At 41.3% G+C, this 230686-nt stretch carries 191 protein-coding genes, 2 tRNA genes, 1 other RNA gene, 2 pseudogenes, 2 riboswitches and 2 other annotated features (1 of these 200 cut by a window edge); of the genes and pseudogenes, 49 read left to right on the forward strand and 147 right to left on the reverse strand.

Annotated elements, in window-relative coordinates; all coding sequences use genetic code 11:
- Positions 1-595: 595 nt before the first annotated feature.
- The 14 genes from ACTQ5J_RS05675 to ACTQ5J_RS05740 form a co-directional block, all read right to left on the reverse strand.
- The gene (locus ACTQ5J_RS05675) at positions 596-2536 is read right to left on the reverse strand and encodes a DUF2207 family protein (protein ID WP_441751343.1); all 1941 of its coding nucleotides are present in this window, start codon (positions 2534-2536) and stop codon (positions 596-598) included.
- A 114-nt stretch (positions 2537-2650) separates the two neighbouring features.
- Positions 2651-2827: a hypothetical protein gene (locus ACTQ5J_RS05680; protein ID WP_441751345.1), complete on the reverse strand. Its 177-nt coding sequence runs from the start codon at positions 2825-2827 to the stop codon at positions 2651-2653.
- A gap of 11 nt (positions 2828-2838) precedes the next feature.
- The gene (locus ACTQ5J_RS05685; protein WP_441751347.1) at positions 2839-3027 is read right to left on the reverse strand and encodes a hypothetical protein; all 189 of its coding nucleotides are present in this window, start codon (positions 3025-3027) and stop codon (positions 2839-2841) included.
- A gap of 152 nt (positions 3028-3179) precedes the next feature.
- A complete protein-coding gene (locus ACTQ5J_RS05690) occupies positions 3180-3362 on the reverse strand; it encodes a hypothetical protein (protein ID WP_441751349.1) in 183 nt (60 codons plus the stop codon).
- Positions 3363-3449: 87 nt separating this feature from the next.
- Positions 3450-4196 (reverse strand): DUF2207 domain-containing protein, encoded by a 747-nt coding sequence (locus tag ACTQ5J_RS05695; RefSeq protein ID WP_441751350.1) that lies wholly within the window; start codon positions 4194-4196, stop codon positions 3450-3452.
- A gap of 730 nt (positions 4197-4926) precedes the next feature.
- Complete coding sequence (locus tag ACTQ5J_RS05700; RefSeq protein ID WP_441751352.1) at positions 4927-6879, reverse strand: DUF2207 family protein; 1953 nt, start codon at positions 6877-6879, stop codon at positions 4927-4929.
- 155 nt (positions 6880-7034) lie between these two features.
- Positions 7035-7889: a two-component system regulatory protein YycI gene (gene yycI, locus ACTQ5J_RS05705; RefSeq protein ID WP_441751354.1), complete on the reverse strand. Its 855-nt coding sequence runs from the start codon at positions 7887-7889 to the stop codon at positions 7035-7037.
- Positions 7879-9519 carry a two-component system activity regulator YycH gene (yycH, locus tag ACTQ5J_RS05710; protein WP_441751356.1) on the reverse strand — a complete coding sequence of 547 codons (1641 nt, stop codon included), beginning with the start codon at positions 9517-9519 and terminating at the stop codon, positions 7879-7881. Before yycH ends, yycI begins: the two co-directional genes overlap by 11 nt.
- On the reverse strand, positions 9516-11375 hold the full coding sequence (gene walK, locus ACTQ5J_RS05715) for a cell wall metabolism sensor histidine kinase WalK (RefSeq protein WP_441751358.1): 1860 nt from the start codon (positions 11373-11375) through the stop codon (positions 9516-9518). The genes yycH and walK overlap by 4 nt, the downstream gene beginning before the upstream one ends.
- Positions 11376-11387: 12 nt before the next feature.
- Positions 11388-12095 (reverse strand): response regulator YycF, encoded by a 708-nt coding sequence (gene yycF, locus ACTQ5J_RS05720; protein WP_441751360.1) that lies wholly within the window; start codon positions 12093-12095, stop codon positions 11388-11390.
- An 857-nt stretch (positions 12096-12952) separates the two neighbouring features.
- A complete protein-coding gene (locus ACTQ5J_RS05725) occupies positions 12953-14341 on the reverse strand; it encodes a L,D-transpeptidase family protein (RefSeq protein ID WP_441751362.1) in 1389 nt (462 codons plus the stop codon).
- 78 nt (positions 14342-14419) lie between these two features.
- Positions 14420-15265: a Cof-type HAD-IIB family hydrolase gene (locus ACTQ5J_RS05730; protein WP_441751363.1), complete on the reverse strand. Its 846-nt coding sequence runs from the start codon at positions 15263-15265 to the stop codon at positions 14420-14422.
- Complete coding sequence (locus tag ACTQ5J_RS05735) at positions 15255-15941, reverse strand: O-methyltransferase (RefSeq protein WP_441751365.1); 687 nt, start codon at positions 15939-15941, stop codon at positions 15255-15257. Before ACTQ5J_RS05735 ends, ACTQ5J_RS05730 begins: the two co-directional genes overlap by 11 nt.
- Before the next feature lie 139 nt (positions 15942-16080).
- On the reverse strand, positions 16081-17472 hold the full coding sequence (locus tag ACTQ5J_RS05740; protein ID WP_441751367.1) for a hemolysin family protein: 1392 nt from the start codon (positions 17470-17472) through the stop codon (positions 16081-16083).
- Positions 17473-17720: 248 nt separating this feature from the next.
- On the opposite strand from ACTQ5J_RS05740, the gene cbpA reads away from it, so the two are divergent.
- The gene (gene cbpA, locus ACTQ5J_RS05745) at positions 17721-18356 is read left to right on the forward strand and encodes a cyclic di-AMP binding protein CbpA (RefSeq protein ID WP_441751369.1); all 636 of its coding nucleotides are present in this window, start codon (positions 17721-17723) and stop codon (positions 18354-18356) included.
- A 379-nt stretch (positions 18357-18735) separates the two neighbouring features.
- Here cbpA and ACTQ5J_RS05750 read toward each other — a convergent pair whose 3' ends face one another.
- From ACTQ5J_RS05750 to ACTQ5J_RS05790, 9 genes are all read right to left on the reverse strand, one after another.
- Entirely contained in the window at positions 18736-19386 is a 651-nt protein-coding gene (locus tag ACTQ5J_RS05750; protein WP_441751371.1) for an MBL fold metallo-hydrolase, read from the reverse strand.
- Between the two features lie 1281 nt (positions 19387-20667).
- Positions 20668-21825 carry an alanine racemase gene (gene alr / locus ACTQ5J_RS05755; RefSeq protein ID WP_441751373.1) on the reverse strand — a complete coding sequence of 386 codons (1158 nt, stop codon included), beginning with the start codon at positions 21823-21825 and terminating at the stop codon, positions 20668-20670.
- A gap of 123 nt (positions 21826-21948) precedes the next feature.
- Positions 21949-22347 carry a holo-ACP synthase gene (gene acpS / locus ACTQ5J_RS05760; RefSeq protein ID WP_441751375.1) on the reverse strand — a complete coding sequence of 133 codons (399 nt, stop codon included), beginning with the start codon at positions 22345-22347 and terminating at the stop codon, positions 21949-21951.
- 30 nt (positions 22348-22377) lie between these two features.
- Positions 22378-24003, reverse strand: coding sequence for a DEAD/DEAH box helicase (locus tag ACTQ5J_RS05765; RefSeq protein ID WP_441751377.1), 1626 nt, complete (start codon positions 24001-24003; stop codon positions 22378-22380).
- A gap of 413 nt (positions 24004-24416) precedes the next feature.
- Complete coding sequence (locus ACTQ5J_RS05770) at positions 24417-25820, reverse strand: UDP-N-acetylmuramoyl-tripeptide--D-alanyl-D-alanine ligase (protein ID WP_441751379.1); 1404 nt, start codon at positions 25818-25820, stop codon at positions 24417-24419.
- A 121-nt stretch (positions 25821-25941) separates the two neighbouring features.
- Positions 25942-27024, reverse strand: coding sequence for a D-alanine--D-alanine ligase (locus ACTQ5J_RS05775; protein ID WP_441751381.1), 1083 nt, complete (start codon positions 27022-27024; stop codon positions 25942-25944).
- 18 nt (positions 27025-27042) lie between these two features.
- Positions 27043-27804, reverse strand: a complete 762-nt coding sequence (locus ACTQ5J_RS05780) for a hypothetical protein (RefSeq protein WP_441751383.1) — start codon at positions 27802-27804, stop codon at positions 27043-27045.
- Between the two features lie 802 nt (positions 27805-28606).
- On the reverse strand, positions 28607-29164 hold the full coding sequence (locus tag ACTQ5J_RS05785; RefSeq protein ID WP_441751806.1) for a LemA family protein: 558 nt from the start codon (positions 29162-29164) through the stop codon (positions 28607-28609).
- 82 nt (positions 29165-29246) lie between these two features.
- Positions 29247-30764, reverse strand: a complete 1518-nt coding sequence (locus ACTQ5J_RS05790) for an FAD/NAD(P)-binding protein (RefSeq protein WP_441751385.1) — start codon at positions 30762-30764, stop codon at positions 29247-29249.
- A gap of 252 nt (positions 30765-31016) precedes the next feature.
- Here ACTQ5J_RS05790 and ACTQ5J_RS05795 point away from each other — a divergent pair, with 252 nt between their 5' ends.
- The 3 genes from ACTQ5J_RS05795 (at position 31017) to ACTQ5J_RS05805 (ending at position 33816) form a co-directional block, all read left to right on the forward strand.
- The gene (locus ACTQ5J_RS05795) at positions 31017-31877 is read left to right on the forward strand and encodes a VOC family protein (RefSeq protein WP_441751387.1); all 861 of its coding nucleotides are present in this window, start codon (positions 31017-31019) and stop codon (positions 31875-31877) included.
- Positions 31878-31954: 77 nt separating this feature from the next.
- Positions 31955-32941, forward strand: a complete 987-nt coding sequence (locus ACTQ5J_RS05800) for a VOC family protein (protein ID WP_441751389.1) — start codon at positions 31955-31957, stop codon at positions 32939-32941.
- A gap of 98 nt (positions 32942-33039) precedes the next feature.
- Positions 33040-33816 carry a thermonuclease family protein gene (locus ACTQ5J_RS05805; RefSeq protein WP_441751391.1) on the forward strand — a complete coding sequence of 259 codons (777 nt, stop codon included), beginning with the start codon at positions 33040-33042 and terminating at the stop codon, positions 33814-33816.
- Between the two features lie 888 nt (positions 33817-34704).
- On the opposite strand, the gene ACTQ5J_RS05810 is transcribed toward ACTQ5J_RS05805, so the two are convergent.
- Complete coding sequence (locus ACTQ5J_RS05810; RefSeq protein WP_441751393.1) at positions 34705-35694, reverse strand: aromatic acid exporter family protein; 990 nt, start codon at positions 35692-35694, stop codon at positions 34705-34707.
- Entirely contained in the window at positions 35694-36614 is a 921-nt protein-coding gene (locus ACTQ5J_RS05815; RefSeq protein WP_441751395.1) for an NRDE family protein, read from the reverse strand. Before ACTQ5J_RS05815 ends, ACTQ5J_RS05810 begins: the two co-directional genes overlap by 1 nt.
- 221 nt (positions 36615-36835) lie before the next feature.
- Here ACTQ5J_RS05815 and ACTQ5J_RS05820 point away from each other — a divergent pair, with 221 nt between their 5' ends.
- Positions 36836-37759: an acyl-CoA thioesterase gene (locus tag ACTQ5J_RS05820; protein ID WP_441751396.1), complete on the forward strand. Its 924-nt coding sequence runs from the start codon at positions 36836-36838 to the stop codon at positions 37757-37759.
- Between the two features lie 774 nt (positions 37760-38533).
- Here ACTQ5J_RS05820 and ACTQ5J_RS05825 read toward each other — a convergent pair.
- The 3 genes from ACTQ5J_RS05825 to ACTQ5J_RS05835 form a co-directional block, all read right to left on the reverse strand.
- A complete protein-coding gene (locus ACTQ5J_RS05825; RefSeq protein WP_441751398.1) occupies positions 38534-39514 on the reverse strand; it encodes an NADPH:quinone reductase in 981 nt (326 codons plus the stop codon).
- 184 nt (positions 39515-39698) lie between these two features.
- A complete protein-coding gene (locus ACTQ5J_RS05830; protein WP_441751808.1) occupies positions 39699-40139 on the reverse strand; it encodes a polyphenol oxidase family protein in 441 nt (146 codons plus the stop codon).
- On the reverse strand, positions 40140-40418 hold the full coding sequence (locus ACTQ5J_RS05835; RefSeq protein WP_441751400.1) for a hypothetical protein: 279 nt from the start codon (positions 40416-40418) through the stop codon (positions 40140-40142). It abuts the gene before it with no gap.
- Positions 40419-40721: 303 nt separating this feature from the next.
- Here ACTQ5J_RS05835 and ACTQ5J_RS05840 point away from each other — a divergent pair, with 303 nt between their 5' ends.
- Together ACTQ5J_RS05840 and ACTQ5J_RS05845 are read left to right on the forward strand one after the other, a co-directional pair.
- Complete coding sequence (locus ACTQ5J_RS05840) at positions 40722-41339, forward strand: NUDIX hydrolase (protein WP_441751402.1); 618 nt, start codon at positions 40722-40724, stop codon at positions 41337-41339.
- 62 nt (positions 41340-41401) lie between these two features.
- Positions 41402-42463, forward strand: coding sequence for an AbrB family transcriptional regulator (locus tag ACTQ5J_RS05845; protein ID WP_441751403.1), 1062 nt, complete (start codon positions 41402-41404; stop codon positions 42461-42463).
- A gap of 72 nt (positions 42464-42535) precedes the next feature.
- Here ACTQ5J_RS05845 and epsC read toward each other — a convergent pair whose 3' ends face one another.
- The 18 genes from epsC to fdrA form a co-directional block, all read right to left on the reverse strand.
- The gene (gene epsC, locus ACTQ5J_RS05850; RefSeq protein WP_441751404.1) at positions 42536-43114 is read right to left on the reverse strand and encodes a serine O-acetyltransferase EpsC; all 579 of its coding nucleotides are present in this window, start codon (positions 43112-43114) and stop codon (positions 42536-42538) included.
- Positions 43101-44018 carry a cysteine synthase A gene (gene cysK / locus ACTQ5J_RS05855; RefSeq protein WP_441751406.1) on the reverse strand — a complete coding sequence of 306 codons (918 nt, stop codon included), beginning with the start codon at positions 44016-44018 and terminating at the stop codon, positions 43101-43103. The genes epsC and cysK overlap by 14 nt, the downstream gene beginning before the upstream one ends.
- 204 nt (positions 44019-44222) lie before the next feature.
- Positions 44223-46217, reverse strand: a complete 1995-nt coding sequence (locus ACTQ5J_RS05860; protein ID WP_441751408.1) for a heavy metal translocating P-type ATPase — start codon at positions 46215-46217, stop codon at positions 44223-44225.
- Between the two features lie 432 nt (positions 46218-46649).
- A complete protein-coding gene (locus ACTQ5J_RS05865) occupies positions 46650-46913 on the reverse strand; it encodes a type B 50S ribosomal protein L31 (protein WP_441751410.1) in 264 nt (87 codons plus the stop codon).
- A gap of 122 nt (positions 46914-47035) precedes the next feature.
- On the reverse strand, positions 47036-49504 hold the full coding sequence (locus ACTQ5J_RS05870) for a hypothetical protein (RefSeq protein WP_441751412.1): 2469 nt from the start codon (positions 49502-49504) through the stop codon (positions 47036-47038).
- A 35-nt stretch (positions 49505-49539) separates the two neighbouring features.
- A complete protein-coding gene (ybaK, locus tag ACTQ5J_RS05875; protein WP_441751414.1) occupies positions 49540-50019 on the reverse strand; it encodes a Cys-tRNA(Pro) deacylase in 480 nt (159 codons plus the stop codon).
- A 614-nt stretch (positions 50020-50633) separates the two neighbouring features.
- Positions 50634-51899 (reverse strand): transcription termination factor Rho, encoded by a 1266-nt coding sequence (gene rho / locus ACTQ5J_RS05880; protein ID WP_441751416.1) that lies wholly within the window; start codon positions 51897-51899, stop codon positions 50634-50636.
- A 30-nt stretch (positions 51900-51929) separates the two neighbouring features.
- A complete protein-coding gene (locus tag ACTQ5J_RS05885; RefSeq protein ID WP_441751418.1) occupies positions 51930-53201 on the reverse strand; it encodes a UDP-N-acetylglucosamine 1-carboxyvinyltransferase in 1272 nt (423 codons plus the stop codon).
- Positions 53202-53234: 33 nt separating this feature from the next.
- Complete coding sequence (locus ACTQ5J_RS05890) at positions 53235-54086, reverse strand: hypothetical protein (RefSeq protein WP_441751420.1); 852 nt, start codon at positions 54084-54086, stop codon at positions 53235-53237.
- Positions 54087-54371: 285 nt separating this feature from the next.
- Positions 54372-55646, reverse strand: coding sequence for an MFS transporter (locus tag ACTQ5J_RS05895; RefSeq protein ID WP_441751421.1), 1275 nt, complete (start codon positions 55644-55646; stop codon positions 54372-54374).
- Positions 55647-55743: 97 nt separating this feature from the next.
- Complete coding sequence (gene pyrE / locus ACTQ5J_RS05900; RefSeq protein WP_441751423.1) at positions 55744-56397, reverse strand: orotate phosphoribosyltransferase; 654 nt, start codon at positions 56395-56397, stop codon at positions 55744-55746.
- Positions 56397-57137 carry an orotidine-5'-phosphate decarboxylase gene (gene pyrF, locus ACTQ5J_RS05905; RefSeq protein WP_441751425.1) on the reverse strand — a complete coding sequence of 247 codons (741 nt, stop codon included), beginning with the start codon at positions 57135-57137 and terminating at the stop codon, positions 56397-56399. The genes pyrE and pyrF overlap by 1 nt, the downstream gene beginning before the upstream one ends.
- A gap of 219 nt (positions 57138-57356) precedes the next feature.
- The gene (locus tag ACTQ5J_RS05910; protein ID WP_441751427.1) at positions 57357-57983 is read right to left on the reverse strand and encodes an AEC family transporter; all 627 of its coding nucleotides are present in this window, start codon (positions 57981-57983) and stop codon (positions 57357-57359) included.
- Positions 57977-58282, reverse strand: coding sequence for an AEC family transporter (locus tag ACTQ5J_RS05915; RefSeq protein WP_441751428.1), 306 nt, complete (start codon positions 58280-58282; stop codon positions 57977-57979). The genes ACTQ5J_RS05910 and ACTQ5J_RS05915 overlap by 7 nt, the downstream gene beginning before the upstream one ends.
- Positions 58283-58552: 270 nt before the next feature.
- Positions 58553-58867 (reverse strand): hypothetical protein, encoded by a 315-nt coding sequence (locus ACTQ5J_RS05920; protein WP_441751430.1) that lies wholly within the window; start codon positions 58865-58867, stop codon positions 58553-58555.
- Between the two features lie 278 nt (positions 58868-59145).
- Positions 59146-60090: a carbamate kinase gene (arcC, locus tag ACTQ5J_RS05925; protein ID WP_441751809.1), complete on the reverse strand. Its 945-nt coding sequence runs from the start codon at positions 60088-60090 to the stop codon at positions 59146-59148.
- Positions 60091-60103: 13 nt separating this feature from the next.
- Positions 60104-61027, reverse strand: a complete 924-nt coding sequence (locus ACTQ5J_RS05930; RefSeq protein WP_441751432.1) for an oxamate carbamoyltransferase subunit AllH family protein — start codon at positions 61025-61027, stop codon at positions 60104-60106.
- A 6-nt stretch (positions 61028-61033) separates the two neighbouring features.
- Complete coding sequence (fdrA, locus tag ACTQ5J_RS05935; protein WP_441751433.1) at positions 61034-64048, reverse strand: acyl-CoA synthetase FdrA; 3015 nt, start codon at positions 64046-64048, stop codon at positions 61034-61036.
- A gap of 176 nt (positions 64049-64224) precedes the next feature.
- Here fdrA and ACTQ5J_RS05940 point away from each other — a divergent pair, with 176 nt between their 5' ends.
- Positions 64225-65118, forward strand: coding sequence for an alpha/beta hydrolase (locus ACTQ5J_RS05940; RefSeq protein ID WP_441751435.1), 894 nt, complete (start codon positions 64225-64227; stop codon positions 65116-65118).
- Positions 65119-65181: 63 nt separating this feature from the next.
- Here ACTQ5J_RS05940 and ACTQ5J_RS05945 read toward each other — a convergent pair whose 3' ends face one another.
- Positions 65182-66321 carry an ArgE/DapE family deacylase gene (locus tag ACTQ5J_RS05945; protein WP_441751437.1) on the reverse strand — a complete coding sequence of 380 codons (1140 nt, stop codon included), beginning with the start codon at positions 66319-66321 and terminating at the stop codon, positions 65182-65184.
- A gap of 203 nt (positions 66322-66524) precedes the next feature.
- On the opposite strand from ACTQ5J_RS05945, the gene ACTQ5J_RS05950 reads away from it, so the two are divergent.
- Together ACTQ5J_RS05950 and ACTQ5J_RS05955 are read left to right on the forward strand one after the other, a co-directional pair.
- Complete coding sequence (locus ACTQ5J_RS05950) at positions 66525-67457, forward strand: AEC family transporter (protein WP_441751439.1); 933 nt, start codon at positions 66525-66527, stop codon at positions 67455-67457.
- Between the two features lie 131 nt (positions 67458-67588).
- Entirely contained in the window at positions 67589-67720 is a 132-nt protein-coding gene (locus ACTQ5J_RS05955; protein WP_441751441.1) for a hypothetical protein, read from the forward strand.
- A 380-nt stretch (positions 67721-68100) separates the two neighbouring features.
- Here ACTQ5J_RS05955 and allB read toward each other — a convergent pair whose 3' ends face one another.
- From allB to ACTQ5J_RS05975, 4 genes are all read right to left on the reverse strand, one after another.
- Positions 68101-69474: an allantoinase AllB gene (allB, locus tag ACTQ5J_RS05960; protein WP_441751443.1), complete on the reverse strand. Its 1374-nt coding sequence runs from the start codon at positions 69472-69474 to the stop codon at positions 68101-68103.
- A 31-nt stretch (positions 69475-69505) separates the two neighbouring features.
- Positions 69506-70990, reverse strand: a complete 1485-nt coding sequence (allW, locus tag ACTQ5J_RS05965; RefSeq protein ID WP_441751445.1) for an allantoin permease — start codon at positions 70988-70990, stop codon at positions 69506-69508.
- 285 nt (positions 70991-71275) lie between these two features.
- Positions 71276-72502: an allantoate deiminase gene (gene allC, locus ACTQ5J_RS05970; protein WP_441751446.1), complete on the reverse strand. Its 1227-nt coding sequence runs from the start codon at positions 72500-72502 to the stop codon at positions 71276-71278.
- Between the two features lie 275 nt (positions 72503-72777).
- Complete coding sequence (locus ACTQ5J_RS05975) at positions 72778-73992, reverse strand: pyridoxal-phosphate-dependent aminotransferase family protein (RefSeq protein WP_441751448.1); 1215 nt, start codon at positions 73990-73992, stop codon at positions 72778-72780.
- Positions 73993-74232: 240 nt separating this feature from the next.
- Here ACTQ5J_RS05975 and ACTQ5J_RS05980 point away from each other — a divergent pair, with 240 nt between their 5' ends.
- The gene (locus ACTQ5J_RS05980; protein WP_441751450.1) at positions 74233-75864 is read left to right on the forward strand and encodes a PucR family transcriptional regulator; all 1632 of its coding nucleotides are present in this window, start codon (positions 74233-74235) and stop codon (positions 75862-75864) included.
- Positions 75865-76030: 166 nt separating this feature from the next.
- On the opposite strand, the gene allD is transcribed toward ACTQ5J_RS05980, so the two are convergent.
- Together allD and allE are read right to left on the reverse strand one after the other, a co-directional pair.
- Positions 76031-77107 carry an ureidoglycolate dehydrogenase gene (gene allD, locus ACTQ5J_RS05985; protein ID WP_441751452.1) on the reverse strand — a complete coding sequence of 359 codons (1077 nt, stop codon included), beginning with the start codon at positions 77105-77107 and terminating at the stop codon, positions 76031-76033.
- 25 nt (positions 77108-77132) lie between these two features.
- Positions 77133-77924 carry a (S)-ureidoglycine aminohydrolase gene (gene allE, locus ACTQ5J_RS05990; RefSeq protein ID WP_441751454.1) on the reverse strand — a complete coding sequence of 264 codons (792 nt, stop codon included), beginning with the start codon at positions 77922-77924 and terminating at the stop codon, positions 77133-77135.
- Positions 77925-79959: 2035 nt separating this feature from the next.
- Here allE and ACTQ5J_RS05995 point away from each other — a divergent pair.
- Entirely contained in the window at positions 79960-80928 is a 969-nt protein-coding gene (locus ACTQ5J_RS05995) for a lactate/malate family dehydrogenase (RefSeq protein ID WP_441751456.1), read from the forward strand.
- Positions 80929-81046: 118 nt separating this feature from the next.
- A complete protein-coding gene (locus tag ACTQ5J_RS06000; RefSeq protein WP_441751458.1) occupies positions 81047-83401 on the forward strand; it encodes a HelD family protein in 2355 nt (784 codons plus the stop codon).
- Between the two features lie 342 nt (positions 83402-83743).
- Here the strand turns inward: ACTQ5J_RS06000 and fba are convergent, their stop codons facing one another.
- The 4 genes from fba to ACTQ5J_RS06020 form a co-directional block, all read right to left on the reverse strand.
- Entirely contained in the window at positions 83744-84601 is an 858-nt protein-coding gene (gene fba, locus ACTQ5J_RS06005; RefSeq protein WP_441751460.1) for a class II fructose-1,6-bisphosphate aldolase, read from the reverse strand.
- A 441-nt stretch (positions 84602-85042) separates the two neighbouring features.
- Positions 85043-86662 carry a CTP synthase gene (locus ACTQ5J_RS06010; RefSeq protein WP_441751462.1) on the reverse strand — a complete coding sequence of 540 codons (1620 nt, stop codon included), beginning with the start codon at positions 86660-86662 and terminating at the stop codon, positions 85043-85045.
- A gap of 244 nt (positions 86663-86906) precedes the next feature.
- Complete coding sequence (gene rpoE / locus ACTQ5J_RS06015) at positions 86907-87566, reverse strand: DNA-directed RNA polymerase subunit delta (RefSeq protein WP_441751463.1); 660 nt, start codon at positions 87564-87566, stop codon at positions 86907-86909.
- A 44-nt stretch (positions 87567-87610) separates the two neighbouring features.
- Positions 87611-88030: a DUF1934 family protein gene (locus tag ACTQ5J_RS06020; RefSeq protein ID WP_441751465.1), complete on the reverse strand. Its 420-nt coding sequence runs from the start codon at positions 88028-88030 to the stop codon at positions 87611-87613.
- An 88-nt stretch (positions 88031-88118) separates the two neighbouring features.
- Here ACTQ5J_RS06020 and ACTQ5J_RS06025 point away from each other — a divergent pair, with 88 nt between their 5' ends.
- On the forward strand, positions 88119-89057 hold the full coding sequence (locus tag ACTQ5J_RS06025; RefSeq protein ID WP_441751467.1) for a lipoate--protein ligase family protein: 939 nt from the start codon (positions 88119-88121) through the stop codon (positions 89055-89057).
- Between the two features lie 12 nt (positions 89058-89069).
- A complete protein-coding gene (locus ACTQ5J_RS06030; protein WP_441751468.1) occupies positions 89070-90467 on the forward strand; it encodes an HD domain-containing protein in 1398 nt (465 codons plus the stop codon).
- Between the two features lie 511 nt (positions 90468-90978).
- Here the strand turns inward: ACTQ5J_RS06030 and ACTQ5J_RS06035 are convergent.
- Positions 90979-92343, reverse strand: coding sequence for an oxaloacetate decarboxylase subunit alpha (locus tag ACTQ5J_RS06035; RefSeq protein WP_441751811.1), 1365 nt, complete (start codon positions 92341-92343; stop codon positions 90979-90981).
- On the opposite strand from ACTQ5J_RS06035, the pseudogene ACTQ5J_RS06040 reads away from it, so the two are divergent.
- From ACTQ5J_RS06040 to citG, 4 genes and pseudogenes are all read left to right on the forward strand, one after another.
- A pseudogene (locus tag ACTQ5J_RS06040) lies at positions 92308-93285 on the forward strand (citrate:proton symporter); the annotation flags it as partial. The gene ACTQ5J_RS06035 and the pseudogene ACTQ5J_RS06040 overlap by 36 nt on opposite strands.
- 184 nt (positions 93286-93469) lie before the next feature.
- On the forward strand, positions 93470-95107 hold the full coding sequence (locus tag ACTQ5J_RS06045) for a phosphoenolpyruvate carboxykinase (ATP) (RefSeq protein ID WP_441751470.1): 1638 nt from the start codon (positions 93470-93472) through the stop codon (positions 95105-95107).
- Positions 95108-95171: 64 nt separating this feature from the next.
- Positions 95172-95867, forward strand: coding sequence for a GntR family transcriptional regulator (locus ACTQ5J_RS06050; protein ID WP_441751472.1), 696 nt, complete (start codon positions 95172-95174; stop codon positions 95865-95867).
- On the forward strand, positions 95860-96732 hold the full coding sequence (citG, locus tag ACTQ5J_RS06055; RefSeq protein WP_441751474.1) for a triphosphoribosyl-dephospho-CoA synthase CitG: 873 nt from the start codon (positions 95860-95862) through the stop codon (positions 96730-96732). The genes ACTQ5J_RS06050 and citG overlap by 8 nt, the downstream gene beginning before the upstream one ends.
- A 156-nt stretch (positions 96733-96888) precedes the next feature.
- Here citG and ACTQ5J_RS06060 read toward each other — a convergent pair whose 3' ends face one another.
- The 3 genes from ACTQ5J_RS06060 to ACTQ5J_RS06070 form a co-directional block, all read right to left on the reverse strand.
- A complete protein-coding gene (locus ACTQ5J_RS06060) occupies positions 96889-97569 on the reverse strand; it encodes a methionine ABC transporter permease (RefSeq protein WP_441751813.1) in 681 nt (226 codons plus the stop codon).
- Positions 97570-97579: 10 nt separating this feature from the next.
- Entirely contained in the window at positions 97580-98641 is a 1062-nt protein-coding gene (locus ACTQ5J_RS06065; RefSeq protein WP_441751476.1) for a methionine ABC transporter ATP-binding protein, read from the reverse strand.
- Between the two features lie 247 nt (positions 98642-98888).
- Positions 98889-99183: a binding site (T-box leader), on the reverse strand.
- Between the two features lie 123 nt (positions 99184-99306).
- A complete protein-coding gene (locus tag ACTQ5J_RS06070) occupies positions 99307-99516 on the reverse strand; it encodes a hypothetical protein (RefSeq protein ID WP_441751478.1) in 210 nt (69 codons plus the stop codon).
- Positions 99517-99683: 167 nt separating this feature from the next.
- Between ACTQ5J_RS06070 and ACTQ5J_RS06075 the strand changes: the two genes are divergently transcribed.
- Positions 99684-100796, forward strand: coding sequence for an IS4 family transposase (locus ACTQ5J_RS06075; protein ID WP_441751480.1), 1113 nt, complete (start codon positions 99684-99686; stop codon positions 100794-100796).
- A gap of 1305 nt (positions 100797-102101) precedes the next feature.
- On the opposite strand, the pseudogene ACTQ5J_RS06080 reads toward ACTQ5J_RS06075, so the two are convergent.
- Positions 102102-102959: pseudogene (locus ACTQ5J_RS06080) on the reverse strand (nuclease-related domain-containing protein); the annotation flags it as partial.
- Between the two features lie 291 nt (positions 102960-103250).
- Between ACTQ5J_RS06080 and ACTQ5J_RS06085 the strand changes: the two are divergent.
- The 3 genes from ACTQ5J_RS06085 (at position 103251) to mscL (ending at position 106250) form a co-directional block, all read left to right on the forward strand.
- A complete protein-coding gene (locus tag ACTQ5J_RS06085) occupies positions 103251-104414 on the forward strand; it encodes a pyridoxal phosphate-dependent aminotransferase (RefSeq protein ID WP_441751482.1) in 1164 nt (387 codons plus the stop codon).
- Between the two features lie 183 nt (positions 104415-104597).
- Positions 104598-105743 (forward strand): NAD(P)/FAD-dependent oxidoreductase, encoded by a 1146-nt coding sequence (locus ACTQ5J_RS06090; RefSeq protein ID WP_441751484.1) that lies wholly within the window; start codon positions 104598-104600, stop codon positions 105741-105743.
- Between the two features lie 129 nt (positions 105744-105872).
- A complete protein-coding gene (gene mscL, locus ACTQ5J_RS06095) occupies positions 105873-106250 on the forward strand; it encodes a large conductance mechanosensitive channel protein MscL (RefSeq protein ID WP_441751486.1) in 378 nt (125 codons plus the stop codon).
- Positions 106251-106298: 48 nt separating this feature from the next.
- Here mscL and ACTQ5J_RS06100 read toward each other — a convergent pair whose 3' ends face one another.
- The 11 genes from ACTQ5J_RS06100 to ACTQ5J_RS06150 form a co-directional block, all read right to left on the reverse strand.
- On the reverse strand, positions 106299-106841 hold the full coding sequence (locus ACTQ5J_RS06100) for a DNA-3-methyladenine glycosylase I (RefSeq protein WP_441751814.1): 543 nt from the start codon (positions 106839-106841) through the stop codon (positions 106299-106301).
- Between the two features lie 39 nt (positions 106842-106880).
- On the reverse strand, positions 106881-107894 hold the full coding sequence (locus ACTQ5J_RS06105; RefSeq protein ID WP_441751488.1) for a YdcF family protein: 1014 nt from the start codon (positions 107892-107894) through the stop codon (positions 106881-106883).
- Between the two features lie 201 nt (positions 107895-108095).
- Positions 108096-108995: a 16S rRNA (cytidine(1402)-2'-O)-methyltransferase gene (rsmI, locus tag ACTQ5J_RS06110; RefSeq protein ID WP_441751490.1), complete on the reverse strand. Its 900-nt coding sequence runs from the start codon at positions 108993-108995 to the stop codon at positions 108096-108098.
- Positions 108996-109012: 17 nt separating this feature from the next.
- Complete coding sequence (locus ACTQ5J_RS06115) at positions 109013-109366, reverse strand: GIY-YIG nuclease family protein (RefSeq protein WP_441751492.1); 354 nt, start codon at positions 109364-109366, stop codon at positions 109013-109015.
- Positions 109359-110114, reverse strand: coding sequence for a tRNA1(Val) (adenine(37)-N6)-methyltransferase (locus tag ACTQ5J_RS06120; protein WP_441751494.1), 756 nt, complete (start codon positions 110112-110114; stop codon positions 109359-109361). The genes ACTQ5J_RS06115 and ACTQ5J_RS06120 overlap by 8 nt, the downstream gene beginning before the upstream one ends.
- Positions 110115-110295: 181 nt before the next feature.
- Positions 110296-110664, reverse strand: a complete 369-nt coding sequence (locus tag ACTQ5J_RS06125; RefSeq protein ID WP_441751496.1) for an initiation-control protein YabA — start codon at positions 110662-110664, stop codon at positions 110296-110298.
- Positions 110665-110708: 44 nt separating this feature from the next.
- Positions 110709-111743: a hypothetical protein gene (locus ACTQ5J_RS06130; protein ID WP_441751498.1), complete on the reverse strand. Its 1035-nt coding sequence runs from the start codon at positions 111741-111743 to the stop codon at positions 110709-110711.
- Positions 111744-111946: 203 nt separating this feature from the next.
- Positions 111947-112276: a cyclic-di-AMP receptor gene (locus ACTQ5J_RS06135; protein WP_441751499.1), complete on the reverse strand. Its 330-nt coding sequence runs from the start codon at positions 112274-112276 to the stop codon at positions 111947-111949.
- A gap of 44 nt (positions 112277-112320) precedes the next feature.
- Entirely contained in the window at positions 112321-112956 is a 636-nt protein-coding gene (tmk, locus tag ACTQ5J_RS06140) for a dTMP kinase (RefSeq protein WP_441751816.1), read from the reverse strand.
- A gap of 151 nt (positions 112957-113107) precedes the next feature.
- Positions 113108-113704 carry a recombination mediator RecR gene (gene recR, locus ACTQ5J_RS06145; RefSeq protein WP_441751818.1) on the reverse strand — a complete coding sequence of 199 codons (597 nt, stop codon included), beginning with the start codon at positions 113702-113704 and terminating at the stop codon, positions 113108-113110.
- A 38-nt stretch (positions 113705-113742) separates the two neighbouring features.
- Complete coding sequence (locus ACTQ5J_RS06150; RefSeq protein ID WP_441751501.1) at positions 113743-114069, reverse strand: YbaB/EbfC family nucleoid-associated protein; 327 nt, start codon at positions 114067-114069, stop codon at positions 113743-113745.
- A 229-nt stretch (positions 114070-114298) separates the two neighbouring features.
- On the opposite strand from ACTQ5J_RS06150, the gene ACTQ5J_RS06155 reads away from it, so the two are divergent.
- Together ACTQ5J_RS06155 and ACTQ5J_RS06160 are read left to right on the forward strand one after the other, a co-directional pair.
- Positions 114299-115294, forward strand: coding sequence for a D-2-hydroxyacid dehydrogenase (locus tag ACTQ5J_RS06155; RefSeq protein WP_441751503.1), 996 nt, complete (start codon positions 114299-114301; stop codon positions 115292-115294).
- 157 nt (positions 115295-115451) lie between these two features.
- Positions 115452-116006 (forward strand): hypothetical protein, encoded by a 555-nt coding sequence (locus ACTQ5J_RS06160; protein WP_441751505.1) that lies wholly within the window; start codon positions 115452-115454, stop codon positions 116004-116006.
- A 443-nt stretch (positions 116007-116449) separates the two neighbouring features.
- Here the strand turns inward: ACTQ5J_RS06160 and dnaX are convergent, their stop codons facing one another.
- Positions 116450-118729: a DNA polymerase III subunit gamma/tau gene (dnaX, locus tag ACTQ5J_RS06165; protein WP_441751507.1), complete on the reverse strand. Its 2280-nt coding sequence runs from the start codon at positions 118727-118729 to the stop codon at positions 116450-116452.
- Positions 118730-119076: 347 nt separating this feature from the next.
- Between dnaX and ACTQ5J_RS06170 the strand changes: the two genes are divergently transcribed.
- Positions 119077-119667: a hypothetical protein gene (locus ACTQ5J_RS06170; protein ID WP_441751508.1), complete on the forward strand. Its 591-nt coding sequence runs from the start codon at positions 119077-119079 to the stop codon at positions 119665-119667.
- Between the two features lie 63 nt (positions 119668-119730).
- On the opposite strand, the gene ffs is transcribed toward ACTQ5J_RS06170, so the two are convergent.
- Positions 119731-119816, reverse strand: an RNA gene (gene ffs, locus ACTQ5J_RS06175) — signal recognition particle sRNA small type.
- Between the two features lie 248 nt (positions 119817-120064).
- Complete coding sequence (tadA, locus tag ACTQ5J_RS06180; protein ID WP_441751510.1) at positions 120065-120598, reverse strand: tRNA adenosine(34) deaminase TadA; 534 nt, start codon at positions 120596-120598, stop codon at positions 120065-120067.
- 140 nt (positions 120599-120738) lie between these two features.
- Here tadA and ACTQ5J_RS06185 point away from each other — a divergent pair, with 140 nt between their 5' ends.
- On the forward strand, positions 120739-121620 hold the full coding sequence (locus tag ACTQ5J_RS06185) for a PucR family transcriptional regulator (protein WP_441751512.1): 882 nt from the start codon (positions 120739-120741) through the stop codon (positions 121618-121620).
- A gap of 355 nt (positions 121621-121975) precedes the next feature.
- Here the strand turns inward: ACTQ5J_RS06185 and ACTQ5J_RS06190 are convergent, their stop codons facing one another.
- The 3 genes from ACTQ5J_RS06190 to ACTQ5J_RS06200 all read right to left on the reverse strand — a co-directional run bounded on the left by ACTQ5J_RS06190 (position 121976) and on the right by ACTQ5J_RS06200 (position 125446).
- Positions 121976-122320, reverse strand: a complete 345-nt coding sequence (locus ACTQ5J_RS06190) for a hypothetical protein (RefSeq protein WP_441751514.1) — start codon at positions 122318-122320, stop codon at positions 121976-121978.
- Positions 122321-122482: 162 nt separating this feature from the next.
- Positions 122483-124966: an ATP-dependent Clp protease ATP-binding subunit gene (locus tag ACTQ5J_RS06195; protein WP_441751516.1), complete on the reverse strand. Its 2484-nt coding sequence runs from the start codon at positions 124964-124966 to the stop codon at positions 122483-122485.
- Between the two features lie 12 nt (positions 124967-124978).
- Complete coding sequence (locus ACTQ5J_RS06200) at positions 124979-125446, reverse strand: CtsR family transcriptional regulator (RefSeq protein ID WP_441751518.1); 468 nt, start codon at positions 125444-125446, stop codon at positions 124979-124981.
- A 272-nt stretch (positions 125447-125718) separates the two neighbouring features.
- Between ACTQ5J_RS06200 and ACTQ5J_RS06205 the strand changes: the two genes are divergently transcribed.
- The 4 genes from ACTQ5J_RS06205 (at position 125719) to ACTQ5J_RS06220 (ending at position 130785) form a co-directional block, all read left to right on the forward strand.
- Positions 125719-126444 carry a CoA transferase subunit A gene (locus tag ACTQ5J_RS06205; protein ID WP_441751520.1) on the forward strand — a complete coding sequence of 242 codons (726 nt, stop codon included), beginning with the start codon at positions 125719-125721 and terminating at the stop codon, positions 126442-126444.
- A 2-nt stretch (positions 126445-126446) separates the two neighbouring features.
- Positions 126447-127100, forward strand: coding sequence for a 3-oxoacid CoA-transferase subunit B (locus tag ACTQ5J_RS06210; RefSeq protein WP_441751522.1), 654 nt, complete (start codon positions 126447-126449; stop codon positions 127098-127100).
- A gap of 418 nt (positions 127101-127518) precedes the next feature.
- A complete protein-coding gene (locus ACTQ5J_RS06215) occupies positions 127519-130116 on the forward strand; it encodes a vitamin B12-dependent ribonucleotide reductase (RefSeq protein ID WP_441751524.1) in 2598 nt (865 codons plus the stop codon).
- 78 nt (positions 130117-130194) lie between these two features.
- The gene (locus tag ACTQ5J_RS06220) at positions 130195-130785 is read left to right on the forward strand and encodes a cob(I)yrinic acid a,c-diamide adenosyltransferase (protein WP_441751526.1); all 591 of its coding nucleotides are present in this window, start codon (positions 130195-130197) and stop codon (positions 130783-130785) included.
- Between the two features lie 172 nt (positions 130786-130957).
- Here the strand turns inward: ACTQ5J_RS06220 and ACTQ5J_RS06225 are convergent, their stop codons facing one another.
- The 5 genes from ACTQ5J_RS06225 to ACTQ5J_RS06245 all read right to left on the reverse strand — a co-directional run bounded on the left by ACTQ5J_RS06225 (position 130958) and on the right by ACTQ5J_RS06245 (position 139297).
- Positions 130958-132985, reverse strand: coding sequence for a beta-galactosidase (locus tag ACTQ5J_RS06225; RefSeq protein ID WP_441751528.1), 2028 nt, complete (start codon positions 132983-132985; stop codon positions 130958-130960).
- A 13-nt stretch (positions 132986-132998) separates the two neighbouring features.
- Positions 132999-135302, reverse strand: a complete 2304-nt coding sequence (yicI, locus tag ACTQ5J_RS06230) for an alpha-xylosidase (RefSeq protein WP_441751530.1) — start codon at positions 135300-135302, stop codon at positions 132999-133001.
- A 107-nt stretch (positions 135303-135409) separates the two neighbouring features.
- A complete protein-coding gene (locus ACTQ5J_RS06235; protein ID WP_441751532.1) occupies positions 135410-136882 on the reverse strand; it encodes a glycoside hydrolase family 1 protein in 1473 nt (490 codons plus the stop codon).
- A complete protein-coding gene (locus ACTQ5J_RS06240; protein ID WP_441751534.1) occupies positions 136883-137788 on the reverse strand; it encodes an ROK family protein in 906 nt (301 codons plus the stop codon).
- Between the two features lie 15 nt (positions 137789-137803).
- Positions 137804-139297, reverse strand: a complete 1494-nt coding sequence (locus ACTQ5J_RS06245; protein WP_441751536.1) for a glycoside hydrolase family 43 protein — start codon at positions 139295-139297, stop codon at positions 137804-137806.
- Between the two features lie 216 nt (positions 139298-139513).
- Between ACTQ5J_RS06245 and ACTQ5J_RS06250 the strand changes: the two genes are divergently transcribed.
- Together ACTQ5J_RS06250 and ACTQ5J_RS06255 are read left to right on the forward strand one after the other, a co-directional pair.
- Entirely contained in the window at positions 139514-139711 is a 198-nt protein-coding gene (locus ACTQ5J_RS06250) for a hypothetical protein (protein WP_441751538.1), read from the forward strand.
- Positions 139712-140059: 348 nt separating this feature from the next.
- Entirely contained in the window at positions 140060-141058 is a 999-nt protein-coding gene (locus ACTQ5J_RS06255) for a LacI family DNA-binding transcriptional regulator (RefSeq protein ID WP_441751540.1), read from the forward strand.
- 154 nt (positions 141059-141212) lie between these two features.
- Here ACTQ5J_RS06255 and ACTQ5J_RS06260 read toward each other — a convergent pair whose 3' ends face one another.
- From ACTQ5J_RS06260 to ACTQ5J_RS06310, 11 genes are all read right to left on the reverse strand, one after another.
- Positions 141213-142400, reverse strand: a complete 1188-nt coding sequence (locus tag ACTQ5J_RS06260) for an NADH-dependent flavin oxidoreductase (protein ID WP_441751542.1) — start codon at positions 142398-142400, stop codon at positions 141213-141215.
- A gap of 107 nt (positions 142401-142507) precedes the next feature.
- Complete coding sequence (locus tag ACTQ5J_RS06265; protein WP_441751544.1) at positions 142508-142810, reverse strand: ArsR/SmtB family transcription factor; 303 nt, start codon at positions 142808-142810, stop codon at positions 142508-142510.
- Positions 142811-143126: 316 nt separating this feature from the next.
- Complete coding sequence (locus tag ACTQ5J_RS06270) at positions 143127-145151, reverse strand: beta-galactosidase (protein ID WP_441751546.1); 2025 nt, start codon at positions 145149-145151, stop codon at positions 143127-143129.
- 8 nt (positions 145152-145159) lie between these two features.
- Positions 145160-146023 carry a sugar ABC transporter permease gene (locus ACTQ5J_RS06275; RefSeq protein ID WP_441751548.1) on the reverse strand — a complete coding sequence of 288 codons (864 nt, stop codon included), beginning with the start codon at positions 146021-146023 and terminating at the stop codon, positions 145160-145162.
- Complete coding sequence (locus tag ACTQ5J_RS06280) at positions 146023-147285, reverse strand: ABC transporter permease subunit (RefSeq protein WP_441751550.1); 1263 nt, start codon at positions 147283-147285, stop codon at positions 146023-146025. Before ACTQ5J_RS06280 ends, ACTQ5J_RS06275 begins: the two co-directional genes overlap by 1 nt.
- A gap of 29 nt (positions 147286-147314) precedes the next feature.
- The gene (locus ACTQ5J_RS06285; RefSeq protein ID WP_441751552.1) at positions 147315-148553 is read right to left on the reverse strand and encodes an extracellular solute-binding protein; all 1239 of its coding nucleotides are present in this window, start codon (positions 148551-148553) and stop codon (positions 147315-147317) included.
- A gap of 534 nt (positions 148554-149087) precedes the next feature.
- Positions 149088-150551, reverse strand: a complete 1464-nt coding sequence (locus ACTQ5J_RS06290; protein ID WP_441751554.1) for an alpha-L-fucosidase — start codon at positions 150549-150551, stop codon at positions 149088-149090.
- Positions 150548-151213: an SGNH/GDSL hydrolase family protein gene (locus ACTQ5J_RS06295; RefSeq protein ID WP_441751556.1), complete on the reverse strand. Its 666-nt coding sequence runs from the start codon at positions 151211-151213 to the stop codon at positions 150548-150550. The genes ACTQ5J_RS06290 and ACTQ5J_RS06295 overlap by 4 nt, the downstream gene beginning before the upstream one ends.
- 153 nt (positions 151214-151366) lie before the next feature.
- Positions 151367-153127, reverse strand: a complete 1761-nt coding sequence (locus ACTQ5J_RS06300) for an extracellular solute-binding protein (RefSeq protein ID WP_441751558.1) — start codon at positions 153125-153127, stop codon at positions 151367-151369.
- A 21-nt stretch (positions 153128-153148) separates the two neighbouring features.
- On the reverse strand, positions 153149-154099 hold the full coding sequence (locus ACTQ5J_RS06305; protein WP_441751560.1) for a carbohydrate ABC transporter permease: 951 nt from the start codon (positions 154097-154099) through the stop codon (positions 153149-153151).
- Positions 154100-154114: 15 nt separating this feature from the next.
- Positions 154115-155056, reverse strand: a complete 942-nt coding sequence (locus ACTQ5J_RS06310; protein WP_441751562.1) for an ABC transporter permease — start codon at positions 155054-155056, stop codon at positions 154115-154117.
- A 229-nt stretch (positions 155057-155285) separates the two neighbouring features.
- Between ACTQ5J_RS06310 and ACTQ5J_RS06315 the strand changes: the two genes are divergently transcribed.
- Both ACTQ5J_RS06315 and ACTQ5J_RS06320 read left to right on the forward strand, forming a co-directional pair.
- On the forward strand, positions 155286-155888 hold the full coding sequence (locus ACTQ5J_RS06315) for a YesL family protein (protein WP_441751564.1): 603 nt from the start codon (positions 155286-155288) through the stop codon (positions 155886-155888).
- A gap of 12 nt (positions 155889-155900) precedes the next feature.
- Positions 155901-157718 carry a histidine kinase gene (locus ACTQ5J_RS06320; protein ID WP_441751566.1) on the forward strand — a complete coding sequence of 606 codons (1818 nt, stop codon included), beginning with the start codon at positions 155901-155903 and terminating at the stop codon, positions 157716-157718.
- 99 nt (positions 157719-157817) lie between these two features.
- Here ACTQ5J_RS06320 and ACTQ5J_RS06325 read toward each other — a convergent pair whose 3' ends face one another.
- From ACTQ5J_RS06325 to ACTQ5J_RS06415, 19 genes are all read right to left on the reverse strand, one after another.
- Positions 157818-159236 carry a response regulator transcription factor gene (locus ACTQ5J_RS06325; RefSeq protein ID WP_441751568.1) on the reverse strand — a complete coding sequence of 473 codons (1419 nt, stop codon included), beginning with the start codon at positions 159234-159236 and terminating at the stop codon, positions 157818-157820.
- A gap of 196 nt (positions 159237-159432) precedes the next feature.
- On the reverse strand, positions 159433-161088 hold the full coding sequence (locus tag ACTQ5J_RS06330; protein WP_441751570.1) for an ABC transporter substrate-binding protein: 1656 nt from the start codon (positions 161086-161088) through the stop codon (positions 159433-159435).
- Positions 161089-161120: 32 nt separating this feature from the next.
- Positions 161121-162053, reverse strand: a complete 933-nt coding sequence (locus ACTQ5J_RS06335) for a carbohydrate ABC transporter permease (RefSeq protein WP_441751572.1) — start codon at positions 162051-162053, stop codon at positions 161121-161123.
- Between the two features lie 14 nt (positions 162054-162067).
- Complete coding sequence (locus ACTQ5J_RS06340) at positions 162068-163042, reverse strand: ABC transporter permease (RefSeq protein WP_441751574.1); 975 nt, start codon at positions 163040-163042, stop codon at positions 162068-162070.
- A gap of 210 nt (positions 163043-163252) precedes the next feature.
- The gene (locus tag ACTQ5J_RS06345; RefSeq protein WP_441751576.1) at positions 163253-164614 is read right to left on the reverse strand and encodes a hypothetical protein; all 1362 of its coding nucleotides are present in this window, start codon (positions 164612-164614) and stop codon (positions 163253-163255) included.
- Positions 164607-165308 (reverse strand): DUF624 domain-containing protein, encoded by a 702-nt coding sequence (locus ACTQ5J_RS06350; protein WP_441751578.1) that lies wholly within the window; start codon positions 165306-165308, stop codon positions 164607-164609. Before ACTQ5J_RS06350 ends, ACTQ5J_RS06345 begins: the two co-directional genes overlap by 8 nt.
- Entirely contained in the window at positions 165305-166840 is a 1536-nt protein-coding gene (locus ACTQ5J_RS06355; protein ID WP_441751580.1) for a response regulator transcription factor, read from the reverse strand. The genes ACTQ5J_RS06350 and ACTQ5J_RS06355 overlap by 4 nt, the downstream gene beginning before the upstream one ends.
- Before the next feature lies 1 nt (position 166841).
- Positions 166842-168641, reverse strand: a complete 1800-nt coding sequence (locus ACTQ5J_RS06360; RefSeq protein ID WP_441751582.1) for a cache domain-containing sensor histidine kinase — start codon at positions 168639-168641, stop codon at positions 166842-166844.
- A 257-nt stretch (positions 168642-168898) separates the two neighbouring features.
- Positions 168899-169462 (reverse strand): ECF transporter S component, encoded by a 564-nt coding sequence (locus ACTQ5J_RS06365; protein WP_441751584.1) that lies wholly within the window; start codon positions 169460-169462, stop codon positions 168899-168901.
- The gene (locus ACTQ5J_RS06370) at positions 169438-169884 is read right to left on the reverse strand and encodes a DUF4430 domain-containing protein (RefSeq protein WP_441751586.1); all 447 of its coding nucleotides are present in this window, start codon (positions 169882-169884) and stop codon (positions 169438-169440) included. Before ACTQ5J_RS06370 ends, ACTQ5J_RS06365 begins: the two co-directional genes overlap by 25 nt.
- Positions 169885-170043: 159 nt before the next feature.
- A riboswitch (adenosylcobalamin (AdoCbl) riboswitch) is annotated at positions 170044-170194 on the reverse strand.
- An 81-nt stretch (positions 170195-170275) separates the two neighbouring features.
- Positions 170276-171013, reverse strand: coding sequence for an ABC transporter permease (locus ACTQ5J_RS06375; RefSeq protein WP_441751588.1), 738 nt, complete (start codon positions 171011-171013; stop codon positions 170276-170278).
- Positions 171010-171726: an ABC transporter ATP-binding protein gene (locus tag ACTQ5J_RS06380; RefSeq protein WP_441751590.1), complete on the reverse strand. Its 717-nt coding sequence runs from the start codon at positions 171724-171726 to the stop codon at positions 171010-171012. Before ACTQ5J_RS06380 ends, ACTQ5J_RS06375 begins: the two co-directional genes overlap by 4 nt.
- The gene (locus tag ACTQ5J_RS06385; protein ID WP_441751592.1) at positions 171719-172645 is read right to left on the reverse strand and encodes an ABC transporter substrate-binding protein; all 927 of its coding nucleotides are present in this window, start codon (positions 172643-172645) and stop codon (positions 171719-171721) included. The genes ACTQ5J_RS06380 and ACTQ5J_RS06385 overlap by 8 nt, the downstream gene beginning before the upstream one ends.
- Positions 172646-172938: 293 nt before the next feature.
- Positions 172939-174810, reverse strand: a complete 1872-nt coding sequence (locus tag ACTQ5J_RS06390) for an ABC transporter ATP-binding protein (RefSeq protein ID WP_441751594.1) — start codon at positions 174808-174810, stop codon at positions 172939-172941.
- 18 nt (positions 174811-174828) lie between these two features.
- Positions 174829-176610 (reverse strand): ABC transporter ATP-binding protein, encoded by a 1782-nt coding sequence (locus ACTQ5J_RS06395; protein ID WP_441751596.1) that lies wholly within the window; start codon positions 176608-176610, stop codon positions 174829-174831.
- 455 nt (positions 176611-177065) lie between these two features.
- Positions 177066-177851: a PHP domain-containing protein gene (locus ACTQ5J_RS06400; protein WP_441751597.1), complete on the reverse strand. Its 786-nt coding sequence runs from the start codon at positions 177849-177851 to the stop codon at positions 177066-177068.
- Positions 177852-178115: 264 nt separating this feature from the next.
- A complete protein-coding gene (locus tag ACTQ5J_RS06405; protein WP_441751599.1) occupies positions 178116-179588 on the reverse strand; it encodes a carbon starvation CstA family protein in 1473 nt (490 codons plus the stop codon).
- A 134-nt stretch (positions 179589-179722) separates the two neighbouring features.
- The gene (locus tag ACTQ5J_RS06410) at positions 179723-180475 is read right to left on the reverse strand and encodes a LytR/AlgR family response regulator transcription factor (RefSeq protein WP_441751601.1); all 753 of its coding nucleotides are present in this window, start codon (positions 180473-180475) and stop codon (positions 179723-179725) included.
- Positions 180472-182229, reverse strand: coding sequence for a LytS/YhcK type 5TM receptor domain-containing protein (locus ACTQ5J_RS06415; protein WP_441751602.1), 1758 nt, complete (start codon positions 182227-182229; stop codon positions 180472-180474). Before ACTQ5J_RS06415 ends, ACTQ5J_RS06410 begins: the two co-directional genes overlap by 4 nt.
- Before the next feature lie 434 nt (positions 182230-182663).
- Here ACTQ5J_RS06415 and ACTQ5J_RS06420 point away from each other — a divergent pair, with 434 nt between their 5' ends.
- A complete protein-coding gene (locus ACTQ5J_RS06420) occupies positions 182664-184019 on the forward strand; it encodes a glutamine synthetase family protein (RefSeq protein ID WP_441751604.1) in 1356 nt (451 codons plus the stop codon).
- A gap of 147 nt (positions 184020-184166) precedes the next feature.
- Here the strand turns inward: ACTQ5J_RS06420 and ACTQ5J_RS06425 are convergent, their stop codons facing one another.
- The 6 genes from ACTQ5J_RS06425 to ACTQ5J_RS06450 all read right to left on the reverse strand — a co-directional run bounded on the left by ACTQ5J_RS06425 (position 184167) and on the right by ACTQ5J_RS06450 (position 189744).
- Positions 184167-185111, reverse strand: a complete 945-nt coding sequence (locus tag ACTQ5J_RS06425; RefSeq protein ID WP_441751606.1) for a MetQ/NlpA family ABC transporter substrate-binding protein — start codon at positions 185109-185111, stop codon at positions 184167-184169.
- 143 nt (positions 185112-185254) lie between these two features.
- Positions 185255-185509, reverse strand: a binding site (T-box leader).
- Positions 185510-185636: 127 nt separating this feature from the next.
- Positions 185637-186701, reverse strand: a complete 1065-nt coding sequence (locus ACTQ5J_RS06430) for an LLM class flavin-dependent oxidoreductase (protein ID WP_441751820.1) — start codon at positions 186699-186701, stop codon at positions 185637-185639.
- A 169-nt stretch (positions 186702-186870) separates the two neighbouring features.
- Positions 186871-186956: transfer RNA gene (locus ACTQ5J_RS06435), tRNA-Leu, on the reverse strand.
- Between the two features lie 67 nt (positions 186957-187023).
- Entirely contained in the window at positions 187024-187578 is a 555-nt protein-coding gene (locus ACTQ5J_RS06440; protein WP_441751608.1) for a GNAT family N-acetyltransferase, read from the reverse strand.
- Positions 187579-187840: 262 nt separating this feature from the next.
- Positions 187841-189025 (reverse strand): PQQ-dependent sugar dehydrogenase, encoded by a 1185-nt coding sequence (locus ACTQ5J_RS06445; RefSeq protein ID WP_441751610.1) that lies wholly within the window; start codon positions 189023-189025, stop codon positions 187841-187843.
- Positions 189026-189171: 146 nt separating this feature from the next.
- The gene (locus ACTQ5J_RS06450) at positions 189172-189744 is read right to left on the reverse strand and encodes a TetR/AcrR family transcriptional regulator (RefSeq protein ID WP_441751612.1); all 573 of its coding nucleotides are present in this window, start codon (positions 189742-189744) and stop codon (positions 189172-189174) included.
- A 151-nt stretch (positions 189745-189895) separates the two neighbouring features.
- Between ACTQ5J_RS06450 and ACTQ5J_RS06455 the strand changes: the two genes are divergently transcribed.
- A complete protein-coding gene (locus tag ACTQ5J_RS06455; RefSeq protein ID WP_441751614.1) occupies positions 189896-190981 on the forward strand; it encodes an ABC transporter permease in 1086 nt (361 codons plus the stop codon).
- Positions 190982-190992: 11 nt separating this feature from the next.
- Positions 190993-191697: an ABC transporter ATP-binding protein gene (locus tag ACTQ5J_RS06460; protein WP_441751616.1), complete on the forward strand. Its 705-nt coding sequence runs from the start codon at positions 190993-190995 to the stop codon at positions 191695-191697.
- Positions 191698-191817: 120 nt separating this feature from the next.
- Here ACTQ5J_RS06460 and ACTQ5J_RS06465 read toward each other — a convergent pair whose 3' ends face one another.
- The 3 genes from ACTQ5J_RS06465 to ACTQ5J_RS06475 form a co-directional block, all read right to left on the reverse strand.
- Positions 191818-192681: an ROK family protein gene (locus tag ACTQ5J_RS06465; protein WP_441751618.1), complete on the reverse strand. Its 864-nt coding sequence runs from the start codon at positions 192679-192681 to the stop codon at positions 191818-191820.
- Positions 192682-192711: 30 nt separating this feature from the next.
- Positions 192712-193482: an ROK family protein gene (locus tag ACTQ5J_RS06470; RefSeq protein WP_441751620.1), complete on the reverse strand. Its 771-nt coding sequence runs from the start codon at positions 193480-193482 to the stop codon at positions 192712-192714.
- An 85-nt stretch (positions 193483-193567) separates the two neighbouring features.
- Positions 193568-194353, reverse strand: coding sequence for a PHP domain-containing protein (locus tag ACTQ5J_RS06475; RefSeq protein ID WP_441751622.1), 786 nt, complete (start codon positions 194351-194353; stop codon positions 193568-193570).
- Between the two features lie 228 nt (positions 194354-194581).
- Here ACTQ5J_RS06475 and ACTQ5J_RS06480 point away from each other — a divergent pair, with 228 nt between their 5' ends.
- The 6 genes from ACTQ5J_RS06480 (at position 194582) to ACTQ5J_RS06505 (ending at position 201784) form a co-directional block, all read left to right on the forward strand.
- On the forward strand, positions 194582-195556 hold the full coding sequence (locus tag ACTQ5J_RS06480) for an ABC transporter ATP-binding protein (RefSeq protein WP_441751623.1): 975 nt from the start codon (positions 194582-194584) through the stop codon (positions 195554-195556).
- Positions 195553-196338 carry an ABC transporter permease gene (locus ACTQ5J_RS06485; protein ID WP_441751625.1) on the forward strand — a complete coding sequence of 262 codons (786 nt, stop codon included), beginning with the start codon at positions 195553-195555 and terminating at the stop codon, positions 196336-196338. Before ACTQ5J_RS06480 ends, ACTQ5J_RS06485 begins: the two co-directional genes overlap by 4 nt.
- Before the next feature lie 2 nt (positions 196339-196340).
- Positions 196341-197117, forward strand: coding sequence for an ABC transporter permease (locus ACTQ5J_RS06490; protein ID WP_441751627.1), 777 nt, complete (start codon positions 196341-196343; stop codon positions 197115-197117).
- 888 nt (positions 197118-198005) lie between these two features.
- On the forward strand, positions 198006-199352 hold the full coding sequence (gene glnA, locus ACTQ5J_RS06495; protein WP_441751629.1) for a type I glutamate--ammonia ligase: 1347 nt from the start codon (positions 198006-198008) through the stop codon (positions 199350-199352).
- Between the two features lie 82 nt (positions 199353-199434).
- Positions 199435-199580: riboswitch (Lysine riboswitch) on the forward strand.
- A 94-nt stretch (positions 199581-199674) separates the two neighbouring features.
- Positions 199675-200550, forward strand: coding sequence for a diaminopimelate epimerase (gene dapF, locus ACTQ5J_RS06500; RefSeq protein ID WP_441751631.1), 876 nt, complete (start codon positions 199675-199677; stop codon positions 200548-200550).
- Positions 200551-200560: 10 nt separating this feature from the next.
- A complete protein-coding gene (locus ACTQ5J_RS06505; RefSeq protein WP_441751633.1) occupies positions 200561-201784 on the forward strand; it encodes an LL-diaminopimelate aminotransferase in 1224 nt (407 codons plus the stop codon).
- A gap of 230 nt (positions 201785-202014) precedes the next feature.
- Here ACTQ5J_RS06505 and ACTQ5J_RS06510 read toward each other — a convergent pair whose 3' ends face one another.
- Positions 202015-202320, reverse strand: a complete 306-nt coding sequence (locus ACTQ5J_RS06510) for a MetQ/NlpA family ABC transporter substrate-binding protein (RefSeq protein ID WP_441751635.1) — start codon at positions 202318-202320, stop codon at positions 202015-202017.
- A 12-nt stretch (positions 202321-202332) separates the two neighbouring features.
- Complete coding sequence (locus ACTQ5J_RS06515) at positions 202333-203364, reverse strand: family 20 glycosylhydrolase (RefSeq protein WP_441751637.1); 1032 nt, start codon at positions 203362-203364, stop codon at positions 202333-202335.
- A gap of 191 nt (positions 203365-203555) precedes the next feature.
- Between ACTQ5J_RS06515 and ACTQ5J_RS06520 the strand changes: the two genes are divergently transcribed.
- Together ACTQ5J_RS06520 and ACTQ5J_RS06525 are read left to right on the forward strand one after the other, a co-directional pair.
- Positions 203556-203798, forward strand: a complete 243-nt coding sequence (locus tag ACTQ5J_RS06520) for a hypothetical protein (RefSeq protein ID WP_441751639.1) — start codon at positions 203556-203558, stop codon at positions 203796-203798.
- Positions 203799-203967: 169 nt separating this feature from the next.
- Entirely contained in the window at positions 203968-204864 is an 897-nt protein-coding gene (locus ACTQ5J_RS06525) for a DMT family transporter (protein ID WP_441751641.1), read from the forward strand.
- 50 nt (positions 204865-204914) lie between these two features.
- Here the strand turns inward: ACTQ5J_RS06525 and ACTQ5J_RS06530 are convergent.
- The 6 genes from ACTQ5J_RS06530 to ACTQ5J_RS06555 all read right to left on the reverse strand — a co-directional run bounded on the left by ACTQ5J_RS06530 (position 204915) and on the right by ACTQ5J_RS06555 (position 209660).
- Positions 204915-204987: transfer RNA gene (locus ACTQ5J_RS06530), tRNA-Thr, on the reverse strand.
- 68 nt (positions 204988-205055) lie between these two features.
- Positions 205056-205676, reverse strand: coding sequence for a carbonic anhydrase (locus ACTQ5J_RS06535; protein WP_441751643.1), 621 nt, complete (start codon positions 205674-205676; stop codon positions 205056-205058).
- Positions 205677-205876: 200 nt separating this feature from the next.
- Positions 205877-206401 carry a peptide-methionine (S)-S-oxide reductase MsrA gene (gene msrA / locus ACTQ5J_RS06540; protein ID WP_441751645.1) on the reverse strand — a complete coding sequence of 175 codons (525 nt, stop codon included), beginning with the start codon at positions 206399-206401 and terminating at the stop codon, positions 205877-205879.
- A gap of 44 nt (positions 206402-206445) precedes the next feature.
- Complete coding sequence (locus ACTQ5J_RS06545) at positions 206446-207798, reverse strand: serine hydrolase (RefSeq protein WP_441751647.1); 1353 nt, start codon at positions 207796-207798, stop codon at positions 206446-206448.
- Positions 207785-208981, reverse strand: coding sequence for a sensor histidine kinase (locus tag ACTQ5J_RS06550; protein WP_441751649.1), 1197 nt, complete (start codon positions 208979-208981; stop codon positions 207785-207787). Before ACTQ5J_RS06550 ends, ACTQ5J_RS06545 begins: the two co-directional genes overlap by 14 nt.
- Entirely contained in the window at positions 208971-209660 is a 690-nt protein-coding gene (locus ACTQ5J_RS06555) for a response regulator transcription factor (protein ID WP_441751651.1), read from the reverse strand. Before ACTQ5J_RS06555 ends, ACTQ5J_RS06550 begins: the two co-directional genes overlap by 11 nt.
- A gap of 240 nt (positions 209661-209900) precedes the next feature.
- On the opposite strand from ACTQ5J_RS06555, the gene ACTQ5J_RS06560 reads away from it, so the two are divergent.
- The gene (locus ACTQ5J_RS06560) at positions 209901-210341 is read left to right on the forward strand and encodes a hypothetical protein (protein ID WP_441751653.1); all 441 of its coding nucleotides are present in this window, start codon (positions 209901-209903) and stop codon (positions 210339-210341) included.
- Positions 210342-210424: 83 nt separating this feature from the next.
- Here the strand turns inward: ACTQ5J_RS06560 and guaB are convergent, their stop codons facing one another.
- The 10 genes from guaB to ACTQ5J_RS06610 all read right to left on the reverse strand — a co-directional run bounded on the left by guaB (position 210425) and on the right by ACTQ5J_RS06610 (position 222026).
- Positions 210425-211900, reverse strand: coding sequence for an IMP dehydrogenase (guaB, locus tag ACTQ5J_RS06565; RefSeq protein WP_441751655.1), 1476 nt, complete (start codon positions 211898-211900; stop codon positions 210425-210427).
- Between the two features lie 302 nt (positions 211901-212202).
- The gene (locus tag ACTQ5J_RS06570; RefSeq protein WP_441751656.1) at positions 212203-213045 is read right to left on the reverse strand and encodes a DUF1129 domain-containing protein; all 843 of its coding nucleotides are present in this window, start codon (positions 213043-213045) and stop codon (positions 212203-212205) included.
- Between the two features lie 15 nt (positions 213046-213060).
- Complete coding sequence (ychF, locus tag ACTQ5J_RS06575; protein WP_441751658.1) at positions 213061-214161, reverse strand: redox-regulated ATPase YchF; 1101 nt, start codon at positions 214159-214161, stop codon at positions 213061-213063.
- Between the two features lie 62 nt (positions 214162-214223).
- Positions 214224-214421: a DUF951 domain-containing protein gene (locus ACTQ5J_RS06580; protein ID WP_441751660.1), complete on the reverse strand. Its 198-nt coding sequence runs from the start codon at positions 214419-214421 to the stop codon at positions 214224-214226.
- A gap of 39 nt (positions 214422-214460) precedes the next feature.
- Positions 214461-215345 (reverse strand): ParB/RepB/Spo0J family partition protein, encoded by an 885-nt coding sequence (locus tag ACTQ5J_RS06585; RefSeq protein WP_441751662.1) that lies wholly within the window; start codon positions 215343-215345, stop codon positions 214461-214463.
- The gene (locus tag ACTQ5J_RS06590; RefSeq protein WP_441751664.1) at positions 215335-216099 is read right to left on the reverse strand and encodes a ParA family protein; all 765 of its coding nucleotides are present in this window, start codon (positions 216097-216099) and stop codon (positions 215335-215337) included. Before ACTQ5J_RS06590 ends, ACTQ5J_RS06585 begins: the two co-directional genes overlap by 11 nt.
- A gap of 20 nt (positions 216100-216119) precedes the next feature.
- Positions 216120-216839 carry a 16S rRNA (guanine(527)-N(7))-methyltransferase RsmG gene (gene rsmG / locus ACTQ5J_RS06595; RefSeq protein ID WP_441751666.1) on the reverse strand — a complete coding sequence of 240 codons (720 nt, stop codon included), beginning with the start codon at positions 216837-216839 and terminating at the stop codon, positions 216120-216122.
- A 410-nt stretch (positions 216840-217249) separates the two neighbouring features.
- Entirely contained in the window at positions 217250-218224 is a 975-nt protein-coding gene (locus tag ACTQ5J_RS06600; protein WP_441751668.1) for a hypothetical protein, read from the reverse strand.
- Between the two features lie 137 nt (positions 218225-218361).
- Positions 218362-220188, reverse strand: coding sequence for an ABC transporter ATP-binding protein (locus tag ACTQ5J_RS06605; RefSeq protein WP_441751670.1), 1827 nt, complete (start codon positions 220186-220188; stop codon positions 218362-218364).
- Positions 220188-222026, reverse strand: coding sequence for an ABC transporter ATP-binding protein (locus ACTQ5J_RS06610; protein WP_441751672.1), 1839 nt, complete (start codon positions 222024-222026; stop codon positions 220188-220190). Before ACTQ5J_RS06610 ends, ACTQ5J_RS06605 begins: the two co-directional genes overlap by 1 nt.
- A gap of 190 nt (positions 222027-222216) precedes the next feature.
- Here ACTQ5J_RS06610 and thrC point away from each other — a divergent pair, with 190 nt between their 5' ends.
- Both thrC and ACTQ5J_RS06620 read left to right on the forward strand, forming a co-directional pair.
- Positions 222217-223698 (forward strand): threonine synthase, encoded by a 1482-nt coding sequence (gene thrC / locus ACTQ5J_RS06615; protein WP_441751674.1) that lies wholly within the window; start codon positions 222217-222219, stop codon positions 223696-223698.
- A 236-nt stretch (positions 223699-223934) separates the two neighbouring features.
- The gene (locus ACTQ5J_RS06620; RefSeq protein WP_441751676.1) at positions 223935-224921 is read left to right on the forward strand and encodes a serine hydrolase; all 987 of its coding nucleotides are present in this window, start codon (positions 223935-223937) and stop codon (positions 224919-224921) included.
- Positions 224922-224994: 73 nt separating this feature from the next.
- Here the strand turns inward: ACTQ5J_RS06620 and ACTQ5J_RS06625 are convergent, their stop codons facing one another.
- From ACTQ5J_RS06625 to ACTQ5J_RS06650, 6 genes are all read right to left on the reverse strand, one after another.
- Positions 224995-225684: a sensor histidine kinase gene (locus ACTQ5J_RS06625; protein ID WP_441751678.1), complete on the reverse strand. Its 690-nt coding sequence runs from the start codon at positions 225682-225684 to the stop codon at positions 224995-224997.
- Between the two features lie 34 nt (positions 225685-225718).
- Complete coding sequence (locus ACTQ5J_RS06630) at positions 225719-226447, reverse strand: LytR/AlgR family response regulator transcription factor (RefSeq protein ID WP_441751680.1); 729 nt, start codon at positions 226445-226447, stop codon at positions 225719-225721.
- 42 nt (positions 226448-226489) lie between these two features.
- Positions 226490-227314, reverse strand: coding sequence for a metallophosphoesterase (locus ACTQ5J_RS06635; RefSeq protein ID WP_441751682.1), 825 nt, complete (start codon positions 227312-227314; stop codon positions 226490-226492).
- 25 nt (positions 227315-227339) lie between these two features.
- Positions 227340-228035 carry a DNA alkylation repair protein gene (locus ACTQ5J_RS06640; RefSeq protein WP_441751684.1) on the reverse strand — a complete coding sequence of 232 codons (696 nt, stop codon included), beginning with the start codon at positions 228033-228035 and terminating at the stop codon, positions 227340-227342.
- A 350-nt stretch (positions 228036-228385) separates the two neighbouring features.
- On the reverse strand, positions 228386-230290 hold the full coding sequence (gene mnmG / locus ACTQ5J_RS06645) for a tRNA uridine-5-carboxymethylaminomethyl(34) synthesis enzyme MnmG (protein WP_441751686.1): 1905 nt from the start codon (positions 230288-230290) through the stop codon (positions 228386-228388).
- 20 nt (positions 230291-230310) lie between these two features.
- Positions 230311-230686 carry the 3' portion of an NUDIX hydrolase gene (locus ACTQ5J_RS06650; protein WP_441751688.1) on the reverse strand. It continues 98 nt past the right edge of the window, so only the last 376 of its 474 coding nucleotides appear in the window; the start codon falls outside the window, past its right edge — the gene reads right to left on this strand; it ends in the stop codon at positions 230311-230313.

Consider the following 230686-nt stretch of genomic DNA (forward strand, 5'->3'; position numbering starts at 1 on the left):
AATTTTGACTTGTATGAGAATTGAATGGTGAAAATTAGTTAGGGTGACTTGTTTTCACTCGAGTTTTTAATCTTACTGGTAAATCCAGCTTTAATGTGTCGACTCGACGCGTCAGTCGGCATAATAGATGGGGGAGACTGTCGACTCAACGCGTCAGTCGGCACATAAAAATCAGAATTTTGACTTGTATGAGAATTGAATGGTGAAAATTAGTTAGGGTGACTTGTTTTCACTCGAGTTTTTAATCTTACTGGTAAATCCAGCTTTAATGTGTCGACTCGACGCGCCAGTCGGCACAATAGAGGGGGGAGACTGTCGACTCGACGCGTCAGTCGGCACATTAAAATCAGGGTTTTGACTTGTATGGGAATTGAATGGTGAAACTTAGTTAGGGGGACTTGTTTTCACTCGAGCTTTTAATCTTGCTGGTAAATCCAGTTTCAATGTGTCGACTCGAGTAATGAGTCGATAGAATAGATGGGGGAAACTGTCGACTCGACGTATGAGTTGACACGTTAAGAGCGTTTTACTAAAACACAGAAAAAAGCCCGACCACCATAGGAAGGTGCCGGGCTTACAATGAGTCTTTATTTACTTAGAAACCGCCTGAACTGGTTCCGCCACCAGATCCACCTGATGAACCACCAGAGAAGCCACCACCGAAACCTCCTGTGTTCGAGCCACTGCTGCCTGAACTTTTAGGTGCAGCTGAAGCTACTGAGCTGCTGACTGAGTTACGCATCATTGAAGTCATAATATAAGGGTTGCTGTAAAAACCTCGACCTAAATGACCTGTTTCTAATTCCGCTTGCGAGAACTCGATGGCCATTGCTTCGGTTACTTTATCTGCCACACCTAAAGAAATCGCATAGACAAGGTAAGCTTCCCATAATGGAAGTGATGCAATTTCACGCATATTGAAGTTTCCGATATCGTTCAACATGTTCTTAAAGCCATCCCACATTTGACGCTGTTCATCTTCTTTTGCAGAACGAATCGGTCTAACAACATTAAGGATTACTAAGACAATCCCCCAGACCAAACTGATTACTGCCATTCCTAAGTAAGCCATCAACAGCGTGCCCATTTGGGATAAGACTGGCCATTGAAGTACCTCTACCGCAAAGATTAGGTAAACTAATACTAATGTCGTAATAATTGGTGCAAACAGACTAAGGACTGCTAATACCACACTGTTCAAGCGTGTCGATGAAGGTTGTTCTGAAATTAAAGGTCCTTGAATATGAGCATCTTGTGCGAATTGTGTCCATTTAGAATATTGTTTCTTCTGGAAGGACGTTGATTTTTTCGTTTTATCTTCCAGTTCTTCTAAGGATATTTGCTCTAAACCGTCTGGCAGAATATAATCTAAAGCGCGTTTTTCATGATAAAGCAATTTATCAACGCTGACTGGATTATCTTTACGTTTGACTAGAACCGTTGACTTCTCGCCACCAAAGCCTAATAAGCCTCGTTTTTCTTTTGGTATTTCTTCTAGTGATAAATACCCTTTACGCGCCAAGTCCATGACAGTAGCTGAGAAATCATCGGTTGTTGGATTCGAACGATAATAGGCTGTCGCCATCAAAGCCGGTGTAATATCTTCCGGCAGTTCATAGATATGTTTGGGTAACTTAACGGGGTTAGGGTTCAACTGTTTACGTTTAGTGAAATAATACCAAGTCCCGTACACACTGATTAAGATTGGTAACAGCATACCACCAATCAGAAAGAGTTGGTTTTTACGCTTATCTTTTTGGAACTGTTTTAAGTCTTTTTGTACTTGTGCCTCACTTGTGGAGATGATTTCTTCTTTCATAGGTTCATCCACAACATTCGGGTTGTTTGGTGTCATTGCTAGTGGAAAAATGGTTTGAACTTCTACAAATTGTGACGATGTACGATCAGGAATGGTAGCAGTGACAACGCTTTTTCCATCTTCTTCGGAAAGCTGTATATCTCCTTGTGCCGCACCGTAACCCCAAGCTCTGAAATCATCTGGGTTCTCCACGAGTTCTGGGAGCACTATTTTGACAGTGACGTCAGTAGTGTAGTCGTTGGTTCCGAAGCGGCGGTTTAAGTCGGCTGTGTCGGCGTAGTTGGTAACGAGGGCCGCAATTTCATATTCGTAAACGAAGTCTACGCTTTCGTTGCGGGCTCGGTTATACACTCTAAAATCGATTAAACCGGCATATTCGCGGTCGCTGACGTTATAAGTGCCTTGGCCTGCCGAGTCACCTTCTTCAAAATAAGTAATGTCGCCGTTGGCCTCGCGTACACCAATTCGATAGTTTTCGAGTTCATAGCCGTCGTAGTCCAATGTGAAGAGTGCACCGTTCATATAATCGACGTCATAGGTTTGAATATCCGTAAATTTAACGTTCCCGTTGGGGAGGATTTCCGCCACGATGTCTTGTTTAGGAATTGTAAAAGACACGTCCTGTGCGTTTGCTTGATTGGCGGGAATTAGCCACAGGGCCAATAGTGCGACAATAAGTGTCAGTATTCTTGTAAAGTGTGTCTGTGTTTGTTTCAATGGAGCCACCTGCTTTCTTTTGATTTGGGCTTTTTATTTTTTTACCAGAGGTCTTCGTAGGGTTCTGCTGTTTTCATTCGTTCGTCCAAATTTGTTTCTGCAACTTGGTGAGGGTTATCCGGGAAGTGGTTGATCGCGTTTGCTTGTGGCGGCTTCTTCTGTGGTGTTTGTTGAGTCGACACCAGATGACTCGCTTACTTTTGAAGTTTCAGATGATGCTACCTCTTCAGCTTCTTGTTTAGTTGAGTCTTCTGTTTCCTCGACTGAACAATCTAAGCCGTCTGGTAACATCAGGCGTACGGTTAACTGGTATCATCTTGCAAGGGATCGCCGTTTGCTTTCAGTGTTTCGATCACTGACACGTCTTCATAATTAGGGACAAAGTTTTCAAAATCATAATGAAGGATTAAGCCATACTCCGTGCCATAACCGATTATTTGAAGGTCAATCATTAGGGGCCCTTCTTCAGAATAAGCGTGATAATGATTCACCGCTCTTTGATCACCCGATTCGACCGGCTACCTTTCACCTGTTTCTAGATTGATGATTTCTATCTCTAAATTTAAGTCGTCTATGTTAAACGCCTTGCTTGTGCTTGATAATATGTCCTTTAGCATACTGCTCGTTTGATAAATCATATCGGTCAATTCAAAGTTCTTTGGGCCACATAATGAAGTCGGTCCTCAATTTTAGCTGAGTCATCTGGTGCCATTTGAATCGTTAAATGTTGTTCGGTTACTAGGTTAGCAAAACTCAAGGCTTCAGTCGTTTTCAAAGGTAAGAATGCAACAATCACCATCAACAAGATGAGTATTTGGGGCTTCATATCATTTTCTCCCACTTTCCTAGATGACAGTCGCATGCTTGGTGTGATAATAGGCTGCGGCATAGCTATTCTTGTTTAGTTCGGATGCTACTTCTTATTCAGTCTGCGTTCAGAAAAGTCATTAGGATTCTTCGGAAAAAAGCTGGCTGCCACTTGGATTGTCAGGGCCGTCTCGCTTGTCATCGCTTCAGAAGGGATGCCTACACGAATCATGTGACGATTCCCCTGTCTTTCAATGGTGACTTGTCCTTCTTCGCTTGTGTTGGTTAGTTGAGCTGAGATGGCTACTTCTTGCGTTTGAGCATCTTGTTGTGGCAAGGTGGGTAACAAGAGTGTGCCAGTGAAATCCGCCTCTTCTTGGATGATACTTGCGTCTGTTTGTAAGGTCGTCAATACAGCCACATCTTGATAAGTGGTCACAAAATTATCGATCACATACTCGAAAACAAAGGTGACTTTTTCATGTTGTGACTCGTAATTTAATTGCAGTCTTTGTTGGTCATCCGTAACTTTCGTGATCTGGTAACTTAAAGGCTCGTACTTATCGGTTAATCGTAACGCTTGCTTCGTTTGCGTTGTTGGGTCGATAAGGCTGACAGAAAGCTTCCTTACATCATAATCTAGTAGATGGAGCGTGTGGTGAAATGTCTTTGCATGGTAGGATGTATAAGTTAACCTATCCGATACTTTTGCACTGCCATCCTCTTGCAAATCAATCGTCAATTTCTGCTCATTTGTTATGTAGGCAATATCCAATGCACGCGCATGACGTGCCGTCGTAAAGAACATGACACTCCTGACAATGTTCGAAACAATTGCTTCTCTTTGTTCCATCAGTCTCCATCACCTCCTCAATAGTCTGTTGTAAAGTGTATAATTCTGTCTAATTCTTGTCCTGATGCGTCTTGAGCACATGCTTTATCTATATTTTACCAATTTTAATCAATTATTAACACTAAAGACCACTAAGAGACGACTTGACTTTTAGTGAGTGCCTTGTCGTGTGTCATTATTGACTCGTATGAGTGAGGTTGGGCACTTAAGGCGTTACTCGTTTTCTAAGCATAACGCCCAGTTAATTGGGAAAGAATCAGCTGTCAGCCACTGCTATTTCCGATGGTTTTTATGAAAGCTTTCTTTTTTTCAAACGTCGAGAGTTGGCGTAAGCACTCCTCTTGATGTTCGTTCTTTGTGGCAGACTGCCTTAGTTTAGGAAGCGTAGTAAAGTCTTTATATTGCTTGTTTATTTTCACCGATACTTGTCGTGTGTTGTCAGTATGCCTTAGACTTCTTTCTAAAATTGTTGCACTATGAACCATGACCTATAAACAACGTCCATCAATCCTCAAAACCGCTTATCCCCCCATCCAGCTCATCCCAAGCCAGAACGCTCTAACGTAACCCAACAACGCAAGCCAACAAAAAAAACGAGCAGATTCATCATCCACTCGCCCCTATTGACTAAATCCACTAAAATCTAAAAGCACATCTAGTATCGATTCACTTACCCTTCACCACGCCACTGACCACTAAGCCAGCATCATCTGCGCATGCCAGAAATTCTTTATGAACCTCCACTGTAACCATTGGCATTACTACCTGGATCGATTGCAGATAAAGTATTCGCAATCGACGTTCTCATCACACTACTAATCAGATGTGGTTGGGTAATCAGATGGCTATCCAAATTCAAACTCTGTAATTCCTCTTGACTATATTGTTGATTTAAAACTTCGAGTAAATCATCAATCACTCCAAGAGACACTGCATAGGCAAGGGACTCTTCCCAAGAAGCTAAACGAGCGACTTTTCGAACATCGATGTCTTGAATATCCGTCAACATTTTAGAGAAAGCCTGCCATTCTTGACGCGTGCGATCTTGCTCGGCAGTCACAATCGGACGTCGTCCCCTTAAGATATTCAACCAAATGCTGGCTGCCAGAGATAGTAGAAAGACGATAACCGATAGGGTAATCAAACCATTCGCTTTCACTTCCACTGCTACAAAGACACCTAACAAGCCCATCCCAAAAGAGATCAACAAAGACGCGATACTCCAGATTTGAGCTGCACTCGCTTCTGGTAACTTGCGACCACGGCGTTTCGTCCCATTCAACTCCGCATAGTCAGAAAACTTCTTCCAATTAACTTGTTGAGTCTTACGGAAATCTTTATCCTTCTTCGAGCGTTCCTCCATTTGTTCTAGAGTCACCCAATCCACAGTCTTATCGCCATGTGAGTCATCTGCCAATAACTGACGAGCGATATCATGCTTAGCCGCTAAGGCTTCCGCTTGGATGCCCGTCATTATATAATTTAATACTTGGCGTTCATGTAATAAAAGTGGCGCCATCCCACCAACAGTCACACCTAAAGCGGTTGGCGAATCTTTCGCATAGTCGCGCCCCATTGAAATCTTTATGGTCGAACTCTCACCATCACCGAAAACGCCACGTCGCTCTTTGCGAACTTCCGTTAACTCCACAAAGCCTTTACGAGCTAAATCCAGTAAAGTCGCAGTAAAGTCGTCCGCATTCGGCTTGCCACGAAAGACTGAAGTAGCCATAATCGCCGGCGTAATTCCCGCTTCAGGTAGAACATATAAATGCTCCGGTAATACTTGACGGTTAGGGTTCATCTTTTCGCGTGCTCGGAAATAATAACCGTAAGCTGCCAAGACACTCAATGGACCGAACACAATACTGCCCATCAACAACATCAAATGACGATTACGTTTTTGTTCAAATGCCGCCAATTCCGCATCCGCCAAAGACGTTTCGTCAGCAATGATTTCAGAACGCATACTTTTTTCAATCACATTCACATTATGTGGCGTTAAACTGACTGGGAAAATCGCATTCACTTCAACCGCTTGATTAGCCGGATTGTCATCGATCGTCAAATGAATCACACTACGATTATTTTCGACCGTCAAAAAGACCTCACTATTCGTCGCGCTATGTAACCACGCTTTGAAATTCTCTTGATTGTTCACGACACCTGGCAGGAATATTCTGGCAGTGACATCATGCGAGTAAGCAATTTTATCATTGACCAATTCATAGCTAAGATTCGCCGTATCCGCATAATTAGTCACCAGAAAATCCAACGTATATTCGAAAATAAAACGCATCTGCACACCTTCGAGTGGATAATGCGCACGAAAAGTTGTTCCGAAGCTTGTCTGTTCAGCCGAAAAAGTATTCGGCGACGCGCTGTAATTCTCGTTTAAATAGGTAATCTCGCCGTCTTTTTCAGTCTGCACGCCGACTCGATAATTGCGAATCGCATACCCCTCATGACTGAGATCAAACTGCACCTCATCTAACCGCTTAACGTCATAAATAAACGTGTTCACAAAACTAACCGCCCCGCTGGCTTCAACTTGCGCTACGACATCTTGCTCAGTAATCGCAAAACTCGCATCCTCTGCTTGAACACTCAAGGAAACGCCTGTCCCCAAGCAAACAAAGCCTATTAAACTCACTAGCATCAGCCAACGTAATAGTTGTTTCATGTACTCCACCTCTCACAAAATAGTACTCTCATCTTATCAGATTTACGCCCCAAATCATAGGACAGGCGGCCGTAAAAAAGATAAAAAATCACAGAAAACGTTCGTTTCCTGCGACTTATTTAACAATATGATGAATCACTGTCTGGCGTTCGCCATTAGCGTGATTGATTGGACTTGGTCTCAGCAACAAAGCCTCTGACGGCATCCACTATCACGGAATTCGTAATCGTCCCTTCGTGACGATAATAAATGATTTCCCAGGCCGGTGTGTAAATATTAAAATTGTCCGTCTCCAATGAGCGATAGTAACTCAAGTTAGCCGACACAATTTCGGAATCATTCGGCAAATAGGTTTCAATACGGCGCTCAAGAATATTAATCGCTTCTTGTGATGAAATTAAGGCTTTCGGCTCTTCCAGAACGGTATAGTCACTCTGGTATGTTTGCGTATAGCCAATCATATTGAAGTTATCATCAAAAATAACACGAATCTCACTACTGCCGTCGACAATCGGTGTCCCATCTGCAGCTGTCATTCGACAGAAAAGAATGCCTTCTTGATTGGAATACCAATAGTTGCCGTAGGCTTGGCCATTAATAAACATTGTTTCATCTAATAGATACTTCTCGCGGAATATCTGTGCATTTTCAGCGGATATTCCTTTGGTTGTTTCAGTAATTTCAAAATCCAAAGTCACTGGTTCGATAAAAGTGCTGGTTAAAAGACCTTCACGGTTGAGACTATAACGCTGGTTTTTCAATTGAGATTGTTGTTCACGCAAGTAATTATTCGGTTCTGTTTTAATCAATGGCAAGTATTCGGTGTCGCCACTTAAATCCGGACGAATAATTACCCCGCGGTTTCGCATATCTTGCACCACACTAACGGCAGACATATCCGTTGTTTTTTGTGACTGGATGGGGATTCGGTCAATCAATAAAAAGACTAGGTAGACGTTAAAAGCTAGGAAAAATACGACTAGCAACTTTTGAATTCGATTAAAATCCATCTGCCCCACCTCCTGGCTCTTTCAATAAAGCAGTCGAATGATGTGCCACTTTAACCAAATTATTCCATCTAGTTGAACGTGGACTGTAAGGCAAAAGTAACGCTTCCCCTTTACCAGGCGCAATCACATCCTGATTCAGTCCGGCATAAACAGGCGCTGACAGAGTGTCGCTATAAATCGCTTGTGACGTCATAAAGGTATAATCTGTCCCATCACCATTGCCACTTTCACTGTTGCCGTTTTGACTCGTTAATTCAGCCACCGTCCCATCACGGACTTGTTCGATTGAATAGTAATTATTATTGATATGGAACATCCATTTAGGTACTAATGTTACCGTCTTAAAGTTCTCCATATCACTTTGCCATTCATAACCTAAAACGATATTGGTAAAGTTAGCAAAGGATAAACCTTGTTCCGTTAACAATGCTTCGATTTGCGGACCAGACTCAATGTCATAAACTCGACTCAAGTCATGAATATGCGTCCCAATGGTGACTAAAGGCATTTGATAACGATAGACTTCAATGTGCGGATTCGTTCTCAGTGTCACTCGCGTTGCACCATATTCAGCTAAACTAGGTGCTGAATATATCGGCAAACCATTTAGAAAACGACGATACGTGACCGTATTATTATACTCAGAGTAAAGACGAATGTCGCTCGGCCAATATTCATAAGTTTGAATGTAAGAGAAACTAAAACGTACTTTTTCTTCTGGCAGAACAAATTCACGATTAATACTGTTTGATTCTTGATTTGAGGAAATCGAATGATTAATATTCATTACATTGGTCGCATCATTAATTTGGAGCGAGGTTAGCAATGTATAATAACTTCTGACCGAATTCGCATCCGGCTCAGAAATATCGTAATTATTATTGGGGAAAACATCATCTAAAAACAGACTATCCGGTAATTTATCGAGTGTATAAATTTGCGAAGACGCAATCGTCTCGTAAATTGGTAAGTAGACTGAGTTTACGCCTAATTCATAGTGAGCCACTGGCAACCACTGCTCATTACGCACCGCATCAACAATACTTAATATTTCTGCCGCTAATTCTGGCTCCTTGAACTTAGCCGTTAAATAAGAATAGTTACTGGTATCGACGAGATATACTGAATCGTCTCCATCTCTTGGTATCACAATTCGGTTCAATTCAAATTGAGTTGAAATTGTCTCAGGCATGCTGATAATTGATTTCAAGGACAGGACTGAAAACTTGGTTGGGTAAATCAGTTGTAAGTAATCATTATTGACGATTTCTTGGAACATGACAGGATTAGTTTCCACACTGTTAGACGCTACTTCTATGGCTTGATTACCTAGCAATTCCATAACGTTTTGTAAAGTGTCATAATTATTGACATCATATAAAGCTTCCGCTTCATTAACAATGAGTTTATAAGGTGTGATGATCTCATCCACTGTTGGATTCGCCAGTTCGTAATAATCATCGGCATCTTCAATTGGTTCACTCGTTGACGTCGTGATGACTGTCTCTCCTTCAAATTGGTTCAACCAACGGTTTAATAAACTAGTGTTGAACAATAAAAAATAGACTAACATCAAGTTAATGCCTAGTAAAATGACAACAATAATCGAGGTTATAGATAATTTTTTCATTCGAAATCATCCCACCCTTCGTCATCAAATTCAAAGACGGTAAATGGTAATTCAAAGCTAAAGGTTGAGCCTTTACCTTCTAGACTGTCGACCCAAATTCGGCCACCATGCATTTCAATTACCTCTTTAGAAATAGCCAAACCTAAACCGGTTCCTCCTTGTTCACGCGACCTCGCTTTATCCACGCGGTAAAAACGCTCGAACAAATGGGGTAAATCTTTTTGAGGAATCCCCAAACCTTGGTCAGTCACACTCATCACAACACTGTTTTGCGTATCGACTAATCTGACTGTAATCGTCCCACCATTTGGTGAATACTTAATCGCATTGTTCATCAAGTTATCAATCACTTGCGTCACACGGTCTTGGTCGATTTCAACATAAATATCACGGCTCGTTAATTCACGTTTAATTTTATATTTCTTAGAGGCGTCCCCGCTGGCTAAGGTAAATTCGAAACGATCCAGTATATGGTTTACAATCCGTTTGAAATCAATATATTCTTTATTCGTCGTTAATTGCCCACCATCCATTTTGGATAAGTCTAACAAGTTAGAAATCATACGGATCATCCGGTTACTTTCTGACTGGATGACTTCTAAAAATTGTGGCGCAATATTAGGGTCTTGCCAAGCACCATCTGCTAAAGCTTCCGAATAAGATTTAATTGACGTCAATGGCGTACGTAATTCATGCGAAACATTCGATACGAAGTCACGACGCTCTTGATCGGTTTTTTCTTGTTCAGTAACGTCGGTTAAAACGGCTACTAGCCCTGTCACAAAGCCGGTTTCACGGCGAATAACAGAAAACTCAACTTTTAAGATGGTATCGACTCCATCCTCAAAGCGGTTTATCATAATCTCCTTATCGCCGCCTAGTAAATTTTTCAAGTTATAGCGCTCTTCAATTTCCAGTAATTTAAGCAGTGAAGTACCGACCGCTTCTTCTTGTGGAATACCCAATAAGTAAAGCGCACGCTCATTAACAAGCAAAACATTGCCTCTTTGGTCAGTTCCAATAACCCCATCGGTCATATGACGCAAGACGCCATCTAAACGTTGGCGTTCAGATTCAGTTAATTCTTGCGCATCTTTAACTTTTATCGCCAAGTCGTTCAAGGTTAAGGCTAACTCGCCCAACTCATCTTGACCGTATATTTTGGCTGGGTAGTTATAAATCCCATCCGATATCCGAATGGCTTGTTGCCGCATGTCCTCAATCGGCCTAGTAAGGCCTGAAGACAGCACAATAGAGACAATAAAGGACCCAATAATTGCGAACACAGCCGCTCGTAAGAACAGTTCCATAACATAGTCTCTTTGCTCATAAACACGCATCATATCCGCTTCAACCGCTACCGCTCCCAGGAGTCGTGGCGTTTCTTCAAAAGACATAATCGGTTTATAAATATTATAATTACGTTGAGACGTCTCTTGGTTGAGGGTCTCGTTATCAAATGCTCGCTGATTAATCACCACATTCATCACAAATTCATCATTAGTACGCGTTCCGACGGCCCTTTGGGTAATGTCATTTGTCGCCAGTACATAATCTTGTGGGTTCACGATTTGTATTTTAGCTGGATAAGTAGAACTAAAAGAATCCAGCGCTTGATTTAAGCGCCGGTCCCTTTCCCCATCACTCTGGTCATCGCTAGATAAGATGGGGCTAATATTATTAATTAGAAAATCCACTTGTGTATTAATTTGATCTTTCAAAGTCGTGACCGATTGAGTCTCGAGTTGGTCGATAAAGAATACACCAATAAACTGAAATGAAATCGTCAGAATGAAGATGATTAACAGAGGTATTTTGATATAGATCGATTGGAAAATATTATATGATCGTTTCATCATACACTCCTATTATGTTTGATCTTGTTCTGGATTCTTCAAGAAGTAACCAACGCCGCGACGTGTCACAATGTACACTGGATGGCTCGGTTGGTCTTCAATTTTTTCACGTAGACGACGAATCGTTACGTCAACTGTTCGAACGTCACCGAAATAATCGTAACCCCAAACGGTTTCTAACAGGTGCTCACGCGTCATTACTTGGCCAATATGCTTAGCTAAGTAATGAATCAGTTCAAATTCACGGTGAGTCAATTCAACTTCTTCACCACGTTTTGATACCACATAGGCATCTTGGTGAACGATTAAATCGCCTACGACAATTTCGTTCGGCAACTCATCTTGGCTAGCATCGCGTAAAGCATTGCGACGTAAGTTAGCTTTCACACGTGCAACTAATTCACGGTTTGAAAATGGCTTCGTGACATAATCATCGGCACCTAATTCCAAGCCTAATACTTTATCAATTTCTGAATCTTTAGCTGTCAGCATAATAATCGGCACCGCACTCGTTTTACGGATTTCGCGACATACTTCTAGACCGTCCATCTTCGGTAACATTAAATCTAAAATCACTAGATTCGGTTGCACTTTCTCAAATTGTTCAATGGCTTCATCACCATCAAACGCTGTAGTTACTTCATAACCTTCATTCTTTAAATTGAAGACAATAATATCTGAAATCGGCTTTTCATCGTCAACGACTAAAATGTGTTTCATTATTAATTTCGCTCCTTTGTACTCTTTCGAGTCTTCTACTGCCTACGCGCTCACGGCGTAGGCATAACTAAATTCTTCTTAAAATCCAGGTAGCTAACAAGCTTTCCATCTCAAATTTGCCGGACACATTTCCGGCCATTTGCCGTTCTTTGATAGATTCTGTCGAACTTCCCGTTTGACGTGCGCGTACATGAGTACTGGCACTTTGGTTTACTGATTGGGGAGCAGTTTTCAAGCCTCTCGCTCGGCAACTGCAACATAAAAAAAGATGCGACACACATAAGTAAATAATTTATCTATATCATTCATATTATACCGTTTAGAAACCAATAGTCAAAATACTCACTCAATATTATGCTTTTCTTTAAATGATTGACTCACTCCTGGCAAAATAGTTCTTACCAAACTCTCGCGAACGTTTCCCTTTCCAGCTCGCTTCTAAAGAACCTAAGAGCCAGCAGCGTCGTTCGTCGGCCGACTCACGGCGATTAAAAGAGAGTGTCTTTAGTCGTCGTGAGGCGAACTGAACGGCACCTTTGGCTCTGGAGGGCTTGGTGAGCAAGAGTTAGGTGGCAGATGGCTCGCTTAGGTGGCCTATCCATTCCGCCTGTAGGTCCCGGCTAGAAAAGCTCGCTGACTAGCATCTAGCCGATTGGCCCGGTCGCTCTTCTCACACGTCCTCACCATCCTATAAAAACCAAAAATAGAGGTCCGGCCTAACCTAAACGGTTATGGTCCAGACCTCTGTCTACTATTCTTTTTAAATTGGCGCTAGAGGCCGGTCCATGACGCTCGACTTTCAAGCCTAGCAACAGCCAGCCGCTTCACACCAACTCATAAACCATTACATGCCGCTCTTAAGAGAAGACAATTACTGGCATACCCAATGTGACATGTTCAAACACTTGTGGCATTACACCTGGTGGCGTGTTGATACAGCCTAGAGAACCACTGGTTTTATAAACCTCTCCACCAAAGGCTGGTTGCCAATTGGCATCGTGAATCCCTTGACCCGTATCGTCAAAAGGAATCCAGAAAGAAACGGGTTGTACATAATCAACACCTGTATGAGCATTAAAGCCTTTTAAATCTGTATCTGTTTCTTTGTTCCAGACTGAATAGGCGCCTGCAACCGTAGAGGTACCTATTTGACCTGTAACGATTGGTGTTTCTATCACTCGTGCACCATCCACGTAAACATACATCATTTGGTTTGTCATATCGACTTCAACATAACTATTGCCGATATCACTTTCACCTTCTAAAGAGTTTGCATAACCCGTCCCTACAATAGCAGGTTCACGCGTTACATCGACTCCAGCATATAAATCGGCTGCAATGTTTTGTGTTTCAGTTTCGCGGTCAATCGACCAACCTAACGTTCCTGCAGGCACTTCAACCGTTCCTTGAAGGGTACTTGAGAACTGACGAACATCATCGAACGTCGCATACTTTTCATTTAAAGTACCGAGCCATTCGTAAATCATATTCTGATCGAAGACTACTTCGTTATTACTATCGAAATACATCCACTCCAAAACAGTTTCTTTCGCAATCACTTCTTCTTTTCCGGCAATCGTTAGCGTAATTTTCGTGTTCGATACTTGATCAATCTGATTCATTACCGACGTGATTTTCTCATCTTCAGTTGTTACTTCAGGTTGCAGATAGCTCTCGTTGATTTCAATAGTCGAAGACCCACTCTGAATACCCGACACAACTAACTCCTTAATCTTCTCGATATCTAACTGAGTACCGGTTTCCTCAGGTACCACGAAATAACCGCGTCCTTCACCGTAATCAATATAAGCATCTTGAGCAATAATTCGCCCTTCATTCGAGATTCCAACCTCAGCTAAAGCATTTTCAATTGCAAGATCATCAATACGAATGTGATTCATTAACACATTATCGTACTCAACCGAATCGAAGAAACCCGTCAACCAAAGCATCGGATCTTGATTATTATATGAAGCTTCCAAGAAAGCTTGCGTATTCACTTGAGCATTCAAATCAGCCATTGAAAACGTCCCTAATCCCTTACCGTTTTCTGTAATCGTTACAGTTTGTTGATTAATGTCTGCTTCAATCCGCTCTTGCGCCTCAGCCAAAGATAAATTACTAATATCAATATTCCCAAAACTCGTGTTCGCCTGAAACTTTTCAGCGTAAAAGCCGATACCAGCGCCATAACCGAGCCCAAGGACTACAATCGTTAAGAGCACAATAATTAGTGCTTTTTTCATATTTCCACCACCGTGTATTTTTTTCCTATTCAAATAAGCATTTTAGCATACAATTATGAAGAATCTATAAATATTCTATTAAGCTTTTCCCTTTGATAGAATATGCTTTTCAATCGCTTGAGCAACACCCGCATCCTCATTGGATCCAGTCACCACATCGGCAACCTCTTTAATGCGAGCGACGGCATTGCCCATGGCAACACCAAGGCCAGCCCATTGAATCATCTCTAAATCATTCAGCTGGTCTCCAATGGCCATCACATGCTCGGCTTCGATATCTAAACGCTTAGCTAAATTTTTCAAGCTCGACGCTTTCGATACGCCCTTCACTAGAAACTCTGCAATAATTGGTTGACTACGAACCGTCGAATAATGTTCAAACAACTCGCTTGGCAGACGATCCTTCAGTGCATCAAGAATCTCTGGTTCAGCTAAAACCATGGCTTTATTAAAGCTTTCGAAAGCTAAAAACTCATCGGCCGTGAAAGGTGTAATGGGTGTGCTCAACGCTTTTGAGTCACTAACGACAAGCTTGTTGGCTTCATATTGACTAACGAGCATCATGCCTTCTTGGTCAAAGGCAACTAATTGAGCCCCTTCTTCATCAAAAACACGTGCAAAATCCATTAAAACTTCACGCGCTTCTCTAGATAAAGTCACTTGGTCAACAATTTCAAGGTCGTGCAAGCGGTGAGTCACAGAACCGTTTTGAAGAATCAGAAAATCATCTTCGCCATCAAATGGTAACTGCGCCATAATCTCACGCACACCCGGTAACGTTCGACCGGTACAAATAACGACTTGAACACCTGCTTGAATCGCTTGGTGAATGGCGTCAATATTCGCTTGAGGTAATTGTTTATCATCCGTTAACAAGGTACCATCTAAATCAATGGCTACTAGCTTAATATCTTTATGCGTCATCTTGACCCACTTCCTTTCTTACCATTAATAAACCATCGCCTAAAGGTACTAAACATGAACGGTGGATGGGGTCATTTAAGACCGTATCCATTAATTCATTCAGCTTGCGGTGAATGGTTCTGACACGCTTTGGAATATTCTTTTCGTCTTCTAGAATTGTCCCCGCTTGGAAAACATCATCAATAATTAAGACGCCTCCTGTTTTTAAGACCCGTAGGCATTGTGGGTAAAACTCAATGTACTTCGCTTTGGCACTGTCCATGAAAATTAAATCGTATGCCGCCGCTTCTAATGTTGGTAACACATCCGCAGCGTCCCCTTCAATTAGTGTCACTCTTTCTTCTAAGCCCATACGCTTGAAGTTAGCTTTGGCTCGTTCATACATTTTGGCATAACGGTCAATCGTCGTTAAGTGGCCGTCTGTTTGTAAATGTTGCGCCATTAAACTGGCTGAAAAACCAATTGCCGTTCCGATTTCTAGAATATCTTTTGGTTCAACAGTGGCACAGAAAAAGTCAATAAACTTGGCTGTTTCGTGCGGAATGACTGGAATTCCCAATTCATTCGCATAGGCTTCAATTTCTCCCAAGACGCCTGGGAATTTCTGTTGACCATTTCGCATAAATTCGACTAATTCTGGCATCACGACTGGGCGATGCATCATTTCGTTTAACATGTTTTATATTCTCCTTCTTACTGTCGTTCCTTTTTTTGTTATCTGTTAGTGTGGTATTAAAAAAGTGAACATTAGAGACTGTCGTTTCTGATGTTCACTCTGCCTTGTTTATTTGATTGGGTACTGACTGATTGGGCTATTAATCTTCCTCATCTTCAATCAGATTTAATTGATCATACATGCTCATGTCTTCATCACTGAAGTCAAATTCCGTATGAAGCGCTCGTTCTTCGTCGTGAGCCACATGAATCCCACGTATTCGGCCGTTTTCGACATGGCTCGTCGTTAAGACATACTCTTGCGCTCGAACAGACACCTTCTCGTCATCGTCCGGCATATAGCCGATATGTTCGATGATCAGCCCTGCCATCGTATCGACTTCGTCTGATTCCAAATCGAGTTGAAAGTATTGATTAAACTTATCGATCGGTGTACCACCTTTAATGTAATAGTTATTGTCATCAATCTTACGAACCGAGCTAGATGAGTTCACATCCGTTTCATCTTCGATGTCTCCGACAATCTCTTCAATTAAGTCTTCTAAGGTTACAATTCCTTCTACACCACCATATTCATCGCGTAAGATCGCCATATGGGTTTGTTCTCGTTTAAATTCAACCAATAAGTCATCAATATAAATGGTTGAAGGAACAAATAAGGGTTCGCTTGAAATAGACAGTAAATCAATATTCTCGAAACCTTCTTCACGCGCAGCTTTCAATAAACTTTTGACATGGATGACGCTGATTACATTATCTTTGTCTTCACGGTAAATCGGTATTCTCGAGAATGGACTGGTTAGTAATTCGTGCATAATCTCATCGTAATTATCTTCGATATCGACCATTTGGGTATCAGTTCGCGGGACCATTACCTCACGAGCTAATTTAGAATCTAATGATAAGACCCCTTGTAACATTGAAAATTCTGCAACATCGATTGCGCCACTTTTACGTGTTTCTGCTAACAAGACTTTCATTTCATCACGTGTGAAACTTTCTTCTCTAGCGGTAAAGTCAATTGGCGTGATTTTTTTCAATAGACCAATCGAAAATGATAATAATTTGACGAATGGTCTGAATAGTTTTTGGACAATTTTAATGACCCCACTTGTTGCCATGGCAATTTCGTCAGGCATTTGTAGAGCCAATTGTTTTGGATAAAGTTCACCAAAGACGAGTGTCACATATGATAGAATAAGCGTTACGATTATAATCGCTGCTTGTTCTGCTCCGGGAAAGGTCGGTAACCAGTCTGCAATTAAACTTGCAAAACTTGCTGATGCAGAAGCACTCGATAGGAAACCCGCTAAGGTGATTGCTACTTGAATGGTTGACAAGAAGTCATCTGACTTTTCAAGTAGGTCTAAAACTCTTAAAGCTTTTTTGTTTCCTTCTTCAGCTAAGCCACGCATTTTAGATTGATTGACAGATACAAACGCTAATTCCGCTGATGCGAAAAAGGCGTTAATTAAGGTTAATATGAATATTATTAATAGTTGACCCAATAATGAATTCCCCGAGGAGTCCATGATATTTTTCTCTCCCTTGTGATAAAGTTATATTTTTAAAAAAAGTTACTACTTTAAATATAAAAAATATATTGACAAAAAGCAATAAGATTGTGCAATTTCTTTCAACTTATTCACTTTATTGACGATTCTTTAGCGTCTTAAGCGAATTTTACATTAAAAAACAATGAGAAAACATTGCTTCTGCGTTAATTCTTTGTTAAAATAAGAACGCTAGAAGAATAGATATTAAAGGAGCAGTTTCTTAAATGATTAATGAACTCTTGATCCATAAGAATCATTTAACATGCATCCCCGAGACCATGAATTGCGCAGATGCGGTCGCAATTCTCGAAAAAGAAGGAGCACGCTTGGCTCCAGTCCTTGATGGGAGCAACACATTATTTCGCGGTAATATTTACCGTTATCACATTTACCAATATAAATTTAACAATCCAGAGGCAGACTTAAATAAAATCCCGGTCACTCATTTCCTAAAGAACACTACTAAAATAGTGCATGATACCGATTCGATTTATGGTCTGTTTTTTGCAATGTCCGACTTACCTTATATAGCCGTGCTTAATGAGCAGAATACTTTCTTAGGAACCATTAGTCACAACGCTATGACACGTTACTTTGCTCAAGCATGGTCCATGCAAACAGCAGGTCATGTTATTAATGTTCGCACGATTGGTAAAAAAGGCGAGTACGAACGCCTACTCAAAATTATCCACCGCTACTCAGAGATTAATTCTTTGATGACCCTAGATGAAGCAGACACGAACACTTACGCTAGTATCAATTTCGTTTTACCAAACGACTTAGATCAAATCAAACTGAACGCTTTAGTGCGTGACTTAAATAAGCGCGGCTATCAAACACGTCACTACCGAGTGAAATAGACTATATAAGATACAGGCCTGATTAGGACTTGTCACGCCATGGTGTGGCAAGGATATGAACATCCTGCCGATTGTCAGTCAGCTAGTGCCATAATGACACAAATTTGAAGCTTTTGAGTGCTCACTTACTGATAGGTGAGCACTCAGAGGTTCATTTTGCTTTGAGGATGGCTAAAAGAACTTGTCATCACGCCACACGTTCCGAGTGAACGCTAAGAGAACCTGTCATCTAACGGTACGTTTTTTTAGAAAATAATCGCCATATTACGGGTGAAAAACACGATAACTTTATATTCTGGACGAAAAAATTGCCGCCAGGACATAAAGAGAATCGTGTTTTTTTCTTCTACTATTTATGCTTACAGAAATTTAATCACTTCTAGCGACGAAAGACGTCAAAGAATGGATTGCTCGCCTTTTCAGCACCTACTGTTGTCAATCCCCCATGGCCTGGAAATAGTTGATAAGCATCAGGTAATACTAAAATTTCACGCGCAATAGCGCCCATTAAGGTCGCATAATCCCCACCTGGTAAGTCTGTACGGCCAATTGAGCCTTGGAATACCGCATCTCCGACTACGACGATTTGAGCCTCCTCGAAAATATAAACCACATGACCTGGACTGTGCCCTGGAACATGTGCGACTTTGAAACTGAAGGGTCCAATAGTTTGTATGCCCATATCTTTATCCGTCCAAATATTTTCTGCTTCACGCATGCGCACCTCACCAAAAGGTTGGATTGCTGACAAGTTTTTCTCTGGATCTGCTAACCAAGTCGCTTCGTTCTCGTGTACGTATACTTCGATGTTAAATGCCTCACGCACTTCATCAAGCGCGCCGATATGATCTGAATGAGTGTGCGTCAACAGAATCGCTAAAGGCTCTAACCCTTGCTTGCGTATCCATGAAATCACGCGCTCTGCCTCATCACCTGGATCAAAAATCAATGCCTGATGGCTTTCTTGGTCCACTAGGACATAAGTATTTTCTTGAATCGGTCCTAAAGTCATTCCATAAATTTCTAACATAATCTACCTCCTTTCTTCTCAGACTTATGATCGTTCTATTGGCCAGTCTTCTATTCTATTATACTTGATTCCACATCCTTTTGGGCAAGTAAGTCGATGTGTCGGTGAAATTGAGACATCTAAACCCTCTATGATAGTACGCTGTTAGTCCACTTATAACCACGCGACCATCTTGCAAAAAAGAAAGGCGGTGTCACTTCACTACGTTCGTGACTATTTATATAAAAGCACTGGCTCTTTATAAAATCGTCGTGAACCGCAGGTGAATGACTCCGCTGGTATTGATGGTTAAATAGATGGCTCAAAATTATACGAGTTTGGGACTGAAAGGCTAACTGCACGCCATTCTGTAAGCACATGGCATTAGCCCTGTCACTTAAAAACCACGTGGGGTTAAACCCGCTAATTCAACGTCGCTAAAAAAACACGTGGGGTTAACCCTGGTAATTCAACGTCGCTAAAAAACCACGTGGGGTTAAACCCGCTAATTCAACGTCGCTGAAAAACCACGTGGGGTTAACCTTGCTAATTCAACCTCGCTAAAAAACCACGTGGGGTTAACTCTGCTAATTCAACGTCGCTAAAAAACCAGGTGGTGTTAACCCTGCCAATTCAATGTCGCTAAAAAACCACGTGGGGTTAAACCCGCTAATTCAACGTCGCTAAAAAATCACGTGGGGTTAAACCCGCCAATTCAACGTCGCTAAAAAAACACGTGGGGTTAACCCCGTTAATTCAATGTCGCTAAAAAACCACGTGGGGTTAACCCTGCTAATTCAACGTCGCTGAAAAACCACGTGGGGTTAAACCCGCCAACTCAACGTCGATAAAAAACCACGTGGGGTTAACCCTGCTAATTCAACGTCGCTAAAAAAACACGTGGGGTTAACCCTGCTAATTCAACGTCGCTAAAAAAACACGTGGGGTTAAACCTGCCAACTCAACGTCGATAAAAAACCACGTGGTGTTAACCCTGCTAATTCAACGTCGCTAAAAAAACACGTGGTGTTAACCCTGCCAATTCAACGTCGCTAAAAAAACACGTGGTATTAACCCCGCAAATCCAAGGTCGCTAAATAGCCATGTGGCGTTAACCCCATCAACCCAAGGTCGCCAAGCAAATGATTCCCAATGAAACATCGATAATCTTTGCGCTAAAAAAATAAGCGCCAAGCAGATTCTTTCGAACCGCTCGGCACTTACCTTCATAGTTAATCTGTAATAGCTTTATCGCTAGCTTAACTCACCAGTTAGCACCTACTCGCCAAAACCAAATACTGCTTAAGTTTCGTCAGTTAAATAAATACGTGGGACACGCCCACCGATGCCACATAGAATCTCGTAACCGATTGTATCAGTGACTTTAGCAAGATTCGACACATGGTTCTCCAGAGCGCCGTCTTGGCCTAATAAAGTAACTGTCGTACCAATTGGGTATTCAGCAGGTAAGTGAACCATTAATTGATCCATGTTGATTGTGCCGACAACCGGACAGGCTTGGCCGTCTACAAGGACAGGTGTGTCTTTAAAACGACGTAACCAACCATCAGCATAGCCGATTGGTACAGTGGCGATCCATTGGTCTTCATCTGCACAGTAGGTCGCACCATAGCTAATATGTTTGCCCGCTGGAACTTTCTTTACATGAACGATTTCAGAAACAATCGAAAGAACTGGTTTTAAACTCACTTTCGTTGCCGATGGCAACTGGTCTTTAGGATCCACACCATACATCGCAATACCATAGCGAACAATATCTGACTTAGGTTCACGTGGATACCATAAACCCATAGCTGAGTTCGCATAATGACGAACCTTCACGTTTTCCGGTACGGCCGCTGATAGCTTTAACCACTGTTCCCATTGATAATCGATATAGTCTTCTGGTCCGCCACCTGCTGTTGCAAAGTGAGTGAAGACGCCTTCCCAGTCCAACCAAGCTATCTCGCTGACTGCATCGGCAAAAGCTGTAATTTCCTCTACAGTCGTTAAGCCGATGCGCCCCATGCCTGTGTCTAATTTCAAATGGAAACGTAAGTTAGCATCGTCTAAAATTGACAGATGGTTAGTTTCTGCTAATTGTTGATAAGCCTTCTCGAAGAAATCCAAGCCACTGACTGTGACTGTTAAATTGTAGTAAATAATTTCTGCAATCCCACGTGGATCAGTTAAGCCCATCACTAAAATCGGGACAAAACGATGACCGTGTTGTCGTAATTCAATCGCTTCGTCTACCGTTGCAACAGCCAAGCCTTTGGCTCCTGCAGCTAAAGCCGCTTCAGCCACTTGCGGGGCCCCATGTCCGTAGCCATTAGCTTTAACAACTGCATAAAGTTTTTGGTCTTCGTCCATTAAATCTAACATAACACGCACATTGTGTTGAATCGCATTTAAATCGACAATCGCCTCGGTTGGACGATGTTCACTAGGTTCAAACATGAATTTATCTCCTCGTATTCTATTTCCATCTATTAATATGAATCTTTACTGTTATTCATTTTACAACTTCTAGTCAAATAAATAAAGCAGTCACTCGAGGTGACTGCTTTAATTGACGCTAAATTAATTATATTTGTTTTCGAAAAATTCTTGCAGAGCTGTTTCAATCGCTTCCTCTAGTAAGTCTACTATCACCGTCGCTGTTGCGTAATCTCGACTATGACTGATCGATAAGTGAACATTATCAACTAATGGTGCTGACACCAAGATAGGCGCCCCCATATCATTAGGTAGAATCGAGATATCTGTAAAACTGATACGGCCAATGCCGGTCCCCATCGCTTTACCGTAAGCTTCTTTGACGCTAAAACGGCCAGCGAGGAAACTCATGCGGCGCTCCTCACGGAAGGCCTCATACAATTTCAATTCAGCGGCTGTTAACACTTTTTCAGGAAAACGCGGTTGACGTTCAACGGCTTGTCGGATTCGATCGATTTCAATAATATCGGTACCTACGCGCATTTCACCGTCACCCTTTCAAATAATTAAAAATTAGTTGTCTTTATTTTTTTTGATTGAAAAACTTTTGTTTGTTTTGCTTGCAGTTTGTTTGCGGTTATCACGGTTTGGGCGATCACTGCTGCTTGCACGTTTATCGCGGTCTGGACGATCACGACGGTCACGGCGTTCGCTACTGCTTGCTCCTGTACGTCCTTCACGACTGCCGCGGCCATCACGACTTGAGCGTCCTTCACGGCTTCCACGACCTTCACGGTCGCCGTAACGTTTTCCACCACCGCCACCTGAGCGGTTGTTGCGTCCGCGTGAACGGTTATTACCTTGTTTGCCACCAGATCCTGGTAATGGTCGTTGTGGTGAGATTTGAACATTTACAGAAGAGTTGTCTGAGATGATTTCGCTTAATAAAGCAGAAACTAAGTCATTTACTTCGTAATGATTTAATAATAATTTAGCTGAGTTACGGAAGTTTTCGATATCTTCTGAAGCTAATTTATCATTTAATTGGTCGATTAATTGTTGTAGTTGTCCTTGACGCGCTTCTTTATCAGAAGGTGGCGCTAAAGGTTTCATTTGTTTAGTGGTCATTGTCTCAATTGAACGTAAGTAAGACATTTCGTTTGGTGTCACGAAAGTGACTGACATACCTTCTTTACCAGCACGACCCGTACGACCGATACGGTGAACATAGCTTTCTGGATCTTGAGTAATATCGTAGTTGTAAACGTGAGTCACGCCTGAAATATCTAATCCACGTGCAGCAACGTCAGTTGCTACTAAGATTTCAATTTCGCCACGACGGAAAGCGTTGATAACGCTCATACGTTTTTGTTGCGTGATGTCACCGTGAATTAATTCAGCGTTGAAACCACGTAACGATAAACCGTGTCCGACTTCGTCAACACGTTTTTTCGTACGACAGAACACAATTGATTGTGTTGGGTTTTGAACATCTAATAAACGTGTGAAGATGTCGAATTTCTCGTCATCACGACATTTAACAAAGTGTTGTTCAATTAAATCAGCTGTCATTTGTTTCGCTTCAACTTTAACATGCGTAGGCTCTTTTAAGAATTGTTTTCCTAAAGCTTTGATCGCCGGAGGCATTGTTGCAGAGAATAATAACGTTTGACGAGTGTCTGGTGTTTGTTCAACGATTGACTTGATGTCTTCGATGAAGCCCATGTTTAACATTTCGTCTGCTTCGTCTAATACTAATGTTTGTAATTGGTCTAATTTTAAGACTTTACGTTTAATTAAGTCTAATAGACGACCTGGCGTACCAACGATGATTTGTGGTTGGTTACGTTTGATACGTTCGATTTGTTTACCAATTGGTGAACCACCGTAAACAACGTAAACGCGAGCTCTTTGCTCTTTACCAATACGGAATAGCTCCTCTTGTACTTGAATGGCTAATTCACGAGTGGGTGCAATGACTAAACCTTGAATAGATTTTTCACTGTTATCGATTTTATTTAACATTGGCAAACCAAAAGCAGCAGTTTTACCTGTACCTGTTTGCGCTTGACCGATTAAATCTTTGCCCTCTAATGCAACAGGAACTGATTGTTGTTGGATCGGTGTTGGTTCCTCAAAGCCCATGTCTGTTAGGGATTTAAGTAAGTCTTTATTTATAGCTAATTCTGAAAATTTCAATATATTATTCTTCCTCTTCTGTGTTTTCTTTGATTTACGACAATAAAAGTTATTAGAAGTGTGATTCAGTCCGACTATATCTCTCACAAGGAGAGTGATGCATCAACTCGATGCTTACGGTTATGACAAAAGTCATAACTGACGTGTACTAGATGCTGCCTCAATCTCCGCGCTTCTAATACAAATATTCAACCCACTTAATGCAAAATATGATTGATAAACAATCTGCAGGGTCTTTCGCTCTCAACGAAAAAACCGCGATGACAAAGGACTACTAAGCCAAGGCTTTGTAGAGCGTCATGCGGTCAAGGTGCAATTTTAATAATTGGATGACTAAATGATACTTTGTTAACTTCTATAATAGTGTAACATGTTTGAATACTTCCATCAAACATAGAACTGTATCTTAACAATTATTTAGTCACTTGTCCAGTCAAAGCTGTAACAACTTGTAATAGATTAACGCCGAAGCTTGATTTCACAAGTAAAACATCGGTAGGACGGGTATCTTCTTCTAATGCTTGAATCAACTCTTCGTGTCTACTTTCGATATAAACGAGTTGGTCTAGCGTAAATTTAGATTGTAACTCTTCATATAGGTAAGCCATTTGAGGGCCAAACAAGTATACTTTATCGATGGCTTCTGGATGAATTGAGCTGCTGAGTTCACGGTGAAACTGCTCGCTATCATTACCCAACTCACGGATATCTCCTAAAACAGCCACTTTACGTTCGACCCCTTCTAACGTAATATTTGATAAAGTAGTTAAAATCGCATGCATCGACGTTGGGCTCGCATTGTAAGCATCATTTAGTAAACGTGCCCCTTGATGGGTTTTCAACCATTGTAGGCGGTTGGCTGTTAATTTAAATTGAGCCAATTGGAAAATTGCTTGTTCACTTGGCACATCTAATACTTCTGCAATACTTAAAGCAATCAGCGCGTTTGATACATTATAAGCGCCAATCACTGGTATCATGCTGATGACATTCTCGTCAATATTGGTTTTGAAATAGGTTTTATCCGGTTCTTCAACCAAGTTATAAGCAAAAACATCCGCATGCTCATCGAAACCAAAGCTGCGCATATAAATTGGAAACTCAATCTCTGGCATTTCTGTTTCAATCAAGGCTTCATTGGCTGGATAAATAAAGATGCCATTCTCCTTCAAACCATTTAAAATTTCTAGCTTTGCTCGCGCAATCCCTGCACGACTGCCTAAAAACTCAAGATGGCTTTCTCCAATTAAAGTCACGACTGCGATATCTGGCTTAGCAATCTTGGATAATAATTCAATCTCACCGAAAGCGCTCATTCCCATTTCAACCACACACACTTGTGTGTCTTCAGGCATATGTAATAAAGTATAGGGCAAGCCAATCTCGTTATTATAATTACCTTCTGTTTTATGGACGATGTATTTGGCTTTCAAGGTTGAAGCCGTCATATCTTTGGTTGTCGTTTTACCGTTACTGCCAGTAATCCCAATCACTACTGGATTAATTAGCTTGCGATAATAAGCGGCTAATTTTTGGAAAGCTTCCAATGTATCATCAACAAATACGACTGCTAATTGATCGGAAGGTGCCTCTGCTTGGTCGCCTGACCATAATGTCGCTACTGCTCCATTATCAATCGCTTGTTGAATATAACTGTGGCCGTCTGTCGTTCCGCCAACTAAGGGGATAAATAAGCCTCCTGGCTTAATACGACGCGCATCAAATTCAACATTTTCAACTGAAATCGATCGGTCCTTAGCTGTATAATCGATTGCTTGAACCTGTTTCACAACATCCATTAACTTAATAGCTTTCATTCGTTTTCCCACCTAATATCTTTCATTCATTCTATTATTCGCCCATTAAACAGCCCTCTCACTACAATGGCAAAATAGGGTACGTTCCACTGTGAGGCTATTTTCCCTGTTTTTTCTTTAATTATCTTAGGGCTTTCTTGGCATTGTAGCGACGCAGTGCTAATTGTAATAATTCTTCAATTAAATCGCGGGCTTCTAGGCCAGTTGCTTGCCACAAGCTTGGATACATACTGTATGGTGTAAAACCTGGCATAGTATTGATTTCATTAATATAGACGTCGTAGCTGCTTGTGACAAAGAAATCCACACGTGACAAGCCGCTGCCGTCAATTGCACGGTAAGCTTGAAGCGCATACTCTTGAATCTTCTCAGAAACAGCTTCTGGTAAGTCAGCAGGTATCTGCTTATGAACACTGTTGTTGACATATTTTTCGTTGTAATCGTAAAAATCCACTTCTTTGAGTAATTTGCCGACTAAACTGACATGCGCGTCATCATTCCCCAGAACTGCGACTTCACACTCATCGGCTGAAATCCCTTGTTCCACTAAAATCCGGCGGTCAAAACGAAGAGCTGTTTCGATGGCTGCCGCCAATTGCTCACGGTCATGTACTTTATTAATGCCAACACTTGAGCCCATATTAGCGGGTTTGACAAATAATGGATATAACAAGCTGCCTTCACATTTCTGAATCCATTCCTCAGAACTTTCGCGCCACTCTCTTTGATCGAAAGCCACATAAGGCACTTGTGGAATATTGCTGTTGTCAAATAAACGTTTGCTAATAATTTTATCCATACCATTGGCACTCGCCGTAACGCCCGCTCCTACATAAGGAACGTCTAGCACTTCAAGGAAGCCTTGAATCGTGCCATCTTCACCATTTGGACCGTGTAAAATTGGAAAAACGATTGTCTCTTCGTCCTCAACTTTGATAGCGCCCGGGTTAATCACGACGCCACGTGATGTCTCATCAGATGATTGAGCCCAATAGGCCGTCTCGCTTGCTTGAAGCGTCAATTGTTCCACGCTGTCGCTTGGCTGTTCAAGCAAAGGTGCTTTTAGCCATTGCCCTTCTTTTGTAATATAAATCGGCTGTACTTGATAATACTTGTACATAATTGCCTGGCAAATATTGTGAGCAGAAATAATTGAAATTTCGTGCTCGGCACTTTGCCCTCCGTATAATAGCGTGATTTTCATTCTTTAATCCTCCCAATTCTAACTTTCCAAGTCAACATGCAACTCTAACGTCCACTCTTTACTCTGTGTGTCATAAACTAAGCTGCCGACTGCCTCGTTCAAGACTTGATTTTGTGACAAAAGAGTTAATTCATCTTCAATAATCATTAATGGAATTCGCCAGCTGTTTTCTCTTTGTTCAGCTTGCGAATAATTTATTTTAATACCACTCGCAAATAGAGGACTCAACTGCTCCACTACCTCCATCGGCAAACTCGCGACAACTTCTTTACGTCCAAAAAAGCGCGACTTTCTTTCATTCATAAGCTCAGTCGTCTCCTCTTGAATCACTCGTTGAAAACGAGGATAGAAATGAGTAACGTGTCGATAATACATCTTATTTAAACCATTTGGCAAGGTTAGAAAGACATAGTTATTCTGTAACTTATAGAAGAATGCTGATCTCAGCGTCTTATGCGCATGAAACAAATACAACAGCTCAGAAATTTCCGTTGGCGATAATTGATGCATCAACTCGATACTCTCAAAATCAACCCAATTGGACATCCGAATATTCTCCTTACGACAAATTTCCATATAATCGTAAACTTCCGTCTGGCCACGTAAAATTTTAAAGTTCGTCTGCGCATCATAACGGCCAAACTCCGGCGGCGTTTCACCTAAAATCAAATGGGTCGGCATGTACTGCTCATTAAAATCCGAACTCCGTAAAGAAATTGCACGCGTCATAATATGGTTCGTTACCGAATCGTAATGCACATACAAGTTAATTCGACTCATTTCTTTCCTCCTTCCTCTTTCACTCTGGATACAATAGGGCCTTAAGCCAGCTGGCAGTTTGAAACCAGCTTTTCTATCGCTACTTGGTAAATACTAATGCTTTCTTTTATAAAGCTTGGCGTGTAGCTATCTGGCTTTGAGCACGTCTGACGCCCCGCAAAAATCGAGCGACGCTTCCTTTATGAGTCCCCCATAAAAAAAAGCGTCATTTTTGTGAGTCATGATTCCCATAAAAAGCTCAAATTATCATTAGCCCTCATTTTACTCTTTTTAAAGACTAATTTAAAGACCTTGTCTACGGAAATATATTACAGTTCAACGACAGTGTAAACGCCCATCAATACTATTATATAGGAAGCTAGGTCCTTTGTGGGGAATATCGCCATAATGTCATGATAACGTCATTTATGCGCGTGTGGGCGGCAGGTCGAGGAGGCAACGAGGTAAATTTCCTTGCGTCATACACAAACCTAAACCAGCTTTCTTGCGTCTTTTGCTACCAGCAATTAATTTCACTCTAAATGTGTAACCTCTCCTTCTTCCCCCAAAGAAAACCCGCAGTGTTACTCGCCCAGGCTCACGTCGATAGAAGCTAGCTGCTGCCCTTGTAAAATCGTCAAACCCATCGTGGCTGACGTTTTTTCTTTTAGCCTTTTACACTGCTTACTTTGGTGGCCGTCAAACAGCCCCAAGCAAACCAAAAAAAGCCCCAACCCGCTCACTTTCCACGGACTGGCGCCTTCTAATTCATTACAGATATAATCCTTTTGACGTCCCATTCAAATCGAGAAACAATCCAAGCTTAGAATTGAACTTGTGGTGCTTGACGAGCAGCATCTGGTGTTTCCAAATAAGGTTTAACTGTAAAACCATGAACACCCGCCACAATATTTGTAGGAACAGTTTGCACACGTTCATTGTATTGCTGAATACTTGAGTTATACAATTGACGCGACGTTGCAATTTTGTTCTCTGTATCTTCCAAAGTTCTTTGAAGTTCTTGGAAGTTTGTGTTGGCCTTCAAATCTGGATACGCCTCAGCAACCGCTAGTAAACGTGAAAGAGCACCCGATAACTCATTTGACATGGCATTCTTTTGCTCAGGAGAAGCGTCAGACGGCAGGTTCACAATTTGTTGACGAGCAGTGACAACAGCTTCAAGAGTTTCACGTTCATGGCTTGCATAACCTTTGACCGTTTCCACGATATTAGGAATCAAGTCATTACGTCTTTGTAGTTGAACGTCGATTTGACTAAAGCTACCTTCTGCCCAAGTACGAAGTTTTACAAGACTATTATAAATTGAAATCCATGCAAAAGCTAAAATCAACAGGACTCCGAGTCCAATTAGTGCGATCATCATGATGTTTTCCACCTTTCTTACTTACCTTGTTAATTCAAGTATAATCGATTCTAAAGATAATGTGAAATATTAAGCCAAATTAAACTTCAGCCTGAGCTAAAAGACGCCTCACCAACCGTTGCGCCTGACCTTGAATCTTAAAAGTAGAATTATTCTGATAAATCGCACCGCCCACTAACATCCCATGACCATGTAAACTAGCCCACTCACCATAACGCGGCGAAATCAGATTCAGCGACTCAAAATTCACACTCAAACCACCCGCAGAATCGACTTGCACCAAACGCTGATCGACTAAACGCTCCAGCAAATCATAGCCCTCAAGATCGCGCATCGCCAAATCCATGCCCGTCGCATTCACCACCCAATCAACCACCACATCCGCGTCACCCTCACCCAGCCCGAGGACAAAATAAGGCTCTACCCCCTCTGGCGTCAACTCACTTGGCCTTTGACATGCTTCAATGATTGACACATCCCATAAGATAGTAATCTCTTTATTTCTCACGCCCTCTAATAATTCAACCGCTGAAGCATGCGGCATCGGATTACGAAAAGCAACCAATAACTTATCATAGCGTTCATTAAATTGCTGGCGGTCACTTTCATTCATCGCCGCCCAACCTTCCGTTAGAATAATCGACGCTTGCAACATCACCTGTTGCATCAAACTCACTAGATCTGGATTATGGTAGGAAACTAACACCCCTTCGATTCCTCGTCGAAAAAATGTCTCTATAAAATAAGTCAGATCAATCCCCAATTGTGCCAACTCCGCCTTCAATAAGGTTTCGAAGTTCTCAAAACTAAACCGTCCCTCTTGCTGCTTGATAGATACTCGCACATTCTCTTCCGTTAAAATCTTACATTGATAAGGCGAGTCCGCTTGTCCCCGCACGCTCGGAAAATAATTTGAACGCGAAAACAGCTTCAGTTCGCGAATCCCCAATTCATCATATAGGTATTTGTAAACGTCCAAAGCCGACAAGCCTGTCCCAATCACCGCCACCGAGTCGCCCGGCTTCGGCCCTTCCTTCAAGGCTGCTAGAGGATAGGGCTCATGAATATAATGTGGCTGACCTTTTAAGTCATAATAATCAGCTGCCGGCAATTCGCCGCAACACAAATGCAGGCGGTCAAAAAGCAAATCCTCAGCCCGAACGTCTTCAAGCCCATCGGCATCAGCCGACAACTGAAGCTGCCATTGGCGACTAGCCGGCAACCATTTGACAGCCGTCACTTTCGTCTCGATGACGCTTGCTCCTAACTCACTGACTAATGCTTGCGTGCGAGCATTCAAATAATCGCCAAATAATTTGCGACTGGTAAACTCCGGTACTTCCAGACCTTCTATCTTTAACCAATTAACGAAATCCTCTTCGTCTTCAAAATCATAACTAATCGTATGACTCCGCGAATTATTCAAAGCGTGTACCGACTGCTCGCGAAAGGGCTTGCCTCGCCCAAAACTTTCAGACGAGTCGAAACATACCAATTCCACTTCAGCCGCCGGATAATGCGGCAACTCCTTGGCATACGCCAATAAGACACCTGCTCCACTGACGCCCATCCCAATCACCGCTATTTTTTCCTTCATACGAAAACCCCTTTATCTAGCCAACTATTTGACTTAGCTATTTTGTCCAATGAATTATGATTCTTTGTCTTTTATAAACTGTCCCCTTATTTTACCACGTTCTGTCTGAATCTGTTTCCCCCAAAAGATTATTATTTCGAATTCATTGGATTTATTTGTTGACACTGTCATGCATTAGCGTTATCATTATAATGTTCGTTTGAATGATAAATTTAACACCTACACATAAAAAACTTTAACGGAGGAATTACTATGACATTGAATCCATTGACTCAAGCAAAAACCAATCTAATCACCAGCGCCATCCAAATTAACGCTCTCGACTCAGCCAACTTAGCTGCTTACTACGAGCAAGTGATCGGCCTAACACCGATTGAAACTAAAGAAGGCTACTACGCACTGGGAACGCCAGACCAAAAGGTCCTATTAGAAATCTTCCAAACATCAAGTCGCGAAGAAATCAAAGCAACCGGTCTTTACCACATGGCCTTTCTATTACCCACGATGGCTGACTTAGGAACAATCCTCATGCACTTTGTGAAAAATGAAGTACCATTAACTGGCGCGTCAAACCATGGCTACAGTAATGCCCTTTACATGGACGATCCAGAAGGCAACGGCATCGAAATCTACGTCGATAAAGACACAAGTGAATGGGACATCCACGAAGACGGCCACATCGCAGGCATCGTCGAACAAATGGACGTCGAAGCAGTCGTTAAAAATGCCCGCCCAGAATTTGACGGCATGCCAAATGGCACAACCATGGGCCACATCCACTTACACGTAGGTGACATCGACGCGTCACGCGACTTTTTCCTTGACGTTCTGGGCCTAGGTTTCAAATTCCCAATGGGACAAGCCATCTTCATGGCATCCGGCGACTACCACCACCACCTAGGCGCCAACCTATGGAAAGGCCGCAACCTACCAGGACCAGCCAGCCTGGACCAACAAGGCCTCCGCGCCTCAATCTGGCAAGGTAACCAAGCAGACTACGACTACGTAATCGAACGCTTAGACGCCAACAACATCGCCTACGACAACTCAGGCACCGAACTAACATTCAAAGACAACTCTGGTTTAACCACCATCGTTCGTTTAACAAAATAGAACCTCATCCCACACGCATTTAGCCGACCCTGTCCTTGACAAGGCCGGCTGACTGCCTTTATTTAGAAGGAGTCCATATGACACACATTAGAAGAAGACTGCTCAGCCTAGTACTACTTTCTTTTCTACCCATTACCCACGTCTTTGCGCAAACGAGCGTTCCCTTCGCACACGCTAGTACGGTGCTAGACTTAAGCGCAGAAGAACACGCCCAAAGACAGGCACAAGAAACTGCCCTCACACCTGTAGGCTACCAACTCAATGCGATGAAACCGAGTATTCTGGCAGATTTTTATATCCATTTACTTGGGATGCACTTAGTTGAAGCCGACGAGGCAGCTGACTATTATGCTTTAGGTAACGCAGCCGGCGAGATTCTCTTAGAAATTTCCCCAGCTACCGCCCCAAAAACTAGCCAGACAAGTGGCTTATATCATGGGGCTTTCTTATTCGATTCCGAAGTCGAGTTCGGCACGACCCTGGCCCACCTACTTGAAAACAAAGCCCCCATGCATGGCTATTCCGATCATGGTTTCAGTAAGGCCGCCTATCTAGGTGACATTGAAGGCAATAGTATTGAAATTTACCTAGACACGCCGACCGGCTCGTGGCAAATCGATGAATTTGGCTACACGCAAGGTGGCAATGAGGCCTTAGATATCACGCCCTATCTGCTTCAAAGAAGCCAGGACGTTACCGGCTTTGGTGAAGGCGTTAGGATGGGACATTTCCATTTGAGCGTCAATAACATTGAGGAGTCGGAATGGTTTTACGGCGAAGTTTTAGGCTTAGCTCAAAGCTCAGCTCCAACGAGCGATACTGCCTTCTTTGCGACGGGCGATTACCATCACTACCTGGGGACCAATAGTTGGACAAGCGAACATGCTCCTGCTCCAAGCGCTGGCCTTCAAGGTTTACGCGCTACCATTTGGCAAGCAAGCTCATCTGACGATATCGCTTATATTATGGAACAACTTGACGCTGGCGATATTAGTTATGAAGAAAATGATCAGGAATTAAGTCTACTGGATAATTCGGGCTTATCAGTCATTATCCGCAAGTAACTAACGCACGCTTTTAAGACCGCCATGGCGGTCTTTTTCCTATTTTGTCCAGTAGATTTTGCGTAAGAAAAAGGTTAGGATAGAAGAGGAGGTGGGCAATGAAACGATTATTGATAGGACTCATGTTGTGGCTCGTGTGGCCGTTAGGGATTGGCTTGGCCGAAGACGTACCGTCGTCGTCATACGAGTGGCAAGCAGAAGCTTTTGACATGGCTGCTTTGTTTGAAGTTGACTTGGTCAAAGTTGTCGATGGGGATACCGCTTATTTCTTGACGGAAGATTCGCGTGAGGTCAAGGCGCGCTTTCTATTAATCGATACGCCTGAATTACGACACCCTAAAACGGGCAAGCAACCTTTATCCGACGAAGCAAAGGCACGCGTTAGCGAATTGTTGGAGGATGCCGATCAGATTTACTTGGAATACGATATCGGTTCGCGTTTAGACAAATACCAGCGCGATCTAGTTTACGTTTGGGCGGATGATGTCTTAGTGCAGGAAGTGCTGGCCGCTGAAGGCTTGGCCGATGTCACTTACATTTACCCACCCAACACACGCTACTTGGAATTCTTGGATGAAGCTAAAGACTTTGCCCAAGTCGAACGCCAAGGTTTGTGGGGCTTGCCGAGTGCTTTTGAATCCTTGGATGACGGCGATTCGGCGAATGCGGTGGCCAACCAGTTTGAAGGCGGCGGCGATAATTCAACTTCTAGCGATTCAGCTGATTATCAAACTGTTTATATCGCGCCCTTGTCCGGCACCAAATACCATTTGGATGAACGTTGTCGCGGCTTGAAGAAGGCTGCCTCGGTGGAAGCTTTAACTTTAGAAGAGGCAATGGCTCAAGGTTATGATCTATGTGGTTATGAGAAATAAAAGTATACTTGTCGCCCGATCTATCTTTTGATGGATCGGAGGCTTTTTTTTTTTGGGGGGGAATTGTCCACTCGGGATTTGAGTGGGACAATTAAAACTTTAACGTGACCACTCAGATGGCGAGTGGGACAATTCGAATGACTTTGGAAGGTATTTGGGCGATTTCAGCCCTTTTATGCTCAAGTAGATCTTTGATTTTACACGCTATAGGTGATGTTTAGGTTTTAATTGTCCCACTCGGGATTTGAGCGGGACAATTAAAACTTTAACGTGACCACTCAGATGGCGAGTGGCCAATTAGAATGAATTTAGAGAGAATTTAGGTGATTTCAGCCCTTTTATGCTCAAGTAGACCATTGATTTTACACGCTATAGGTGATGTTTAGGTTTTAATTGTCCCACTCGGGATTTGAGTGGGACAATTAAAACTTTAACGTGACCACTCAGATGGCGAGTGGGACAATTAGAATGAATTTGGAAGGTATTTGGGTGATTTCAGCCCTTTTATGCTCAAGTAAATCTTTGATTTTACACGCTATAGGTGATGTTTAGGTTTTAATTGTCCCACTCGGGATTTGAGTGGGACAATTAAAACTTTAACATGACCACTCAGATGGCGAGTGGGACAATTCGAATGAGTTTAGAGGGGAATGACCGAAAAGATAAAGGTGTCACTCCATTGCATTCCGTGACGATTTTATAAAAGCAGTGGTTCATGAACGGGCGCCTAGCAAACACTAGCCCTCCCGCTCTCTGGGTTCGGTAGCTTTTTAGAAGAAAGTATTCCCGTACGAGAAGCTTTTCTGGCGGAGTGCATAAGGCAAGAATGAAAAGACCACCCTCTAGGCTTGTTTATCACAAGCTTGAGGGTGGCTTATTTTTGCTCAATTATTTAGGTACAAAGCGGTTTTGGTAGGTGCTTGGGTCCATGTGGACAAAGAAGTCGCGTTTGACTTCTAGAAAGCGTTCGAAGTCGGTTAACATTTGGAACAGTAAGGCGCGAGTTTCAAATTCTTCGCGCGTTGTGGGTAATTGAGAATCTCGGAAAACGCGGTAGAGTTGAGATATGTTGTCCAACAGAGCCGTGCCGGTGTTGAGTTCGTTGAATTCGTCAGCGGTTAGATGGAATAATTGCGACATCATGTTGTTGGATTCAGTCGCCAGGTGCAGGTCTGGTAGGTTAACCGTCATGTGTTGCATGATGTGGACTTGGTCGCGACGCATATTGATGTAATTCAGAAAATAGTCTGAATTTCTAAACAATTGATTATCGTATTCCGTCAAAGCGATTTCTTTCATTTGGTCCAATAAGTGATTCAGCCAACGGCAGCCTTGGTGGATTTCATTAAAATGGTCCGGAGTGTTCGTCAAAGCATCGCCCATCATATGCAGAATGTCACGCATTTGACATTCGATTTCTTCTTTCAACTGTTCGAGCTGCTTGGCGTAAGATGGCATCCATATATGAAAAACGAGCGCCATCAAGGCACCAATTGTCATCAGCATCAGGCCATTCAGTTGCCATTGCCAGGCAATGCTTTCTGCTATCATAAAATGGGTCACGAGGACCGAACATGGCGCAATCCCATCCTGAAGACGAAATTGATAAGCCAAAGGCACATAAAGCGCCAGGTACAAGCTGAAAGCATAAATGTTAAAGCCGACTAGCTTGAAAATCAAGCTCGCAATCGCGAAGGCTAATAAAGTCGATAAAAAGCGCGCAATAGCGGTATTTAAGGACGCTTTACGTGTATCGAGCACACTCAAAATCGCGACAATTCCTGCCGCGAGTGGGTTTTGTAAATTTAACAGCTGCGCTAGTAGGATTGAAGCTAGGGCTGCGAGAACTATTTTGATCGTTCGTTGGACGATACTCACTATTCATTCACCTCATTTGTTACTTGGCCATGCGGTCGCACACTTTGCTCGCTTGGCCCTAATTTAAATTGTTTTTCACTTATTTCGATCATATCTTCTTGATTATAACGCACTTCTTTAGCATGCACCCAACCGTCGCGGTCGACTAAAATCACGGTTGAGCCGACCGTTCCGAAATAATCCCCCTTAATAAATATCGACGAATTATTGCGCGCGACTTCCAGCGGCAACTGTTCAGGAATAATCGTCAAATTGCTGGCCGGGACGCTGTCTTGGAAAATCTCTAACAACTCATCAGGATCCAAGACCTCACGGTGAGTGGTAAAAGTGTCCGTTGTGTCCCCGGATGCAAGCCCACCATCCGCCAAATTCTGGGTTTCCTGTTCGCCACCAATCACACCCATACTCACCGCCATCCCCAGATAACCTGCCAACAAACCAAGCGAACGCATTTCCTTATGCATAGTCAAATCATCATATGTATTGCCGACACTATGTAGGCCATGTGCGTAGCGCTCGACGCAGTCTTCAACATTGGAATAAACCCACAAGCCACCCTCGAGCGAACCGAAAATCAAATGGTAGCCTTCATAACGCTGACGACTAGCACGCAAAACGTCCAAGTAAGCCTCAGCTGAGTGATCCCCCTTTAGAAAATCACTGACCAAACTCCCGCGCGACACCGGTTCATGCGGCTGCCACTCTGTAAAAGGATGATTGGTCAAGGTCGCAAAACGCCCAGCCCGCGTCAAACCTAACCAAGTCCCACCATGATCTAAATCCCGACCTGCCAACACATCTGGCTGATCGTCCCAAAAATGTAGCCCCGCAGTCGGCCGCTCATAACGCTCATCGCGGTTCGCCACCAAAACGAACGGATAACGCTGATGCCCCCCTACCGCAAACGTCACTAAACACATCGCACACACTCCTTCCTCAAACTAATCACCTTAAATTATACACCAAATACCAGCCCAAGACCCCAAACATGATATACTTTACCTATTGGAAAATATTACTATACAGTTTATCAAGAAAAATAAACAGTCCAAAAACCTCAATCGCCACCCAGAGTGAAGGACAAAAAGTATAGTGACCAATTAAATGATAATGAAACTAACACGTCTAGGAGGATTTTTTTATGGCAAGCAATTGGAAACACTTAGTACAGTATTATGAAACAGATCTAGCGGGGATTGTTCACCACTCAAATTACGTCCGCTGGTTTGAAGAAGCCCGTACCTGGATGATGAGCGACATGGGCTACGACTATGCAAAAATGGAAGCCGACGGCGTTTTAGTGCCGGTCTTAGCAATCACAGCTCAATATAAGCGCATGACCCGCTTTGGTGAAACGGTAACTATCGCGGCCAAAGTTGAACAATTCAACGGTGTCACCATGACCCTTTCTTATGAAGTCACTGATGTGGCGACTGGAAAAGTCAAAGCCATCGGTTCAAGCATGCATGCCTTTCTTGATAAAGAAAGCTACCGTCCCATTGCCTTAAAGCGTTCTCTACCAGCAGTTCACGATATCTTCGCAGCTCGTTTTGAAACCGACCAAACAGATGGTAAAGACGGCGACTCAATTAAGAGCACACGCCGTGCGCGTCAAAGCATACCTGAATTTGACTTTACAACGCCTTCATCTGTAAGCACCCTTCATAAGGTTCAAGTCTATGAGACTGACCAAATGGCGATTGTTCATCATTCGAATTTCATTCGCCTGTTTGAAGAAGCACGTACGGAATTGATGGCCCATATCGGTTTCACGGAGAAAGAACAAGCGGAATTGGGTGTCCTAGCAGCCTTAGTGAAATTGAGAGCCGACTATAAAACAATGATTCGCTTTGGTGAATCGGTGACAATTCAAGCTAAAATCAGCGGCGTCGAAGGCAATCAGATTCATATCGCCTACCAAATTCTTGATTTAGCCAGTGGCGAATTGCGCAGTGTCGGACAGACAACGCTACAAGCCATCGATTTAGGCGGCGACCGCAGCTTCAAATTAGCCGACGCCTTACCTGACTTATACGCAAAACTTGAAGCATTGGCGGCCGAGTAAAGTTGATGTGCTCGTGACTTTCGCGAACGGCGATAGCACCGCTCGTGACGTAAGCCTGTGATGTGGACACTCGGATTGAGTTGGCATTCTTCCTATAATCGGTCTTTCCCCACAAAATATAGCTTGATTTAGTGGGGTTTGCTAGAGTTTGTCCCTTTCCACATCATCGCGAATCGAGCCATGATGTGGAACACGCGCCAGGATTCGTGGCTCAAGTCGCCATGATGTGAGATCAGAATTGGCTGGTCCTCAAAACTAAATTCCCAAGCTTACTTGCTGTTAGTCACAGCCCACCTGAAGATTCAAATGCTTCACGCACCAAATGATTCAGAAGGTGTGCTGGCAAGCCAGCACGATTTTAAGTCTAGCTGTCTTTATAAAATCGTCGCGAACGCAGAGAGCGACACCTTTGTGTTTTCAATGCGGGCGTCTTTTATCCCAAACAAGAATTAGCTGATTCACCCTGCTTTCCTAAAAAGCATACTAACGTTGTGTCTGCGCGAATAGCGATTGCCCCGCTGGTTACCAAGCACTTCGTCCACAGACATTCAAAACCAAAGGTGTCATTCGCTTATCGCTCACGACGATTAAAGTTATCGTCAACCCTTATCAAATCGTTTGAAACGCAGTGACGGACGCCTTATAATCGTTCTGCATGAAAATTTTTTCGAGGCGGATTCGAACGACTATCCATTGGCTTGAGCCAGTCACAAGCCAAAAAAAGCTGCAGCCTCGACTCTTCCAAAGAGTTCAAGGCTGCAGCTTGTTGCTTTTCTAAATAAGTTTCAGCACTAACTTACCATTCCCTTTTTTCGTCAAAATTTGTTCATGAGCTTCAGCCGCTTTATCCAGCGGTAGCACATCGCCCACTAATGGTAAAATCTCGCCTTCATCGACCAATCTAGTCAACTCTTTATAAGCTGCAGCCAATTCAGTCGCGTCCAAGTTGATGGAACTCAAACCCAAAATCGTTAAACCTTTAGTCATCGTGTGCCGCGGATCGATTTGAATCTTACCACGTGAACCAAGAATGATGATACGAGCTTCTTTGGCCGCAATTTCCATATCAGTCTCCAAGTTCTGGTTGGCTAACATCTCGATTATCACGTCCGGCCCTTGGTCATCAGTCACGGACATAATTTCATCATACTCGCCTTTAGCAACATGAGGCATCGCCACATCTGCACCAAGTGCACGAATCAACTTGCGCCCTTCTTCAGTACTAGCTGTTGCAATCACTTTCGCACCCAATGCCTTAGCAATCTGAATAGCCGTCAGCCCAACTGCGCCACTTCCACCATGAATCAGCACAGTATCGCTTTCTTTAACTTGTGCCCTTAAAACAATCGCCTGATAGGCGGCCAAACCAGGAATCCCCAATGCAGCCCCTTGTTCAAAAGTCAGCTCTTCGCTCAACGGATGAACACAAGTTGCATCTACGACGACTTTTTCAGCATAGGTACCAGTGTTACGTTTGGCCATAAAGCCACCGATATAGACACGGTCCCCTGACTTGAAATGAGTCACGCCTTCGCCAACGGTGTCAATCACTCCTGCTCCATCGAAGCCCGGTGTATAAGGTAACTCTGGAATATAAGCGCCGTAAGTGCCGGTACGTGCATAGGCCTCGTTGGGATTGATTCCTGCAGCATGTATGCTGATACGCACTTCTTGCGGCCCCGGCGTCGGTTCCGCAATCTCTACCAACTTCAAAACCTCAGGTCCACCAAACTCTTTAATTTGTATTGCTTTCATCTTAAATCCACCTTTCCTGATCATCGTTACAGACATCTTACCACTATTGTAACCGATATAACGAAAGGAAGTCGCCTAATTTCGCTAGATAGGTTCACCTTACAGGCCGACTGCGGTTTGCGCACATTACAAGCTTTAGCACCCAACTCACCCCGCGCTAATGCACCCAATAACACAACTAGCTCTATACGATCGTTATCAACGCGTTCAGACCATAGTCCGCTCCTTCTCTCTTAGCAGAATGCAAAGCCGGGTTTTCAAAAGCCGACTCACGCGACACCTCAATCTGCTCACGTCTCAAGCCATGTGCCAACAACAATACTAAATTGGCATCCGACATACTCAACAAAAACTTCTCCCCATGCGGTTTAAAAAATTGATCGCGCTCTGCAAAGTCCCCAAAAGCCTCATAAACACCTATACCAACTTCATAATTCATCTGATCAATCGACGGCCCTAAATAAACTACCAAATCTTCACGCCGACACTTAAAGTCTGACTCCAGCCACTCCAATGCATGCGCCGCAATCTCTTGCACCGTCCCGCGCCAACCCGAATGTAAGACAGCCTGCACTTTCTTGACCGGATCAAATAAGACAATTGGCGTACAATCTGCAAATTTAATCTATAAAGCGACAGCCGGGTGATCCGTGGTCAAACCATCTGTCTCCGGAAAAATCTTCCCGACCAGAAAATCATCCCCACGCAGACCATCACAATATTCAATAGTCACTCCATGAACCTGCGCGCTTGAATACAAGGCCGCCGGCTCAATCTGCATCTGTAACAACACCCGCTCCACATCGACAGCCAAACGCTCGCCCACCTTCGCATAACGAAAATCAAAGCCCGCCCCCGCAACATAATGTGACAAACCCTTCTGACTCAACTTAATCGAATGCATCTAACCAACCCTCTCCACTGAATACCCTCATCATACTATTAATCAACCCAATTTAAACAAAATAAACCCTTAATCTTCCCAGAGAAAGAAATACACGCCGCTCCGCCTTTTATCCTTTTTTGTCCCCTGTTTAAAGTCTCGTTTTAGTTAAAAGCCCCTCGTCACTTGCACCTAGAAAACAACCGCCTCTTAGACAATGACAGTTGAAAGGACCCACTCTCCAATAAAACACACTTTTAGCACCATAAAAAGAACAGATATCTGATATAATGAGATGGATTATCTTAGAAAGGTTTGAATGGTATGGATCATAACATTAAACACATTATTGAGAACTATCAAGCGCGACCTTACGGAGAACAGCGACACTATTCGGTCTTGTTGCCTTTGATTGACGTCGATGGTGAAACGCACGTCCTTTACGAAGTACGCAGTCATAAGATTTCACAACCAGGCGAAACTTCTTTTCCAGGAGGACGCGTCGAAGAAAACGAAGATTTCGCAACAGCAGCGGTGCGTGAAACGACCGAAGAACTGAATGTTAAAGCAGAAGATATTGAACTCTTTGGCGCCATTGACTATGTGATCAGTGATTGGGCAATTATTTACTGTTACGTCGGCCGCCTCAACGTGAAGCTGGAAGATATTCAATACAACGAAGAAGTCGAACGCGTCTTCACAATTCCGCTCGCCTACTTACTCGAAAACGAACCAAAGTATTATACGATTCGTGTAAAGTCGATGTTTGATGATGAATTCCCTTTCCATTTACTACCCAATGGACCCAACTACCAATTCAAGCATCAAGTGCATAAAACACCCTTCTACAATTTACCGGTAGAAAACTTGTGGGGTTACACCGCCAACCTCACACACCGTTTTTCTCGTATTCTGTTAGATGGAGACTTTACTATAAATTAAACACCAACATCGCGAGTCCAGACTTGTGATGTTTTACTTTGCTAATAAACAGGAGGAAGAAAATGGAAAGTTACTTAATGATGGCCATCACCCTCGCACTCGCGATTCTCGTCGGTCATGGCTTTATGAAAGCCCGCATCCCAGGCGGCCTACTCGTCGGCGTCATGTTAGTCTTTGCGACCATGCAAGTCCTGACCGGCACACTCTGGGCACCACCAGGCACCAAAGAAATCGCCCAAATGATTGCCGGTAGCTTTATCGGCGCGTCCCTGTCAACCGCGGACCTCAAGCGCCTGCCCCGACTGTGGAAAGCCTTCGCGACGATCATTTGCGGCCTAATTATTCTCAATATAACCATCGGCCTCCTACTGACCCAAGTCAGCGAGCTATCGCTCGTGACCGCACTTTTCGCCTCAATTCCCGGCGGCATGGGCACCATCCCAATCATCAGCCAGGACTACGGAGCCGATCCGATTACCGTCACCGTTATGCAATTCATCCGCATGGTGATGGGCATCGGCGTTTTCCCGTCGCTGGTCGTCAAACTCAATCAACATTTCAAAACTGATCAAAGGGCTGACACTCAAAATCAAGAGCCAACACCTCAGTCCACTCTGGCGCGAATAAGACCCATCAACAGCTTGCTTGCCTTAGTGGCCGCTAGCTTGTTCGCATGGGCGGCGAGTCAATTCTTAACTGGACTAAACCTAATGGTGCTGGCCTTAATTGGGATGGCCATCTTAAAGCTAACCATCGGCGTCACCCCCTTGCCAATCGGCTATCGCCGCCTGGCACAAATCCTATCAGGCTGGTATGTTGGTACGACCTTTTACGCCGAACAATTATCAGCCTTGTCCCAACTGGTCGTTCCCATCCTTGTCTTAATCCCAATGTTTCTACTGGGCTGTCTGGTGATTGGCTTTCTGGTTCACAAATTCCAGAAAATGCGTCTGACCGATTCAATGTTAGCTTCAATTCCAGCCGGCGCTTCAGACGTTGTCTTAATTTTAGGCGACTTAAATATCACCAACTCGGATATTGTGGTTTTGCAAGTCTTGCGCGTGATTGTCGTCACCAGCCTCTTTCCACAAATCGCCGTCTTCATCAACCACTGGCTAGGCTAAAAGCACTTGGAGCTTCCATCCACACACATAAAAGCGCACCTTCCACAACAAATGGAAGGTGCGCTTTTGCCTTTAAATCTGATACTCACCAATTCGGTTCCAGTCTTTGTCATGTAGAATGATTCGAGCAGGCACACCCACCGCTGTCGCATAAGGAGGCACGTCATGTAAAACGACCGCTCCCGCCCCTACTTTCGCATGATGGCCCACTGTGATATTCCCTAGCAAGGTGGCATTAGCGCCTATTTCAGCATCATGATGAATACTTGGATGACGCTTTCGACCTTTTTCGCTACCAGTCCCACCTAAAGTGACCCCGTGAAACAACTTCACCCGGTCACCCACGACCGCCGTCTCGCCAATCACCACACCCATGCCATGATCAATAAAAATATCTTGACCTAAACACGCTCCCGGATGAATTTCAATCCCGGTTTCGTGACGCGATGCTTCAGACAGTTTACGCGCCTCGTAGACTTCGCCCACTTGATATAAATGATGGGCTTGATGATGACTCATAACCGCCTTAAAGCCAGGATATAAATCATAAACTTCTTCCCAACTGGACGCTGCAGGATCTTTCTCATAAATATATTGCGCTAATTCATAGGCTTTTTCCTGCAACTCTTTAGGATACCTACGCTTGTCCATCGCCGAAAAACCCTGTCGATAGGTAACGTTCGCCGCTATCTGGTAAAACGACCACGACTTTCTTGCCTTGACCTAATTCTTTAGCCATTCGTAAAGCCACCGCATAGTTGGCACCTGATGAAATTCCCGCTAAAATCCCTTGAGACTTCGCTAATGCTACCGCAGTGGCAATCGCCTCATCGTTAGAAACTGTTTCAATTTTATCGATCACTGATTGATCTAAAATCTCAGGAATAAAGTTGGCACCTAACCCTTGAATTTTATGGGAGCCAGCCTTACCTTCTGTTAATAAAGGCGACCCTTCTGGTTCAACCGCCCACACGAGCGCATCCTTCGACTGCTCTTTCAAGACTTGACCGACACCAGAGACCGTACCACCCGTACCGATTCCAGCTACGAATCCATCGACGTTGGGTAAATCCTCTAAGATCTCACGCGCCGTTGTTTCCACATGAGACACCACATTCGCATCATTCGTGAACTGCCCAAAGACTACAGCACCACGCTCTTTGGCAATCTCCTCAGCCTTGTCGCCCGCTAACTTCATACCACCCGAAGCAGGCGTTAACACTAACTCCGCACCGTAAGCTTGAATAATTGTGCGACGCTCCACACTCATCGAATCTGGCATTACAATCACGACATTGATACCTAAAGCCGCACCAACCATCGCCAAACCAACCCCCGTGTTTCCACTCGTCGACTCAACAATCGTGCCACCCTTAGCTACCTCACCACGGTCCAACAAATCTTGGACAATATACTTCACCGGACGGTCTTTAACAGAACCACTCGGATTATTTTTCTCTAATTTCACATACACATCCGCATAAGACTCGTCTAAACCGTTAATCTTAACTAAAGGCGTGTAACCAATCGCATCCACAATATTATTAAAAAGCATGAAAATCCTCCTTCTAAATAGTTAAATTTTAATACAAATTATTATTAGAATGTTATCCTTTAAACACAGAAAAGTCAATCATTCCGCTCAGAAAATAAGACTCAATTTATCATGGCGAAACACGCTAGCCTTCAACCTCACTCGCCTCTTATTTGACACTGTACATAAGTGCTAGAGAATTATTAGAGCTATTTGGCCTTGGGGTTAATGAAGCAACAGGCGTAGCCCATTCAAGATAACGACCAAGGTGCTGCCTTCATGAATAATCACGCTAAGGGTGATGTCCGCGCGATTTGTCAGCGTAACAAACACTAAGAAAAGCACGACGGCCATCGAGAAAACCAGATTTTGTCTAATTATTCGATTCATTTTCTTGGCGGTTTGATGGGTTTGAACCAGTTTGTTCAAATCGTTTTTCATCAAGACGATATCAGACACTTCGACGGCGACGTCCGTTCCTTCACCCATCGCGATGCCAACCGCTGCATTGACCAATGCGGGCGCGTCATTAATGCCGTCACCCACCATGGCATTTGTGCCGTAGCGTTCTTTCTGCTCGCTGATCAAGCGTGCCTTATCCTCAGGCATCACGTTGCCGATAATTTCCTGGATCCCCAAACTTTGACCAATCGCCTCTGCTGTTTTGGCTGCATCGCCCGTTATCATCGAGGTATGAATGCCCTCGCGATTGAAATACTCAATCGTCGTCTTGGCATAATCCTTGGCCACATCGAGGAAAGATAACACTGCCAGCACTTCTTCGTTGCAAGCAACATAAACAACGGTTTGACCTGCAGCCGCCCATTGGTCATGCTGTTGAGTGATATCGGTCGCAACCGCTTCAAAAGACGACGGTTTGCCGATTCGGTAGTTTTTTCCTTGATAAGTGGTCATCAGCCCTTGTCCCGTTTGATTGTTGACATTTATCAAGTCGATGGTGCTTGCATTAGGAAAACCATTAATTACCGCTTGAGCTAGGGGATGACTCGATTGTTTTTCGAGCGATACAATCAAGTCCGTTAAAAATTGAGTATCGCTAACTTGTGGGCTGAAATAGTGATGAGTCATTTGAGGTTTACCTTGGGTTAAGGTGCCTGTTTTATCAAAGGCAATTGCTTGAATTGTGGCAAACTGAGACAAGTAGGCACTCCCCTTAGAAAGTACGCCTTTTTTGGCTAAGTGGGACGTGGCTGATAATGTGACCGAAACCGTCGCGGCTGCTAAGGCACAAGGCGAAGCAGCTACCAATAGCACCAAGCCTTTATAAATACTTTCTGACCACGTCCAAGCAAGTAATGTCGGACCGGCCAACATCAAAAGGATGACAACAATCAATACTGCATTCACATATTTGGGCTCAAAGCGTTGGATAATGCTCGCGACTTTTGTTTGATTAGTCTGGTTGTGGCTAACGAGCTCGAGAATTTTAGCAAAGACCGTATTCTCATTCGTTTTGGTCACTTCCATTGTAAAGGAACCCGTCCCATTGATTGTGCTAGCATATACTAAATCGCCGACCGTTTTTTCAGCCGGCATGCTTTCACCGTTAATCGCCGATTCGTCAATCGCAGTTGTACCTGAAAGAATGCGTCCATCAATGGGTACTTGGTCGCCATTCAATACACTTAAGCGATCGCCAATCTTTAGTGTGCTAACAACGACTTCTTTTGTTGAACCATCTTCTTGTAACAAGCGTGCCGTCGTTGGATTAAGTTTCATCAATTGGGTAATTTCGCGTTGGCTTTTACCTTCAGCATATTCTTCTAAAAAGTGAGCGCCTGAGAAAATTAAAATCAATAGACACCCTTCCCAATAATTACCTAATAGCGAAGCGCCAATCGCTGCTAAACCCATGAGTATATGAGAATTCGGTGTAAACCAGTTGGCTTTTTTCGTGCGCTCGATTGTTTCTCCAAGCCCTTCTAATACGATCACATGATAACCAGCCGTGATTGACGCTAGCGCGAATAGACTGTTTTGAATCAGCTGTGACTGGTTCGACAGCAAGAGGCCTAAGACAGCAGCCACTAAACCGATAAAATATAGAATAAGTGGTGCTTTACCATGATCGTGAGTATGACTATGCGAATGTGAATGACTGTCTGTATGCTTCTTGTGATGAGAGTTGTGGTTGTGAGCGTCACTGTCTTGAGCGTGACGTTGCTGTTGTAGTATAGGTGCTTGAGTATCTTTTTTCATTTACCTTCACTCCTGTTCGTATAATGTAATGAGTACGCTTTACACATGAGCGCCGCATCATATGTTGCATAAAAAATAAACCCACGCATCATATGCATGTTTAATCATATGATATACTTCTCATGTATATTTGTCAAACGTAATGACTTTGAAGGTAGAATGATAAATGACGGTCACAAAAGATTAATTAACTTCAAAAGAAAACAACACGATCACACGTGTTTGCCTCCTTTGGGGTACTCCCATTTAAAAAGCTCATGCGATAGCTTAGCATCCAAGCAAATGCTTGGCCTTTACTTCTAGCTTCTACGTACAAATAGATAAAAAAATTGCTAGATTGATTGTCGACCAACTTTTTTTCTATCTCCATACACAAAAAGACTACCTCGAGAGGTAGTCTTCGTGAATGCTTTAAAGCATTTAAGTTTAAAATTAAGCTTCTGCGTTTTTGTCTTGTAGACCGTATTTTTTGTTGAACTTGTCCACACGTCCGTCTGCTTGCGTGAATTTTTGACGGCCAGTATAGAATGGATGCGAATCAGATGATGTTTCAACACGGATTAATGGGTACGAGTTTCCGTCTTCCCATTCTACTGTCTCGTTAGAGTTTCTAGTAGAACCTGTGATGAATTTAAAACCTGTTGATGTATCCATAAAAACAACTGTACGGTATTCTGGATGAATTCCTTGTTTCATTATGTTTACTTCCTTTCTGCCCTAAACTATTTGCTAATTTAGAGTTAATTCATTTGCGTACTCTGCAACACTAGAATAATACCATGACTGTTAGAGAAATGCAAAGGTATTTTGTCGAAATTTTAATTTGCAATATCTTGTACTTCGACAGAGAGAATCGTCAGTTGTCCACCGTTGTCTGCAAGGACATAAACCTTGCTTTGAGCTTGAACGGCGGCTACGCCACCAAGCGTATAATCGAATAATTCTGTTGTTGTTAATACCATTTGTCCGCTATCATTAGGCTCAACGCTGATGATTTCATAGGTGGCAGTATTATAGTAAATACCGTTAGTGACTACCTCGTTTTGAATCCAGCTTGCGGTATTGGCATACCATTCTGATTCATCCCCATATTTAGCCAACATGTCGGGTGCTCTAAAATTAATCGCATCAACGAAATCGTTCTGGAAGATTTGAAGCCAAGTTTCTGCACTTTCAGCAGGTGTACGATTAGCAATCATGTCGGCATTAGCGGCTTCAATCGCTTGTAATTTAGTCAGTAAGTCGCCGTCGTCAGCAAGTGATACGAGCACTTGGCTGTCATCTTCTAAATGAATTTCTTGTTGTGAACTCTCAATGGCTTCACCGAAGTACTCTCCGCGAATGGATACTGTAAAACTTTGACCCACATAACCATTCAACGTAATAATATCAGCCGTATATTCTTGACCATCAATCACAAAACCTGTCGCTGTAAATTCTTGTGGATAGGCTCCCGGTAATGTCGTTAGATCTGCTTGAATACGGTTTTCTACTTCCTTTAGAGAAATAGGTAATGTGCCGTCTGCCATTAAGGAATAATTTAAATCAAGCCCGATTTCGCGCGTTTCATCGTTTTCTGTCAAACGAACTATAATGTAATTTTCACGTGGCTCTAAGATGACGGCATCACCAGCTGTAATTGGTTGTGCTTGATGTGAAAAGGTTGTTATTGCGATATCGCGGTAGTCATTTGGAACAGATAGTGCGACGTTAATCGCATGGACGAAGACTTGGTATTCAGGAAAGAGCCCTAGAAAACTCGGCTCACTATCTACTTCCAATATGAGATGGTTTCCTTGGACTAATTCTGTCGCTTCTGGGTTTTCTGCTAATAAAGTACTTAAATCAACTTGTGCTTGTGCGTAGTTGGCAATCATTCGTTCGACATCGTCACCTGTCCAAGCATGACCATTAGTGCTAGCCGTTAGACTCGCTGCCTTGTCATAATCTTGAGCCACAATCGCTTCGCTATATTCTTGGTAGACTGCATTCGCTGTTTCACCTTTGAAAAAATAGAAATAAGCGAAGACGCCACCTGCGATTAAGAGGACTAACAACAGTAACGTAATGAGCCAACCATAACCACGTTTGCGTTCTTTCCTATGTTTCTTTTTCTTCTTACGTTTGTTTTTAGTTGTTTCTTCCAAAGTTGACTCCGAATTGATGTAAGCTGGAACAAATAAGGCGTCATCAACCGCATCATTTTCTGATGGACTTGTAAAAGTACTCGTTCCTGCTGTCGACTCTGTTTGAGTGTCGATGATTTGATCTTCGTAAGCATATAATTTCTTTTTACATACTTGGCAGAATGAATAGTAATCCGGATTCTGATGGCCACAATGTGGACATTCGATGGTTGAAACTACCGCTGCTAATTCTGCATCCAATTTACGTTGTGCTTCACGCGCACTGGGACCATAGGTATCTGGTTTTAAATAAACAGGTTCCCGTTTAAACATTGGATTTTCTTCATGTTGTTTAGTCTGTCGTGCTTGTTTTTTATTCGAAGGCTTACAATTTTCAAGTGAGTCGTTCGAGACTGTTGGTTCATCTGCCTCTGTGGTTAATGGGGCTTCGCTTGAACTTGTAGGTTCACTTAGCACCGGTGCTGGTGTAACTAAATCCGTTTCTTGTAAAACAGACTGTTTGTCAGTGACAGAATCCTCTTTAGTCACTTCGTCTTCAAGAAGATCTACTTCCTTTTGAGTCGTTCGTCGATTCGCTCGCTCAAAGGGGCGCTCCACTGGTGTGACAGGTTCTGCGGAATGAGCCCTTCCAACACGTTCAACGGGTACCGCTAAACTTTCTGGGTCGACTGGATCGGCATCTTCACTGTGCCAGTCAACGATGTCTGCATCTAAATCGATGTCAGTTTCGATGTTAGCCAACACATCGGCAATAAATACATCGCCTGTATCAGCCAGTCGCGTTGTTTTTGGTGCTGAATCAAGACTTCCAACGAATGCTGGTTCTTCTTGTCTGACCGTTTGGCGAACTTCAGACATTTTCTTATGCTTACTCTGGATTGAGGGTTGGTCCCTCGTTGATGAAACTTGCGTTTCTTCTGTTGAACGCAAACTTACCTTATCCTTCATTCTTAATGTTTTAGGACTTTCATTCGTCAAGTCCGTTTCGACAAACTCTAAATCGTCTAGTGAGGGTCGTTTGTCTTCCTTTGACATGTCATTTTTAGACATAGGCCTCTCGCGTGCAATTAAACCGCCACATTGATGACAGAATTTAGCTTCATCTAAGTTAGCTGACCCACAGTTTGAACACTTTTTCATCGCTTACTTCACCTCATGTACATAATATATTTGCTTTATTTAAAAATAATATCTGCTATTTTTAAAGGAAGGATATTCTCTAAGATATCAGGCGCCAGTTGGACAGAATAACCTTTTTTGCCAGCGCTAAATAAAATGCTTGAATATTCTAAGGCACTTTCGTCAAGTACCGTTTGAAATTCTTTCTTCATCCCTATTGGCGAACAGCCTCCATGAACATACCCCGTCAGTGGGAATAATTCTTTTTCTTTAATCATGGCCACACTTTTTTCATCTACCGCTTGTGCTGCTTTCTTCAAATCTAATTCAAATTGGACTGGCACCATGAAGACATAGTGCTCCCCTGACTTAGCCTGTGTCACCAATGTTTTGAACATTTGAGTGGGTGAAACACCCATCTTCTCTGCAACATCTGCACCAGAACGAACGTCGTCACCCAAATATTGGTGGATAGTATACGGTATTTTCAGTTGCGTTAATATTCGCATGACATTTGTTTTGGTTACCTTTGCCATTCGACTCACCCTTAACTTTTGTGTTGAGATAAAATCCATAAACTGCACACTTATTATCGGTGCTCATTTGATGGTATGATACAATTCAAAACAATCCCCTTTAATCGTTATTGTTTGAATGTTGTACCTAGATTTTACCATATTGCTGTCTATAATGATAACTCTCTCACGTGTCATTATTAGTATTTTATCATAATTATGGTGATTTGTTATGGTGAGCTTTAATCTTTCCCCGTGACAGGCGCTTAGGTCTTGGCCTTTGGGTGTGTAAGTGGAGGCAACTTACTCATTCCCAAGAGCATTCCTATCGAATAAAACCGATTCACCCTTTTATGGCTTTAACGTGTTCACTCCCAGCTTGAGTCGACTCATTTGGCCAGTCGACACGCACAAGCCACACCCCCTATCGCAGTCGAACCAGCTTTCTCACAATACCTCCACCAAAACCGAGCCCTCCCCATACTCCCCAACAAAGACATCATCCGCCCCACACAAAACAAAAAAAGACACGGATATCCAAGATACCCGTGCCCATCACTCTTATTTAATTTCAATTAAGCGCAACACTAAACCAAGCCAAAGCCTTAATTCAAGCTTCGTCTTAGTCAAGTAAATTACTTCATGACAATCTTCTCAAATTGAGTGAAGAAATCATCATTGTTTTTCGTTTTACGTAATAGTTGAATCAATTGCTCGGTGTACTCTAAAGACTCGCCTTGCATCATCTTACGCAAGCGCCATACTTGTTCAAGCTTGTGAGCTTCAATTAATAATTCTTCTTTACGTGTACCAGAACGTTTAATATCAATCGCAGGAAAAATACGTCTTTCAGCCAATTGGCGAGATAAGTGTAATTCCATGTTACCCGTACCCTTGAACTCTTCATAAATGATATCGTCCATCCGACTACCAGTATCAACTAAAGCTGTTGCTAAGATGGTTAACGAACCGCCACCTTCGATATTACGCGCCGCACCAAAGAAACGTTTCGGGAAGTAGAAAGCAGCCGGATCTAAGCCCCCACTTAAAGTACGACCTGAAGGACGAACCACTAAGTTGTAAGCACGAGCCAAACGCGTGATACTATCCATTAAAACGACAACATCACGACCGTCTTCAACAAGACGCATTGCACGCTCAAGCACTAATTCTGAAATACGGATATGATTTTCAGGCTGTTGGTCAAAAGTAGACGATACAACATCTGCCTTCACACTACGTTCAATATCGGTTACCTCTTCGGGACGTTCATCGATTAATAAGACAATCAATTCAACATCTGGATGATTTTCTTTAATACCGTTCGCAATTTCTTTCAAGATGGTTGTTTTACCTGCTTTAGGCGGTGACACAATCAAACCACGTTGACCAAAACCAACAGGCGAAACTACATCGATTAAACGGTTCGAAATCGACTGCTTTTGGTACTCTAATTTAATTTGCTCATTCGGATACAGTGGCGTCAATCCTGGGAAATGATCTCTTTGCTTAGCAGCTTCAGGATCTTTACCATTGACGGTCGAAATTTGCATTAAACCATAATAACGCTCGTTCGCTTTTGGTGGACGCGCTGGACCAGCGACTTTATCTCCATTACGTAAATCAAAACGACGAATCTGTGAGTTAGATATATAAATATCTTCTTGACTCGGCGAATAGTTAATTGGACGTAAATAACCAAATGACTCATCTGAACGAATATCAAGAACACCTTCAACTTGGAAGAATCCTTGCTTTTCTTCTTGTGTTCTCATTACTGCTAAAGCCAATTCTTTCTTACTTAATTGACTATAGTTAGGTATATCGAGTTCACGCGCGTACGCGTATAACTCTTTCACTTCTTTCTCTAACAATGTTTCTAACGAAAAAGCGTCTGCCATGAGATGCCTACTTTCTATACTTTTTTAACTTTATGCTTCTTCTTGGTCATCTTCAATCATGTCGATATCTGCGCCAATTGCACGCAATTTACCAACGATATCTGTATAACCACGTAAGATGTTTTCTACACCTGTGATTGTCGTTTCACCTTCAGCCATTAAACCAGCAATCACAAGGCTGGCGCCTGCTCTTAAGTCACTCGCACGAACCGGTGCTCCTGATAAGTTTGAAGGGCCTTCAACGCGAATAATATCGCCATCCACTCGGATGTTAGCTCCCATACGATTTAATTCTGGAATATGTTTCACTCGTTGAGGATAAATTGTATCCATCACTGTCCCTTTACCAATAGCTTTCACTAATAGTGGCGTAATCGGTTGTTGTAAGTCAGTCGCAAAACCTGGATAAGGTAATGTCTTCAAGCTGACCATTTGTAAGTCATCTGATTTATGGACTAAAATACTGTCCTCACCAATTTCCATCTTCGCGCCCATTTCATCTAATTTCGCAATATAGCTTTCAATATGCTCATAGATGACGTTATTTACACGAACTTCGTCACCCATTGCGACTGCAGCAGTTAAATAAGTGCCCGCTTCAATACGGTCTGGGATTAAAGTATGACTCGTTCCATGTAAGATTTCGACACCTTCAATACGAATCACGCTCGTGCCTGCACCACGAATTTTAGCGCCCATTTTATTTAATAAAGTAACTACATCAATGATTTCTGGTTCGCGAGCTGCGTTTTCAATCGTTGTTTTACCTTCTGCTTTCACCGCTGCAAGAATAGCGTTGATTGTTGCACCAATCGATACAACGTCCATATAAATACGTGTTCCTTGTAAACCGTTAGGTGAACTTAGGCTAATCACGCCAAAATCATCATCAATTTCTGCACCTAAAGAACGGAAGGCTTTAATATGTTGATCAATCGGACGCGGGCCTAAGAAACAGCCTCCTGGTAAACCAATCACACCTTCACCAAACTTAGATAAGGTGGCACCCATAAAATAATAGGACGCACGTAAACTTTGAATCTTGCCTGTTGGCATTGGAATTGATGCAATTTCCGAAGGATCGATTTTCAACGTATTATTTTTAAATTCAGTTTTAACGTTAAAATCGTTTAAAATTTCAAGCAACGAATACACATCTTGGATATCCGGTACACCTTCTAAGATGACTTCTGAATCGGCCATAATAGCAGCTGGAATTAAAGCAACAGCACTATTCTTCGCACCATTAATTGTAATTTCACCTGTTAATGGCTTGCCTCCACGAATGACTAATTTCTTCATACAAACGTAAACTCCTTTAGTATAGTAGATAGTTTAATTTGCCCGAATCTCTTGGATTCTGGCTTTAAATAATTCTTTCAATTGTTCATTTAAATCACTTATAACATCCCATTGCTTTTGATCGTCTAGGCCTGCGATATAGATTAAACGCATTAATAATCCATGTATTTCATCCGCATCCATATTCGATCGTTCTTGCAACCAAGCATCATCTACGAATAGCACTTCATGAGCCACTATGTTTCGCAAGTCTTTCTCAACTTGACGCACTTGAGTCGCTGTCTCTTTAATATCCTCATCTTTGCCATAATCCATCAATAATTTCAAAAGATGACTCGAACTCACATAATGATTGTAATTGAAATGCTTCCCATAATATTTCTGCCAGCTTTTATGCACCTGGTTATGACCACTCTCAATTTTCTCTTGATTCCACTGCAAACCCTTATAAATCAAACGACCATCTGTCGTTTCTTTTGATACTTGTATCATATACTGATCCAAATCGGGTAACGCATGTTTAACCACCACAAGGCGCATAACATCCACCAATATAGGCGTTAAACCACGCAAATAGTCTGCATATTCATATTCTGAAAGATTTAGCATCAAATTTTGCGTATAACTATATACTTTACGCTCAAGAAAAGAAGGGTGTTGTAGAAAATCAAGATGAAGTTTTGGGGCCAATGTTTCGATTGTCTTCAAGTCCACACTAATAATCGCCTGAAGCAATGCTAATGTATCCTGAATTTGGGAGGTGCTCCAATGAGGGTGGTTCGCTAAAAACTCATCCAACGGGATATATTGATAATAATCTAACATATGCGTAATAAGAGCCCCTTGAATCCGAAGCTCCATCGACGAATCAGATGCCTGAACCAAATACACTCACCTCACAATATATTACCCCAGTATTTTAACATACTATCCACCGAACTTACATGAAAAAAAACTAACCTAACCAATTCTTAAAGGCTACGTAACAAAACCCTAAAAGCCAAGACCACTATTAATGGCAAAATAGGGCTAAAAAGTCTCGCTCGATGATTCTATCAGAGCCAGACGCTAAAAAGCAAGCTTTCGGCCTTTGATACTTAGCCACACAAAAACACACGCCACCTTTACAAGGCAACGTGTGTTCATAAGTAAGCTTATCTATAGTAGACTTTAAATTTCTGCCAAGGGAGCTACCGCCACAGAACTGGCTTTGCTGGCACTTTGCCCATGTTTTATATAGCGCGCCTGTTTCAGATTCGGTATACTCATCATAAATACGAAGCTAATGACATACAGGCTAGCTAGAAAGAGCATCACGGTTGGAACACCTGACGAATCAAGTATCATTCCGATAATTACTGATGAGAAGCCTCCCACGGCACGACCCACATTTAAAATCGTATTGTTCGCGACCGTTCGAACTTCATAAGGATACAAACGAGTAATCATTGCCCCATAGCCGGCAAACATCCCGTTAACGAAGAAGCCTAAGATTGCGCCTCCAATTAATAATTGGGGCCCTGTTTTAGCAAAGGTAAAGCAGTAAACCGATGCAGCAGAACAACAAAGAAAGACGCCGTAAACTAAGCGCGGACCAAAGTGATCAAGTAATTGACCGAAAACTAGCATACCTAAGCACATTCCAAGAATCGTCGTGACCATCCAAGCGCTTGAGCCACTAACACTGACGCCGATATTGGCTTGCATAATCGTCGGTAACCAGTTCATCATGCCAAAGTAACCCGCAATTTGAACAGTCGTCATAACCATTAAAGCAAGCGTTTGATGCATCAAAGCTTTCGTTTTAAACAAGTCAGCGATGCGCCCTTTACTTGTTGATGCTGAATTCGTCGTTTGGCGACCGCTATCTGATACATGAGTGGCATCAACCGCAAAGTGCATCCAGATAACTAAAACAAGTGGTAACAGACCGAACAAGAACAGTCCGCGCCAACCGAATAGTGGGGCGATTAAACCTGCTAGAATCGCTGATGTAATCGAACCAACTTGGCCGACAATCCCATTTAAAGAACTGATACGCCCCATTCTTTCTTGAGGGACAATACCGGCCATAATCGAGATAGCTACACCGTATTCTCCCCCAACACCGATTCCCGCAATAAAGCGCATTAAGTATAGATAGCCTATACTTTCTGTAAAGAAAATTAAACCGGTTGCGACCGAGAAAATAATGACGGTCCATTTAAATACCTTAAATTTATTGTAACGGTCTGCTAAAACCCCGAAAACCACGCCGCCAAATAGCATGCCAAAGTTGGTAATCGTACCGATCCAACCGCCTTGGGCACTGGTTAAATTAAGTTGTGTAATAATCGTCGACATTGTGAACGCTAGAAACATGACGTTTAAATCGTCCATGCCTGAAGCGATAATGGCAGCAACTAGCGCTCTGCGGTCGTTCTTATTCTGTTCATATGTGTTCATTGTATTTTTTCCCCTTAATGGAAGCTCACAGGCTTCCTTTATTAATGGCTATTGAGTTTTCGCAAGTGACTTGAGTACTTTGTTACTATGTGATCGCCTATGATTGAGTAAAGGCTTGTGACCAAGCTTGTGGATCTTGATACCATTGCTCCAACGTTTCTCGGTGGGCTGCTAAGTTTTCGTTTTTGACTGCTTGATTAATTAGAATTTGGTAATCCGTTAAGGTATGTAGCGGATAAGTCGTTTCTTCAAAGGCCACTTTGCCTTTAGCAAGTAAGTAATTGAAGATGGCACACACCCCGAGTACTTCACCGCCGGCTTGTGTGACCATGTCGGCTGCTTGTATCACGCTGCCACCCGTACTGATTAAATCTTCAATCATCACGACTTTTTGACCCGCTTTTAGCTGACCTTCGATGGCATTCTGTTTGCCGTGGGCTTTGGCGCTCGAGCGCACGTAGATCATTGGTTTATTCAGTAAGTAAGCAACAATCGCCGCATGTGGAATGCCGGCTGTGGCTGTGCCTGCAATGACATCGACGTCAGAAAATTCGCTTTGAATTAAATCAGCTAATGCCTGTTCGACTTGTTGACGAGCCGCTGGATAACTGATAATCAGACGATTATCACAATAAATCGGTGTCTTCAAGCCACTTGCCCATGTAAAAGGTTCTGTCGGATTCAAGCTGACTGCACCGATTTCTAGTAAGATATCGGCTATTTCTAAACTGGTTTTAGGTGTGTGTGTCATTAGGCTTCCCCCTTAGTTTTAGCTGCTTGCCAGGCTTGTGTTAGTTGGCGATAAGTTTCGAGAGGCTTCTGTGCACGCGTGATTGGACGTCCGACTACAATATAGTCGCTTCCGATGGCAGCGGCTTTTTCGGGTGTGGCGATTCGGTATTGGTCATCTTGAGTGACTTCATTACTTGCCAAGCGAATACCCGGAGTGACCGTTAGAAAGTTTTTACCTAACGCTGCTTTGATTTGTGCTGCTTCAAGTGGCGAACAAACGACACCATCCAGGCCAGCAGCAGCTGTCGTTTTAGCATATTGGCTGACGCTTTCGTTGAGGCTGACACGGCTCAATTGTTCGTTGAGCACTTGTGCTTCAGTGGTTGACGTTAATTGAGTCACTGCGATCAGTAGCGGTGTTTCAGCTCCTGCTGGGGTACCGGCTACTAAACCTTCTTTGGCCGCTTCTAGCATGCTTGATCCGCCCATTGCATGGACATTAACCATTGAAACGCCTAATTGAGCAAGGATGCTCATGCTGCGCTTGACAGTGTTGGGTATATCGTGCAATTTCAGATCTAAGAAAAGTTTGTGTCCAGCGGCTACCAATTCACGCACCAATTCAGGACCGTTCATGTAGTACATTTCCATCCCCACTTTTAAATTGAGTGTTTCACCCGTGGGAAATAATGTTAAAAACTCTTGCAGCTCGTTGACAGTTGCGAAATCAAGCGCAATAATTGGTAGTTTACTATCCATTTTTATCAAACTCCTTATGCTTAAGATTCATATTTGGCCCATAAAAAAAGATCAGTAACCGTAGTTACTGATCGTGAGTACACAAAGAAAGACACTCAGCCCTATTGTGGGGGCAAAGTTAAACGTGTGATTCTTTCGTGTTTCACGGAACACGATTAAAGAAATTCTATATAAGTTGTTTGTATTTTAGACCTTATCCAGCCCTTTGTCAAGCAAGTATTACGTCAGACCCAATAGATTCACAATGAAAGGGATGGTCACGACCGATAATAAGGTCGTGACAAAGACATAGCGAGCAGCTAGGCCGACGTCCGCCTCATAGAGAATCGCAAAACTGGTAGAAACTGCGGGTCCCGGCATGCCGGCAATCACAATCAGAACACTCAATATAATCGGATTGCTAATAAAGGAAGCGAATATCAGATAGACCATCATCGGGAAAAGCAGCATCTTGATAAAAGCTAAGCCATAGACTTCGCGGCTCATTAAAGCAAAGCGAATATCCAGTTTCGCCATTGCCATTCCAATCACAAACATCGCCAGAGGCGTTGTCATGGCACCCACTAGACTAAAAAAATCCGCCATTACGATGGGCAATCTCCAATCGAAAACGAAGAAAACAATCACCACAATCGAAGCCAGAAAGCCTGGCGAGAATAGAATTTTTACGAGTGATGGTGGTTTAGCCTCTTGATGGCTGTGTTTGGCCATTGCCCAAGCACCATAAGAAAAAGAAAACAGGTTAGTCGGGATATTCATCAAAGCCGCATAAAACATCGCCCCTTCACCGTACATCGCTAAAATTACCGGTAGACCCATGAAGCCTGATTTGTTGATGATCAACAAATCTTGGCGACTCCCGGGGATTTCTGGGGGAATTTAAACCACCTGGTCATTAAGCTCGCGAGGGGAATATACAGTCCGAATAAGAGAAAGGCAATCAACAGGAAGGTCATTGCCTCACGCTTAGTTCCTAGTGAACCGGCCGAGTTCACGGTCGATAAAATAAGGGCAGGCGAAGCAATTTGCGTGATCATGACCGATAAGTCCGACTCAGCATGGTCACTAAACAAGGATAACTTAGCCGCAATGAACCCTCCTATCATTACAGCAACTAACAAACTCATTGGTACAATTGCTGACATACGCTCGTCCCCTTTACCATATATTATTCCATATGATACCATATAAATTCGTTTTCATTGCGATATTTTTTTGCGTCTAGCGCTATTCTTTCTTGGGATAGTTTTCACTTGCCTTACTTTTAGGGACGGGCCGCCGGCAGGCACCAAGCGGCTGGGAGTTGAGGCTTTAAGGGCCTTTCAAGTTGAGGGCTGTTGTGCCTCTTTGATTCGTGGAAAACATAAACAGCCAGACGTAACGTCTGGCTGAGTGTGTTAATTTATGTGATTGCGCTAAGCGAATGTTTCTGTTTCGCTAAAGATGAGTCGTTGGGCGTCTGGTTCGGAATAGAAGGTCCATTGGCCTGTTCCAGTTCTGAGTGTTTCTCCGACGGAGACTTTGGCAATGATGTTGTTCAACGCTTCTGCTTCGACTGATATTTCTGCTTCTAGGCCGTCGTTTTTATGGGGGACGAGTTCGATTTCTCGGTCCTCGATGGATAATGTGATGGAATCGTCTGATACTTTAGTGACCTTTGCACCTACAGCTGATTGGGTAGCGAACCAGTCTGAAAGTTCTTGTTTGATCCTCACTGTACTTCTGAACATATTCTTGTTTCTCATTCTATACACCGCTTTCTTCGAAAAACATCTACACCATGTGAATGGTTATGCACATTAAGATTCATTGAAACTACCCTTTTTCGCGCATTTCTTCAACACGCTACTTCTTTAGTATACCATATTTGCTTCTGCTTAGCTAAGGGACACCCTTGTGCTTGGTTTTCCGGCGCTTTTAAGTGGCATTTTTTTCGTTTAGGGTGAAAACAAACAGCCCTCCCTCGTCGATTGTTTTCGTTGAGGAAGGGCTGTTGGATATTTGGATATTATTCGGCTGAGACAACAGTTGCGGAGCCTTCGCCCATGACTGCTTCGATGTTTTCCAATGATGTGATGACTGCTTTACCTTTTGGGTTGTTTTCCACAAAGGAAATTGCGGCTTCTACTTTTGGTAACATGCTGCCTGGTGCGAATTGCTCTTCTGCAATCCAGTTGTTCAACTGAGCGACAGTGACGTTTTCTAATTTTTCTTGGTTAGGTTTGTTGTAGTTTACGAAAACATTGTCGACTCCTGTTAGGATAACTAGGAAGTCAGCTTCGACTAATTCTGCTAATTTGGCTGAAGCGAAATCTTTGTCAATGACGGCTTCAACGCCTTCATAACCATAGTCAACTTTTTTAACTGGGATACCGCCACCACCTGCAGAGATTGTAACAAAATCTTGTTCAATCATTGCTTTGATGACTGGGTACTCTACAATGCTGATTGGTTTTGGTGAGGCAACCACTTTACGGTAGCCACGACCAGCATCTTCCACATAAGTATCGCCGGTAGCTTCTGTAGCTGCTTTGGCTTCTTCTTCTGTTAAGAATGGGCCAACAGGTTTTGTAAGATGAGTAAAGGCACTGTCGTTTTCGTCGACAACGACTTGAGTTACGACCGAAGCGACTTGTTTGTCGATGCCGCCTTCGGCTAGTGCTTCATTCATCATGTTTTGTAGCCAGTAGCCAATTGAACCTTGTGTCATCGCCACTAAAGTGTCTAGAGGCATTGCTGGGTTCTTTTCTGAATCTGCTGCCACTTGTTGAAGCAATAAGTTACCGACTTGTGGCCCGTTTCCGTGACTAATAATCAATTGGTGCCCTTGTTTAATTAATTCAATCAGACGTTTGCTTGTGTAACGTAAGGCTTCAATTTGTCCTTTAGCTGATGGATCATCTGTTAAAATGGCGTTTCCGCCCAATGCTACTACGATTCTTTTTCCCATAATTACCTCCGAAAATTTAAATAAATTTCAACACATTTAACATACCTAAGAGAATATCGTTGCCAGAAGTTGCGCCGTAGGCTTGTATCTGCTGGACAGCAGCTTTGAGTTGGCCTGTGTTGTCTGTTTTGATGGCCGTCAAGAGTTTCACCCAACTTAAGTTAACTTTTCCTGCAAACAGTGCCTGATAATAGGCCTGGCTAACGGCTGTCGTTGAGCGTTCTTGTAAAGCTGTTTGGACATAGTCAGACAAGCTATAACTGGGTCTTTCTTGTCCATGGTGACTTGCTGGTAAGGCGGCTTTGACGACCGTGTCAGACAAGTTCGTGTCCCTAGCGACTGCTTGTTCCAGCAATAGCATTCCTTGCAAGAAGTCGTCACCACTAGGCGTCAGGCCAATTCCTGCTCCGATGAATTGGCGAAGCAAGTCTGGCTGAAGAAAGTCCCCTGAAAGTTGGAGCGCAGCTTGATACTGCTCCAATAGCTGGGTCATGTCTGCTCTAAGTGCGAAACCAGATTGAGCGTAGACGTTAGCTGCCTCGAGGCTTTCCTCTAGAGCGCTAGTCTTCAACTGTTCAAGGGTAATCGGCACAATATCTACAGCCACTTTCTCCACGTGACCTGGCACTAATTGTAGCAAATTTGGTCGCGAATAAAAAGTCCACGCCGTCGGTGTGATTCGAACTCTTTGCCCGACAACAAGGGCCTTTTGCAAATGTGAAAAGACCGATGCTTCGAGTGTTAAACCAAAGGCCGATACATCGCCACCGTGTTTACCGACGAATATCAGCTGACCTTGTAAATCTAAATTAAAGCCATTCGGAAAAACCGAATGGACTTTAATTTGCTGATGCGTCTGTTTGCCTAATAAGTCATCAGCCAAATACTGGCTGATGACAAATGAACTAGTCAGTGTTTGTTGAAAAGATTTAGTTGCCACCTTAACTTACTCGCTATCGACGTCAATACCTACTGATTTCGCATAGCCAATCAGTGCTTTTTCGAAACATGCTAGCGGTGCGCGAACTGTCCCTGCACCAATTTGTCCAACACCTGCTTCTTTATGAGCAATCCCTGTGTTGATGATTGGTGTAATACCTGTTTCAACCACTTTACGAATATCAATACCTAAAGTTGAACCTTTGAAGTCCCAGTTAGGAATTGTCCATGTTGGGTTATTCGTGATAGATATTTTCTGCATTTCATCAGAAATCTTCTCAGCATCGGATAGACCATTTAATCCAACGAAGCGTGTTACACCTGGTGCAGCAATCATTGCCATACCACCCACTCCGACAGTTTCAGTAATCGCACTGTCACCAATATCCGCATTCGCGTCTTCTGATGAGTAACCACTGAAGTATAAGCCGTCTGGTGTGTTAACTGGTGCAGTAAACCACTCGTCGCCAAGTTCTGCAATTCTGACACCAAAGTTTTCACCATTACGAGCCATTGTTGTTACAACTGTTCCTTTTTCTACTTTACGAACATAATCAACCATGGCTTTACCAGCGGCCATCATAATGTTCAAGAAGAATTGGTCAGTATCTGCTAAGAATTGGATAACTTCTTGTTTTTCTTTATCATCAATCGGTAATGTCACGATAGATGGTGTAATTTCTTTAAGGAAGACTAATGAACCAGCGATATTACGTTGGTGGAACTCGTCACCCATTGAGATCGCACGAGCAATCATCACGTTTAAGTTCAAGCCTTCTTCAATCGTGCGTAAAGCTTTTCCTAACACTGGTCCTAATGTATTAGCCATCCATGTTAAGCGGTCAACTACTGCTTGAGAGTTTGCACCGAAACGTAACACTTCACCGATACCTTCGTTCATAATACAGTAACCTTTTGTTCCATCAGCTTTGTTTTCAACAACAAATACTGGGAAATTAGCCGTTGTAATCCCACCCATTGGTCCAACCGCACCCACATGGTGACAAGGGATAAATTTAACTTCGCCTGCTTCTAATTGTCTACGTGCATCTTCTTGGTCAGTTGCCCAACCTTCAAATAACATCGCGCCAATCACTGACCCTTGCATTGGTCCGGTCATATTCTCATATTTAATAGGTGGTCCAGCGTGTAACACAAGTTTCTCGTCTGTGTTTAACTCAGGAATCACGTCTTTAGCTGGTTGAGCATCCATTAAGAACGGTTGTGATTCTAAGAAACGGTCAATAATCATTTGGTTATCTTCGTCGATTTGTGCTTCGCGTTTGTCTAATTCATTTAAAATACGGATTAATTTCTTGTTACCGCCGGCACGTGGTCTCCAGTTAAACTGTAAGGCTTCGCCACCATATGTAACGATTGGCTCAGTGAAACTTTCAATTCCCACATTGATTACTTTAGGTTTAGAATTTAATAAGTCGATGACTTTCTCGCTTGCCATTGGTAATTCAACTTTTTCACCAGTATAGTCAACGTGACCTTTATCAGCTACCACTAAATCATGGCCCATTAATTTAAGGGCTGCACGGATTGCACGCGCGTTACTACTTTCAACAATCACGCCAGCTTCTTTCAATGTTCTTACTGATTCAGCATAGTTTTGCGGATCATTATCTGTTCCAACAACTGTACCAATCACATATAAACGACGACCGCTAGCTGCAGCATTATCTAAAGCCGCTTTAATATCTGGAGCAAGCGCACCAGCCATATCTGGATGTGAACCGTAACCTAATACCACATCAAGTAAAATCACGCCCGTTGTTTCATCTTGAATCACTTCACGTAATTTACGTACACGTACGTCTGGATCAATCATTGGGTGTGGCTTACCTTGCGTATACATATCATCACCAAGGTCCATCACTTGGAAGCCTTGAGTGTTTAAGATATACCCTTCTTCGCCTTTAGCATTTTCCAAGCCTAAAGCGTCCGCAATTAAAGTAGCCGCTTCACTTGCTAACGTCCCACCTGAATAAAGACCTTTAACGGTTGTGCCTTCTGCTAACGTTTCCGTTACTTCTAATTCAACTGGATCTAAGTAGTTGGCTTTCACGGTTTCCCCATTTGAAATATCAACCGCAATACGGGCTGCTTCTTCTAATGTATAAGCTAAGGAAACATTACCTACGTGAGCTTCTGGTTTTTCACCTAAGAAAATAGCGACCACTGGTTTAGATAATGATTGTAAAACTTTCATTACGTTATCACGAACTGACTTTGCTGGTGGCTTAGAAATCACTAAAATCACATCGGTTGGATCATGTTTTTCTAAAGCAACCACTGCATCAATCATTGTAGTGGCTTCAACGGCTTCGTTTAAATCGCGTCCGCCGGTACCAATCGCATGTACCACGCCTCCGCCTAAACGGTCAATTAATGTGGTGGCTTCTTGAATACCTGTTCCAGAAGCAGCCACAATTCCGATATTCCCTGGATTTGTAACGTTTGTAAAGGCTAGTGGAATGCCTGATAAGACACCCGTTCCACAGTCAGGACCCATTAATAATAAACCGCTCTCGTGTGCTTTTTCTTTCAAACGAACTTCATCTTCTAACGAGATATTGTCACTAAATGAGAAAACATGTAAACCTGCATCTAAAGCTTTCTCAATCTCATCCGCTGCATAAGTTCCCGGAATGGAAAATAGCGCTAAATTAGCTTCTGGCATTGCTTCTAAAGCGTCATGCCAATTATCTACACTGGTTGTGCCTGATTCTGCTTTTTTATTAGATAAATCGCCTAAGAAACGCTCAACTTCTCCTAATACTAGTTCTAGAACTGCTTCATCGTCTGCTTCAACGACAATTGCCATATCATTTGCGCCAGCTGCCTCTAATTCTGGAGTATGCATACCTGCACTCTTAAAGATATCTTTATTGGCATCCGTTGCCATCATGACTTGCCCTTGTTTCACCCCGTCAACGTCGTTCACTGAGTTTGTTAAAAGCATCAAGTTAATAGAGTCTTGATAATTATTTTTTTGAATCACTGTATGTAACATTATTTAGCCTCCCTTTCCCTTTCATTATAACCGCTTACATGCCTGCTTTAAATGCTTAAACTCTCTAAAACTTCTAATTGTTTTGTCTACTTTGAATAAAATACAGTCACTAGTCACTAATTTTTACAGTTTTAAGCTACACTTAGAGTATCAATTTGACTAACAGGAGGATGCTTATGACTTATAGCCAAGAAATTTATACTTTTGCTAGCTTCAAGGAGTTACCTTTACAAGCAAGCTTTTACCGCCCCTCTCGCACACAGACTTACCTAGCAACTTTAATTTATTTTCATGGTGGTGGTCTCATCTTTGGACAACGTGACGATTTGCCTGAGGTTTATATCGAACAATTGACCGGAGCAGGCTACGGAATTTTAGCAGTTGACTACTTATTAGCACCTGAAACAGGTCTCGACTTAATTCTTGACTATGCTCAAACAGCTATCGAGTGGTTTTTAGAAAATACTGAGTCTGAATTGGGAAACCTACAATTAACGACTCAACGCTATTATTTATTTGGGCGTTCAGCCGGTGCTTATCTAGCCTTATACCTTGCGGCTAAACAAGTTAACGTTGATAAAAATATGCCTCATAATCAGACAATGCAAACAGCAGCCGGTATTATCGCTCTTTATGGTTACTTCAACCTTAATGAAGCCAGTTTCAGTTTACCGAGTCGTCATTACTTAACCTTCAAAGAAGTCTCTCCCGCTTCCATCCAACGTCTAATTGGTCAACAGCCACTGGTGACTGGATCAATGGATGAACGTTTTTTGATTTATTTAGCCGCTCGACAAGCAGGAAACTGGATGGCTAACTTACTACCGCCTCATCAATCGGCTCGTGATTTTTCACTGAGTTATGCCGACTTAAAAACGCTTCCAAAAATATTTATAGCAGCGGCGTCTGGAGACACCGATGTGCCTGTGCGTCAATCTCGTTTAATGAGTCAACACATCCCAGACGCCCAATTGCATATTATTGATTCAGATGATCATGATTTTGACCGAACCCAAGTAGAAACCCATGGTCTTGAGGTCTATCATGCCATCCTTGCGTGGCTGAATTAGTTATATTTTGTCCGATTTATAAGACTTAAGTTGATGCAATTTACTTGTAATCGTCAGTCTTTTCTACTTTAAGTATTCTAAAGCAATGGCTTGGAAACGATCGATAAATTGTAAATAGTCATCGATTTCAATATACTCATTGACTTGGTGTGGCAAGGTCGGCACGCCAGGTCCGTGAAGTAAGAAATCAAACTTTGTTTTAGATTGAGTAAATTGTGCCGCATCCGTTGTAGGTGAAATTCCAATAATTGGTAAGTCACCCACAATTGCTTGGGCCGCTTTCACTAAATCTGAATCTTCAGGTTTTTCAACTGGATAGTTGTTTTGAGTCCATTCAAGTTCTAGACGACCTTCAATCGCTTGGTTAATTTCTTCAATAATTGTTTCCATTAAAGTGATAATCTTTGTATTGTCATAATCTGGAATTGAGCGAATATTGCCTTCCACTACTGCTTTTTCAGGGATACTATTGATTTGATTTCCACCATTAATAATCGTGACCGCATGTGTGGTACGTCCTAATTTAGAATTGTCGTAAGCTTCAGAAATTTCTGCCATCGCACTATTGGCACGGACAATAAATTCTGCCAATTGGTTAATCGAGTTCACACCTTCTTGTGGCATCGAACTATGCGATGATTTACCAAATGAAGTCACTTTATAACTCATTGAACCTTTATGAGCAGTCACTAAACTACCTGCCCCACTGGGTTCTGCTACTAATAAACCATCTAAGTCGTCAGCGTAACCTAAGGCAGTTAATTGCTTAGCCCCGACTGTTCCGATTTCTTCACCGACAGTGGCTAGAAGTTTGATTTTACCATTGAAAGGAATTGCTTTTTCTTTCAATTCAATCATTGCTAAAACTAAACCTACCGTTCCACCTTTCATATCTGTCGAACCACGACCATATAATTTGTTGCCATCAATAACCGCATCAAAAGGCGGGTGAATCCATTCTGATTCATCACCAGCTGAGACAACGTCTAAATGACCAGTGAAGCCTAGTGTTTTACCGGGAGCACTCCCTATTAACTCTGCCACCAAATTACTACGACCGGGAGCATATTCTACTAAGTTTGAAGCAATATCAAACTCTGCCAATAACGCTTGTAAATACTTAGCGACTTCCTCTTCGTGATCGTTTACCGATTTGAAGCGCAACACATCTTGTAAGATTGAAATTTTACGTTCCTTATTCAACTTATCAGATCCTTTCACACTTTTAATACCTTTATGTTACACCAAAAACTGCTATTAGGGAAAAATTACTGACAGCCTTTAAAACAATCGCGATTTTTTGACTACTTATGACAAGGTTTCCTATATTTTTGTAATCTTTCGCATTGCGTCACAACTCACGAGTCTGTCATAATAGAGAAAATACAACTAGGGAGGATGTCTCCATGCAAATAGATTTTTTCTTAACTTTAGAAAAAGTATCTGTCTTATTTCTGTTAATTGTGATTGGTTTTGTAGCCGGAAAAATGAACCTGATCTCTGAAAAAGGTCAAAAAGATATTACTCAGTTAGTACTTTACGTGACAATGCCCGCCACCATTTTCTCTGCCATGCAGCTAGAAATGAGTGAAGAACGTTTAAACACCGCTTTTATGGTCTTGGGTGTGATGGCCTTTTGTTATGTCGTGATGTTCCTTGTAGGCTTCTTTTCTTCTAAACGCTTACCTTTAACAAAAGGGCAAAAGGATATTTTCCAAACAGCCTTATTACTCTCGAACACTTCCTTTATGGGTTACCCGATTGTCCAAAGTTTACTTGGTCAAGAGGCCTTATTCTATGCTGTTGTCGGTGCCGGTTTTATCTTTGAAACTGTCTCATGGTCCCTCGGTGTTTACTTAATTTCACGTAATGGAACAGAAGCAGCTGGTTTTAATTGGAAGAAAGTTGTCTTCAGTCCAGGGATTTTATCAATTGTTGTGGGACTTATTTTCTTCGGCTTCCAGTGGGGCGTGCCCGAACCTCTCAATAGTGTCATCACGATGATGAGTCCGGCCACTTCACCTTTAGCCATGATTGTTATCGGCTTGATGTTATCACGCAGCAACTTAAAAGAAGCCTTCCAAAGCAAGTACATCTATATGGCTTCAGCCTTAAAATTATTGATTGTGCCAATCGTTATCACACTGGCACTTAAAGCCTTTGGTATCGAAGGGCCTGCTTTAGTCATTCCGGTGATTATGATTTCTATGCCAACCGCTACCTACGTGGCAATGTTCAGCGGCAACTACGGTAACGATGCGAAATTCGCCAGTCAAATAGTCTTCATGACTTCCCTACTTTCGATGATTACCATTCCAATCGTCACTTTATTATTCTAAAGCCTAAACCTTCTAACCAACGTGTTAGAAGGCTTTTTTTTATTTCAACATATGAATGAGTATAACTAAGGTGAGATATATTGAGTGAAGCTATCTGGCAACGTCAGGCTTTGATGGTGGGAGGGGGATCCGTGGAGCGAATGGTTCCGTGGAGCGAATGGTTCAGTACTGATGTGAGTCATGATATGAAACAAGAGCTTGGATGCGTTGCTCGAATCGCCTTGATGCCTTCTTCTGTCTTAGCCCGCAATCCATGGAGTTAACATGCACTAGCTCGCCGACCAAACGACTATCCAATCCTTCCACCAAGTATACAGTTCACTTCTGTTTCAAAAAGACTTCTAGCAAAGACCTTGAGACCGGCGGTGTCGTTCGCTGGAAGCTCACGACGATTATAGTTCGCCGCCTGAGCTAAATTTAATCGTCAGGAACGTGAATGACTGACATCCTCTTTCTTTAACCGACTGCTTTGAAGGGATGTATCGATACGTTTCTATTAGGTGCTTCTCCTGATGTGAAATGTTTATTAAGAGCTTCGACCTAGCAGGTGGTGGTTATAACCCAAAAACTCCCTAGCCGTCTTCTGGCTAGGGAGTTTTCTATTGGGGGATGTTATGAATAGATAAACATTGTGTGTTATTTACTATTTTTTGACGAAGTCGCCAGGGAATGCTTCTGAAATGCCGTCTTCCATTGAGTAAACGACTTCACCACGCAAGATTGTTGAGGCTACTTGAGCGCCAATTTCGCGTCCTACATAAGGGCTTATTTGGTTACGGTAAGCCAAATCTTCTGTAGCTAGTGTGTAAGGTGAATTTGGTTTGATTAGGACGAAGTCTGCATCTTTACCAACTTCGATGCTACCTTTTTCTTCAATGCCGAATAATTTCGCAACGTTTGTAGCTGTGACTGCCGCAAATTGAGGCAAGCTCATACCGCGTTTTTGAACCCCTTCGTCAAACAAGATATCAACGTTGTTTTGTACGCCTGAGATACCGCCCCAAGCTTCAAAGGCGTTTTCTTTGTCTTTCAAGTCTGGGGTACATGGTGAGTGGTCAGATGTAATGAAATCAATCTTACCGTTTAAGACTCTTTCCCATAAAGCATCTTGTTGAGCTTTATCACGGATTGGTGGTGAACATTTAACCACTGGCCCAATCGCATCTAACTCATCTGTTTCGAAGTATAGGTAGTGAGTACATGTTTCACATGTGACGTCTACGCCTTCTTCTTGAGCTTTAGTGATCGCATCGACACCTTCTTTACAAGCCACGTGAACGATATGTAAACGACAGCCTGTTTCTTTAGCTAATTCAATGGCACGGTTGATTGGCTCTACTTCAGTAAAGACTGGACGAGACTCAACATAAGCTTTAAGCGTCGTTTCACCATTTTTATAAGCAATATCGCCTAAACGGTCAGTAATTTCTGCGTTTTCCGCATGAATTGATAATATTTTGCCAGTTTTAGCGATTTGCTTCATGCCTTCATATAATGAATAGTCATCAACGTTCATGAAGTCGCCATCGATTGTACGGTCCCCACATGTTGACATGAAAGCTTTATAAGCAATAACCCCGCCTTCGTCTAACTCTTGGATGCCGCCCGTATTCACTGTGTAAGGAACTAGGCCACCGTATGAATAAACATCAGATTTTAATTTCCCTTCACCTGCTGCATATTTGATTTCTAAAGATTTGGCGTCAACTGTTGCTGGCACTTGGTTTAAAGGCATTTCTAAGAATGATGTGACGCCACCTTTAGCTGCTGCAGAAGTTCCTGTGATATAGCCTTCCCACTCGTCACGGTAGCCGCCGCCTGGTTCGGTAATATGCACGTGTGCGTCAATCATACCTGGACTGACTACCAAACCTTCAGCATCGATTACTTTTGCCCCTTCAGTTGCTAGGTCTGTACCAATTTCGGCAATCTTACCGTCTTTAATCGCAACATCTGTTTGAACTTCGCCACCATCTAAGATAACTAAACCATTCTTAATTACTAAATCAAAACTCATTTACTTTCCTCCTAATATTATATTATTTAACTTATTTTATAGCCCCAATGATTGAATCTTTGCTTGCTGTTTTGGTTAACAACCAATAAACAAGGAAGCCAGTACCAAAACCTGCTAACCAAGCAACGTTTGAAATGAAAGCTAGTGCTGGAATAAACTGTCCGCTTAGCGACACGACTAACCCTACAAATGTTGCGATATAGGCTTGAGTGTTTGTGCCACGGTAGATACTTTTAGCAGCTTTATCTCTTTCATCGAAATACAATTGATCTAAGTCAATTCTTTGTTTGTTTAATAAGAAGTAATGAGCGACCATAATCCCGGCAACAGGACCTAATAAAGCACCAATGGCGTTCAAGAAAATATAGATACTATCTGCATTTTCCATTAGTTTCCATGGCATGATAAGGAAGCTGACCACACTGGCGATGATAACGCCGCTACGGTAATTAATATACTTTGGTAAAAGAGCCGTTAATTGGTAGGCTGCTGGAATAATATTACCTGTTGCGTTAGTTGAAATAGTTGTCATTAATAATACCAGTGACGAGATGATAATGGCTGGTGTGCTGTCCCAACTGTTGATGATGTTTAAAACATCCCACTCAGTTGTGCCGGCATTAATGGATCCACCGATTAAAATAACCACACTCGCAAAAGCAAACCCTACGTAGGAAACTAAGAAACTTGCTGTTTGACCGACAACTTGATCTCGTGATGATTTCGCATTTTGAGTAAAGTCTGCCACACTGACGCCTGGTGCTGCCCAAACCGCTAAGACAGATGCAATAATCATTAAGTAACCGACAATTGGATTAAGACCTGCAGTTGCACCGGCCACATCATATGACATAATGTTTTCGATTCCACCTGCGACATTGATTGCCCAGATAGTCATTCCACCAAATACGATGTAAATAATAGGACTTAGAATAGCTGTAAACTTATTTAGAATACCCCCGCCACCTAGACCAATTAACATGTTGGCTGCCCAGAAAATTGTGAAAGCAATTAATCCTGGAATTGAAATTCCTAGAATGCTTGTACCATCACCAATTTGTAAAAAGCCTGGCCATAATTTACTAATTAGAATAAGAAGTGCTTGTGAACCTGTATAGTTTTGTAAACCGAACCAAGCAATGGCAGCTACTCCACCACGTAAGAAACCTGGTAGTTTTGACCCTGTATTACCATAAGTCGATCTTAAATGCATTGAGAAAGGTATGCCGTATTTGGACCCGGCTAAACCGTTCATTGTCATGAATAATGCGACTACTAGTGCACTAACGACTAAAGCGAGCATCACGTTGATTGGCGCCATGCCTAAAACTAGAAAACCACCAACAGCAGCGTAGTTAGGAATGTTATGCACGGAACCCATCCATAAGGTGAAATAGTTCATTAAACCTGTGTGACGTTTTTCTGCTGGCTTGGGTAAAATATCCTCGTTGGTATATCCCCGTGCTTGAAACTTTGTTATTTCCGCTTGCGTGACTTTATAATCTTGAGCTTCCATAAATTGCCTCCTTAAATTAAGTTTTTTAATTTTTAGCAACCGCTATCAATTCATTCAAGTTCATTGTAAGCGGTTAAACCAATTATCGCATTAGCCACAACTGACAAATGAACAACTTTCAGTGTACAATTAGCACAACAGCTGTTAGGAATCCTTATTCTAGCAAGGTTTCATGCGAGTATCTATTATTCATTCTTCAGAATAAAAATCACAAAGGCGACAGCCAATTAATTTTAATGGTATGTCGCCTCGGTATTACAAATTTTTTAGTAGATATTTAGTTAATTAATAAGCTAATTTCTCTAGTGTGCCAGCTAATGCTTGAATGCCTGGTACAATATCTTCAGCTTCTGTATGTTCGGCCGGGTTATGGCTAATGCCATCAATCGATGGCACGAATACCATGACAGTCGGTACACGAGGCGCAAAAATTTGTGCATCATGACCTGCACCCGAATGCATGAGTTGGTAGTTCAAATCATTTTCTCGACAAACTGCTTCTAATGTCTCAACTAATGTTTCATCCATTGGCACTGGGGATTCATCCATCCAATTATCAATGGAAATCTCAATACCCATCTCTTGACAAATTGCTTGCATATCGGCTTCTAATTCTTGAGTGAAGCGGTTTAACGTGTCTTGATTTGTGTGTCGGCAATCAATCGAAAATAAAGTTTCTCCTGGTACCACGTTGACCGTATTGGGTTTAGGCTCCACCCGACCGAATGTTAAGACCAATGGATTACCTTCGGCACGAGCCTTATCTAAACTTTGTGTCACAATGCGAGCAAAGCAATCCACTGTATCTTTACGGTAAGACATTAGAGTCGTTCCCGCGTGATTGGCTTGTCCTTTTAATACAACGTCATAGCGTTTTTGACCTACAATCGCATTCACCACTCCTACTTGTTTCCCTTCTTTTTCGAGGAAGTTTCCTTGTTCAATATGCAATTCAACAAAGGCCGCAATCTTGGCAAATTTTGGTTCACCTTCTAAATAGTCAAAACCGGCTGCTCGCATCGCTTCTTCAAAGCCAACGCCTTCAGCATCTTTGATGGTTTCCACATCCTTTTTATACGCTAAACCGAAGATGTTCTTCGAGCCCCAGAATACATAAGGGAAACGAGAGCCTTCCTCTTCTGCCATGGATATGATTTGTAATGTTTTCTTAGGTTGACCATTTTTTTGGATCAGTTTTTCCATGGCTAAGTAAGCAGCCATAATTCCTAATTGTCCATCTAATCGTCCACCTTTAGTGACCGTATCGACATGGGAACCAGATGCGATGACTTCTTCCGGTTGTTCGCTACCTTCTAATGTGGCAAATAAATTACCCACTGCATCAAATTCACAAATAAAACCTAAGCTTTCAAACTTTTCCTTCAATTGCTTTTGTGCCTCTATCCATGATGGACTGTACAGTAAACGGGTGGTACCTGGTCCTTGTGCATCTGAAATGCCTGCAAGCCAGTCCATCGTTTCATCGACTTCTTGAGGTGTTATTTCTATCATATGATCCCTCCTGATTATATCTTCTGCTTCATTATAAATGAAAGCGTTTCATATGTAGATAGCAAATTCTATAAAATTTGAGATTTAGCTGTTCAATCTGCATAAACCCCTTGCTATAACACACTTTACTTAAATTTTTACTAAAGCACTTCATTTAAACGACCTCGGTGACCTAGAAGTCAAATGCCGTGTCATAGTTAAACTCTTCACTCAGGCTCTTTACACAAGCTCTTTACACAAGCTCTCTAAACAAGCTATTTACACACGCTATTTGCTTAAGCATTCTCCAGAAAAATATTCAAGGCAGCTTTGACGGCTTTTCCGACGTTAATATCTACTTCATAATATACTAAAGCGCCTTCTAGTGCACTCAACACTTGTAAAACATTTTCATGGCGACTGCTGTAACCCATATTACCGATTCGCCAAATTTTTCCGTTTAAGTCTCCGAAACTATTGGCGATTTCCACCCCGAATTGATGCAACATCAATTCCTGTACTTTGACTGCATCCACACCTTGAGGAATGATAACTGGCGTCACTGTCGGCATCTTAGTGTTTGCTTGTCCGTAAATTTCTAGCCCCATCGCTTGCACACCGGCCATAATGGCTTGATTGTTTAAGCGGTGACGGGCATACACTTTCTCGAGACCTTCTTCTAACAATAAACGTAAGCCTTCATGAACACCGTAGATTAAAGTTGTCGCTTCCGTATGGTGATTGATTCTTTGTTCATTCCAATAGCATATCAGTTGACTCAAATCAAGATAATTACTTTGGATATGGCGTTCATTACGCAAATCAGCACTTAAGCCTAACTCTAGTTGATAACGTTCTGCTAACAATTTTTCGATACGTTCATTAAACGTGACAAGTGATAAACCTGCTGGCACGCTCAAACATTTCTGACTGCCTGCTATGGCTATATCAATGCCCCATTCGTCGACTTTCAATTCCATCCCAGCATACGTTGCTACCATATCAACTAAAAAATAAATATTGTTTGCTTGAGTATAAGCACCGATTTGATCTAAAGCTTGCACTTGGCCGTTGGCTGTTTCGCCATGTATCATTGCGACTAATTTAGGTTGAACCTCTTTAATTTTGTTAATAATATCTATTTGCTCAAAGGGACTTTCCCAATCTTTTTCCATCAACACCACTTCTGCACCACAACGTTCTGCGATTTCCGCTAATAAGTAAGCGAAACGTCCATAAGCTGGGATAAGTACTGTGTCACCTCGTTCTAGAATAGCAATCATCGCTGCTTCAATCCCTGAACGTGACGAGCCGTCGACCGCAAAGGCCTGCTTGTTTTGGGTACCAAAAGGTTGTTTGATTAATTCTTTAACTTCATCCATTATCGTTAAAAAAGCCGGGTCGTGTTGACCAAGAATTGAATTACTCATAGCTTGCAGTACTCTAGGATGCACTTCGACTGGGCCGGGCGTCATAATAGTTCGTTTGGGGACTTTGATTGAATGGTACATAAGATGACCTCCATAGTTAATTTTTTAAGTGACTTATCTGCAAAGATTTCTTTGATATTTTGTAATGAGTCACTAATTTAGTTATCTTAGGTATGCAGATTGAACAATGATTCGTTCAGTAGTATACTCATATTATACTCGAAAATTATCGCTAACGAAAAAAATTTACAGCCTTCATTTGAAAATGTATGCGCTGTTGTAACTTAACATCAGTTGCTTATAAATAGAGGGGGACTTTCGATGACAAGTTTGAATGACTTACTTAACTTACCACGTTTTTCAGATATAAAATTAATTACACCTGGTTTGGATCGGATAGATTTGCCAATAAAAAGTGTCGAAATTACGGAAACGCCTGATATTGAACACTTCGTAACAGAAGATTGCTTGTTACTGTCGACTGCCATGGTATATCAAGATAAGCAAGAAGAGTTGCTGCCACTGATTGATTCCTTGCTGCGTGCGAAGGCTGTTGGCTTAGGGATTAAAGTGGGCCGTTTTTTAGGGCAATTGGATGAGCACGTGATTGCTTATGCTGAATCTGTCGGTTTCCCTTTACTTTTGATTCCGGACAATTATTCGTTAGGCTCTTTACTGCATCAATTTCTGGATATCATCTGGGGAACCCGTCATGAAGAATTATCATTTGCTTTAGATATACAAAAGCGTTTTTCAGACCTATTGATTCAAGATGCTTCTAACAAAATAGTCATTGATCAATTTAGTCACATGGTCAAAACACCCGTTATTTTATTAAATCCTTATTGGAAAATATTAACTCATTCGATTCACTTCAATGATTCAAGCAATCGGGCAGATTATTATACAAGTCAATTGTATGATCTAATGAAAACTACCTCTAAACAAGAAGGTTCTTTTCTTATTCAAGACGTTAATCATAAAGAGTTGCATGTGTCTTTAGTACCGATTAAAGTTTACAGCAATTTCCCTCATCACTTGGTGATTTTGAATCCAGAGCATATTCCTTACCCGATTTCGAATTTCGCCATTGAACAAGCTTCGATGGTGCTATCTTATATTCTATTTAAAAATGAACGAATTGAGGACAGTAAGTATGCTCAAGAAGCTGACTTTTATCGGGAACTCATTGACTACTCATCACAAAACCAGCATAAAGCGCCTGATCGTTTGATGAATGAGAAATTTGGTTACATTAAATCTACCTACTATCAGATCATACATGTTTATGATAGCTCAGCCTTAAAGCTGTCAAAATTGACACCTTATGGTGAAGAATTGTTACTAATGGCCTCACGTTGGTTACGTCAAAACATTAAGACGTATTGCCCAGATGCGTTAGTGTTTTATTTCTCTCAAACTAAAGAAGTCATCTTGATGTTGCAAGCAAAGCCAGCTCACTTAGACAAGATTTTATTGAAAATACGGGAAGATATCGCCAACGTTTTACCATTAAAGCTGATTTTCAGTGTAGGCAATGCCTATCCAACGCTTGGCCAAATCGACCAATCACATACTCAAGCTCACTTAGTGTTTGAAGAACGTAAAACACAGCAACTGACAGACACCATTATGACTTATGAAAATAAAGGCATGTTCCATTTGTTTAATCACTTGCAACATAATGATGTCCGGTTTTTCTGCCAAAATATTCTTCAAGATTTTGCTTATCCGGAAGATGCTTCTTTACTAGAATTACGTAAAACGTTACATGTTTACTTAGATTCACAATGTGAAATAGCCCGCACGGCCTCTGCTTTATTTGTTCACCGAAATACGGTTAAATACCGTATTCAGCGTATCGAAGAGACCTTGGGTTTCTCAGTGAATTCGCCAGAAAATTCATTGAACTTGCGTTTAGCTTTAGAGTTAAGCGATGAAAATCAAACGTAATTCCAAAGACTTGAGTCCTAGCTTTTAGTTTTAGCATTTTTTAAGGCGACTAAAACAACAAGACACACGAAAGCCAGTGAACCAGCTCTGTTCGTCAGAGCTGGTTCACACCAGTTTTCGTGTGTTTTTTGTATACTATTTAAAGTCTTATTCTTGAAAAAAGGGTTTAGTTGGCAAATGCGCCTAAACCGTCGTAAGAATTATGGTGGATATCGTCGGATTCCAGATAGGCGATGATGGATTCTGGGATGTCTACGCCGTTGGCCAGGTTGTTGGCGTAACGCTCGTTACTGCCTTGGCCTGGATATTGGACGCGGTCAAAACCGGGTGCAGGCTTGATGCCATTTAAATCATGCATAGTTTTGCTAACGTTGGCTTTAACATGGTCAAGGCCGGCAAATCTTTCTGGATCGATGATGATGTAGATTTGGCCTAAGTCGCGGGTTGCGGTTAGATCAGAGTACATCGATGAGACTTCGCGGCCGAATGGCACGCCGAGTAAGATACCTGATAACATATCAACCATCATCATCAAGCCGTAGCCTTTTGGTCCGGCGATTGGTAATAAGCCGCGGACTGCATTAGGGTCAGTCGTTGCTGCACCTGTTTCGTCTACTGCCCATGTGTCGGGAATTTCGCGGCCTTTCGAGCGGGCGTCCAGTATTTTACCCCATGCTTGAACGGTTGTCGCCATATCAAAAATCAATGGATGCTCGTCGTCACTTGGTGCGCCAAAGGCTATCGGGTTAGTTCCGTAATAAGTTTCTGCACCTCCAAATGGCACAACCATTGGGTCCGATTGCGTCATGGAAATACCAATTAAATTCGCTTCAGCAATTTTACGCATATAGTATGACAATGTACCGGTATGCCCGACGCGAGCTACCCCTACAACTGCCACGCCACTTGCTTTGGCCATTTCAATGGCAGGTTCTAGTGCTAAGTTGGCCACATAATGACCTTGAGCGTTGTCTCCGTGATAGATTCCCGTACTGTCGCCTGTTTTTTCAAAGCGTAAGTTTGGCTGCGTGATAATGCCGCCTTTATTAATTCTTTCGGCATAATATTCGACGCGAACCGCGCCGTGTGAATGCACGCCACTTAAATCTGCATAGACTAAATGATTGGCTGTTTCTTCTGCCTGTTCATCCGTTAAACCAGCTTTATGTAATTTTGCTTTAATTAGTTCGTGCAAGCGTGTGGCTGAAACGGTTACTAATTTTTCTTCTTCATGATTTGACATGTGTTACTCCCCTTCTTCTGTTAGACTAAACGCCTGGATTACGATTGGCATCTTTGGAATACACATAACTCAATGGTTCGTCACGTCCTACGCCATAAGCCGCTTGAGGAACGTAAGCTCCCATAAAGATGTAATCTCCCTTTTCAACTGGGAACCATTGATTGTCTAGATTATACATGCCTTTTCCTGACAATAAATAAGCCCCGTGCTCTTGATAGTGAGTTTCAACATAACCATGACTTGCGCCAGGTTCAAACGACAAGATATGCATGTTCATATCAAAGCCTAAGTCATCCACTGGCAGTAAATCCCATAGTAAAACATCTTCCATACCTTCATAGTGAATCGGCGTAATATCTGAACGGTTGCCAACAACTTTATGCGCTTGGTAACCTTCTAAGGCATCATAGCGACGTTGATACAAGAAGGCTTCAGTCATTTGCGTTTGGTTGTTTTCGAAAAACATTGATTCGTCAACTGGGAAGAATGCATAGCCGCCATCTGTCAATTCGTGAACGTCTCCTTGTGAGTCGCTCACTTTTAGTGCACCTGATAGTACATAAACGAAGGTTTCAATCCCTTCACCACCGAAACCGCTTGTATTCTTGCCACCTTCTTGAAATTCAGCAATAAAATCACTGAATGAGCCGCCTAAACGTGGCGATCCTAAAATTGAAATTCGTGTGTTCTCAAAACCTGGTACCACATTATTTACTAAACCATCATGAGGCAATATCGCATAACGCCCCTGTTTAATCACTGCTCGCGACTCTAACAGACCATCACGGTAACCCGTATTATTATTCTTATAACCCATTATATTCCCTCCAGAATTCTATTATTCATTTCACCTCCAATTGTAAACGCTTTTCACCTTAAACCCAAGTCGCACACCTCACAATTAATGGCAACTAATTGTTGATAATAGCTAATCCTGATAAAATAGTGCTTTGAGTGGGTGTCAGATGGGGCTTGGATCGAACTCTGCTAACACAGTAGGCACTGGAAAGCGACGAGACTGCCGACCCTAAACTACAGTCGGCAATAGACAGCGGCGAGACTGCCGACCCTACACAACAGTCGGCACTGGACAGCGGCGAGACTGTCGACCCTACTACTACAGTCGGCACTTGACTGGCGAGAGACTGCCGACCCTAAACTACAGTCGGCACTTGACTGGCGAGAGACTGCCGACCCTACACAACAGTCGGCACTGGACAGGCCAGAGGCTGTCGACCCTAAACAACAGTCGGCACTGGACTGGCGAGAGGCTGTCGACCCTAAACTACAGTCGGCACTGGACAGCGGCGAGACTGTCGACCCTAAACTACAGTCGGCACTGGACAGCGGCGAGACTGTCGACTCTAAACAACAGTCGGCACTGGAAAGCGGCGAGACTGTCGACCCTAAACTACAGTCGGCACTGGACAGGCCAGAGACTGTCAACCCTAAACAACAGTCGGCACTGGAAAGCGACGAGAATGCCGACTCTAAACAACAGTCGGCACTGGACAGGTCAGAGACTGTCGACCCTAAACAACAGTCGGCACTGGACAGGCCAGAGACTGTCGACCCTAAACTACAGTCGGCACTGGAAAGCGACGAGAATGCCGACCCTAAACTACAGTCGGCAATAGACAGCGGCGAGACTGCCGACCCTACACAACAGTCGGCACTGGACTGGCGAGAGACTGCCGACCCTACTACTACAGTCGGCACTGGACTGGCGAGAGACTGCCGACCCTAAACTACAGTCGGCACTGACCCTAAACTACAGTCGGCACTGGACAGCGGCGAGACTGTCGACTCTAAACAACAGTCGGCACTGGAAAGGCCAGAGACTGTCGACCCTAAACAACAGTCGGCACTGGAAAGCGACGAGACTGCCGACTCTAAACAACAGTCGGCACTGGACAGGCCAGAGACTGTCAACCCTACACAACAGTCGGCACTGGACAGGCCAGAGGCTGTCGACCCTAAATTACAGTCGGCACTGGACAGGCCAGAGGCTGTCGACCCTAAACAACAGTCGGCACTGGACAGCGGCGAGACTGTCGACCCTAAACTACAGTCGGCACTGGAAAGCGACGAGACTGTCAACCCTAAACAACAGTCGGCACTGGACAGGCCAGAGACTGTCGACCCTAAACAACAGTCGGCACTTGACTGGCGAGAGACTGCCGACCCTACACAACAGTCGGCACTGGACTGGCGAGAGACTGCCGACCCTACACTACAGTCGGCACTGGACAGGCCAGAGACTGTCGACCCTAAACAACAGTCGGCACTGGACAGCGACGAGAATGCCGACCCTTCACAACAGTCGGCACTGGACTGGCGAGAGACTGCCGACCCTACTACCACAGTCGGCAGGTTCCATCCAAAACCAGACTACCCTCTCACCCAGATTCAGCTTGATTAACCAAGAAGCATCTTTCTACTTCAAAAATTGTTTCTTCTATAAGAATAAACCCCAAAACTAGGAGGTGTCGTTCGTCTTTGACTCACGACGATTAACGTTAGCTGACGCTTTTATAAAACCGTCAGACACTCAGTGGCTGACTCCTTATTTATTTCCACAATTAGCGTGGGCTTGAAGCAAGATATTATTCAGCGTGCATCCCTCACTTTCTAATATACATTTCACAAGACAAATGGGAAAAATCCCAATCACTGTAAGCCAGCCACCCCTACTTTATACATTCTCAGCAAATAAAATCCACCATCCAGCCCCACCGCTCCATACGAACTTAGCGATGACAGTTCTAGAAAGCTAAATAGAAACTATATTTCTCTGCTTAATGTGTGGTATATTATAATCATTAGAACTTTATTAGAATCGAGGTTTATTTATGAAAACTCAAAAATTAGCAGTCATCGGTGCCGGCCATGTTGGTTCGCACGTTTTAGCTTATGCAGCAAAGTCAGAATTGTTTGGCGAGATTGCGGTCATTGATCCGCGTGGGAACATTGCATATGGTGAGGCGCTAGACCAAGACCATGCCACTGGACTCTTGTCAAGGCGTAACATCCATATCCATTCGGGTGGCTATGAAGAAGTAGCGGATGCAGATATCGTGATTGTTTCAGCGACACATGTCTATGCGCCTGAACCTGTTCCAGCTGATCGTCAGGAATTGATGAAGAATAACGCGTCAATTATTCGTGAAATTATGGATAATGTTGTCAAACATACACGTGATGCGATTTTAATTTTCATTACTAATCCAGCCGATACGGTTGCTTACATTGCTGCAAATGAGTATGACTATCCTAGCCAGCAAATTTTAAGTACAGGTTGTATGTTAGACTCCGCTCGTTTACGTCACTTTATTGGACGTCATTACGGCGTCGATCCAAAATCGGTTGCTGGTTATATGATGGGTGAACATGGCTACACAGCCTTTCCTGTCTTAAGTCGCTTAACCGTTGGTGGTATTGCTTTTGATGACTTAGCTGAATACTTCCCGGATGTAGAGCCACTGACAGCCGATCAAATTAAAGAACATGTGGTACAAACTGCTTATGAAGTTTTTGATGCTAAAGTTGGAGTTACCAACGCCGGTGTCGCAGAATCATCCATCGAATTGGCAAGGGCTATTTTGTTAGATGAAAAAGCGATTTATCCAGTCGCAGTCTCTTTCACTAACGGTGAATACGGCTTTGACCAACCGAGCGCCTTCAGCGTTCCTTGTGTCTTAGGACGTCGTGGTGTGGAGCGCCGCTTAATGGTTAGCTTAAACGATTGGGAAACAGAAAAATTAAAGATTTCAGTCGCAAGTATTCAAGCGTCGATTGCCTTAGCAGAATCTTTAAAATAATTTACCCTCCAGACCTTTCCCAGCAATAGCTTGGAAAGGTTTTCTCGTGTATGATTGTCTAGTGAGCATAAATATAGTATGCTATGGGGTCCAAGCAGACGCGAAAGGAGTTGCTGTTATGAAAACAGAATTACAACATGAACAAGACTATTTACAGTATGTCTATGAGCAATTGTTACACAGCCAAGTAGAGCTGAGTGAATTACTCGACTATTACGAAACTGACGGACGCGCTAAACTAAGCGTCTTAGCCAATGAGGTTCGTCTAAATTTCGGGGATGATTCGGATACGTTAGAAACTTATGCGAACTTTGAAATGAAGAGTCGCGAGATTGATCAGATGAACCTTCGGATGGAAACAGCTTCTAACTTATTACAAAAGGTTGTCCAGTTATTGAAGGCGCCGTATTTCGGTAAGATTGTTGTGGATTTTCTTGACGGTGACGAAGGCGATGATCTTGATACCTTTTATATCGGCCGTCACGGCTTTGCGACAGAAGAATCGCAACATTTGATATACGATTGGCGTTCGCCAATTGCTGAGTTGTTTTATAATAACGATATTGGTCCTTCTAACTATGAAGTCCACCAAAATCGAATTGATGTGGAAATCGCAGCTCGTCGCCAACTCATTGTCGAAGCGAACCGTCTTTTGAATTTCTTTGATGCCTCAGTTGCGATTCAAGATGATGTTTTACTTGAAGCCTTAAAACAAGACGCGACGACACAAATGACTGATATCACATCGACGATTCAAAAGGAACAGAATGTGATTATTCGTGACATGGACCACCCATTATTATTGGTTAATGGTGTAGCCGGAAGTGGAAAGACGTCGACCATTATGCAGCGAATTGCTTATTTGCTGTATACCTTACGCACAGAAATCACGTCAGATAACGTCTTGATTCTATCACCTAATCATAACTTTATTGATTACATATCGAATGTCTTACCTGCATTAGGTGAAAGTAATCCCTTGAATATGACTTTCTTACAGTTGATGGATCAATATTTAACTTGGCAAATTGAAAATGAGACAGACTACTTCGCAAGAATTAGTGCCGAAACAGTAGACGAGCAAACAAGCACTCTACGTACTGCCGATTACTATCACTTTGCTAAATTAGCTGGACCAAGCCTCGCAGGCAAACAGATTTTCAGACCCCTTACCCACAAAGGTAAGGCGATTATTTCGACTGAGCGTATTCAACAATTTTTTGAAGAAACGCCCGTTGAGAACAGCCTACAAGCTCGTATTCAAGCGACTAAACAAAAGCTTGCCGCTTATTGGGAAAGACGTATCCGCAAGCAAGCTAGCAAGCCAAAAATGCAAAATCAAATCCTGACACTATCAGAAGAAATGCAAGAAAAATATTTCGGTAGCTTGATTGCAGATGAATCGAATGCCAATGTGGTGAAACTCGGTCGCAAGTTATTAACGAAGAAATACCAAGGCATTACAAATGGGATTCAAGATAACCAATGGATTAATTTAGAAGCCATGTTTGATTTGGTCTATCAAGACTATACAAAAGGCAAAACGTATCAACATATGGCCGATGGTTTGTCGACGGTAGATGAAGCCGTGATTTACCTGTCATTGACTCACCATTTCATTGAGAAATTGACGCTACCTGAAATGCGTTTTGTCTTAATTGATGAAGTTCAAGATTATTCAGCGGCTCAAATTAACTTATTGAAAGATTTATTTGTGAAAAGCGAATTCACCATGGTCGGAGATGAAAACCAAGCGATTTTCAATAGTGCAATTGCTTTTGATGATATTAAAACTATCTTCGAGAAAACACGACACCAGGATAGCTCGACCGTTGGTATGAGTGGACGCGGTGCGGTTGTTAGAGCAAGACGTGGTCGTGACTTTGTTCAACGTTATGACTTATTGAACAGCTACCGTTCAAGTGGCGCCATCACGCAAGCCTTTAGCGAACTAGCAAGTAGCCAAGAGAATATTGCAATCACACCGATTCGCCCTTATGGAGCGACACCGGAAATTTATTCAGTAACCGATCATTCAGATTACCCGGCCCTGTTAACGAAGCTACTAGCCGACTTACCTGCCGAAAGTTCTTTAGCAATTATTACGAAAACAGCTGACCAAGCCAATGACTTGCGCGACTATCTTGACGTACATTTCACTGATCGCCAAGCAAGCCACACTACTGAACTCAAGCAAACTGATGACCCAAGTGAGGCAGTAACTGACGTAAAAGCAGCACAACTGCAGGAACTATTGACGACCAAACGATATCAAGTGCTACCAATCAGTGTCTCAAAAGGTTTAGAATTCGATAATGTGCTGGTAGATAATGTCTCAGCCGACAACTACGCAACGGCTCGTGAACAACGCATTCTCTACACTGCTTTCTCACGTGCAATGGACCGTTTGTTTATCACTTACACAGGCATCGCCAGTCCGTTTTTAGAAAAAATTCAATCCTTAGCAGAATAAATAATAACAATAATATCAATAAACACCTCGATCATTCTCTACAAGATCGAGGTGTTTATGCTTGCCCGTCTAATCCATCGGCTCAAAACTTCCAAAGAAGCGTTTAAAATGCCGTCAAACCATAAAGAGTACATTAAATTTTAGTCCATAAGTAATAAAGTATAGTAAGTAGTGAACATTTCCTTAATATATACGTTTTTGAACCACTAAATTCTATATAAAAAGTACAATGCCTTTCAGTGCACGACGATTTCGTTCAATTCATCACCCCACAAACACACGAAAAAAAGCACTTCAGTTCCTGCTCACGCAGCAACTAGAGTGCTTTTTAATGTGAAAGACTTAAGCTTTGTTTGATGAACCAAACATATCCATAGTTTCTTTCGTAGTTTTAACAATAGCGTCAAAACCTGGCTTGATTACTTTACGTGGGTCGTAAACTTTATCGTCAGTGTTTAATTTCTCACGAACAGCTTTCGTCCATTGTTGTTGTAATTCAGTGTTCACGTTGATTTTCGCGTGTCCACGTTCGATAGCCTTTTTAACTTGGAATTCGGGAATTCCTGAACCACCATGTAATACTAATGGTGCACCTGTTGCGTCTGAGATTGCTTGCATTTCGTCGAAACCTAATTGAGGTTCGCCATCGTAAGTTCCGTGTACAGATCCTAAAGCAGCTGCTAAAGCATCAACATTAGCTTCTGTAACCATACGCTTACATTCTTCTAGGTCAGCATATTGAACGCCACCTACAACACCGTCTTCTTCTCCACCAACAGTACCGACTTCAGCTTCAACTGAAGCACCGTTTGCGTGTGCGTACTCAACAACTTTTTTCGTTAATTCGATGTTGTCGTTGATTGGATCGTGAGAACCATCAATCATTACTGATGAGAACCCAGCGTCGATTGCTTCTTTACAAGTTTCGAATGAAGAACCGTGGTCTAAATGTAACGCTACAGGTACAGTGATGTCCATTGAATCTAATAAAGCAGTTACCATTGCTGAAACTACAGTAGGGCCACCCATATACTTACCAGCACCTTCAGAAACACCTAAAATGACTGGTGAATTGTTTTCTTGTGCAGCAGTTAAAACAGCTTGTGTCCACTCTAAGTTGTTAATGTTAAACTGACCTACAGCATATTGTCCCTCTTTAGCTTTGTTCAACATGTCTGTCATACTTACTAAACGACTCATGATCAAATTCCTCCTTGATTACAATACAAAATTTTATTCCTCTATAATTATACTCCAAAAAAGCCGATGATGCTAGGGATAAAGCCAAAGTAAAGGACCCTTTTCACAATAAACCTCTATTTAAGACCATTCCCTCTGACAAAATAAGACCAATCAACACCTAGTCGAAAGCATCAGGATGATAGGTTTAAATTTTGACAGCAAGAATCTGTCGCCCCCACCAAGGAAGCCCTGACACTAAACGCCCCACATATTCTCCCATCCAAAACCTAGGTGAAACAACTAATCTTCACTCGCGCTTGACCGCTTGTTTTTCTATCAAGCGCCTTACCCTATGAACATGAAGCGCTCCGTCTGACGCATCGCTGCCCCTTCGAAAGCCCAAAAGAGCCTCACCAACTCTCTCGTCGGAAAGGCTCCATTTTTTGACTTAGTGAACGCTTATTTTTTGATGCTATGTTGGTAGGATAAAGCTGCTTCAACAAAACCAGAGAAAATTCTTTGTGGTCGGTTAGGACGCGAAATGAACTCTGGGTGGAATTGTGAGGCAATAAAGAACGGGTGGTCCGCTAATTCGATAATCTCCACTAAACGACCATCTGGGCTGACACCTGAGAATATTAAACCATTCTCTTCTAAAACTTCACGGTAAGCGTTATTGAACTCATAACGGTGACGGTGACGTTCTTCGATAACATCTTGATCCATGTAAATTTCGCGAGTCTTTGTCCCTTTTTTTAAGACACATGGGTAAAGACCTAAACGTAATGTACCGCCTAGATTTTGTGTTTCATCTTGGTCAGCCATTAAGTCAATAATTTTATGAACCGCTTCTGTATTTTCTTCGGCAGAATCTGCTCCTTCTAGACCAACAACATTACGTGCGAATTCCACACAAGCTAATTGCATCCCTAAACAAATTCCGAAGAAAGGCACTTTATTTTCACGAGCGTATTTGATGGCAGCAATCTTGCCATCAATCCCACGGCTACCGAAACCACCCGGCACTAGAATACCATCCACATCGCCTAAGATTTCTTTAGCATTTTCATCCGTTACTTCTTCAGCATTGATCCAATGAATGTCAACATCGCTATCGAAAGCATAGCCAGCATGTTTCAAGGCTTCAACAACAGATAAGTAAGCATCTGGTAATTCAACATATTTACCAACTAAGGCAATGGACGTTGTTTGCTTCAGATGTAACACTTTATGCTCTAGTGCTTCCCATGCAGACATATCCGCTTGAGGTAAATCAGACATACCGAAGTGCTTCAAGACTAAATCATCCATGTGTTGCTCTTGTAGGCTTAAAGGAATTGTATATAAAGTCTCAACGTCACGCGATTCGATGACTGCCTCTTTAGCCACATCACAGAATAAAGCTAACTTATCTTTAATTGAGCTCGCTAATTCTTCTTCAGTACGTACAACAAGAATATTAGGTTGAATACCTAAACTACGTAATTCCTTGACACTATGTTGTGTAGGTTTAGTTTTCACTTCACCCGCTGCTTTTAAATAAGGAATTAATGTTGTGTGGATATACAACACATTATCCGTTCCAACATCCGAACGCATTTGACGCAAAGCTTCCAAGAAAGGTAAACTCTCGATATCGCCTACCGTTCCACCGACTTCTGTAATCACGATATCAGCATTGGTAATTTCACCAGCACGTATAATTTTCTCTTTAATACCGTTAGTAATATGAGGAATTACTTGAACCGTTGCGCCTAAATAGTCGCCATTACGCTCTTTGCGTAATACTTCTGAATAAATTTTACCGGTCGTCACACTCGAGTATTTATTGGCATTGACATCGATGAAACGTTCATAGTGACCTAAGTCTAAGTCAGTTTCTGAACCGTCATCTGTTACGAATACCTCTCCGTGTTGATAAGGACTCATCGTACCTGGATCGACGTTAATATAAGGATCGAATTTCTGAATAGCGATTTTTAACCCACGGTTTTTCAGCAAACGCCCTAAAGATGCAGCAACAATCCCTTTACCGATTGAGGAAACCACGCCACCTGTTACAAAGATGTATTTTGTCATAAAAGTTTACTCCCTTTACTTAATTATTTCTGCGCGTCCAAATAAATGATTGGCACGCGGGTGTTACCGAAGACCGCCATAAAAATAAAAGAGCTCCCCATTCCATTGGAACGGGGAGCTCAGACGACTTACATACCCTAACAGTCTGCCAGGGTGCCCAATGAAGATAATACTTGATTGGGATTTTATAGTCAAGTGATTATAAAAATTTAATTTTTAAGCTTGAATTTTAAGCTAACTAAAATTAATCTTCTTCCTCTTCGTCAAAACTTTGTTCTTCGTCTTCTTCGTCTTCATCATCGATTTCGATTACTTCATCGTCATCTAATTCAATCTCTTCATCACCAAGCTCAGTTAAATCGCTCTTATAAGCCACTAACTCTTTATCTTCCTCTTCTTCTTCCTCTTCGGCGTCTGGATCGATAATTGTGTTCAAGCTCGCTGTATCGTCTTCTTCGTCATCATCATCTTCATCATCAAATGAATCATCTTCTTCATCGTAAATACCATCCACATCTTCTGGATCATCATCATTGTAGTCAATCATGTCATCAGAATCAGCAAAAGCATTTAATTTACGTTTTTTCTTCAGCTTACGTTTCGGTTGCTCTTCTTCTTCAGCAGACGTAATAATTTCCTCGTCTATCTCATCAATCGCATACCATGCGCGTAAACCCCAACGATTATCACCTAAAGAAATAAAGCGACCATCAATATTAATATCCGTATAAAAACGCGTCATACGTGACTCTAATTCTGAATCATCAAAACCAAGATAGTCTTGGACCAACTCTAATAAGTCAGTAAAGTCAACGACATCACCCTTAGTTTCTAAAATTGCATGTGAGACCTCAACCATTGATAATTCATCTTTATTTAAATGTGTTAATTGTTTTAATTCCATCCGGGCACTTCCTTCCTAGTGTACCTTTATATATTACCGATTTGTCACCGATAAATCAATTGAAAATCATACTTACCCAGCAATTCCTCATTAAGAATTAATTCATAAGACAAATCCAAACGCCCCGCACCCTCACCCTGCTCCCAAGACATCGCCAACGTCCTCACATTCAAGTCCCAGACACCTTGAGGCGTCTGATAGGGCGTCACCGTCACCTGATCCAAATTAAAAAACAAAGAATAAGCCGGCTGCCTAATCTCCAATACTGGTGAAGGATTCAAAATACCTTCTGGACGCCACTTCAACTCAATTCTCGCCCCATTCTCATCCACATAAGCCAAACGCGAAAAAGACGACAACTCAACTAATTCACCCGAAGACATAAACTTATAATGCTCCTTAGAATCCTCCATCTGATACTCAATCCACTGATTAATCTCCAATGAAACTTCACGCTTCCCCATAAGACACCTCACTCCTAAACATTCTGCTTATTCATTATAATTCAAAGCATGCTATAATCAAAGTAACAACCAAAACAAGGAGCAATACATGCCAACATTCGACTACCTAAGCCACCATCACTGGCTCATATACGACGAAACATATAACCCTGACGCCCAAGAAAAAGACACCGCCATGGCCCTACAAGATAGTTTCATCCGATACTTACCCGGGAAAAATAAGGCACTAGACACACCAGCAAGCGCCACAACCGAACCCTCGAACAGCCTTGTCGATTCCCCTGCGGCCCTAGAAGAAGCGAGTGCCAAACCAACGGCCCTTCTTCACTTCTACCCGTCAGTTCGCGACACAATCTTGCTAGGCGCCAAAGATAAATTACTCGCTAACTTTACTGGCGGGGTCGACTATTTAATTGACCAAGGCTACACCGTTAGCTTGCGCCCTCACGGGGGTCTAGCAGTCGTCAACGATGCCGGAGTTTTAAATATCGCTCTGGTATCAGATAATAACTATTATCCCTTAACGATAGACGAGGCTTACGAACAAATGGTCAAACTAATCGAACTAGCGCTCGCTCGCTATGATTTAACAGTAGATGCTTATGAGATAGAAGATTCTTACTGTCCAGGAACATTTGATTTAGTGGTCAACGGCCGTAAAATCGGTGGCATCGCCCAAAGACGCTTTAAGAGTGGTTTAACAACCGCTGCTTATATTAGCGTGTCCGGTGACCAAGCAAGCCGTGCAGAATTGATTCGTGAATTTTATGCCATTGGCCAAGCAGATGAGCGCTTCCCTAGCGTCAATCCTGCTTCGATGATTAGTCTAACTGATCTACTGCCTGAAGCGGCAGCCGATAAGCTAACTGTTTCAGTCTTTAAACAAGATATATTAGATACGATTGCTAACTATAGCCAATACGAACGAGGCGATTACCTTGATCCAGAATTACAAGCCATCTACTTACCGCGCCTGGAACAAGCGGTCAAACGTAGTCGTAGCATTCAACCGAAAAACAACCAATAAGGAGGCCGCTTTATGCTGTCATTTGAGGAAAAAGTAAAGGCTCAAGAACTCCCCCGCGAAAAAGTATTCCGTGACCCAGTCCATGACTACGTGCATATTCGCGACCGCATCATCATCGACTTAATCGACACCCGTGAGTTCCAAAGACTACGCCGCATCAAACAATTAGGCACCTCATCATTTACATTCCATGGGGCGGAACACACGCGTTTCAACCATTCACTGGGTGTTTATGAAATTACACGCCGTATCATCAGCCAGTTCCAAAGAAACTACCAATCCGTCTCAGCAAATGACGGACTGTGGGATCAAAATGAGCGCCTCGTTGCCCTTTGTGCAGCGCTCTTGCATGATGTAGGCCACGGTCCTTTCTCACATACCTTTGAAGGGATTTTCAATACGAATCACGAGCGCATCACTGGCCAAATCATCACCTCGCCTGAGACGGAAATTAACCTTGTTCTTCGCCGCCTCGGCGATGACTTCCCAGACAGAGTGGCCAGTGTGATTGATAAAACCTATCCTAATAAACAAGTAGTCGAGTTAATCAGTAGTCAAATCGACGCAGATCGGATGGACTATTTACTACGTGACGCTTTTTATGCCGGCGTGAGTTATGGAACGTTCGACTTAACCCGTATTTTGCGCGTCATTCGTCCCTTCAATAACAAAATTGTTTTTGATTTTTCCGGCATGCACGCAGTCGAAGACTACATCGTCAGCCGTTATCAAATGTACATGCAAGTATACTTCCACCCCGTTTCACGTGGGATGGAACAAATCCTTAAACACTTACTGGCACGTGCCAAATGGTGCTACATGCAAGACGACGTTCATATGAAAACGCCGATTGGTCTTTTGGAACCTTTCCTTTTTGAAAAGTGGACACTAGAAGACTACTTACGTCTGGATGACAGTGTTGTTAACAGCTATTTCGTTCACTGGTCTCAAGAAGAAGACCGTGTTTTAGCCGATTTGGCTTACCGCTTTTTAAATCGTAAACCACATAAATCGATTATCGTTAACGAAAAAGAGGTCACACAGCTATCGATTGCCCTGAGTGAAGAATTATACAATTTCAATTATGATCCAGAATATTATTTCAGTGAGAATAGTAGCTACGATTTACCTTATGACCATTACCATCCAGACCGTCTCAGCAAGAATACGCAAATTGACCTTATTACAAAGACGAATCAGACGGTTGAATTGTCAAAAGTCAGCGCCCTAGTGAACTCTCTAACTGGTAAATCACGTGGCGACCACCGTCTCTATTTCCCTAAAGAACTCCTCACTGAACTCAATCGCATTCCAGCTAACCAGCTCAACGAAAATCAGAAAATGATTCTCGTCGCCTACGTCAATGAAAGAAACGATGTCACTCATCAAATCCAGCAACGTCTATTCTAGTCACCTTATCCCTGAAGCCATTCACGCTTCCGGGATTTTTGTTTTAACAGCTCCAATAAATTTCTAAGGAAAGCTGTCACTAGATGACAACTTCTCTTAGTTGGCTATCGGAACTTTTTAGTACGTCAATGCTATCTAGCGAAAAGACAGGTAGTGTCACTTGACTACGTTCGTGGCAAAATTACAAAAAAATTCTGTTCATTATAAATCGTCGTGGATCCACAGAAGGCAAGACTCTACTGATTTCCTTTACATTTAGGCGTGTGGCAATGACCTTCAGTAATAAGTAAAACGTCGGCTTGCGCAACTAATTGACCCATTCACTCAATGTTTAGACTGCGTTTGCCTGTCGTATGTCTCGTATAGCCATTTATTGTTACCGCAATTAAATCAAACTCTAAAGCTGTGACATCTTATCCTATCGAAATAAAAAGACAACGCATGACCTATGTTGGGGAACACGGTCATGTGTTGTCTTATTGGAATAAATTTGTCGTCCTATTGTGTGTAATTATTGAGGCATATTGATGCTGACGGCAACTGTCTGTTCAGGTACATCGTAGAAAGGATCTTCGCGACGACCTAGGAAATCACGTGCTTGCGCAGGGAATGAAGCGTAACTCAAGACATCTTCATCGCTATGGGCATACTCTTTGATTTCCTCTCGTAAGGTTGGTAATTGAGGTTCAATTAAGTCCGCTGGACGCACGGTCACCGTCTCCTCGTCTCCAATAATTTGCTTTCTAATCGCTTCATTAATCGGAGCTGGAGGTCGACCATACAGCCCTTTCAAGTAATCTTTGATTTCATTAGGGACCATCTTATAACGTTCGCCAGTAATGATATTCATGACTGCTTGAGTACCAACCATTTGTGATAAAGGCGTCACCAATGGTGGATAGCCCATATCAGCACGCACACGTGGCACTTCTGCAAGTACTTCATCATACTTATCCGCTAGGCCAGCTTCTGTCAATTGGCTCAATAAGTTCGACAACATGCCTCCTGGTACTTGATAAATCAGAGTTTTAGGTTCAACATCTTTCACTTTCGCTTTTAAGATATCTGCGTCACGGAAACGATCACGAATTGGATTGAAATGTTCAGCCACTTGCGTCACTTTTTCCATATCTAAGCCTGTGTTATAGCCTAAATCTTCTAAAGCCATTGCCACGGACTCGGTCGCTGGTTGAGAAGTCCCGCCCGCAAATGAAGAGATGGCTGTATCAATCACATCTGCACCCGCTTCAGCGACCTTCAAGTAAGTCATTTCTGAAATTCCACCTGTGGCATGTGTATGAACCACAATCGGTAAGTCGATCGTCGCTTTAATCCGGCTGACTAAATCAAAGCCCGCTTGTGGCGTTAATACTCCAGCCATATCCTTGATACAGATTGAATCCGCTCCTAAATCAGCCATTTCTTGAGCCAGTGTAACGAAGTAATCGACCGTGTGAACTGGGCTCGTTGTATAGGATATAGCTGTTTGGACGTGTCCTCCGGCAGCTTTTGTTGCACGAATGGCTGTTTCCAAGTTGCGGGTATCGTTTAACGCATCGAATATACGAACGATATCTATCCCGTTTTCGACTGCTTTCGTGACAAAAGCTTCAACGACATCATCGGCATAATTTTTGTAACCTAGAATATTCTGGCCACGTAACAACATCTGGAGTTTGGTGTTTTTAACATTTGCCCGGATTTGACGTAATCTTTCCCAAGGATCTTCGTTTAAAAAACGTAGACAAGAATCAAATGTTGCCCCACCCCACACTTCAAGCGAATGGTAACCTGCTTCATCTAGTGTGTTTAAGATTGGTAACATATCTTCGATTGGCATACGCGAATTTGCTGTAGTGCCTTCATTCCAATTTATAAAAAATTAGATATGAAATTAATGAACTTAGGTGTATTGGTTATTTTACAAAACACCATCATGAACTTATTACCATGGGGTGGACCAACGGCGCGTGCGATGGCTGTAATGGATGTTGGGGCTGAAATCTTAGGCTACTTAGTACCAGGAATGGTGCTTTCATTAGCTTACGTGATCTTCATTGTCGCACCGATGATGGGCCGCAAAGAAAGACAACGTTTAGGAATCGTTGATCTAAGTGAAGAAGAAGTATTAGCTTTAACACAAATCACAGACGAAGAAACAAAAGCAATTCGCCGTCCTCAAAACTGGACTTTCAATATGATTTTAACGATTGTTTTAGTCGGATGGTTAGTAGCTGGTTCATTTATCGAAGCCATTGAATTACCCCCTCTAATGTTATTCCTAATCGGAACATGTATTGCTTTAATGGTCAACTATCCTGTCCTTAAAGATCAAAACAAACGTATTAGCGAAAATGCTGGAGATGCAGTGCAAGTAGTTATCTTAGTATTTGCTGCTGGTATTTTTATGGGACTATTCCAAGGTTCAGGAATGGCTGATGCTTTAGCACAGAGCTTCATCAACATTATTCCAACTCAATTAGGCGGATTCTGGGGTATCATCGTTGCGATTATCTCAGCACCAGGTACGTTCTTTATCTCTAACGATGGTTTCTACTTCGGAGTATTACCTCCTCTAGCAGAAGCTGGTGCTTTATACGGCTTTACAAATATGGAAATGGCTTTAGCTTCACTAATGGGACAAGCATTCCACTTATTAAGTCCTTTAGTCGCTTTCATCTATCTATTACTTCGTTTAACTGGTTTAGATATGGGTGAATGGCAAAAAGAAGCAGGGAAATGGGCATTAGGAATCTTCTTGATTTTCATCGTGACAATTGTATTGACTGGACAGTTACGTCTCTTCATTCCACAATAAGCTCACACACTTTATAAAGCTAGCCAGGAGCCTCAAAGCTCTTGGCTTTTTTGTCAGTTAACAGATGGTTTAATTTAATGATATTGCACTTTAGTAACTTAAATGACCCCTTTTGAAAACGCTTAACTTTTCATTTTTAATATAGTACAATGAGCTTAATATAAAAAGAAAGGCTGATGTATTTATGGCAACCATTGAGATGTTTCAAACGAATGATATTCGCAAAAGTAACCCTCACTTCTCTCGTCTCAAGTCCACCGTCGAAACAGCTTTTTACTCAAACAACATCAAACAAGTCAACTCTTTAGAAGAGGCTTATCTAAGGGCCTTAAACGCTCCTAATACAATCGTTCTAGACACTGAGGTCAAGCACTCTGTGGAATTAGGCTTACCTGCTGATGCAAAGCAATTATTAACCCAAGATGGTCGAGTGTTTGGTCGAACTGCTAAAGCTCGTCGCAATTATGGTGATGATTCTGAGGAAGACGATAAATTACTAGGGATTGTTCGTGACGCCATTTTCGCTGGTTCACACCAACCTTTCTTAAAAGCAACTGCTTATGTTGGCTTAGATACTGACTTCATGGTGAAGGCACATATTACGATGCCTGAAAGCCAAAGTAATAATTTATATTCATGGTTAATCAATTTCCAAATTGCCAATGCAAAATACGATAAGCTTTATGCAGAGTCTAAAGAATACCCTGAAAATGATATTTACATCTTCTTCTACCCTGAGTTTAAACACCCTGATTATCCAATGGGCCTTTCTTATTTTGACTCAGAACACAACGTGGTCGCCGTCTTAGGTATGAACTATTTTGGCGAAATAAAAAAAGGAACGCTGACTTTAGCTTGGGGAACCGCGGCTCGTAACGGTTATGTCGCTTGCCATGGTGGCTTGAAGATCTTTAGAACAGAAGCTGATGCTCACGTTGCGTCTTTCTTCGGTTTATCTGGATCAGGTAAATCAACATTAACCCATGCCAAACATGAAGGACGCTTTGATATTGAAGTTTTACATGACGATGCTTTTATTGTGAGCATCGAGGATGGCTCTTCGATTGCTTTAGAGCCTTCCTATTTTGATAAAACGAGTGACTATCCCGCTGGACATCCAGAGCAAGACTACTTCGTGACTTTACAAAACGTTGGTGTGACGCTTGATGAAAAGGGCAAGAAAGCGTTAGTGACAGAAGATATCCGTAATGGTAACGGGCGGACGGTTAAGTCACGTTATTCGACCGCCAACCGTGTTGATAAAATTGATGAGCCGATCGAAGCGATTTATTGGATTATGAAGGATGATTCTTTGCCACCGATTGTTAAAGTAACCAATCCCTTGCTCGCTTCTGCTTTTGGGGCTACCTTGGCAACTAAACGTTCAACGGCAGAAAACACGACGGATGACCACGATGCATTAGTCATTGAACCTTATGCGAATCCATTTCGTGTGTATCCTTTAGTTGAAGACTATGAAAAATTCAAAGCTTTATTTGAAAAAGGGGTCGATTGTTATATCATTAATACGGGGGAGTTTTTAGGTCAGAAAGTAACCCCTAAAGATACCTTGGGGTTGATTGAAGCTAATGTCTTGAAAGAAGCTAAATTTGAACCCTTCGGTCCATTGGAGCATTTCGAATTCGTTGCATTAGACGGTTTCGATGTCCCATTTGAAGATGAAGTCTACTTAGATTACTTAAAGAGCAGAATGCAAGGACGCCTTGATTTTATTATTAACTTTAATGCCAAACACACGATGGATTTATTGCCAAATGAAATAATTGAAGCCTTTCAAAAGATTGTGCGTTCAATCAATTAACTAGACACTAAATGTTGCTGAAAGAGTTCACTAATCAGCAGCTGAATTATAAGGAGTATAACGAATGAATGACATTTTTGAAGCAGTAAAACTTAATCTTGATGTAAGTCAAAATCGCTCCTTAAAGGAGTCGGTTTATCAGGCTTTTAGGAAAACAATCATTCTAGGAGATATTCCAGCAGGTGTACGTATCAATGAAATGGAATTTGCTGATGTGCTGAATATTAGCCGTACTCCGATTCGTTATGCCTTGAAAAAACTGACTGAAGAGAATCTGGTCGAACATGTCCCCCGCATTGGAATGATGGTTAAAGGGATTCGAATTAAAGATGCTCACGAAATATATGATATTCGTAAAGCATTGGATACTTTAGCAACGATCAAAGCCATGGAAAACATGACGTCAGAAGATTACCGCGAGTTAGAAGCCTTGTTAGAATACGGCGAACAGCTCAATGCTCTTGACAAGGTTGATGAAGTCTTACAGAATTTTTCTGATTTTAACGCCTTTATTTACGAAAAATCAGAGATGTTGCGCTTACGTGAAATTGTAACTGACTTACAAACTTATCTAGTTTATTTCCGTGACGTGGCGATTCGATCATCTGCGCGTCGTAGCATTGCACTAGAAGAACATTGGTTAATTTTAAAAGGTATGAAAAATAATGATATTCCTTTAATCACGATGATGGTTCATGACCATCTCGATCGGTCATTGGACTTTATCTTAGCAGAAATGGAGCGTCGACGCCTTGGCTAATAAACTTACGAAGCAAGTTGCTCAACTAGCCACTAAGGCTCTACTTTATGAAGTGGCCTTAACACCTAAGCCTGGTTTAGTTGACCGGGCCAATAACGGCTCTCACCATGATATGAATTACTATACTTTTCTTAATAGCATTATGGCCTTAACGCCCTATTTTCAAGAATATGTTGACCTTGGTTACCAACATGAAGGCACTTTAGAAGATTTGTTTGATTATTGCCGTGTCATTGGTATTCAAGCGGAACAAGATATGTTGGAGGCGACGCGTGGGATCAATACACACAAAGGCGCAAACTTTTCCTTTGGCGTGATTTTAACGGCCACTGGCTATTTTCTAAAAAATAATCCGAAGTTACCTTTGGAAGCGATCGATGTTGAAACGATTTTAGTCATCGTACAGAAAATGACAGAAAATCTAATTAAACATGATTTTGCCAAGATTCATTTAAAAGCCAAGTTATCTAATGGCGAGCGTTTATATTTAGAAAAAGGTATGACCGGTATTCGCGGTGAAGCGGCTAATGGTTATCCTGCAGTGCATCATTTATTGTTGCCTTTCTTGCGTCAATACCGAGAAAGTCACGAGAAAGATGAAGTTGTTCTTTTACGTTCACTTGTCTTATTAATGAGTGAAGTGGAAGATGGCAATATTTTGCATCGTGGGGGCTATGACGCCTGGCAGCAAGTCAAAAAAGACATGCTGGAGTTACATGAAGCGAACTTAAATCAAGTTGATTTCATGGAAGATTTGACCGCTTACGATCAGAAAATGATGGAGCGTCACTTGAGTCCTGGTGGGGCGGCGGATTTATTAGCGATTGGAATCTACTTTGCTTTTTTAGAAGAAATATTTAATTAACGTTTAAGCCCTCACTCCGACAAAGAGTGGGGGCTTTTATTTGCCAATAAAAAAAGTCCCTTCCACTCTGCGTTCGAATGGAAGGGATTGTTTGTGGGTCCATTTGGGCATGTTTAATCCCTAAGTAAGGCTTGCTTATCGTGGGGAATATTCTGCCTAATGTTGTGTTCGTTTGATTAGCCAGTTGAATAGGCGTTGGCTGATGAAAACGATGACTAGGATGAGGAAGGTTGATACTAAAACAACGTCCATGCGACTGCGTTGATATCCGCGGGCGATGGCCATCGTTCCTAGTCCACCTGCTCCGACGGCTCCGGCCATTGCGGTTAGGCTGATGATGTTGATGACGGTCGAGGCGCTGACGCGCAGTAGTGCTGGCAGTCCTTCGCGTAGGTAAACGCGGAAGATGATGCCCAGTGGGCTTGAGCCCATTGCTTGTGCGGCTTCGACGACGCCAGGATCAACTTCTAATAGGGCGATTTCCACTTGTCTTGCGAAAAATGGGATGGTCGAGATAATGATTGGGACAGATGCCGCTGTGGCTCCGATTGATACGCCAACGAGTAGGCGAGTAAATGGTACTAATAAAGCTAATAAGATGATGAATGGAATCGAGCGGAAGATGTTAATAAATGAGTCGAGCGCTCCATAGATCACTTTGTTTGGTAGGATGCCTTTTGGTCCGGTCACAGTGATGACGATTCCTAGTAATAAGCCGAGTAGTCCGCCGAAGAAGACTGTTAAGCCAAGCATATAGATGGTTTCCCAGATAGCTTCGCCGAATTTGTCGCGTAAGTCCCATGCGTGTGGTAAATATTCCATCATAAAATTATTGATATACTCCATTCTAATCCTCCTTCGTTACGTATTCTTCGAGTAGTTCGCTGACTGAGTCGACCTTCACACCGCTAGTGCGCAGGTAGTCGATCGCGTCTTGGATTTTTTTCTGATCTCCGGTAAAGGCAACAAGTAAATTACCCACTGGTATATTCTGTAGGATTTCAACGTGTCCATATATGATGTTGACAGTCACATCGAAATCGCGGACAAGGGTTGATATCAGTGGTTGCGTGGTGCCAACACCCACGTAACTTAAACGCGCTAGAATACCTTCGCGATTTAGTTTCTGTGTTTCTGGATGTGCTAAGACCATGGCCATTTCTTGGTCAAAATGGGTGGCGGTGTCGATAAATTCTTTGGTTAAATGTTCAGTGGGCTCTGTAAAGATATCTACGATTGGGCCTTGTTCGAGAATGCGCCCGTCTTCCATTACGGCTACTTTATGGCAGAGGTCTTTAACGACTGACATTTCATGAGTAATAATCACGATGGTTAGGCCGAGTTTTTCGTTTAGTTCTCGCAGTAGGTCCAGAATTGAGCTGGTCGTTTTCGGGTCCAGTGCGCTAGTTGCTTCGTCACATAAAAGGATGTCGGGGTCGTTGGCTAGAGCGCGCGCAATCGCGACTCTTTGCTTTTGTCCACCAGATAGTTGTTTAGGATAGGCGTCCGTTTTTTCTTTTAGGCCGACTAAGTCCAGTAACTCTGCTACTTTGGCTGCTTTTTCTTTTTTATTTAAACCACTACCTTTTAGTGGGTAGGCAACGTTGTCGAAAATCGTGCGGGATTCCATCAAGTTAAAGTGTTGGAAGATCATGCCAATTTTCTTGCGTGCTTGGCGCAGGCTATGCGGTTTCAGGGTCATTAAATCTTGTCCGTTGACTAGGACACTTCCGTTTGTTGGTCTTTGTAGCAGGTTAATGGTACGAACGAGAGTACTTTTCCCTGCCCCGCTGTAGCCGACAATGCCATATATTTCGCCTTTTTCGACGTCTAAGTTGACGTCTTTCACGGCAGTTACGACACGATCTTCATCATGGAATACGACGTCTATGTCACGTAGTGTTATCATGTTTTTCCTCCTCTTGCGCCTAGGGTGTTTGGCTGGTGCCTGATTTGATAGTGCTGGGCGCGTATTGTGTTGTATTTGTTGCTTGCTTTGCTGCTAGTTCGTGCATAATTGTGCGATTTCGGTGCAGCTCGCCGGTTGTGATGTAATCTTTTGATTAGAGTGTGCGCTTGGCTAGCCTCTAATTGCTTCTTAAATTCAGTATCACACGTCAATCGCTTGGTGTAAATGCAAAAAACTCCCCTCCTATGAAAAGGACGAGAGTTTGTTAACTTCGTGTGACCACCTTAATTTGCTGTTACATCACTGAAACAGCCTCAAACAGTACGCATGATTTTTAGACTCTCTGCCTCAAATGGACAGAGCTTCATTTAATACTGTGGCTTCCTAACGGTTGCTGCCGTTCATCCCTATTGCGCGATTGCTCGTGCATTCGGAATGACCGCTCAATGGCCATTTTCAATTCATCATACTGTACCTGCTTACACCCACACAGGCTCTCTTTGACAGATGATTAAATTTACTTTCCACCTCAAAGCGTTTTGCTTTATTAATCTGAATGTATCTTACAAGTAAAATGAGAAGGTGTCAAGCTTTTTTATCATTTAATTCTCATAATCAGAAGGAGTGGTATTTTGGATGACGTCGGATGGAGTCAGTGAGGACGCTTAGTAAATCTGAAAAAGCCAGACCATGGTCGCCAAGACAGCTAGTTGGAAAAAGATATTGCGATTGATTTTATTTGGGTATTTATACATGAGTAATGTTGCTGCACCAAGCACTGCGGAATTGATCGAAATCACTTGCAGCCAATCTAAAGTTGCCACTACAATAAAGGCAGCCAGAATTACTAAATTATGTTTGATTTCTTTTGTCATGTTACCAATTCCTCTCTTTTAGATGGTTGATATCTATATATAAATACTCACTAATGGTGCATAAAAATTAATAAAACTATCGTCAAATTGTTCCATGAAATGAACCGAAAAAGTCCTCTATAAAAGAGTTGGATGACTTATCCAAATCCACTATAAAGGAACATACCATGGATAAGTATAATACAAACATAACATTTAATAAATGGTTTTCGCCAATTAATTTAACAACCTTGTCAAAAGGTGCTCAAAAAGAGATGGCTCAATTTAATCAGTATGTGAAGAAGGTGGACTTTGAGGCTTTTCTTAAGCTATTACTTCATGCGATTCACGATGAAAAAGAGAGTTTACGCCATTTGGAAAACACCGTCATCAACCCTAAACTACAACAGGAAGTAGGATTAACCGCCATTTCATATTCTCAATTAGCTAGGTCATTGAAACGCTGTCCCCAATCGGTGTTATTAGAACTATTCTTTCAATTACTGGGACAAATCGAGCCATATCATCCAAAAATCTCCCACAAAAAGTTATATATCATTGATTCGATCACGTTTTCGTTAAGTCAATTAGCGTATAAGTGGGCCAAGTTTCGTCCAACGAAATCTGGGATTAAGGTCCATCTCATGCTTCGTTATATCGACAAAGGAGCCATTTACCCGGTTAAATTCGAGCAGAGTACAGCTTCTGCGCATGATAAAAATTTTCTACTAAACATTGTAGAAGAACCCAATGCCACCTACGTCTTTGACCGAGGCTATCTGGATTATTTAATGTTAGATCACTTAGACGACCACAGCTATTTCTTCGTGACACGTCTTAAAAGCAATTCGCTCACCTGTGATACGGAAGATTCCACTTGGAAACTGTCGAACGATTCACCCATTATCTCTGACCAACTGACGCGACTTGGTGGAAAAAATGACATCACTCATCGCTTTCGAGTTGTGACGATCCAGCGTAAAAATGCGTCAAATTTACGTCTGGTAACCAACCGTCATGATTTATCGGCAGAAGAAATCAGTGCCATTTATCAGTCACGCTGGGAAATTGAATGGTTCTTCAAACACATTAAGCAGCATCTAACGATCAAACATTATTTCTCTCAGTCTGAAGAAGGCGTCACTAACCAAGTGATATTGGCGATGATTGCGTATCTCCTGACTTATCTTATGCGACTAAGGCTCCAAACAAAGAAGTCAATTTTTCAAGTGTTAAGGACCCTACGCACACTCTTGTTTGAACCGTTTGAGCAACTGATCGTACAATTGGTCCCCACGTAAGATAAGGGCTTGGGCACATTACTTTCATTTAACTACACAGGTAAAAAAAACTGGCAAAGTCATCCACTTGCGTCAGCATTCAGTTTTTTTAATTGAAGCGTTAAAATTATCTTGAATAAAAAGCAATCTGTGTTGGTCAATATTTTATTAATTTTTATGCACCACTAGTGATAAATACTATACTTTTTATTAACGATAAATACAACTATTATCGCGGCTTCATACAGAAAGCACCAGCCTAGCCAGTAGAGCTAACAAGTAACTTAACTCGTGTCGCTTTAACATTAAGTGAGTGGGCTTTAAAAGAATAAAGGAGTCGCTCCCCGATGGTCCGCGACGGTTTTGCAAGGGCGGCAGGCTCTTTGTTTAATCGTCGGGAACCGTAGGTGAGCGACTCCGCTGGTGTTGCAGGGTTTTGGGAGGTGTGAGGTAATGGGAGCTTTGGGGTAGAACGCTAATTCAACGTCGCGAAATAACCACGTGGGGTTAGACCCTCCAATTCAACGTCGCGAAATAACCACGTGGCGTTAGACCCTCTAATTCAACGTCGCGAAATAACCACGTGGCGTTAGACCCTCTAATTCAACGTCGCGAAATAACCACGTGGGGTTAGACGCCCAATTCAACGTCGCGAAATAACCACGTGGCGTTAGACCCTCCAATTCTACGTCGCGAGATAACCATGTGGGGTTAGACGCCCAATTCTACGTCACGAAATAACCATGTGGGGTTAGACCCGCCAATTCAACGTCGCGAAATAACCACGTGGGGTTAGACCCTCCAATTCAACGTCGTGAAATAACCACGTGGGGTTAGACCCTCCAATTCAACGTCGTGAAATAACCACGTGGGGTTAGACGCCCAATTCAACATCGCGAAAAAACCACATGGGCTTAGACCCTCCAATTCAACGTCGCGAGATAACCACGTGGCGTTAGACGCCCAATTCTACGTCGTAAAATAGCCACGTAGGCTTAGACCCTCCAATTCAACGTCGCGAAATAACCACGTGGTGTTAGACCCTCCAATTCAACGTCGCGAAAAAACCACGTGGGGTTAGACCTCCAATTCAACATCGCGAAATAACCACGTGGTATTAGACCCTCCAATTCAACGTCGCGAAATAACCACGTGGGGTTAGACCCTCCAACGCCACGTCGCGAAATAACCACGTGGGGTTAGACCTCTATAAAGTGGACCCTGTAGAATAGACACTTTTAACAAGGTAATCAATAATAGTAAATCGTCATCATTCTAGATTAACCAATGTTATTTCATCAGACTTATTAAAACAGATTGTTGATATTACCTCTTAAAGTTATATTTTTTGAGTAAAGTGATATCCTTTAAGCCAGTCGATGGGTTTTCATAATGAGAATAGCGCCCTGTCATTAATTGTTGGAAGTTTTTGCTAAGATTTTTTGAAACATAATGAAACGGCACCTGATTCCCCAAAAAGACCTGAACTTCTGTGGAGCGAAGCACCCGCTCATGTGTCAACAGCCCGTACTCACAAATCGTGCGGACGATTGCCCGCTCCTTACTCTCCATGTGTCCACACTGACAACAGGTCGCTTTATAACGTGACAACTCGACCTCAAAACTCGAACACTCAGGACAGCACAATCCCGCCTTCAACTGGCTCACCTCTTCAACCGACAAGCTTTTAGGCGGATAAGGATTCTTAATTCTATAGCGCTCCGAGATCAGCTTCTGCATTTGAAGGGGAGTCATGTTGGCTGGCATCGAAATAACTTCACTCTCATAAACTTGTTGAACCAAACCAATCAAACCCGCCCGATTCAAAGCTAGTTCCGCCGCAGCGCCTTCCACCTGAAGCTGACTATCCGGATTGACGAACACCACCCGCCCCTTAACCGTCCCGTTGTAACCTAGTTGCTTGCACATTTCTCTAACCTTTTCTACAGACCGATTCAGTTGGGTGAAAATGTCGTGATTCACCCGTTTGCCGTTAATCATCGCCTGTCCATTAATATGTGAGTAATGGCCCTCATAATTTTTAGCATCCAAAACTAAAATCCCAGACCGGCTCACCAGTAACAAGTCAATTTGACTCGTGCCCCCTACTCCAAGCCACAGGTCATGCAAAAACGCCCAATCACGCTGCCCATGCTTCAACAATAACTCATACAATTCACTTTCACCTAAAAAACCTCACTGTTGCAATTTTAAATTAAATTGCTCCTTCTCATTTAGACCATTGCGCCCTTGCATAATCTCTAAATATTGTAACTCTAAATTCTTCTCTAACATCTAATCGCTCCTTATAATTGGTCTTTTATATAAATACGCAAAAAGCCCCCCAATATGCTTTTTTTTCTAAAACTTAATGAAAAAAAAACAATTCGACGAGTGCTGTTCCTTCTTTCTATCGTACCTACTCATCTTTTATGCTACAATATAAGAAAATACTTAAAAAGTGGTGAGTTTACGATGAAAAACATAAAGTTAAACGAAAGCTTGGCGGCCCTAAAACCAAGTCCGATTCGTACATTTAATGATTCTATCAGTGAAATTGAAGGAATCATTCGCTTGACGATTGGTGAGCCGGATTATCCGACTCCACGTTTTATTAAAGATGCCGCGATTGAATCCATCGATAAAAGCTTTAACGGCTATAGCCACTCGCGCGGTCTCATTGAATTACGTGAAATCATTAGCCAATATATGGACCGCAAATACGGCCTAACTTATTCAGCAACGGAAGAAATTATAGTAACCGTTGGTGCGACTGAAGCACTCTTTTCGACTTTTTACGCCTTACTTAATAAAGGTGAAAAAATCATTACTCCGTCGCCACATTATGCGGTATACGGCACTCAAGTTAGCTTAGCTGGCGGAACGTTTGTCCCGGTTGACGTCTCAAATGACGACTTTATCCTGACACCGCAACGCCTGGAAGAAACGCTAAAAGAGCATCCAGAAACTAAAGCCCTACTATTCAACTACCCATCGAACCCGACGGGAGTAACGTATACGGCTGACCAATTGGAAGCACTAGCAGAAGTGATTAAGCAACATGATATATTCGTAATTTCTGACGAAATCTATTCTGAATTAACCTTTGACGGCAAGCACACATCGATTGCCCAGTATATTCCTGAACAAACGATTGTCATCAACGGCGCATCTAAATCTCACTCGATGACAGGTTGGAGAATGGGCTTCATCTGTGGCCCACAATGGGTAATTAATGAGATTTTCAAAGTTCACCAATCAGCCGTCAACGCACCAAGCACGCAAGCACAATATGCAGTCATCAAAGGCTATGCCGAAGGTGACGAGGCGATTAACGAAATGCGCGAAGGCTATATCGAACGACGCGACCTACTAGTGGCTGGCTTTGAGAAGCTCGGCTTTGAACTGGCTGCCCCACAAGGTGCCTTCTACCTATTCATTAAGGTTCCCGCTTGGTTTGACGGTGACGGCTACGAATTCGCGACTAAATTAGCCCACGAAGCAAAAGTTGGCGTTGTACCCGGATCGGCTTTTGGCGAAGCAGGTAAAAATTACTTCCGCCTAAGCTATGCTGCCAGCACTGAAAAACTGACTGAAGCACTGAAGCGAATCGAAACATTTGTTAACGCAAATAAATAAATGCATCCGCCGCTGAATCTTTCAGCGGTCTTTTTTCCTCCAGGCAAAATAAGACTGTAAACCAGCTAGCGTTACCTCAAGCCTGCGACCTTAAATTGATAGTCAATCACTCTTTGTTAAAGTCTAAGCTTTTCAAGTAAGCTAAATTCCATTAAACTAGAGAGACGAAACGGAGTTGATTTGATGACACAAGCAACAATTGGAATCATCGGAGGCGGCATTGTCGGTTCGACGGCTGCCTATTACTTAGCTAGAAGTGGACACAAGGTGACAGTCTTTGACGAAGGGGTTGGTCAAGCGACGAGTGCCTCAGCTGGGATTATCTGTCCTTGGTTCACTTTAAGACGCAATAAACCTTGGTACTTCCTCGTATCGAACGGTGCAGAATTCTACCGAAAAATGATGGCCGATTTGAACGCGGACGGCTTTGATACCACGGATATCTTCCAACAAGATGGCACCTTGATTATGCGCGATAAGCCCAATCGCTTAGAACGAGACTTGACGGATGGCGCTAAAAAGCGCGAGACAGCACCAGCAATTGGGGAAATCCAAACAGTTCCTAATAATGAATTGCAAAACTTTTTCCCGCATCTAGAAACAGATTATCATGCAACTTTTGTTGAAGGTGGCGCTCGCATTAACGGTCGTGCCTTAATCCAAAATCTGCAGGCCGCTATCGAAACATTCGGTGGGACAATCATTCGTGAACGCGCGCAAACCAACTTCAATGAAGAACAAGCTGTCACGCTTGCCAGTCCATCAAGCCTTGCAAAAACTTACGATCGCATCCTTTTAAGCGCCGGCCCACATTTGCCTAGCCTATTGGAACCTTTGGGCTATGAAGTGGCTATTACGGCGCATAAGGGGCAGTTGTTAAGTTTCTATTCAGATGATTGGAAAGACCGTCACTGGCCAGTTGTAATGTTGCCAGGTAAACTCGATTTGATTCCCTTTAACAATGGGGAGATTGTCGTGGGGGCGACTCACGAGCATGATATGGGATATGATCTAAACTTTGACGAAGAGCGCTTAGCAACACTTCGAGCAGCGGCAGAGCAGTGGATGCCTGCTCTTAAAGGCCTGCCGATTCATCGCCGTGAGGTTGGAAGCCGAGCATATACACCGGACGCGTCGGTTTTAGTAGGGCAAGTGCCCGGTTTGAAGAACGTCTGGGCCGTTAGTGGTTTAGGCGCTTCAGGCTTGACGAGTGGGCCTTTCTTAGGTCATCAATGGACGCAGCTAGTTCAGCAAGGTCAATGGGATATCAAGCCAGAAGACTTTCCCATCGAGCGTTTTGTTCGCCGCAAGGACCAGCCACCTGAGTAATGCAGTTTCATAAGGTTTACGTCTCGCTTGAGAGTGGCTTATTTTCCCAAAAGTCCTTTTAGTGGTGTTATTGCATTCCTTTATGGTATTATTCGAGTATAATTTAGTAGTTTTAAGGAGGAATTATTTATGTGGAAAGAGTTTAAGGGGTTTATCGCGAACGATAGTATTGTGACGTTGGCGACTGGTTTTATTATGGGTTCTGCTTTCACGGCTATCGTAACGAGTTTAGTTGACGATATTTTTATGCCATTGATTGTGGCGGTGACTGGTCAAGCGGATGTGTCTGCTTTGTCGCTTCAAATTGGTAACACGACGTTAGGGATCGGCTCTTTCATTCAAGCGATTATTAATTTTGTTTTAATTGCGGCGATGTTATTTATGGTTCTTAAAGGGCTTGAGAAAGCTCAAAACAAAAAGATTATTTCGCCAGATACTGAGCCGGATGCACCTTCTAATGAAGAAGTATTGCTCGGTGAGATTTTATCTGAGTTGAAGAGAAAATAATTTTTCAATAACAAACACCCGAGCAAATTTGCTCGGGTGTTTATTTTGTTAGCGGAAATCGCATGCCAAGTCGTGATCGTTGATGATGCCGATGGCTTGTAAGTATGAGTAAATCGTGATGCTTCCGATAAATTTGAAGCCACGTTTTTTCATATCATTGGTGACGCGCTCACTCAGTTCGTTAGACGCCGGGCGCTCATCGGTTTGACTAATGAGGGTTTGCTCCTGCGTGAATTGCCAGATGTATGTGTCAAAGCTGCCGAATTCTGCTTGCACAACTTGAAAGGCTTGTGCGTTGGCAATGGCTGCTTTAATTTTACCTCGGTGGCGGATGATGCCTGGATCATTGGCCAATGCCTCGATTTTAATTTCATCGTATTGAGCAATAATATCATAAGCAAAATTATCAAAGGCTGCTTCAAAGTTTTCTTGCTTTGATAGAACGAGTTGCCAAGATAGGCCAACGTGAAAAGATTCTAAGATGAGCCATTTGAATAGTTCTTGGTCATCGTGGGTGGGTTTGCCCCAGATGTTGTCATGGTAGGCTACGTAGTAATCAGGTTTGCCAGCAATCCATTCGCAACGTTGAATCTCTTCCTTTGTCGTTTCGCTTGTCATATCACACACTCCTTAGTAGATTTGGAATAGTTGAAAGATTGAGTAAACGCTTAAACTTACCATACAAATAAAATTGATTTCTTTCGTCAGAATTAAAAAGGCTAAATATTCGCGAACGAGGTTGTAGCCCCAGGAAAATAAAGAGGACGGTGCGCCTTTCAAGTCGATAGATACGCCGTTTTGCCAAGCAAAATAGTAAGCTCGAATCAAATGGAAGGAACTGGTCACGACTAAGACCGATTGCTCACTATTGAGTAAGGATTTTGAGAAGTAGAAATTCTCGTGTGTATTCAACGCTCTAGATTCCAGAATAATGTCTTCGGCTGGGATACCTTGAGCTAGTAAAAAGCCCCCCATTTCTTCTGCTTCTGTCGGCACCTCCGGATCATAACTGCCTCCGGTTACAATGATTTTACTCATGATATTCTGCGAGCGATTTTCTAAGTAACTTTCGACCGCCAATTGAAGGCGAGATCTTAAAGTTGAACTCAGGACTCCTTCGTCATCGATACGGACCCCTAGCACAATAATTTCTGAATGATGTTTCTGTTTTGGCCAGTATTTCAAGCTGAGATTTACCAAAACATAGCTAATAAAAGTCGCGATTAAATACATGGCGATATAAACGTAAATACTCATAAAACGCATGATGGCTAGCGGGCCATAAAGCCAGATTATCCACACGGTGTATAGGGTAAAGGCCAATACGGTCCCTACCATCAAAAAGCCAAAAAGCTTACGTAAGTAATGTTCCTGTCGATCTCTAAGTGTTCTTTGGAGCACTAAGGCGGCGAATAATAATAAAAAGAATGGAATAATGGCAGTCATAAAAGCGCCTGAAATATAGAAAAAGTAACGTATCATAAAAATGGGCGTCAAAGAACCATTTTCAAAAATCGCAAATAATAGGCTTGTGACACCGTATATGACAAATACAATCGGTTGCCATTGTGGATGTTTAAAGCGTAGCGTTACAATCGACAAAACAAATAAGATTAAAGCAAGGATATAGAATATAGAGTTCACCTCCTCATCTCGTGTTAGCATTCGTAGTCGGCTGATAATCTCAGCGGCTCTCATCTTGCTTGCACACATTTCAACATCTTAATTGTAACGTAAAGTCTCGCAATTTTCTTTGGTTTTTTCAAAGTATTTTAAATAATTTCTTGTAGGTAAGGCTTTTGAGTGACGGCTTGTATTTGCTTAACTTTCACCAGCTGACGATGGCTATAAGTCATGATAGGCTTGGTAAACGTCTTGTTTTTTAATACCTAATTGTTTGGCTACTTGCTTGATGGCGTCTTTCGAAGACAAACCATCCTCGGCCATTGCTAATTCAACTTGCGCCTTATACGGTAACTCAAGTTGGGCTGCTTTTTCAGCTAAATTGCTTTGAAGGGGTAATTGCCCACCTTCCAGCATTAAAACAATTTCTCCCTTTAACGGCTGTTGGGCTAAATAAGCTGCTAACTCTGCGGCGGTTCCACGTATATACTCTTCATAACGCTTCGTCAGTTCGCGTGCCACGACGACTGATGTATCCGCTCCGAGTTCTTTTTCAATCGCAACCACAGCTTTTTTAATTCTAAAAGGTGACTCATAGAAAATTGCTGTTTCTTGCCGACTTCCAACTAATGCTAACACTTCTTTCTGTTCTTTCATTGAACGCGGGAAAAAACCATAATAAGTAAAATGTTCGCTCGACAAACCTGAGGCAATTAGAGCCGTTAAAGCTGCATTTGCACCTGGTAAAGCTACGATATCAATCGCTTCTTCTAGACACGCTTGAACCAAAGGATGGCCCGGATCATTGATTAATGGCATTCCTGCATCAGATACCAACGCTAAATCTTGACCACTCTCTAATAATTCCACCCATTCAGTCACTTCGTGAGCGCGACTATGCTCATGAAAACTGCGCATTTTAGTTTCGATATTAAAATGATTCAATAATTTAATCGTATGACGCGTATCTTCCGCTAAAATCAAGGCAACTTCTTTTAGTGTGTTGATCGCACGAAAGGTCATATCATCTAAATTACCAATCGGTGTCGGTACAAGATAGAGTTTTCCTTTGGCCGTTAAACCTACTCTTGTATTCTCGATAAAACTTGTTTGAATTTGCATGCGACTCTCTCCTTAATTTAAATCTTTTGAAAACGTTCAATAGATACTTCTATTTCTTGCATGCGATTGACTAAAACGAAGGGACTCTTGGCAACATCGGCCAGCCCTTCTTCGCTAAGGTAACGTTCTTTGGCTGGACGAGTCAGGCGTTTAAAATGATATTCCGCTGACATGGCCAATGATTTACTGGCCCATCTTTCGGCGTATATCAGTTTGACTGGCTGTCTTTTGCCAACGCGCGTGTACTTGGCCCCTTTACCTGCATTGTGCGTTTCAAGTCGGGCAGCTAAATCGGTTGTATAGCCACCGTACAAAGTGTGATCTGCACAATACAACACGTAAAAGTAAAAGCTTTTGACTTCTTTAGCCAAAATATATCGCCTGCATCTCTTCGGTATATTGATTATCTTCCGTATGAACGACAATCGGTGGATCGATATTAACACCTTGACGACCGCCTCGATAAATCGCTTCGATTAAGACAGCATTAGCTTTCTGGCTAGCTTTGGGATGAACGAAACGAATACGGTGAAGTGAAAATTGGTGTCTCAATAAGGTTTCGGTAATATCATCTAAACGGTCAGGACGATGAACTAAAAATAATCGACCCTTTTCTCTAAGTAAGACAGACGCTTTATAGATCCATTGATCTAATGTTAAAGTCAGTTCGTGTCTAGCCATTGCATGGCTAGTCAAACGGTGATGGTCTTTTGAACGATCCACTGGGAAATAGGGGGGATTGCAACTGATGATGTCGAATAATGGACGTGGCTTTAATAAGTCATTCACGTCAGCTTCTAGCATTTCAATCTGGTTTTCCAAACCATTCAATTGAATGCTGCGACGAGCCATATCGACTAGTTCTGGTTGTAATTCCACCCCCAGCAAAGGCGCCTTTGTTCGGTGACTTAATAGTAATGGAACGACGCCATTACCACTACAAAAGTCTATATAGCGAAAAGAGCGACGTTCTGGCAGTTTGATAAACTCAGCCAAAAGCACCGCATCGACTGAAAAAGCAAAGTAGTCTGGACTTTGGATAATCTTTATATTTTCGCGTATAAATGAGTCAACTCGTTCATTCGCATGAACGAGTTGTACGAGTGATTCATTTAACATTCTTTCATTTCTCCTTGTAAGAACTGTGGAACAGGTTGATAATCTAAAAGTGTATAGGCTTGTTGGGGAGCTAGATTTTGCTAAAGTTTACTAGTTGATACGCTAGTGTGTTGATATTTCAAAAGCACTCTGCAAAGCCGTCACCGCTGTTACCTTCCAAGCAAGTCACATCAACATCTGGCTACTCTAAGCCATCAAGGACCCCCTGACAGAACATGCACTCTTCATCTGGATATCTTTGCGATCCAAAATATGGATGACAGACATGAATGCCTTCATCATAAAAAGTCTGCAAACGCGCTTTTCCACTGATACTATCATCTGTCGAATTTTCAGCTGGTAATTGTTGAGTCGAAGTCCCTGATTCATTCGTATTCGTATGGTAATTTTGGCTAAATAGGGCCATTAAATCCTGATTGCGTATGCGCAATCGGTTATTTTCTTCCATCAAATCATTCAATGCAACGGTGAGTTGTGCCACAGTTTCATTAAGTTGTATTAATTGCTCTGATGATTGGTCGAATAATTGTTTAATATCTTGATAATCCACGCACACACCCCCTGTCTTGGTATTCTTTTGTTTAATATATTACGCTAAGTCCATTTAGATAGTTTGACAGCTAGCCTTTCAAAAGCTAATTGTGGACTGACGTTTGCACCGACGCGTTGTTTAACTTCATAAAATGTATGATTCATTTTTAGTAGATGCGCGAGTGAAATGGACTGTTGCTCAAGCAAAGCTTTAACAAACTTTTCTTGGATAATTGCTACCGGTTTAACTTCTTGCGCACTCTCCATATTTTCTGCTTCATCTGTTTCAAGACGAACTGTTTGCCCAGTTTTTAATTGTTTAATTGTACGATGATTTAGTAGTAATAAATAATCTAAACCATCCAATGATTGTTGGACGGATAAGTAGACTTTCAAGCGACTTTGAATCACGACAAAAGCCGTACGGTTGCTTGTTGCTAAAAGACGATACAACTGATTCAATGCCGTGAACCAGTCCGTCATATTGGCTTCGTCATAAGTATCACTTAGACGCTCAATGGCTTCACTCGAAAAACGAGCCATAATCTGAGCATGCGACGCTAAAATGCCTTGTGACATTAATTGGTCAATGATAAAGGTTTGATCATCCGGTTGGAAGTGAACTTGTTGTACTCGTGAACGAATCGTTGGTAATAAAAGTTCGGCTTCTTTGGCAAATAAGAATAGATAGACATTGGCTACAGGTTCTTCTAAAAAAGTCAGTAAAGCATTGGCAGCCGACGGATTCATACTTTCCGCCGCTTCAATCACAACAATTTTAAACAAACCCTCAACTGGACTTTTCACGAGCCATTCTTTTAATTCACGAATTTGATCGACACGAACAGATTTCCCATCCGGTTCAATCGTTAAGATATCAGGATACTGGTCAGCCGCGATTCTCTCACAGACTTCACAACTTAGACAAGCATGTCCATCTTCCGCTATATTCGGGCAAGCTAACGTCTGACCAATGTTTTTCACAACGGCCCGTTTCCCCAACAAATCATCACCCGTCAATAAATAACCGTGTGATAGTTGCTTTTGAGCCACTAAGCCACTGAAATATTTTTGGAATTGTTCTGTTTGCTTATTCATATTCAACCACACCTACATATCTTATTGAGATTAAAGCTTGTTCCAGTTAGGCTACTATAGCACAACTAGAACAAGCTTAGTCTGTTAAACTTTATAAAATTGCTCGGCGCCTAAAGGCAAAAGCCTAGCGTCTATAATCAACACTTCAACAGCTGCTCGTTTCTTAGAGAAAATAGAGCGAACACTTTGAAAAGTAAGCTCATTTAAAATTGGTGAAAACTGTCAATTGGTAACACAAAAACTGTAGCGCCACCCACTTCTACACGAATTGGGTAAGACGCTGAGATATCTAAACTAACGTCTAAATGGATAGGTGATGAAATGTACTGTTCGCGTGATTCAGAACAGTTCTTGATGATTTCCAACACCTCGTCTACTAGATGATCTTCCACCCCTAGTAAAAAGGTAGTGTTTCCTGAACGTAAAAATCCGCCGGTACTACTCAATTTTGTTGCTCGAATGTTGGCTTCCAAAAAGGCATTACTCAATATGTTCTGATCTTGATCTTGTACAATTGCGATTACTAATTTCATCTTAAACCCCTCCTGTTTTGTCTTTAATCGTTAGTGATATGCTTTTAAATAACTGCTTTGTTTTTCAAAATATGATAGATTGTCTCAGTGACTTCTTCTACTGATTGCGTGCCATCTACTAAAACGATTCGCTCCGTTTCTTTTTCTAAAAATAAGAAAGCGTCTCTCACTAAATTGTGGAAAGAGACATCTTCTTGATCTAGACGATCGAACTGGCGCTGACCTTTCGCTTGATAAATTCGCTCGAGTCCAACTTCCGCCGGCACATCGATTAAAATAGTCAATTCGGGCAAATGATCTTCAATCGCAAATTGATTGATTTCCCAGATTAAGTCGATAGGAATATTGCGAGCAACCCCTTGATAAGCTAAAGAGCTATCAACAAAGCGATCGCAAAAGACCAATTTACCAGCTTCTAGAGCGGGTAATATTTTTTCTACTAGATGTTGACGACGAGAAGCGGCAAATAATAACGCTTCTGTCCTTGCATCCATCTCAGTATTGTCAACATCTAAGATGACTCGACGAATCTGCTCAGCAATCTTGATGCCGCCTGGTTCTCGAGTCGTCACTATATCTGTCACACCTTCAGCTTGTAACTTTGCTACAAGCGCTTGAACGACACTAGTTTTACCAGCGCCATCCGGTCCTTCAATCGAAATAAACTTCCCGTATGTCATGGTATTTCCTTTCAAAAGCTATCCTCCAGCGCACTTGGGCGCCGGTAGCTCGAGTTCTCTTTACATCCTAATTCTAAAATGCCAGCACTTTTCAGTGTGACGAATTCAAAAACACGCCTGTTAGCCACTTGACTTACTAGGTGCCTGTTACTTATAATTCCCGGCGACCTTCAATCGCTCTAAAAAGCGTCATCTCATCCGCATATTCAATGTCGCTTCCTACTGCTAGTCCGTGCGCTAAACGAGTCACTTTAATGCCAGCCGGTTTTATCAATCGAGATAAATAGGTAGCCGTCGCTTCACCTTCTGCTGTGGCATTGGTTGCGATAATCACTTCTTGGATGGTATCTTCTTGCAGACGTTTAATTAGCGGTGCAATATTTAAATCTTCTGGTCCCGTTCCTTCTAAAGGCGACAGCACTCCATGCAAGACATGGTATAAACCATGATATTCTTGCATACGATCGAAAGACGCTACATCGCGCGGGTCCTCAACCACGAGCACTTGCGAACGATCACGTTGTTCATCTGCACAAATTAAGCAAGGATCTGTATCTGTAATATTGCCACACACGCTACAATAAGTTAAATCACGCTTCACATTGATTAAAGCTTGAGCAAAATCTGTCACATCTGCTTCATTCATAGTCAGTACATAGAATGCCAGTCGCGCTGCCGATTTAGCACCAATTCCTGGTAATTTAGTAAAGCTATTCATCAATTTTGCGATAGGTGCAGGGTATTGCATAGTCAAAACGCCTCTCTTCTTACACAATCAATCTTCTATTAGAATGGTAAATTTAAACCTTGTGTAAATTTACCCATACGAGTTTCTGTTGTTTGGTCCACTTGATTTAACGCTTCATTGACTGTCGCAAGTACTAAATCTTGTAACATTTCAATATCATCTGGATCCACTAAGGCTGGCGCTAATTCGATTTCAAGGATTTCTTTTTTACCAGAAACCTTAACTTTCACTAATTCGTTGACGCTCGTAGCGGTGAACTCTGTATTTTGGATAGCAGTTTGCTCTTTTTCCATATCTTTTTGCATTTTCTGCATCTTTTGCATCATGCCTTGCATGTTACCCATATTTCCCATTCCTCTGACCATTTATAAAACTCCTTTAATCTTTTTAGCTATTATCATTTTAGCATATCTATAGGTAAATAACCAAAAGATGTTCGTCTCCCCGGACAAAATATAACTCATCATCTTCTAACTTAAAGGCATGTTTTTAACCTCATTTTAATACTTGTGTTGACTTAGCGAAAAGTGACTTCTATACTTAAACAGAAAGAAAAGAGAGAGTAGCGCGTTTGCTCATTGGAGGTAAAATATTGTGGTGAAAATAATGTTATACGGTGTACGTGATGAAGAGATTGCAATGGTAGAGGCTTGGTCTTTAAAAAATGACGTTCGGGTTGATTATACAAAGCTTAATTTAACCCCGGACACTGTCACTTTAGCTAAAGGTTACGACGGTGTGACCATTTCCCAAGTTGCTGACCTTGACGTCAGTCTCTACTCAACGCTAGCAAGCTACGGCATCAAGCAAGTGGCTCAACGCAGTGCTGGCTTTGAAATGCATGACTTAGAAGCTGCCAACGCCAATCAACTCATCATTTCCAATGTGCCAAGTTACTCACCTGAATCGATTGCTGAATATGCTGTGACTGCAGCTTTGAACCTGGTGAGAAAAACCGAGCTAATTCAAACCAAAGTGGCTGAACAAGATTTTCGTTGGATGCCAGCGATTCGTTCACGTGTCATCCAGGAAATGACAGTAGCCGTGATCGGTGTCGGCCGGATTGGTTCAAGAGTCGCTAGCATTTACCGTGGCTTTGGAGCGCGTGTTGTAGCTTATGATATCGAACCACGCGAAGAATTTGCTGACTTAGTGGAATTCCAATCCTCCCTCCAAGCAGCCATAAAACTAGCCGACATTGTCACGATTCATATGCCTGCTACTCCACAGAATTACCAACAATTCTCGCTCGATTTATTCAAACAATTTAAGCCAGGCGCAGTCTTAATCAATACGGCCCGCGGCCCGATTGTTCATACCGAAGCATTATTCACTGCCCTAGAAGCAGGTTATTTGGTCGCAGCAGCGCTTGACGTTTACGACGGCGAAGCGCCTTATGTGCCTGTTGACTGGCGTGGTCGTGAAATGTTAGATCCCGTTTTCCAACGTCTCATCTCACATCCACAAATCATTTACACACCACACATTGCTTACTACACAGATACAGCGGTCCGAAATTTAATTGATAGCCCATTAGACGCCACACTGGATGTGATTCGCACAGGCGATACCAAACTCAGAGTGAACTAAATCAGTCTAGCTATTTATAAGCGCCGCTTTTATTAGGGCGCTCTTGGCCTTTTCCTAATCTTAAACATTTCCATAAGTTATACGTGCACCAAGCCTTTCCTTTTGAATTGGGAGCCACTTTCCACTAACCTTAAGTTAAAGAAAAGGAGTGAGGAAAATGAAGGATTTATTTGTATTTGATCGCTTTAAAACGTTGGACGCTGCAGAAACGGTTGCGAATCAATTGGTGGATCTTGGTGTGCCTCGTCTGGCGATTATTTTAGGTGCTGAGCGAGATTTGAGTGATGAAACTAGAACAGACTTTAAAGTAGTAAATGGGAGCGAATTGGCTGATGCAGATGATAAAGAAGAAACGAGCCTATGGGATCGTATTGTCGGCATGTTCCAATCAGAAGAAGACGCTAACGAGGCTGCGATCGATTTCGATGGTTATCGATCGGCCCTTGCTTTAGGTGAGGTTCTTTTATTAGTTGAAGAAGAGTTCCGTCTTATGATTGATAATACTGTCGAAGTAGCGACCGTCGATGAACCACAGATTCCGACCGATTCTGATAATCGCATCGAACGAGGCGGTAGTTTTGCTAGTGAAGACTTAAATTACCATAGCCCCGATGGGTTGGATGTCCCATTAAAAGAGATTAACAATGAGAATTCATTAAGTAAAGATCCTATCAATTTAGACCGTGATTTCGAAAAGGATCCCCACCGCTAAAAATATACCAGCTATGCTTATTGCAGATAAACTAAAGAAGGCGAAGAACGCGTGTCATTCGCTGACACGCGTTTTCTCATGCTTATTAACCGAAACAAATAAGCGGTCAGTCACTCACGTTCCTGACGATTATAGAAGAGCGGTCGGCTCTTTTTTTAATCGTCTTGAGACTAGACGAACGACACTTTTTTTTTGGGGGGGCAAATGACAAGTCCTCTCATAAAGCTAAGGTACATTGTCAGAATTGTTTGCTTTTTCTGCTCGCGAAGGTCGCGAACGGCGATTCACCTGCTCGCGCACTACTATAACCGCTTCATAGTCGCTAGCTATCCTTAACTAGAAGCTCACCCCATAATTTTCACTCATATAATCAGAAAACAGCACGTCTACCGACTGAAAAGCCGAGTAGATGTGCTGTCCTATTGTGCCTGTAGTTCGTTTTTTTATTCTTCCATCGGTATTTCTTCATGAATGATATTCACTCGTTCACCAAATAATTCGAGTGCCTTAGAAATCACTGGCGGCACTTCAACTTCTTCGTTTTCAGACAAGGCGACGTCATTGTTGGTATCCAGTTCTCGACCAACTTGAGACGATCCACTCGCTAAAGTTTCTCGTTCTGGCTGACCGGTTTGCCCTGATGCTTCTGGATCACTTGCTTCGAGCGAAGGATCCACGTATTGATCCGCATCAGAATGGGCCTTATCATAAGCCGTTTGAGCGGTTTGGACAATGTTGTGCGTCATATCTCGCATTGTAGGAAGCGAAGGTTTCGCCACTGGCGCTTTAGCTTGACCACTCACTTGAGTTTTGGATTCAGAGTCCGTGTTTGCTTTAGCCTGACCACTCTCACGAGCATTCGCAGCAGCACCGTTAGAGTCAGCCTCATTGATGGCTGGCTTTTCAAGTGCAGCTTCTTCAGCAACATAAGCAGCCTTATCATTATCATCATCGTCGTCTTGCCCTTCTAAAATCACTGGCTGACCATTGTTACGATCGTGAAGGATTTTATAGTTTTGGCGCTCTTTTTGCCATTCTCTCGATAAAATAAAGGCTAACTTCGTTGATTCACCAAGTTTTTCACTTGTAATATTCTCTAGCAATTGCTTCAACATGGCATCATTTTGAACCAAACCACACATCTGCTCATTATCAAAGCTAATCAACACCCGATTAGGGCCTGCTGCCAATGGCTGTGTTGCCATTAACTTCGCTCGGTGTTGCGGAGATAATTCGTTTAAAATCACACTCCACTGTTGCTTGATCGCCATAATATGCTGACGCGTTGCCACATTTAAAACGTCGTACACTTGCTGTAATCGTAAACGGTAAACCATTTGCGGTACCTTTGGACGTGGACGTGGTGTTAAAGGCTCGTCTTGCTTAACGACCTCAGCCGCTCCAGAACCAGAACCACCCCTTCCACCACCAGCAGCCTCTCCTTCATTAAGAGGCGCTACCGACAGACGCTCTGTTTTCCCTTCGCTAACACGCTCCAATTGTTGTTGGGTCCCCTTCAGTTGTTGATACATTTGCGACATTTGCTCTTCCAATTCCGCAATTCTTTGTTGCATCGCTTGAACCGCTTCGCTTCCAGCAGCCTCAGCGCCCGCCGAAGCCACAACACCAGAACCAGTCGTCACTTGCAAGTCAGGTTGCTCCACCAACTGGACCGTCATAACCTCCAAATATAAATCTGGCTGATTTGAAAAACGCATTTGATTTTGCGCTTCATTCAGGCCGTTGATTAACGTATAGTAGAAACTTCCTGGCACACTATCACGCAATGGTTGTAACTCAGCATCACTCAATAAAGTCTTATTCGCCGACGAATGCATCGTCAACAAGACATCACGACTAAATAGAATCAGTTCCTCAATAAAACGACTCGCTTGCTTACCCGACTGCAATTGCTCATCAAGAATCGTCAAAGCCGCTTCAACCTCACGTTCATATAAAGACAGAATATACTTCACGTACGTCATCTGATCAAAACTTCCCGACACCTGCAGCGCCGTTTGTGTCATTAACTCTTCATTATTGAAAGACAAAGCCTGATCCAGCAAACTTAAGCTATCGCGCATCCCACCATTGGACGCACGCGCAATAATTGCCAAAGCTTCCTCCTCATAATCCACCTGATACTCATCGAGAATATGCCCCATATGCGACATAATGTCGCGATCCTTCAAACGCTGAAAATCAAACCGCTGCGTCCGTGACAGAATTGTCGCCGGAATTTTATGTGGCTCCGTCGTTGCTAGAATAAACAAAACCTGAGCTGGCGGCTCCTCCAACGTCTTTAATAAAGCGTTGAAAGCACCTGTCGTCAACATATGAACCTCATCAATAATATAAACCTTGTAAGAAGCTTGCGTTGGCGCATAACGCACTTTATCACGCAAATCACGAATCTCCTCGACCCCATTATTACTCGCCGCATCAATCTCAATCACGTCACTCACTTGACCAGCCGTGATCCCCTGACACAACTCACACTCATTACAAGGATTACCATCCACCTGATTTGGACAATTGACCGCCTTCGATAAGATTTTCGCCGCACTCGTCTTCCCCGTCCCACGCGGACCCGTGAACAAATAAGCATGACTCAACTGCTCATTTTTAATCGCATTTTTCAAAGTCTCAGCGATCATACCCTGACCCACTAACTGATCAAAATTCTGTGGCCGCCAAACTCGATAAAGTGCTTGATAACTCATGCTTAAACCCTCCCTGAAAATAAAAACTTGACCTAATTATAACGAACTTCCAAACACATTACCACGACACAGGCAAAATAAGGCCCCAGAAAAAAGAGCGACCCAAGCAAGCGCCCACCCCCTCAAACCGCCCATCCACCGCAACCTTCGAATAAATTCCCAGTAACAAGCCATTACTCCCATCTCCAGCCGTCTATTATGGTCTACTTGAAAATCTCAACGCTCACCCATTGTGACGTCTCAATGCTCACTATTATACCATATGTCTTCTTGGCACTTCACAAATTGAAGTCCGCTAAGCGCCTATGGTATACTATTTTCAGATAGATTAGAGGAGGTAGCTTTATATGAAGGAAACTGATTTTTCTAAATTAAATGGGAGCGCCGCAGACATTCAGTATTTGAAGGAACTTTATGCTAACCACGAACACATGCCTTACATATCACCCGAGCGTGATTTAGCGTTATGGTTAGACAAGGCTGCCATGAGCTCTGGTGAAGCAGTCCCTAAACGTAATATGGTCAAAACACCTGAAGGCTACTTACCAGGACATATGATTATTTTATGGCGTGTTCAATTTGGAACTTATGACAACACGACGGTTATTTCCAAATATTTCGAATATGATTATGGGATTGATGCCAAAGCAGATATCGAAGACTTAATTGAAGATGGCTTGGTAATGGTGATGACAGCTAAAGAATCACTAACTTATATGACTGCACCGCTCTTGAAGAAGTGGTTGAAGGATAAAAGCGTGACGGTTTTTTCTAAGATGAAAAAAGATGAATTAATAGAAGCCGTCCGTGAAGCTTATACGGAGGAAGAGTTGGCGAAAAAATTTACCTTGCGTGGTTACTACTTGAGTGAAGCAGGCGAAAAAGTACTCGCAAATAATCCGGCTGTTATCGATAAACACCCTAAGAAAAAGTATTAAAAGAAAAACGCGACGATTTAGCTTTAAGAAAGCGTAGATCGTCGCGTTATGTTTAATGTTAAGTAAAAAAAATGGCACATGGTATCGTCACTTATAGCTGCTACCTTCCGGTCCTGACTCGATTCGTGACTCAACCATTGCCAATTAGTATTATAGCACAGTAAAATTTATTTGTAAAACATAGATTTATGAGGGGAGTATTTGTTTCCAAACAATCGTTATCCACTTGTTGAAAGCCACCAACTAGCAATTTCCCCTGTTTCGCCTTGAGTTCCATGCACAAACTGTGCATAAACATGCACTTATGAACAGAACATCTGTGCGCAACTTTTATTAAGCAGTCATTTAAGTAAAAGTTATCCACTAAATCACAGACTTATGCACAGCACAAGTCTTTTTAGGCTTCGTCAGCCGCTTCTTTCTTCAACTGTTTGCGTTCTTTGTTGCGTTTGCGCAGCGATTGGAAGAACGTTGTTAATAACTGCCCACACTCCTCGCGCAAAATCCCTTCCACTACTTCCGGTTGGTGATTAAAACGTTCGTCTGCCAATAAATTCATCAAAGTGCCGGCACAACCCGCTTTAAGGTCCGGCGCCCCATATACGACACGCTCAACACGCGACATAATCAACGCACCGGAACACATTGGGCATGGCTCGAGCGTCACATAGAGGGTCGCTTCTTCCAGTCGCCAAGCATTCAGCGCTTGGTTGGCCTCTTGAATCGCAAGGATCTCGGCATGTCCGACCGCACTATGGCTCAGCTCGCGTAAGTTATGGGCTCTGGCGATGATTTCGCCGTCTTTGACAATGACTGCCCCGATTGGCACCTCGCCTTTCTCCCCTGCCATTACCGCTTCATCCAGGGCGGCACGCATCCACCGCTCATGTTCCAGTCTGTCCTTTTCGCTTAATTCTTCCGCTGTTATCATTCACTCACCTATTTTTTCTAAATATTTGATCTCTTTACACTTATTGTAGCATGTCTGATGCTTGGAATGCTTGTCGAGCCTTCAGTGTAAATGTTAAACTAGTAGAGACAAGACCTTAGTTTCTCGAAAGGACAACATATATGATTGATTCATTAAAAAATATCTATCCAAATAGTTTGCATAAGCCAAAAAAAGTGCCGAATAGTGATGAGTATTTTCACTTTCTTTGTGATGAGGACAGTCTTTATATTCCTCTTCGTGATTTAGACGCTTCTCAACTCCAATTGTTAAAGATTTTTTCTCAAAAAACGATCGATGCGAGTCCTAACTTTCTGACCACCCACTTGGAAGAAAGTTGGTATCAATTTTTAGTTCATAAGCATCCGAATATGCCGACGGGTGTGGAACATATTCGGATGCTTCAGTTTGATTATTATAAACGCCCCGATGCGTTTGATTATGCGATGTGGCGAGAAACCTTGACGAATGCAATTGATGCTGTCGTAACAGTTATTCAGCTGAACGAAAGACGCATGTTAGTCATTCTAGACTCAGATAAGTTAGAAAACGATGCTATGACGCAAATCACGGGCCTCGTGAATACATTAGATGATGATTTTGAGTTATCCACAAGAGGGATTATTGGTCAAATTCATACTGTATCACAGGCCTTGCCAACGTTATATGAAAATGAGCAAGCCTTGTTTGATAAGGCGCTTCAGTCGGAAGTTTTTAATCATATCCAATTTTTATCCGATAGTCTCTTAACTTATATTGGCCATGAAGCAACGCTTCAACAGCCAATCCTATCGAATTTACGTCAACAAATTTTAACTAATTCTGAATACGAGGCGACAATCCGGACTTTATTCGAGCGTCGCGGAAACTTAACGCAAGCTGCGGACGCTTTATTCGTTCATCGCAACACCTTGACCTACCGCATGAACAAGTTTACTAAAGAGACTGGTTTTAACTTACAACATTTGCCTGACTTAATTATCTGCTACTTGGCACTCAATTAAATACAATAAGGTGTCAGTCACTCGCATTCCTGACGATTATAAAAGATCTCTGTGCTTTAATTTTTAATCGTCGCAAATCGCGATGAGCGACACCTTTTGTTTTTGTGGCTTGTATATAGAAAGATGTATTGAATGTAGGTGTGTGTGAGCTTTGCAAGGGCTGTGTGAGAATAGCTTTTGTTTCCCTTCTTGTGTGCGTCACATCATCGCGAAAGTAACAAGGATGTGAGACATATTCCAGAATCCGTCGCTCGACTCGTCATGATATGAGAGAATTTTCAGACTTTATAGGTACACAAAAAACCGTGACTAGCGCTAATTAGTCAGCGCTAGTCACGGTTCTTTTTCTATTTGCTTAGTCGAAGTAATCTGAAACTTTTGATGTCGCGTCCGAAGTTACCTTTTTCGCACGATCAATAATTTCACTAAACGCATCGCCTGTTTTATCCTTTAAGCTGCCTGCTTGATTCGCAAACTTCATTAAAGTGTTGATTTCTGCATCATCCAAATTATCAACAGCTGAAACAAGGGCATCTGATCCGTTTAAAGTATGTTTTACAAATGATTTTGCTTTTTCACGATTGATGATGCCTTCAACTTTTTCACGAGCTGAATCATTCATATAAACAAAAGCCGCTAAACCAGCCACTGTAGCAGCTGATCCTAGTAAAACCGTCGCAATATATCCTTTTCTATTCATCTTTGTTCCTCCTACTTTCAAAAAATTAAATTTTTCTATAATTAAATTATAACACACACCCTATCAGACCTCTATTTAAAACACTTACTCTTTTCTTGCGTTTCTATACAAAAACTCCCTCTAAGACCATTCGCCTTGAGGAAGCTTTGATGTTTAGATTAATTATTTAGAACTTTGTTTCGAACGATTATTGATATTAATGTTACCTGAACGGCCACCGATGGTGATACTATCACCTAGCTCAATGTCGCCTCGCAGCATCATTTCGCTCAGCTCATCTTCAATTTGTTTTTGGATGGCACGGCGGATTGGACGCGCTCCATATTCTGGATCGTAACCCGCTTCTGCGATAATATCTACGGCAGTATCCGTTACGCGCGCTTCAATTTCAAGCTCATTCAAGCGGTGAATAATTTCTTGCGCTTGAAGTTTGACGATTTCGCGAATTTCTTCTTTCGTCAACGCATGGAAGACAACTGTCTCGTCGATACGGTTTAAAAACTCTGGTCGGAAAGCACGTTTCACTTCTTCAAGGATTCGTTTTTCCATTGCATCATGATCATCTTTATAAGAGACTGCACCGAAACCAACTGACTTCTCGTCACGTAAGGCGGTTGCTCCTAAGTTTGATGTCATAATTATGATTGTGTTACGGAAGTCTACGCGACGTCCTTTACCGTCTGTTAAATGACCGTCATCAAATACTTGTAACAAAATATTAAAAACATCCGGATGGGCTTTTTCAACCTCATCTAATAGAATGACGCTGTATGGTTTTTGACGAACTTTCTCAGTCAATTGCCCCGCTTCGTCATAGCCGACGTAACCTGGAGGTGAACCTACCAAGCGAGAAACACTGTGTTTTTCCATGTACTCTGACATATCAACACGAATCATGTTATCTTCGCTACCAAACATTGAATGAGCAAGTGTCTTCGCTAATTCCGTTTTACCCACACCTGTCGGCCCCAGGAATAAGAATGAACCGATTGGACGTTTGGGACTCTTCAAACCACTTCGTGCACGACGAATCGCGCGAGCGACAGCTTGAACAGCTTTATCTTGGCCGATTACACTTTCATGTAGTTCAGCTTCTAGATGGACTAATCGTTGGGATTCAGCCAATTCCATTTGGTTAACTGGAATACCTGTTGATAAAGCAATGACTTCTGCCACGTGATTTGCATTCACCACTAAATGTTTCACTAATTCACCGTCTTTTTCTTGCTCGGTCGCTTTTTGAATATTAGTTTCGATTGCTTGTTCTTCTTGACGTAATTCAGCTGCTTGTTCAAAATTACGATCAAGAATTGCTTTTTCTTTTTTCTTAGATACTTCGACTAATTGACGTTCAAGGTTGGCAACTGACGATAATACGATCGACTCGTCGATACGCACTTTTGCTGCTGCTTCATCAATTAAATCAACGGCCTTGTCTGGTAAACGACGCTCTGTTAAGTAACGTGCACTTAATTTCACGGCTGCTTGAACTGCTTCGTCTGTAATTTCAACTTTATGGTGATCTTCGTACTTGCTTTTCAGACCTTCAATAATTTGAATAGATTCGACTTGTGTTGGTTCATCGATTTGAACTTTTGAGAAACGACGTTCTAAAGCAGCATCTTTTTCAATGTACTTTTGGTACTCATCTAAAGTTGTTGCACCCACTGTTTGGATTTCTCCACGTGCTAGTGCAGGTTTCAAGATGTTAGATGCATCGATTGCACCTTCTGCACCACCTGCGCCGATTAATGTGTGTAATTCATCAATGAAGAGAATCACTTGGCCATCGGCTGCAATTTCTTCAATAATCTTCTTCATACGTTCTTCGAACTCACCGCGATATTTCGTACCTGCGACTAAAGATGCCATATCTAACATCATCAAGCGTTTGCTTGCGATATCTTCTGGTACTTCGCCGTCAATCATTCTTTGGGCTAAGCCTTCAGCAATCGCTGTTTTACCAACACCAGGTTCTCCTACGAGGACTGGGTTGTTTTTCGAACGACGGCTAATGATTTGGATGATACGACGGATTTCTTTTTTACGACCAATAACTGGATCGAGTTTGCCATCACGAGCGAGTTGTGTTAAGTCGCGCGCAACAGAATCTAATGTTGGTGTTTGGCTTGTTTCGGCTTGTTGACCTCTTTGGCGGCCATTGCCACGTTTGTTACCCATTTGAGCACGCTCGTTATTGCCATTAATACCAATTAATTCATAGATTTTTTTGCGTAATTCATTTATATTAATGCCTAAATTTTTCAATAAGACTGTTGCTAAAATTTCTTCTTTTAACATACCTAATAGTAGATGTTCTGTGCCAACTTTTGGTGCACCTAGACGTTTGGCGTCATTAGATGCATTCATAATAATCTTTTTAGATCTAGGTGAATAAGGAATGACGATTTCGCCTTCGACGCGCGGATTCACGACTTTGCCATGAATTATTTCAAGCTCCATCAATAGTGATTGATAGTCGGCACCCACCTCGCGTAAAGCTTTTCCAGCAATTCCTTGTTCTTCACGGGCTAGTCCTAAAAGAATATGTTCTGTGCCTACCGCTTGATGTCTTAAATAATACGCTTGTTCAGCTGCGTATATCATGACTTGACGGGCACTCTCTGTAAATAGTTCTTCAAACATTCATTTCACCTCTTACTTTATTGTATATCTTAGTTGTACTAAGAAAGTTTTGAGCAACATGGCTCTGGCAGATTGTTCTTGGCTTGAGATACTGTGCAATACTGATTTTTCTATGACCGATAAAATCAAGGTACCTTCACGTTGAGTAATTATACCAGAATCTATCAACGTCTCAACCAAATTGATGCCATTTCGTTGATTGATTTGGCTACCAATTAATTCAATCATTTGGTCAATGTGATCCACTTCATCCACGACACGAATTTTAAATATGCGAATGTAGCCTCCACCACCACGTTTACTTTCGACCATGTAACCATGTTCTTGGGTAAAGCGCGTATTAATGACATAATTGATTTGTGAAGGGACGCAGTCAAAGCGTTCGGCTACATCGCTGCGTTTTATTTCTAATTGCTCATTATTACGTAAAAAACCTTTTAGATACGCTTCGATAATGTCCGACATGTTACGTTGCGACAAAGTTACCCCTCCTTTTTCACTAACATTGACTTTCTTTGACTATTATACAATAAAGGATCGCTTTTGAGAAGTCTTTTGACCAACATTATCAGAACCGTTTGATTGCTGGGTTTATTTTGTTCGAAAGGTTATAAGAATAGCTTATAGTACGCTTTAATTTTCGATGGTGGCAGATTTTTATGTTTCAACATAGAATGTTTATTGTAAGCGCTGACGTTATGCGTCATTTTATTTAAAGGCCAAATATAAACTTTTTATAAGGGGGAAAACTCATGGCAGAGATTATTACTGTCCAAGAAGCCGTAGCTAAAGTTAAACAAGGTGATTCTTTAGGTACTTCAGGTTTCTTAGGTGTATCGACACCGATTGAATTAATTAATGGCTTAGTAGAAGCCGGAACTAACGAATTAACTTTAGTACAACCAGTAACTGGTTATCCAGGTGAAGAGCACGATGTGGGTAAATTAGCGGAAAACCGTCAAATCAAAAAATTTGTCGGCGCTCATACTGGAACGTCAAAAGCGTTCAACAAGCAATTTTTAGCGGGTGAAATCGAAGTAGATTACGTTCCAATGGGAACTGTTGTTGAAATGATTCGTGCAGGTGGCGCAGGTCTTGGTGCCGTTGTCACTCCAGTTGGTATCGGTACATTACAAGAAGAAAAGCAAGACAAAATTGTACGTAATGGTCAAGAATACTTAATCTATGATCCCGTTAACCTAGATGTTGCCTTTATTAAAGCAAATAAAGCGGACAAATATGGTAACTTATATAGTTTTGGTACGGCTAAATCAATTTCTGTTGAATTAGCTTTAGCTTCTAAGATTGTTATTGCGGAAGTTGATGAGATTATTGAAGTTGGCGACATCGCACCAACGGATGTAACAGTTCCTGGTATCTTAGTAGACTATATTATTCAAGGTCAAACTGAAGAAGAACGTTACGACTACTACCGTGAATTATGGGGTAGAAACAATATGTTGAGAGGAGAAGCATAATAATGAATCCAAAAGAATTGATTGCTCGTCGTATTGGACAAGAATTTAAAGATGGAGATATCGTTAACTTAGGTTTTGGTATCCCTAACGCTTCAGCAAATTATATTCCTGACGGCGTAAACGTTATTTTACAAGCAGAGAATGGTGCGCTTCGTTTTGGTGCTACACCAACAAAAGACACATTAACACCAGACTATGGTAACTCAGGGGGCGCACCAATCACTTTATTACCTGGTGCTTCAACATTTGATTTACAAACTTCATTTGCAATTATTCGTGGTGGACACGTTGATGTCACTGTTTTAGGTGCATTAGAAGTAGACCAAGCTGGTAACATTGCTAACTGGATGGTTCCAGGTGTAATGGCTCCAGGTATGGGTGGCGCGATGGATTTATTAGTTGGCGCTAAAAAAGTTATTGCTTCAATTCAACATACTGATAAAAAAGGTAACTCTAAATTATTAACTGAGTGTACTTTACCATTATCTGCAGCCAATGCAGTTGACATGGTGATCACTGAATTAGCAGTTTTTGAAATCAAAGACGGTAAATTCTACTTAACAGAACACGCTCCTGGCGTAACTGTGGAAGAAATTTTAGAGAAAACAGCTGGTGAAGTGGTTGTTTCTGAAGATATTAAAGAGTTCTTCTCTTAATATTACATAGGTTAACTTAATTTTTATTCCAACCCGTGCAAATGTAAGACGCCTGAAAACTCACTGTTTCAGTGATGGCATCGAACATTTACACGGGTCTTTTATTTACCCAATTTTCCCCCTAGTAAGTTAATAGTTTCGATGTTAGACTAATTAAGTTAAGTCATTATAAGACAGACGATTTCTTAAGCAACTAGAGTATGTGTTTGTTTTTCTAAACTTTTAATAGTTAAGAAATTGTATAAATTGTGTGTTAGACTAGCTAATCAGATTGATTTAGTTTAAACTAGATGACAAATGAACCACCATATATTGTGGTGGTTCTTTTCTTTTAACACAATATATGGCAATTCATCTATAAGAATACACGATGTTGACTTAAAGTTGATATTTCAGTAAATAAAGGGGTAATGATAGGATGGCTACAGAAATTAAAAAATACATTGAGTGGGATCAAGCTCAATTAAACAAAGATATTGAACAGTTTCCTCAGATTTTTCCGATGACCGATGACATGCAAATTACGCATAAAGGTGTTTCGCGTATGGTGATGCTCGATCGTTACGCCTTTAAAGATTCGGCCAAAACTACTTTAGCTCCTGGCGATTTAGTTGTGTTAACGGTTAAAGCAGATCCTAAATATCCTGCACGCGGGATTGGGATTGTTCAACAGTTAAATTTCGAACGCAATGAAGCAGTGATTTGGTTAGAAGAAGAATACCGTGGTTCTTTAGAAGAGACACAAGAAAAAGAAAGCGGTCTTGTGACCCGTCATATTGACACTTTGGATAAGCCTTTAGAAGTTTATTATGAACAAATCGCTAAAAGAAATGCCCGTGGTTTAGCAGCGACAGAAACAACCCAAGCAGACCGTGAGACATCTTTTACTAAGTTTTACGAGCAATTAATGAGCATGAACTTTGTGCCAGCTGGTCGTGTCTTATATGGAGCTGGTTCGGAAACAGATGTGACTTACTTTAATTGTTATGTGATGCCTTTTGTGCCTGACTCGCGTGAGGGGATTTCAGATCACCGTAAAGAGGTGATGGAAATTATGTCGCGTGGTGGTGGTGTGGGAACCAACGGTTCAACTTTACGTCCACGTAATACATTAGCTCGTGGGGTTAATGGTAAATCTTCTGGTTCAGTTTCATGGTTGGATGATATCGCGCAATTAACGCACTTGGTTGAGCAAGGTGGTAGCCGTCGCGGTGCCCAAATGATTATGCTAGCGGATTGGCATCCAGATATTATTGAATTTATTATCTCAAAAATGCAAAATCCTCGAGTGTTACGTTACTTGATTGAACAATCCAAAGACGAACAAATTCAACGCCTGGCAGAAGAAAAGTTAAAATTCTCACCTTTCTCAATGTCAGAAATTGAAATGTTTGAAAATATTGTACGTTATAAAAACTTCCCAGGTCGTGGTGGTTTCACTGAAAGCAACATTACGGAAGCCGAAGCTAAAATTCGCGATGGCGGAACTTATAGCGTCCATAATCCAGACTTCTTGACTGGAGCGAATATTTCAGTGACTTTAACGGATGACTTCATGCGAGCCATCGAAGAAGATGCTGACTGGCAATTAAGATTCCCAGATGTTGAAAACTACTCTAAGGAAGAAATGTCAGCTTATAACACGGACTGGCCAGTGGTTGGTGACGTACGTGAATGGGAAACAGACGGTTACGCGGTTAAAACTTACCGTACAATTCGTGCCCGTGAATTATGGAAGTTAATCAATATTTGTGCGACTTACTCAGCTGAACCTGGTATCTTCTTTATTGATAATGCCAACAAAGACACCAATGCTAAAGCATACGGTCAAAAAGTTGTCGCAACAAATCCTTGCGGGGAACAACCTTTAGCACCTTATTCTGTGTGTAACTTAGCAGCTGTCAACTTGGCCAACATGGCCGATAAAGAAAATCACACGGTAGATTTTGAGAAATTAAAAGAAACCGTTCGTGTTGGTGTGCGTATGCAAGATAACGTCATCGATGCGACGCCTTACTTCTTAGAAGCTAACCAAAAACAAGCGCTAGGTGAACGTCGTATTGGTTTAGGCGTGATGGGCTTGGCTGACTTATTGATCTATACACAGAGCCTATACGGTTCAAAAGAAGGTAACCAAATCGTTAACGACGTCTTTGAGACTATGGCCATTACAGCTTACGAAACATCGATTGAATTAGCCAAAGAAAAAGGCAGCTTCCCATTCTTAATTGGTGAAACCGACCAAGAAACACAAGCATTACGTCAACGCTTCGTTGAAACTGGCTACATGCAAAAAATGCCTGCTCACATCCGTGAAGGGATCTTAGCACATGGTATCCGTAACTCTCATTTACTGACTGTTGCGCCAACAGGTAGTACAGGAACAATGGTCGGCGTAGCGACTGGTTTAGAGCCCTATTTTGCCTTTAAATATTTCAGAAGTGGTCGTCTAGGTAAATTCATTGAAGTGAATGCGGATATCGTTTCTGAATATTTAACTGCTCATCCTGAAGTGGATGAAAACAATTTACCGGAGTACTTCATTTCAGCGATGGAATTAGCTCCCGAAGCTCACGTTGATACACAAACCACCATTCAATATTGGGTGGATAGCTCGATTTCTAAAACGGTTAATGCGCCTAAAGGTTATACTGTTTCTCAAGTTGAGAAAGTATACGAAAGACTTTATAAAGGTGGCGCTAAAGGTGGAACGGTTTATGTGGACGGTTCCCGTGACTCACAAGTCCTCACTCTAGCCGCGGAAGAAAACGAAGTGGATCACATCGAATTATTCGAAATGGAAGAAACGCGCATTGTCGATGATAAAAACGAATTGCGTCAATTAGTTCAATTAGCTGAAACAGAACATTACTTAACTAAAGGTCATACAGATGACGTGGTTTACGGTTCAGAAGTGGGCGATACGTGTCCTATCTGTCGCCAAGGTGTCGTAGAAGATATCGGCGGCTGTAACACATGTATCAATTGTAACGCTCAGTTACGTTGTGGCCTGTAGAGTCAACTAAGTAAACTCTCGCTAGACCCTTTTCAAAGTGGTCTAGCTTTTTTTATAGCAAAGCAAGGAGGAAGAATGATGCAACTTTACACACGAACGGGTGATCATGGAACGACCCGAATTATTGGCGGAAAATCTGTCCATAAAAACAGTGCGCAAGTCGAAGCCTATGGGACGGTCGACGAATTGAACAGTATTCTCGGCATGGTGGCTGCTCACGGCGATCTGTGGCCGGAGCTGCAGACTGAAATTATGGCGATCCAACAATATCTGTTTGACTGCGGCAATGATTTGGCGACGCCTGGAGCTTCTGAGCGCTACCCTTTTCGCATGACGAGTGAGCACGTGACTTGGCTCGAAAGTCGCATTGATGCTTACAGCGACATCCCACCGGTTATCGAATCATTCATTTTGCCCGGCGGAAGTTCGCTGGCGGCCCTGATTCATTTGGCCCGCACTGTCACTCGACGCGCTGAGCGTTGCACCGTGACGCTGCAGCAAAAGCAGGCCATCAACCCTGCCTGCCAGAAATTTCTCAACCGCCTCTCGGATTACTTTTTCGCCCTGGCCCGCCTGGCCAACCACCGCCTCGGCGTCAAGGACGTTTTATACGAGCGCAGCGGCAAAGTCTTCCATAATGACTTAACCAAAGACCAAATTCCTAAGTAAGCCACAGGCAAAATAGTCCGCTAGCTTTCGCGTTTCCTTTGCTTGGCCACCATTAAAAAGACAGAAAGACCACAAAATACCCGCTACAGCTTCCTTGGGGAGAAAGCTGTAGCGGGTATTTGCTGTGTGTGTGTATTCGCAAAAATATTTAGTGGCCTAATGAGACCGGGAATTACTTGTCTTTGACAGCGATTTTTACATCGAAGCCTTTTAATTCTAAATCGTTTGTTAACTGTTCGCCTGTCAATAGGTCTGTGTAACCTTCATAGGCTAAGTTTGTGCTGATGGCTGTGTCATTGTGATTCATGATAAAGACAAACTCTGTGCCATCTTTGCGGCGAGCCGTCACTTCAACACCTTCTGGTACATCTTCTAATGTCGCAATGTTTTGGTCATTTAATAATAATTGAACGACGTGTGCCGTTAAATCGTCATCTGCCTGGGTGCCGATATAGTAGGCAGTCCCTTTACCAAAATGATGTTTTGTAACTGCTGGCATGCCGGCATACCAATTGCTATCATAGTTCGCTAGACTTTCAGCACCTTCAAGGTGAATCAGGTCGCTGACGAGGCTACCTTTGTAGTCGGCTGACTGGATCGCGTCAGAGGCACTCGTAATCGCATTGGCTGCATTAGGTGCTAACGCATCAATTTCTTCTACCCATAGGCCAAGCAATTTTCGTAGCGGTCCTGGGTAGCCACCTAAGTGCACGTTGTCGCTTTGATCAACGATTCCACTCATGAATGTTGTCAGGAAACTACCGCCTGCTTCAACAAATTTTTCTAATTTTTCAGCAACGCCTTCTTTGACCATGTATAAAACCGGCGCTAGAATCACGTCATAGTTAGAGAAGTCTGAATCCATATGGAGGATGTCGACTTGGACTTGTTTTTTATACAAGGCGTTATAGTAGTGTTGGACTTGATTAACATAGTATAAGTCAACGTTGGGTCCACTGGTAAATTCAAATGCCCAGTAGTTATCCCAGTCGAATAAAATACCGACTTTAGAGTCTGAACGCGCACCGATTAATTGGTCGCCTAAAGCTTCCAATTCCTGCCCTAATTGAGCCACTTCACGAAAGACTCGTGTGTCTTCATGACCAACGTGTTCAATGACAGCACCGTGGAATTTCTCACAGCCACCTTTTGAACGACGCAGTTGGAAGTATTGAACCGAATCGGCACCATGGGCAATCGTATGGTAACTTTGCACACGCATACGGCCAGGGGCTTTCAGCGAGTTATAAGGTTGCCAGTTTTGTTGACTAGGTGTTTGTTCCATTAACATAAAGCTTTGGCCGTCTTTAACACCACGCATCAAATCATGCATCATCGACACATGCGCCCAGTCTGGTTCATAGCTTGGGTAACTATCCCAAGATACAATGTCCATTTCTTTCGCCCATTTGAAATAATCTAAGCCTTTATAAGCGCCCATCATGTTCGTCGTGACAGGTGTTTCTTTGTCATAGCGACGGATGGCTTCACGTTCCATAATAAAGTTATTGAGTAAACTATCGGATTGGAAGCGTTTATAGTCAACCGCAAGCCCCGCAAAGGCAGTCATGGTATCACTAATGCCGTCACCTAAATAGTTCGGTGGCACGATGTCGTCAAAGTCGTATAAGGTATGACTCCAGAAATCCATGTTCCAAGCTTCATTGACTGCTTCAATTGTCTCGTATTTTTCCTGTAACCAGACACGGAACTCTTTGGCACAGTTATCACAGTAACATTCTGTATTGTATTCGTTGGAGATGTGCCACACTTTAAGGTGTGGGCTATCGCCGTAACGTTCAGCAATTTTGGAGACTAAACGCTCCGCATATTTCTGAAAGGTTGGACTGTTCGGGCAATGATTGTGACGATGACCATACTTATGCTCGCGCCCATAGAAATCGGTCCGGTTCACATCTGGATATTTACGGGACATCCAAGCAGGCATAGCTGCTGTGGATGTACCTAAGACAATATCATAATTCTCTTTTTCAAGCATTGCCATTATGTCATCTAACTCTGAAAAGTCATACACTGCTTCAGAAGGTTGTAATTTCGCCCAAGAAAAGACGTTTACAGTCGCTGAATTAATATGCGCTTTTTTAAACATGCGCATATCTTCATCCCAAACCTCACGCGGCCATTGGCCCGGATTATAATCTCCACCAAAAATCATTCGATCAAAAAGTTGTTTTGTCATGCCTGCCTCCCAATTAATTTAATGTGATGCTGACGTTTGTTGCTAGGTCACTGATTAATACGCCTAGGTCGTGTGCTTGCGCGTCAACACCTGAAACATCTGAAATATTACGCAACAAGACATTGAAGTTTGTTAAGCCTGGTGCATCAATCGTCAAGGTATTGTCTTGGCGACTTGCTTTAACTTCGGATATTAAGTCCCCATCTTTTGTATAGATCGCCGTTTGTGCTTGCGCACCTTCTGCTAATTCAAAGACATGTAAGGTAACGCCATCGGCATAGTCATATTCGGCTTGGTTGTCCACATTACCTTCAGCTAATAGGGTATTCGGCTTAACAAGTAGTGGTAAGGTCATGTAGTCATATGTTTGGTCATAGAATCTTTGCCCTTCATACACTTCATTTGTTAAGTAATTTGTCCATTTGCCCTCAGGTACGTAGAAATCAACGTGACCTTCTTCGTTGAAGATCGGTGCGACTAATAACTCTTCACCTAGCATGTATTGACGGTCGAGTGTGTGTGTGGCTAAGTCTTCTGGGAATTCCAAGACCATCGAACGCATCATTGGCACACCTGTTTCATGCGTGTAAGTCGACTCTTTAATAAGATACGGCATGAGACTTAATTTTAATTTAGTAAATTTACGCGCGACATCAACTGCCTCATCCCCATATAACCATGGCACTTTATAATCCCAGCTACCGTGGTAACGGCTGTGAGAGGATAGTAAACCAAACTGTGTCCAACGTTTATATAAATCCGGTGTACAGCCTGATTCGAAGCCACCAATATCATGACTCCAGTAACCAAAGCCACTCATCCCGAAGGATAAACCGGCTCGTAATGATTCAGCCATTGAAGGGTAATCCGACGTACTGTCACCACCCCAGTGAACAGGGAATTTTTGACCACCGACTGTGGCTGAACGAGCGAATAAGACGGCTTCTTTTTCACCACGTCGTTCAACTAATAAATCAAAGACAATTTGGTTATATAATTGCGTATAGTAGTTGTGCATACGGTGTGGATCTGAGCCATCGTGATAGACACAGTCTACTGGAATTCGCTCACCGAAGTCGGTCTTAAAGCTATCCACGCCCATATCTATTAAAGCACTCAACTTGTCACGGTACCATTTGACAGCTGCTGGGTTTGTAAAGTCGACAACTGCCAGACCTGCTTGCCATTTATCCCATTGCCAAACATCGCCATTGGCACGTTTAATAAAGTAACCATGCTCCATGCCCTCTTCGAACATCGGTGATTTTTGACCTACATAAGGGTTGATCCAGACACAAATTTTCAGCCCTTTGTCTTTCAAGCGAGCTAACATTTTTTCTGGGTCTGGGAAGGTACGTTCGTCCCACGTAAAGTTACTCCACTCAAATTCTTCCATCCACAAACAGTCAAAGTGGAAGACTTCTAAGGGAATATCACGCTCGCTCATGCCATCCACAAATTGTGTGACCGTCGCTTCATCATAGTCCGTTAGGAAAGATGTACTTAACCATAAGCCGTATGACCAAGCTGGTGGGAAAGCTGGTTTACCTGTAAAGGATGTATAATGTTGTAAAACTTCTTTTAAGTCGTCCCCCGCAATGATGTAATACTGCATCGTTTCGCCTGGCACGCTGAATTGAACTTTCGATACTTTCTCACTGGCTACTTCAAAACTCACTTTATCCGGCGAGTCAACGAACACACCATAACCACGGTTACTAATATAGAAGGGAATGTTTTTATAAGCTTGTTCCGTGCCTGTTCCACCATCTTCGTTCCAAATATCAACTGTTTGACCATTTTTTACGAAGGGTGAAAAGCGCTCGCCCAAGCCATAAATTAATTCTCCAACACCAATCTCTAATTGGTCACTAATATGTGCTTGTTGCTTATCATCGATCACATAAGCTTGGCCGCGAGGTTTACTTTCAGTTAATAACTTGCCTTTATATAAGAACTTTAAGTTGAAACCTTCACCTTTACTTGCTTCAAGTGATAAATCACCATTCGAAAAGACATAAGCCTCGTCAGTTTCTGAAATTTCAGCCTCTACTAAATCCTTATACAATTCGAAATCTGGTCCATGATTGATCGCACCTTTATGATGATAGGCTTTGACGCCAATAATATTTGGACGTGGTGCTGTCACTTCAATTGTCATCATACCACCATCTAAGGACATGCCTTTATGGCTCGTATATTTGAAAGGTGCATATAAAATTAGCGTCTCTTCCGTTGAACGCGTCGTATAAACATGGGCTGGAAAGCTCACTTCATAGCCGTCTTTAAATAACCATCCACCATTTGAATACTTCATTTAATTCCCTCTTTCTTTCGGTTTAATTTTTTTCTTTATTTGTTGTTGAAATTTGTTGGTTGTGCTTTATTAGTTGAGATTTATTGTTGGGATTTGCTGATTGAGATTTATTGATTGAGATTTGCGCCGTTCGTGGCAATCAAGTCTTGATACCAATAGAAACTCTTCTTAGGTATCCGCGCTAAATCTTTTTCACTGGCTTCATCTCGATTAACGTACACAAAGCCGTAACGTTTCTTATAGCCGTTCAACCAGCTTAATAAATCGGTGAATGACCACGCACAGTAACCGATCATCTCTACACCATCTGTCATTGCTTTTTGAACTTCCAAAATATGCGCTTTTAAATACTCAATACGGCCATCGTCTTGAATCGAACCATCTTCTTCTAACACATCAATGGCCCCTAAGCCATTTTCAGTAACAAAAATAGGCAAGTCATATTCTGCATAGACTTCTCGCAGAGCCACTCTAAAGCCAACAGGATCAATCTCCCAACCCCAGTCAGTTGTTTTCAAATGTGGATTAGACACGGCTTCAAACATTGGGACTTCAGGTGACTGTGCTTGTTCTTCTTTGGGTTGCATTAAGTAAGGATCAATGGCAGAGAACTCTTTCTTCACTACATCCGTCTCGCTCGTATTCTCGATGCGGTTTTCACGAACAGTACCGCCGTGATAGTAGTTAATCCCTAAGAAATCTGGCTTGGCACTCGTTAATAAGTCGTGATCGGCGGCTGTCACTTCTGGTGCAATCCCTAAACGACTCAATTGTTTATACATAAATTTAGGATAGGTTCCTTTACAATAAACATCCATCCACCAACGATTATTGGCTTCATGACTGTTGACTGCTGCCAGAATATTCTCTGGACGAGCATTCAAAGCGTAAGTCGGACCATAGCCAAAACTTGGGCCAATCTTTCCTTGCGGTACTAAGTCATGAAACAGCTGAATAGCTGCCGCATTCGCTAAATTAATGACATGATTGGCTTGATACATCCGTTTTAAATCTGACACATTTGGTGGATGACTTTCCCAACGATATCCCATCGCTGTAAAGACATTTTGTTCATTAAAGGTTACCCAGTACTTCACTTTATCGCCTAATGCTTCAAACAAAATCCGGCAATATTCTTTAAAGGCCGGTATCAATTCACGCGACTCCCAACCGCCATATTTATCCTGCAGGGCTTGTGGCAAGTCCCAGTGATAAAGGGTCAGCACAGGTTCAACGCCGTGTTGAATGAGTTCATCTACTAAGTCAATATAAAATTGCAAGCCAGCTGGATTAACAGGCCCTTCACCATCTGGAACGACACGTGACCAAGCCACTGAAAAACGGTAAGCTTTTAGCCCCATCTCTGCCATCAAGGCGACATCCTCTTTGTAACGGTGATAATGATCAACCGCTACATCACCATTGGTTCCAATAAAGGTTTTGCCTGGAATTTTTGAAAAACTATCCCAGATAGAAGGCCCTTTACCGTCTGTATCAAAGGCGCCCTCCACTTGGTAGGCTGCCGATGCAGCCCCCCAGAGAAAATCTTTTGGAAATTCATCTAGCTTATCGTAAAACATTTAATGCTCCTCTCTTAATTCCACTGTTTGTTTAATCAGACCTAGCGCACCGCGCAAGCCTGCTTCGTTATAATATTTACAAGCCAATAGCTGACAACGCATGTCCTCCCAGTTTGGGTCTTTATTTAATTGCGCTTCAATGGCAGGAAGCAAATCTGGATTAGCGCTAATGCCACCACCTAATAAAATCTTCTCTGGATTAAAGAAAGTCGATGCATTAAAAATAACGGCGGCCAAATAAGCGAGCCATTGATCAAAGACTTCCTTGACCGCAGCATTCATTGCCATTTCTGACAAAATATCTCTGGCGTCCACATAGACACTCTCGTCTAATTGCTTGTGTTCTTTATAGGCTTTCACTAGCGCACTTGTGGCAGCTAATTCGTGGGTTGTGGTGTAAGGATTCTTCGAGACATCGATATGCATCTGCCCAAACTCACCAGCCCTAAAGGTATTCCCCCGGTAAAGTTGACCATTTAAAACAATCGCCCCTCCAATACCAGTGCCAATCGTAATTAACAAAAAATTCTCCAGACCAACCGCATGACCACTCATTTGTTCTGCTAAAGCAGCACAATTTGCATCATTTTCAATCGCCATTGGATAAGTTTTATCCAGACCAGCTTGAATCCCGGCAAGAATATCTTCATCATACAGTTCATATAAAGCCCCAGCCGTTAAAGCATGCCCCCTTTTAGGATCAATAAAACCTGGCATACTCAGCCCAATCCCGGCAATCGTATAAGTTTCCTCATACAGTTTAATTTGTTCAACAAGCCTTTGATAAAAATAGTCCTTTGAACTTAGCGGCGTTTGGTAGTCGCCACTTGCTTGTAATTGCCCGTCTATACTATAGACAGCGTGCTTAATGAGTGTTCCTCCAATATCAAAGCATACATAAACCATGCTTAACCCCTCCAACTACTGATAAGTAAACCACTCGACTGTGACAGGTGTTTGACTCTGCTGACCATTCCCACTAGCATAAAGAGCTAGGAAGTTGCCAGTAAAGGCACCACCGACTTCAGTCGTTAGATATTTCACCTCTGCTTGACCTAATTGCGTCAAGTTATCTAAATCTGTTCCGTAAGCCATATGATAATCTTTCGGTGTCCCACTAATTTGTAGAATAATCGACTCACCCGTGTAAGCAGTTTGTGCTTGAACTCCGCTTAGTGGACCAATTTGTAAATTAGAGAAGACGACATTGCCTGTCTCAAGTCGTTTAACCGCAATGTTGTAATGATGCTTAGCATTCATAAAAATAGTCATACCCACTTCTTGATTCAATTCAAGTTCTGGTAGCTTCAAACTTGCGGTTGCTGTAAAGGTAAACTCTTCTTGACGACGACCATACCAAGCCATTTCTTTTTGGCTCGCTAGGTTAGCTTCATTGCCTAATAATTCTAACTGCCCATCTTGAGCCACTTTGATCAGCTCGTCATTTTTACTAAATAAATAAGTCCAATTTAAATCATTAAAACTCGCCGGACGTACTTCAGTCTTATTCTCGCGTGGAGCAGGTAATTGAGCTTCGATTTCTGTCTCCAATGTCCCATTCTTTCCAAAGACTGGCCATTGGCCTTCTTCCCATGTGACAGGTGTTAAGGACACCTCGCGTCCCAAGTTATGTCGCACTGGGAAAGCCGGTAAGGAACGGATGCCTAAGCAGACTGACCACCAAGCACCGTGTTGATCTTGGAATAGATCTGCATGTCCTACTGCTCGAATCTCATTGGCTAGTGAGCGGTTGGTTAAGACCGGATTGTGTGCGTATGACTCATAGGGTCCGGTTAAGTGACGACTGCGGGCCATAGTAATCATATGTTCATAAGTCGTGCCACCTTCAGCCAGTAGTAAGTAGTAGTAGCCATCTTTTTTGTAAATATGAGGTCCTTCTGGATCACGGCCACCTGAACCGGTCCAAATATTCACACGTGGACCTGTTTGTCCAGTTTCTAAATCAAGTTCACACACATAGATTTCTTCGTGGGTCCCATTATAATAAACGGTCCCATCATCATCTATAAATAAAGACGGATCAATGCCTGGCACATCTAACCAAATTGGATCTGACCACTCGCCATGAATATCGTCCGTCCATAAAAGGAAGTTCCCTGACTCATAATCACGCGTCGACACATTCGTACACAATAAGTAAAATCTACCCTTATGGTGTCGTAAGGTTGGTGCATACAGCCCTAGGGCATTGGGCATCTCATTCGATAAGGTTAACTGATCTGGACGACTGATGCCGTGGCCAATCAGTTCCCAATCTACTAGATTGCGACTATGGAAAATGGGGATACCTGGAAAATATTCAAACGTACTGGTCGCAAGATAAAAATCCTCGCCCACTCTACAAATACTTGGATCCGGATTAAAACCACGGATTACTGGGTTTTCATACTTCATATCTAAGGCTCCTCTTCATCATTAACTCTCTTCAATTTCTCTAAATGAGCAGTTAAACTGTTTGTTCTTCCGACATGACACTTCACTATAAGTCTATTTGATACCGCTTTCAGTTTGAACGTCTAAATTAGACTTCTTACCCTAAAAATTAGCTATTTAGTCTTTTGGGTGAATGAATGATGGGATAGGAAAATAGTTGGTGGTGGAGGGATTGGGATGATGGGTTGGGAGTGTGTGATTGGTAGTAAAATGAAAGGTGCAGTTTGGGGGGCTAGCTTTTTAAATAGTGCTTTGGAGGTGAAGGTGGCTGGTGCTTGGGTGGGTGTCAGGAGACCAATTTTCGTGATATTCTCTGAAAATCTTCATATTTCGCCAAAATTCAATTCTAATGTGTCGACTCGAGGTTTGAGTTAACACGTTAAAACTTAAAAATTTTCTGCCGAAGCCTCCACGTGAAATTTCAGTAACAAATTTTTCATATTTTATACCTAGTGTCCTTAGTTATTTAAACTTGAAGACACTATTGGCCTCCAACAACTACTCTTTAATAAAATTTGCCCCACCCCCTCAAGAAAGCATTATGATCACGCCAATCCTTCCCCACTTACAAAAATATATCAGCCAATCATAAGACTCTAATCACAGCATCTTCATTTTTTCCTATTCTTTCTCCCCTCCCTATTCTTCCATACTCTTGCTCTATGTTATACTATGGGATAGAAAGCTTTTTTTTAAGATATTCAACTAAAAGTAGGTGATACAATGGTAACGCTAAATGATATTGCAAAGGCTTCCGGCTATTCTCCAGCTACTATCTCTCGCTTGTTTAAAAACGATCCGACCCTGTCCATTCGGCCACAATCTAAAAAGATTATTTTTGATACTGCGATGCAGCTCGGCTACCCACTTGAAAAGATAAATTTTGCATTCGATAGAGTACTACTCCTATATTGGATTTCTGAAAATGAGGAACTTCAAGATGAATATTTTCTAGAAATGCATCAGCAACTGGATCAATTTGCTCGAAACAAGCATTTCTCACTGACCATTCTACGAAAAGGAAAATTAGATCCACATTACTTAAGAACATATGATGCTTTTATTGCGGTAGGTTCCTTCAGCATGCTTGACCTTGAAATACTAGAGAAAAACTTCGAATACGGCGTCTTTGTTGAAGCACAACACTTTCAGAATAAATTCGATACAGTCAATCCTGACCTGGAATATATCACCAAGAAAGCGATTCGTTTGTTCCTTGATAAAGGTTATCGTAAGATTGGTTTTATCGGTGGATCGTATTTCTCACCCGATCACTCGGTAGAATCTCGCGATATTAGAGAGAGTTATTTTCGTCATTATTTAAATTCTTATAACTTATTACAAGAGAAATATATTTTTTCAGGCGGGAAATTCTCTATCGAGAGTGGGAGAAAATTAGCCCATGAGATGCTGCAATCTTTAGAGAAGGATACATTGCCCGAAGCCATCCTAATCGCTTCGGACACCATTGCGCTCGGAGTGCTACAGATTTTGGAACAACATCCTATAAAAATTCCAGAAGATTTAGAGATAATCAGCATTAATAATAAGGCCCCTTCTCAAGATAACCTGCTAACTTTGGCGAGTTTTGCAATAGATATTCCAGAAATCTCACGGACTGCGATTAATTTGCTATACGAACAACTAACGAGCCATAGAAAAATCAGCAAAAATGTCTTAATAGGCTCGATGCTATCCGAAGGTGATAGCTTCCAAGCCTAATCCACGCCGTGAACCATAGCAATTTACAATAAAAAGCCCAGACAGAGTTAGAACATAATCTAACTCTGCCTGGGTTTATTGTTTTCATTCAATGTGTCGATCATTACCAATGGTTTTCACAAAAAACTTAACATTCACCTATTTAACCAGTTATTTATAAAACCTCTCTAAACATATCGTAACGACCAGTATGCAGATGACGGATCGAGTCTCCTCCAGGTAATGGTGGTAGACCCAGAGAGTCATCACGACTGAATGCCTCTTTTAATCCCTCGGTCCACTGAACGTAATCAATATTTTCAGCCGTTAATTCATGGAAAATTTCATGCCCTCTACCTTCAACCACTTTCTTAGCAAACTGCGGATCAATTAACGTCCCACGTCCTACGACTACAATATCAGCTGACTTTTCTATAGCGTCACGTGCACTCTCTTCACTTAATACGCCACCCACCGCTAATAATTTAGTCTCGTCATCCAGTACTTCTTTAAACAGCTCTACGAAAGTTTTATCCGTTCCTTGAGGCGAAGAAGCATAGCCTCCATATAAGGACAAATGAATGTAATCTAATTCATTTTTTACAATTTCAGACACTAATTGAGTCGCTTCCTCATAAGTGTAGCCAACATTTGGCTCATGAATTTCTTCTGGACTTAGACGATAACCTACAATAAAATCGGCAGGTCCTTCTTCAGCAATGACTCTTTTCACTTCTTTCACTACTGCTAAGGGGAAAGCCATCCGTTTTTCTAAGCTGCCACCCCATTTGTCCTCACGAACATTGGAAAAAGATGAGAAAAATTGTTGCAGCAAATAGTGATTAGCACCGTGAATCTCGACACCATCAAAACCTGCTTGAATCGCACGTTTAGTTGCGCGACCAAAATCTGCGATAATCTCGTCAATCTCGTCCAAAGTTAATTCACGAACTGGATACTTTAAGAATGAAAAATCAATCCCACTCGGTGCAACAACATCTTCTCCACTAACCGCTCTACCTCTAGCTTCACGTCCGCCATGATGAATTTGTAAGATTGCTTTATTGCCATCTTTCTTTAAAGTCGCTGCCAATTTGGTTAAGCCTTCAAGATGGTCATCTGAATAAGCACCCAATTGTTCCGGATAACCAGGAACATAAGCTGGACCACCATTCTCACTCACATAATGAAACTCTGTTAACAACAAACCAGCCGCTTGAGAACGTGCTGAATAATAGCGCAGTGTATCGTCCGACACAAAGCCGCCGCGTCTTCCAGAATGCGACTGCATAGGGGCCATTGCGATTCGATTGGATAATTCTGCACCATGACGTAATGTCACTGTATCTGTAAGTTTTTTCATTGATTAAGCTCCTTTTCATTTATAAACGCACACAATTGTCACGCTGTCACATCGACAATCTTCGATGTACCCTGATAAAAATTTAGCACACTGTTGCAACAATGTGCCTACAACTCTTGGCCTATATAATCTTGTAACTTTGCTATCGTCTCTTCATTCCGACGATAATACGTCCACTTTCCGATTCGATTGACTATCAGCAAATCCGCCTGACTCATCATTGACAGGTAATGCGACGTCGTCGATTGTGTCAATCCTAATAAGCGTTGAATTTCACTGACACACACGCCAACTTCACGCATATCAACACCCGATTCATGGACAAAATAGTCCTCGGGATTTCTCAGCCAAAAGATTATTTGTAGACGGTTCTTATTTGCTAAAGCTTTAAAAATTTCGATCGTTTTCATAAGATTACCCGAATTCCTTCATATTATACTCATCCCCGTTGTAAATACCTTTTTCAAAAGATAAAGCAACTGTGCGACTAGCTCTTCATCCGACAACAACTTCTAACAAGCCACAAGGCCGACCATTACCTAAAAATGAAACCTGTTTGCTTATCCCTTCTTGTTTATATTTATACTTTCATTATATCTATCATCATCGATATGTCAATTTCAACGCCTTCATACAATCTCACCTTTAAGACACCGAATTCGTCCAATAAAAAAGAACTCTTACAAGGCAAATTATACCGCCTTGTAAGAGAATCTCTCAAACTTCTTATGTTTTACTGATTAATACCTTTACTTCAAAGGCTTGTAAATCAAGTGACGTCTCGACTTCTTGCCCTGTTGAAACATCCACCAAATTGGGAGACAATTCAACCGATTGAAGTTGATTAGAGAAATTCATGGCGAAATAATATACAGTACCATCAATTGCTTCGCGCGTTTGAACTGACACATCTTGCGATGTTTTAGTTGAACTGTTGCTCGAAATATTCAGTTGCTCCAACAAATCAGTATAAAACGTCGCTAAGAAATCATCACCTGTTCGTGCACCAATGTAATATGCTTGCCCGTCTCCATAATGATTCACTGAAACTGCAGCCTCACCTTGATAGAAATCACTGCCATAATAAGCCATCGCTTCGGCACTAGTCCTTTCAAAAACTATCGCATAATCATGGACTTGATAGGTAGCGTCACCTAAAAGCAGTTGATTGGTCTGACTCGGATAATAAACATCTGTTTCATTAATGATCACGCCTAATAAATCTTGTAGACCTGCTAGTGTTCCACCTTCGTATACTAAATCTGTCTCATTCGCCATGCCAGACAAGTATGTATATACTACCGTCCCACCCGATTTAACGAACGTCTGGATTTTCTCCAGTAAGTCCTCAGAGTGTAAATAAACCATTGGCATAATTAACAGCTTGTATCCTTCAAACGCATTATTCTTCGTAATCACATCAACATTCACATCTTGCTGCCAAAACGGACGGTAATGATCATGTAAAGTACGGTGATAATGCATACCTGTCTTTGAGAAGCCTTGAATATCTTGTAAGGCCCAGTCATTCTCCCAATCATAATAGATAGCTACTTCAGACTGTTTCATACTACCCACCAGGCCATCCAATTCAGCCATGCGTTGCCCTAGCGTCGCTACTTCTTGGTAAACTCGATTGCGTTCAGGTGGAACGTGCCCAATGACCGACCCATGGAATTTCTCCGAAGAACCTTTGGATGCACGCATTTGGAAATACAAAACACTATCCGAGCCATGCGCTAATAGTTGCATTGACGCCAATTGATGCATGCCTGGACGCTTAGGTCGATTGACATCATGCCAATTGACAAAGCTAGGGGATGATTCCATGATTAGAAATGGTTGCTCTTTTAAACTACGATATAAATCATTGATGAAGCCAACTTTTAACGCTAAGTTTGCCTCTGACTCCCAATCATTATGCCAAGCAGGATAACAGTCCCAAGTAACTACATCCACTACTTGAGAAAATTTGGAATAATCTAACGCTTGAAACGGAATCAGATGCTCCGTATCAGCCATAAAGTTAGTCGTAACTAGCACATCATCAGAATAACGTTGTAAGGCCGCTTTTTCATGTAAATAAAAATCAATCGTTTGATCCGTAACGAAACGACGCCAATCTAAATTGAGAGCATGGACGGCCATTTCTCCAACTTCTGTTGGTGAGTGAATCTGCTGCCAGTCCGTATAGGTGTGGCTCCAGAACGTATTCCAATACGCTTGATTCACAGCGTCGAGCGTACCATACTTCTCCTGCATCCAGTGTCGAAAAGCTGATTGACATTGCTCACAATGACATTCTCCTGAATATTCATTGGATAGATGCCACATCAATAAACTCTCTCGCTGACCATAGCGTTCCGCTAATTTTTCATTAACTATACGCACACGTTCCCGATAATTCACAGAAGTAAAGCAATGATTGTGTCGACCTCCAAAGAGATTCCTCTCTAAACGCGAATTCACTCGCAAGACATCCGGATATTTACTAGCTAACCAATTAGGGCGAGCACCGGAAGGTGTTCCTAAAATCACCTTTATCCCATTCTCTTCAGCCAAATCAAATACTTGATCTAGCCAAGCAAAGTTAAAGTGGTCTTCTTCAGGTTCTAATATAGACCAAGCAAACATTCCAACTGTGACTGTATTAATATTCGCTTGCTTAAAATAAGCAAAGTCCTCTTTAATTGTTTCAGGTTGTGTTTGCCACTGTTCTGGGAAATAATCTCCACCATGTAATAATTTCATTTGTCTTTCTATCCTTTCGTCCCACCTGCTGTTAGTCCTGATACAAAGTTTTCTTGGAATAACAGGAATATGATTACTACAGGCACACTAATCAAAATAGAGCCTGCCGCAAACTTAGTATAACTAGCTGTCATTGGATTGGTCACTAACTGATACAAGCCTAATGGTAATGTGTAACTTTCAACATTTCTTAATACAACCGATGATAAGGCAAAGTCCCCTAAGGGCCCGGTGAAACCATTTATAGCGACTACCGAAAGCATTGGTTTCGATAAAGGAAGCAGAATATTCATTAATATCCTCGTCGGACTAGCTCCATCGATTTTGGCACTTTCATCCAATGATAAAGGAATCGTATCAAAATAGCCTTTCATTAAATAAGTATTCATCGGAATCTGTCCGCCTACATAAATAAAAACTAAAAAGAGATGATTATTAATCAATCCAAGCATTTGTCCTAAAACAAATATGGCAATAAGTGCCGAAAATTGGGGAATCATCTGCAGTAGCATAAACAACATGAGGCTATTCTTGCGTCCCTTAAAACGAAACCGTGAAAAAGCATAAGCTGTAAACGTAACTGAGATGGTTGATAATACCATCGTTGATAAAGAAACAATAATCGAGTTTTTAAACCAATTCAGATACTGCAGCGTGCCTTCGTTCTGAAATAAAGCTTGATAGTGTTCTGTCGTCGGATTTTTAGGTATCATGCTCGTACTTATTAGACTATTACCCGGATTAAAACTAGCTCCAATCGTCCATAAAATTGGGTACAGAATAATGACAATAACGATCGAAATAAGCAGATAAGAGAAAAAGAGAGAACTATTAAATGGTTTTTTCCTACTATTTCTTACTCTACTTGTCATTATTGCACCTCCTTAAATGAGTTTGAACGTCTGAATTGCCATAAGGCAATGATAATCACAAAGATGGACAATAGAATGGTTAGTGCTGCAGCCAAGGCATATTGGCTATTCTGCATGGTCAGTTTATAAATCCAGGACACTAAGATATCTGTTCCGCCTGCATTCGACCCGAGCACCGCCGGCCCACCACCGTTGAATAGGTAAATAATATTGAAATTATTAAAATTAAACGTATATTGTGTAATGATAATCGGTGTCATTGAATAGAGAATAATTGGCAATGTAATCCGTCTAAACTGCTGCCAAGCGCTAGCGCCATCCATGACTGCTGCTTCATATAATTCTTCAGGTATTGACTGCAAAGTCCCAGTCGTCACCAAGAAAATATAAGGGAAACCGAGCCAAGTCTGAATTAACAACAAGGCGATTCTCGTCCAATTAGGATCTGTCAGCCAAGAAATTGGATCAATACCAACACTTGCTAAAATTTGATTATTGATTGCTCCAAAAGAATCATTGAATAATCCCCCAAAAATAAGGATTGTCACAAATCCTGGAACAGCCCAAGGTAACATAAAAATTGTGCGGATGAATTTCTTTGCTTTGACTCGTTTCTGGTTTACAATAACTGCCAATAAAATACCTACTGATACTTGTAATGTAGAAGCCGCTAACGTCCACACAACCGTCCAACCTAATACATTCACAAAAGTATTTCGCCAAATATCAACAGAAAAAATCTTGGCAAACGTCTCTAAACCAACCCAATCGGCCAAATTAGCCGGTGCAGAATGATATAAATCATAATTAGTAAAGGCTAGAGAGACTGTGAACAAAATAGGAAAAATAACTGAAAATAATAACACGAAGAAAGCTGGTCCTGTTAATAAGTAAGGATAGCCTTCGTTTAAAATCGCGTGGTAAGTACCACGAATTGAGTTTACCTCTTTGCCTTGGCTCAAGCGCTGACCATTGAGATAAGCATCTCGAATATTCAAGACATAGAAGATGACAGCAATGCCAGTAATAATTAAAGCAACTAAGCCTTCTGACAATAAAAAGATGGAGTTATCTCTGGGAACTTCCGTTCCCAGAGTAGCTAAACCCCAGATGCCAGTTTGGAAAAAGTCGCTAAAGACAAGCGCAAATGCTGTAAAGAGACTAAACATTATCAAGCCTTTTACATATTGCCGATTATAGAGTTGCCCTAAACCAGGGATCAAAGAGAGCACGGCACTGACAGGTGCTTTTGTGTCTTTCATTTACTTCCACCTCTTCCAATCTACCACTTTTACTGTAAAGCTTGATTCGTCATAATAATTTGTTGAACAGCAATATCTAAAGCTTCTTGAGCGCTTGATTGCCCATTCATCACGATTTGTAAAGCTGGGTCCATTGAGTTCCAAACTTCGTTCATTTCAACAATCCCTGGAACTAATTGGGCATGCTCAGATTGTAAGGCAATCGCTTCAGCTGCATCATTCTCAACGACACTTGGGTGGTCAGATAAAGCCAACACCGCTGGTGCTTCGAGTGTTTCTTCATAACGCACTAATGAATTTTCTTCATTGGTAATAAATAAAAGGAATTCTTCAGCTAACTCTGGATTCTTGCTATATGATGAAATGTTATAACTCTTGACGCCAGCCACAGATTGCATATGTTCACCATTTGGTAAGATTGGCAATTCTTTAACCCCAAAGTTTAAACCGGCAGAAGTGAATGGTTCTAGGTTCCATGGTCCTGATATTATAGCTTGAACACGACCTTCAACAAATAAGGCTTCCAGTACATTGATCCCTTGCTCACCGATGATACCATCTGGGAATAAGCCTTCTGTATAAAATTTAGACACGTAATTAACCGCTTCTACCGCTCCTTCATTATTTAAACCAATATCTTCTGGCAAATAATTACCATTCTCATCTTGGTTAAAAATGTAGCCACCATAACCGCCAATGACCCCCATCGTATTATATAAGGAATCAAATAAAGCTAAGAAGGCGAAGGACTCTGGCGTATTATTTTGTGACAGTTCATACCAACCTTCTAACGTGTCAGGCAAATCTTCTTCAGCAATCAAATCTTTATTATAGAATAATATTTGAGTCTCAACTGATTTAGGTAAGCCGTACAATTTACCATCAACTATTTGCGATTGAATTGAAGATTCAGTAAAACTAGCTTTGACATTGTCATCTGCATTGACTTCTTTTACTAAGCCTTCAACAACCGCTGTCCCAATTTGATCTGCTGGCATTGTGAAAACATCTGGTCCTGAACCTGCTGGCCCGTCTAAACGTAAATCCTCCAATTGCTGAGCATAGGTTTTTTCAATCACTAGAATATTCACGCCATGTTCTGCTTCAAACTGCTCGACTGCCGGTGTGATACCATTACTTTTATAAACATCTTCCCACACAACTAAATCATATTCCTCTTGTGCCTTTACTGGACTTACCGCAACGTTTGACAATAGACCTCCCAAAGCTAACATTGAACCTAACACTACTTTACCGAACTTCTTCATTTTTTCCTTCCTTTCTTTTACCACTGAATGTAATCGCTTTCTACATCCTTATCATAGCAAAAGAGTTTCCTCCTTTATCAAAAAACAGCTAGCTTTTTTATTTTTTAGTAAATTTATTTACTAAGCGCTTTCAACAAGCGCCATATCGCCGATCTAAAGACGTATTTCAAGGCAGCACAAAGAGCCATAAAACTCCACTTGATACGAGTTTAATGGCTATTCATTAAATTATTTTTTAAAAATAAACACAAGCAGTGGTATTAGAGTGAGCTCGGCTGATTATCAAATGCTTGCAGTCTTGTTTAGAATTAAGGCTTTCATGCAAACAAAACCAGATCAATGTCACTCAAGTGCTATGGACCATCCTACTTCCGTTTCATTCCGTTAGGACCTCTCAAGCAACACTCCCACACTTTTAGCCCCAGCCTGAAGAACAGCACACACCAGAAAAGCCAAGCAAACCAACCTAGTCAAACAAGCCTAGCCCTGCCAAACACTCCACAACCTAGTCAACCAAACTAACCAAACGTCACGCTACTTCATCGTAATCTTACATACAACCGGTAATTCACTTCGTAGCTCCGGACATTGAATATGCAAACCCTCGTGATCTTTAGTCCACGAAAGCTCCCCCTCATAACCCAGTACTTCAACAGCTTGAAGAATACCGTGGAATTCAGGTTTATTTTGATCAGCAGATTCAGCGAGTGAACGAATCACCACTGTACCATCTGTTGGTGCCTCTAATACAAAAGCATACAAGGCTTCCCCTTTAACAGTAAAACGAATGTCTTCAGACGTATAAGACTTCACATTAGCCTCTTGGAATTGACCAGAAAAGACTTCCGTTGGCCCCTCACCAGACTGACGCCAAGGCTTGCTATCATAAATTCCTTCCCCATTGACTGCCAGCCAAGCGCCAATATCTTCTAAAATCTGTTGATCTTTTGCTGGAATCGAACCATCACCTTTGGGCCCCACATTCAATAATAAGTTCCCATTTTTGCTGACAACTTCAATTAAATCATGAAGAATCTCCTTTGTCTCTTTGTAATCCAAAGTAGACGTGTAACACCATGAGTTTCGAGCAATTGCCGTATCCGTTTGCCAGTAAAAGGGTTGAGCTTCCGCAAATTTCCCGCGCTCAATTTCAACAATGCCGCTACCAAACATCATCGCATCATGCTTATAACAAATACCGACGGGCTTGCCCCACTCAATGCCACGATTATAATAATAGGCCGCTAGCAATTGTAAGTGTTCTTTAAAAGCATCGTGTTGAATCCACCAATCAAAGTACAACAGCTCCGGTTGATAATTATCAATTAATTCTACCGTTCTAAATAACCAATCTTCTAAATACTCGTCACTTGGATAAGGTTGACTAAATAAATCTTGATTATCCGGCTCTGGCATGGCTGGCCAATAAAAATCGCCTTTTTCCATCGGCTCTTTGATGTCGCTGTCAAATTCTTGACCATGCCCCATAAAGAACCAATGCTCGGCCCGATGGGATGACGTACAAAAATGTAGATCGACCTCTTCAAAGGCCGTCTTTAATTCTCCAAGAATATCCTTCTTCGGTCCCATCTTCACCACGTTCCAATCAGACAACTGACTGTCATACATTTGAAACCCATCATGATGTTCGGCCACTTGGAAGACATACTGAGCACCCGCCTTTTTCAACAAGTCTGCCCATTCCTTCGCTGCAAATTTTTCCGCAGTAAACATCGGAATAAACTCTTTATATCCAAATTCCTTGTGCGGTCCATATGTCTCCACGTGATGCGCAAATTCAGGATGGTCCTCAATATACATGTTCCGCGAATACCATTCATTATTAAAAGCCGGCACACTATACAAGCCCCAGTGAATGAAAATCCCAAACTTGGCACCCTTGAACCAAGCCGGTATCTCAAACTTACCTAAAGACTGCCAATCCGGCGTATAAGGCCCCTGATTAGCCACTTGTTTAATCTGATCCATTGTTATCATCGGTTAGTCTCCTTTATGCCCACAGTTTCAAGCCATGTTTGTGCAATTAACAAATGCCCTGCCAAAGAAGGATGCACACGGTCGCTACTTAACACGTAAGACGACTGATGACGCAAAAACTCGTCCACCTTCGCCTGAACATTGCCATAGGGAAGTTGATATTCCTCCGCTAATTTCTCAACAACACCCCGATAAGCATCAACTTGCTGACGCATCGCATCCTCCAAATGACTCTCCACCATAAAAGGCGACAACAGAATCATCCCCTTAACTGTCGGTATCGTTTGGTCTAACAAACGACGGTAGCACGCCTCAAACTCCTCAATGGACACAAGCGGCACTTGGGCAAATGTCCCATCGAAATGACGCCAGACATCATTCACACCAATCATGACCGTAATCCAATCAGCATTAAACGCCAAAGCATCTGCTGACCAACGCTGCCCTAAATCAACAATTGTATTGCCACTTACTCCCCGATTGACCACCATTAACGCTTCTTCTGGCAACAAAGCCGTCGTATACGCATTCAACAAATTGACATAACCGTCTCCCCATGAACCCCAACCTGCCGGCATCGCCTCATATAAACGGTTACTATCGGTGATGGAGTCACCCATAAATAAAAGTCGATCGCCCTTGTCAAATAACCATTGCCCCATCCTATTGACTACCTCCTCAAACTTAATAGCAAGAAGAGGCATGCCGACACTTTGGCATACCTACTTCTCAAATAATTTAATACCCTCAGTCCAAAATAGCCCTCAAAACTTCTCGGCGCTAACTGAAGAAGCTCAATTCTTCATCATTAAAACTTATTCTGTTTCACCAAATTCTTCTGCTACAAATTCACGTCTTTCATTTTGCTCCTGAGCATTTGCCATATCCACTTCTAAGACTTGTTCATAACCTAAGCCATTCGCAATATCTTGCATTTCAGCTAATAAAGTATTGAACTCTTCTTCGTCATTGGCAAATACCATGCGCCAAGAATACTCAACGATTGTTGATTTCACTTGATTACGTAATGTCGAAATTTCAGAACTATCTTCTGGAGCGACATAACTTGCACCTGGCGCGACTAAGATTTGATCATTTTCCTCTAAATACTCAACAGTAGATAAAGCGCCACCCATGTGTTCAGACCAATCTTCTTGGACTGGATTCATATTATCGGTTAAGAAACTTTCCCACATCGTGTAGGCATAAGCATGACCAGTGTTAGGGTTAGTATCAATCGGCAATACGGCATTGACGTTCAACGCTGAGACGCCATCTTTATAAGTGCCACCACCCCATTCAGCTGGAACATCTGCATCACCATCCAATAATGCTTGCTCACCAAACTCAGTTAAGACAGGTGTGTCATCTTGCATTTCCCAAGTTAAACCTTCAGGCCCACTACTTCCGCTCGTTTGAGCAGCATTCGACAGAACTCCTTCTGGTGAATATAACCAGTCAATAAAGGCAGCAATACGTTCTGGGTCTTCTGCATTTGAACCAATCCCGATAAATTGTGTTGCACCATACACTTCAGCACCATAAGAGAAAATCTCTTGATCTTGAATAGGTGCTAACATAAATCCTTTACCGTCGGTTAAGTTTGTTGTTGTATTATAAGCTGCTTGACCTAACCATGGCCACCAAGAGTAAAGCACTTGACCACTTTGGAATTTCGCAAATAATGTATCATAGTTTTGAGTCGTTGACTCTGGATCGACTAAGCCCATTTGATTGGCATCAAAATATAATTTTAGTGCTCGAATATATTCAGAATCACTATCTAAAATACTTTGATAATCCGAACCATCTGCTTTAGCAATAACAAAGCCAACCTCATCATAGCCATACAGTGTTAGCAATTGCTTCGCATTGTTCATGTAGTTACCGTCCCAGTCACCAAATAGTGAGAAGCCATATACTTTTTGCCCATCTTCAGTGGTTGGGTTCGCTTCTTGCATTTCTTTGAGGACAGGTAAAATATCTTCTAACGTTTCAATTTCTGGGTAATCTAAATCATCATATAAATCCCAGCGAATATATGCCCCATAGTTTAAGTCTAATCCTTCAGAAGGATCTGTGGATTTCAAGTTAGAAACTTGAGTTGGGAAACCATAAATACCATCTGTACCCTCATTTAGATTTTGAACTGCAGCATCAAAATTTTGCAGATTTTCCATACTGTCATAAAATTCACTGGCATCATATAATAAGCCCGCTTGAATCAATTCATTATATTGTTGCCCTCTATCAACGATGATTAAGTCTCCCAAATCGCCTGCGGCTGTACGTGTTTGGTATAAAGTATCGCCATTACCCGCAACGTTTGGCGCAATCACATTTAATTCCATATTGAATTTGTCTTTTACTATTTTGCCGAACCAACCTTCTTGAATCCCCATATAGTTCGCTAAACCATCAAAGACGTCAATGGTAATTGTTTCCGCGTATGGATTATCTTCGGTTACTTCCGTTGTGTCGTTAGCTTCCGATGCGTCTGATCCGCATGCTGCTAATGTTCCTACCACTGTGATTGCTAATAAACTTGTTGCTGTTTTTCTAAGCCATTTACTCATTTTTTTCCTTCTTTCTCAAATTTATCCTTTAACTGCACCCAACATAATACCTTTTACAAAATACTTCTGAAATAGTGGATAAATAAACATAATCGGTAACACCACAATGACTGAGATTGTCATCCGAATCGAAGTTGGCGTTTGTGACGTAGCTGCTGAAGCAATGCCCGCTAAAGACCCCGTCGTATTCTTCACCATTTGAGCCAGCGAGTTTGCTTGGTTGATATAGGTATATAGTAAATATTGTAAAGAATATAAGCTCTGATCTGTAATATATAATAACGTATCTTGGAATGAATTCCACTGAGCAACCGCTGAGAAAATCGCAACTGTTGCAAGAATTGGTGTACAGTTTGGCAAGATGACTTTAAAGAACACTTGCAGAATGTTCGCACCATCAATTTCAGCTGCTTCTTGTAAAGAACGCGGAATAGATTCGATGTAAGTCTTTACCAAAATAATATTAAAAGGCTGAACAATTGCGGGTAAAATGTATACCCAGAAACTATTCGTTAAGCCAAGTGTTTTCATGGTTATAAACATAGGGATCAAACCAGCATTGAAATACATTGTAATAATGATGAATCGGTACCAGAATTGACGTTTCCACATTTTCTCTTGCGTAAACATAAAGCCCAAAAAGGCAGATGCCAAAACTGTTGTAACCGTACCAATGACAGTTCGGGCAATTGAAACCGTCGCAGCTAAAGGTAAGCCTCTTAATTGTAATACTTGCCTATAGTTTTCAAGATGAAGCCCTTGTGGGAAAAATCTAATCTTACCTAGAGCACTTAAATCATTACTACTGATTGAGTTGATAATTAGGTAATAGAACGGATAGGCGCAAATTAAGGTGACCAATAAGAAAAACGTATAGTTTAAGATATTAAAAATAATATCCCCTTTTGTTCTTTCTTGATTATTTTTCGTATGTCTTTTAAATCTTTTCTTCTTTTCGATAGACAAATCCAATGTTCTTCCTCCTTTCTAGATAATTGATGTTCCTCTGATTTTTTTAGACGCGCCATTCACAATCGCAAGTAGCGCTACAGAAATTAAACTTTTCAGCATACTGATCGCGGTAGCTAACGATAAACTATTGCTTCCCAAACCTAAATTATAAACATATAAATCTAAGACTTGAATGGTTTCTTTATTGAACGCGTTTTGGAAAACAAAATATTGTTCCATCCCGTTGTTCAATAAGTTGGCAATTGATAACATTAACATGACTAAGTAGGTTGGCATTAAAGCGGGTAAAGTAATATGACGCATTAAGTCAAAGCGATTCGCTCCATCAATTCTGGCAGATTCATAAAGTTCTGGATCAATTCCCGAAATTCCTGCTAGATACATAATGGCTCCCCAACCTAAGCCTTTCCAAATGTTCCAAGCAGTCATCATTAACCATGTATGATTCCCGCTATCTAAGAAACGAACAGGGTCTGTCACAAAACCATATTCTTGTAACAAGGTATTAACTAGACCTGTTGTTGAGAATAAACTAAAGGCAATTGTATAAATTAAGACCCAACTGATAAAGTTTGGTAAGGTCGTTAAAGTCTGTACGATATTTTTAAACCATTTGCTTTTGATCTCATTTAAGAATATCGCAAAAGCAACAGGTAAAATTGAGGTTGCTATTCCTAGAAAGCTCATTGCGAATGTGTTTTTTAAAACTTGGACAATTTGATCGATTTGTGTGGAACTAGAAACAAGTAACTTGAACCACCTTAATCCGACAAACTCACTTCCTTCGAGACCGAGTGCGGGCTTATAATCATACAATGAATAGATCCAGCCGTGTAATGGAAAGTATGAAAACAAGAAAACTAAAATAAGAAAAGGGACAATACATAAAAACATGATGAGTCCGTTTTTATTTTTTTTCTGTTTCGCACGGTCAGATAACTGCTTGTTCAACTCCATTTTCATCCTCCTCAAGATGTGAAACCGTTTTTACATTTTTATCGTAACATAGCCATTTATTTTTCTATCAGCTAAAAATAGATATCAATCAGTAAAAATTAGTCATCTTGTTAGCGTTTTCCAAGAAGAATGCTTTTATGACAAGCTTTCTAGGTCTACCACAACTTTGGTAAGGCTTTCAAAAATCTGTTTTTGAGTATAGAATGAAGGAAAGAGGAGGAGTTAATCCATGAAATTCAATCCAGATGGTCAATTATATAAACTAACAACAGTCACGACACAATTTATTTTTCTAAATCTCCTGTATATCCTATCTTGTCTGCCAATTATTACAATTGGTGTAGCCACTTCCGCCCTATTTGAGGTATTATTACGCTATGCAGACAATGAACGCGGTAATTTAATTCGAGATTATTTTCAAGCGATTAAAAGCAATTGGAAACAAGCGACCGCAGCTTTTGCTGTTTTATCCGTGCCGATCGCCCTATTAATTTACAGTAGTTCTTTTTGGTTCGGTGGCGGTACGATTCTGACCAGTATTATCGGTGTTGTCTCAGCCATCTTAGCTGCTTATTTCTTTGTAGTCTTAGCATTGAGCTTGTCCTTAATTGGCCGTTACAAGAATAGCCTAAAACAAACGCTAAAAAATGCTTTTCTTTTACCTGTTGCTGATCCCGTCCGATCTTTAGGCGTCTTATTGATTCCAGTCGTCCTATTTTGCCTAATGGTTCTGTTTCCAGGTTTTAGATTATTTTTACCACTTTTTGGTTTTGTATTGATTTGTTACTGCAGTGCATTTTTATTATTATCCATTTTTAAACGATGGAATTAACGAGGTTTTTCCATGAAATTTTCATTTTTTCGAAAGTTGAGTCAATTTTCGATTCGTCAACAATTATTTATTATTTATATTCCTTTGGTTTTTCTTTCCACTGTGATAATTGGGCTTTATTTAGTCGTGGATTCGACCAATCAACTCACAGCCAATTACCAATATTTAGCTGAGTTGAATGCTCAACGCGTAAAGTCTGTGCTATTTGATACGACGAATACGTTATACAACACCGTCTTTTCTTTATCGAATGATACCGAGTTAAGAGAGCTTTTATCCAGTCAGTTTGAAACGGATTTAGAGGCGATGGAAAGTATTGATGATTATCCTGCCGTTGAAGAAGCCCGTAAATACCAGACGTCGATCTCAGAATTAACCATTTACACGACTAATGAAAGCTTGCCAAATCATCGCTTTATCCAAGCGGCCAATAATAGTGTTCAAGAAACCGCTTGGTATCAACGGGCTATGACACAATCTAGTGCCTTCTTCGTGACTGATAATGAACAAGAAACGAATCGCTTAGTCTTAGTCAAGTCTTTGCCTTTACCCTTATCCGATGAAAAAGCCGTTTTGGTGATTCGTTTAGATTATAACTATTTACGAAATCGTCTCCGCAATTCTTCTTATTATCTTGAATTGCAATTAAACGATGATGTGATTTTTTACAGTGATCAACTTCAGCGAGTAGGGCAACCACTTAGTCTGGATTCAAACAAGCTGTTCCAAACACAACATGAGCAACGTGCCATTATCTCAGACAATACGCTCTCATCGAGCACGATTGATGATGTCATTCATATTTATTCGGCAGACTTTGAGGCGCACGATAACCTGAGAGAGAATCTGCTGCGTTGGGCGGCGATTGTTGGTGCTGTTGTCTTAATTACTTTCTTGATTGTTCTTTTATTTGCTCGCTTCTTTACTAATCGGATTCAGCAATTACAACAAGCCGTCAAACATGCGTCCATCGAAGATTACGACTTCTTCCAGAATATCAACGGTGACGATGAGATATCGCAAATTTCACGCGACTTCCATATCATCATTCAACGGATCAAGCGGAAGGAAGAAGAGATTTTCCAAGCTCGCATATCAGAACAAGAACTACTGACCCAACAACAGCAAATGGAATTCAGCATTCTTGCTGGACAGATTAACCCACATTTTCTATTCAATACGTTGGAGACTATCCGGATGACCGCATTAATTTCAGGCAATACGGATGTAGCTTACGCCATTCGTTTGTTAGCTACCTCAATGCGTAACACCCTAAAGACTCACGGCACCGAATTGGTCAGTCTAGAAGAAGAACTTGATGCGTTACACGTTTATGTAAAAATACAAAGATTACGTTTTGGCGACCGGGTCAACTTTTCTTATGCCGTTGATAATACCTTAGACCAAAAGAGAGCCATTCTTTTACCACTCTTGATTCAACCATTAGTCGAGAATTCAATCACTCATGGCTTAGAAAGTATCACCTATCCAGGTTATATCCGCCTAAATGTAGAGGTAAACGAAGAGGATATCATCATTACGGTTCAGGATAATGGCGTTGGCATTTCTGAAGAGGCTTTATGCCAACTTCAGGAAAAAATCAACACGCCTTCGACGACTTCTCAGAAAAACATTGGTTTAGCCAATGTGAACCAGCGTGCGTCCCTATTTTATGGCGAGGGGTATGGTTTAACAATAGACAGCACCGAAGGCCAGGGAACAACCGTTGTTTTAACTATTCGTGATCTTGGGCTGAAAGCCAAAACAAAACAAGTAAGCGTCAAAAAACTTGAGACTAGGGTAGACTTGCCCGATCAAGCCTCACAGTAACAACTGCTTTTAATTGTCAACAGCTAACTAAAACTAAAACAAAGAGAGTCTGACACAACAACGCGATAAGCGCTGAGTGCCAGACTCTCTTTTTATGGCTTATTTCATTAAATTGTTTCGAAACTCATTAGGCGACACATTAAAATGTTGTTTAAATTTCTTGTAGAAATAGTCCGAATTGCTATAACCGACCATTTCAGCCACTTCATACACCATAAAATTAGAATGCTGCAGAATATCGCTCGCTTTTTCCATTCGGACGTGATCGAGAAATGACAAATAGTTTTCTCCCGTTTCCTTCCGGAATTTCTTACCTAAGTAAGCACTATTGTAATTGAATAATTCGCCAACTTTTTTCAAGGTTAGCTCCTCTTGGTAATTTTCCTTCGTATATTTAATCAACTCTGAGACAATATCCAGATGATTCAAAGAGCTCGCAATTAAGATACTCAACTTATCTACCTTCGTTGCTATCATATCTTTTAGCTGAGACAAAGACTCAGCCAAATAAATTTCTTCGTGAAGCTGTTCCGAAGACCAAGCAATCTCAACGGGTACTTTGCCGGTAATTTGTTGATGGATCCACTCCAGATCACCATTCACTCGCCATTTTATCGCTTCCTCACTTGCCACATTGTGATAGAAATTCTGCCAATAATCTTTTAGAGCGATTTTCAACCCTTGACGGGAAAAAATCGCTTTTAACAAGCGTTCACTCGCTTGCTGAATCGCAGGATAATGACTCCGAAGATTTTCGATTATGACCTGTGACAGCAATTGTTGCGGCAACAAGAAAATCAACTCACTTAAACTTTGTAGCTCTTCGACCATAGGTTTCAAGTTTTCACCTGCTGCATACCACCGCGACACCAACATCTCTTCTTGAGGCATTTCGTGTTGACAAAGTTGGCCAATCGTCTCTTCACTTACCTGTTCATCACTTAAGATTACCACATAGTGATACTGACGATAAGTCAATACCACTGCCTCAGACACTTCCCGTAACAAGGCATTCACTAATTTTTCGGTTTCTTGCTCTTGTGGTAAACGCAAGAGTTTCACATAACGAAAACGATCAACCCCAGTCATATCACTTCCAAATAGCTTCGCATGCCAGATATTGGCTTGATTGTGTTCAAATTTTTCCGTTTCTTTTTGAGTAATCAACTTTAAAATCTTGATTAATTCATCCTCATTGACCGGCTTAAGTAAATAATTGACTGCCCCCAATTGAATTGCTTGCCTAGCATAATCAAAATCAGAATAGCCTGATAAAATGACCGCATAAAAAGTTAAACCTTGCTCGATTGCCGCATTGATCATCTCTAAACCATTTTTTCCTGGCATTTTAATATCTGCAATCACGACATCCGGCTGATAGTGAGCAATCTTTTCTAGGCCGACTTCCCCATTCTCAGCGGTATCCACAATCTCAAAGCCATAACTTTGCCAATCGATGACATAACGTAATCCTTCTCGTATCATGGCTTCATCGTCTACGATCAGTACTTTACGCATTGAATTCCTCCCTCATTTTCTCCAAGCAGTATAGACACTATAAAACGTTACCACTAAAACACGAATTAGTCACATTGTCCCTCAAGTTCTCACATTTGTAAACACCTGATTTGCCAAACAAATAAAAAGCACCTACATGGACTAAGCCATATAAGTGCCTCCTTAAATTCAACACCCCAAAGGCAAAATAGGAAAATTAATTGCCTGAACTCCATAATTCCATACGGTCTGTTGTAATTTTCGTCATTTGACTTTCTGCTTCTTTGATATTCATGGCTTCTAATTGAGCTACCATGTCATCATAGATTGCATCGAAGTCTTCTGGACTTGCTAAAATTGCTTCAGTAATTTTTTGAGTCGTTAAGTCGTCTGCTTTCTGTTGTATAATCGTCACATCAGAACTTGTTGGGATAACATATTCCCATGCACGTCCATGCGGTGGTTGACCTAACTCTTCTGGTTGTGGGAAGCTTTCTACCCATAAATCAATACCATAGGCGTCTAGTACTTCAACTTCAGCCTCTGTATAGTTTTCCATAATATCTACTTTAGAGTCACGACCGATTGTTTGGCCGTTTGAGTCCAAAGCGCCATTCCCCCACATAGGGAAAGGATGGATATAAGCGCCAATTCCTGCGTCAATACTATAGTTAGGGTTCGTGTTGGCATTTTCTCTATCTTCTGGTTTTTGAACACGTAAGCCATCGACGATGTCATAGTGAACACCTTCCACACCCCAGTTAACTAGGATTTGAGCTTCCTCACTCGCCATCCAGTCTAAGAATTCAAAGGCTTCTTCTTGCTTGTCTGAGGTTGAAGAAATTGAGATACCCATTGTACCGGTAAAGCCTGCGTCACGCGTACTTTGAGAAAGTTGATCTTCCGAAACAGTAACTGGTAACGGTGCCCATAAGCGATTGGCTTTATCGTCAGCTTTTAATACAGCAACTGCTTGAGAAACGTTCCAATCTTGGTCAGCGGTACCTAAAACGCGACCTGACGATAACTTCGCAATATATGAGTCGAATGTTTGAGTGAATGATTCAGGGTCTAATAAGCCAATGTCATTCATATGGTTTAACCATTTGAAGTATTCTCTGATTTCAGGCACTAAGAATTTATAGAACGTTTCGCCAGTTTCTTCATCGACATGCCATTGCCCGTCATCTTGGAAACCTGCCGCAAAACCTGCAGGGTTACCCACTGTAATTAACCAACGCCAGTCACTACCTAGTAAACTTAAACCAATCGTTGGTTGACCATCAATCTCTGGATACATGTCGATATACTCTGTCAAGGCGGCTTCATATTCTTCTAACGTATTAATTTCTGGATAGCCTAATTCTTTTAAGACATCTAATTGAATTTGTACGGTCCCGCTAGTTTTTAATTGTAAGTTGGTTACGCCACCCGTTCCTAAGTGGTAAATTTGTGGATCTTCAAGACTATTTCTTAAACGTGTTAATTGCTCACCATACATCGCTTTTAAGTTCTCGCCTTTTTCCTCGATTAAATCATCTAAAGGAATAACCGCTCCCGCATCAATTAACTTATTCAAATCACCTTTACTATAAATTAAGTCTGGGTAGTCACCACTGGCAATCATCAATGGAATCGCTTGTTCATCTCCACCAACCGGGTGAGATAATTCTAGTTTAATCCCGGTACGTTCCGTAATTTCTTGGGCAACAGGGTTAGTAAATGGATCGTCTATTGATAAGTCCACCGAAAAGAATGTTAACGTTGTTTCTTCTTCTTGAGCCCCTACAAAAGTCGGTGAAATTAGAGCACTTGCTGCTAGTAAGACACTACCACACATAAGTAATGATTTTGACCATAAGCTTTTTTTCATTAAAAATCCTCCATTCATTTATAAAGCATTGTTTAACTTTTTACTGCACCTAGGGTTAGGCCCGTCACAAAATATTTTTGTAAGAAAGGATAAACCACTAGAATTGGAACGGTAGCGATAATTGTAATCGCCATTTTAATTGACTCGGGCGTCGTACGAGGGACTAAAGCGGCATTTTGATTCATACTGCTAACATCGTTGGCAGTGATTGAACTAGAGTTATCCATAATTTTCATTAATTCATACTGAAGCGTGGTTAAGTTCGTGTTGCTTCGAGCATATAAGTAAGTATCAAACCAGCTGTTCCATTGACCTACGGCCACAAATAAAGCGATAGTGGCTAAAACAGGCATACATAGCGGCATGATAATCTTAATGAAAATCGTGAAGTCATTAGCACCGTCCATCCGGGCTGATTCTTCAAGGGCATCAGGCAGATCATCAATAAATGAACGAATCACGATGACATTGAAGGCGCTGATTAGACCAGGGATGATATAAACAGCGAAGTTATTGATTAAGCCGAGATTTCTGATCAGTAAGTAAGACGGAATTAAACCTCCGCTGACATACATCGTTAGCATTAACATAATTGTTAACGGCTTACGAAAGACAAAGTGCTTACGGCTTAGAACATAGGCTAGAACGGCACAACAAAAAGTCGATGCGACTGTTCCAATTATGGTTCTTAAAACCGAGTTACGAAAGGCTGTCAGTAAGTTATTATTCGACGAGAATATTTCCTTATAGTTTTGTAGAGTGAAATCTCTTGGGAAAATATGTAAGCCTCCGCGGGCAGTATCCGTCGCATCATTTAAAGAAACGGCTAATACATTCAGGAAGGGATACAGAGTCACTACAATGACGAATAGCATCACGATACCTAATAGGACATCTGTAACGGTCGGTCTCGTATTTAGCGGGCCTTTCCGTTTCTTTATTCTTTTACTTAAAATTGCTGTCATCTGTGCTCCTCCTCTTACATTAATTGACCTTCGCCTGTTCGTTTCGCAATCCCATTAAACGTAAAGATTAATACGATACTTACGACAGACTTGAAGATTCCGATAGCTGTACCAAATGAATAGCGGAACATCCCAATCCCATAGTCCAAGGCATATTTTTCAATAACGAGGGCTTGGTTGGCGACAATGTTGTTACCTAATAACATTTGTTTTTCAAAACCAATATTTATTAAGTTACCGATACTCATGATTAATAAAATAATGATGATTGGACGAATCGATGGTAAAGTGATGCTCCACATTTGTTGCCAACGAGTGGCGCCATCTACTCGAGCTGCTTCATACATTTCTTGATCGACACTGGTCATCGCTGCTAAATAAATAATGGCATTCCAACCAGTTTCTTTCCAAACATCTGCGATGGTTACAATTCCCCAGAAATAGTCCCCTTTTGCCATGAAGTTTATTGGGCGTTCGATCCAATTCATCGACATTAAAAACTCATTGACGACACCACTTGTAGATAAAGTTTGGATGACGATATTCGCAACAACTACCCAAGAAACAAAGTGGGGCAAGTAAGAAACGGTTTGTGTAAATTTCTTAAAGCGGGTAAACCGAATCTCGTTAAGGATTAGGGCAAAGGAAATGGACGAGAGTGTCCCGAAAATTAGACCTAAACCTCCCATGCCTAATGTATTTTTCAAAGCTGTATAAAACATTGGTTCACTGAATAAATCTCTAAAGTGTTTGAGCCCAACCCACTCTGAACCGAAAAAACCGTTCTGTGGTAAATAATTTTGAAAGGCAATGGCCCAACCAATTAATGGTGAATAAGCGAACACTAATAACCAGATAACAAAAGGTAATGCCATGAAGATGAGCCCTTTTTGGTTCTTGATTTTCTTCCACGTAATTTTCTCTTTAAACTTCTTTTTTGATTTTTGATTACTTTGCAGGACGTTATCCATGACCTTTACACCTTCCACACTAATCACTCCTTCTTTCGCTCTTCTTAATCAAAGTATATTTGATACCGTTTACAAAACAAACCATAAAAATTAGCTCTTTAGCCTGTCAAAATTAGCTATTCAATGAAATTTGTCGAAAAATCACTAAAAAAATCTGAACAATAGCACTTTACGTTGCTTAAAAGTTAAAGGCAAGCGATGCTTTTGTCCAGATTTCGGAAGTTATATTTAGTTAAATTCTGCTAATTCTGTCAACATATCGTCAATTTGTGCTTTGGATGCCGTAAATTCTAGCACACCATTTTTCTCAACGGCATAGCTTTCTTCTGAGACATCATAAAAATGAATCACATGGGCGAGTGTTTCGCCCTCAGACTCAAATTGATAAGTCAGCGTCAAACTAGCTTCTTCAGGCATCGTGGCGTCTGCTGGGATCAAATCTTGATAAGATAAGGCAGCTAAATATTGATAGACTTTTCTAAAATCCACTTCTTCGACAAGATGCCCGTCCAAAGAAAATTCATGATGTTCTTCAGCCAATTCGCCTTCACCGATTGTTTCGACCAGATGATTAATCGTCATATTTTGCAGTCCATCGAAGGTAATTGTTTCGACCGCGTCCAATGGAATTAAGGCGATAAAGTTGTCGATGAGTGCTTGGGGGTCTAAGGTGAGATCATTGACGAGTCCTTGTGGCACAGCGTACCAGGCGTCTTTTTCTTGCCAGTACATGGCCAGGTTTTCTTCGCTGTGTGGATAAAAGGCTAAGTGACTTGTTTGCTGGGCATCGTCCATCAGGCTTAAGCTTAAACTGGCCCTTTCAGCTGTTGCCGGCTCAAAGTCGGGTAAAGGCTGCGCATGTAAATTCTTCAGTGTCGTTAGGAAGCTTTCCATTTGCTTATATTCGACCGAAAAGTCTGTTTGATAGACATCATGCAAGAACCAACCACTGATAAAAGGTGAGCGTTCCACATGACTCCAGTCACTCTCTTGACTTAAGGTGAGGTCGTTTTTGGTATCTTGATAGGCCACTTCTATTAAACTGCCTAAGCCTAAATCAAGGGGAGCTTCTAAATAGAGCAATGAAAAGTCAGAGATAGCAAGCGGCAAGCTAGGAAATTCCAAGACGTCCTCTTGTTCCTTGTCACCGATTCGCTGCGTCACTACTCCAATATGACTATCAGAATTAGCTAGCGCATAAAGTTCGAGCGTTATATCGTAATTTTCATCCTGAGTGAAAGTATAGCGCGTCATTTTTTCAAGCGAGGTATGTTCAGGGGCTTTTTCTAATGTTAAGGCTTGTAAGCTGATGACTTGAGCGATAAAGTCCCAAAGTGCCTCTTCCTCAATTGCTGGTAAATCAGCACTGACTAGTTTTTCACCATCTGACGTAAAGACGTATTCTTCATCCTCATCTGTGATTCTGAATTCTTCTAGGGCTTCTAACACTTTAAACGGTTCAACAATGCTAGCTTCAAAAGTAGAGGCTGTCACTTCTTGGCTTGGACCGTCTTGGCTGAGCCAATAAGCGGGGATAGCAAGGATTAATAATAAGCCAAATAGGCTGTAAAATAAGTTCTTTTTAGTCATCTAAGGGGTCGTCTCCTTCCGGCGCTGGCTGTGAAAACTGTTCCGCCAAGGCCTCAAACATGTTTTGGTTATGTCGCATGACATAGAAGGCAATTAAGGAAAACAAAAATAAAAATAATTCGCTTGGAAAGGCCCAGAAAATAATTGCAAGAGCCACAATCGTTAATAAATTGACTAGTTGCTTGAGCGCGTATTGCCAAATGACCACGACTGTTGCTTGATAAATACTTTTTAACTCGATTTCAAAAGTAGCGATCAGTGGAAAGCCAATCAGTGAAAAGAGGCACACAAGTAAGAATAGGACAAGAAAGACTGCCGCAAGGATTTGCCAATCTCTTTGATAAAAATAGATGGCATCAATGAGTAGGATGGCACTCACTGTTAATTGCAGTAGCCAATATTTCAAAGACAGCCAAAAGTTTGACCGGTAGGCTCTAGCGAAATCTTTGACAGGTGCGAGATCCCCCGTTCGAACCAGTTGTCCCATTGAGAAAAACAGGGCTGTCAAGGCCGGCCCCAATGGAATTAAAGCAATTAAGTAAATGATCGAATATTCTAGTTTTGGTGGAAACGTAATAAAGACGATTAAAAATAATAAGTTGGCAAGGATAAACAATAGATTACTCGCTAGGAAAAAATAACCATAGCGCAGTATTTTGTAAAATTGGCTGTTGATAATGTTTTTATTGGTCACGTCATTTCCTTCTCTCTCGCATCTTGCCAGTCGCGTTGGTAAGCACCTGGGCTTTGACCAACTAAGGCTTTAAATTTTTTAGAAAAATAGTCACTGTTGGCATAGCCAACCTTTTCTGCAATTTCATAGATTAAAAAGTTTTCGTCTTGGATCAATTGTTTAGCAGCTTTTATTCGGACTTGATCCAAGTACATGCGGTAACTCATTTTGACTTCTGACCGGAACTTTTTCCCTAAATAAGAATGACTGTAATTTAATTCCTTGCCTAGCTCTTGCAGGGTTAAATTGAGGTGATAGTATTTATGAGTATAGTGCTTCATCTCGTCAACTATATCAAATCTTTCTTGTTGGATGACTAAGAGACGGCTGAAATCAATGAAGATCTCATTCAGAAATTCAAACGTTTGTTGCAGTGAGCGCTCACTCAAAATGACAGAGATAATATAGCGTTTGTCACGCTCTTTCATTGGCTGATTGATATCTTCTTCAATTTCATCACAGTAAAAATTGAAGAGGTCAGCGATATCCGCCTTGATTTCTCGTTCTGTCCATTCATTTTTCTGATAATAATACTCTATTTCACTCAGGTAAGCTCGGATTTTATTTTTCCGATTTTGTTTAATCGCGTCGAGCAAATTCTGCTTCCAAACGACTTTCTCAAAGCCGGCCGCTTTATTTTTGTTTTTCTCCGTAAAGTCCTGGAGATGCTTATGGGAAACAATTGGTAAGGTTGGGAAAATATAGCGTTTCTCTTTTAACGCTTTAATGGTTTGTTGCAGCTGAGGCAGCTCTTTAAAATCGGTGGTTAATTGGCTGACAATGACATACATTTCTGGGTGCTTGGCTTGGAGGGCGCTGCTTAATTGTTGGGTCATGCGACTAATTTCACTGCTCGTTTGATCGGCCAGCAAAACATATTGCAAGCTACCATGACTAAAACTGGCAACTTTCCCAAATAAATGCTCATCAAAAATCGCCTCTAATTCTTGTGAGTTCACACCAAAGGCCTCATAATCACAGGCTAATAAACAATAGCTATCAAAGGCCATGCGCGTCATTAATTCTTTATCACCTTGATCGTTTAGAATAAAATGACGGACTCGTCTTGCATCGACATAATTTTGATAGAGGGTTAAATTGGCTGTTTGTTTTTTCTTAAGTAAAATTTGTTGCGATATTCTAGCCAGCGCATCGAGCAACTCATCTTCATCGACTGGTTTCAATAAGTAGTGGGCAACACCTAAAGACATGGCTTCTTTTGCGTAAGTAAACTCTGAATGACCCGATAAAATAATAAATTCCCGGCGTAAGCCATTCTCACAGGCATAACGAACCATCTCTATGCCGGCCATTTCTGGCATTTGGACATCGGTTAAGACCACGTCTGGCTGATAGCGCTTCATCATTTCTATTCCCTCAAGGCCGTCGCTAGCTGAAGCGATGATTTCAAAACCTGCTGCTTGCCAATCGATAATATAGGCGAGTCCTTCGCGTACAATTGGCTCATCGTCTACAATTAAGACTGTATGCATCTTATTGCTCCCCTTTTTCATTCATTTTCTGTGGTAATAAAATAGTAACTTCTGTTCCTTTTCCTTCTTCGCTAGAAATAGTTAAGCCATAGTTCACACCGTAATAGTGTTGGATTCTCTGCTGAACGTTACTAATGCCAATCCGCTTGGCTTCCTTCTCATTTTTCAACAAGGCATGTAAGTCGGCCAATTTATCTGCTGAAATGCCCCGACCATTATCTCGGATAACGATCGCAATATCTCGGTCTAATACAAGCACTTCAAGTGAGACTCTCACAGGGCCACTGACTTTTTCAACGCCATGAATAAAAGCATTTTCGATAATCGGTTGGATTAATAAGGGAAGAATCATATACTCTTTTGTCGTCTGTATGTGAATACGATAGGTCAGGCGCTCACCTAGTCGTAATTTTTGAATTTGTAAATACATTTCGATAAAGGCCAAGTCTTCGTTCAATGTCATTTCTTCACGGTCGCGTTCAAGCGCTTTTCGCATCAGTTTACTTAATATTTTGACCGTTTCAGCAACTTCTGGGTCTTTATTTTTTAGCGCCTTCATGCGGATCATTTCTAAGGTGTTGTATAAAAAATGTGGATTAATCTGGCTGGCTAGCAATTTAAATTCGGCATCTTTTTTGACAAGTTGCCAATTTTTCTGATCAATTTCATACTGGTAACCTTCTTCTAATAAGGTCTGAAGACTTCCCATCGTTGTTCGTAGTTCTTGGTAAATATCCGTAATTTCATCATTACCAGTCAAATTGTTTGGTATATCAAAATCACCGTGAGACACTTTGGTCATACTTTCTTTTAGGAGTAAAACGCGGCGATTAAAGTGCTGAATAAAGCGCGTTAAAATCAATAGGGATATCAAGAAGACAAAACCGATAATTAAATAACCGGTCACTAAGACGCGGTTCGCCTCTCGGGTTATGCTGATGGTCGGCACCGTCCCAACGATTTCAAAGTGAGAAATCAAGGATTTATTCAAAGGAACGGGTTGTACCGTAAAGGTGAGTTGATTACCAGTCCCTTGGATACTTTCTTCCTCACTATTCGCGTGATTCAAGTCAATTCGGTCACCTTCTAAAGCCAATAAGCGGTAATAATCAGAGACTTCTTCTGGCGACTCGGGACTCGTGTAGTTAAAAATTAAATTATTATCCAATGTTAAAAAAGTACTGTTACCTGAGTTGGCTAGCATTTGATTGATTTCATCGGTCGACACTGCAATGGTTACCACACCAATAAACTGATTGTTTCGAAAGACTGAGCGCGTCAGATTTAAATTTTTTTCCCTAGTGATGGGATCTTCAATCATGCGCCAGACGATTTGTCCACGTTTTTCGATCGTATCTTGATACCAAGCTGTTGAAGTAATAGCCGGGGTGACTGGATGGAAGCCGACACTACTCAAGAGGGTAGGATTATCCGTATAAAAACGTAAATAATCTATTTCAGGATAATATTTTATATAGTCGGAAAACTGACTGTAATTTTCATAGGTTTGCACAACGTCATAGATATTCTGAAACTGGGTCCCGACAATTTGAGCAAGTCGCTCATCTTGGTAAATCCAGTCAGAGACGCGGATGATTAATTCAAAGGTTCTAATTAAATCATTCGTTGTCCGAATGGTATTCTGTTCGATTTCTTCAATTTTCGTATCGATCTGATTCGAGCGGATTTCAACACTGATATAATAGCCTACCAGAATAATGGGTATAAAAAGCAGCCCTACATAAATCAAGTAGAGTCGCTTCTTAATTGTGTTCATTTGAAAAAACTGTTTGATTTTCATTATACTTCAACCCCTGATTGTGCTGCTTTTTACCACGTATGAGTTATCCGAGAAAGTATATACTTTAATGTATCCGTTAACAACATTGTGCCTGAATTTTTTTCTTTTGTAAAGATTGACTCATTCGTTATGCCTTTGAGAAAACAAAAAGCACCCATTGAAAGTCTATGCGTCAATGAGTGCTTTTGATGATGGATTTTGCCTACACGGCCTTTCGGCCATTCATTATGAGTTGATCTGTTCGGTCCTGTTGAAACTTAATCGAGTGACAAGCCACTGTGCTTTTTAATTAAGGGTACCAGAATTGGTTCCAAGATTAAGAAGAAGGCAGCATTTCCAGCAGCATGTAACAGATCAAAGGATAGGCCTTGTAAATAATAGACCCAGAAATTAGCAATGCCGAATAATCTAGCATCGATTATTGAAATAACAAAGCCGTACAGCAAACCTGTCAGAAAAGCAAAAGCAATAAACAGGCCACGTTTCAGTAGTGGCTGTAGGCGGTTTGATCGGTAGACCGGTCGCAAACAACCCGTCACTAATATAACGACTGTAAACGCAATAAATTGTGACATTGTCCAAGGACCCATCCCTAGAAACATATTGGATAGTAACAAGGACAATAAAGCGACAACCAGCCCGTCAACAGTCCCCATCACTAGCGCAATCAGTAAGAGAATCGTCGTCATTGGCTGAACATTAGGGATAAACTGGAAGAGCAAGCGCCCAACATGACTCATGGCGGTTAGGGCAGCTAAGACAGCAATTCTTTGAACGCTAAAGTATTTTCTTGGTTTTATTCGAAGGCCTCTAGTTTCCATTCAATTAAGTCACCTGCTTGTAATTCAGTTTCTGCCGCACCGGTTTCGCCCATTGCACCGTTGACATCAAACATCCACCATTTGCCTGCATCTTCATCTTGTTCTACGCCATTAATGGCTGAGATAAAGCCGCCGTCTTCTGTGATAGCATAATGTTCTTTCATCACATCTAATAACAGTGCACCTTCTTCGACTTCGACTACTTGTTCACCGTCTGTAATTAATTCGCCATCTTCCGTTACGGACACTGTGACCTCAACTAAGTCAGCATCTGTTTCTGAACTCGCAAGCTCTGAGCTGACCTCGCTTTCAACGACACTTGTCGCTGTATCAGCTGACGTGTCAACTTGGGGTTCTGCAACCTCTTGACCACACGCTGCTAAGACAAAAGATGCTGATAAAAGTAATAACCATTTTTTCATAAATAATTCCTCCTTAGTAAACTTAAGCTTTGATAGAAGCCAATTATTTGCTAAAACAGCGACACAAGCAGAGCTATCTGAGATGTTTTTCATCCAGTCTATAAAAAACAGCCATACCTTGTATGCAAAAAAACAGCCTATGTACCCCTACATAGACTGCTGCACGATTCTATTCTGCCTCGGAATAGTCATCGCAAAAATTAGCAAACTGAAAGAAAGATCTGACTACATGTTGTCACATGATTACAGTGGCGGGACCGTGTTGGAATTGAACCAAACTTCCATCTTTCAGCTGTCTTTGAACGGTAATTCTATCTCAATTTATCTTAGGTCAAACGCTCGTTTATTTCAAGTCTTGACAGAAAGAAGTAAGGAAAATTTAACAGCTACTTCAAGCTTGCCACTTGATGCTGAGTGTTTGAACGAGGCCCAATAAAGCGAACAGGATATTGCCTAGTAAGCTAAGTAAAACGATGCCCGCATACAAGGCAATATAATCCGATTTGAACCAACTCGTCATAATAAAATAGCCCAAACCCCACTGGGTGACATAATTTTCTACGAAAAATAACGTTGCCATGCTTGTCCCCAATGTTAATTTTAAGGCCGTCAATAATTCTGGTGCCACACATGGTAAAATAATATACCTCAAAGTCTGCCAAGCATTAAAGCCAAATTGCCGGGCTTGTTGCAAGTAACTTTTTGGCAAATATTTGACTGTATCACGCAAAGGAATGTAAATATAAAACGCTGCTACTGCAATCATTAAGGCGACTTTTGACAGCTCACCTAAGCCTAATAAGAGTAAAAAGACTGGCAAGAAGGCCACCCGTGGAACTGGATAAAACAAATAGACGATTGGCGTTAACAACCGATCAACAAGAGGGACACTGCCTGCCAGTAAACCCGAGGAGGCGCCAAAGAATAAAGAGCCCGCGACTGACCATAAAATCCGCCACAAGCTAGCTTGAATATGTGGCCACAAGCTCCCGCCAAGCGACTCACGCCACAAATACTCAAATACATGCCAAGGATTTGGCACGATAAATGCCTCCAACATACGGTAAGCGCCATACCAGACAAGCAGGACCATACAAATAGCATAAACCTTAGACAGCATTTGTTTCATCGCTGATTGCCTCCCAAAAGTTGTCGCAGTAACAATTGTTGCTCAAAATAATGGGCCTGTTGCCGGTAATTCTCACTGGCAGCTAAGGGATTCTGTAAACTTTTTATGACGCTGGCTTCTTCCATCACCCACACATTCTGCCCAAGAAAAGCCGCTTCCTCGATACTATGCGTGACCCAAACAATCGTTAGAGAGTGTTTCTTTTGCAAACTAACCAGCAAGTCTTGAATTTTTTCTTTCGTCAAAGCGTCCAGGGCGGAGGTCGGTTCGTCCAAAAATAAATAACTGGCCTCTTTGGCTAGTAATTGCCCTAAGGCCACTCTTTGTTGTTGCCCGCCACTTATTTGGTGAGGATACTTTTGCAGAAGCGACTGAAGCTCCAAAGTCTGCGCCAGCTCTTCGACACGCTCGCTTTGTTCTTTGCGTGTTAACTTTAAGGCCTGCAAGGCTAATCGTAGATTTTTCTCAACCGTATGCCATGGAAATAATTGATAATCTTGAAAGAGCAGCCCCACTTCACTGCTTGATAATGTCGGCTCAAGGCTGCCCGAAGTCAATGGCTGCCAACCCGCCAGTACACGCAATAAACTTGACTTACCACAGCCAGAGGGACCGATAATCACGGTCGTCTGATGCCGCTTGATCTCAACTGTGACGTCATCTAAAATCACGGTCGAACCACTGACTAGTCTTAGGGAATCAGCTTTAATCATTGCTCACGTAGTCTTCAACAACTAACTCATCATAGGACACTGTGATTTCTTGTCCCAACAACTGCTCTAGCCAAACGCGAGCTGCTTTAACATTTTCTTCACTCGGCAGGCGGGTTAGGTGATAGGTTGGTAGCACCAATAAGTCTTGGATGCTCTCATCTAAACCAATGCGTTCAAGCAACAAAGCCTTGACCGCTTCTTCCTGCCCTTCCATCGCTAGAACAGCCGCATTATAGGCTTGGTGGAAGGCAGCCACTTTATCGGCTTCTTCACTTAAGGTCGCTTGATTGAAAATCATCACATTCGGAGAAAAATCGTCCGATTCACTCACTAACAGTTTCTCCAAGCCTTGGGCTTGTGCATTCGACGCCATCGGCTCTGGCAGAACGGCCATGTCCAATTCCCCGGCCAATAACATCTGAATTCTTAACGGAACTTCTGCAATAAACTGTTTATCCAACGCATAATCGCTTAAAAATAAATCGGCCACATAATTCGTGACACTGATTTCCATCAAGCCAATGCTGACGTCTTTTCCGCCATCATACTTGGGTGACACGACCACAGGAAAGACCCCGTCCGTACTGGTCGTAATCGCACCCGCTTCGGGATTATTTTCGATCGCAATTAAAAATTCGACCAAACTCGCCATATAGACATCAATTTGCTGGGCTTGGGCTGACGTTTGTTGATGGGTCGCATTGGTAAATAATTCCACTTGGACATTGATCCCGGCTTCTTCAAACAAACCGTACTCATCCGCCCAGAAAATCGGCGCCGCATCCGTGGCTGGCATGACACCGACTAACAAATCGACAGCCGCTTCATCCTCTGCTTGCGCAGCTACAACTAAATTGCTGGGCAAGAAAGCCCCGAGTAAACACGTACCACACACGAGTAACTTTAATAATTTTGACATCCCATCATTCCTCCAATTTTCTAATGTGATTAGTTTAACATATACGCCTAATCATTGGAATATATTTAATTAAATTTCGAGATAGTCTTTAAAGAAAAACACCCCAAACACAGGCAAAATAGTCCTTTACACCTTACAGCATTCTTTTGTCTGTTCACTGCTTCTCCAGAGAGCCGTCTGATAAAACATACACACTCTTGGCTTTCACCCCATTTGCCGACTGTTCTAAGGTAACAAAAAGAGCCCCTAACCCTTGATTGCTTCAAGTAAGAGAGGCTCGCAGTAAGATTAATTTAACTATTTTGCTCTAGGAGTTGGTTGTATTGTGATTGATACAATTGATAGTAGAGTCCACGTAATTGCAATAATTCTTGGTGACTGCCGCTTTCGACAATGCGACCTTGTTCGATGTAGAAAATTTGGTCACTGTTGCGAATGGTTGACAAGCGGTGGGCAATAATAAAGGATGTTCGGCCTTTCAATAATTCTTGTAAGCCTTCTTGTAACAATTCTTCCGTTTCCGTGTCGATACTGCTGGTCGCTTCATCCAAAATTAGGATACGCGGATCGGCAATAATCGTTCGTGCAAAGGCAATCAGCTGGCGTTGCCCGGCTGACAGGGTGCTCCCACGCTCTTCAACGGCGGTATAATAACCATCCTTAAGGTTCATAATGAAATCATGCGCCCGCACCGTCTTGGCAGCTTCGATGACTTCTTCTTCAGTCGCATCCAAGTTACCGTAACGAATGTTGTCGATAATGGTGCCTGAGAAAATAAAGGTATCTTGGAGCATGACACCCATTTGCTTACGCAAGGAACGCATCGTAATATCGCGCAATTCATGTCCATCGATCTGAATGCTTCCCTCGTTCACATCATAAAAACGACTCAATAAACTGATAATTGTCGTTTTACCAGAACCAGTTGGCCCAACTAGGGCGACGGATTTACCTGGCTCCATCTTGAAGCTGACACCATCCAGAATATTTTTACCTGGTTCATAACGGAAAATCACGTCTTTAAATTCGATATGACCTTCTATAGCTGGTAGTGGCTGGGCATCGGGGGCATCCACAATCTGAGGCTGCTCATCTAGCGTTTCAAAAATCCGCTCTAAGTAAGCAGAGGCCGTAATCAAATTATTGTAAAAGTTTCCGATATTAATAATCGGATTCCAGAAATTATTGACATAGGCCACAAAAGCAATCAGGGTCCCTGTGGAAACTTCAACGCCAATTTGGCGAATCCCCACAAAGTAAATCATCGCAACCGTTAAGATGGAAATATTCTCAACAATTGGCCACATTAAAAATTGAATTTTAACAGCCTGCATCCAATGGGTCCGATTTTCTTCACTGATTGATGTGAAAATCTCGTTATTGACCTCTTCACGGGCAAAGGATTGTGTAATTCGGATCCCCGCAATACTTTCGTGAATAAAAGCATTCAAGGTCGATTGCTTGTTACTTAATTGTTGATAGGCACGGCGTTGTGAATTTTTCAGCCACAGCACTAGCCCAAAGAGAATCGGTAACAAAGCAAGACTATAAAGGGTCAAACGAACATCAATCAACAGCATGATGGTGAGCGTGAAAATCAAACTAAATAAATCAGACACCAGGTTGATGACACCATTACTCAAGAGATCACTCAAGGTGTTGATGTAGTTGACGACACGAATCAAAATCTTGCCATGCGGTCGACTATCAAAATAGGAAAAAGGTAAAGATTGCAGGTGCGTAAATAAATCAGAACGCATGTCCTTCAATGTATCTTGACCAATTTCGGTAATCGCATAAATACGGTAACGCATGCACAAGCCAATCACGATTAAGGTCAGGATGAATAAGCCACCATATAGGAATAAGCGTAAGGTGTCGCCTGCTGGAATCACCTCATCAATGGCACTTCTGGTTAACAAAGGTCCCACCAAGGCGGCGATATTAGCTACAATGATTGTTGCTAAAACTTTCAAGACGGCCGGACGATAAGGTGCGAGATATTTGGCCACTCGTTTTAAATCTGAAAACTTAAATTCTTGTTCTAATTCTTCATCGTCTTCCAAGCGTTGACGCTTATAAACTTTTTCTTTTTCGACTTCTTCTGCTGATTTATCATAGTTTTCTGTATCTGTGATACGTTTCTTTTGCTTAAATTTAAACATTTTAGTCACCCCGCTTACTTACAAGCTTGGCGTTTCAGTTAGTTCTGAAACAGCCTCTTGGTCATCATCCGCAATTTCCATTCCCAATTGTTTCTGGTAAAGACGATAGTAGCGCCCTCTTTGGGCAATTAACTGACTATGAGTCCCACGCTCAACAATGGAGCCTTTATCCAACATTAAAATTAAATCCGCATCACGGACTGACGAAATTCGGTGGGCAATAATAAACGTTGTCGTGAGATCAGTGACTTCATTTAAACCTTGTTGAATTTTCGCTTCCGTCTCCATATCAACCGCTGAGGTTGTATCATCAAGTATTAAAATACTCGGTACTTTGGTCAAGGCACGTGCTAAACTAATTCTTTGTTTCTGACCTCCAGACAAACCAACCCCACGCTCGCCGACAATTGTGCTATAACCGTCCGGCATCCGCGAGATAAAAGCATCCGCATCGGCGACAGCAGCCATGCGTTTGACATTGCTTGCACTCGTATAAGGATCGCCAAAGGCAATATTATCTGAAATCGTATTTGAGAATAAAAAGACATCTTGCATAACCATCGAAATATGATTACGTAAAAAACGCACCGGGTATTCCTTAATATTATGCCCATCAATTTTTACTTCACCTTCTGTTGCATCATAGAAACGACCGATCAAGTTAACGAGTGTCGATTTGCCTGAACCCGTTTCCCCAATAATACCGACCGTTTGGCCGACTTCTGCTTTAAAACTGACATTATTCAAGACGGCAAAATTAGGGTCATCGGCAAACTTAAAGGACACGCCAGCAAACTCCACTTGCCCTTTAACAGGCGAAAATCCATCATGATTAATGACTGGAATTCGAGATTGGGTTGTCAATAAATCACGGATTTTGATACACGCTGCTTGGAAACGCTGAACGTCGTTTAGCAACCAGCCGCTCATCCGCATCGGATTGTTTAACATCCATAAATAACTATTGAAGGCGACCAATTCTCCCATCGAAACCGACTCTTGAATAACTAAATAGCCACCTAAAACTAAGGTAATCACATTCAAGCTGCCCGCAAAGCCTTCTAGCCAAGGCATATAAGTCCGTGTGACATCGGCAGAAGCCAAGTTCTTTTGCTTAAAGTCATCATTATGCTTATCAAACTTTTCAATTTCAAACTCTTCTTGAGCGAAAGCTTTTACCATGCGGTTACCACCAATATTTTCTTCCACCATCGAATTCAAACGTGAAAAACTCTCGCGAATGTCGAAAAATTTGATACTACTTTTCTTCACTAAACGACGAGCAAAGATAAAAATAAATGGTGTCACAGCTACAAGCGAGAGCGTCAAAGGTACATTAATCAAGCCCATCGCGACAATTGCACAAACAAACCACACTAAACTTTCGACAATATTGTAGGATACCCAACCAATAAAGTGACGGATCGCATCTGTATCACCTGTCATCCGTGCCATAACGTCCCCGACACGCGTATGGTTAAAGTATTCAAAATCTAATTCATTGACCTTATGATACAAATCCTGACGCAAGCGATAGAGACTATTCTGAGAGATTTGTTCAAACATCATTTGATAGCTATAACGCACAACTGTACGAATAAGCGTCGACCCAACCATCGTTAAAATAATAGGAATTAATAATTGCCCTTGATTACTATAAATCACCTGATCCACAATTAAACCAATTAAATAAGGATTGACTAAAAACAAACCTGAATTGACCAGCAACAGTAGGCAAGCGACTAACATTTTTCCCCAGTCCGTTTTGACATAAGTCCAAGCCCAACTAAAATTATTCATTCTACACCTCTATTTCTACACCTTGAGCAACAAACAACGTATGACCAATTTACAAAAACGCTTACAATATAAACTTGCCATCTTCTGGCAATATACTTATACCATCAATGACATAGTTTAAAGCTCTCTACTCCAAAAGTCACGCATTATCATCTAAAAATCAAAAGTATTTTTTTATGGCGAATATTGGTCTATACAGGCTCTCTCAAAGCTTTAATATTAAAAAATATTTTCAATTTCCTCGTGGAAACACTAAATAATACTTACTTATTTTAAGAGCTAGCGGTGGGCCCCTTGACTAGGTAAACATAAAAAAATTAGTTTAGTTTTAGAGAAAAATTAAGCGAATCCTATGGGCTGGTGAGTTGCTTGACTGAGACTGAGACAAAAACAAAAACCCAACCGCCTTGAATTCTAAAGGGGTTGGGTTGACAAGCAATGAATGCATTGCTTGCTTAGTTGGGTAGCGCCACAAAGTTGGCTTCGCTATTTTGAAAGGTGACTAATTGTTTGACATTGTGTTTGCGCAACATGTTAAAGGCATCACTAAAACGCAATTGATAGTCGCTGGCTCGATGGGCATCGGAACTGACTGTAAATAAGTTGCCGCCTAATTGTTTGTATAAACCAATTGCATAGTCATACAGATGCGCATTGTCGTAGCGGTACATGCTCCGAGTATTCAATTCAAGGGCTTGGTCTTGACGAATCATCGTTCTAAAAATTTTCGTCAAAATGGCTTCTTTGCGCTCTAATTCCTGCAATTGCACGTCATCATAGCCTCTTAAACCAAAGTCAAAGTGAGCCAAAACGTTCGCATATGGGGCAGCTTGCACAGCTTCTAGCATGAGGCTGAAATACTCATCGAGGTGAATATCTAAAGGCTTTTGATCATGATTCAAGGTCATAAAACCGTGGCGACCATTGTGATGGATGCTCAACAGTTTAAGATCATAGTCTTTTCCTGCTAAAAACTCTTCAATTCGGTGGCGATCGGCGTAAGTAAAACCAACCTCGATGCCTTTTAATAAACAGTTGTCATAGGTCGCATTTAATTCTTCAACCTTAGCACTATAACCGTCATAATCCGGTATCACATCTTCGGCCCGCTGTAAGGGGCTAAAAAAATCAAGATGCTCGGTACTAATCAATGGTAAGTCAGTTAGGTTTAAATAGTTTTCAAACGTTTCACGTGAGTCTGGTGAGAAATAGGTGTGTAAGTGTTGATCATAGTATCGCATATTACGCTCCTTTTAATCTGAACTAAAAAAATAACTACTGAAATAAGTATAACGCAAGTCTTTTGTAAATACTCACGAAGTCAATTATGAAAGCGTTCCCTTGTCAAAATCCCACTTTCGCTTCTAAAATTTACTCATTAAATAGTCCTCGAAATTCCTTGCATCAGGATTCAGAACGCTCGCTGGAACTCACGCCGTAGCCTTTAAGACGCAAAAAAGCCTCAAGTAGCAGTCGCTACTCAAGACTTATTATGCAATTTATTATTATTTACTGAAGGTACCGATTGGTAGATAGTCGTGCGTTAAATCTGGACGCTCTGCCAAATTAGCCATTTGTTTATTACCTGTCACAAAGAAGAAGACTAAGATTGCCACACCTACCGCTAAACTAATGATATAGGTCGATGCATTAAGGCCTAAGTTAAGGCCAATTGGCTCGCTGACAATGTACACTAGACATGCGTATAACATAAAGGTTCCTGGTAGTAAGGCAACCAAATAGTTACGTTTTTTATACATTAAATAACGCGTCGCGACGAACAAGGCAATAACTGCAATCACTTGGTTTGCCCAGTTGAAGTAACGCCATAGTAAGTTAAAGTCAACTCTAGTTAAAATGAATGACACGGCAAAGATTGGAATGGTTAATAACAAAACATTTTTCAAGTTATCTTGTTTTAAGTTGATGTAATCTGCAATAATATTTCTCAATGAACGGAAAGCAGATAAACCAGATGAAATTGGTAAGACAATGACGCCAATAATGGCAGCTGTCCCAAAGACGTTTCCTAATAACATATAGGATACTTGGTTAACCACAGCTGATGGTGTACCAGCATCAATCATCTGACTTAATGTTTGACCGTCAAATAGACTCATTGACGCAGCAGCCCAAATCATTGCGATGACACCTTCCGCGATCATCATGCCGTAGAATAAGAAACGGCCTTGTTTTTCAGAAGTAGTCGTACGTGACACCATTGGTGCTTGAGTGGCATGGAAACCTGACATTGCACCACAAGAAATGGTAAAGAAAATCGCTGGGAATAATTTTACGCCGTTGACATTTTCTAAACGAATCGCTGCCGGTGTTAATTCTGGTAAAGCGTGACCTCCAAAAATCAATGACAAACCGATCGCAACGGTTGAGATAATTAAAATTGCACCAAACCATGGATAAACTTTCCCCATTGCTTTATCAATTGGTAAAAAGGTAGACACGATATAGTAGCCGAAGATTAAAGCGACAATAATTCCTGTCGTCATAAAGTCAGGTGTTAAACTTTCAATTAAACTAGCTGGTGATGTAACGAACACTGTCCCTACTAGTAATAAGAGTAAAATTGAAAAAATGTTAACAAAATGTTTCATAGGTTTGCCCAAATACTTACTTGATAATTCTGGCAAATGAGCGCCATCGTTTCTTAGGGAAATCATACCGACCATATAGTCATGGACAGCCCCACCAAAAATACAACCGACTACAATCCAAATATAAGCTACAGGTCCATATAAGGCACCCATGATTGGTCCAAAAATCGGCCCTGTTCCGGCGATGTTTAATAATTCAATAATAGCATTTTTCCAACGCGGCATTGGAACAAAATCCATCCCATCTTGTAAAACCTCAGCTGGGGTTTGTCGATCTGGTTCAATTCCAAAGTTCTTCTCGATAAAGCCACCGTAAACGAAATAACCGATAACTAATAAAGCGATACCACCTAGCAATGTTACCATCTTATTCAACTCCTCTGTTTTGTTATGATAAATTTATCACAACATCAGGAAAGCTGACTGAATTCTGAGTGAAATGCACATATCTGTTAGTGAACTGCACATAAAGTCAATTGAGCTGTTACAAATAGGCTCCCTTACTCGATGCCTAATCGCGTTTTAAAAGCATTCATATAAGAACGACTCACAATTACCTTCTGGCCATTCTTCATCGTGAGTTGATAATTACGATTGAACCACGGTTGAATTTCAGAAATCGCTTCAATATTTACCAAATAGGCACGATGCACTTGCATAAACAACTCTTCAGGCAATTTATTTTTAACCATCTTTAGGGTATCACGCATTTGATAACTTTCCGTCGCTGTGTAGATCGTTAAGGCACCATCTTCTGTAGCAACTACGTGAATGTCATTAAAAGGCACCATCGTAATCCGACCATCGACTTCAACGGGCAAAAACTTGTTGACTATTTTATAAGCCAACTGGTCTGACTCACGCTCCTCCTTGTTAATAGTCCCTTGTTGATTGGCGATTGATTTATCTAATCTTTGAAGGACTAATTGAATGCGCTCATCTTCGAAGGGCTTCAAAATATAATCAGTCGCATTCATATCAAATGCCTTGATGGCATAATCATCATAAGCGGTCGCAAAAACGACGAGGGGCGGCGTGTCCATGGCATTAATCGTATCCATCAATTCTAAGCCACGTTCATTTTGTAAATGCATATCCAGAAAAACCACTTGGACTTTCTCCTTCAATAGAAAAGTCTGAGCACTTTTAATATTATTTGCTTCATAAATCTCTACGTCGGCTTGATACTGTTTAATAATATAACTCAACTCTTGACGTGCTAAAGGCTCGTCATCTACTAGCAATACTTTCATTCTAACCATTCCTCCTCACTTTCAAATATTTTGAAGCGCACAGCAACGACCGTACCTTCTCTGCTGCTTGTAAATTTCAGTTCACTTTGCGAGCCATAAATTCCCAATAAACGCTGATTTAAATTCTCCAAAGCTGTGCCACTGCCTAAATCTGATACAATCGTTTCTTTGCCTAAGTTCTTTAAAATGTCTTCACGGATGCCAAAGCCATTGTCTGAAACAGAAAAAATGGCTTCCTTGTCATTGAGTCGCTTTAATGAGATATTAATTTGATTGTTTTCTTCACGATCTTTAAAGGCGTGATGAATCGCATTTTCGACTAATATTTGGATTAAAAAGGGTGGGATTAAACTATTCAGCATGTCCTCAGAAATATCATAGCTAATATCAAAGCGCCCTGGAAAACGAGCTTCTTCAATTTCTGTATAGGCTTGGACTTGTTGTAACTCATCCTCAACCGTTACAAGAGCTTGACGATTCCCGGTTAAACTTGCTCTAAAATACTGACTTAGTTTTAACAGTAAGCGTCGCGCTTTATCTGGATCAAACCGCATAATGGCACTGATTGTATTGATAGAATTAAAAAAGAAATGCGGATTGACTTGTCCTTGTAAGGTTCTCAATTCTGCTTGTTTCAACAGATGCTGTTGGGCTTCTGTTTGTCCAAGTTGGATTTGTGAAGAGAATATTTCGCCTAAACCTTCTGCCCACTGCTGTTCAACTTCTGTTAAATTATCCTCTTGAGTAAAGTAATATTTCAGTGTGCCTATCACTTCTTTGCCATTACTCAAAGGTACGACGATGGCTCCTTCTAACGGACATTTTTCACATATACAACCAATCTCTGAGCGACTGTGTGCCACCCACATTTCGCCACTAGAGATGACCCTTTGTGATAAATCAGTGACTAAATCAGACCCCACCGTATGATGATCACTCCCAACTCCCGTAAAGGCTAATATCTCGTCACGGTTTGTCACACTGACAGCTGAAACTTTCATTGTTTTAAGAATCAATTCTGAAATTTCTTTGGCATTCGTCCGATTCAAACCACTGTGAAAATAAGGAAAGATATCTTTGGTTAATTGTAAAACATCATGCGTTTGAATCGCTCTTAAATTCTCTTCCTGACTCAAAGCATTGATGATAATCGACAGAAAAAGACCGGTCCCAATACTATTCACCACAGCCATGGGAACAAAAATCACTTGTACTAAATTCCAACCCGTTGCTTGATTTCGACTCAAAAAGCCAATACAAGCCATCTGAATAATTTCGAGACCTATCGCAATCAAGCCCCCTTGGACTGGCGTTAGGAAACGTTGTCGCTGCACAAAATAATGCCCAATCCAACCGCTCAAGACGCCGATGATAATGGAGGAAATTAAGTAAATATGAGGATCCGTCCCACCTTGAAAATAGCGAAACACACCTGAAAGTAACCCAACAGCTGAACCGACAATTGGTCCGCCAACTAAGCCACTAATCCCAATACTTAACACACGTGTATTGGCAATCACGACCTCATCGCTCAGTGAACTGAGTGCCGAACTGAATGAGAATTGTTCGATCGAAATCATCACACCAAATAGATTAGATAAGATAGCAAATATGGCAAAAAGGATAATCAAACTGATGATTGACTTCAGTTGCGTCCGTGTCATCAGTAATTGCTTCAGGTGACGATTGCTCATCAAAATATAGGCCAATAAAATAATTAATGCAGCTCTCTCAAATAAAATAAGGGTTAACACCGACGCTCGCCTCCAACTACTAGATCTTTATGTGATAATTATAGCATAGCAATGATCGAAACAGATAGTTCACGCCTTAATACCGAGCTGACCAGCTCACAAATTTCGAGACCAGTTAGAAAACCGGTTTTTTTATTTTTTTCATTCCAAAATAGGGCTCCCATTCATTCACTTGTCATTAATTGATTTAATTTAATCCCAATACATCAACTATATCACTTAATTTAAGTCAATTAATTCTTCTGTGTGTTTTTATCCATTTAATATAACAATCTTATCTTTTCAAAAATAAACATCATAAAATCGGCGTTAATAATGAAGTTTCATGTGATGTTTCCTAACATTTAAGGTAACTAAAATGTTGCATTAGTCTTTTTTTGAGAATATAATTCAGAAAAATAAAAATATATTTTATTACAAATGGAGGAAGAACAATGACAACAGTGTGGACGAAAGAAAGTATCCTAGCAAACGCAAAGAAACATAACGTACGTTTTATTCGTTTAATGTTTACCGATATACTAGGAACCATAAAGAATGTGGAAATTCCTCTGTCTCAATTGGAAAAAGCCTTGGCGAATAATATGACCTTTGATGGATCATCCATTGAGGGTTTTGTGAGAATTGAAGAAAGCGACATGTTTCTCGTGCCTGATTTAAATACTTGGTTGGTTTTCGATTGGAATATCGCAGGAACCAATACCGATGAACCTTTACGAATTGCACGTTTGATTTGTGATGTCGAAACAGCGAAGCGCGACCGCTTTATTGGGGATCCACGTCAAAATCTTAAACGTGTGCTAGATGAAATGTCCGAATTAGGTTTTACTCATTTTAATTTAGGGCCAGAGCCTGAATTCTTTTTATTTAAATTAGACAACGAAGGCAAGCCAACGATGACATTGAATGATCATGGAGGTTATTTCGACTTAGCACCGACAGATTTGGCCGAAAATTGCCGACGGGATATTGTCTTAGCCCTAGAATCATTAGGCTTTGAAATTGAAGCCAGCCATCATGAAGTCGCTCATGGGCAACATGAAATCGACTGGAAATACGCGAATGCTGTGACTGCTTGTGATAATATACAAACCTTTAAACTGATTGTAAAAACGGTCGCGCGTCGTCATAATTTGCATGCGACTTTTATGCCTAAACCAATTTTTGGTATCAATGGTTCTGGTATGCACTTCAATATGTCTTTATTTAATGAGTCGGGCAATACTTTTTACGATCCTGAAACTGAATCAGGTCTGTCTGAAACCGCCATGCATTTTATTGCTGGATTAATGAAATACGCGACAGCCTTTACCGTTATTTGCAACCCGACAGTTAACTCTTATAAACGTTTAGTCCCTGGTTATGAAGCACCAGTCTATGTGGCTTGGTCGGGACAAAACCGTTCACCCTTAATTCGCATTCCTGCTTCTCGTGGTAACTCAACTCGCGTCGAATTGCGAAGCGTTGACCCTTCTGCTAACCCTTACCTAGCTCTAGCAAGTATTCTGAGTGCTGGACTTTTGGGAATTAAAGAAAAACTTGAGGCACCCGATCCAGTTGATCGCAATATTTATCAAATGTCAGCCAGTGAACGTTTGAAAAATGGCATTATTAGTTTGCCGGGATCTTTGAAAGAAGCGGTTCACGAATTTTCTCTTTCTGAAGAAATGAAAGCTGCTCTAGGTTCCCACATCGCTAGCAATATCATTAAAGCTAAAACGCAAGAATATGAAGACTATTCGCGCGATGTTTCTCCTTGGGAGATTGATAAGTATTTTAATTGCTTCTAAATCATCAATAGCTAGTCTTTCAGAACTTGGTGACCTGATCAAGGACACAATTTGTCACAAAACACTCGTAAACCAAACACGACAAGAAAAAACATGGTGCTTAGCCCAACCAGGCCAAGCACCATGCTTATTTTTACGCTTAAAGTCTTATTCTTCTGATGACTCTTCTTCTGTTTCATCTGTTTCTTCTGAATCTTCCGCTGCTTCATCAGATGTTGCTTCTGCAGAAACATCTAATGGGTAAGCATCGTTATCAGTCCATGCTGGTAAATCAGCACCTTCAGATACTTCATCTAATTTAACTGCCACATCTTCTGATTGGTACAATGACACGATGTGTGCATATAATTCATTCTCAACATCAGCTGCACGAGTCGCAATCACGTTTTTGTAATCTGCTGCTAAACTTTCGATATCATCCCCATCAGAAAAAATCGCGTCTTCAACAGATAAACCAGCATCTAATGCAAAGTTATTATTAACAAACACTGCCGCGACATCTGGTAAAACTTGTGCCAATTGAGCCGCTTCTAATTCTTCAAATTCAAGATTTTTATCATTGGCTGTAATATCATCTACAGTTGGTAAAACGCCTGCTTCATCATCCACTTCAATCACGCCAGCTTGCTCTAAAGCTAATAAGGCACGACCACCATTGGTTGGGTCATTTGGAATCCCGATTTTATCGCCATCTTGTAAGTCATCTAAAGATTCAATTTTATCTGAATAAGCACGTAATGGGGCAACATAAGTAAACCCTAAAGCTGTTAAATCTCCGTCGTTTTCGTCATTCCAACTGTTTAAGAAAGCAATATGTTGGAAGGCATTCAAGTCAGTCGACCCATCTTGTAAAGAAATATTTGGTTGCACATAGTCAGTAAACAAGACGATTTCAACCTCGATGCCCTCTTGGGATGCCTTCTCGACAACAACATCCCAAACATCGGCTTCATAATCACTTGCTACCCCAACCGTTACATGTTCGCCATCAAATTGTCCTGCTTCGTCTTGAGCGAAGACACTCACCGTTGAACTTGCTGCTAATAAACCTGCTAATGTGACTGCTGATAAACCTTTGATTAATTTTTTCATTTGAAAATCTCCTTTATTTTTAAGTTTTAATAGTTGCTTAATAGTTGCTTGTATCGAAGTGTACATGCCCATTCGTAAATAACATCGATCTATTTATCGACAGCCTCCTTCCATAAAAAAAAACTCACGTCCTCTAACTTAATAGAAAGGACGTGAGTTCAACTCCGTGGTACCACCTTTGTTCGCTATTCCATCACTAGAATAGCCTCTAACAGTACAGAAACACTCAGCTCTATACTGCGCAATGTTAACGGTTGCTGCCGTTCACTGTTTGTGACAAGTCATTCACAGTGACCGCTCTGTGGCCATTTTCAACGAAACAAACGATGCTCATTTCCACCAACCATGAGCTCTCTAACAACGTTGCATTCATTTACTTTCCACTTCATAGCGTTTCAATACTGGTTTGTACTTCCTATTCTAAGCCACCCTTTAATAAATGTCAACACTTTTTAATCATAATTTTATCTCACTCTCATTTACCATAGCAAAATAGGGCTCTACATTGTCTAAGCGAGCAAATCGTTACTTTTTCCGCGTATATTTCTTAACCGCTGGCGCAATCACGTCTCCTAACAATTCAACATTTTTCATCAATTGCTGATGCGACACCCCGCCAAAATCCATTTGCGCAATGTAACGTTGGTGATTAAACTGCTCGTGTTGATATAAAATCTTCTCAATGATTTGTTGTGGACTACCGATATTCTGTACACTACGGACATCTGCCCCTTGCGCAAAGGCCTGCTTATGCATGCCTCTACCATTGGTCAGTTTCATCCCTTCGTTTAGATGTGGGTAGACCTCACGCATCGCTGTTTGCGAATCTTCTGCGGCATAAAACCAGCCCGCAATCGACACTGGAAAATCTTCGACTGAATAATTGTTGTGAACTAAAGCTTGACGGTAAGCATCAACAGATACCTTAAAAGAGGAAGCTGGCCCACCTAAGGTGGCTAAAAACATTGGAACCCCTTGTAAACCTGCCCGAACCGCACTTGCTGGTGAACCACCAACCGCCCGCCAAATCGGTAAACTACCATTTTTAGGACGTGGTAAGACGTGGGCATCGACTAAAGGGGCACGGTGTTTACCTTCCCAGTTAATTACCTCATGTTGATTAATCTGTAAGAGCAGATCAAATTTTTCTTCAAATAATTCTTCGTAATCTCGCAAATCATAGCCGAGCAATTCAAACAAACCGACCCTCGACGCACGACCAGCCACAATTTCGGCTCGCCCATCTGAAATTAAATCTAGCGTCGCAAAATCCTCGTACACACGGACCGGATCAGAGGTACTAATAATTGTTGAAGTACTAGCGATTTTTATCGTCTTTGTCGCTTGAGCAATCGCCGCCAGCACGACCGAATGGGCCTGCGTGGTAAAGTATTCTTGATGACTTTCACCTACACTAAAGAAATCCAAGCCTGCTTGCTCCGTCAATTGAGCCAGCTCGATGATTTCCTTTAATCTGGCTTGGGCGCTAGGTCGTTGGCCCGTATGAGGATTGGGTAGATGATCACCCAATGTATAAATCCCCAGCTCCATGCCCTTGCTCTCATCAATTCTATATGTTTCCATCCCCATTTTTGCTACCTTCTTTCTTTTCATGTCTTTATGACTCCTGAACATTATAACATACACTTGAACATAAACTTCAGATTTCAAGCAGCAGTGGCTAGGCCTTTAAACCTTGATTATTTTTTTAGTGCAAAAAAACACACCCCATCTCTTACGAGACTGAGTGTGTTAGCAATGCCGAGGGCCGGAATCGAACCGGCACGGTGATCACTCACCGCAGGATTTTAAGTCCTGTGCGTCTGCCAGTTCCGCCACCCCGGCAAAAGAACTGTGCTCAACTATTCTAGCTTGTGACGTAGCAATAGTCAATACTCATGTCGACTTCTTTTTATAAATCTGAGGCAAGCAAGCTATACTGAAATAGATCTATCAATTTCCCTTGATTATCAAAGGCGCTTTGGCGGATTCGGCCTTCATATTGCATGCCGCATTTTTCCATGACAAGACCTGAATTAGGATTTTCAACACTATGATGACCCACTAAACGATTGATTTCTAGTTCTTCGAAAGCAAATTTAATCAGTCGTTCGAAAGCTTCACTCATAAAGCCTTGGCGCCACCAGGCTTTTCCTAAGGCGTAGCCAATTTCCATGGCCTCAAGTCGCTCATCATTAATACCTAAAGCGATCGAACCAATCGGGTGGTCTGGATCTGATTTTAAACAGATAGCCCATGAGTAAGTCGTGGTTTCGTCATAGCCCTTGACCCATATTTGAAGTATTTCTGCGGTCACGTCTTGAGAGGCATGACTTGGCCAAGTTAAGTAGCGGGTGACTTCATCATCGCTTGCCCAATTATGATACATGGCTTTGGCATCTGCCAGAGTAAAACGTCTTAAAATTAAGCGGTCTGATTCTAGTTCTTTGGTTCCTAAATGCTTCATCGGCGTCACCCTTCTTGTTTTTATTTAGCCAATAATATACCAGTTTGTGAAGCAGAAAGCAAACGAATTGTCAGATTGCGCTCTTGATACTCTGGTAGAGTCTGGCACAGAAAACTCCCTAACTCAGGGTCAGGGAGAGGGGGATTTTTTAGTTTAATAAGGCAACTCAGAGTTAGTCATTGTTTGAAAACGAACGACGGCTAGACCTTAAGGGGCTTAACCGGCGTCATCCCCGACTTCATAGATGGGTTCAGTGATTTTGCTAGTTCTTTTTCTTGACTTGATAGAGTTTGCCACTATCTGTAATCGCATAGAGCGCGCCATCTGAACCAATTAGAACATCTCGGAAACGCTCGCCTTCTTCAAGCAATAATCTTTCTTCAGCAACCACTTGTTGATTTTGAATCAGTAAGCGGGCAATATGTTTGCCTTTTAAAGCGCCAATAAACAAGTTGCCTTGCCATTCTTCGATGATCTGGCTGTCATAAAACGCCATCCCACTTGGCGCAATTACCGGGTCCCAGTAATAGACCGGTTCCGTAAACCCATCATGACGACTTTGACCATCCTTAATAGGTTCACCGCTATATTCAATCCCATAACTTACCACGGGCCAACCATAATTTTGACCGTCAATCAGCAAGTTCAATTCATCACCGCCTCGCGGTCCCATTTCACTAATCCAAATTTCGCCAGTGTCGGGCGCGATGGCTAAACCTTGCACATTGCGGTGGCCCACCGTATAAATTGGCGACTCATTGCCCTCGACTGCTGTGCCTTCCTCTGTTAAATAGAGGACCTTACCCAAATAACTGTCCAGTGACTGAGCTTGGTCGCGCATTGAAGGGTCGGACCTTTCACCTGTTGTCACGAATAAGTTGCTAAGGCTATCAAAAACAAGTCGACTACCATAATGCTGAGTACCTTCGTAGGCTGGACCAGCTTGGAAAATCACTTCGAACTGTTCAATCCTTTGTTCATCCGCGGCTAATTTTCCGCGACCAACCGCTGTCAAATTGCCCCCTGCAATTACTTGGGAAAAGGTGACATAAATCAGCCGACTCTTGTCAAAGTCTGGGGCGAGTGCTAAATCTAACAAGCCACCTTGCCCCTGGCTAGTGACCCCTTCAAACCCTCCAATTGGATCAGAGACTGACCCGTCCGCCAAATTGACGATGACTAAATCGCCTTGTTTTTGTGTCACCAGCAGCCGTCCATCACTTAATTCAACTAAGCCCCAAGGTGCTGATAATTGGTCGGTAATTACGGTAACGGCTAAATCCGTTTGCGTTTCAAAACTTGCTGCGCGTGTCTGACTGTCAAAGGCTGGTAGATACTGCGTTTCAGGCGGCTGACTTTCAACTGGCGGGTTTTGAGCGTTCACAGCTGGCAAAGGCAACAAGCAAACAGCAACTATTATGAGTAATCGCTTGAGTAATCTCTTCATGCACTCACCTCTTTGAGCTTATTTTCGCACATTTGTTGATAAATGAACAATAGCTTGCTTGTTAGCTGATTGGCCGATGGCTTTAGAATTATATTGCGTTAGGAAAGGTCAAAAAAAACACTCTTTAAAGGCAGAGTGTCGGTCTATTATTTCTTATTAGTGATGCCATAGAGGAAGAAATTGATAATTTCTTCGATTGATAAAGGATTATATGACAAGTTGTCTGGATTTAAATAGGGTGAAATTAATAAAAAATAGTGACTAGCATAGCGTTCAATCTCATAATTAGACTGTAATTTTTCCTTGTGTAAGGTAAATAAATCGATAAAAGGTTGCAGATAAGCGGCCTTAAAAATTTGATAGAGGGCGAAGCTTGCCTCAGGTGAGATTTCTTTTTTCATATCATTCATCATCATTGAAAAATTGAAGGGATGCGTTTCCTGCAAATATGAAGTCATCTGGATCAAAGCTTGGGTCAAATCGGTATCCGTTTGAAGTTTAATCCGACTCAAATCGTTCAGCGCTTCATGAGCCACTTCTTCTAAAACAGCCACATACAGGGCTTCTTTATTCTTAAAATGATGGTATAAGTTCGGTTGCGTAATGCCCACTTCTAGGGAAATATGGCGGGTTGAGGTCGCATTGTAGCCATCTCGCATAAAATGAATTTGGGCAACAGCGATGATTTTTTCTCGCGTCGTGGCTTCTTTTTTTGTCATCCTTGGAAACTCCTTCCAAATATTCGTCAATTGGACGTGAATTGTGTGTCGATTAATCATAACACATTATGATTGCAAATAAACTTATCAAGTGATATAATTATAAAAACTTATCGTTCGATAGGTGTGAAAATTAAGGTGGTGTACGATCATGTTTTTAGCATGGAATGAAATTAAACACTCTAAAACACGTTTCCTATTAATTATTGGCGTCATGGTGCTCGTCAGTTATCTGGTTTATTTCTTAACAGGTTTAGCATTCGGCCTGGCGCAAGAGAACCGCACGGCAGTTGATAAATGGGACGCAAGTGCGATTATCTTAAAGGATGAAGCCAATGCGAATATTAATATGTCGATGATGGAAATAGGTCTCAAAGAAGCGATTGACGCAGATGACATCGCGATGCTTGGCACAACACCTAACGTGGTCCGAAAAGCTGGCACCAATAGTGAGGACGATAAAATTTCGGTGAATTTCTTTGGAGTTCATCCCGATGAATTTTTAATGCCAACTATCATCGACGGTGTAGAAGTCACTGCTGACCATCAAGTTGTGGCTGATATTAGTTTACAAAAAGAGTATGGTCTTGAATTAAATGATGAGTTAAACTTGGCGGGAACAGAGATCACGGTTAAAATCGTTGGTTTCACGGAGAATGCCAAATTTAGTGTCTCACCGGTTTTATATACGACGATTCCAACTTACCAAGAGATTCGATTCGAAGCTCAAAATGAAACGCCTGAGGGGCGAGTCAGTGCTTTTATTGTGCGCGACGATGATTTAGCGTCAGTTAAATTGTCTAATGATGATTTACGCCTCTACTTGATCGATGACTATATCAAAGAATTGCCTGGCTATATGGCACAAGTTTTGACCTTCGCTTTAATGATCATTTTCTTGATTGTCATCGCAGCCGTTGTGATTGGAATTTTTATGTATGTCTTAACGGTTCAAAAAGCAAGTATGTTCGGGGTCATGAAAGCCCAAGGTATTTCAACCAACTATATTGCTAAGTCAGTAGTTGCTCAAACATTTCTTCTCGCCGTGATTGGCGTTGGGACAGGTCTCGCGTTGACCATTATAACGGGACTCGTCTTACCAAGCACGGTTCCCTTTCAACAGAATATCTACTTTACACTGATTATTTCAGCTTTGATTATTCTGTTTGCTCTACTCGGCGCCTTTTTCTCTGTTAGAACTGTCGCTAAAATCGACCCACTTGAAGCCATAGGATAGGAGCCTGCCATATGAAAGCAATTGAAGTCATTAATGTAAAAAAGAAATTTTTAGATGGTAGTAAAGAAATTGTCGCCTTAAAAGACACGACTTTTTCCGTTGAATCAGGTGAATTTGTTGCCGTCATTGGGCCCAGTGGTTCAGGAAAAAGCACCTTTTTAACAATTATCGGAGGCCTTCAAACGCCGAGTGAAGGTCGCGTTCTTATTAATAACAATAAATTTAGTGAAGTCGATGAACAAAAACGTGCCAAATTGCGTTTCGAAGAAATTGGTTTTATCCTGCAAGCCTCTAACTTAATTCCCTTTCTATCCGTCGAAAACCACTTACGTTTAGTCAACAAAGTCAAAGGCGAAAAATTTGACCAAAATACGGCTGATAAGTTGCTGAAACAGCTTGATATTGATAAATTACGCAATAAGTATCCGAGCGATCTTTCAGGCGGAGAAAAGCAAAGGGTCGCTATTGCTCGGGCCTTATACCATAATCCATCTGTTATTTTAGCCGATGAACCAACGGCCAGTTTGGATACTGAGCGCGCCTATGAAGTGGTTGAAATCCTGGCTCGCGAAACGAAGGAACAAAATAAGGCAACCATCATGGTCACTCATGATGAACGCCTCATTGGCTACTGTGACAAAGTCTACTCTATGAAAGACGGACAATTGACCTTAGACGAAGAAAAAAGTAAGCTGAAACCTCAAAAAGAAGCCTAGTTGCTACTGACATTATCTTCTGGGCTCAGGCCGTCAGAAGATAATGTCAGGCATACATCCCTTGCTATTTATCAAAAAAAAGCGCCATCTTTCCAATTGGAGAGGTGGCGCTTTAGTCGATTATTTAACTTGGTTGGCTAGCGTTAAGGCGCCAGTAATACCGGCATTATCACCTAGTCCAGGTAAGACAATGTAATCGGCTAAGTCTGGGTAATCCACATAATCTGCCATCAGTTGGTCAAATTGGTCTTTGATTTTATCCAACATGCCAGGGACTTTCATGTTGCCACCACCGATCACAATCCGTTCAGGACGCAAAATTAACGTATAGTCGACCAAGGCTTGGCCTAAATAATTAGCTACGTAAGTCCAAACCGCATCATCAGGTGCGACGTCTTTGCCCGATACGCCCAAACGCCCGTCAATCGATGGACCAGCGGCCATCCCTTCAAGACAGTTGCCATGATAGGGACAGAAGCCCGCGTAATTATCAGCTGGATGTGGGTGGACAATCACGTGTCCCATTTCCGGGTGTCCAAGGCCTTCAAGTAGCTTGCCATTAACGAGCGCACCGACACCAACCCCCGTTCCAACCGTCACGTACAACATGTTATCAAGGCCTTTAGCGGCGCCGACACTTGCTTCACCGACTGCAGCCGCATTGACATCTGTGGTCCAAGCCATTGGAAGATCGTAGCGGGCCTTCACAGCTGCTAGAAAATCGAAATTCTTCCAAGCTAGCTTAGGCGTTGATAGAATCTGTCCATATTGAGGCGAATCTTGACGCACTTCAATTGGACCGAAAGATCCAATCCCAATCGCCTTTAAACCGTCTAGATGTTGATCAAAAAACGCAAAGACCTGCGCCAATGTTTCTTCTGGTGTCGTCGTGGGGAAAGACACTCTTTCAATAATTTCATTCTGTTCATTACCGATGGCACACACAAACTTTGTCCCACCTGCTTCAATTGCTCCTACTTTCAATACATCAGCTCCTTTTGTTTAGTATAGCTTTTATTGCCTTGTTTGAGAATAGTGGGCGGCCACTGCCCCTAATAAATTCGCTTGATTGCGAAATTGACAAGTCTCGATATCGAGTACAACATCAGTCGCCTGAGTGCGTTTCAAGTATCCATGAGCTCTTTGAGTCACTTCTTCAAGTAAACCATCGCGTTCAGAAATCGCCCCACCTAACAGAACACGGTCAGGATTCAATACAACTGACAACATTTGAATGCCACGTCCGAGCGCATCGAGCATTTGATCGACATGCTTTTGAGCTAGACTCTCTCCCCTGTCCGCTCGCTCGAATAATTCCTGTCCAGAAATCGCGATTTGACTGCCACTTTCTTCAGTATAGCGGCGCGCTGTATTAACTGGACTAGCCAAGTCACTAAAGGAATATTCTGCGTCCATCATCATGTAGCCAAACTCGCCGCCAAATAGATTGCGGCCTTTCAATATTTTTCCTTCTGAAATAATCGCGCCACCAATTCCTGAACCAATCACAATAAAAATCGCATTCTGAACGCCGCGAGCCGCTCCTTGCCAGCTCTCAGCTAAAGCGGCACAATAGGCATCATTTTCAAAGGTGACTGGCACGTCAAGCGCCTCAGTTAATTCTTGAACAATTGAGAAATGATGCAAATAAGGCATCGCACTAAAACCTTTAACGACACCTGCCTTCGTATCAACAGAACCTGGACTGCTAAAAGCAGCCCCCGTAATGTCATCGTTAGCCAAATTTCCCAAGTTCTCAAATGCTACTTTCTTTTCGCAATTCATTTCATTATTTTTTCTTCGTTTTATGGGGATTGTTCTTATTTTCGCTGAAAAAAAACCTTGCTTTGGTTAAGCAAGGTTGGGGGATTTAGTTGGGGAGGTCAACGAGTTGGATGGTTTGGTTTTGGTATGTGGCGAGGTGTTGGACGTTGTGTCGGCGTAACATGGCGTAGGCGTCGGTGAAGTGTAGTTGGTAGTCTGCTGCCACGTGAGCATCTGAGCTGACGGTAAAGAGTTTGCCGCCTAGTTGTGTATATAAGGCAATGGCGTAGTCATAGAGGTGGGCATTGTCGTAGCGGTACATGCTACGGGTGTTGAGTTCGAGCGCTTGGTCTTGTTCGATCATTTTGTTAAAGATTTGTGTTAGGACGGTTTCTTTGCGTTCTAGGTCTGTTAGTTGGACGTTGTCGTAGCCGCGTAAGCCGAAGTCAAAGTGAGCAAGGACATTGGCGTAGGGCGCGTGGTTGACAGCTTCTAACATGAGGTCAAAGTATTCGTCTAGGTGAGTGTTGAGTGGTTTGGTGTCGTGATTCAGAGTCATGAAGCCATGGCGGCCGTTATGGTGAATGCTAAGTAATTGGATGTCGTAAGTTTTGTCAGCTAGAAAGTCTTCAATGCGGTGGCGATCAGCGTAGGTGAAGCCTACTTCGATGCCTTTGAGTAATCGGTTGTCATATTCGGCATTGAGTTGGTCTAGCTTTTGAACGTAGCCTGTGTAATCCGGGATAACATTTGGTATGGCTTGTACTGAGCTAAAAAAATCAAGGTGTTCAGTCGTCACGACTGGTAAATCTGATTGAAGCAAGTAGTTTTCAAAAGTCTCTGAAGAATCCGGTGAAAAATATGTGTGTAAATGTTGGTCATAATAACGCATAATAAACTCCTTTTTATTAGAATCTTAAACACTGACTAACTTTAGTATAACGGAAGTTGAAGATGTTTTCTTACAAAGGGTATCACGAAAGCGTTTGCTATTTGAATTTTATTTAGAGACTAAATGGTACGCGTGTTTGGATGATATTTAAGGTTTATTCTCGCTTTCGATTAAGTGTTATGCTACACTATTGTTCCTTAAAATGTCTTGAAAGGTGGCGATTAGTTCATGATTGAATTACAACAGATTCAGAAGAGTTTTAAAGTAGCTAAACGAGCGGCTGGTTTTTGGCAGACAAGTAGAGCCTTGTTCCAGAAAGAGTACACTCAAATTGATGCTCTCAGTGATATTACCTTCAATATCCAACCTGGCGAAATGGTAGGTTACATTGGGCCGAATGGCGCAGGTAAAAGCAGTACCATCAAGATTATGAGTGGCGTGCTTGTTCCTGATAGTGGGACTTGTGTCATCAACGGCCTAACTCCATGGAAAAATCGCAAGGAGCACGTGCGCAATATTGGCGTAGTGTTCGGCCAACGTTCACAGCTTTGGTGGGAAGTACCAGTGATTGATTCGTTTGAATTACTACGGGATATCTATGATATTGATCAAGCCGCTTACCGCCAAAAGCTTAATGAGTTGAGCGAGCGTTTAACCATTGGTGATTTGCTTACCACTCCGACGCGCCAACTGAGTCTAGGTCAGAGAATGCGTTGTGAAATTGCCGCTTCTTTGCTCCATTCTCCTTCTCTTTTATTTTTAGATGAACCTACGATTGGTCTGGATGCCCATTCCAAAATAGCTGTGCGTCAATTTATTCAAGAGCTGAACCATGAACATCAAACCACCATTATTCTAACCACCCATGACATGCAAGATATCGAAGCACTGACCGAAAGAATTCTGTTAATTGGTAAGGGACGCATTCTATTAGATGGTTCATTGAAAGATCTAAAACAGCGGCAACAAGACCACACACAGATTGTCATTGAAGCTGTGCATGGCAACTTCCAAGCCCAAGCTGGACTGACTTTACTGGAACAAACAGCCGGTCATTATTTAGTCGAAGTCGATACGCAACAACTTTCGCTAGCTAAAGCAATTGAAAGCTTAGCAAAGCAACTCGAGGTAACTTCCTTAACGGTCAAGCAGCCGACCGCTGAAGAATTAGTCGTTAACCTCTACCAGGAGTTTGAAATATGAAAGCCTATTTGAGTATCTTTCGCGTTCATTTCATTAGTGTGCTTCAGTACCGTTCGGCTGCTTTCGCTGGTATTCTCACACAATTTGCTTGGGGCTTTATGTTAGTTTTAATGTTTAAAGCATTCTACCAAAGTAATCCAAGTGCCTTTCCCATGGGCTTAAGCCAAGTAACAGACTATATCTGGCTCCAACAAGCATTTCTCAATTTATTCGCTGTCTGGATTTTCGACAACAGTATCTTTACAAGCGTGACGGATGGTCAAATTGCTTACGAACTAGTGCGACCACTCAGCCTGTATAAACATTGGTTTGCGAAGACGCTAGCTTTTCGCTCAGCACGCACACTCTTGCGCTGTTTCCCGCCTTTAATCGTGGCTCTTTTCTTACCAGAACCTTATGGTTTATCTATCAGTCAACATTTACCTTTATTTCTACTCACGATGTTATTAAGCACTTGCTTAGTCATCGCTTTTTTGATGTTAATTTATATTTCAACTTTTTATTTATTATCCTCAACCGGCATACGTACACTTGTGATGACCATCGGAGATTTCCTAACAGGCGGCATTATTCCTTTGCCTTTCCTTCCACATTCTATTCAACACGTGATAGAATTAACGCCTTTTGGTCTAATGCAAAACGTACCATTGAGAGTTTACAGTGGTGACATCAAGGAGTGGACCATTATCTTTCCACAACTATTCTGGCTCATCCTATTGATTGTATTTGGCCAGCTATTCATGAAGAACGCCTTAACACGCGTGGTTATCCAAGGAGGCTAAGCATGAAATTATATGGACGTTACTTAAAAATCCAACTCAAAAGTCAATTGCAGCATAAAGCTTCTTTCTTAATGCTCCTTTTCGGCCAGTTTCTTGCCACCTTTACTTCTTTTCTGGGCGTTTACTTTATGATGCACCGTTTTTATAAAGTGGCAGACTTTACCCTATCTGAAGTGCTGTTAAATTTTTCGATTGTCTCCTTCGCCTTTGCGACCGCTGAACTATTCGCCCGTGGCTTCGACAGTTTTGCGCAAATTATTAGCAACGGCGAATTCGATCGCATGCTTGTCAGACCTAAGAATTTGTTTATTCAAATACTCGGTTCAAGAATGGAATTTTCGCGAATCGGTCGTTTAATTCAAGCTGTTTTACTGTTTATCTGGGCCGTTACCAACAGCACTATTAACTGGACCCCAGCCAAAATATTAACCGTACTCTTCATGTGGTTCGGCGCTACTATCGTATTCGCAAGCCTGTTCTTATTGTATGCTAGCCTCTGCTTTTTTACCTTAGAGGGGTTAGAATTTATCAACATTCTAACGGATGGGGGTCGTGAATTTGGCCAGTATCCCTTCTCAATTTACGGAGAAATCGTCCTGACATTTCTGACATTCATTGTGCCATTGGCTTTAGTTCAATATTACCCATTACTGTATTTGACTGACCGTAGTAATCAGATCTATCTTATGTTTCTACCTTTAATCGCGACGTTATTTATATTTCCCGTTTATGGTTTTTGGCGTTTTGCTTTAAAACACTATCAATCAACTGGTTCTTAAATCATAAGTATCGCGGTCTTATCAAAGAAACTCGGACGAGTCCGAGGGAATCGACCAGATTAATGGCTTTTCTAGCCGATAGTCCAGGGGAATCGACTAGCAAGCGCCTATCACTTTAGAAAAACAACAAGCTGAAAGTAGTACAAGCCTTGCTAAATCAACAAAAGCCTATAATCCCTTATATAATAAAAACTTAAGCATAACCTCGACCTGCTTTGCGGCCAGTGAGATTTTCTTACTGGCTATTTTATAAGCAACTTTAAGTTTTATATTGATTTAGCTCGTTCTATTTTTTTGATGGATTTGGGCCATACAGGTTGATCCGCATATTTTTTTAGCTATGCGCCAATTGATACTGAGCGTTGGGGGAATACCGTTAGTCGATTTATCGTGATTATTTCTTAAACTTTTAATAGTATTAATATCGCGGTCATTGTTAGCATCCTTTTCTACCTCCAAGTAAAAGTAACTTTAGAGGATAAGGGGATAGCTAACAAGGCCTTTTTTGCCTGCAGAGTTATGTACAAATGTTCTGCAAACTTATGTACTTTTATTTTGCTATTAACAACTGGCTTTTCAAAAAATACTTTTTTTCTTACAAAAAATTATTTTCACCTCCATAAACTTTCATTTAATTGACACAATTAAATCCAACTAACCTCAATATTTATCATTTAATTACCAACAATTTATCACGACCTATTTTGTGTAATATTATATCACAATGTTATCGTCTCGCTAGTTAATATTGTTAAAAACGCTGTTTTTGCGTCATATTTTATGACATAGCAGGTGACCAAAAAGTTGTTTCTGAGATATTTACCCTCTATAATCTAACAAAATACAAAAAAATATTTCTATTTAATATTTAATAACGGAGGGAATAGTATGACAAATACGTGGACAAAAGAGAGTATCCTAGCAGATGCTGATGAAAAAAATGTACGTTTTATTCGATTAATGTTTACAGATATCCTTGGAACGATTAAGAATGTTGAGATTCCATTGTCTCAATTAAGCAAAGCTTTAGATAACAACATGATGTTTGACGGATCATCCATTGAAGGTTTTGTCAGAATCGAAGAAAGCGATATGTACTTGGTGCCTGATTTAGCCACTTGGCTCGTCTTCGATTGGGCGATTACAGAGAACGAAACTAGCCGAATCGCAAGGTTGATTTGCGATGTAGAAACTCCACAACGTGACATCTTCGCAGGAGATCCACGTAGTAACTTAAAACGTGTACTTGAAGAAATGACTGCGATGGGCTTCAAACAATTCTATTTAGGACCCGAAGCAGAATTTTTCTTATTCAAACTCGATGATCAAGAAAACCCAACGATGCAATTGAATGACCACGGTGGCTACTTTGACTTAGCACCGAATGACTTGGCTGAAAATTGCCGCCGAGATATTGTTCTCGAGTTAGAAGCATTAGGTTTCGAAATCGAAGCCAGTCATCATGAGGTGGCGCACGGCCAACACGAAATCGATTGGAAATATGCCGATGCGATCTCAGCTTGCGATAACATCCAAACTTTCAAATTAATCGTTAAAACAGTCGCCCGTCGACACCATTTACACGCAACCTTTATGCCCAAACCACTCTTTGGTATCAATGGTTCTGGTATGCATTTCAATCTTTCACTTTTCACCTCAGATGGCAATGCCTTTTACGACCCAACTTCAACATCTGGATTGTCAGATGTAGCCATGCACTTTATCGCCGGGCTTATGAAATATGCAACAGATTTTACTGCCGTTTGTAACCCAACTGTTAATTCTTACAAACGCTTGGTTCCAGGTTATGAAGCACCTGTCTATGTCGCGTGGAGCGAAAAGAATCGCTCGCCTTTGATTCGAATTCCTGCTGCTAGAGGAAATTCCACGCGGGTAGAATTGAGAAGTGTCGACCCATCTGCCAACCCTTATTTAGCACTGGCTGTTATCTTAAAAGCTGGTCTGCTTGGCATCAAAGAAAAATTAGCCACACCAGAACCTGTTGACCGTAACATTTATCGCATGACGGCCGAAGAACGCCAAGCTCATCATATCATCAGCCTACCCGGTTCTTTAAAAGAAGCGGTTGACAAGCTTGCTGCCTCACCAGATATGCTTGACGCATTAGGGCCACACATTGCGAGCAACTTTATCAAAGCTAAAAACCAAGAGTACAAAGACTTTGCCATGTATGTCTCACCTTGGGAAATTGAGAAATACTTCACCTGTTACTAATTCAAAATACAAAACATTAATGAGATTGATAATAATTAGTTGACGTCAATTAAATACAATGATATGCTATTAAAAATAAAAAGGAATTGTGCGAGGTGCGACTGACAAGAGTACAGATTATGTCTGGAAAGGGAAAGTCGCCGAAACGATGAATCGTTGGTTGCTAATCATAATAGGTTAGTAACTGTTCAACTTAACTGCCAGTTAAGTTTGATTGTGCAAACAATTACCCGGCAAAAGAATGTTACTCGCTCCATTCCGAGGACCACAGACTTTTGTTTGTGGTCCTATTTTTATTAAACTAATTAAGGAGTGAGACACAATGACAAATTTAATAAACAATCAAGGCATCCCCTTCACGAAAATGGAAGGCCTCGGTAATGACTATATTTACATTAACGATTTAGCAGAGAATTTATCGGATTTAGCTGACTTAGCAGTTGAAATGAGCGAAAGACATTACGGCATCGGCAGTGACGGCATCATCGTCCTTCGTCCCTCTTCCATTGCGGACTTTAAGATGCGCATGTTCAACTTAGACGGAAGTGAAGGCAAGATGTGTGGTAACGGTATCCGCTGTTTGGCCAAATTTATTTACGACCAACACCTTTGGTCCGATAAACATCTGACTATTGAAACCCTCAGTGGCGTTAAGCAAGTAGAACTTATTTTCAATCAATCAGGACAAGTGACAGGCGCTCGCGTCAATATGGGCCAACCGATTCTCGAGAATTCGCTCATCCCAGTCCAAACAAAAGAAGCCAATTGGTTACAACACCCATTCACTTTAGAAAATACTACCTACCAAGTGACCGCCGTATCAATGGGCAATCCCCATTTGGTCATTTTTCATCCCGAAATTTCGCAACTCGACCTACAATCGCTCGGCCCTAAATTCGAACATCATGAATGTTTTCCTGAACAAATTAATACTGAATTCGCAGAAATAATTCGCTCAGATGAAATTAATATGCGCGTTTGGGAGAGAGGCAGTGGCGAAACGTTAGCTTGCGGCACTGGCGCTTGTGCAGTTGCCGTTGCTAGCATCCTTAACGGTTTCACCGACAATACTGTAACTGTCAATTTACTTGGTGGTTCCTTAATTATCACTTGGGACACTTCAACATCAGGCGATGTTTATATGGAAGGCCCTGCTCGCACTCGTTTTTCCGGCTCTTATTACCCAAACACCCACTAGGAGGAGTATCATGAAACCCAATACGAATTACCAGAAAATTCCCGCAAACTATTTATTCTCAACCATCAATCAGAAAGTTGAGCAATACAAGACACAGCATCCTAACTCAGATCTTATTTCATTAGGTATCGGAGATGTGACTCAGCCGATAGTTCCCGCGGTTATTGACGCACTCCATAAAGCAGTCGATGAACAGGCAAGTAGTGAAACGTTCCAAGGTTATGGTCCTGAGGGTGGTTATGACTTCTTACGCCAATCTGTCGCACAGCATGATTTCCAAGACCGAGGCCTTGCGATTGACGCTTCAGAAATTTTCATTTCCGATGGCGCAAAAAGTGATATAGCTAATTTGCAAGAGCTGTTTGAAGTGAACAATAAAATTGCAATCGGCGACCCTGTCTATCCTGTTTATATCGACAGCAATGTCTTAGCTGGACGCTTAGGCGATTGGGATGAGCAAATCGGACAATGGAGTGACTTAACTTACTTAAGCAGTAACGAAGCCAATCAATTTATTCCTGAACTTCCTAAACAAGTTGTCGATGTCATTTACCTTTGTTATCCTAATAATCCTACCGGTATGACCTTGAGTAAACCTGAATTACAAACTTGGGTAGACTATGCTTTAGAAAACAATAGTTTAATCTTATTTGACGCAGCCTATGAAGCCTATATTCAAGAACCGAATATTCCACATTCAATCTACGAATGTGAAGGCGCGACAAAATGCGCAATTGAAGTCAGAAGTTTCTCGAAGAAAGCTGGTTTCACTGGTTTAAGGCTAGGGTATACGGTCGTCCCTCAAGAACTATCTTTCCAAGGACAATGTTTGAATAAGTTATGGTCACGTCGCCAAAGCACTAAATTCAACGGCGCGCCCTATATTATCCAGAGAGCAGGTTGGGCTTTTTACCAAGAACCTGGCAATACACAAATTAACGAACAGATCGCTTATTACATGGAAAATGCTCGTATCATTCGTGCAGGCCTAGAAGCAGTTGGCGCAACCGTATTCGGTGGTATTAATGCCCCTTATATTTGGTTAAAAACACCAAACCATCTGACGTCTTGGGAATTTTTCGACGCCTTACTCGAAGCGACTCAAGTTGTTGGAACACCCGGTAGTGGTTTCGGTCCTAGTGGCGAAGGTTATTTCAGATTAACCGCCTTTAATTCACGCGAGCGGACCATCCAAGCAGTTGAACGCATTCAACGTTTTTTCACTCAAGCATAACAGGCGAACGAATCACTTCGCTAACCTAAGCCTTTGAACTTCAAAATCAAGAACGTCAGCGAGTCGCTAGAAGCGACCACCGCATTGGATAAATTCAACGGCGAGCGAAATACAACCTCCATTAACCCCATAAGCTTATACAAAAACTGAGTGGCTAAACTTCGGTATTATACCGAGGTTTAGCCACTCAATGTTTTATTCAGTAGTTATTTTTATTATTAATTTTGATATTATTCTTCGTCAGAAGCTTCTTCATCTGTTGATTCTTCAGTTGTGTTTGAATCATCTTCAGCTGCTTCAAGGCTTAATGGGTACTCGTCGTTTTCAGTCCAAGCTGGTAAGTCAGCACCGTTTGAAACTTCAGCTAATTTATCAGCTACTGTTTCTGATTGGTATAACGCTACGATGTGTGCGTATAATTCGTTGTCAACGTCTGCGCCACGTGTCGCAATCACGTTTTTGTAGTCAGCTGCTAAACTTTCAATGTCATCATAGAAGTTTATGAAACCCTTTTCAACAACCTTCAAAAGATACATAGTGTATTGATTTTACACATTATACTTAGCGTCCTTTGAGATTTGTAAGCTTTGATACAACTGTTTTAACTCTAAATTATCTGTATGCTGCCCTTTAGCTATCTGTTCAAAAACAGTAAAAGCTTCTGTGTCCCAGTGATGCCAAGATGTGACTAATCTGCCAAAATATTTATCTTCTGTCGATCGCTCTTTAGCAGCTTCTGCAGTCTCTTCAAATAATTGCTTAGCAACGTTATTCTTATACCAACAGGCAGGCATTACTCGATAGCCTTTTTCCATAAAGTAGCCTGGCGTTGGATAACCTTGAGTACGCTCATCATAATGCCAATCAAGAATGACAATGTCTTTAGGTAATTGCTCAACGGCGTGGTAAGTGCCGAACGTATCTCCTTCCCAATTATCATAGCCAAATCGTTCTGCATCAATTAATCGATCCCCCCACATCATCATATCTAAATCATGTATTTTTACAATGTGTTGATGCATGTCTTTGACAGCTTTAATAAATAGATCCGCACGATTTTTGCCTCGACATCTTGTGCATTGGTCACTCGCAATCTCGTATACTTCATCCATTCCAATATGAATGGTTTTGGCATCAAAGGCTTCAATGATTTCATCTAACATATCATAGACGATTGGATTCACATCAGGATGCAAAGGACACCAACTCCGGCAGAAAATCTCTGGCCATTCTGCTGTTAATGGTGTTTGTGGTGTTTCATCAAACTCCGGATAAGCTGTTAGTAAAGCACTGCGACTGCCTCCCCATCCTTGGTGACCTAAACATTGCATCAAAGGTACAATCTCCATTTGATGCTTACGAGCAAAATTAGTTAACTCCCTGGCATCTTCTTCTGTTAAAGCATGGCTTCCGGTCTTCAATTCGGGATGTTTGGTAAAAACAAAGGATTTGTCTAATTCTAAAATTAAATGAGATACGGCCTGAGTTGCTAGAACTTGACTGATTAATTGCTTGAGTTCAGGTATCAAACGACGATCTCCAAAGCGTAAATGAAAAGCAATGACTTGTGTTTGTGACATTAGAAAACTCCTCTCAAATTAAATGATTTATTCTGTCTATTAATAGAACCTGACTTTAAATTAACACCAACAGAGAGCGCATACAATAGGTTTAATTTAGCAGTCTATGTTAAATTTGATTGAAGGCATAATGTTAGTAATCGCTTTCTTTTTATGTTATATTGAAAAAAACTTTGAAAGAGGTGACATGGATGCCAACTGAAAATCCAGAAAGACCCGTTTCAGGTGTTGAAGGCTTGGCTAATTTAGCAGGAGCGCGAGCGGTTGCGAGAACTCACAAGGAAAATAGTGATAACACACTCTTACCTGAAACAGATGTAAACCGTAGCGAGGAAGAAAAGAACGCAGATGTCGTACCAGAAGATTTTGAATCATTCAATTTAGATGCAGTAGATAATTTAAAAGAGTCTAACCGCGAAGAGTCGCCTGAATGACACTAGACACCTTTATTAACATGACATAGATTTTTTTAAAAGCAGGCCGGGCTGATGCTCGTTCTGCTTTTTGTTTGGTTTGATTATATATATTATTATTGTATTTTAATCTTCTCTTAATTTTATAGGTGTGTTACGATAGCTATAATTATTTGGCTGGAGGGTTATAATGGAGAAATTTAAACTTATTATTGCGATGTTAATTGTAGGATCTATCGGCATTTTCGTTCATTATATGCCAATCTCTTCTGCTCTAATTGCAGCAGCAAGAGCTGTCATTGGAACTTTGTTCTTATTATTCGTTATATTGATTCAAAGAAAAACGATTAACTGGCCTAAAGTTCGAGAAAACGGCCGATACTTGGTAATTTCAGGGGCTGCTATCGGTTTTAACTGGATTTTCCTATTTGAAGCCTATCAATACACTAGTGTTGCGATCGCTACTTTATGTTATTATATGGCACCCGCTTTTGTAGTCATATTAGCACCTTTGGTATTGAAAGAGAAAATTACGCGTTTTAACTTAATCTGTACAGGCTTTGCAATGTTTGGGGCAGTTTTAATTTCTGGTGTCTTATCTGGAGGAGAAAGTAATCTTCTTGGAGTAGGTTATGGACTAGCTGCCGCTGTTTTATATGCGAGTATTATCATTCTTAACAAGAAAACAAAAGGTTTATCAGGACTTGAGTTAACATTCTTCCAACTACTCGTTGCTGCTTGCGTAATGGTGCCGTATATTTTACTTACGGAAGATATTAGTGCTGTCAATTGGACACCACAAATCATCGGTTTACTGTTATTTGTTGGAACGATTCACACTGGCTTAGTTTATCAATTATTCTTTTCTGCTATGAATAAACTGCCTACTCAAACGTCGTCAATCTTAAGTTACATTGACCCGATCACAGCGATTTTCCTGTCTGCAATCATCCTAAAACAAGGTCTAACACTCGTTCAGGTCTTAGGAACGATTTTAATACTAGGTTCAGCCTTGAGTAATGAACTCTTTGCTAATCGGCTAAGTAAACGTCGAAACACAAGGCCTAAATCAGAAGTCTTTAGCTAAACAAAAAAAAGTTGAAGCTGACCTAGGTCAACTTCAACTTTTTACTTTTATGCCGGCTAAAGGACTTGAACCCTCGACCCTCTGATTACAAATCAGATGCTCTACCAACTGAGCTAAGCCGGCATTATTGCTTTTTCAAACTAAAATATATGATACATTAGTTAGTAAGAAAAAGCAATATCAATTTATTATTAAAATACCTCAAAGACTTCTTTTTCTTGATTATAAATCGAAATCTCTCCGGTCCCAATATTGTAATGCCAACCATTTAATGTGAGTTGACCATCGGCCACGCGTTCACGAATATTATCGAAGGTTAACAAGTTAGATAATTGTTGAATAACATTCACTTTCTCTAAATGAGTCGCTTGTTCTTCAAAACTTTCTCCGGCCATCTCATCCGCTATTTGATCTCTTAATGCATTAATCTGAGAAATCCAAATATCCGTATAAGGAAGTTTATCAATATTACTTGGAGGATTAATACTGGCCGCACAACCGCCGCAATTTGAATGCCCACAAACAATGATGTTTTTTACATTTAGTACTTCTACTGCATACTCAACCGAAGAAGTTGTTGAAGCATATTTCACACTTTGTCCCGCTGGGGGAACAATATTTGCAATATTGCGAATGTGGAAAACCTCGCCTGGATAAGCTTGTAATAAGCGTTCCGGACTTACCCTTGAATCAGAACATCCAATAAATAAAGTGTGGGGCGTTTGTGTCTGACTTAATGTTTCATAAAGCTTTTGATTACGTACATAATCCTTCGCTTTAAATTGCTTCAGTGCTTCGTAAATATCGCGCATTTGAACGCCTCCTGGCATATTGTGTAAAAATTAAAAACGTTTGTTAGCTGCAATTCACTCAACAAACGTCTTTATTTTTTATTAAGTTATAAAAGGAAGTACTTTTATCTTATCAAATAAATTTAATTCAATAAAATAATGTTACACCTCAAAATTATGAATATCAAGCCAGAGCGATTACTTAAAACAATTATTAATGTTTAGTCTTGATGCTTCTCGATAAAAGCATGACGTCCTGATCCGCGTGAATAACGTTCATAATGAATGGGATCTTTTTTATAAAAGTCTTGATGATAGTCTTCTGCATCATAGAATTCTGTTGCTGCTGTAATCGGCACAACAACCGGACGGTCAAAACGACCCCTTTGATCAAGGGCTGTTTTAGATGCTTCTGCTACTTCTTTTTGCTCAAGACTTGTGTAAAAGATTTCTGGACGATACGATGAGCCACGATCAACGAATTGACCCTCTGCATCAGTAGGATCCATAATTTGCCAGTATATATCTAAAATCTCTTCATATGAAATGATTGATGGATCGTAGGTTATTTTGACTGCTTCAGTATGTCCTGTCCTTCCCGTACATACATCCTTATAGGTTGGATTCGGTAGATGTCCACCTGTATAGCCTGAAATGACAGATTCTACGCCATCCCATTGATCAAATGGTTTGACCATACACCAGAAACAGCCTCCAGCTAAAATCGCAATTTCTTTCTTACACATTGTATAACATCCTTTCTGTCTATCGTTTACTCATCCTAACAGATTTAATTAAAAATGTCCGTGAAGAAGCGTCGGGTACTGTCCCAACCATTGCCTACTGATTCAGTAATAATCTGCCAAGTTTGTGAATACCAAGGAGCTACTTCAATTGTTTCAGCAATTTCAACCGGTACGCCGCCGGTATCGTAAGCGGCACTTGTTCTTAAATAACGAATTGCTTGGTCTGTAATATTAATAGAAACGTAGCCAATGACAGTTCCAGCTTCTAGCGGTGCTGTCAATTCGCCTATTTGATTAATCTGATCATTAGGAATAAATTCGTATTCCAATCGAGGGGCTGTATCAATTACTGGCACCACTAAATTTAAATTCTCGCCGTAGCGCATCGGAGCGGGACTGATTTTACCATTCGACACTTTTATTTGCGAAACTTGTGTTGCTTCATCGCCTTGCTTAATAATTTCCTCTGTCATATAAGCTGAAAAAACATAATCAAATAGTTTTTTCGTTTCATGATAACGCGATTCTGTGCCTTGTGCCCCTAATACAATACTAATAATACGCATGTCATTACGAATAATCGTGGAAACAAAACTTCCACCGTCTTTAGCTGAATAACCTGTCAATAAGCCATCAACGCCTTCAAATTCAAACGTTCTACCTGGTAACATCAAGTTGTAATTTGTCATTTCAAATTCATCTGAGGTGCCATATTTAAATAGTTTTCGATTAATTTGGGTATGTTTTAAAATTTCAGGATGATCTTTGAGAAGATGGTAGGAGATAATCGCAACTGCCTCAGCTGATAGCATGTTTTGGGGACCTTTATCAATGGTCTCAGCATCGGTTGGATCATAAGCTCCATTCAAACCTGTCGCATTAATAATTGAGGCATTCATTATTCCCCAATTCTCCAAGTAAGTATTCATCTGTTTAACAAAGTCAGATTCAGATCCTGACACCAACTCTGCCAATGCAATTGTTGATCCGTTAGATAGGGAAATCATAACAGATTCAATTAGCTCTTCGACCGTGTATAACTCATCTTGTCTTAAAGGGACGTTAGAAACATCGTAGTCCTGACTAACAGCATAAGCATAGTCAGAGATAGGCACTTGGTAATCTAAGTCGATTTCACCCTTTTCAACCGCTTGCAAAACGATGTAAATCGTCAATAATTTACTGATAGAGGCCACTTCAACGGCTTCTTCTGAATTTTGTTCAAATAAAATTTGACCATTGGTTGCGTCAATCACCATCGCGGATTGAGCGCTCGTTTCTGGAATCGCTTGGTTTATGGCTGCCAGACTTGTTTTTGGACTGACAAAGACGGTTTGCAAAATCAAGACGATAAGCAAACCGCTAAAAAATTGTTTCAATTGTTTATTTATTTTCATTCGCGTCACCTAAATTATATGTTTGCAGCATTTCAATTCGGAAAACTAATTCATCTGCATCTATTAAAGCATACACTTGACCGCCGTGTAATTCAACAATATTCTTTACGATTGATAAACCTAAACCACTACCTGGTTCATCCGAGTGGCGCGATTGATCCGTTCGATAGGTTCGATTAAAAATTTGCTTCAAATCCTTTTCAGGAATGAGTGCTCCATTGTTTCTCACTTCGTACACAATTGTCTTCGGACTCTGCGGATGATTTTTTAAATAAAAAGCATTTATTTTAATCACTGTTGCCCCATAACCATACTTTAATGCATTTACCATCAAGTTATTAAAAACTCGGGCCATCTTCTCAACATCAAAATCACCTGTTAAGGTTTCTGGCTGCACACTGACTTCAATCGCCACACCTTTTTCTTCAGCAGATAATTCAAAATCGGCTGCCAACTGCTCCATAAATAACTTTAATTGGATTTTACTTGGTTGAAGAACGTAGGTTGTTTGTCTAGAAGACGCATAATCAAATAACTCAGCCACCAAGGTTTGCATATGTAAGGCTTTAGTATACGCCGTATGCGTATAGTCTAAAATTTCTTCGACACTATGATACTGTTTATTCTCAATTAAACCTAAGTAACCAATGATGGACGTCAATGGCGTACGAATATCGTGACCAACGTTCGTAATCAACTCATCTTTCGTCTTCTCAATCCGTCTTTCTTCTTCCATCGCTTCAACTGTACTGTCGACAAGTTTATTAATACTCGTCACTACCGAACTCAAATTACCTAAGTTTGTATCTGGAATACGGTAATCATAATGACCATCTGTAATATATTCGAGTTGCTTAAATACATGTCCGAGATGAACAATTCGCAAACGACGCTTAATGCGCCACCATACTAATAAAGCCGAAATGACGATCAACAAGACGCTGAATAGGTAAAACATATTTAACAATCGATTTTCCGTCAACATAAATTGAACACGTAATGTTTTTAGCTCCAAGAAATCGAGTTCCCAATCGATAATAGCTGAGAATAGCAAAATAACACTCAAATAGAAAAAGAATACTATCCAGAGTGTTACGATTGCTTCTAGTACTAATTCGAATTTTTCACTACGTGATAATCTAGTCTCAGGGATCGCTGGACTTTGACTCGCTTTAGCCTTCAATTTTGTAACCTACGCCCCAAACGGTTTGAATGACTTTTTCGCCACCCGTTGCCGATTCGATTTTATCGCGTAAGTGACTCACATGAACCATTACAGTTTTTGCACTTACAATACTTTCCTGATTCCAAACAGCTTCAAAAATCTCTTCCGCACTAAACACACGATTCGGATGACTCGCTAATAAATAGAGAATCCCAAACTCTAAGGCTGTTAATTGAATCGCCTTACCCGTGATTGTTTTGACCTCATGAGACTCTTTCTTAATAATCAGCGGACCAGCTTCCACTGTATCAGGCTCTTCAGTTTCAGTATATTTATGCTGACGACGCAGTAAAGATTTTACACGCGCAATCACTTCTAAAGGATTAAAGGGTTTCGTTACATAATCATCGGCACCAGAAATTAAGCCTTGAATTTTGTCATTATCAGAAGATTTAGCACTCAGAATAATGACTGGGATACTATGATTGGCTTCACGAAGCTTCTCAACTACCTCAATTCCATTAATCTTAGGCATCATCACATCAAGAATCACTAATTCAATTTCTTCATCGTTCTTAATATAATTTAACGCTTGCTGGCCATTATAAGCTTTCACTACATCATAGCCTTCATTTTTTAAATAAATATTAAGTAATTCAACAATTTCGCGATCGTCATCTACAATTAAAACTCGCATTATACTCAACTCCTTCTCTATCAATCTTTCATGTAAATACTCTCTCTTTTATTATACCCTATTTTAGCACGATTAACATTTTAACGCTTTCTTTATCAAAGATTACATCAAAGTTTCACACTTTCATCACATGTTAAACATTATGCTGTTTAACTACAAATATTCGTCAAATCGGAATAATTTCACATCAGGCCAAATATGACTTATAATTGCTATGCACACAAAGAAAGGGGTTTCACTATGACTAAAAAATCAATTCCTGCGATTATTCATTTAATCGCACACTTGGTTATTTTCACTTGGCAGTTTTTCCAACAAAGTCAAGTAACTGGAAGCGCACTAGCTTTCGAAACTCAAATTTACTTATGGGGCGCTTTTTTTATACGAACCCTGTTAATGACCTTTGCGGTTCAAATCGCTATTTTTACCGTCTTATATCTCTTTGGACGTTTGCGAACAAGACATCCTGCCGAACGAAAAGAGGACCGTGACCAACTGCTTGTATTGCGTTCCTTAAGAAACTGCTCGATCACCTTTGCGTCGGGCTTCTTTTTAGCTATGCTTTTATTGATGTTGAATTTTTCAATCGGGAGCATATTCCAAGTATTAGCCTTTAGTTATGCTTTAGCTGGCATCTTCTTCTATGCTTCGCAAATTTTTTATCATGAAAATAACGCTTAGAGAAACTCAATTAAACACCTAAGCAAAAACAACATGTCTTCGATGAATTGATCGAAAACATGCTGTTTATTTAGTGACTATTATTATCTTGAATAGTTAGGCGCTTCTTTGGTTATGTTTACATCATGCGGATGTGACTCAATCAAGCCAGCACCACTCATACGGATAAATTGTGCTTCATCGCGTAATGCTTTCAAGTCAGCTGAACCTGTATAACCCATACCTGAACGAATACCACCAACCATTTGGAAAATAATATCTGTGACGCTTCCTTTGTATGGAACGCGCCCTTCAATACCTTCTGGTACCATTTTCTTCGCTTCGTTTTTAGATTGAAAGTAGCGATCGCTAGAACCAGCTTCCATCGCTGCTAAACTTCCCATCCCGCGATAAGATTTAAAACGACGGCCTTGATAAATTTCAAAATCACCAGGAGACTCGTCTGTTCCTGCTAACATACTCCCTAGCATAGCGGCGTGCCCCCCTGCTGCTAAAGCCTTCACGATATCACCAGAATACTTAATCCCACCATCCGCAATAATCGTCTTGCCATATTCCTTGGCTGCTGATGCACATTCATAAATTGCAGTTAATTGTGGCACACCAACACCTGCAACTACACGGGTTGTACAGATTGATCCAGGACCAATCCCCACTTTTACCACATCAACACCCACTTCAAATAATTCACGTGTCGCTTGCGCTGTGGCAACGTTCCCTGCGATAATCGTTACATCTGGATAAGTTTCGCGAATTTCTTTGATTTTACGAATTACACCTGCACTATGACCGTGAGCAGTATCCACAACAATCGCATCTACTTGCTCTTGAATTAAAGCCTCCGCACGTTCGAAAGTATCGGATGTTACACCAATCGCTGCAGCAACCAATAAACGACCGTGTTCATCTTTAGCTGAATGAGGGAATTGAATGACCTTTTCAATATCTTTAATCGTAATTAAACCTGATAATCTACCCTCTGTGTCAACAATTGGCAATTTCTCGATTCGATGACGGTGTAAAATTTCTTTCGCTTCTTCTAAAGAGGTTCCAATTGGTGCAGTTACTAAGTTATCTTGAGTCATCACTTCTTCAATTGGCGAAGTAAAGTTTGTGACAAATCGCATATCACGGTTAGTAATAATACCTACTAATAATTTATCTTCAAAACTTTTCACGATTGGCACTCCACTAATACGATAGCGTGACATCAATTCTTCTGCATCATGAACCGTGTGATTAGGCGTTAAATAGAAAGGATCAAGAATAACACCATTTTCTGAACGTTTTACTTTTTTTACTTCATGCGCTTGTTGTTCAATTGACATGTTTTTGTGAATAACACCTAAACCACCTTGTCTAGCCATCGCAATCGCCATATCAGCATCAGTGACCGTATCCATACTTGCACTAATAATTGGAATATTTAACCTTAAGTTGGGAGATAGTTCTACTGAAAGATCTACATCATTTGGCAACACTTCACTTTTCGCTGGCACTAATAATACATCATCAAATGTGTAACCTTCTCGAACAAACTTTGTTTCCCATGCAGTCATTTGCACGCCTCCTAATTTTTTTTGAATATATTTTTACTAAGTTATCATTTTACCGACCGACATGCAAGTAAAATATGAACATTATAAATCCCTCATCAAACTCTTGGCTTTAGCAATCATCGACACAACGATGTTCGTCACACAAATTAATTTTAGGTAAAATAAAAACACGAACATTCAGACAGATATCCTTCGTCAATCATCTTTAAATTTCAGATTGAGAGAATTCTGATAAAGGGCATAAGATTACAGACAATTGCCTCACTAGAATGTTCGTGTTATAAAATAATATTTACTTAAATTTAAAATACGCCACCGACAATGTTATAACGTTTCTTCAAGTAGAAACGTAAGCCAAATGTCGCCGCTCCGATAACCATATAAACCATTGGAGGGAAAATAGGGTTAATAACTGATGGTATAAAGGCTGCGGATAGGGTCACTACTGCCACCCAAACAATCATCCATAGTGAGGATACTCCGAAATATTTGAAGTAACCTTTTTTACCTTTTGGTGCTTCCATATTAGGCATTACTTTTGACGTTTGAAGCATCGCCCAACCGGCTACTAAGTAATTCAAGATTAAAGTGATTAGTCCCATAGATAAGACCGCTTCAGGTTGCTCAGCATTTGCATTCATCATAGACAGTCCCACGATAAAAGTGAAAACTGATCCTAAGATTAAGCCACCATCCAAAGCAATTTGCCAATCAGGTGAACGAGTCACTTCTGTTTGATCTTGAAAATTCTGATTTAAAATTGACGTTGCACATTCAGTCGGCGTGCCGTAAATTTGACGAGCCGTTTGTCCTACTTGTTGGCCTTCAATTAAAGTTTCTAACATTTCTGTGTAAATGGGCATTTTAACCGTTTCAGTCAAGCCGCCATCCGTTAGTTTCTTATCAATGGATACTAAGAATTGTTGACTTCTTTTCGTCAATTGATTAAATTCATCCCACTCTAATCCAGGTAAAGGATTAACAGCGACTGGGGCAACTGGACTGACTTGAGTCGTTTCTACAACGTTAGCATTAGTCTCAACTTTCGTCCCAGTACTTGCTTTAATCGCATCTTTAGCTGCTTGAATTTTATCTGCTTCGTTTGGATCTACAATGGGGGTATTTTTTTCAGTTTCTTTACTCATAAATTATGTCCTCTCTTAAACGTTAAAGCGGAATAACATAATATCGCCATCTTGAACGACATAGTCTTTACCTTCTGAACGCACACGGCCATGTTCTTTGGCTACAGCCATACTTTGATGAGTGACTAAGTCATCATAAGAAACAGTTTCCGCACGGATAAAGCCACGTTCGAAATCTGAATGGATAATACCAGCAGCTTGAGGCGCTTTGATTCCTTGAACAAATGTCCAAGCACGAACTTCTTGCTCACCAGCTGTAAAGTAAGTCGCCAGGCCTAATAGAGAGTAAACATGTTGAATTAGACGATCTAAACCAGACGCTTCAATTCCAAAGTCCTCTAAGAAAATGGCTTTTTCTTCATCATCAAGTTCAGCAATCTCTTCTTCAAGACGTGCACATACCGGCACTACTTCTGCGCCTTGACTTGCTGCAAGCTCACGCACCTGTGCTAAGTATGGATTATCGCTTGAGTCAGTCACTTCGTCTTCGCCAATATTCGCTACATATAACATTTTCTTGCGTGTTAATAAGAATAGGTTACGAACATAAGGTAATTGAGCATCGTAAAACTCAAGTGAATTGGCCATTTGATCATTTTCCAATGCGACTTTAAGTTTTTCTAAAACTTCCATTTCAGCAACTGCTTCTTTATCTTTTGTACGGGCTAATTTACCAACACGAGCCATTCTTTTTTCAATCGTTTCTAAGTCAGCTAAGATAAGCTCTAAGTTAATTGTTTCAATATCTGAAATTGGATCAACTTTACCCGATACGTGAGTAATGTTACCGTCATCGAAACAACGAACAACGTGACAAATCGCATCGACTTGACGAATGTGGCTTAAAAATTTATTCCCTAAACCTTCACCACGGCTAGCACCTTTTACGATTCCAGCGATATCTGTAAATTCAATCGTAGTTGGAATTGTTTTTTTAGGTTTAACTAATTTAGTGATTTCATTTAAACGTTGGTCTGGTACTTCTACCACACCAACGTTAGGATCGATAGTGGCAAAAGGATAGTTCGCAGCTTCAACGCCTGCTTTTGTAATTGCATTAAAAAGTGTTGATTTCCCAACGTTTGGAAGACCAACGATTCCTGCTGTTAATGACATAGGTGGCACTCTCTTTCTTCTGTAAAAATTCTATTTATGTTAATAGTTTCAAACGGTTGTTACTAGTTTTCTTCGTGTTTCACAAGTATTTTTTTCATTTTCTTTTCAAAATCACGGCGTGTCATTGTGACAACATGTCCACAATTCTCACATTTAATACGGATATCCATTCCCATACGTACGATTTGCCAGCGATTAGTTTGACAGGCATGAGGCTTGCGCATTTCAACAGTATCAAATTTATCGTATTTTTTTTCCATCTTGCTTCCTCCAATAAAGTAATGTCAGATTGTAACGCATCACAACTGAATGTCTAACATCTCCAGAATACGGATTAAATCTGATTGAGATAAGAACTCAATTTCGATTTTTCCTTTATCCCCCTTTTGATTAATTGAAGCACCTGTTCCAAAGCGTTCTTGCATTTGATGTTCAATTTCGACGATATGAGGAGCTTTGGCAACTTTATCAGTTTTTTCATTTTTCTTCGGTTGAATCGGCATTTGTTGATTGTATTGTTGCACAAGTTCTTCCAATTGTCTAACGGTTAAATGCTCTCTTACAACCTTTTCAGCGACTGGTATCATTTGGCTTTTGTCTTTTAATCCTAGTATGGTTCTTGCTTGACCCATTGACATTTTTTCCTCTGTTACCATTTGCTTGATTTCTTCTGGAAGTGTTAATAAACGAAGATAGTTCGCGATGTAGGGACGACTCTTGCCCATACGATCGGCTACTTCGGCTTGAGTTAAATTTAATTTATCCATCAGCATGCTGTATGCTTCAGCTTCTTCTAAAGGACTTAAATCTTCCCTTTGTAAGTTTTCAACGACCGCAATTTCAATCATTCTTTCTTCGTCTAACTGACGAACAATTGCTGGTATCGTTGTTTTACCTGCTAAACGACTCGCACGAACACGTCGCTCACCTGCAATCAATTCATAACCTTTAATCATTGATTTACGCAAGATAACTGGTTGGAATACACCACTTTGTTTGATTGATTCGCCTAATTCTTGTAAGGCAATCTTATCAAAATGTTTACGTGGTTGATAAGGATTAGGTCGAATTTGGTCTAAAGGAATATCTTCGACGATTTCATTATCTGTCGGAGTTTCTTCGTAAGCTGTAAATAAAGCTTCCATTCCACGACCTAAACCTGTTTTTTTAGGTTTATTCGCCACTCGAAATCACTTCCTTTGCTAAATCTAAGTACATTTCAGCGCCACGAGAACGTGGATCATAATCTAACACTGACTGGCCGTAAGAAGGTGCTTCTGATAAACGAATGTTACGTGAAATAATCGTTTTATACACTTTTTCTCGGAAATATTTACGTACTTCTTCAACAACCTCATAGCCTAGATTGGTACGGGCGTCTAACATCGTAATCAGAACACCTTCAATTCTAAATTGTCGGTTATAGCTTTTTTGAACGAGACGAATTGTATTCAATAACTGGCTCAAACCTTCCAAGGCATAATATTCTGCTTGAACAGGAATCAATATCGTATCACTCGCTGTAAAAGCATTGATTGATAATTGCCCTAAAGAAGGCGGACAATCCACAAGAATATAATCATATTTATCGCGGATTGGATTAACGGCTTCTTTCAAACGTAATTCACGGTCTTTAACGTTAACGAGTTCCAATTCTGCTGCAGCTAAAGAAATAGTAGAAGGAACAATATCTAGGTTTTCGCTTGATGTTGGTAGAATACAATTTTCAAGCGGCTCTTGATCGACTAAAATCTCATACAGACTCTTGTTCACTTGACCACGCTCGACGCCTAATCCACTCGTTGCATTACCTTGTGAATCAGAATCGATAATTAGCACTTTTTTGCCTAATTGTGCTAGGGCAGCTCCTAAATTGACTGTAGTTGTTGTTTTACCTACGCCACCTTTTTGGTTTCCGATCGAAATCATTTTCCCCATGCTGTATCCTCCCTAACTTATTAAATAATTGGTTGTTTGGCTGGTTTACCAGCTTTTCTTGGATATTTCTTTGGTGTATCAAGTGTTTTTCTAATCAATAGAATCGTGCGTTCACTCTCTTCTATCGGTAATAACTCACTTGCCTGTTGTTCAAACTTCGCCCCAAGCACAGTGAGTGCTTTTCGAGCATGTTCGATTTCTTCATCTGCTTTTGCACCTTTTAACACTAGGAAACTTCCACCTTTTTTAACAAGTGGTAAGCAAAATTCACTTAGAACGTTTAACGCTGCGACGGCTCTGGCAGTAACGACATCAAACTGACCGCGATACTGTGGATTTTGTCCAACATCTTCAGCACGCCCGTGAACACATTGCACGTCACTTAAGCCTAAAGCACTCACTAATTCTTCTAAAAAGATGATACGTTTATTTAATGAATCAACAATGGTGACCTTTAATTCAGGATGTACTATTTTTAGAGGTATACTTGGAAAGCCAGCTCCTGCTCCTACATCACATAAACTCACGGCATAGCTTTCTAATGGCATCATCCATAATGGCATTAAACTATCATAAAAATGCTTTAAAAAGACTTCTTTTTTCTCCGTAATAGCTGTTAAATTAATTTTCTGATTCCATTCAACCAGTAACTCATAATACAGTTCAAATTGGTTAACTTGCTCAGGAGTAAGAGTGATTCCATGCTCGCTTAAAGCTTGGACAAATTCTTCAGTTGTCATGATGACAGCCCCTTATTTTACATATTTTCTGTGAAACAAGAATGTTTCACACACCTTTATACTTTACCCGAAAACTAGCTCAATAGCAATGAAATCTCTACATTTTTTAAAGGAAAAGACTTGTATTTAAAAGCAACAGAAACCTTTATTTCTGTAGCTCTCGTGCTCCTACCTAAGTGGTCAATTCTTTAAAAGTTGAAGGAGGTTTTCACAATCGTTCACCAAAGCCTATCATCAATTTATTTACCTTTTCTAAGCCAAAAAAGAAGCCTCGAAAGAGACTCCTTTATGTGAATCAGAATGCTATTCTTTAGAATGCAGTTAGATCTAGTGCAAGGGCTGTCTATCAATTTCTAAACAAATAAATCTAGAAAGCTTCCTTGAGCTTATGTTGTTTATCAACCTTATCCTCATTGCGAAATGATAATAGCTTCTTGCTTTTCTCTTTCGATGACTGCTTGTTGGTAGTCTGCTCGAAGGCTTGTTAATTCAACCTGTAAAGCTTCCATAATCACCGGCAATTGAGTTTCAATGTTAACTTCATTACTAGCACCTTCAGCTAACGTTTCTTTTCTTAGTCTTTCATAAGTTGCCCATAACTTTGCTGGCCCCGCTTGATTTATTTCTTCATAGGTTAAGCCGTTTCGTTTCATTAATTCTTCCACTAATGCTTGATAATCCTTAATGTCAGCTTGAGCAAGTAAAGATAATTCAGGGTAATGAGCTTGCAAGCCTTTGTATAAATATAAACTTAACGCTTCATTTTCTAACTCATTTAACTGGGCGGCTTCCCATAAATCTAACAAAATTTGAGAATTAATCGCAGCTAATTGTAATCTGTTAATGGGTAGTTGTTCAACCAATTGAGTTTTTAATTGCTGAACTAATTCAGCTTCTTTATTTCTTTTATAAATTAGCGTTGAACTGGTGGAAAGCTGATCATTTTGTTCGTCATATGCTAAAGTAAAGGGCGCTTGATTATCAGGCAAATTATTTTCTCCGTATCGTTCAATGAAGGCATTAATATCCCAAACTAAAGCGTAGCTTTTTGTCGCATTAGGATTCGCCATGAGGGGGGAGTCTTGTTGGATTTGTGTCACGATATTATCGTAATAGACACTACCAGTCTCTTGTGTATGAACGGATAATTGAGAACCGTACAGCGTTAAAGTCTGGGCAGTACCATCTGATTTTGTCACTTCCCACACACCTTCTATTTCCTCAGGGAAACCTTGATGTGATTGTGTCTCATGATTTTGATTGTTTCTTTCTTTGGCTAGAATATCCTCTGGAAGTTGCCATGAATTCGTTTCTTGCTTTGACACAGCTAATACTATCACCGAGGCTAAAAGTAAGGCTGTAAAAATTGTTCTAATTTTGCGCATGACAATCCTCCTTATACTTGTTAAATGTTAATTTATCAGAAAAATATGACGAAAGTGTGAATTTAAGGCAATAAAATCTAAACATCAATAAAGCGTCACTTGGCTGTAATATTTGCCATGTGACGCTTTATTAAAACTTATTGATAGTACTGTGCTTGAGCATGCCAAAGATCGTAATACTTACCCGCTTGTTTAACGAGTTCTTGGTGACTTCCCTTTTGAATAATTTTGCCTTGATCAAAGACTAATATTTCATCACAGAAACGACAACTCGATAAGCGATGAGAAATATAAAAAGCTGTTTTGTCAGTGACAATTTCATCAAACTTTTGATAAATTTCAAATTCTGCAACCGGATCTAAGGCAGCCGTCGGTTCATCCAGAATCATGATGGGTGCATCTTTATACAAGGCACGACTCATGGCAACTTTCTGTGCTTGACCGCCAGAAAGTTGGACGCCTCTGTTATCGAATTCTTTTCCTAAATGAGTATCTAGTTCCTTAGGTAAGGTCTTCGAGAAGTCCGCTAAACCAACTTCATCCAATGTTGTCATAGCTAAATCCGCATCATAATCCTGGCTAACCGCAATGTTCTGGCCTAATGTTAAACCTAACAATCGAAAATCTTGAAATACAACAGAAAAAAGTTGGAAATACTCCGTCAATTTATATTTTTGACTGTCTATTTTATTTAGAGTAATTTCGCCACTGGTTGGATCATACAAACGCATAAGTAGTTTAATGAATGTTGTTTTTCCCGAACCATTCTCGCCAACAATTGCATACTTCTTACCGACATCAAAACTGGCTGTAATATCTGACAACACTTTCTGATTTGAGCCAGGATACGAAAAACTCAAGTTCTTGACCTCTAACTGATACTGATTATCTAGTCGTTTTTCAATCGGCAGAGAACCTTTAACTTGTTCGTCAGGTAAATCCATAAACTCATAATATTCAACAAGTGTATCCGGTTGAGATAAAATCATCGCTAAATGTTGAATCAACATCGGTAGATTGGCTAAGACTTGACTCAAGGCACTCGACAGTTGAATAATCTGTCCAACTGGTAAAAAGCCCAACAGAACGCGCAAGCCAATCAGCGCATAAGCAGCATAATTTAATAGTTGACCAATTATAACCGTCATAATATGCCAACCAACACCAGTTTTGTTCAAATCTCTTAATAGAAGAGCTGTTGAGTCGTGCATATCTAATTGATTTTGATTGAGCTTCTCTCCCATTTGATAGAGACGTATTTCTTTCCCTGATTCAATGTCGGACAGAATATCATTTTCATAGTTATATTTAGCATTAACATTGAGGACGCGTTCGCCAATGTTTTCCATATATTTAGCCGCTTTTTGCGAACCTGTAAACTGTGAAAAGACGCTCGCTAGAATACCTCCAACGAAAATCAGTAGGACCCAAGGTGTGTTCACCCATGCTAATGAACCCGTCGCACTCGTCGTGCTGACATTCCACAAAGGTGTAAGTAGAATTAAGCCCCAAATTGTTCGGATTACGTATTCCATTATGTTAGGAATCCTTACATTCATCAAATAGAGACTTGATTGCCGCGACAAATTTCCGAACTTAATTCTTTCCAATTTTTGAATCGTTTCTGCATTATCCGCGAAATGATACTGCATTCTTAGCATCTTTTCGTAGGGCATTTCGAATAAACGTCGTTGAGTGATTTCATTGAAATTCTCACCTTGGGGTTGGAGCAGAGTACTTACCAACTGTAGGACAGCAAATATACTTAAATATTGAATAAGCAAACTAACGATTTGTTCAGTTGCCTGTTGACTTAAAGCATTGACAATCCGACTCATATAAATAAAGCTTAGAAAAGAAATGCTACTGCTACAGAACGTTTGCAGAAAAAGTAACAAATAATAACTTTTGCCTGCTTGCCACATATCTTTTAAAGCACGTATAAATAATGTTGAACTCTTCACTAGATTACCCCTCCCACTTCATTTTTAAAAGCTTCTTTTTCAGATTCTGCTTCTAATTCTAGTTGAACAACCTCACGGTAATAATAAGCTTGAGCTTCATATAAACGATAGTAATCTTTTTCAGCAGCGATTAATTGCTCGTGACTACCCACCTCTGTGATTTCACCTTGTTTCAAATAAATTATTCGGTCGCAAAAGCGCGTGGACGACAAGCGATGTGAAATAAAAAAAGACAATTTGTCCTGCGAGAAACGTAAATAGTCCTGATAAATTTCGTCTTCAGCTAAGGCATCTAAAGCCGCCGTCGGCTCATCCAGAATAAGAACTGGCGCATCTTTATACAACGCTTGAGCTAATTTTACTTTCTGTAATTGCCCACCTGACAGTTGAATCGCTTCGGTCGAGACTTTTCTAACGATTTGTGTTTGATCTCCCAGCTGCAGTTGAGCAATAATTTTATCGACCCCACTCTGTTCTAAGACACGTTGATAAATCTCGTCGTCGAAAGGCAAGCCTTGAACAATCGTGTCACGAATTGTATAGGTTAATAAAAAAGCATCTTGAAAAACAGCCGAGAATAGTTCGTAATATGTCTGGATATTAAAGGCTGCTTGTGGCTGGCCATTAATCAAAATTTCACCTTCATCTGGCTGGAGTAAGCCACAAATCAATTTAATCAAGGTCGTTTTCCCAGCACCATTCTCACCGACAACCGCAATTTTCTCACCAGCTTTAAACGTCGCAGATAGATTCTTGAGTGTTGGCTTAGTTTGATTAGGATAAGTATAAGAAATATTCTTCAGCTCAATCGAAATATCTGAGGTCGGTAAGTCAATGCCTTGATTATGATTAAAAATCGGCGTCTGATTCATAAAGGCATCATAATACTTCATTTCTGATAAATCACGGTCCATAATTGCGACTTGGTTAACAAACTGAGTAATTGTACTCGCTAGCAGTGTAATCACACCGATATAGACGACAAATTCGGAAACAGCTAATTGATCATCGGCAATCAACTGAACACTTTGAAAATAGGCAAAGACTGTAATCAGAATAATACCAAAAGACAAGAATGTATTTTCTGCAAAGACTAGTTTATTCTTAGGTTTCATCAACTTGCGGTAATCAGCAGTAATCTGTTCTTGAATCTCAGAAAACCAACCAGTCATTTGATATAATCGAACATCTTTTGCTAGACGCAAATCACCATATAACCTTCGCATATAGCTGCTCTGCTTATTATTAAACGAAGTCTCTTCCATAATCTTTGGCGCTATTTTCTTGTGTAGCCATTTGAAAATTAACAATCCTGCAATTAACAAGCTGATAATCACGACATAAAGCTGATCAACTTGTAAAACTAAACTCATATACATCAATATTCCTATTATAGCACTCAATAAACGCGACAATTCTTGAATGAAGCGACCAAATAATTGCGCTGGACTACCTACTAAACTGTTTGCCTCTGAATAAATTTTCTGTCCCTCTTCAGACACAATCAATGGATAATCGATGTTATAAATGACTTGAGTGATTTTCATCATAATCGATAATCGAAAAACATCACTTTCCGTTTCAAAATAAAACATCAGACGGTTATTTACGACGTCTATAAGGCAGATGCTTGTGACCCAAATAGCTAATTCAAATAAAAATTTCTCAACAGAAATCCCCGCTAATAACCATTGAATCACTTGCGCAGATAATAATAATTGCATTAGTGGTAAGACTGTTTGAGTTATGACTCGCAAACCAAACCAAAACCAGATAGAACGTTTGTATTCTGTAATTTCTCGACACATATTTTTAAAGTAATACCATTGTTTTTTCATATTTTTCACCTCATAACGATCATACTACCAAATAACTGATAGAACTATTCTGTGGAACGAGTGGTTGTTTTTGTGAATTAAACGGTCAGTTCATACTCTTTCCTCTTATTATATGCGTTTGGTGTTTGTTGTCTGGACTAAATTAAAGTATAATGAGAGAAATAATTACAGAATAGTGAGGGATGTCCACATGCAGTATAAAAGTACCCGTAATAATCAGTATCTTGTGTCTGCTTCGGAGGCAATCATTAAAGGTCTTGCTGACGATGGCGGCTTATTCGTGCCGACTTCTTTTCCAACCTTCAATTTAGATTGGAATGAATTAAAAGAGTTTTCTTATCAAGAGATGGCAACGTTTGTATTGCGGGCTTTTCTTGATGATTTTTCTGCTGAACAAGTGCAAGCTTGCGTTGAAGCGGCTTATGACGATAAATTCGATGATCCAGCGATTGCGCCTTTAGTTGAAGTTGGTGGCAAACATTATCTTGAGTTGTTTCATGGCCCAACAATTGCTTTTAAAGATCAAGCCTTATCGATTTTGCCTCATTTAATGAGCACTGCCAATCAAATTCAAGACAACAACCGAGACATTGTCATTTTAACCGCTACATCTGGTGATACTGGCAAAGCTGCCATGGCGGGTTTTGCGGATGTACCAGGCACTAAAATCATCGTTTTCTATCCAAAAGGTGGCGTCAGTTCGATTCAAGAGCAACAAATGGTGTCTCAAGTTGGTGATAATACGTATGTCATCGCAGTCAACGGTAACTTCGACCGAGCCCAATCTAAGGTCAAAGAGTTGTTTAACGATGAAACCTTACGCGCTAAATTAGCTGAACACGATACCCAGTTTTCGTCTGCTAACTCGATGAATATTGGTCGTTTAGTGCCACAGATTGTTTATTACTTCTATGCGTACGCGCAAATGGTGAAGCAACAAGCAATTCTACCAGGTGACTTAATCGACTTCTGTGTTCCTACCGGAAATTTCGGGAATATTCTAGCCGCTTATTACGCTAAACAGTCAGGTGTGCCGATTGATAAACTATTATGTGCCTCGAATGACAACCGGGTGTTATATGACTTTTTCCATGGTGGTAAGTATGATATCAACCGTGAATTTGAATTAACGATTTCGCCTTCAATGGATATTCTGATTTCAAGTAACTTCGAACGCTTAGTCTTCCATGCGATTAACGAGGATGACCGTTTATTGAAAGAGTATATGCAAGAGTTAACTGATCGTAAGAGCTATGCAATTCCTGAGAAATACCATGCGAACTTTTCTGAATTTGTCGCGGAATTTGCGACTCAAACAGAAACGATGGAAGAGATTAAGGAAGTCTATGAAAAAACAGGCTACGTGCTAGACCCACATACTGCCGTCGCTTCTAAAGCACATCGCAAAGCCAGTCAACAAAGTTTAAGTCATAAGCCCGTTGTGATTATCTCAACGGCTAGTCCTTATAAATTCCCAGAAGCAGTTTTAAGGGCTCTAGGTATTGAAACGGATGGTTTATCTGATGCAGATTTATTAAATAAATTGAATGAATTGTCTGGTGTTGCTTATCCAGAAGCCATCGAAGGTTTACTTGAGGCTGAAGTTAGACACAATACAACGATTGATATTGAAGACATGAAAGCCAAAGTTGAAGAAATTGCTTTAGCCTAAGTTGGATTTTTTAAAAAACCTGAGTGTCACTGGGACACTTAGGTTTTTTTTTGTTAAACAATAGACACTAAAAGAGCGTCATGTTTAAGTTATGCTAGCTGTTAACCTATGTGTAGTGCAAACCAGCTTTTCTCTACCGAAGTGATTATTAAAAATGATATCAATTTGTCATTCATATTTCATTTCTTTTTATTCAATTAGTGCTATAATCGTTGGTATTTGAATGAGGTGAAAAATTGAAAATAATCAAAAAAATTATTACTATTGGCTTAATGACATTTTTAGTAGCGTGTCAAGACCAAGCCCTTGAAGAATCGCTGACAGATCAAGAGAGCACGCCTAGCGAAGCCTCTACCTCCCAAGAAAGTGAATCAATTGCGATTTCGGTTAAGAATAGCTCACCAGTCGCAGAAGATGAAAGCGACGAAGAAAGCGAAAACTTTGAAGGTGATTTAGATTATGCTGAATTTGCTTCTATAGAAGATATTGTCTGGAACGAGATCAATTCTTATGGATATGACTCGGATTATTTGTCGATTTCGATTTATGATTTTGAAACTGGTGAAGCCTTCCATCTAAACGCGGATATCCCTTCTCACGGCGCCAGCACCAATAAAGTCGGAACAGCTGTCTTATATTCAGATTTAATCAGCCAAGGTTATTTAACTTGGGACAGCCACTTACCTTTTACCCAAGACTGGTATGAAGAAGGTGGAGGAGAAATTACAAACGGTGCTTTCCAAGATAGTTATGCTATTTATGATTTAGTTTATCAATCGCTTTTCTATTCTGATAATACCGCATGGAATACTTTAATTAATAATTATTACAGTATGTATGGTGATTTCCAATCTGATTTAATTGCTTTAAGTGACTTAAGTTTTGATAATGGCGACATTTACAATTTAAACTTCGCAACATCACGAATGTTAAATGAAATTTTAATTCGCGTCGCAAGCAATCCTGACTATCAAACGATTGTCGATATTATGCTAGAAGCTCAATCAGGTATTTATTTAAAAATGTATGTCGATGAAGGAATGGCCGCTAAATACGGTCAATACGAAGACGGCAATCACGATACAGGTATTTACTATGAAGACGGTGAGCCCGCGTATACAATAGCTGTTATGAGCCGTCACTTAGGTTATATTGACTATTTCCTAGGCGATTTAAACTTACACGTCAAAGAATTCCGCGAATACCAACAATTCAATCAGTAAATCATTAAAAAGACCTAAACATTGGATACGAGTCCTAGACTCCTTCCGACGCTTAGGTCTTTTGCTTATTATTTTACCCGGCTTTTTCCAGTAAAGGCAAGGTAATCTCTGTCACAAACACGCCATCTTCCCACTGACGATTGACATGCCCCTTATTTTTGTCAACGGTTTGATCAATTCTTCTCAGCCCGTAACCTTGACGGTTCACACCTTTCAAAGACATGAAACGTGCTTGCGGATTTTTGAACATTGTATTGGTGACACTAATGTATAAATTATTTTTCATTGGCGCAATATACAATCGAATAAAAGGCGCCATACCCTTGGCAGACAATTGCAAGGTCGTAGCTTCGACTGCATTATTCAATAAATTTCCAATAATAATCGCTAAATCTACATCTTCAATCGCCAAGTTACGAGGGGCAATCGCTGTCGCATCAAGAGCCACCCCTGCTTCTTGAGCTCGTGTCAATTTAGTATTCACCAAGGCATCAATCATTGTATTGCCCGTACGAATAATCGTATCTACCTGATTCATTTCATTAGTCAATTGGCGAATATATTGACGCAACTGCGCTAACTGCTTCGTTTCAGTAAATGCTTCCATCACCTGCAAATGATTACGGTAATCATGCCGAATCCCCCGCAACTGACGATAGATGGACTCAACTTCCGTCGCATAATCATCCAGTTCTTTCTGCTGCAACTTATGAAAATTCAATTCTTTTCGCTGGTAAATCGTTAACAAAATAAGGCCAATCACTAGACAGCTCAAAGTCAAGATTAGCCAATTCATACTAGTCATCATAAAACACCGACTTTCGATAGTATTCAATAAAAGCACTTTGTGTTTGTTTCGCTTGTCGACGTGATAGCGGAATCGATTCGCCAGTACTTAATTGAACGTCTTGCTTCAGTAAATGTGTTATAAATTCTAAATTAACATAGTAACTGCGATGAGTTTGGACAAAACGATCATCTATTAAATCGGACACTTCTGCCAAACTAATGCGACTAGTAAAACTATCCGTTTGCGTATGAACGAGAATATCACGCTTATTGGCTTCTAAAAACACAATCTCGCTTAAATCAAAGCGTACTTGTTCACCCGCCACCTCTAAAATTAAGTATTTGGCTTCTTCTGGTCGCATCGCTATAAAACGTTCTAACACTCTGACAATTTTTTCTAACTTAATTGGTTTTAATAAGTAATCTAAAGCTTGAACTTCATAACCCTCCACCGCGTATTCAGCAAAAGCCGTCGCAAAGACTAAAGCCATTTGTGGCGCATGTTCACGCAATTTCTTGGCGACTGACATGCCATTTAACTGTGCCATTTCAATATCTAGAAAGGCTAACTCCCAATCTAAATGATCCTCCAATGCAAATAGAAAAGCTTCGCCACTTAAATAAGTATCCACATGGAGGGTAAGCCCTATTTGCTCTGCCGCTTGATTAAGCAATTGCGTCATATAGGTTAATTGAATCTGTTCATCATCAACTAAGACAATCTTAATAACTGACAACTCTCATTCTCCTTTTCATAAGGACTGCGCGAACTCCTTGTTTTATTCAGCATCTGAGACTAGCTGAATACTCACTAATTCTGGTCGATTGTAAAATCTTGGGGCTGGTTGATCTTGATATGAGAGACCTCGACTAACAATTAAGGTGCTGTGGTCGAAAGCAAATCGTCCGCCTGCATACTTGGGAAACATCCCTTGTCCTGGCGCAAAGACACCATTGATTAAACCTGGCACGCGCCACTGTCCACCATGCGCATGGCCACTTAAAATTAAATTAAATTGATAAGGTAAAAAGTCTTCAATGAATTCAGGTCGGTGACTTAAGAGAATTGAAAATGTTGGCTCACTTGGTCTTTGTTCTTGCGCTTGAATCAATTGATTAGGATAAACGTGACTTTCTTCTGCATCATCAATCCCACTAATCGCCAATCGATTACCATTTACCTCAATAACATCCGTATCGCCACGCAATACTTTAATCTGGCTATCCATCACTAATTGACGCATTTCAGACACTCGATAAGAATAATATTCATGATTGCCCGTGACGTAATAGGCTTGATAGTGTGCGCCGATCCAGCGGATAAAACTTGCAGCCGGTTCTAAAGGTTGTTTCACTTCAAAAATATCTCCACCGAGTAAAATTAAATCAGGTTTTAAGGCAGTAATGGCTTCTTTTAAAATTTCATGGTCTTCACCATAATAATTATTGTGTAAGTCACTGATATAAACAATTTGAACATCTTGATCGATTAAAGAACTTTTCATCGTATATTTACGCGTCAATAATTTGCTATTCAGACCAGCGATCATAAATACACCCAAGGCAGTCGCGACTGCACTCGTGATTAAGTAGGATTTTTTCATACAGTTTCTCCTCGCGTTTCATCTGTTACAATGTATCATTCATTTGTAAATGTTTGCTGGCTTCGCGCCAGCTTAAAGGGGCTAAACGCGATTGGTGAGCCAATAAAAAAGCACGTACCCAAGCTTCGTTAAACTTGGCGTAGTCGCGTAAAGCCCAGCCAATAGCTTTATTAATAAAGAACTCTTGTGTATTGAAGTTATTTTGAATGCATTGAGCCAATAAGTCGCTATCAGTGGCAGCTTTCATACCCAATTGATGAATAATGGCTGTTCGGCGTAACCAAATATTATCCGCCTGGCTCCATTCAAGCAGTTGAGCTTTCATGGCCTGCGATTGATGAGCCAGTTTTCCGACAATTTTAACTAATGAATCGACGCTATCCCACCAAGATTTGCCAGTAATTAACTCTGCTAAGCAGTCTAAATCATCTGCTTTCAAATAGTTTTGTAGCAATTTTAAATAATCAGCTGCCAGCAATTGAAATTCTCTTTCAGGAGCCTGCCAACACGCTTTAACGAAGGGCCAGTTGATGGTGGCTTCAGTTGGTTGTCGTTTCATTTTCTGACGTTCCTGTTCAAAATAGGGCTGGGCTAATTGTCGCCTTTGGGGCGTTTTAATTCCGATAAAGGTAAATTGCTGGCGCATATATTGTGACATAGCTGCCGCATTTTCAGGATGATGGTGCTGCCTTAATAAGTCAAATAAATCTGTTAACTCCATGTAATCCCTCGTTTCCTTTCCATATTCCAGTCTCAGTCAGTTCATTTGGGACTAGCTGTTTTTCTTTATGGACAGCTTGAGTATTCTTCTATTCTATCATGAAATTGCCAAAGTTAGCTCCTTTTAAATGCTTGCTAGTTAGATTTATTTAACTTATTTCTTGTTGATTTAATCTGTGCTGTTAGTATTATCTGACAGGTTTCTTACAGAAACTATTCCTTACATGGTGTTTCCTCTTAAGGAACACTTTATAATAAAAGTAGTTATATTGAAGTTAATTTAACATCCTAAATAAATACAGGAAGATGCTGAGGACTTTGCCTGCATCTTCCTGTATTCGTTAATTTTGTTTATTTATCTGTGACACGTGCAATTTTTCCTTGTTGGATATAGACGGATAGAATCGCGATATCTGAAGGATTCACTCCACTGATTCGACTGGCTTGAGCCAAGCTGTTTGGTTGAATGAGTTTCAAACGTTCGCGGGCTTCGTTGGCGATACTGTCAATCGCATCATAGTCAATGTCTTGAGGAATTAATTTTTCTTCCATTGCTTTGACTTTATCCACTCGTTGAATCGCTTTTTTAATATAACCATCGTACTTAATTTGAATCTCGACTTGTTCCGCAGCTTGTCGATCAAGTGGTGCATCTTCACGAGGTAATAATTCTACTAAGTCTAAGTATTTGATTTCTGGACGTTTTAGTAAATCAACAGCTAAAATACCATCTTTAAGGGCTGTTGAATGCACTCTTGCGAATAACTCTTCCAAACCAGGTGTCTTAGGCGTTAGGCGGACGTTTGATAAACGATTAATTTCTTCAGCTACCAGGTCTTTTTTGGCTTGATAGGCTGCATAACGTGTCTCGTCAATTAAACCTAATTCACGGCCCACTTCTGTTAGACGTAAGTCTGCATTATCATGTCTTAATAATAGACGATACTCTGCTCTTGATGTTAATAAACGGTAAGGTTCTGTCGTTCCCTTAGTCACTAAGTCGTCAATCATCACACCAATATAACCTTCGCTACGTTTCATAATATAAGGCTCTTTGTCTTGGGCTTTCAACGCAGCATTAATACCTGCAATTAACCCTTGCCCTGCCGCTTCTTCATAACCACTTGTTCCGTTTAATTGGCCAGCTGTAAAGAGACCTGGAATTTCTTTGACTTCTAGCGTCAAACGTAATTGGTGTGGGACGACAACATCGTATTCAATCGCATAGCCAGGACGCATTAATTCCGCTCTTTCCATCCCTTTAACTGAACGAATCATTTGAATTTGAACGTCTTCTGGTAAAGAAGTCGACAATCCTTGGACGTACATCTCTTTAGTTCCTAAACCTTCTGGTTCAATGAAAATTTGATGACGTGGTTTATCACTAAAGCGAACGATTTTATCTTCAATCGACGGGCAGTAACGCGCGCCGACACCTTCGACCATCCCACTAAACATTGGGGCACGGTGTAAGTTTTCTTGAATAATTTCGTGTGTCCCTAGATTCGTATGCGTTAACCAGCAAGAGACACTATCTGAGCGGTAAGCTTCGTCTGGTGTTTGGTATGAAAAATGATTCGGCTTAAGATCGCCAGGTTGTTCTTCCGTTGCGTCAAAATCCACAGTATCTTGATGAATTCTTGGCGGAGTTCCTGTTTTAAAGCGAACTAGTTCGAGACCTAATTCCAATAAGTTTTCTGATAATTTAATGGATGGAATCGTGTTGTTTGGGCCTGATGAATAACTTAAATCACCAATTATAATTTTCCCACGTGAAGACGTTCCGGTCGTTAAGACTACCGATGTTGAACGATAAGTAGCACCAGTATTCGTAATCACACCGCGACATGTACCGTCTTCAATAATTAATTGGTCAACTAAACCTTGTCTTAAGTCTAAATTGTCTGTTTGTTCCAAGACCTCTTTCATGCTCGTAGCATAAGCGTGTTTATCCGCTTGTGCTCGTAAGGCTTGAACAGCAGGTCCTTTTCCTGTGTTTAATAATCTCATTTGGATGTAGGTTTTATCGATATTACGACCCATTTCACCACCTAAAGCGTCGATTTCTCTTACGACAACTCCTTTTGCGGGTCCACCTACTGATGGATTACATGGCATAAAAGCCACCATCTCTAAGTTTAATGTAAGTAATAAGGTTTTACTGCCCATTCTAGCAGCTGCTAAAGCTGCCTCTGCTCCTGCATGCCCTGCTCCAACTACAATCACATCATAATTACCTGCTTCATAAGTTTGCATTGTTTCATTCCTTTCGTTCTTTAGTAAAATTTAACGGATTCATCTGTTAATTTGTCATCAACATAGGTAAACTGTGCTGAAAAGAAGGGTTCATCGTTTAGTATCCATTTCAAGAAATTGTAGTCACCTTCCCAAGTTGGCTTGTTTAACACTTGATCGTAATCGACCCACTCCAAAGTGCCTTCATCACAATCTGCGATTAATTCTCCTTCGAATTCCGTCACTCGATAAACGAAACTATACCAATCTTGCCCATCTTGAGTGAAATTTGGAAAAGTTATAAAACCTTTTAGATCTAGCGCTTTAGCTGTCAAACCCGTTTCTTCTTTGATTTCTCGAATCGCACAAGCTTCTGGTGTTTCACCTGCTTCAAATTTGCCTCCCACACTGACCCAT

It is taken from the genome of Fundicoccus sp. Sow4_F4 (genome assembly GCF_052116145.1).
Taxonomy (GTDB): Bacteria; Bacillota; Bacilli; order Lactobacillales; family Aerococcaceae; genus Fundicoccus.

Coding starts and splice junctions, on each gene's coding strand:
- ACTQ5J_RS05680 (WP_441751345.1), bottom strand. CDS start 2,827: ATGTTACCAGACGGCTTAGATTGTTCAGTCGAGGAAACAGAAGACTCA.
- ACTQ5J_RS05690 (WP_441751349.1), bottom strand. CDS start 3,362: ATGAAGCCCCAAATACTCATCTTGTTGATGGTGATTGTTGCATTCTTA.
- ACTQ5J_RS05695 (WP_441751350.1), bottom strand. CDS start 4,196: ATGGAACAAAGAGAAGCAATTGTTTCGAACATTGTCAGGAGTGTCATG.
- ACTQ5J_RS05700 (WP_441751352.1), bottom strand. CDS start 6,879: ATGAAACAACTATTACGTTGGCTGATGCTAGTGAGTTTAATAGGCTTT.
- yycI (WP_441751354.1), bottom strand. CDS start 7,889: ATGGATTTTAATCGAATTCAAAAGTTGCTAGTCGTATTTTTCCTAGCT.
- yycH (WP_441751356.1), bottom strand. CDS start 9,519: ATGAAAAAATTATCTATAACCTCGATTATTGTTGTCATTTTACTAGGC.
- walK (WP_441751358.1), bottom strand. CDS start 11,375: ATGAAACGATCATATAATATTTTCCAATCGATCTATATCAAAATACCT.
- yycF (WP_441751360.1), bottom strand. CDS start 12,095: ATGAAACACATTTTAGTCGTTGACGATGAAAAGCCGATTTCAGATATT.
- ACTQ5J_RS05725 (WP_441751362.1), bottom strand. CDS start 14,341: ATGAAAAAAGCACTAATTATTGTGCTCTTAACGATTGTAGTCCTTGGG.
- ACTQ5J_RS05730 (WP_441751363.1), bottom strand. CDS start 15,265: ATGACGCATAAAGATATTAAGCTAGTAGCCATTGATTTAGATGGTACC.
- ACTQ5J_RS05735 (WP_441751365.1), bottom strand. CDS start 15,941: ATGTTAAACGAAATGATGCATCGCCCAGTCGTGATGCCAGAATTAGTC.
- ACTQ5J_RS05740 (WP_441751367.1), bottom strand. CDS start 17,472: ATGGACTCCTCGGGGAATTCATTATTGGGTCAACTATTAATAATATTC.
- cbpA (WP_441751369.1), top strand. CDS start 17,721: ATGATTAATGAACTCTTGATCCATAAGAATCATTTAACATGCATCCCC.
- ACTQ5J_RS05750 (WP_441751371.1), bottom strand. CDS start 19,386: ATGTTAGAAATTTATGGAATGACTTTAGGACCGATTCAAGAAAATACT.
- alr (WP_441751373.1), bottom strand. CDS start 21,825: ATGTTTGAACCTAGTGAACATCGTCCAACCGAGGCGATTGTCGATTTA.
- acpS (WP_441751375.1), bottom strand. CDS start 22,347: ATGCGCGTAGGTACCGATATTATTGAAATCGATCGAATCCGACAAGCC.
- ACTQ5J_RS05770 (WP_441751379.1), bottom strand. CDS start 25,820: ATGAAAGCTATTAAGTTAATGGATGTTGTGAAACAGGTTCAAGCAATC.
- ACTQ5J_RS05775 (WP_441751381.1), bottom strand. CDS start 27,024: ATGAAAATCACGCTATTATACGGAGGGCAAAGTGCCGAGCACGAAATT.
- ACTQ5J_RS05780 (WP_441751383.1), bottom strand. CDS start 27,804: ATGAGTCGAATTAACTTGTATGTGCATTACGATTCGGTAACGAACCAT.
- ACTQ5J_RS05785 (WP_441751806.1), bottom strand. CDS start 29,164: ATGATCGCACTAATTGGACTCGGAGTCCTGTTGATTTTAGCTTTTGCA.
- ACTQ5J_RS05790 (WP_441751385.1), bottom strand. CDS start 30,764: ATGAAGGAAAAAATAGCGGTGATTGGGATGGGCGTCAGTGGAGCAGGT.
- ACTQ5J_RS05795 (WP_441751387.1), top strand. CDS start 31,017: ATGACATTGAATCCATTGACTCAAGCAAAAACCAATCTAATCACCAGC.
- ACTQ5J_RS05800 (WP_441751389.1), top strand. CDS start 31,955: ATGACACACATTAGAAGAAGACTGCTCAGCCTAGTACTACTTTCTTTT.
- ACTQ5J_RS05805 (WP_441751391.1), top strand. CDS start 33,040: ATGAAACGATTATTGATAGGACTCATGTTGTGGCTCGTGTGGCCGTTA.
- ACTQ5J_RS05815 (WP_441751395.1), bottom strand. CDS start 36,614: ATGTGTTTAGTGACGTTTGCGGTAGGGGGGCATCAGCGTTATCCGTTC.
- ACTQ5J_RS05820 (WP_441751396.1), top strand. CDS start 36,836: ATGGCAAGCAATTGGAAACACTTAGTACAGTATTATGAAACAGATCTA.
- ACTQ5J_RS05825 (WP_441751398.1), bottom strand. CDS start 39,514: ATGAAAGCAATACAAATTAAAGAGTTTGGTGGACCTGAGGTTTTGAAG.
- ACTQ5J_RS05835 (WP_441751400.1), bottom strand. CDS start 40,418: ATGCATTCGATTAAGTTGAGTCAGAAGGGTTTGTCACATTATGTTGCG.
- ACTQ5J_RS05840 (WP_441751402.1), top strand. CDS start 40,722: ATGGATCATAACATTAAACACATTATTGAGAACTATCAAGCGCGACCT.
- ACTQ5J_RS05845 (WP_441751403.1), top strand. CDS start 41,402: ATGGAAAGTTACTTAATGATGGCCATCACCCTCGCACTCGCGATTCTC.
- epsC (WP_441751404.1), bottom strand. CDS start 43,114: ATGGACAAGCGTAGGTATCCTAAAGAGTTGCAGGAAAAAGCCTATGAA.
- cysK (WP_441751406.1), bottom strand. CDS start 44,018: ATGCTTTTTAATAATATTGTGGATGCGATTGGTTACACGCCTTTAGTT.
- ACTQ5J_RS05860 (WP_441751408.1), bottom strand. CDS start 46,217: ATGAAAAAAGATACTCAAGCACCTATACTACAACAGCAACGTCACGCT.
- ACTQ5J_RS05865 (WP_441751410.1), bottom strand. CDS start 46,913: ATGAAACAAGGAATTCATCCAGAATACCGTACAGTTGTTTTTATGGAT.
- ACTQ5J_RS05870 (WP_441751412.1), bottom strand. CDS start 49,504: ATGAAAAAGTGTTCAAACTGTGGGTCAGCTAACTTAGATGAAGCTAAA.
- ybaK (WP_441751414.1), bottom strand. CDS start 50,019: ATGGCAAAGGTAACCAAAACAAATGTCATGCGAATATTAACGCAACTG.
- rho (WP_441751416.1), bottom strand. CDS start 51,899: ATGGCAGACGCTTTTTCGTTAGAAACATTGTTAGAGAAAGAAGTGAAA.
- ACTQ5J_RS05885 (WP_441751418.1), bottom strand. CDS start 53,201: ATGAAGAAATTAGTCATTCGTGGAGGCAAGCCATTAACAGGTGAAATT.
- ACTQ5J_RS05895 (WP_441751421.1), bottom strand. CDS start 55,646: ATGAACACATATGAACAGAATAAGAACGACCGCAGAGCGCTAGTTGCT.
- pyrE (WP_441751423.1), bottom strand. CDS start 56,397: ATGACACACACACCTAAAACCAGTTTAGAAATAGCCGATATCTTACTA.
- pyrF (WP_441751425.1), bottom strand. CDS start 57,137: ATGGATAGTAAACTACCAATTATTGCGCTTGATTTCGCAACTGTCAAC.
- ACTQ5J_RS05915 (WP_441751428.1), bottom strand. CDS start 58,282: ATGTCAGCAATTGTACCAATGAGTTTGTTAGTTGCTGTAATGATAGGA.
- ACTQ5J_RS05920 (WP_441751430.1), bottom strand. CDS start 58,867: ATGTTCAGAAGTACAGTGAGGATCAAACAAGAACTTTCAGACTGGTTC.
- fdrA (WP_441751433.1), bottom strand. CDS start 64,048: ATGTTACATACAGTGATTCAAAAAAATAATTATCAAGACTCTATTAAC.
- ACTQ5J_RS05940 (WP_441751435.1), top strand. CDS start 64,225: ATGACTTATAGCCAAGAAATTTATACTTTTGCTAGCTTCAAGGAGTTA.
- ACTQ5J_RS05950 (WP_441751439.1), top strand. CDS start 66,525: ATGCAAATAGATTTTTTCTTAACTTTAGAAAAAGTATCTGTCTTATTT.
- allB (WP_441751443.1), bottom strand. CDS start 69,474: ATGAGTTTTGATTTAGTAATTAAGAATGGTTTAGTTATCTTAGATGGT.
- allW (WP_441751445.1), bottom strand. CDS start 70,990: ATGGAAGCTCAAGATTATAAAGTCACGCAAGCGGAAATAACAAAGTTT.
- allC (WP_441751446.1), bottom strand. CDS start 72,502: ATGATAGAAATAACACCTCAAGAAGTCGATGAAACGATGGACTGGCTT.
- ACTQ5J_RS05975 (WP_441751448.1), bottom strand. CDS start 73,992: ATGTACCATTCAATCAAAGTCCCCAAACGAACTATTATGACGCCCGGC.
- ACTQ5J_RS05980 (WP_441751450.1), top strand. CDS start 74,233: ATGACAAGTTTGAATGACTTACTTAACTTACCACGTTTTTCAGATATA.
- allD (WP_441751452.1), bottom strand. CDS start 77,107: ATGTCAAATCATGAAGAAGAAAAATTAGTAACCGTTTCAGCCACACGC.
- allE (WP_441751454.1), bottom strand. CDS start 77,924: ATGGGTTATAAGAATAATAATACGGGTTACCGTGATGGTCTGTTAGAG.
- ACTQ5J_RS05995 (WP_441751456.1), top strand. CDS start 79,960: ATGAAAACTCAAAAATTAGCAGTCATCGGTGCCGGCCATGTTGGTTCG.
- ACTQ5J_RS06000 (WP_441751458.1), top strand. CDS start 81,047: ATGAAAACAGAATTACAACATGAACAAGACTATTTACAGTATGTCTAT.
- fba (WP_441751460.1), bottom strand. CDS start 84,601: ATGAGTCGTTTAGTAAGTATGACAGACATGTTGAACAAAGCTAAAGAG.
- ACTQ5J_RS06010 (WP_441751462.1), bottom strand. CDS start 86,662: ATGACAAAATACATCTTTGTAACAGGTGGCGTGGTTTCCTCAATCGGT.
- rpoE (WP_441751463.1), bottom strand. CDS start 87,566: ATGGAATTAAAACAATTAACACATTTAAATAAAGATGAATTATCAATG.
- ACTQ5J_RS06020 (WP_441751465.1), bottom strand. CDS start 88,030: ATGGGGAAGCGTGAAGTTTCATTGGAGATTAATCAGTGGATTGAGTAT.
- ACTQ5J_RS06025 (WP_441751467.1), top strand. CDS start 88,119: ATGCCAACATTCGACTACCTAAGCCACCATCACTGGCTCATATACGAC.
- ACTQ5J_RS06030 (WP_441751468.1), top strand. CDS start 89,070: ATGCTGTCATTTGAGGAAAAAGTAAAGGCTCAAGAACTCCCCCGCGAA.
- ACTQ5J_RS06045 (WP_441751470.1), top strand. CDS start 93,470: ATGGCAACCATTGAGATGTTTCAAACGAATGATATTCGCAAAAGTAAC.
- ACTQ5J_RS06050 (WP_441751472.1), top strand. CDS start 95,172: ATGAATGACATTTTTGAAGCAGTAAAACTTAATCTTGATGTAAGTCAA.
- ACTQ5J_RS06065 (WP_441751476.1), bottom strand. CDS start 98,641: ATGATAACACTACGTGACATAGACGTCGTATTCCATGATGAAGATCGT.
- ACTQ5J_RS06070 (WP_441751478.1), bottom strand. CDS start 99,516: ATGACAAAAGAAATCAAACATAATTTAGTAATTCTGGCTGCCTTTATT.
- ACTQ5J_RS06075 (WP_441751480.1), top strand. CDS start 99,684: ATGGATAAGTATAATACAAACATAACATTTAATAAATGGTTTTCGCCA.
- ACTQ5J_RS06085 (WP_441751482.1), top strand. CDS start 103,251: ATGAAAAACATAAAGTTAAACGAAAGCTTGGCGGCCCTAAAACCAAGT.
- ACTQ5J_RS06090 (WP_441751484.1), top strand. CDS start 104,598: ATGACACAAGCAACAATTGGAATCATCGGAGGCGGCATTGTCGGTTCG.
- mscL (WP_441751486.1), top strand. CDS start 105,873: ATGTGGAAAGAGTTTAAGGGGTTTATCGCGAACGATAGTATTGTGACG.
- rsmI (WP_441751490.1), bottom strand. CDS start 108,995: ATGCAAATTCAAACAAGTTTTATCGAGAATACAAGAGTAGGTTTAACG.
- ACTQ5J_RS06120 (WP_441751494.1), bottom strand. CDS start 110,114: ATGTTAAATGAATCACTCGTACAACTCGTTCATGCGAATGAACGAGTT.
- ACTQ5J_RS06130 (WP_441751498.1), bottom strand. CDS start 111,743: ATGAATAAGCAAACAGAACAATTCCAAAAATATTTCAGTGGCTTAGTG.
- ACTQ5J_RS06135 (WP_441751499.1), bottom strand. CDS start 112,276: ATGAAATTAGTAATCGCAATTGTACAAGATCAAGATCAGAACATATTG.
- tmk (WP_441751816.1), bottom strand. CDS start 112,956: ATGACATACGGGAAGTTTATTTCGATTGAAGGACCGGATGGCGCTGGT.
- recR (WP_441751818.1), bottom strand. CDS start 113,704: ATGCAATACCCTGCACCTATCGCAAAATTGATGAATAGCTTTACTAAA.
- ACTQ5J_RS06150 (WP_441751501.1), bottom strand. CDS start 114,069: ATGGTCAGAGGAATGGGAAATATGGGTAACATGCAAGGCATGATGCAA.
- ACTQ5J_RS06160 (WP_441751505.1), top strand. CDS start 115,452: ATGAAGGATTTATTTGTATTTGATCGCTTTAAAACGTTGGACGCTGCA.
- dnaX (WP_441751507.1), bottom strand. CDS start 118,729: ATGAGTTATCAAGCACTTTATCGAGTTTGGCGGCCACAGAATTTTGAT.
- ACTQ5J_RS06170 (WP_441751508.1), top strand. CDS start 119,077: ATGAAGGAAACTGATTTTTCTAAATTAAATGGGAGCGCCGCAGACATT.
- tadA (WP_441751510.1), bottom strand. CDS start 120,598: ATGATAACAGCGGAAGAATTAAGCGAAAAGGACAGACTGGAACATGAG.
- ACTQ5J_RS06185 (WP_441751512.1), top strand. CDS start 120,739: ATGATTGATTCATTAAAAAATATCTATCCAAATAGTTTGCATAAGCCA.
- ACTQ5J_RS06190 (WP_441751514.1), bottom strand. CDS start 122,320: ATGAATAGAAAAGGATATATTGCGACGGTTTTACTAGGATCAGCTGCT.
- ACTQ5J_RS06195 (WP_441751516.1), bottom strand. CDS start 124,966: ATGTTTGAAGAACTATTTACAGAGAGTGCCCGTCAAGTCATGATATAC.
- ACTQ5J_RS06205 (WP_441751520.1), top strand. CDS start 125,719: ATGGCAGAGATTATTACTGTCCAAGAAGCCGTAGCTAAAGTTAAACAA.
- ACTQ5J_RS06210 (WP_441751522.1), top strand. CDS start 126,447: ATGAATCCAAAAGAATTGATTGCTCGTCGTATTGGACAAGAATTTAAA.
- ACTQ5J_RS06215 (WP_441751524.1), top strand. CDS start 127,519: ATGGCTACAGAAATTAAAAAATACATTGAGTGGGATCAAGCTCAATTA.
- ACTQ5J_RS06220 (WP_441751526.1), top strand. CDS start 130,195: ATGCAACTTTACACACGAACGGGTGATCATGGAACGACCCGAATTATT.
- ACTQ5J_RS06225 (WP_441751528.1), bottom strand. CDS start 132,985: ATGACAAAACAACTTTTTGATCGAATGATTTTTGGTGGAGATTATAAT.
- yicI (WP_441751530.1), bottom strand. CDS start 135,302: ATGAAGTATTCAAATGGTGGATGGTTATTTAAAGACGGCTATGAAGTG.
- ACTQ5J_RS06235 (WP_441751532.1), bottom strand. CDS start 136,882: ATGTTTTACGATAAGCTAGATGAATTTCCAAAAGATTTTCTCTGGGGG.
- ACTQ5J_RS06240 (WP_441751534.1), bottom strand. CDS start 137,788: ATGGTTTATGTATGCTTTGATATTGGAGGAACACTCATTAAGCACGCT.
- ACTQ5J_RS06245 (WP_441751536.1), bottom strand. CDS start 139,297: ATGAAGTATGAAAACCCAGTAATCCGTGGTTTTAATCCGGATCCAAGT.
- ACTQ5J_RS06250 (WP_441751538.1), top strand. CDS start 139,514: ATGATGGGTTGGGAGTGTGTGATTGGTAGTAAAATGAAAGGTGCAGTT.
- ACTQ5J_RS06255 (WP_441751540.1), top strand. CDS start 140,060: ATGGTAACGCTAAATGATATTGCAAAGGCTTCCGGCTATTCTCCAGCT.
- ACTQ5J_RS06260 (WP_441751542.1), bottom strand. CDS start 142,400: ATGAAAAAACTTACAGATACAGTGACATTACGTCATGGTGCAGAATTA.
- ACTQ5J_RS06265 (WP_441751544.1), bottom strand. CDS start 142,810: ATGAAAACGATCGAAATTTTTAAAGCTTTAGCAAATAAGAACCGTCTA.
- ACTQ5J_RS06270 (WP_441751546.1), bottom strand. CDS start 145,151: ATGAAATTATTACATGGTGGAGATTATTTCCCAGAACAGTGGCAAACA.
- ACTQ5J_RS06275 (WP_441751548.1), bottom strand. CDS start 146,023: ATGACAAGTAGAGTAAGAAATAGTAGGAAAAAACCATTTAATAGTTCT.
- ACTQ5J_RS06280 (WP_441751550.1), bottom strand. CDS start 147,285: ATGAAAGACACAAAAGCACCTGTCAGTGCCGTGCTCTCTTTGATCCCT.
- ACTQ5J_RS06285 (WP_441751552.1), bottom strand. CDS start 148,553: ATGAAGAAGTTCGGTAAAGTAGTGTTAGGTTCAATGTTAGCTTTGGGA.
- ACTQ5J_RS06290 (WP_441751554.1), bottom strand. CDS start 150,551: ATGATAACAATGGATCAGATTAAACAAGTGGCTAATCAGGGGCCTTAT.
- ACTQ5J_RS06295 (WP_441751556.1), bottom strand. CDS start 151,213: ATGGGGCAATGGTTATTTGACAAGGGCGATCGACTTTTATTTATGGGT.
- ACTQ5J_RS06300 (WP_441751558.1), bottom strand. CDS start 153,127: ATGAGTAAATGGCTTAGAAAAACAGCAACAAGTTTATTAGCAATCACA.
- ACTQ5J_RS06310 (WP_441751562.1), bottom strand. CDS start 155,056: ATGGAGTTGAACAAGCAGTTATCTGACCGTGCGAAACAGAAAAAAAAT.
- ACTQ5J_RS06315 (WP_441751564.1), top strand. CDS start 155,286: ATGAAATTCAATCCAGATGGTCAATTATATAAACTAACAACAGTCACG.
- ACTQ5J_RS06320 (WP_441751566.1), top strand. CDS start 155,901: ATGAAATTTTCATTTTTTCGAAAGTTGAGTCAATTTTCGATTCGTCAA.
- ACTQ5J_RS06325 (WP_441751568.1), bottom strand. CDS start 159,236: ATGCGTAAAGTACTGATCGTAGACGATGAAGCCATGATACGAGAAGGA.
- ACTQ5J_RS06330 (WP_441751570.1), bottom strand. CDS start 161,088: ATGAAAAAAAGCTTATGGTCAAAATCATTACTTATGTGTGGTAGTGTC.
- ACTQ5J_RS06335 (WP_441751572.1), bottom strand. CDS start 162,053: ATGACAGCAATTTTAAGTAAAAGAATAAAGAAACGGAAAGGCCCGCTA.
- ACTQ5J_RS06345 (WP_441751576.1), bottom strand. CDS start 164,614: ATGACTAAAAAGAACTTATTTTACAGCCTATTTGGCTTATTATTAATC.
- ACTQ5J_RS06355 (WP_441751580.1), bottom strand. CDS start 166,840: ATGCATACAGTCTTAATTGTAGACGATGAGCCAATTGTACGCGAAGGA.
- ACTQ5J_RS06360 (WP_441751582.1), bottom strand. CDS start 168,641: ATGAAAATCAAACAGTTTTTTCAAATGAACACAATTAAGAAGCGACTC.
- ACTQ5J_RS06365 (WP_441751584.1), bottom strand. CDS start 169,462: ATGGAAACTAGAGGCCTTCGAATAAAACCAAGAAAATACTTTAGCGTT.
- ACTQ5J_RS06370 (WP_441751586.1), bottom strand. CDS start 169,884: ATGAAAAAATGGTTATTACTTTTATCAGCATCTTTTGTCTTAGCAGCG.
- ACTQ5J_RS06375 (WP_441751588.1), bottom strand. CDS start 171,013: ATGAAACAAATGCTGTCTAAGGTTTATGCTATTTGTATGGTCCTGCTT.
- ACTQ5J_RS06380 (WP_441751590.1), bottom strand. CDS start 171,726: ATGATTAAAGCTGATTCCCTAAGACTAGTCAGTGGTTCGACCGTGATT.
- ACTQ5J_RS06385 (WP_441751592.1), bottom strand. CDS start 172,645: ATGTCAAAATTATTAAAGTTACTCGTGTGTGGTACGTGTTTACTCGGG.
- ACTQ5J_RS06390 (WP_441751594.1), bottom strand. CDS start 174,810: ATGTTTAAATTTAAGCAAAAGAAACGTATCACAGATACAGAAAACTAT.
- ACTQ5J_RS06395 (WP_441751596.1), bottom strand. CDS start 176,610: ATGAATAATTTTAGTTGGGCTTGGACTTATGTCAAAACGGACTGGGGA.
- ACTQ5J_RS06400 (WP_441751597.1), bottom strand. CDS start 177,851: ATGCGATACTATGATCAACACTTACACACCTATTTCTCACCAGACTCA.
- ACTQ5J_RS06405 (WP_441751599.1), bottom strand. CDS start 179,588: ATGGTAACATTGCTAGGTGGTATCGCTTTATTAGTTATCGGTTATTTC.
- ACTQ5J_RS06410 (WP_441751601.1), bottom strand. CDS start 180,475: ATGAAAGTATTGCTAGTAGATGACGAGCCTTTAGCACGTCAAGAGTTG.
- ACTQ5J_RS06420 (WP_441751604.1), top strand. CDS start 182,664: ATGACAACAGTGTGGACGAAAGAAAGTATCCTAGCAAACGCAAAGAAA.
- ACTQ5J_RS06425 (WP_441751606.1), bottom strand. CDS start 185,111: ATGAAAAAATTAATCAAAGGTTTATCAGCAGTCACATTAGCAGGTTTA.
- ACTQ5J_RS06430 (WP_441751820.1), bottom strand. CDS start 186,701: ATGGGGATGGAAACATATAGAATTGATGAGAGCAAGGGCATGGAGCTG.
- ACTQ5J_RS06440 (WP_441751608.1), bottom strand. CDS start 187,578: ATGAAGCATTTAGGAACCAAAGAACTAGAATCAGACCGCTTAATTTTA.
- ACTQ5J_RS06445 (WP_441751610.1), bottom strand. CDS start 189,025: ATGAAGAGATTACTCAAGCGATTACTCATAATAGTTGCTGTTTGCTTG.
- ACTQ5J_RS06450 (WP_441751612.1), bottom strand. CDS start 189,744: ATGACAAAAAAAGAAGCCACGACGCGAGAAAAAATCATCGCTGTTGCC.
- ACTQ5J_RS06455 (WP_441751614.1), top strand. CDS start 189,896: ATGTTTTTAGCATGGAATGAAATTAAACACTCTAAAACACGTTTCCTA.
- ACTQ5J_RS06460 (WP_441751616.1), top strand. CDS start 190,993: ATGAAAGCAATTGAAGTCATTAATGTAAAAAAGAAATTTTTAGATGGT.
- ACTQ5J_RS06470 (WP_441751620.1), bottom strand. CDS start 193,482: ATGAATTGCGAAAAGAAAGTAGCATTTGAGAACTTGGGAAATTTGGCT.
- ACTQ5J_RS06475 (WP_441751622.1), bottom strand. CDS start 194,353: ATGCGTTATTATGACCAACATTTACACACATATTTTTCACCGGATTCT.
- ACTQ5J_RS06480 (WP_441751623.1), top strand. CDS start 194,582: ATGATTGAATTACAACAGATTCAGAAGAGTTTTAAAGTAGCTAAACGA.
- ACTQ5J_RS06485 (WP_441751625.1), top strand. CDS start 195,553: ATGAAAGCCTATTTGAGTATCTTTCGCGTTCATTTCATTAGTGTGCTT.
- ACTQ5J_RS06490 (WP_441751627.1), top strand. CDS start 196,341: ATGAAATTATATGGACGTTACTTAAAAATCCAACTCAAAAGTCAATTG.
- glnA (WP_441751629.1), top strand. CDS start 198,006: ATGACAAATACGTGGACAAAAGAGAGTATCCTAGCAGATGCTGATGAA.
- dapF (WP_441751631.1), top strand. CDS start 199,675: ATGACAAATTTAATAAACAATCAAGGCATCCCCTTCACGAAAATGGAA.
- ACTQ5J_RS06505 (WP_441751633.1), top strand. CDS start 200,561: ATGAAACCCAATACGAATTACCAGAAAATTCCCGCAAACTATTTATTC.
- ACTQ5J_RS06510 (WP_441751635.1), bottom strand. CDS start 202,320: ATGTATCTTTTGAAGGTTGTTGAAAAGGGTTTCATAAACTTCTATGAT.
- ACTQ5J_RS06515 (WP_441751637.1), bottom strand. CDS start 203,364: ATGTCACAAACACAAGTCATTGCTTTTCATTTACGCTTTGGAGATCGT.
- ACTQ5J_RS06520 (WP_441751639.1), top strand. CDS start 203,556: ATGCCAACTGAAAATCCAGAAAGACCCGTTTCAGGTGTTGAAGGCTTG.
- ACTQ5J_RS06525 (WP_441751641.1), top strand. CDS start 203,968: ATGGAGAAATTTAAACTTATTATTGCGATGTTAATTGTAGGATCTATC.
- ACTQ5J_RS06535 (WP_441751643.1), bottom strand. CDS start 205,676: ATGCGCGATATTTACGAAGCACTGAAGCAATTTAAAGCGAAGGATTAT.
- msrA (WP_441751645.1), bottom strand. CDS start 206,401: ATGTGTAAGAAAGAAATTGCGATTTTAGCTGGAGGCTGTTTCTGGTGT.
- ACTQ5J_RS06545 (WP_441751647.1), bottom strand. CDS start 207,798: ATGAAAATAAATAAACAATTGAAACAATTTTTTAGCGGTTTGCTTATC.
- ACTQ5J_RS06555 (WP_441751651.1), bottom strand. CDS start 209,660: ATGCGAGTTTTAATTGTAGATGACGATCGCGAAATTGTTGAATTACTT.
- ACTQ5J_RS06560 (WP_441751653.1), top strand. CDS start 209,901: ATGACTAAAAAATCAATTCCTGCGATTATTCATTTAATCGCACACTTG.
- guaB (WP_441751655.1), bottom strand. CDS start 211,900: ATGACTGCATGGGAAACAAAGTTTGTTCGAGAAGGTTACACATTTGAT.
- ACTQ5J_RS06570 (WP_441751656.1), bottom strand. CDS start 213,045: ATGAGTAAAGAAACTGAAAAAAATACCCCCATTGTAGATCCAAACGAA.
- ychF (WP_441751658.1), bottom strand. CDS start 214,161: ATGTCATTAACAGCAGGAATCGTTGGTCTTCCAAACGTTGGGAAATCA.
- ACTQ5J_RS06580 (WP_441751660.1), bottom strand. CDS start 214,421: ATGGAAAAAAAATACGATAAATTTGATACTGTTGAAATGCGCAAGCCT.
- ACTQ5J_RS06590 (WP_441751664.1), bottom strand. CDS start 216,099: ATGGGGAAAATGATTTCGATCGGAAACCAAAAAGGTGGCGTAGGTAAA.
- rsmG (WP_441751666.1), bottom strand. CDS start 216,839: ATGACAACTGAAGAATTTGTCCAAGCTTTAAGCGAGCATGGAATCACT.
- ACTQ5J_RS06600 (WP_441751668.1), bottom strand. CDS start 218,224: ATGCGCAAAATTAGAACAATTTTTACAGCCTTACTTTTAGCCTCGGTG.
- ACTQ5J_RS06610 (WP_441751672.1), bottom strand. CDS start 222,026: ATGAAAAAACAATGGTATTACTTTAAAAATATGTGTCGAGAAATTACA.
- thrC (WP_441751674.1), top strand. CDS start 222,217: ATGCAGTATAAAAGTACCCGTAATAATCAGTATCTTGTGTCTGCTTCG.
- ACTQ5J_RS06635 (WP_441751682.1), bottom strand. CDS start 227,314: ATGAAAAAATCCTACTTAATCACGAGTGCAGTCGCGACTGCCTTGGGT.
- ACTQ5J_RS06640 (WP_441751684.1), bottom strand. CDS start 228,035: ATGGAGTTAACAGATTTATTTGACTTATTAAGGCAGCACCATCATCCT.
- mnmG (WP_441751686.1), bottom strand. CDS start 230,290: ATGCAAACTTATGAAGCAGGTAATTATGATGTGATTGTAGTTGGAGCA.